Source organism: Kribbella sp. NPDC051718, from assembly GCF_040681515.1.
Classification (GTDB): domain Bacteria; phylum Actinomycetota; class Actinomycetes; order Propionibacteriales; family Kribbellaceae; genus Kribbella.
Genome location: NZ_JBFAYZ010000005.1, coordinates 334,236 through 558,943 on the forward strand (window position 1 = coordinate 334,236; position 224,708 = coordinate 558,943).

The following is a 224,708-nucleotide window of genomic DNA, read 5'->3' on the forward strand; positions in this document are numbered from 1 at the left end:
GTCCTTGTCACCCAGGTAGGCGTCGTCCGTGGTGCTGCCGTTGAACGGGTACGCGCTGAGCGCGCCGTTGCCGGCCCGGACGTACACGTGGACCGTCTTGGTCGCGCTGCGGTTGTTGGCCCGGTCGACGGACTGCACGTAGATGTCCTGCGGTCCGTCGGCAGTCGGGACGAACTCGAAGCCCGCCGAGCCACCGAGACCGTTCGCCTCGACCGGGGTGTTCGGCGGGAACGTGGTGCCCCAGACGTAGTGGTCGACGTCCTTGGTGCCCTCGTCGGGCAGTGCCTTCTCGGTCCGCTCGAGGGTGAAGATGCCCGGTACGCCGACGCCGCCATGCCACTGGTTGTCCTCGCGGTACAGCGAGCCAGTGACCTTGGGCATCGAACTCGGCGGGGTCTTGTCGACCGTGAACGGCCCGGGGCCACGCACCCACGGGCCGGCGTCCAGGCGGTTCCCGTTGTCCTCGTCGTAGTCCCAGCCGCGCACGTACCAGTCCATCTCGGCGCCGTCGGTCAGAGTGACGCTGGTGTCGTGGCGGGCGCCGGAGCTCTGCCAGCCACCGTACCGGTTCTCGACGACGCCGTTGGTGTAGATGTCCCACTGCGGCTGCACCGCGTTGTTGTCCGGGTCCGACAAGGTCGTCTTCAGGCTGATCGTGTTGCCGCTGAAGTAGGTCTTGCCCTCGCACCACTTGCACGGCGCGGTCAGTACCGGATCGGTAGCCGTGTCCTGCGGGGTGGCCGGAGCAGTGTTGTAGCGGACGCGCAGCTTGGTCGCACCCGGGTCGTACTTCCGCCAGTAACTGCTGTCGCTCTCGCTGCCCGCCTGGATGTAGTACGTCGACAGGCCGACCGTACTGATCGCGCTGGCCGGTACCGGGAAGTGCACCTCTTTCCAACCGCCACAGTTGCCGGTCGTGTTCGACCGCGGCACGTCCACGCCGGACAGGTGCGGTCCGGTGGGCTTGTTGTTCCAGGTCGTGCCCCCACCGACCGCTGAGCTGCCGTACAGATTGTGCCGGCTGTCCACGCACGCACCGCTGTGGACCACGGCGCTGTCGAGCGTGCCGCCCATGATCCGCTTGCCCTGCAGGAAGCCCCAGGCGCCGGTGTCGAACTGGAAGTACGACCGCGCGACACCGATGCCGTTGCATCCGCTGAAGTTGCACAGACCGACCTGTGCGACATCGCTGCCGCCCGGGCTGGTGTTCGGGTACGCCGTACCACCGTTGCCCGAGACCACCGAGGTCCAAAAGGTCTTGTCGAACGTCCGCCAGTCCGGGTCGATCGTCACCGGATAGACGGTCTTGGAACCACGAAGCAGCGCCAGGTCCGGGAGCAGGGTCAGCGATTGGGCGTCCACCTTGGCGCCCGCCACTGCTCTACCAGTACCGGCGTCCCACATGGCCGAGGGCGGTGCTGTGAAGACGACGGCGCCCTTGGGGTCACGAGCCTCCAGACCACCATTGGTCGTGCTGCTGATGGCCAGGCTTGTCGTAGTCAGCCCGAGCCGGATGCGTTCCAGCGCCGGGTTCTTGGCCGCCACTGCGGTCTTGACCACGAGGTGCTGGGTGTAGCCGGTCGCCGTGGCCTTGAGGACCAGGTCGGTGCCGGGCAGTACTTCGGCGTACGTCGCGGTGTCGCCGTTGACCGTGGGCTTGGGCAGGCTACCCGGCCAGGTCAGCGCGAGTCGCTTGCCGTCCTTGGCGTAGCTCACCATCGGGAGCTTCGAGCCGCCGCCGCTGAAAGCGAGATCGACGGTCGTCGCCTTGGGCACCCACGCGCCGTCGGTACGGCGTACCAGGCCGGTCTCGACCGCTGCCCAGGTGTCACCCTTCCTGGCGCGGACCGGGACGGCGCTGATCTCCAGGCTCAGTTCGCCGTTCGGCTCGGCGACCACCGTGCGCGTCTCGGTCCGTAGCGCCGACACCTCGACCGGCGTGCCCTGCCGGTCGGCGGCGGCGCGGGCCTGCGCCTCGCTCGGCGCAACCTTCACCTTCGGCTCGGGCTGCACCTTCGGCACGGTCACCGGTGGCTTCGGTGGCTGAGTGGCGCCGGCGGTTCCCACCGGCAGCGTGACCGCCGCCAGCGCCAGCACGATCGAGCCGGTGACGGCCTTGGCCCACCTGCTCCTGACAGACCTAGTACGCATTCGCATCCTCCCCAGATGATTTCGGGAGGAAGTAGACCAACCGAAGTGGTCTAGAGCAGGATCACTACGATTCCCATCTAAGTGATTGACAAAGCAACCACGATCTGGTCGTAGCGCCCGGATCATCCGGTACGGCGTACGCTGAGCGACCGAATCGGGCGACTGAATCGACCGATGGCCGGGTCGGTGCTGGGATCGGGCACCCCCGCCGGTGACAATGGCCCCCAGCCGCCAAGCAGCTCGCGCCGAGTTGCTGTCATTGAGGAGCACGCAGACCCGCATGGCACGCCGTACCAGCAGCACCGCCGAACCCGAGGACTTCGAGGAGCACATCCTCGATGTCGACGTCTCCGACGAGATGCGCAGCAGCTTCCTGGAGTACGCCTACTCGGTGATCTACTCCCGGGCCCTGCCGGACGCCCGCGACGGACTGAAGCCGGTCCAGCGCCGGATCCTGTTCTCGATGGCCGAGAACAACATCCGGCCCGACCGTGGTCACGTGAAGAGCGCCCGCGTCGTCGGCGAGGTCATGGGTAAGTACCACCCCCATGGCGACGGCGCGATCTACGACGCGCTGGTCCGGACCGCGCAGCCGTGGTCGATGCGGCTGCCGCTGATCGACGGCCACGGAAACTTCGGCTCGCTCGACGACGGCCCGGCCGCGATGCGGTACACGGAGTGCCGGATGGCTCCCTCGGCCGTGGCGATGACCAACGGCCTGGACGAGAACGTCATCGACTTCAAGCCGAACTACGACGGCCGCGAGGAAGAGCCGTCCGTACTCCCGGCCGCCTTCCCGAACCTGCTGGTCAACGGCGCCGCCGGGATCGCGGTCGGGATGGCCACCAACATGGCCCCGCACAACCTGGTCGAGGTGATCCAGGCGCTGCGGCACCTGATCAAGACGCCGGGCGCCGACGTCGACGACCTGATGCGCTTCATCCCCGGCCCGGACCTGCCGACCGGCGGCAAGATCGTCGGCCTGGAAGGCATCAAGGACGCCTACCTGACCGGCCGCGGCAGCTTCAAGATGCGCGCCACCGCCCGGATCGAGAACGTCACCCCGCGGCGCAAGGGCATCGTGGTCACCGAGCTGCCCTACACGGTCGGCCCGGAGAAGGTGATCGAGAAGATCAAGACGCTGGTCCAGGCCAAGAAGCTGCAGGGCATCGCCGACGTCAAGGACCTGACCGACCGGGCGCACGGCACCCAACTGGTGATCGAGGTCAAGAACGGCTTCGTGCCCGAGGCGCTGCTCGAACAGCTCTACAAGATGACACCGCTGGAGGACTCGTTCTCCATCAACGCCGTCTGCCTGGTCGACGGCCAGCCGCGCACGCTCGGCCTGAAGGAACTGCTCGAGGTCTACCTCGGCCACCGGTACGACGTGACCCGCCGGCGCACCGAGTTCCGCCGCAAGAAGGCGCAGGACCGGCTGCACATCGTCGACGGCCTGCTGGTCGCGATCCTGGACATCGACGAGGTCATCCAGATCATCCGGACCAGCGACGACGCGGCCGCCGCGCGGACTCGCTTGATGGACATCTACGACCTGTCCGAGGTGCAGACCAACTACATCCTGGACATGCCGCTGCGCCGGCTGACCAAGTTCTCCAAGCTCGAACTGGAGACCGAGAAGGGCGAGCTCGAGCGCGAGATCGAGAAGCTGTCGGCGATCCTGGACGACGAGACGCTGCTCAAGAAGACCGTTTCCGAGGAGCTCGCCGACGTCGCCAAGACCTACGGCACCCCGCGGCGTACGGTCCTGCTGGAGTCGTCCGGCGCGACCAAGACCGCCGCCGTGCCGCTCGAGGTGACCGACGACCCGTGCTGGGTGCTGCTCAGCTCCACCGGGCTGCTCGCCCGGACCAACGGCGTCGAGCCGTTCGGCACCGATGACGGCCGCGCCAAGCACGACGCGATCGTCTCCGCGATCAAGAGCACCGCGCGGGGGCAGTACGGGTTGGTCACCAGCGCCGGACGGTTGATCCGGCTCGAGTCGCTCGACCTGCCGGGCATCCCGACGACCGCGTCCGCGCCCAACCTGCAGGGCGGTGCGCCGGTCGCCGAGTTCATCTCGCTCGAAGCGGGTGAGAAGGCGCTGGCCCTCACCACGATGGATCCGGACTCGGTCGGGGTCGCCCTCGGCACGGCGACCGGTGTGGTCAAGCGGGTCACCCCGGATCACCTGAGCAACCGCGACTCGTGGGAGATCATCCGGCTCAACGACGGCGACGAGGTCGTCGGCGCGGTCGAGCTGACCACGGGTGAGGAAGAGCTCGTCTTCGTCTCCAGCGACGCACAACTGCTGCACTACAGCGCTTCCGCGGTACGTCCGCAAGGCCGGACCGCAGGCGGTATGGCCGGCATCCGGTTGGCAGCCGGCCAGAAGGTCGTGTACTTCGGCGCCGTCGACCCGGCCAGGGAGTCGGTCCTGGTCACGATCTCCGGCTCGTCGTCGGCGCTCCCGGGCACCGAGGTCGGCCAGGTCAAGGTCACGCCCTTCAGTGAGTACCCGGGCAAGGGCCGCGCGACCGGCGGTGTCCGGTGCCATCGGCTGCTGAAGGGTGAGGACGGGCTGCTGCTCGCCTTCGCCGGAGCGGCCCCGGTCAAGGCCAGCGCCAACAGCGGCGCCCCGGTCGACCTTCCCCCGCTGGACCCCCGCCGCGACGGTTCCGGCGTACCGGTGGCTCAGCCGATCGCGGCGGTTGCCGCAGACCTGGCAGGCTGATCCCATGAAGAAACTCGTCGCGTTCGGCGCGGCACTCGTCCTGACGGTGTCGCTGGCCGGCTGCAGCGACAAGAAGGACGACGCCGCGGCCAAGACCGGGGACGACCCGGTCGCGCTGCTGACCGAGGTCAAGAAGACGATCGACGAGGCCGCCAGCGTGCACCTCGTGATCACCGGCCGGGACCTGCCGAGCTCCGGGCAGGTGCTGGCCAGCGGTGACGGCGTCGCCACCCACGCTCCCGCGTTCAAGGGCAAGCTGACGGTTCGGGCCGCCGGTTCGCCGATCGACGCGGAGGTCGTCGCGGTCGGCAGCAAGGTCTACGCGAAGCTGCCGTTCACCTCGAAGTTCCTGGAGCTGCCGCCGTCGCAGCTGGCCGGACTGGGCGCGCCCGACCCGGCCATCCTGCTCGACCCGGCCAAGGGCCTGACGTCGGTGCTGCCGACGCTGAAGGACGCCAAGATCAAGGGCGAGACCCGGGACGGCTCGAAGGTGCTGACCGAGGTCACCGGCTCCGTCGAGGGCAAGACGCTGCAGGGCATCTTCCCGAAGGCACCGGCCGACCAGGACTTCCCGAGCACCTTCAAGATCGACAAGGACACCAAGCAACTGGTGTCGGCGACGATCACCGGCCCGTACTACGACGGCGCCACCAGCAGCTATGACGTGACACTGGACAAGTACGGCGAGCAGGTCGAGATCAGCAAGCCGTGACCGCCAGCCCCAGGGCGCGGCTGACGCTCGCGTCGGTCGCGGTCGCCTTCGCGGCGGCGGACACCTACGTCGTCGTACTGGCGCTGCCCGACATGATGTCCGGGGTCGGCCTGTCTGCGGATGAACTGCAGCGGGCCGCCCCGATCGTGTCCGGCTTCCTGCTCGGCTACATCGCAGTGCTCCCCCTGATCGGCCGCATCGCCGATGTGGTCGGCCGCACGCCGGTACTGGTCGGCGCGCTGCTCCTCTTCGCGGTGGGCTCGCTCATCACGGCTAGCGCCTACGACTTGTCGTTGGTGGTCACCGGCCGGTTCCTGCAAGGCGTCGGAGGCGGTGGTCTCGTACCGGCGACGCTTGCCTTGGTCGCCGACCTCTGGCCTTCAGAGAAGCGTGGACTCCCACTAGGCATCGTGGGAGCGGTCCAGGAGCTCGGCTCGGTCCTGGGCCCACTATTGGGTGCCGCTGTGCTCGCTATCGCCGACTGGCGCTACATCTTCTGGCTCAACCTCACAGTCGCCGTCATCCTTGCTCTGCTCCTCCGCGGGCTCCAGCGACCACCTCTGTCGGCCGCAGTGGGGTTACTGGCCTGCATAGCGCTCGGGCTCACGCTCACGGCACCAGAGCGACTAGCCACCGGCATCACGCTTGGCATTCCGTTCGTGCCCTTCAGCGGCGACTCCCGGCTGCTTACGCCGATAGGTGTCGTCTCGCTCGTCCTGCTTGTCCTGTGGCTCGGCCTGATTCTCTTCAAGGCGCGTGCGAGTCTCGCGACCTTGGTGAAGCAGGTGGACCTGCTGGGCGCACTCCTGCTCGCCTGTGCGTTGGCGGGCGTCGTACTGGCCTTCGCAACCGCGGATCCTGAGCGTGAGGTCATGGCACCGGCCGGGCCTTGGCTACTGGTCGCCGCTGCGGTCTTCGCCGGGCTCTTCGCGGTGTGGCAGCGGCGCAGCGCACTAGCGATCGTCCCGCCGGGCCTGCTCGCCGCCAAGCCGGCCTGGGGATCCCTGGTGGTCAGCTTCCTGGTCGGAGCAGCCCTGATCGCAGCACTGGTCGACGTCCCCGTCTTCGCCCGTACTACGCAGAGCGGCGGCCAACTCGCGGCCGCCCTCGTCCTGTTGCGCTTCCTGATCGCCTTGCCCATCGGCGCGGTGGTCGGCGGCTGGCTGACCCGTCGCTACGGACTCGGCCTGATCACCGGCGCAGGACTAGGCCTGGCCGGTGTGATGTTCGTCCTGATGGCCTTCTGGGAGAAGGACGCGCTCAAGCACGCACCGGCCACCATCGCGCTGCTCGTCTGCGGCTTCGGCTTCGGGCTCGCCCTGTCGCCGGTCAACACCGCGATCCTCGGCGCCACCCGGCCGGACAGCCACGGACTCGTCAGTGCCCTGGTCGTGGTCGCCCGGATGATCGGCATGCTGATCGGCGTCTCGGCCCTGACCGCCCTCGGGCTGCGCCGCTACTACACGATCGTCGACGACCTGCCGGCACCGAACGAGCTGTGCCCGGGCAAGGCGCCGACCGCCTGCCGTCCGTTCATCGACGCACTGCAGGACGCCGCCATTTCACAAGTTCACACGATCTTCGCCGGAGCGGCCGTCTGCGCGTTCGCGGCCGCGGTGTTGGCGGTTCTCCTGCTCGGGCGGCGCGGCGCTGTCCACAGGTGACGGTGGTCATGGGGACACGGTGTCCGCTCGCGTACCGTGATGCTTGTGAGCGGAACAGTCAGCGGCAGACCGGGCCTGTGCTCGACGTTCTGTCGTGACCTGCGGGAGCCGATGCCCGGTACGGCAGTCGTCGCCACCGGCTGGCTGGTCGTCGAACAACCGGGTCCGTGGGGCAAGAAGGCGCCGACGCAGAGCCATCTCGATCCCGAGTTCGGCGCCAAGATCGATGCGGATGCGAAGAAGGCCGACCTGCGGTTCGGGTTGATCCGCTCCCCCGGCAAGCACGCGGACGCAGTACCGCGCTCACACCAGGTGTATGTCGCCAGCACGGTGCCGGGCCGGACCTGGCTGCTCGGCGGCAGTGTCTGCGACCCGGCGACGCTGACCGCGCTGGACCTCCTCGCCGTCAGCCGTGGCGACCGGGAGGCAGCGATGCGCTCACTGCCAGAGCTTGCCCCGGTCAACGAATCGATCCTGCTGGTCTGCACCAACGGCAAGCGCGACGAATGCTGCGCACTGCTCGGCCGGCCGATCGTCAATGCACTCGCCGCCCAGGCACCCGGGCGGGTGTGGGAGTCGACCCACCTGGGCGGGCACCGGTTCGCACCGACCGCTACTCTGCTGCCCGCAGGGATGATGTACGGCCAGCTCGACGTGGAGACGGCCGGAGCCATTCTCACCGCGGCCGACCGTGGTGAGACCGTCCTCGAGAAGCTGCGTGGCCGGTCCACCTGGACCAAGCGCGGCCAGCTCGCCGAGATCACCGTCCGCGACCTCATCGGCGAGGCCGGACTCGACGTCCTGGACGTCGTGGCGGAAGACCTGGAGACCGTGACGGTCAGGCACCGCGACGGCCGGCTGTGGTCCGTCGAGGTGATCAGCGAGTCCGCCGATCCACCCCGCCCGGAGTCCTGCGGAAAGGAACCCTTCGCCATGTCGATTTTGCGTGCCGCGAGCATCACCCCCGGAGCCACCCGATGAGCGCCACCCCCGGCGACTTCGACGATCTGCTGGCCGCCAACGCGGAGTACAGCAAGAACTTCCAGTACAGCGGTTTCGACGGGATCGCCCACGCGGGCATCGGTTTCGTCACCTGTATGGACTCCCGGATCCCGCCGCTGGAGCTGCTCGGCCTCAAGCCGGGCGACATGAAGGTCCTGCGCAGCGCCGGCGCCCGGGTGACCGAGCTGACCCTGACCGGCCTGGTGCTCGGCGTCCAGCTGCTCGGCGTGAAGCGGATCATGGTCGTCCCGCACACCCGCTGCGCGATGGCGTCGATGACCGAGGACGAGATGCGCGCCAAGGTCGAGCTGGCCGCCGGCAAACCGGCCGGGTACCTCCCCCTCAACGTCATCCCCGACCAGCTCGAGGCGCTGCGGCACGACGTCGCCGCGGTCCGCGAGCACCCGCTGATCGGCGACGACATCCTGGTCGGCGGCTTCATGTACGACGTCGACACCGGCCTGCTCGAGCAGATCACCTGACCAACACTTAGACCTGGCTCGAAACGCCTCCCACGCATCCGGACCAGCTGGTTACAGTCTGTCGACTTCCCAGCTGGAAAGGTGCATAGGTGGATTCCCAGGTTCTAGCGGCGCAGCAATGGCTCAACCAGACCTACGGCGGCGTCGACGGGTGGGTGACCCTGGACCAGGACGGACAGACCGGCTGGCCGACGATGTTCGGGCTGACCCGCGGGTTGCAGCACGAGCTCGGCATCTCGCCGGTCACGTCCGGGTTCGGGCCGACGACCACCGCGCTGTTCAAGTCCCAGATCGGCCGGATCGACGGCGGTACGACCCGCGAGAACATCCTGCGGCTGCTCAGCGCCGCGCTGTGGTGCAAGGGCTATCCGGGCCTGCCCGGCACGACGGTCAGCTGGGGGCCGCTGGCCCAGTCGGTCGGCTGGGTCCGTGACGACATCGGTCTCGGTGACGCGAACCCGTACGTCGATGTGAAGCTGATGGCGTCGTTGCTGACGATGGACGCCTACATCAAGCTCGGCCCGGGCAGCGCCTCGGTGCGCGACGTCCAGCGCTGGCTGAACGGGACGTACATCAATCGCGCCGACTTCGCGATCGTGCCCTGCGACGGGATCTACGGCCGCGCGGTGCAGACCGCGATGCTGTACGGACTGCAGTACGAGATCGGTATGGCCGACGGTGTTGCCAACGGCAACTTCGGACCGGGCACGCGGGAAGGCATCCGGACGAAGGCGACCGTGAACCCGGGTGCCACCGACGGAGCCAAGCGGTTCGTCCGGCTGTATCAGGCCAGCCTGCGGTTCAATCGGTACGACAGCCCCTTCAACGGCACCTTCGACAACGCCACCGCCGAGCACACCCGCAGCTTCCAGTCGTTCATGGAACTGCCGGTCACCTCCGCCGGCGACTACAGCACCTGGTGCGCGCTACTCGTCTCCTCCGGCGATACCTCGATCGCTACCAGGGGCTTCGACACCAACCACCAGCTGACGCCGTCCGAAGCTGTGGGAGCCGTCCAGGCCGGCTACACCACGGTCGGGCGCTACACCGTGGGCGCCGGCAAGTTCATCACGGCGGGCGAACTCGACGGACTGCGCGCGGCCGGCCTCACCCTGCTGCCGATCCACCAGCGCTTCAACGACTCGCCCTCGGCGATGACGTGGGAGAACGGCCACATCCACGGCGTCGAGGCACTCGAGCGCTGCCGCACGCTCGGCCTGCCGAGCAACAGCCTGGTGTTCTTCTCGGTCGACTTCGACGCGCTGGGCGAAACGATCCACGGACCGGTAGCCGACTACTTCCGAGGGATCAAGGACGCGTTCGCGACCTCACTCAGCATGAACCTCCGGGTCGGTGTCTACGGCACCCGGAACGTCTGCTCGATCATCATCGACGAGCTGGACCTGGCCGAGGCCGCCTTCGTCGCCGGGATGTCCACCGGCTTCTCCGGCAACATGGGCTTCCCGATGCCGGCCAAGTGGCACTACAACCAGATCGTCGAGATCGACAACCAGTTCCCCGGCAGTAGCCCGTTCGGCATCGACAAGGACGTCGTCTCGAACCGGGCCACGCCGGTCAACCTCACCTTCGTCGTCTCACCACCGATCGAGCAGGACGGCTCCGACAGCCCGACCGGCTTCGACGCCTTCTTCGAGTGGATCTGCCGAGCAGAGGTCGCCTGCGAGCGCGCGCTGATCGAAGGCAGCACACCCGGGCAGGACCTCAAACCGTTCAGTTACCGGATCCACGACTACATCGCGCACTGGCTGCAGAAGCCGCGGTACTGGGGCGGCGCGCTCTGGCCGGTCTACACCGCGACCCTCGACGACGGTCTCGAGGGGCTCGCCCGGGCCGCCTGCGAAGCGGAGCTGGGCCGGCTCAGCCCGAACAAGCCATCCACGACCCGCGACTTCGAGCACTTCGCAGCGACCCTGCGCGGATACACCAATTGGGGTATCTCCGCCGCCAAGGACGACTACAGCTACGGCGACCTGGGCGGCTGGCCACTGGATCTGCTGCAGGTCTGGGGATCGTACGACCGGGACCGGAAGACGGATCCAGGGCTCGACCTGGCGCAGTATCTGACGGCGCGGATCGGTGTCCCGAAGGGCGCCGGTGGATTCGAGTGGGCGGACGTCGTCGCCGACTGTGACGCCTACCTGATCGGCCGCCCGATCCTCGAACACAGCCAGGGGATGTCCGCGGCATCGCGCGAGGTGCTGAAGCTCAACTCCCGCGCCCGGGTCGCCAAGTTCTACGCCGATCGCTTCGATCGGTCGGAGGCCAACGTGATCGCCGCCTTCAGCAAGGTGGCCGACGGCATCGACCTCGGCGGGGGCAACTTCCCGGTCACGGATTTCCTCCTGCTGAAGGCTGCCGGTGCCGAGTCGCTGCCCAATGCCGAAGAAGCGCGGATCTGTGCACAGGTGTTCGCGCGGATGTTGGCGGCACAGGCGTGACCATGACCTCCTACTCGATGACTCTCGCGGAAGGCTGTTGCCGATGACCTCCACCGACGGACTCCAGCGCCGGACAGTCCTGGCCGGCGCATTGGCCGGTACTGCAGCGCTTGCTGTTCCTGTGCTTGAGCCGACGCCCGCGGCGGCTGCGGGGCCTGGACTTAGCCCGCAGTCGGCGGCTCGGCTTGTTCATGGCACCGACGGTTCAGCTGTACAGATGCCCGCTGAGCTTGGGGCGTTGCTCAGGGTCGGCGCCTTCGCTGCCGGGGCCGTTGTGACCATCAGGTACGACGAGCGCATCTACTCGGCGGCGCCTACTGCTGTCCTGGTGAGCGGTGACCGGGTCATCCCGGTGCGCGCCGCCGCGACTGCTGGACAGGTCTCGCTGCAACTCCCCCAGTTGCCGGCCGGTAGCTACACAGTTCGCGCTGGTGGACTCGTACGCGACCGCTACCCAGCCGACCTGATCACCGATCCACTGCCGACCACCGTCAAGGTCTCTGAGCCCGGCGGCGCCGTCACTGCCCAGACCCTCAGCAAGCCAGCCGTGAAGGCAGGACTGCCCTGGGGAGTCCAGCTCGGGGCCGGCTGGCTGCAGGCGGCTTGGAGCGACCAGTACTACGCCTGGTACCCGGCAACGGTCACCGTCTACTCCGTAGGCCCGGGCGCGATCCCCGCCGGTTCGCGGATTCGCGTCACCCTCGATGGTGTCGTCTTCGGATCGGTCGCGGTCAGCGCGGCGAGCGATTCACTCGGTCACAAGGTGAACGGCCTTCCCCGGCGTACGTCGGTCGTCGGCCGCCCCGTCGCCACCTGGACCGCGCCGGCTGCGATCCCGGCCGGCATGCGGATCACGTTGACCTGCACCACGGTCGCCCGCAAGTTGAAGGGGGCGCTCGACTGGGTGGAGCCGCCGCTGGTCGACTTCCTGCCGCCGAAAGCGGGCAGGGACGCGCAGCGCCTCACCACCCAGGAGTCGCTCACCCGGATGGACGACGTGTACTCGGTGGCGACCAGGGCGCGGTTCGGTCCAGTCAGCTGATGACGACCTTGCCGGTGTCGAGTTCGTAGTAGGCACCGGCCAGCTTGAGCTCGCCCGACTTCTCCAGTGGTCCGATGACAGTCGACCTGAGGAGTTGGGCGAGCACCAGGTCCACGTTGGCGTGGATGGCGTTGGTGAGGCGGTCGCCGGAACGACCGGCGACCTGCTGGACAGCCGGGCGGAGTGCCTCGACGAGGTAGTCGATGTCGCCTTCGGCTTCCGGGAGCTTGGCGTCCAGGGCCTTGATGGTCGCGTCGACGGCGCCGCAGCGTTGATGGCCGAGCACCAGCAGAAGCGGTGTGCCCAACTCGGCGACCCCGAACTCCAGGCTGCCGGTGACCGACCGATCGAGTACTTCGCCGGCGCTGCGCACGACGACGAGATCGCCGAGGCCCCGGTCGAAGACCAGCTCGATCGGGACGCGCGAGTCGACGCAACCGAGGACCGTCGCGAACGGGTGCTGGGCCTGGCTCACCGCGACTCGTCGCTCGGTGCCTTCGTCGGCGTGCCCGGCCTGGTTGGAGACGAACCGGGCGTTGCCTTCCTGGAGTCGTTGCAGGGCCTGCTCTCCGGTCGTGATCGGTGGCTCGACAGCCGGTCCACCACCTCCCGCGGGCGCTGCGGCGGCTGGGGTTTGGGGCGAATTGGTCTTGGCGCCTTGGTCGTTGGCGGCGCACGCGGTCAGGGCGGCGGCGCCAAGCGTCGTACCGGCTGCCAGCAGGAATCTTCGGCGGTTCGGGGCAGTTTCGGTCACGGAATGCTCCTCACAGGACACACGGCGTTGGGCGACGCCACCTCAGACGGTAGTGCTTTGCATACTGTCTGCCATAGCCAAACCTGTTCGGATCTCTCGGTCTCGCTCCCGGAATCTGATAGACATCACGTATGAGACTCCGCCCAAGCTCTCTTCCCCGCCTCGTCCTGCTCGGCGCGCTGGCCCTCACCACCGCCCTGACCGCCACCCCGGTCGCCACCGCGGCCCCGGTGGCCGACCAGACCCTCAAGCCGACCTGCTTCGACTCCGGTACCGCCGGGACCGTCGAGGAGCAGCGTCTCGGCCGTGGTGTCGCCGGTGGCCCCTCGGTACCGGCCGAGATCCTGGCCCGGTCCGGATTCGATCGCCAGGTGGCCTTGTTCAGCAAGCTGCTGTGTGCGGTGCCGAACCGTGCCGCGGCGAGCGCTCTCGTGCGCGTGCAGGGTGAGGTGCTGTGGCGCACTGCCACCCACCGGGCCCAACACCCGCAGGCTGCACCTGCCTTGCCCGCAACCGATGACCGCGGCCTGTACTGGGCCCGCATCTCGATGGCGCTCGCGCTGCGCCAGTGGCAGCCAGACCACTTCAGCCTCGGTACGGCGGAGCGCGCAGAGCTGATCCGCAGCCTCGAGTACTCGTCGCGCGGGATCACCAGCACGCGGTTCTCCCCCGGCGTACAGAAGATCCTGGTCACCGGGTTCGATCCGTTCACGCTCGACGCGGACATCCGGATCGGCAACCCGTCCGGTGCGAACGCGCTCACCCTGGACGGTCAGCGCTGGAAGGTGAACGGCAAGACGTACGAGATCCAGACCGTCGTCTTCCCGGTCCGCTACACCGACTTCGACGAGAGCATGGTCGAGAACGCGCTCGCCCCGCACTACCGTGGCGGTCCTCAGCACGCGGATCTCGTCGTGACGATGAGCCAGGGCCGGGTCGGGATCTTCGATCTGGAGGCGTTCAACGGACGCCGCCGCTCGGTCAGCTCGATCGGCGACAACAACAACCTCTGGGGTGGCGGCACGATCAACGCGCCGGTCGTCTCACCGAGCATGCCGGCGGGGCCGGAGTGGCTCACCTCGAGCCTGCCGCTCGCCCGGATGGCGGGCGCGACGGTGCCGGCCCAGTTCCGGACGCGGGTGAACACCTCGGTCCTCGAGATCCCTGCCGGCGAGACCCTCCCGGTGCGCCGCCCTGACGGCCCGACCCCGGGCTCCATCGCCTCCGAGGGCGCCGGCGGCGGGTACCTCAGCAACGAGGTCGCCTACCGCAACACCCTCCAGCGCGACTTCCGCGATCCGTCGATGCCGGCCGGACATCTGCACGTACCGGTGCTCAAGTTCGACGTCGCCAACACGACGGCGATCACAGACCCGACGTACGAAGCCAACCGCGACGATATCGTCGCAGGCGCCCACGCGGTACTCCGGGCAGCCCTCGGCTAACTCCCGGCAAAACTCGCCTTCGCGGCGTCCAGGGCCTCCTGCCCGACGTCGCGAAGGTGGGTGGCCACCGACCAGCGGATGCCGAAAGGATCGCGCAAGGTGGCGGACCGAGCTCCGAAGAAGGTGTCCGCCAGCGGCTTCTCGATCACCGCGCCGGCCTTCTCGGCAGCCGCGACGGTGGCGTCGACATCCGGCACGTACAGGTTCAGTGCATAGGTCGGCAGGCTGTCCGTGGCGGGCGCCTCGACACCGGCTTCGGGGTAGCTGTCGGACAGCATGAAGGCGGTCCCGTCGATCTCCAACTCAGCATGGCCGATCCGCCCGTCAGCGCCGACGAACGGCGTCTCGGTCGGCAGCGCGCCGAACACTTCGCCGTACCAGTCGATGGCCTTCGCGGCATCGCGACAACACAAGTACGGCGTCAGCACACGCCCGTGCGGCGGCAGGTAGCTCATGGCGGACATCCTGTACCAGCCGGGCTGCCGAAGACCACGGCTCAGGACGCGAGAATCACCGGGAACGCCTGCAGCACCGACGCGAGGTGGTGCGTGGGCACCTCATCCGGCGTAGCGGCCGCCGGATGATGGTTGCCGATCAGGATCGTGGACAACCCGGCCGCGATCCCACCGGCGATGTCGTACGCCGGGTGATCCCCCACCATCCAGCCGTCGGCGAGCGTCGCGCCGGTCTGGGCTGCGGCGATCTTGAAGATCCGCGGATCGGGCTTCCGTACTCCGACCGCCTCGGAGATGCAGCAGTAGTCGACGACGGCCGCGATCCCGGTCCGCTCCAGCTTGATCGACTGCTGGGCCACCCCGCCGTTGGTGATCACGGCGACGCGCCATCCCGCAGTACGGAGTGAGGCCAGCCCTGGCACCACGGCAGGGTCGATCGAGGCGAACACCGGGTACTCCCGGTCGTACGCGTCGACCAGCGCGGTGATGTCGGCGTCGAGCCCGAACCGCTCCTTCACCCCCGCGAACAGTTCTTCGCGTGGACGGTACCCACCGCCGTCGTGCTCGTGTAGCCAGTCCACCGCTTCCGGCCCGAGCCCTTCGCGCTGGACCCACCAATCGACCCAGTCGCGGAAGGCTCGATCCCGATCGATCAGCGTGTTGTCCAGGTCGAAGCAGGCGAGGCGGGGCACCCGCTCAGGGTTTCACACTCTGTTTCGGGAGGAGCAGGGAGAGTAACGCGGCGGCGGCCGTGAAGCCGGTGGCCCACCAAAAGGCTGTGCCATAGGCGTCGGAGAGCTTGGCCGAACTGGTGGCCGCAGTCGTGAGGATGACGGCCAGCACGGCCGTACCGAACGAGCCACCGACCTGCTGGGCGATCCGGGTGATGATGCTGGCGTCCGGCATCTCGTGGTGTTCGAGACCGACGTACGCGCCGGTCATCAACGGGATGATGACTGCTCCCAGACCAAGGCCCCGGACCAGCAGGACCACCATCAGGAACCAGGTGTTCGTACCTTCCGACGCGAAGGCGAACGGAACGGTCGCGATCGTCATCACCACGAAGCCGGTGACCGCGACCCAGCGTCCGCCGATCTTGTCGGTCAGTCGGCCGGCCAGCGAGCGGGAGGCCAGCGCGCCGATGCCTTGTGGCACGAGCAGGAGACCGGCGCCCAATGCGTCTTCGCCCCGGATCTGTTGCCAGTACAGCGGGAGGAGCAGCATCGCGCCGTACAGGGCGATACCGGTGAGGAACAGCAGCGCGGTCGAGATGGCGAGCGCGCGATGGCGGAAGAGTTGCAAGTCGATGAGAGCCTGCTCGCCACGCCGGGCCGCCCACCACAAGAACGCAGCCAGCAGAGCGAGTCCGGCGATCATCGGGACCAGTACTTCGCTATGGCCGAAGCCGCCGTTCTCGCCGACCTTGCTGAGGCCGTAGATCACGCCGACCACGCCGGGCGAGACCAGCAACAGCCCGACGACGTCCAGCCGCACCCGCCGATCGGGTTCGCCTGCTGGGAACAGCCGGATCGCGAGCAGCAGGCCGGCGATGCCGAGCGGGAGGTTGACCAGGAACATCCAGTGCCAGCTGACGTAGTGCAGGATGATGCCGCCGACCACCGGGCCGAGGATCGGGCCGACCGCGGCCGGCAAGCTGACGGCTGCCATCAAGCGCCCGAGGTTCCGGCCCTTCGCCGCCTGCATCAGGATCGTGGACATCAGCGGCAGCATCACGCCACCCCCGATGCCTTGCAGGGCACGGAACGCGATCAAGCTCGTCACGTCCCAGGACAGCGCGCACAGGAGCGAGCCGATGGTGAAGACGCTCAGCGAGACCAGCCACAATCGCTTGCTGCCCAAGCGGCTCTGCGCCCAGCCGGTGATCGGCATCGTGACGAACATCGCGATCAGGTACGCCGTACTGACCCACTGCAGAGTCGACACCGACGCGCCGAGCGCGGCGCCGAGATCATGCAGCCCGACGCTGACGATCGTGGTGTCGAGGATGACCGCCATCACGCCCGTGACGAGGGCGATCGCCAGCTTCTTGAGCTGTGGATCGATACCGGTGGCAGTTTGCTCGGACACTGAAGCCCCCATTAGATACATGAACGTTTCTTATCGCCACGGTAGGTCGATCGGATAAGATACGCAAGTGGATCTTGAGAGCGAGCCGGTACGCCGCCGCCGTGGCGCCGAACTCGAGGACGCCCTGCTGGCCGCGGCCTGGGACGAACTCCTGGAGACCGGGTACGCCGCGCTGACCATCGACGCCGTGGCTCACCGCGCGGGCACGAGCCGGCCGGTCATCTACCGCCGCTGGCCGACCAAGGCCGACCTGGTCCGCGCCGCCGTCGACCACAGGATGCTGCGCGACCTGCCGCTCCCCCCGGACACGGGCTCGCTGCGCACCGACCTGATCGAGCTCATGCACTTCGCCAACCAGCACCGGGCAGGCTTCACGGTGCTGCTCACGTACTACCTCGGCCCGTACTTCCAGGAGACCGGCACGAGCCCGGCCGATCTGCGCGAGAACGCCTTCGAGCACAGGGCGACCGGCACCGACGTGATTCTGGCCCGCGCGGCCGCACGCGGCGAACTGGACCCCGCCCGCCTCACCCCGCGGATCCGATCCCTACCCTTCGACCTCTACCGCCACGAAGCCCTGATGACCCTCAAACCGGTCCCGGACGATGTGATCCTGGAGATCGTGGACGAGATCTTCCTCCCCCTCGTCCAGTCCATCGAGCGAGAAAGATCCTGATGACTCCCACCTGGAAGCCTGATGTGCTCGGCGACGATTACCAGCAGCACACCATCGCCCTCGGTCCCGACCCGGATGGCGAAGGCGAGGCCGAAGCAACCCTGGTACGGCGGACTGCTTCCGCAGAGCCCGACCGCGTGGTGCTCTACGTCCACGGGTTCGCCGACTACTTCTTCCAGACCGGACTCGCCGACTTCTTCACCGACCGGGGCACCGCTTTCTACGCTCTGGACCTTCGCAAGTGCGGCCGAGCCCGCCGCCCCGGCCAGATGGCCCACTACGTCTCCGACCTCGCCCTGTACGACGCTGAGCTCGACCAAAGCATCGAGCTGGTCACCCAGGCACACCCCGGACTGCCGATCACCGTCGTCGCCCACTCGACCGGTGGCCTCATCGTCCCGCTCTGGCTGGACCGCCGACGCCGCAACGGCCGCCCGGCCCCCATCGACTCGGTCGTACTCAACAGCCCTTGGCTGGACCAGCAAGGCAGCGCGATGCTCCGCGGCCCGATCACCTGGGCCCTGATCCCGCTAGCCCGCGTCATCCCGAAGCGGGTCCTCCCCGCCCCTGTCGGCGGCATCTACGGAAACTCAATCCACGTCTCCGGCACCGGCGCGTGGGACTTCGACACCGTCCTCAAGCCGCTGCTCGGTTTCCCCGTCACCGTCGGCTGGCTCAACGCCGTCCGCCGAGGCCACCGCAAGGTCCACCAAGGCCTGGACACCGGAGTGCCCACCCTCGTCCTGCACTCCGACAAAACCCACTTCGCCAAGTCGTACACCGAAGCCTCAGACCAAGCCGACCTGGTTCTCGACGTCAAGCAGATCGCCCGCTGGGCCCCCCACCTGGGCCCCCAGACAACAGTCGTCGTCATCCCCAACACCCGCCACGACGTCTTCCTCAGCCAACCCACCCCCAGAGCAGCCGCCTACGCAGCCGTCACCACCTGGCTCAACACCACCCACCGCGGTGAATAGCCCGGCCGGTGATGGTTCGCAGTAGGTGATGACCAGGGAGTTGGCCAGGGTGTGTGCCGGGTGCGGGGTGTGGCCGGGGCGAGCACAGTGAGTAGAGAAACCGGAGCGGTCGCGGGTCCGCCGGCGAGGCGCCAGGTGGGAGGCGGTTGTTCATGCGTTGTGACATCACTCCGGGTGGCGCCTTCCCCGACTGCGCGTTGGTGGATCATGCCGGCCGGGGTCGGACGCTCAGTGAGCTCCAGGGCCGGGATCCACTGATCGTTGTGCTGTCTCGTGGTCACCGCTGTCCCGAGGAGTACCAGCATCACCTCGAGTTGGCGGCGTTCCAGTCGAAGCTGGCGGCGGGGTGTGCCCGGATGGTGACGATCTCGACCGACGCAGCCCCGTTGCTGCAGGAGTTTCGGGCCGCGGTCGACGCTCGATGGACGTTTCTGTCGGACCCGGGACGAACGGTCCAGCTGGATCTGGACATCCAGGACTACACCGACCCCGACAACGACCCAATGGTCCCGTACACCTTCGTCCTCAAACCGGGGCTGGTCATTCACGCCATCTACAACGGCTACTGGCTCTGGGGCCGTCCCACCGCCGACGATCTGTGGCTCGACCTGCGCGCGGTGACCCAGGAGATCCGCCCTGACTGGGACCTTGGTGCACCAGGTCTACGAGCCTCCTGGACAGCGGGCGACCGGTTCCCGTTCGACAGATGGGCCGCGCGACGGGCGGCTAGCGAATCACGCTCCCCCGAAGCTGGCGGCGAGAGCTGATCCCCAGCTTGCTGAACACTTTGCGCAGATGCCACTCCACCGTGCGCGCGCTGATGAACAGCTGAGCGCCGATCTCGGGATTCGACAGGCCGTCTCGCGCCAGCCGCGCGATCTGCGCTTCCTGGGCGGTGAGCTCGTGCCGCGCCTCCGTCGTGTGTTTCGGTACCGTCGCGCCCGCGACGGTAAGTTCCCGGCGGGCGCGCTCGGCGAATCCACCCATCCCCATCGAACTGAACATGGCGTGGCCGATGGTCAACTGACCGCGCGCATCGGCTCGCCGGTTCGACCGACGAAGCCACTCCCCGTAGAGCAGGTGCGCCCGAGCCAGCTCCGCCCGGACCTGGGCCTGGCTCAAATGCAGGACGGCCTCGCGGAACCAGCGTTCTGCTTCATCGCCTTCGGTCACCAGCGCCCGAGCCCGGGCCGCCATTCCGAGCGCCCAGTCGGTGCCACTGGCCAGCGCCTTGGTGGAAAGGCGCTCGGCGGCCTCCTCGGCCAGCTCCGGCCGCCCGGTCCGCGTGGCCGACTCGACCAGCTCCGTCAGTCCCCAGTTGTGAGCGACCATCTCCTGCGGATCCTCACAAGCGCGCCGGGCGGCCGCCAGCGCCTCGTCGTACCGGCCGATGCCGTTGCAGAGGACGGCGAGGGCGTACTCGCTGATCGCGACGCCGACCCCCTCGCCGCGCGCGGCCGCCTCGCGCAGCGTGATCTCGATCAGCTCACTGCTCTCGGCGACCTGTCCACGCCACGCGGCGACGATCAACGCGCCGTACGGCGCCTCATCGATGCCCATCGCGTCCCGGACGGATTGCGCCTCCTCGACCAGAGCGGCGGCGGCCGTCAACTCGCCGCAGAACACCAGGACCGGCGTTCGCGAACCGAGCGCGAGCGGAAGCTCGCTCAGGGCACCGGTCCTCCTGGCCGCGTGGAGATGCTGGTGTGACAGCGCATAGGCGCTCTCGTCGTCCCACACTTCGAGTGCCAGTACGCAGCCCTGCCACAGCCAGCGCAGTCTTTCCTGGCTCGCGGTCTCTTCGGTGCGGAGCCTGCGCAACGCCATCCGGCAGGACGGGATCGCGCCGACGTAGTCGTCGGTCAGCGCGATGAAGGCGTCCAGCAGCAAGTCCCCTGGGGTCGGCGCCTGGTCCGCGCGGAGCGCAACAGGCCGGGCGGCCCGAGCTACATCGACGATGCTCACTCCACCGTTGAGGCGGGCTGCGAACTGCGCAGCCGAGAAGGCGTCCAGGTAGGTCTGTCGAGCTAGCTGCGGGTCGACTGGTTCGAGGCGTCGCGCGGCCGCGAGCAGGAGTGGAGTCGCCTTGCTGCCACGTCTGGAAGCAAAGGCGAGCAACGCCCCGACCAGGTCGATCTGGGCGTGGTGCGCCGGATCGGCCGGCCCGGCTGCGGCAGTGGCGAGCAGACGGCGGGCGATCTCGAAGGCGCCGGTCTGGACGTTGGCGAAGGCGGCGGCCAGCGCCAACCGGGCGCGGGTCGCCAGATCGGGCGAGAGGTCTGTTGCCCGGGTCAGGAAAGCCGCCGCTGCCACCAGACCGCCCCTGGCTTGGGCCCGCCCGGCCGAGCGTTCCAGCTCGGCCGCCACCTCTTCGTCGGGTTCCGCCGTCGCGAGTGCGCGATGCCAGGCGTGACGATCAGGATCGGCCTTGGCGTCGGTGGCCTGGGCGAGCGCACGATGAACCCGGTGGCGATCGTCAACCGTGGCGGCTCGGTAGCTCGCGGATCTGATCAGGGGGTGGGCGAACTCCACCCGATTGTGAATCTGGAGCAGCCTGTCGTCCATCGCCGGTGCCGCGACGGACATCTCGAGGCCGAGCGTCGCGGCGGCCCTGCGAAGGAGTTCGGCATCGCCAAGTGGCTCGGCGGCAGCGGTGAGCACCAGCAGCCGGGTCTCCGGCGAGAGGCTGAGAAGACGCCTGCGATAGCTTCGCTCGATCTTGCCGGCCACCGCGTGGCTGTCGGGCAGCCCGAATCCGCCGGCCAGATCCGCGGGAGTCCAGGTGCGCGGGAGTTCCAGGAGGGCGAGCGGATTGCCATGGCTTTCGACGATGATCTGGTCGCTGACGGCCACGTCGAGCGGCCCGTGCATCGTGCCCAGCAGTAGCGTCCGGGCGTCGGCGTCTTCGAGTCCGGTGATCTGCAGCGAGCGCAGTCCGTCGAAAACGTCGTCCTCGACCCCGGTCCGCGCGGCACAAACGAAGGCGACCCGCTCGGCGAGAAGCCGGCGAGCGACGAATCCGAAGACCTGAACGGACGACCGGTCCAGCCACTGCGAGTCCTCGACGATGCAGATCAGCGGGTGCTTCTCGGCGGCCTCCGCTACCAGGCTGAGCGTCGCGAGGCCGACCATGAGCCGATCAGGTACGGGCCCGGCGCTCAATCCGAACACTGTGGCGAGCGCATCGCGCTGCGGTTCGGGCAAGCGTTCGAGGTGATCCAGCAGCGGAGCACACAACTGGTGGAGGCCGCTGTAGGCCACCTCCATCTCCGACTCCACGCCGGTGACCGTCGCGACCCTCCAACCGGCGACCCGTCCGGACAGATAGGCCAGCAAGGCGGTCTTGCCCACGCCGGCGTCGCCACGCAGTACCAGGACCCGGCTCCCGCCGGCGAGTACATCGGCCACCAGCTGGTCCAGGACCGCACACTCGCTCTGCCGTCCGAGTAGCCGGGGAGCAGGGTCAGTGGCCGCCCTGGACATGGCGGCCCTCCTGGATCCGTCTTCTGCGTGGCGAAACCGTCTGCACTCGATCCATGTCGCTCCCACGGGGATGCCCTGACCATCCCCAGTGACAGCGCTACCGGACGTTCATCATTCCGGGGCGGATGTTGAAGCAACGCCAGCGTAGGTCTTGGGCGGCCGCAGGGGAACAGTCACGACCCCTCGTGGCAGCGGCTGCCCTCACCGAGGCGAGCGCAGCCGGCGGGAGGCCGAGGCGTGGTACGGCGCCAGGAAGGTGGTCAGTGCAGCGAGGGTTGCCGCGGGCGCTTGCTCGGCGACCCAGTGCCCGGCGCCAGGAATGACTGCAGGCGTGATGTCGACGACCGCGGGCTCCATGTCCTTCGCGACCAGTCCGCCCCAGCTGTTGATGCCGCCGATGCCGAGTACCGGGATGGTCAGCTTGGTGTCCTTGCGCACCGCGTTCTGTTCGACGGTGGCGTCCCAGGCTCGGTAGTGCCCGAAGCTGGCGCGCAGGGCGTCCCGATTGCGGGTGTAGAGGCTGACGTAGTACCTGATCGCGTAGTCCGGCAGGGTCGCGCCACCGCCCTGGATGGAGAACTCGTAGCGGTAGTACGCGTCGGCGTTGCTGCCGACCATATCGACGACGAGTTCGTCGTCGACGCGGTTGAACGCGATGTGCCACAGCTTGTTGTTCGCCCCGGCGAAGATGAAGTACGACGGCGCCTCGCCCACGCCGGGCGGACCGGGAACCTCGGCGACCGCCAGGCGCTCCACCCGGTCTCGATGGTCGGCGGCCAGGGCGTAGCTGATCACCATGCCGGTGTCGTGCCCGACCACCGCGAACCGTGGATGACCGAGTGCTGTCATCAAGGCTGCGAGATCGGCGGCAAGCGTTCCCGCGTCGTACCCCGTGCGGGTCTTCTCGCTGAGCCCGAGACCGCGTTGGTCGACCGCGATCACCGTGTAGTTCTTGGCCAGCGCCGGCATCAGGAAGCGCCACGTGTACCAGTTCTCCGGCCAGCCGTGGACCAGCAGCAGGGGCGGCCCCTCGCCCCCGATCACGACGTGCTGGCGGATCCCGTTGGCGCTGACGAACCGGCTCTTGAAGACCCGCGCGAACCCGGCCGGCAGCCGCGGAGCCGTGGCGACATTACCGAAGTCGTCGGAGATCCGACCGAGCGTCCGCGCTTCGGCCGGCGACGCCCAACCCCCGACCAGTGCAGCTCCGGCGGCCGCACCCGCTCCGGCGAACGTACGCCGCGACAACCCTCGGCCGGCGTCGTGGCCGGCCGGATCAGCAATAGCGTTGCCGGCCGGTTCCGGCTCGTGCGGTGAACTGTTCATGACCGTTCTCCTTGTCTGGCGACCACCGACTGTGGCCGAGCACCTCACCAGCCTGATCCGGCCGACGTCGATCGCCCACCGGTCAAAGTCCCTGGTCAGCGGCCCGCCGGGCGGACCAGGGACTCTCCCTGGTCCCCGTACGCCGCATCGGCGCGAGCATGGAGATCGTCGGCCGGATCAGCGCCGACCTCCCCCGCACCGCTGTGGAAAGGACTTGCCATGCCCGTAGATCTCGAGCAGTTCCCTGTTGCCGACGGCCCTGGTTCCGTCGCCCAGGCGCCTGAGCTCCCGCTCAGGTTCGCCGAGACGTTCAGCAGCCGGTTCGTGGAGACGGCCGGACTCCGTCAGCATGCAGTTGTCGGAGGCAACGGTCCCGCCGTGCTGCTGATCCACGGCTGGCCGGAGAACTGGTACGCCTGGCGCTTCGTGATGCCGGCGCTGGCCGAGAACCACACGGTGATCGCAGTCGACCAGCGAGGACTAGGCCTGACCGGCAAACCCGACGACGGCTATGACGCGGGCACACTGGCCGGCGACCTGATCGCGTTGATGAACGCGCTCGGGCACGAACGCTTCTCGGTGGTCGGACACGACACCGGCGTGGTGGCCGCCTACGCCCTGGCTGCCGACAACCCCGACCGGGTGACCCGACTCGCCGTCGCAGAGATCCCCGGCCCGCCCGGCGCGACTCCTGCTCCGCCGCTGTTCGTCCCGGGTCCGCTGAACGACAAGGTCTGGCACATTCCCTTCAACCGCGCGGGCAAGGTGGCCGAACAGCTCGTCGAGGGCAAGGAGCACATCTTCTTCGGCTACGAGTTCGCCATCCAGGGCGGCAAGCCTCTGCCTGACGCGACGATCGACTACTACGTCCAGGGCTTCACCAACCCCGAGTCGCTGCGCGGCTGCTTCGGGTTCTACCGCGCCTGGGACACCACCATGGCGCAGAACAAGGAACGGGCGACGAAGCCGCTACCGATGCCGGTACTGGCAATCGGTGGGGCCGACAGCTGGGCGGATCACGTCGCGGACGGAATGCGTCCGGTCGCCACCGACGTCCAGGGCGCTGTCATCGCCAGCGCCGGCCACTGGGTCGCCGAGCAGGCGCCCGAGGAACTGCTGGCGGTACTGACGACTTTCCTGGCGGGCTGACGACACCATGACGACCACGGCGGAGGCAGGGGCCGGGACAGCGGCGGCACGGACCGGCCCGCGCGAATGGGCGTTGCCCATCACGCTCTTCTCGATCCCGCTCGGCCTGGCCGGCCTCGGCGGAGCCTGGGCCGCGGCAACTCAGTTACTCGGCGCCCCGCGGGCGCCGCACGAGGTCGTGTACGCCGCGGCCACCGTCGTCTGGGCCGTCTTCACCGTCGTGTACGTCGTCGGCACCATCAGGAAGGACTCCAGCAGCTTCGGGCTGGATCTGCGACATCCGCTGCTGGGACCGCTGACGGCGTACATCCCGGTCATCGCGCTCCTGCTCATCGGCAACCACGCGAGCTTGCTCGGCGGCATCGCGCGGTGGCTGACCATCGCCGCCGTCGCCGCGCTCGCGATCAACGCCGCGCAGCTCGTCGCGCACTGGCTGGCCACTCCGTTCGACCAAAATGCGTTACATCCCGGGTACTTCCTGCCGGTGACGGCCGGACCGTTCATCGCCGCCATCACGCTGGCCCGAATGAACGACCGGACGGGGGCGATGGCCCTGTTCGGTGTCGGCGTCTACTTCTGGCTTCTGCTCGGAGCCGTCATCACCGGCCGGCTGTTCTTCGGATCGCCCTTGCCGCCGCAGTTCCAGCCGGTACTGTCCATCCTGCTCTCACCGGCGGGAACAGCGAGCCTGGCCTGGTTCGCTCTCGCGGCCGGCCGCATCGACGACGTCCAGGCCGCGATCGGCGGCATCACCGTCTTCATGCTGCTGATCCAGCTCTTCTTCGTTCCCGGCTACCTGCGGTTGCCCTTTACCGCCCAGCACTGGGTCTTCACTTTCCCGTTGGCGGTGCTCGCGAACATGGGAGTCCGCTGGTCGGCCGGCCTGCACTTCGCCGGCTGGAAGATCGTCGGCTGGACCGGTCTGATCATCTCCACCACGGTCATTCTCACGATCGTGGCAGGAACCCTGCGCGACGTCGTCCGCTGGACCAGGGCCCGGCGGACGACGTGAGCAACTAGGCGTCGATGCGGTTTTCGTCGAGTTCGTAGGCGCCTTGGACGATGAACTCCTTGCGGGGGGCGACGTCGTTGCCCATCAGGAGGTCGAAGACGCCGGCGGCTGCTTCGCCGTCGTCGACGGTGATGCGGCGCAGGGTGCGGTGGCGGGGGTCCATGGTGGTCTCCGCGAGCTGGTCGGCGTCCATCTCACCGAGACCCTTGTAGCGCTGCGGGGGCTCTTTCCACTTGACGCCCTTCTTCATCAGCTCGGCCGACTTCCGCTGGTACTCCGCGTCGGAGTACGTGTAGATGTACTTGTCCTGCCCCTTCTTCGGGTTGGTCAGCTCGAAGCGGTGCAGCGGCGGTACGGCGGTGTAGACCCGGCCCGCGTCGACCAGCGGGCGCATGTAGCGGAAGAACAGTGTGGCCAGCAGGCAGCGGATGTGCGCGCCGTCGGAGTCGGCGTCGGCCATGAAGATGATCTTGCCGTAGCGCGCCTGCTCCAGGTCGAAGCTGCGGCCCGAGCCGGCGCCGACCACCTGGATGATCGAGGCGCACTCGGTGTTCTTCAGCATGTCGCCGACCGAGGCCTTCTGCACGTTCAGGATCTTGCCCCGGATCGGCAGCAGTGCCTGGAACTCCGAGCTCCGGGCCAGCTTCGCCGTCCCGAGCGCCGAATCACCCTCGACGATGAACAGCTCGGACCGGTCGACGTCGTTGCTCCGGCAGTCGGCCAGCTTGGCCGGCAGCGCCGACGACTCCAGCGCCGTCTTGCGCCGCTGCAGCTCCCGGTGCTGACGGGCCGCGACCCGGGTCCGGGAGGCCGCGACGACCTTCTCCATCACCGCGCGCGCCTGCGCCTTCGCCGCGCCCTTGGTCGACCCGAGAAACGCCTCCAGCTCGGTCTGCACGACCTTCGCGACGATCCGCGAAGCGGCCGGAGTACCGAGTACTTCCTTGGTCTGGCCGTCGAACTGCGGCTCGGACAGCCGGACCGTCACCACCGACGTCATGCCCTCGAGCACGTCGTCCTTGATCAGCTCCTCGCCGCTCTTCAGCAGCCGGGTGCCGGTCAGCGCGCTGGTGAACACCTTCGGCAGCGCCCGCTCGAAGCCGGCCACGTGGGTGCCGCCCTTCGGCGTCGCCACGATGTTCACGAACGACCGCAGCTCGGTCTCGTAGCCGTCACCCCAGCGGACCGCGATGTCGACCTCGAGGTCGCGCTCGACGTCGGTCGGCGTCATGTGGCCGGCGTCGTCGAGCATCGGCACGGTCTCGGTGAAGTGGCCGGTACCGGTCAGCCGGACCACCTCGGTGACCGGCTGGTCGGTGGCCAGGAACTCGCAGAACTCGCTGATCCCGCCCTCGTGCTTGAACGACTCCTCGGTCGGCTCGTCACTGCGCTCGTCGCGGACGACCAGCTCGAGGCCGGGCACCAGGAACGACGTCTGCCGCGCCCGGGTGACCAGCTCGTCGTAGTTGAAGGTCGCGTCCTTGGTGAAGATCTGCCGGTCCGCCCAGTACCGGATCCGGGTGCCGACCGAACCCTTCTTCGCCCGGCCGGCCTTGCGCAGACCGACCGACGGAGTGAAGCCCGCGTTCGCGCCCTCGCCGTCGAACTCGCCGGCGACGCCACGCCGGAACGAGGTGGTCCAGGTCACCCCACCGCGGTCGACCTCGACGTCGAGCCGCGCGGACAGCGCGTTCACGACGGAGGCGCCGACACCGTGCAGACCACCGGACGCGTTGTACGACCCGCCGCCGAACTTGCCGCCGGCGTGCAGTTTGGTGAAGACCACCTCGACACCGCTGAGCTTGGTCTTCGGCTCGATGTCGACCGGGATGCCGCGGGCCTTGTCGCGGACCTCGACCGAGCCGTCGTTGTGCAGCACGACGTCGATCCGCTCGCCGTGACCGGCCAGCGCCTCGTCGACGGCGTTGTCGATGATCTCCCACAGGCAGTGCATCAGGCCGCGACTGTCGGTCGAGCCGATGTACATCCCCGGCCGCTTGCGGACCGCCTCCAGGCCTTCGAGCACCAAGAGGTTGCGGGCGTTGTACGTCGGGTCGAGCTCGGTACTGCGAGGCGTCGGGGCGGCCACAGGGCTCCTTCTCTGGTTCACCAGCAGAACAGCGTGCGCGGCCCGTCAGCCGTCGCACGTGAACAGCCTACGCAGCCGCGCCCCCAAAATCCGGGAGGGTCACCTGGTGGCGGCTGGTGTATCGCGCCGTTGGCGTGGGTACTGACCCAGCACCAGATACGGTGGGCTCAGAAAGGTGTTACAGCAGATATCGATCCGGACTCGATCGACGTGTTTTACGACACTCCGCTCATGCGCACCCAGTGACGAAGATGTAGCGCACAGTGAAAGAAGACACGCCCGACACCCGTTGGAAACAGCAGATCACCCGAATCCGAAACGATTCCCCGTCAATATGCGTCATAAGGGAACAGGTGGTTCGTCTCACATTCGGACACGCTGGCCCTACCGGGAAGCGAACCGCATGTCAGGATGTTGCTATCTGGTGAGTACGGAACTAGATGAGATGAGGCCTCAAGTGACTACAGCACTCGCCCCGAGTTCGACCCTGTCGGCTGCGGACCGTTGTGACCGCTGCGGCGCGCAGGCCTACGTTCGTGTGACCCTGACCTCCGGTGGGGAGCTACTTTTCTGCGCCCACCACGGACGTGAGCACGCGGACAAGCTGCGCAACATCGCGATCACGATCCACGACGAGACGGGCAAGCTCGAAGATGCCAAGCCCGCCGAGTCGGTCCCTGCGGAGGGCGACCGGTAACCCGGCCTCGCGGCGCCAACGAGGGCGCTCCCAACGACTAATCTTCGATGGCGGTCACCCGGACAGGGTGACCGCCATCCGTCATCTCTCAGACGATCTCCGGTACCGCGTCAGCTGGCCCGTGTCGCCGCAACTCACGCCAAGCCGATGCGAGCCGGTCGACGGCATCCGACATCACCTCGGCGGAGTAGCTGAACGGCACCCGCAGGTAGCCGTCGTGCTCCCCCGTCGGATCCATCGCCCGGCCGGCCACCACCTCGACACCGTGCCGCAATGCGACCTGAGCGAAGATCCGCGCGTCGGTATCCGGCAACCGGATCCACAATGCGGACCCGCCGACGGGTTCTTCCCAGACCCATTCCGGTAGGCGCTTTGTCAGCAACTGACCCATCAACTGTTTTCTCGCCGTCGCCATTGTCGCCCGCGCCGCGGTGAGTTCGGTGAGCCTCGGCAACAATCGCGCGGTGAGTGCCTGTTCGATCACCGGACTGCCGAGATCGGCGAGTGCTTTGTGTCTGGCCAGCCGTTCCGCCAACGGACGCGGCGCCCGGATCCAGCCGATCCGCAGGCCGCCCCAGACGGCCTTGGACACCGACCCGATCGTGAGGACTTCGGCGTCCTTCGGGGCATAGGCGGCGAGCGGTGCCGGTACGTCGGGTCCGGCCGGATCCCACGCGGAGTACGCGTTGTCCTCGACAACCACCACGCCATGCTTGGCGGCCAACTCGGCGACCTGGCGGCGTCGCGCTGACGACATCAGCCGGCCGGTCGGGTTGTGGAAGGTCGGCATCACGAACAGCATCGCCGGCTGATGCTCCCGGAACGCGGCCGCCAGCAGATCCGGCCGGACACCGGCATCGTCCAGCGGTACGCCGACCACGCGACCACCCGCGGCCCCGAAGAGGTCGAAGCAGCCCGGCCAGCTCGGTTGCTCGATCACGACGGCCGCACCCGTGCGCAGATACATCTGGGTAACCAAGGCGATCGCTTGGTGCGCTCCACTCGTCACCACGATCTCGTCGGGAGTCGTCGGCAGACCTGACTCCGCGAAATGGTCGGCGATGCGCTCACGGAGTACCTCGAGACCGCGTGGGTGGTAGCCGACTCCTTGCAGCAGCAACGGGAGTTCGGTGCGCGCGAGGTCTTCCACCTCCGCCGCCAACTCGGGGATGCCGGGGTCGACGGCGTACGTCATCGCGATCACTTCGCTCGGTCCGTGCGCGATCCGGTGGAAGAGCGATTCGCCGTACCCGGTGGGCATCCGTTTGTCGGCGCGTGAGCGGCCCTTGGAGGCGGCCGGCGCGACCGTCGTACCGCTGCCTCGGCGGCTCTCGACGAGTCCACGTGCGCGCAGTTCGTCGTACGCCGCGACGACTGTAGACCGGCTGACCGCCAAGGCCTCAGCCAACGGCCGCTCGGCCGGCAGCCGCGCGCCCACCGGCAACTCGGCGGATCCGATCAACGCGCCGATCGCATCGGCCAGCCGTCGATAGAGCCCACCCGAGTGCTCGGTCAGCTGATGCCCGATCAACGACGCGAGAGCGGCGGGATCTCCAGAACGGTCCACTTCTCTCCTCATTGGCTCGGGTGGACTGCCTCGAAGCTCGTCAGGCTAGTCGCAAGCAGTCCAATTCGAGAGTGGAGGTCAGTGGATGGGGATCGGGCAGGCGCTCGGGTTCGTCGGAGCGACGGTGGTACTGGTCGGGATGCCGGGACCGAACAACATCTACATCTCCCTCCGCAGTCTCACCCAGGGCCGCCGTGCGGGAGTGGTGTCGGCGTTCGCGATCGAGACCGGCTCGATCGTCTACATCCTGCTCGCCGCGCTCGGTCTGGCTGCCGTGGTACAGGCATCGCCGCTGGTCTTCACGGTGATCTCGCTGGCCGGCGCCGGCTACCTGGCGTTTCTCGGCGTGCGAACCCTCACCTCGTCCGAGTCGCAAGGTGTGGGTGGCATCAAGGTCACCACACTCGGCCGGGTCTTCCGCGACGGCGTGCTCGTCAACCTGCTCAATCCGAAGGCCGCGCTGTTCTTCCTTGCCTTCCTCCCCCAGTTCACCAGCCGCGGCGCCGGTACCGGGCAAGTGCGCGACGAGATGCTGCTGCTCGGCCTCGCTGTCCTGTTCATCGGCCTGGCGCTCGATCTTTGCTACGCCCTCGGAGCCGACGCGCTCGGCCGCCGGATGCGGACCGGCGGGCGGTTTGCCGGCCTGCGCAAATATGTTGTCGCCGGCATCTACCTGACGATCGCCGCGGTCGCCGCCCTCGGCGCTCTCACCTGACTGTCAGTACGCCGTCGTTGAAGTCAATCGTCAGTAGGTGGTCGCCGACGCGGATTCCCTCGAGCTTGATGCGTTGCCAGGGCAGGACGGCGGCGGGCCTCAGGTCGAGGGTGCCTGCCGGGACGTTGGGGTCGATGCCCAGAGCTGCGATCACGACGGCGATCGCGGAAGCAGCGGCCCAGGCTTGTGGGCGACAAGACAGCGGGTATGGCGTCGGCGTGGTCTCCTGGTCGATGCCTTCGCCGCCGTACAGCTCCGGGAGTCTGTAGTCGAAGGACTCGGCAGCGGTGAGCAGACCTTGCACGTACGAGGTCGCGGTAGCGGGGTGGCCGGCGGCGTACAGGCCCTGGATGGCCATGGCGGTGTCGTGCGGCCAGACGCTGCCGGTGTGGTAGCCCAGCGGGTTGAAGTGAGTCATTGCCGTCGACAACGTTCTCAGCCCGAAGCCGCTGTTCAGTTCGGGCGAGGCCAGCTGTTTGGCGACGGCGGCTTCCTCGGCGGCATCGAGCAGACCGGTGCCGAGGAGATGGCCCATGTTCGAGGCCGGGCCGGCCACCGGGCGCTTGGCGGCGTCCAAGGCGATGGCGGGATAGCCATCCACCCAGAAGGACGCGCGGAAGCGCTCTCTGAGATCGGCGGCCCAGGCTCGCCATTCCGAGCAGCCGTCCAGGTCGAAGGCATCCAGGAGTTCGGCGCCGGCGATCGCGGCGGCGTACGCATAGCCCTGGACCTCGCAGAGGGCGATGGGCGCAGGCGCGATCGTGCCGTCGGGCCATTGGACGGAGTCGCTGGAGTCCTTCCAACCCTGGTTGGCCAGGCCGTGGCCGGTCTCGTCGATGTACTCGAGGAAGCCGTCGCCATCGGGGTCGGCGTAGTCGCGGATCCAGGCGAGCGCTCTGTGGAGGTTCGGCAGCAACGCCCGTACTTCCTCCGCAGGCATCCCCCAACGCCAGGCTTTGTGCAGCGTGGTGATCCAGAGTTGGGTTGCGTCGTGCGTCCCGTAGTACGCCGCGGGCAGCACCAGACCACCGCCGTGGTCGGCGACTTCGGAGCGCAGCTCGTGCGGGATCTTCCCCGGCTGCTCGGCCGCCGTCGCGTCGACACGGGTTCCCTGGTGCGCGGCGAGCGCTCGCAAGGTGCCGGCGGCGAGTTGGGGGTCGACCGGGATCAGCATGCCGGCGGAGATGAGTGAGTCGCGGCCGAAGAGGGTCAGGTACCACGGCGGGCCGGCGCCGAGATAGCGCTCTCCCCCATCGGCCGACAACTGCAGCCCGGCCACGTCGGCCAGCGAGCGGCGGATCCAGCGGGTGATCCGCTGGTCGTCGCACTCCAGCTCGATGCCGTCGTACTCCGGCCGCTCGGCCGGCGGTTCGATGCTGAAGCCTTCGGCCGCCGGGAAGCTCGCGGTCAACCTGAGCGTCACAGTTGCCGACTGGCCCGGATCGACCTTCAACCTCCAGCTCTGGTTGAGGTCCGGGGCCGGCTCGAAGGCGACACTCGCCCGGACACCTGAGCCGTCGTCCCAGTGCAGGCCGTCCGCGTCGACGGTCGGTTCGATCGCCGGAAGGTCGATGGCTGCCTCACTGCGGACTGCCGCAGTACCCGCCAGGTCGGTGCCGAGGGCAACAATCAGCTCGCAGTCGACGGTCTCGTGCGAGCGGTTCACGACCGTGATGCGCTCGGTGACGCCGGCGCCGTCCACCTGCCGGGTGCGGAGCAGCGTCACCGTCGGGTCGTGGCCGGCGTCGCCCAGGCCGTCCAGCACCGCGCCGTACCGGGTGGTGCCGGTGGCCGGCTCGTCGACCTGCACCGGCTTCGGAAGACGGCCGTCGACGGTCACCTCCAGCCGCGACAGGATCCGGCGATCGCGGGCGTAGACACCCTCCGCGCCGGTACCGGTCAACTGCCCCGATCGCGGTGACAGCACCACCCAGGGAGCGGCGAGCGTGGTGACGAGATCGTGAAGATCAGGCATAGGTCCACCCTAAGACCGCTGATCTACGGCAGAGTGGGGGCCGTGAACAGCGTTGCGACGTTCCTGGTCGGCGTGGTGATCTTCGTCGGCATTCTCGGCATCGTGATCCCGGTGCTGCCCGGCGCCATCCTCAGTCTGGCCGCGATCCTGGTCTGGGCGCTGGAGGAGCAAAGCGCGACCGGCTGGATCGTACTGTCCGCTGCGGTGGTGCTGATCGGGGCCAGCCAGGTGGTCAAGTACATCGTGCCGGAGCGGCGGCTGCGCGAGTCCGGCGTACCGCGAAGATCGATGCTGATCGGCGTCGTGCTCGGGATCGTCGGCTTCTTTGTGATCCCGGTGGTCGGCATGTTCGTCGGCTTCCCGGTCGGCGTGTACCTGTCCGAGCGGCAGCGCCTCGGCACCCACGACCAGGCGTGGACGTCGACCAAACACGCTCTGCGAGCGACCGGTCTCTCGATCCTGATCGAGTTGATCGGGACGTCGCTCGCGGCCGCCGTCTGGCTCGTCGCCGTGCTCTTCGGAGTCTGAACCGGGTTGCCAGCTTCTTGCCAGGCTCACCGGAGGTTCGTCTCAGGTCCGCCGCGGATCGTGGGATGACCAGTACCAGGTGACCCGCTTGGTACGCAGTTTCGGGAGGCAGTACCGCATGGCGTCGAAGCAGAAGCTCACCGACAACCGCTGGCGTTTGGTCGGGACGGTGGCCGCGGTCGTGGTCACCACCGGAGCCGGCGGAGTCGCCTGGGCGGCGACCAACGCCGATCCCAGCCCGTCCACGTCCCCGTCAGCGCCCAACTCGGCGAACCCCGCCAAGCCCGAGGGTCCTGGTGGCCCCGGCGGACCTGGCCGGCACGGCGAGTTCGGGTTCGGTAAGGCGCTCCACGGCGAGTTCACCGTCGAGAAGGACGGCGGCGGCTACCAGACCGTCGCAACCCAGACCGGCACCGTGTCGGCGGTCAGCAAGGACGCGATCACGGTGAAGAGCGCCGACGGCTACAGCAAGGAGTACGTGGTCACGGCCGACACGCTCGTCAACGCGACCCGGGACGGGATCACCAGCATCAAGACCGGCAACACGGTCAACGTCTCGGCGATCGTGGCCGACGGCAAGTCGACGGCGACCAGCGTCTCCGACGGCACCCAGCGGGACGCGTCGCACAAGAAGTTCGGCTTCGGCGAGCGCGGGCCACGCTGATCCAGGGCTGATTCAGGGCTGATTCAGGGCGGACACTCACAGTCGATTGCCAGGAATCTCCCAGGGTTGGCCAGGGTGCGGGCGTAAGACTGGGACCATGAGCCCGCACCTGCTGGTCGTCGACGACGAACCGAACATCGTCGAGCTGCTGTCCGCGAGTCTGCGCTTCGCCGGGTACGACGTGACCACGGCGACACACGGCGCAGAGGCGCTGCGCAAGGCGCGCGAGGTCGAACCCGACCTCGTCGTGCTGGACGTGATGATGCCCGGCCTGGACGGCTTCGAGGTGGTCCGCCGGCTGCGCGGTGAGGACCGGCACGTACCGGTGCTGTTCCTCACCGCGCGCGACGCGGTCGAGGACAAGGTCCTCGGCCTGCACACCGGCGGCGACGACTACGTGACCAAGCCGTTCAGCCTGGACGAGCTCGTCGCCCGGGTCCGCGCCCTGCTGCGCCGCTCCGGTCATCGCGAACAGACGGCGACCGAACCGGCCGTACTCCGGTACGCGGACCTCGAACTCAACGAGGACAGCTACGAGGTGTTCAAGGCCGGTGAGGCGGTGCAACTCTCCCTCACCGAGTTCAAACTCCTCCGCTGCCTGCTCGAGAACGCCGAGCGCGTCATGTCCAAGGGCCAGATCCTCTCCGCCGTCTGGAACTACGACTTCGCGGGCGACGCCGGAGTAGTCGAGTCCTACATGTCCTACCTCCGCCGCAAGGTCGACACCGGCGACCAGAAACTCCTCCACACAGTCCGCGGCGTCGGCTACGTCCTCCGCACTCCCCGAGGCCCCAACTAATGCACCCCCACCGCCGCCTGGCGGACCGGTACCCGCTGCGGATCACGATGATCGTGGTGCTCCTCGCCCTGGTGACCGCAGCCCTGCTGGCCTCCGGCTTCACCGCGACCACGATCATGCGCGGCTACCTCGTGAACAAGGTCGACGACCAACTGCTCCAGGCTGCGAAACCTCTGCAGCGCCGCGGGCTCGACGTGCCGACCTGCCCGGGGCAGAGCGGTCCGGGGCAGAACGGTCCGGGCAATGGCCGGCGGCCTCCGCTGCCGAGCGCCTTCGTCGTGCAGTACAACGAGTCTGACGGCACGCTGGCCATCGGCCCGTGCCGCGCTCCGTTCGCCGAATCCGATCCGCTGCCGGACCTGCCTTCGCTCAACGTCGACCAGGTGCGCAGTCTCGACGGCCAGCCGTTCAACACCAAAGCGGTGACCGGCGGCGCGACGTGGCGAGTCCTCGACGTCGAGCTCGAGGACGGCAGCGGATCGGTGATGCTCGCTCAGAGTCTCGGCGACATGGACCAGACCATCGACCGGCTGATCGGTATCCAGGCGGCCACCGGTGTCATCTTGCTCATCCTGCTCGCCGGGGTCGGGACGTACGTCGTACGACGGAGTCTTCGGGGGTTGGAGGATGTGGAGCATACGGCGGTGGCTATTGCTGGTGGGGATTTGAGTCGGCGGATGCCTCAGCGGGATCCGCGGACTGAGGTGGGGCGGTTGTCGTTGGCGTTGAATCAGATGTTGGGGCAGATCGAGGGGGCGTTCGCGCAGCGGACCGCGTCGGAGTTTGCGGCTCGGCGGTCGGAGGATGCGGCGAGGAGGTCTGAGGAGAATGCGCGGCAGTCAGAGGAGCGGATGCGGCGGTTCATCGCGGACGCCAGTCATGAGTTGCGGACGCCGTTGACGTCGATCCGGGGGTTTGCGGAGTTGACCCGGCAGAAGGGGGCCGCGGCGGACCCCGCGACGATGAAGCGGATCGAGGACGAGGCCAAGCGGATGGGGCTGCTCGTCGACGACCTGTTGCTGCTCGCTCGGCTCGATCAGCAGCGGCCGCTGCAGCATCAGCCGGTGGATCTGCTGACGCTGGCCGGCGACTCGGTGCACGATGTGCAGGCTGTCCAGCCGGGGCGCCAGGTGAAGCTCCAGATTCTGCCGGACTCCGGCGCGCCGGTCGTCAATGGCGACGAAGCCCGCCTGAGGCAAGTACTCGGCAATCTCGTCAGCAACGCGCTGCACCACACTCCGGTCGACGCGCCGATCACCCTCTCGGTCGGCACGCGCAACGGGGAGGCGATCGTGGAGGTCGCCGACACCGGCCCCGGCCTGAGTGAGGAGCAGAAGGTCAAGGTCTTCGAACGCTTCTACCGGGCCGACTCGGCCCGCACCCGGTCCACCGGCGGCTCAGGCCTCGGCCTGTCCATCGTCGCCGCCCTGGTGGCGGCGCACGGCGGCAAGGTGACCGTGACAGACACCGTCCCCCACGGCGCCACCTTCACGGTCCACCTTCCCGTCATGGCCTGAGAACTACAGCTCCGGGAACTGGCGGTTGGTCGACTCGCCGTGTTCGAAGACCTGGGCGGCCGGGCCGAGGATCTTGGCGTCGGCCTGCGCGACCAGCTCATGGTCCTTGTTGTCGTACTCGTACAGGCTCAGCACGTGCCGCATCGCCTCGAGCCGGGCGCGCTTCTTGTCGTTGCTCTTGACCACGGTCCACGGCGCGTGCGGCGTGTCGGTGTAGTGGAACATCGCCTCCTTCGCCTCCGTGTAGTCGCCCCACTTGTCGAGCGACGCCAGGTCCGTCGGCGACAGCTTCCACTGCCGGACCGGGTCGATCTGCCGGATCATGAAGCGGGTCTGCTGCTCGGCCTGCGACACCGAGAACCACAGCTTCACCAGGTGGGTGTCCGAGCGCACGAGCATCCGCTCGAACTCCGGCGCCTGCCGCATGAACTCCTCGTACTGCGAGTCGCTGCAGAACCCCATCACCCGCTCGACGCAGGCCCGGTTGTACCAGGAGCGGTCGAACAGCACCATCTCGCCGGCGGCCGGCAGGTGTTCGACGTACCGCTGGAAGTACCACTGCGTCTGCTCGCGGTCGGTCGGCTTCTCCAGGGCGACGATCCGGGCGCCGCGGGGGTTCAGGTGCTCCATGAACCGCTTGATCGTGCCGCCCTTGCCGGCCGCGTCCCGGCCTTCGAAGATGATCACGAGCTTCTGCTTCGAGCGCTTCACCCAGTACTGCAGCTTGAGCAGCTCGATCTGGAGCAGCCGCTTGTCCCGGTCGTAGACCTCGCGGGCCAGGCGTTCGCCGTACGGGTAGCCCTCCCGCCAGGTGTCGACCGGCGTACCGTCGGCGCGCAGCAGGACCGGGTCATCGTCTTCTTCGTCGAGTACGCGGAACCCGAACTCCTGGACCAGATCAGGGGTGCTCATAGACCCCAAGATTCGCCGGGCCAGGCTGGTCGATGGTGAACATGGACTGTCCGCACGGTGAACACCTTCCCGGGCGGTCAGCTGAGCAGCCGGCGTGCCTTCACCGTGCTGTCGCGACGGGTCAGCGTCTCGCCGTCGACGACCTGTTCACGGTCGTGGGCGCGGCTGACCAGGATCTCCCAGCGACCGTCGTCCAGCGACAGATCGGCGATCACCTCGTCCGGCGTCGGGAAGTGCACGTCCGGGTGATCCGTGTGCCGCAGCGAGTCGGGCCAGTCGAGGTGCCCCTCGATCAGCAGCACCCCACCGGGCGCCACGGCCTCGGCCGCCGTCCGTAGGATCTCCTCGCGGGGCAGCTCGACTGTCGAGTGCAGGAACTGCGCCGACACCAGATCGAAGGTCCCGTCCGGGAACGACTTCCCGAGCTCATGCTGCTGCCAGTCGATCTGCCCGCCGACGCCGGCTTCCTCCGCGTGCCGCGCCGCGCGCTCCAGAGCCACCGCCGAGACGTCGACAGCGGTCACCCGCCACCCCTGCTTGGCCAGCCAGATGGCGTCGCCGCCCTCACCGGAGCCGAGGTCGAGAGCGGTCCCCGGCGTCAGGCCGGAGACCTCGTTCACCAGCTCGACGTTGGGGTTGCCGCTCCAGATCCGGGTGCTCTCGCGGTAGCGGTCGTTCCAGTACTCTTCGGCGGTTCTGTTGTCCACAGTCATGTCTCCAGCATCTGAGGTCCGCGCCGATCTGACAAAGAAAATTGCTATTCCAGCAACTCCAGGCGGGCCTCCGCGATGATCGCGAGCAGCTCGTCGCGATCCCCCGGCTCCCCGTCGAGCTCAGCGTTGAGCACACGCTGCACCAGGTTGTTGACCCGCGCGGTCCCGATCCGCAGTGGGACGCTGAACATCAGCTCGTCGATCGTCGTACCGGGCAGCGGCGGCTCCGGCGGGTACTCGGCGTACCGGTCCAGCAGTGCTCTCAGGTCGTCGAGCGATCGCACCATCTCGGTCGTCGCCAGGTACTGCGCGTGCTCGGTCGGAATCCCGGCCATCGGCGCGCCGATCGCGTCGAACCAGATCCAGCCCAGCCCCGACAGCTCCTCGGTCACCAGCCACTCCTCGACCGCCGGCGCCGCTTCGAGCCCGATCCGCAGCAGGTATCCGAAGACCGTGTTCAGCACCGCGCCGTGCACCTGACTGCCCAGCCGCACCAACTGATACGCGAACTCCAGCGGATCGGCCTGCTCGAACCAGCGCTGCACACTCCACGCCTGCTCGACCAGGCAGAGATTCGACGCCGCAGTCATGAACGCTCGCAGATCCTCCGACCGCAGATTCGCCCACCACTGCCCCGGATCGAGCAACCAGTACGCCGGATCCGCCCACCTCCCCCGCGTGAACAACCCCCGTACGCCGACCGCCGTCATCTCCAGTCGCCCGTCCGCGACCGTGACGGCGCCCAGCCGCTCGAGCGGCTCGGTACCGTCCGGAGCAGCCGCCGATCCATCGCGAAAGGCCGTCAGCAACACGTCCATCAACTCGGGCGACTCGGTGAGCACCACCCGATACGTCTCCAGCCAGGCGATCAGCGGCCGCGCCGGTGTGAGCTCAGGGTCATCCGGCGACCACGCGTGCATCGACGGCCCGTACTGCGGACTGACCGGGCTCGGGCAGATCCATCCGGCCAGCACCGCAATGCGCCACAACCTGTGCTCGGGTTGCTCCTGCTTGGTCCGATAGACGTCCAACGCGAACTCATGCAGCTCGCCCAGCAGCTCCGAGCCGGCAGCCGCCGCCGCGAGGAGACTGGGCATCTGCGTGACCGGTGTCGGCGAACCGGGGAGCGGCTCCAGCGGCAGCTCGGCCTGGCCCTCGACCGGCCCGGCCAACGCGTGCTGCTGGCGGCGATACCGGCACCAGTCCACCGGATCGGTCCGGCCGAGGCCCGGATCGTTGAGTGCGGCCTCGGCCTCGCCTTCGAGCAGCTCAGCCAGCTGGAGGCGTCCGGTCTGGCGGAGGATGGTGACGAACTCCGGGAACCCGGTCCGCAGTTCGTCGATCCAGCCGGGCCGGACGCCACCGGAGTACGGGAGCAGGTCGTACAGGACCGTCGTCAACTGGCCGGGCTGCCAGTTGTCGAGGTCCGCCCCCAGCTCGTCCTTGGCCAGGCCGAGCAACAGCTCGACGATCTCCTCATCCACCCCAGCAACGTACAGGCGAAATCACCCAGGCTGGATGTTGTGGTTGCCGGCGAACAGGTTGCCGGCGTCGTACTGCGCCTTGACCGCCGCGAGCCGCGCACGCGTCGCGGCCGGATAGACCGTCGCGACAGCCTCCTCGGTCGTCGAGCTGAGGAAGTTGGAGTAGGAGCCGCTGACGTGCGGTCCCAGCCGCACCCAGATCGCGAGCAGCCCCGGACTGGCCGCCTCGATGGCCGGCTTCGGGCCCAGTACGGTCGTCGCGAACATCAACTCCGCTTGGCGATGCGCGTACGCGGTGGCATCGTCGGCGACTCGCGCCACCGCACCGCCGACGCTGCGAACGGACATGATCGGCGACCGCCCCATCGCCGCAGCCTCGGCCAGAATCGCCAGCACCTCGGGCACCGCAGCGGTGTCCACGAAACCGCTGCGGGTCACGATCTGGATCCCCGGCGGCGGAGTCATACCGTCCACCAGGATGTCCGCGTACGGCTTCAGCGTCACCTCGTCGCTGAGCACCGTGCCGAGCCGGCGGATCGGATCGATCGCCTGCGCGGCCAGCTCCAGGTCGTCACCGTCGTAGGCGACGCTGACCTCGACCGGCGCGTTCGGCCCGCCGAGGAACGGATTGGCGAAGTCCACGATGCTGGTGAGCTCCTCTGGTGCCGTCCCCAGGTACTCCGCCCAGCCCTGCAGCACGGTCGTCAACTCCGTTGCAGGGAAGGAGATCTTGCCGAAGAAGACGTCCGTCGTCTGGTGCGCCGCGAACTCGAAAGCGGTGACGATCCCGAAGTTGCCACCGCCACCACGGACCGCCCAGAACAGCTCCTGATTCTCGTCATTGCTCGCCCGGACAACCTCGGCGTCGGCAGTCACCAGCTCGACGGCGACAAGGCTGTCCAGAGCCAGTCCGTACTTCCGGACCTTCCAGCCGATGCCACCGCTCAAGGTCAGCCCGCCGACGCCGACACTCCTCGTGTCGCCCGACGAGATCGCCAGGCCATCCGGCGCCAGCGCGGCCGCGACCTGCCCCCAGACGGCGCCGCCTCCGATCCGTACCAGGTGCCGTTCCTTGTCGACGACCTCCACACCCGCAAGCCGGCTCAGCTCGATCACCACACCACCGTCGTTGGTCCCGAACCCCGCGAACCCATGACCACCACCACGCACCGACAACTTCAGCCCGGTGTCGACAGCGAACCTGACCCCGGCCTGCACGTCCTCAACACTCGCCGGCCGAAGCACATACGCCGGGCTCCCCGGCACCAGCACCGACCCACTGACCGCCTCGTACTCCGCCCCGCCCGGCTCGACGATGTCCCCACCAAAGTCCTGACGGAGTGCTTCCACTGCTGAACTCATGACGTCCTTCCTCACACCTAGAGACCCATTCACACCCCACTGACGACACAGGCCACCGAGATGTGACGACGGGCTAGGAGGTGGTGAGCCAGGTTCTGAGTGCCCACCAGTCGCGGGCTGCCTGCAGTGGAGCCTGTGATCCGTCCGGGGACCACCCGGTGAGGGCGGTCAGGCGACTGAGGCGATAGCGGACCGTGTTGGGGTGCAGATGCAGGGCTGCGGCGGTCTGGTCGAGGCGTCTGCCCGTGTCGAGGTACGTGAGCGCGGTGCTGACCAACTGGCGGTGGTAGCGGTCGGCTGGATCGAGTACGCCCATCAGTTCCTGCGCAAGGATGGTGGCCAGGACAGGTTGGGTCGCCAACGCAGTCTCCACGGCCAGGTCCGACAGGTTGTGCAGACCGCGACGATCACCTGCTGCGGCAAGAGCCGCCCGAGCGGTCGCGTACACCTTCGGGATCTGTCTCAAGGGTGTTGCGGGCGCGACGACGACCAGTTCCCGAGCCGTGATCTGGTCGGCCGATGGACTGCGCGTCACCAGTCCTGCCAGCTTTCCCTCGACGAGTCCGAAGAGTCCGTCCGGGCTGGCGAGGCGTCGCTCGATCGCTCGCGCCTGGCCGGGATCGGCGACGTCGGACACCACGCAGCAGTAGGTCCGATCGAGTGAGAGCCCGGCGCGTCCCAGCTCCTCCAGGGGCAGGTCTTCGAGCAAGAGCCGGCGCAGTAGTCGGATGCGCGTGTCGCGTGGCGTGCGGGACAGGCGCAGCTCGGCGGCGTGGTACCCGCTGACCACGTGCCGCTCGAGCTCACCGGCGTACCGCTCGAAGTCGAGCATCACGTCGACCAGCAGGCCGGCCGGGACACCCGACGCCCGGCTCCGCTCCATGGTGAGTGCGATCGCCCTGCTCCGACCCGCGTGCACGCCCCGGAGCAGCTCGGTGAGGCCGATGCCCTGGGCCGCGCGGTCAGCACCCAGCTGGACAGCAGCGGCGAAATCCTCGGACCGCAGGTTCTCGCGGTCGGCGAACGCGGTCAGCCCCGCGGTGACCATCAGCGCGATGTGCCGGCGGTTCTCGGCGATCGGCAGCCCCGCCACCGCGGGCGAATCACCCCTGGCTGCCTCGACCACCGCCTCGATCACCTCGGCATCGGTCGCCATCGCCCGGACGATCTCGGTGAACAGGGCGCGCCCCTGCTGATCGATGGCCATCGCGACCCCTCACTGTCGATCGGCCCCGGTTTTGTCGACGAGCCACAAGCGCGCCCGTCCCCGTTGGCGGCTGCGGCCTAGCAACCCAACGCTACTCGTTGGTTACCTGGTGCCATGCCGAAGCCTCGTCGTACCGCCCTCTGGCTCACCGTCGCAGCCCTCGCCACCACCATGCTTCCGTCCGCCGCCGCCTCCACCGGCGCTACGGCCGCCGAAACCAAGCCCGTCTTGTTCGTCGGCAACAACTGGGAAGGCACGGCCGATGTGGTCGCGCCGACCGCCGACCTGACCAAGATCGGCCGGATCAACCTCATCCCGGACAAGGACCAGCGCCTCGCCGAGATCTACGCGGACCCGATCCGGCTGGGCTACTTCCTCGGCATCCGCGCCACTGTCGGCGAGGGACACGACCAGTACGTCGACGACCTGTACACGACCCCGGACGGCAACTGGGTGGTCGTGTCGCGCCCGAGCTTCGCCGACGTGGTGTCGGTCAGCCTCAGTACCGGTCAGGTCGGCTGGCGGTTCCCCGTCTCGGGGTATCGAGCCGACCACATGGCCGTCTCCCCCGACGGCGAACGCGTAGCCGTGTCCGCGTCGACCTCGAACACCGTGCATGTGCTCGACATCCGCACCGGACAGCAGCTCGGTTCGTACCAGACCGGCGACAAGCCGCACGAGAACACGTTCACCAACGGTGGCCGCTACCTGTGGACCAGCGCCATCGGCGAGGTCAACACCGCCCTCGACGAGCCCTGGCTGGACTGGACCAAGGGCGACCGCAAGATCACCGTCGTCGACACCACCACCTTCCAGAAGGTCAAGGAGATCGACATGCGTCCCCGGCTGGACGCGGCCGGCCGCAAGGACCTCTCCGACTCCGTCCGGCCGGTCGCGTTCACCCCGGACGAGTCGAAGCTCTACTTCCAGGTCTCCTTCTTCAACGGGCTGCTCGAGTACGACGTCGCCACCGACAAGATCACCCGGATCAAGACCCTGCCGAAGAACCCCGCCACCACCGAGGACCGGACCAAGTGGGTGAACGACTCCCGTCACCACGGGCTGTCGATGAGCCCGGACGGCCAGAAGCTCTGCGTGGCAGGGACGATGGACGACTACGCCACCGTCGTCGATCGCGCGACGCTGCAGGAAGGCCCACTGGTCACGGTCTCCAAGCCGTACTGGGCGACGGTGACCGGTGACGGTACCGCCTGTGTGGTCTCCGAGAGCGGCTCGGACCGGGTCACCTCGATCAGCTTCGCCACCGGCCAGAAGATCGCGTCGATCGTGGTCGGCGATCATCCGCAACGGGTCCGGATCGGCAAGGTCCCGACCGCTTGGACCGGCCCTACCGGCTGAGGCCTACCGCTGCAGGATCGTGCGTTCGACGACGGTCCAGGTAGTTGTCGTCAGCAGGTAGATGCCGGCTGCGAGCGGTACGAAGGCGACCGTGAGCAGCGTGCCGTAGGGCAGGAACTGCGCCAACCGACGAGACAGTGGCGTTGCTGTCTCGTCGAGTTGGCGCAGTGCCAGGCGGGCGGAGAACCACGCGAGGATCGCCAGCAGAACGGCCAGCACGAGGAAGGCCGGCGTACCGGTGAAGACGGGCCAGTGCAGGCCGAGCTGGGCGCCGAAGAGGTTGCCGCTGATGAGCTGGTTGGACTCGCCGCCGACGACGGCGCGGGAGAACAGCGTGTACATCAGCCAGAAGAACGGCAGCTGGGCGAGCGTCGGGAGGAAGCCGGCGAAGAGCGTGGTGCCCGAGTCCGCTTGCAGTTTGGCGACCTCGCGTTGCAGCCGTTCGGGGTTGTCGCGGTGTTTGTCGGTCAGCTTCTTCAGTTCGGGCATGAGGACTGCACGGGCGCGCATGCCGCGATGGGCGCGCAGGCTGAGTGGGATGAGCAGCGATCGTACGGCGAGCGTGCAGAGGACGATCGCCAGTACGGCGGCGTAGCTACCGGCCAGCGGTTGGATGGCGTCGACGAGGGACGTGAGCAAGTGATAGGCACCGGCGACCGGTGCCTCCAGGAAGGAAGGCACAGCAAGACTCCACGAGTGAGAAAAGGGATGGGTAGCGAGAGAACTCGGCTACCTTCCCGGTGCTCGTGGGCGCGACCTCCCGGCGGCGTCAGGGTCGCGGAGCAGAAGGTACGCGGTACGGCGGGAGTTGGCACGGGTGGCGCTGGCGCGCGCGGGTAGCGGCGACGAGAGCGGGCGCTGCGACGCCGTCCCGGACAGCTGGACGACGGCAAGCAAAACGGCCGCCGCCGTGAATACGGCGACGGCCAGTAAGCCGGAGTCCTGACCGAGGGCAGGCATCGCCAGCATCCAGATGCCGGCGAGTGCCTTCTCGATCATGAATCCATCATGCCAGGTGACTAGTCCAGGTAGTCGCGGAGCACCTGGGAGCGCGACGGGTGCCGCAGCTTCGACATCGTCTTCGACTCGATCTGCCGGATCCGCTCGCGGGTGACGCCGTAGACCTTGCCGATCTCGTCCAGCGTCTTCGGCTGGCCGTCGGTCAGGCCGAAGCGCATCGAGACGACGCCGGCCTCCCGCTCGGACAGCGTGTCCAGCACCGCGTGCAGCTGCTCCTGGAGCAGGGTGAACGAGACGGCCTCGGCCGGCACGATCGCCTCGGAGTCCTCGATCAGGTCGCCGAACTCCGAGTCGCCGTCCTCACCCAGCGGGGTGTGCAGCGAGATCGGCTCACGACCGTACTTCTGCACCTCGATGACCTTCTCCGGGGTCATGTCGAGCTCCTTGGCGAGCTCTTCCGGAGTGGGCTCGCGGCCCAGGTCCTGCAGCATCTGGCGCTGGACGCGGGCCAGCTTGTTGATGACCTCGACCATGTGCACCGGAATGCGGATCGTCCGGGCCTGGTCGGCCATCGCGCGGGTGATCGCCTGCCGGATCCACCAGGTCGCGTAGGTGGAGAACTTGTAGCCCTTGGTGTAGTCGAACTTCTCGACCGCGCGGATCAGACCGAGGTTGCCCTCCTGGATCAGGTCCAGGAACAGCATGCCGCGGCCGGTGTAGCGCTTGGCCAGCGAGACGACGAGTCGCAGGTTGGCCTCGAGGAGGTGGTTCTTGGCCCGCCGGCCGTCCTCCGAGATCCACTCGTACTCGTCCTTGACCTTCTCCTTGAGCTTGGTCTCGGCGTCGCCGATCTGCTCCTCGGCGAACAGGCCGGCCTCGATCCGCTTGGCGAGCTCGACCTCCTGCTCGGCGTTCAGCAGGGGGACCTTGCCGATCTGCTTCAGGTAGTCCTTGACCGGGTCGGCCGTGGCGCCGGCGACCATCACCTGCTGCTCGGGCTCGTCGGTCTCGTCGGCCTCGGAGACGATGAAGCCCTGGTCCTCGGTGAGCTCCTTCTCCAGCGGCTTGACGGCGTCGGCGGAGAAGTCGGACTCGTCGACCTCGTCCAGCGCGCGCGGCTTACCGGTCTTCGGGTCGATCGCGAGACCCGCCTCGGACACGGCCTTCTTCGCCGGCGCCTTCTTCGCGGCGGCCTTCTTCGCGGGAATACCGTCCTCCTTGGGGGACACAGCAGCCTTCTTGGCGGGAGCGGCAGTCTTCTTCACACTGGCCGTGGTCCGTTGAGTCGTACTGCGGGCGGTGGCGGCCACCGCCCGAGTGGACTCGTCGGGAAGATTCTCGGACGAGCTGGACGACACGAATTACCTCTCGTCTGACGATTCAGTCTGCAGGGTTCTGATTACAGCTACTACGGTGTTTCGGGTACTGCGAGTCGGTGGCCCCGCGCTGGTCAGGCGGCAGCAACACTTCATTGTAATCCGGCCACCAAGTCCGGACCTCCCACGACCCCCTCAACGGCGCGCCCAACCGGTACCAGTCCACCCTCCGTACTGGTACCGGTAGTACACAAAGTCCAGTGTTCAACTGTTCCTGGTCTGCCGTAGCGGTCTCGCCACGACCCGCTTCTCCACCTGCTGCTCCTGCTTGAACTGCCGCACCTTGACCAGCGACGCCACGTCGATCACGTCGGCGACGGACTTGTACGCACCGTCCTCGCCGTACGGTTCGGACGCCTCGCGCCAGCCGCGCGGCCGGACCTTCAGCTGCTTGCCGAGCAATGCGACGAAGATCTTCGCCTTCTGCGCGCCGAAGCCAGGAAGAGCCGACAACCTGGCCAGCAGGTCGTCACCACTCTTCACATCGGCCCAGACCGCCGAGGCGTTACCGCCGTACTCCTCGTCCAGATGCTTGGCCAGCGTCTGGATCCGGGCCGCCATCGCGGTCGGGAACCGGTGCACGGCCGGCGGGCCGGCCACCACCTCGACGAAACCGTCCGGGTCGTAGGCGGCCACCGTGGACGGATCGAACGGGCCGTCCATTCGTTGCGCGATCGCAACCGGACCCGCGAAGGCACGCTCCATCGGGATCTGCTGGTCGAGCAACATGCCGACCAGCAGCGCGAACGCGTCTCTGCTCAGCATCTCGTCGGCGTCGGGCTGCTGTGCGAGGCACAGCTTCTTGCTGCGTGTCGAAGTCACCTCAGTCCTCCCCTTCGTCTGCCTTCACGGCAAGCACCGGACACGGAGCATCGAGCAGCACCCGCTGGGCGTTGCTGCCGAGGATGAGCTTTCCGACCGGGGACCGGCGCCGCAGACCGATCACGATGAATTCCGCGTGCACCTGCTCGGCGACGGCCACCAGGTCCTCCGCCGGATCAAGTCCACGCACCAGCTGCCGCACCTCGTAGGGCACGCCGGTCGAGTCGAGCTGTTCCCGTACCTCCGTCAACGCGGCATCACTGGCCGCGGCCTCGTCGCTGTCGAAGCTGCGTCCACCCCGGTGCGAGTTCACCACCACCAGCTTGGCGTCGCGCAGCTTCGCCTCCTCTGCCGCCCGCCGGAGCGCCGCGCGCCCTTCGGCCTTCGGCACATAACCCACGACGATGGTCGTCATCGACTTGCCTCACCTCCGGGTGTCCATCACCTGAAACGGTCGACCCGTTCCGAACGATACTGCCCTGAACCCGCTCCGGCATCTGTGGAAATGCACGATCTGTGTCGCGACCGTGACGCTTGGGCAATTGCGCCCGCAACACGACCGTGACCGGACCAGTACCCAACCCGGCTGCCGAACACCGTCCCCCAACGGTTCACGTCTCCATACCCGCCCTGTCGCGGTCTAACCTTCGTGGCGCACACCTTTGCAGGGTTGCGACCCGCCGCGCCAGCCCCCTCTTTTCCTGACGGACAGCGACCGGTACGCCGTTGCCTTCGGCAAGGGGCGTACCGGTTCCACCGGGCTGACCCCGGTTCCGCCTGTGTCCTTCGTTGTCTTGCGGCGACTTACGCGGTTAACCCGCTCAGTCGATCGGCCATTCGTGAACCGGGAGGTTCTCGTGCATGTGGTCGCGGTACCGCCGCAGCATGCCCCGCAACGCGTCCTTGCGACCGTGCGAGCCCTTTGTATACAGGCGGTGGAACTCATCGGCCTGCCAGGAAGCGCCGTTGCGATTGGTCAGGCACCGTTGCTCGATGATGCCCAGCAAGCGATCCCGGGCGGCCGGGTCGACGCCCCACGAATCGAGCCCGCGCGATGCCAGCGGCAACAGCCGCCGCAGGACCAGCTCGGTTGCCCGGGCCGTACCGACTCCTGGCCAGAACACCTCGGCGTCGATGCCTTGCCGGGCCGCCTCGTGGAAGTTCTCCTCGGCGGCGCTGAACGACATCTGCGACCAGATCGGCCGCTCGTCGTCGGCCAGTGCTCGGACCAGACCGAAGTAGAAGGCACCGTTCGCCATCGTGTCGACGACCGTCGGGCCGGCCGGCAGCACCCGGTTCTCCACCCGCAGATGCGGCTTCTCCCGGACGACGTCGTACACCGGGCGGTTCCAGCGGTAGATCGTCCCGTTGTGCAGGCGAAGCTCCGAAAGAGCCGGGGTGTCGCCGCGATCCAGCACGGCGATCGGGTCCTCGTCGGAGGTGACCGGCAGCAAGGCCGGGTAGTAACGCGAGTTCTCCTCGAACAGGTCGAAGATCGAGGTGATCCAGCGTTCGCCGAACCAGACCCGCGGCCGGACGCCCTGCGTCTTCAGCTCGTGCGTGCGGGTGTCGGCGGCCTGCTCGAACAGGGCGATCCGGGTCTCCCGGTTCAGTTCCTTGCCGAACAGGAAGGGCGAGTTGGCCCCGATCGCCAACTGCACGCCGGAGATCGCCTGGGCCGCGTTCCAGTACCGCGGGAACGCCTCGGGCGTGACCTGCAGATGGAACTGTGTCGACGTACAAGCGGCCTCGGGCACGATGCTGTCGGCGGTGACCTGCAGCCGCTCGATCCCGTCGATGGCGATCTGCACGTCCTCGCCGCGGGCCTGGAAGATCTGGTCGTTCAGCAACGCGTACCGCGGGTTGGTGCTGAGCGCCTCGCGGTGGATGTGCTCGGTTAGCAGGGTCGGCAGGATCCCGACCACGACCATCGACGAGCCGGTCCGCTGCGCCTTCTCCTCGGCGGCGTTCAGGCTGTCGCGGATGGACTCCTCCATCCGGGTCAGACCGGTGCCGTCGATCTTGCCCGGCGGCACGTTGATCTCGATGTTGAACTGACCCAGCTCGGTCTGGAACGCGTCGTCCTCGATCGCGCTCAGCACCTCGGAGTTCTTGAACGCCGGATCGCAGTTCTCGTCGACCAGGTTCAGCTCGATCTCGATCCCGGTCATCGGCCGCTCGGCCTCGAACCGGGACTCGCGCAGCATCCGCGCGAACGCGTCCAGATTGCGATGGACCTGGTTGCGGAACGCGGTCCGATCCGCCCGGGTGAACTCGACCCGGTCGACTTCCTCGCCCATCAGCGCCTCCCCTGTCAGGTTCCCTTGCCTCAGTCTGCCCGAAGCGCGCTTGATCCGGGACGCTTGTCGCGTCGCTGTTCACCCGCTGGTACGCCGGTGCGGCTGATCAGAGCGGTTCCCCGGTCGCCGAGAGCGGAAACACGATGAAGTGATCGCGGACGATCCGGTGCGGCGTCTCCCCCGCCGCGGCCATCACCTCGGCGAGCTCGGTCAGTACACCGGGGGCCAGCTGCAACTCGTGTTCGCCGGGGTGCTTGTCCGAACCGAAGTCGAAGTCGACACCGGGCTCGGTCGTCAGCTCGATGTGCGTGCCGAGGACCAGGTCAACCGGATTGCCCGCGGCAACGAACGCGGCCAGCCGGGCGACGCTCGCCTGGAAGACGGGCCAGTCGAAGACGTACAGCCGGCCCGGGTACAGCGAGTCACCGGTGAGCAGGAGCCGGGTCGAGCGGTCGTAGTAGGCGACGTGCGAGGCGTGGTGGCCGGGGATCGGGATGATGTCGAGGACTCGATCGCCGAGGTCGAACTCCACGATCTGCTCCGGCCAGGCAGTGATACCGAAGTACTCGGCGACCGCCTCCGCCGACTTTCCGACGACGGTGTCGAACTGGTCGTCGCCGCCGACGTGATCGCCGTGGCCGTGCGTGTGCGCGACCACCAGCTCCAGGTCGCGGCCGGCCAGCAGCCCGTCGACGATCCCGCGCAGGTCGATGTGGCCGGTGCCGGTGTCGAGCAGCAGGGCTCGCTCGGAGCCGAGCAGGAGGTAGATGAACGGGCCCTCGAAGTTGGTGTGGAGAGCCTGCCGGATGATCGCGGTCCGGTCGTCGTACCAGAAGATCTGGTGCTCGGGCGTGGTCGTCGTCGTGCCGTCGTCCCAGGCGGGGAAAGTCGTCATGGGGCGATCGTGCCAGGGCGGTGGGCCGAATTGTCGGTGGTTCCGGGGAGACTGGGTTCCGTGCGTACCGATCCGTCCGTCCTGCACGTCGACCTGGATGCGTTCTTCGCAGCGGTCGAGCAGCGGGACAAGCCCTCCCTGCGCGGCAAGCCCGTCGTCGTGGGCGGCATCGGCCTGCGCGGAGTCGTCTCCACGGCGTCGTACGAGGCACGCAAGTACGGCGTGCGGTCGGCGATGTCGACCGCCGAGGCGCGCTCGCGCTGCCCGCACGCGGCGTACCTGGGGCCCCGCTTCGAGGTTTACCGGGAGGTGAGCAAGGCGGTGATGGCGCAGATGCGTGCGTTGTCACCACTGGTCGAGCCGCTGTCGCTCGACGAGGCGTTCGTCGACCTGGCGGCGGCCGGCTTGAGCAACCTGACGGTCGACGACGTCGAGGCGATCGCGAACGATCTCAAGGCGGCGATCAAAGAGGCGAGCGGCGGGCTGACCGCTTCGGTCGGGGCCGGTACGTCCAAGCTGATCGCGAAGATCGCGAGTGATCTCGACAAGCCCGACGGAGTCGTCGTCGTGCCGGCCGGCACCGAGGCCGAGTTCCTCGCGCCGATGCAGGTGACGGTGATCCCAGGCGTCGGGCCGGCAACCGCGCAGCGGCTCAGCATGGCCGGGGTCCGGACGGTCGGCGATCTGCAGCAGCTGGATCAGGACGAGTTGATCCGGCAGGTCGGGTCGGCGCACGGGTCGAGCCTGCACCGGCTCGCGACGGCGTCCGACGACCGGCCGGTGGTGAGTGATCGGGAGACCAAGTCGGTCAGCGTCGAGGACACCTTCGAGACCGACATCATCGACCGGTCGTTGCTGGCGGCCATCGGTGACCGGATGGCGCACAAGGTCTCCGAGCGGCTGCAGAAGGCGCAACTGTCCGGCCGGACCGTGACGGTGAAGACGCGGATGCACGACTTCACGACGCACACCCGCTCGTCGACACTGGCCGGCCCGACCGACGATCCGCGGGTGATCGCCCGGATGGCGCGCCGGTTGCTCGAGGACAGCGACATCTCCGGCGGGCTTCGGTTGCTCGGGGTCGGGGTGTCCTCGCTCGCCGACTGGATCCAGGACGACCTGTTCACGGAGAGCGAGCACGCGGCGGAGGTACCGGTCGAAGGGATCGAGTTGCCCGAGCGGCCGCGGGACCGGCTGTCGGCCGGGTACTACCCGGGGCAGGACGTCGTGCATACCGAGCACGGCGAGGGCTGGGTCTGGGGTTCCGGGCGCGGGCTCGTGACGGTCCGGTTCGAGACCGCGCAGACGCCGGCCGGGCCGGTCCGGACCTTCGCGGTCACCGACCCGGAGCTGACGAAACATGCCCTTTCAGGCGTCGAGGACGACAAACCGGCCGAAACCGGCCAAGATGGGCTGAATGACTGACGTCCGCGGCGGGGTGTACCCGTTCTGCCGAGCCTGCACCGCGTCGTCGACAGCCTGGCGAGCGCCGGATGCGGCGACCCGGCTGAGTGGCATGGGCAGTCGCTTCTACGGCCATCGAGACGTCTGCCCGGACTGTGGTTCGTCGGTGCGGACGCTCTACTCGACCTTCCTGCTGATCCCGGTCGCCTTCCGCGGCCGGTTCCGGATCATCCGAACCGGCGGCCGCAGCTTCGTCGGCCGCCGCCTCCTCGATGGGCCGGCCGCCGTGCCTGCGTTCTCGGAGGAGCCGCCGCCGTCGGAGTTCAAGGACCACCCCGAGCTGGTCGACGCGACGTACGAACAGGCCGAGGCGCACTGGGCCGCTCGCGACTCGGCGGGCGCCTTGCCGTTGTACGAGGCTTCGCTGGCCGCTTGCGAGAAGGTGCTGCGGGCCGACGATCCGGCGACGCTGCAGGTCCGGCTCCGGGTGGCGCAGGCGCTGCTCGCGACCGGTGACTATGCCTCGGCGATCGGCTGGTTCGAGCTCATCACGCCGCAGCTGGTCCGCGTCTTCGGCGCCGAGCACAAGCTGACCCGGATCGCCGTCGAAGGCGAGACCGGCGCTCAGCTGATGGTCGGCGGCCCGCGGGCGGAGATGAAGCTGCTCGGCGAACTGGTCGAGCAGGACGAGAAAACCCTCGGCCGGCAGAACGCGAAGGTGCTCCGGACCCGCGCGGCACTCGGCCGGGCGACGATGTTCGCCGATCAGCTCGGCGCCGCGGTCCAGGTGCTGGAGCTGACGCTTGCCGACAGCATCGAAGGCCTCGGCGGCGATCACCCCGACACCGAGACCTACCGTGCTTTCCTGCTGGAGGCGTGCGAGGCGACCGACCTCCGCGGCAAGCGGAAGGACCGCGAGCTGTCCGCGGAGGCTCGGCGGCGGTGGACGTTAGCTCCTAAGTCGGACTGACAGACACGTCACGCAGCCTTCCAGTTTCTCGAATTCGCTGATGTCGACGACGACCGGGGTGTAGCCGCGCTCGCGGAACAGTTCGGCGGTTTTCGGGGCGGAGGCAGCCATCAGGAGCCGGTCCTCCCCCAGCAGCACGACATGCGCGCCGCCTTCCTCGGGTACGGCGAGGAACTCCGGAAAGGCGGCCGGGTTGTCGGTCAGCGGCTCGTAGCCGATCACCGTGCCGTCGGGCAGTGCGGTCACCGCCGACTTCAGGTGGAGGACCTTCTGAACCGGTACTGCGACCACCTCGGCACCAAGCGGCTCGAGGTGCTGACGCAACTGGTCGATGCCGGCCTGGTTCGTCCGGCCGCCCAGGCCGACGTACACGGTGGAACCGACCTTGAGGATGTCGCCGCCGTCGAAGGTACCGGGGTCGGTGACATGGGCGATCCGGTAGCCCTGAGCGGCCACGGCACGCTCGGCCTCGGCAGCTTCCGGCCGGCGCTCGTCGGCTCCTGCCCGGGCGATCACGGCGAGGTTGCCGTAGACAACCATCGTGTCCTCGACGAATACGCCGTCCGGGCAATCATCGACCGGCGGCACCTCGACGGTGCTCCAGCCGGCGGCAGTCAGCGCATCGACGTACTGCTGCCATTGGCGTTGGGCGAGCTCGAAGTCGACGGGGACGCGTTCGAGGTGGGTGAGCAGGCCCTCGGCGAGGCGTGGGCTCGGGCGGCGGACGAGTGCACGAACGGTGACCATCCGAGCAGGCTAACCCGGGCACGCATGAAGGCGGCCGATGCGGGTACCGGGCGCCCACAGCAGCTTCAATTTGGAGGACGTGCGTATGCCGAAGATCCTGCAGCAGACCGGTGGCGATGTGGTCGAGGTCATCCTCGCCGACCATCGCTGGTTCGAGGAAGCCTTGCGTGAGTTGCGCGACGTACAGGCTGATCGGGCCGCGGTGCTGTCGGATCTGGCGACCGTGCTGATCGCGCATGCCGAGGCCGAGGAGTCGACGGTCTATCCGTCGTTGCGCAAGAAGGACGCGATCGACGCCGAAGAGGTCGAGCACTCCGAGCACGAACATGACGAGGGCAACGAAGCGCTGCTAGCGCTGATGGAGGTCGAGGACACGTCGAGCGAGGAGTTCAGCGACAAGACGCACGAACTCTCCGAGGCGCTGTCGCACCACCTCGACGAGGAGGAGCGCGACGTCCTCAACCCGGCCAAGACCGATGTCGCTGCGGACGACCGGGCCAAGCTCGGCGAGGCCTTCGCCGCCGAGCGTGCCCGATTGATCGACAGCGGCTGCGGCTCGATCGAGAACGTCCGCAAGTTGGTCGAGGAAGCGAAGAGCTAGCAGCGCCCACCGCCGGCAGGTGGGGTGCTGCGGTGGAGCCTGCCGGCCTTGAGCACGGGCCAGTCGCCAGAATCGGCGTCAGTGCGACTGGCCCGTGCCCAAGGCGGCGGGATCGTCTCGGGGGCGGTCCCATAGGGTCTGCGGGATGGGGCGCCGTCGGTATCCGTTGCTGGAGCATCCGGGGTATGTGCGCTTCTGGACCGCGGACGCGGTGTCGATGGCGGGGTCGGCCTTCACCGCGCTGGCCGTGCCGATCATCGCGAAGCTCACTCTGCACGTCAGTACGACCGAGCTGGGGATCCTGCGTGCGGCCGCGTGGATGCCGTATCCGCTGTTCGGGCTGCTCGTCGGCGTCTACGTCGATCGGCATCGCCGCCGGCCGCTGCTGATCGGCTCTGACTTCGCGCGCGCCGTCGTGCTCGGCATACTTCCGCTCGCGGCCGCCCTCGACGCGCTGACCTATCCCCTGCTGGTCTGCGTCACGTTGGCGTTCGGCTCTCTCTCGATCGTGTACGACGCGGCGCATCAGTCGTTCCCGCCGGTACTCGTGCCCAAGCCACTGCTGACCGCGGCCTACGCCCGCCTGGAGCAGAGCGCTGCCGTTGCCCAGAGCGCCGGTACACCGTTGGCCGGCGTGGTGATCGGCATCATCGGCGCGCCGCTCGCGATCTTGCTCGACGCCATCTCGTACCTCGTCTCGGCCATCCTGCTCAGCACCGTCCGGACCCTCGAACCGGAGGTTGCCCTGGGCAAGGATCAGCCGCGGCATCTGCGCCGCGAGATCCGCGAGGGGCTGAATTGGGTCTACCGCAACCCTGCCTTCGGCCCGGTCACGCTGACCTCGCACCTGTGGTTCATCGGCCAGGGTCTGCTCACGACGGTCTACCTGGCGTACGTCCTCGGGTTCGACCACGGTGGGGCGGCGGCGCGTTCTTCCGGTGCCGTCGTACTCGGCGTCACCTTGGGCTTCACCGGGATCGGCTCGGTGCTCGGGGCCGGTGCCTCCAGCTGGTACGGACGCCGCTTCGGCGTCGGACCCGGCATCATCGTGTGCCGTTGGCTCAGTCCGCTCGCCTATCTGACGGCGCCGCTGGCCGGTGACTCGCTCGGCGGCATCGCGCTGCTGTGCGCCGGGCAGCTGTTGTTCGGCATCTCGCTAGGCCTCGACGGCCCGATCGAGATGGCCTACCGCCAGTCCATCACCCCAGCCGGACTGCTCGGCCGGATGAACGCGACCACCCGCTCGCTCAACCGCGCGATGATCGTCGTCGGCGCCCCACTCGGCGGCATCCTCGCCGACCACTACGGCATCCACCTGGCGCTGTGGGTAGGAGTCACCATCATGGTTATCCAGGCCCTCTGGCTGAACCTCAGCCGCTTCCGCCACGCCCGCCTCCCAGACTGACCCGAGGACGGTCAGTGAGCTCATCGAGTGGCGAAGGGCTGGTCCGAGGGGACGATCTCCTTGCCGAGTGGGAGCAGCGAGATCGGGATCAGCTTGAAGTTGGCCAGGCCGAGCGGGATGCCGATGATCGTGACGCAGAGCGCGATGCCGCTGACGAGGTGGCCCAGGGCCAGCCACCAGCCGGCCACGATCACCCAGATGATGTTGCCGAGGACGGACCCGGCGCCGGCGCTGCGCTTGTCCACGACGGTCCGGCCGAACGGCCAGAGCGCGTAGCCGGCGATCCGGAACGACGCGATGCCGAACGGGATCGTGACGATCAGGATGCAGCAGATCAAACCGGCGACGACGTAGCCGACGGCCAGCCAGAAACCGGCCAGCACCAGCCAGATCAAGTTCAGAATCGTTCTCATGCCCTCCAGCCTGCCACCCGGCGGGTGTGCTCGAGGGTCAATCGGGCCACCAGTCCGGGATCATTCCGGGGCATCCAGTGGCCTCCCCTGACCACCTGCACGCTCAGGTTGGGGGCCCACCGCGCCACGTCGGTCTGCATCGGCGTCGTCACGAACGCATCCCCGTCGGGCGAAACCGCCAGCACCGGTACGCCGGTACGCCGCTCCCGCGGACGCGCCAGCCGCTGCAGCACGTTCGCCCGGTACAGGTTGAGCCCGTTGACGTAGTCCCCCAGCGAGCGCTCTCCCTCGGCAGGAGTCGTCCCGCCGGCGCTGCGCTCGAGCCGGCCGAACACGCGATGCGCCCACCCCTTCCGCCAGCCGCGCTCGGGCAGCCACGGAAGCTGGAAGTAGAAGACGTACCAGGAGTGCATGAGCTGTTTCAGCCCTTCCCACGACCGCCACCGGCTCCGCAGGAAGTAGCCCACGTGATCCAGCGACGGCCCGGAGATCGACACGAACGAGACGATCCGCCCCTGCAGCCGCTCACTCGTCACGAAGTGCCACGACTGGATCGATCCCCAGTCGTGCGCAAGCAGTTGCACCGGCTGCCCGGGCGATACCGCATCCAGTACCGCGGTGAAGTCCTCCTCGAGCCGCTCCAACCGGTACGCCGCCCGCTGCCGCGGTTGGTCCGACTCCCCCGCCCCGCGGACGTCGTACGTGATCACCCGGAAGTGCTCGGCCAGCCTGCGCGCGACCGGCTCCCAGAGCGTCGCGTTGTCCGGATAACCGTGGATCGCGATCAGCACCGGGGCCGTCGCGTCGCCGTACTCGTAGACGGCGATCCGCGTCCCGTCGGCGCTCGTCACGTAGCGCACGATCTCAGTAGTCCTCGACGCTCAGGATCTCGAATTTGATGCCTGCGGCAACCAATCGCCGGCGCAGCGCCGGCCCCATCGCCGACGCCGTGGTGACCTGGCCGGACGTCTCGGGCAGCGAGTCGAGCGCCAGCGAGAGCGCGCACTCGGCCAGCATCTTGGCGGTCTCGCCGTAGCCCGGATCGCCGCCCGAGACCTCGGTGACGACGCGCTTGCCGCCGCCTTCGCCGACGAAGCGGGCCTTGAACCAGGACTTCGCGCGGCGATCCTCGCTCGGCCCCTCACCGGTCTTGATCCGGCTCAGAATCGCCTTGCGAGCCGGCGGGATCTGCGCGGCGACGGCGAGCAGACCGATCCCGGCGATGCCACCGGCGACCACGGGCAGCTGCTTCACGGCCGCGAAGTGGGAGTACCGGAAGTCAGGTCCGTACTCGTCCAGCAGCACGGCCGAGTTCGCCACGATCTGCGGGTCGACGGTCGGCAGCGGGACGGCCCAGAAGCCTTGGCTGCGGTGGATCCTGCCGGTCACGACCTTGACCGACCGGCCCTCCGGACGCGGCTGGGCCCGGCGACGGGCGCGGTGGGCGTCGAGGTTCTGCTTGCCGCGGGAGAGGGCGGTGATCACGGTGTGCAGGGTGCCGCCCGACGGTTTGCCGCCGGCCCGGATCATCCCGTCGACCTTGATCGGGACGTTCTTCGGCAACTGCTCGACGGTGTACTGGACGCCCAGGTCGTACGGGATCGAGTCGAAACCGCAGCAGTGGATGATCCGGGCGCCGGTCTCGACCGCCTTCGCGTTGTAGGCGACGTACATCCGGTCGACGAACTCGGACTCGCCGGTGAGGTCGAGGTAGTCAGTGCCCGCTTCGGCACACGCGGCCACCAGCGGTTCGCCGTACCGGACGTAGGGGCCGACCGTGGTGACGACGATCCGGGCTGCCTCGGCGATCTTCTTGAGTGAGACGGCGTCGTCGACATCGGCGATGAGCAGGTCGACGTCGACACCCAGCTTGGAACGGACCGCCTCCAGCTTGGTGCTGTTGCGGCCGGCCAGCGCCCACTTCAACTCGGCCGGGGCGTTCTTGGCCAGGTACTGGGCGGTGAGTTCGCCGGTGAAGCCGGTCGCACCGAAGATGACTACGTCGTACGGGCGGCTCATCGGTTGGCGGCCTTTTCGGAGTCGGCCTTGCCGCCGGCGCCCGAAGCGCGTGAGGAGGCTGCAGCGCCTCGGGCCTCGATGTCGGCCAGTGCGGCGCGGTCGGCCTTCGGCACGTTGAAGCGGGCGCCTAGCTCAATCACGTGCGGGAGCAACGTGCGGAAGATCTTCAGCACGCTGATCCAGCCAGGCACGTGGATCACGCGAGAGCGCTTCCTGATGCCCTGCTCGAGCTTGTCGACAGCGAACTCGAGGGGGTACGTCTTGCTGATCAGCGGGACGCCGGTACGGACCTTGCCGAACACTGGGTGCTCGTCGACACCGCGCACCATGTCGGTGTCGACGAATGTCAGGTGCGCGACGCCGACGTCCACGCCGAGGTGCTTCAGCTCGGACCGGAGGCTGTTGCCCATCGCCTCGACACCGGCCTTGGCCACGTTGTACGACGCGAGCCCGGGGATGTGGACGATGGCGGCCAGCGACGACACCAGGAGCAGATAGCCCTTGCTCGCCAGCAGGTGCGGCAGCGTCAGGTGCACGGTCCGCCAGACGCCGTACAGGTCGACGTCGAGAACGCGCTCCCAGACGGCCGGGTCCATGCTCCGGGTGAAGCCGGGTGCCGCGATGCCCGCGTTGGCGATGACGACGTCGATCCGGCCGTAGCGCTCGGCGATCGCCTCCACCGCGGTCCGCAGCGAGTCGGTGTCGGTGACGTCGGCCTCCCACCAGCCGGCGTTGGGACCGCAGTCCTCGGCCACCTTCTTCAGCTCGTCAGGCTCCAGGCCGACCAGCGCGAGCGTGTCGCCCGCGCCCGCCAGCCGGCGTGCGACGGCCGCTCCGATCCCGCGGGACGCGCCGGTGATGAGTACGACCTTGCCAGCCATCGTGACCTCCGCCTGTTGAGTGGATACTCAACAGTAAGTGCTTGTTGACCGATTACTCAATACACTGGGTCCGTGAGCCAGACCTCGTCCGCCCGGTTGCAGCCCGCGGAGCGCCGGACCCAGATCCTCGACGCCGCCCGCCGGGTCCTGGAGGCCGACCCGCACCGCGAGCTGAGCGTCGAACTCGTCGCCGCCGAGGCCGGCGTCTCCCCCGCCCTTCTCTTCCACTACTTCGGCTCGAAGAAGAAGTTCCAGTACGCCGTGATCGAGGCAGCCGCCGCCGAGGTGATGCTGCGGACCGCCCCCGACCTCTCGCTTCCCCCGGCGGAGCAACTCCGCAGCGGCATCCGGGCTTTCGTCCGAGCCGTCCTCGAGGCACCTCAGCTCTACCGCGCGACGCTCCTGATGTCGGCGGCCGGCGACCCGGCCGTACGGGCCCTGCACTCCGAGCTCCGCCAGGTCTTCAGCCAATGGGTGATCAACGCGGTCGCCCAGCGCGGGATCGACGTCACCCCATCAGTCGAACTCGCCTGCCACGGCTGGCAGGGCTACGTCGAGCAGACCCTCCTGCGCTGGATCGACAACCCGACGGTCTCCCCCGACGAACTGGAACACCTCTGCGAACGCTCCCTCGACGCGATCCTCGGTACGACCGCAGAGTGAGGGTGCTGCTGGATGGGTTGTTGGCGTTACTGAGGACTGTGGATAGCGCCACCGGGCTGCCCGAGGGCCGCCATGCACGCACAACCCTCCCGAACCACCCCGACACACCGGGGTAAACGTTCGCCGCGGTGGGTTGTGCTTGCCTGGTGAACCGGACCACCGGCCCATCAAACCCCACCCAGCCATCCGGCACGCCACGCCACAGCATCCTCGGCCGTAGCGCCACGCAAACCGCAGTCCCTCACCACACCAACTCCGCAACCACACTGCCCCGTCCGCAGTGGCCCGCATCATCATGCGGGCGCGCTTACTCCGGCGTACCGGTCTTCAGTGCGACCAGGACCTGCAAGGCGAAGGTGGCTACAGCCGCGGCATTTTCATTGCCTATGGCATCAGATAGGCGGGCGTCAGTGGCCCGTAGTACAGCTCGGCCGCGTTCGAGCAGCGCCTGACCCGCTTCGGTCACCTGGAGGTCGGCGGTCCGGCCGCGACCGGGCTCGGTGAGCAACTCGACGGCGCCCAACTCCTGCAACTGACGCAGCGTGGCCTGCATGCTCTGGGTGGTGATGCCGTCGCGGCGGGCCAGTTCGCTGTAGGAGAGGCCGGGCTGGTGAGCGAGGTGCCCGAGAGCCGAGAAGTGCCGCATCGACAGGCCCTGTTCGCGCAACTCCGCCTCGGCCTGCTCGCGTAACTGCCGGCCAAGCATCATCAGCAGCAACGCCGGACTCATCGTGGCGTTGCTCGGCGGCCCACCTGAGGTTTCGGTCACCGCGCCATCATCGCAGGGGCGGTTTCAGTCGGGCTGGTACCTCAGTTACAGTCTGACTGAAACTAACCTCTTCAGGGAGAGCGATGAACAAGTTCCTGCTCAGCGTGCACGTGCTCGCCGCCATCATCTTCGTCGGACCGGTGACGGTCGCAGCAAGCATGTTCCCGCCGATCGCGCGCCGGGAGCTGGCCGCCGACGAGCCGGCCGGCGCGGTACTGCGGGTGTTGCACCGGATCACCCGGGGGTACGCGATCGGCGGGCTGACCGTGCCAGTCTTCGGGCTCGCGGTCGGCGCCGGTCTGGGGGTGCTGGGTGAGGCCTGGTTGATCGTCTCGATGGTGCTCACCGCCGCGGCGGCCGGCGTACTGGCAGTGGTCGTGCTGCCCGGCCAGTCCGAGATCGTCGCCGCGGTCGACGGGGATCCGGCACTGCGCGAGTCCCTGGTCGGCCGGGCCCGGTCGCTGTCGATGAAGACAGGCGTGTTCGGGCTGCTCTGGGCGACCGTGGTCGTGCTGATGATCATCCGCCCGGGCTCGACCACGGGGGTCTGACGATGACGACTCTCAAGGTGCTCAAGCTCGCCGCGGCGGTCGAAGCGGTCAGCGTCTGCCTGCTCTTCGCGAACCTCTTCACCGTGCACTGGCCGGCCGTCTCGTCCGCACTCGGGCCGACTCACGGTACGGCGTACCTGGTGTCGATCGTGTGTGCGTTCACCGTGGCCGGCGCGACCGGCCGGACGAAGCTGCTGGCCTTGGTGCCGGGAATCGGCGGCTACCTCGCGGTGCGCAGTCTGCGGGCGGCTAAAGTGCCGGGGTGCTGAAGGTTGCGACGGTTAACGTGAACGGGATCAGGGCGGCGTACCGGCGAGGGATGGCGGGGTGGCTCGAGGAGACCGATCCGGATCTGTTGCTGCTGCAGGAAGTACGGGCGACTGACGAAGTACTGCGTGACCACCTGGGTGCCGACTGGCAGATCGCGCATGCGGAGCCGGCGCTGGAAGGGCACAAGGGTCGGGCCGGAGTTGCTGTCGCGAGTCGGCGGCCGATCAAGCAGGAGAATGCGGAGATCGGTCCGGAGCGGTTCAGCGGGAGTGGGCGCTGGGTCGAGGCGGATGTGGTGCTCGACGACGGTTCGACGCTGACCGCGATCAGCACCTATGTGTTCACCGGCGAGTTCGAAACTCCGCCGCGGCAAGCGGAGAAGTACGCCTTCCTCGATGCCTTCACCGAGCGGCTGTCGGCACTCCGCGCCGACGGGCGGCACGTGCTGGTCTGCGGCGACCTCAACATCGCGCACCGCGAGGTCGACCTGAAGGCGTGGAAGGCGAACCGGAAGAAGAGCGGCTTCCTGCCCGAGGAGCGGGCCTGGCTGGATCGTTTGTTCGAGGCCGGCTGGGTCGACCTCGGCCGGCGCTTCGGCGGCGAGGGACCGGGGCCGTACTCCTGGTGGTCGTGGCGCGGAAAAGCCTTCGACAACGACGCCGGCTGGCGGATCGACTACCAGATCGCCTCCCCCGAACTCGCCGCCGCCGCGACCTCGTGTGAGATCCATCGGGCACCGACCTATGCGGAGCGCTGGAGCGACCATGCGCCGGTCGTCGCGAGCTACCAGATCTGAGTTAGTCTCGCGGCATGTCCGAGTTGAAGCCGCCAGTAGCCGCCCGCAAGCCGATCGAACGTACGCACCACGGAGACGTTTTCGTCGACGACTACGAGTGGTTGCGGGACAAGACGAACGACGAGGTGCTGGACTACCTGCGAGCCGAGAACAGCTACACCGAGGCCCGCACCGAGCACCTGGAATCGTTGCGTGAGGCAATCTTCTCGGAGATCTCCGACCGGACCCTGCAGACCGACCTCAGCGTCCCGGCCCGCAGCGGCGGCTTCTGGTACTACGCCCGTACGATCGAGGGCAAGCAGTACGCGCTGAGCTGCCGGGTCAAGGCGGCCGGCGACGAGCCGCCCGCGACCGACGGCGAGATCCCCGGCGAAGAGGTGCTGCTGGACGGCAACGAGCTGGCCGGCGACTCGGAGTTCTTCTCGCTCGGTACCGTCGACGTCTCCCCCGACGGCCGGCTGCTCGCGTACTCGGTCGACCTGACCGGCGACGAGCGCTTCACGATGCGGATCAAGGACCTCGACAGCGGCGAACTGCTGCCGGACGAGCTGCCCGGGGTGCACTACGGCTCCGCGTGGTCGACCGACGGCTCGACGATCTTCTACACGAAGGTCGACGACGCCTGGCGGCCGCACCAGGTCTGGCGGCACACCCTCGGCGCCGCCGAGGACGTGCTGGTGATGGAGGAGCCGGACGAGCGGTTCTGGGTCGGCGTCGACCTGACCCGCAACGAGCAGGCCATCATGATCTCCCTCGGCAGCAAGCTGACCAGCGAGGCCTGGCTGCTCGACGCCGCCGACCCGACGGGCGAGCCTGTAGTGGTCGTGCCACGGCGGGAGGGCGTCGAGTACGACGTCGAGCACGCAGGCGACCAGCTGCTGATCGTGCACAACGCCGACGCGTCCAACTTCTCGCTGGCCACGGCACCGCTCGACTCCCCCGGTGACTGGACCACGCTGATCGAGGGCGACGAGTCGAGCCGGCTGCTCGGTGTCGACGCCTTCGCCGATCACGTCATCCTGTACCGCCGTCGCGACGCCCTCACCGAGCTGGCGATCATGCGGCGTGAGGGCGACTCCTTCGGTGCACCGGAGGCGCTGACCTTCGACGAGCCGATCTACACGGTGTCGCCGGGGCGCAACGACGAGTGGCAGGACACGCGGTACCGGTTCGGCTACACGTCGTTGGTGACGCCGGGGTCGACGTTCGATGTGGACGTGGCGACGGGTGAGCGGCGACTGCTCAAGCAGCAGCCGGTGCTCGGTGGGGTCGATCTCAGCGCCTATACGCAGTACCGGGAGTGGGCGACCGCTTCGGACGGCACTCGGGTGCCGATCTCGCTGGTCGCGCGCAAGGACGTGGGCAAGGACGGGAACGCGCCGATCGTGCTCTACGGCTACGGGTCGTACGAGAGCTCGATGGACCCGTGGTTCTCGATCCCGCGGCTGTCGCTGCTGGACCGGGGTGTGGTGTTCGCGATCGCGCATGTGCGGGGTGGCGGCGAGCTCGGCCGGCACTGGTACGACGACGGCAAGATGCTCACCAAGCGCAACACGTTCACCGACTTCATCGCGGCCGCCGAGCACCTCGTCGAGGACGGCTGGACCAAGCCTGAGCGGATCGTCGCGCAGGGCGGGTCGGCCGGCGGACTGCTGATGGGCGCGATCGCCAACCTGGCGCCGCAGGCCTTCGGCGGCGTCGTGGCCGAGGTGCCGTTCGTGGACGCGCTGACGACCATCCTCGACCCGTCGCTGCCGCTGACCGTGATCGAGTGGGAGGAGTGGGGCAACCCGCTCGAGGACCCCGAGGTCTACAAGTACATGAAGTCCTACGCACCGTACGAGAACGTGAGGGCCCAGCAGTACCCGCGGATCCTCGCGATCACCAGCCTGAACGACACCCGCGTCTTCTTCGTCGAGCCGGCCAAGTGGGTGGCCAAGCTGCGCGCGACCGCCAGCGGCACCGTCGACGTGCTCCTGAAGACCGAGATGGACGCCGGCCACGGCGGCCGCAGCGGCCGGTACGACGCCTGGCGCGAGGTCGCCTTCACCCTCGCCTGGGAGCTGGACACCCTCGGCCTGGCCTGACCGGCCGGCCGGCCTCGGCGCCCTCACGGCACCCGCGCCGACCACCAACCAGCGACCTTGAACACCCAGCGGCGACCTCGGACACGTTATTTCCTGTCCCGGGTCGCCGTTTGGTGTTCAAGGTCGCTGGTTGGTGCGGACGTCGGGAGCGTGTGAGCCGGGAACGCTGCGGGTACCGGCGGTGTTGTAACGGTGAGAGTGATTTGAAGATGTGTCCTGCAACACATCTTTGGGGCCCCTGAATGGCTGCTGAAGCAGGTATTCAGGGCGTTCGATGAGAAAGCTGAGAGCTATTCCGGGCGCCATTCCGGGCCGAAAACCCCGTAACACAAGCCGATCCTGCTCGCCGCGTGCTCAGGGCGCGCAGAAGCGGGCCGCTGAGCGGGGATCGGGGCCGGGTTTCCACTGAATGAGGGTGCCGGGAAATCTCAGGGAACGTTCAGGCTGTTTACACACTCATCGTGGAATCTTGAACCTCACTCGAGCGTTGCTCTCCATGTAACGACGAAGGGAGTTTCGGTGGCTCGCATGGCTCGTGTCCGGTCCACGGACGACGGTATCGACGGTAAGGACAGCGTCGGTCTCTACCTGGAAGAGATCGCTCGCACTCCTTTGCTGACCGCGGAAGAAGAAGTCGAGCTCGCTGAAACGGTCGAGGCAGGTCTCCTCGCGGAGCAACTGCTGGCCGAGGGGCGGGTTGGACGCAAGAAGGGCGGAGCGCCCAAATATGCGACGGAGGAAGAGCTCGAGTGGCTGGCCGAAGAGGGCCAGCGCGCGCAGCAGCGGTTCGTGACCGCGAACCTCCGGTTGGTGGTCTCGATCGCCCGCCGCTACGGACGGTCCCAGATGCCGCTCCTGGACCTGGTCCAGGAAGGCAACACGGGCCTGATCCGCGCGGTGGAGAAGTTCGACTATCGCAAGGGATTCAAGTTCTCGACGTACGCGACCTGGTGGGTGCGGCAGGCGATCACCCGTGGTATCGCGCAGCAGGCCCGTGTGGTCCGGCTGCCGGTGCACGTGGTGGAGCAGCTGAACCAGATCGGGTCGGCCCGGCGGACGCTGGAGCGCAAGCTCGGGCGTGAGCCGGAGATCGCCGAGATCGCCGAGGAGCTGGACCTGGACCCGGAGCGGGTGACCGACCTGATCCGGATCGGCCGGGACCACATCAGCCTGGACAACCCGATCGACGACGAGGGCGAGACCTCGCTGGGCGACCTGATCGCGGCCGAGACCGCGCCGGGGCCGGACCAGCTGGTCGCGGACGCGTCGGACCGGTCCGGCCTGTTCAGCCTGGTCGACCAGCTCGACCCGCGGTCGGCGGACGTGATCCGTCGCCGCTACGGACTGCACGACGGCCGCCAGGCCAAGCTCGCCGACATCGGCGCGGTGCACGGCATCTCCGCCGAGCGCGTCCGCCAGATCGAGCGCGAGGCCCTGGGGCGCTTGCGCCTCCTGGCAGACCCCACCCTGGCCGCCTGACCCGCACCACCAACTCCCCCAAGAACCCCCGAGCCCGCCACCGCGGCCCGGGGGTTCTTCACGTCTAGCGGGCGTTCCAATTGTCGATGAGCGGGAGCAGGTCGGCGAGGTTCTGGATGGTGGCGTCGGGGACGCCTTCGGTGTGGCCGATCTGCTCGGTGGGGATCGCGCTGTGCGGGATGTGGGCGGCCCGCATGCCGACGTTCTGCGCGCCCCAGACGTCGTCGAACAGCCGGTCACCGACATACAGGGCGGTGGATGGCTCGTCCACCTTCACGGCACGCAGGGCGGACCTGAACGCCTCGGGGTGCGGCTTCGAGTACGGGATCTCGCTGGTGTAGACGGCGCCGTCGAGCAACTCGAGGACGCCGTCGCGGGCGAAGATGTCCTCGTGGCGCTGTCGCGACCAGATCGTGTTCGACAGCACGCCGATCTTGAGTCCGCGATCGCGGAGCGCGCGCAGGGTGTCGACGGCGTCCGGCGCCAGCTCGGTGTGCGGGTGCCAGCGCCGGTCGTACTCCGCCAACGCCGCCGGCGTCATCGCGACGTCGGCCAGCAGGCAGACCTCCTCGAGGGTGCTGCTGAGGTGCTCGTCGCGGGATCGGCGCCAGATCGAGTTCTCGGCGTCGAGCAGCCGGGTGGCGAGCTCGTCGGCGCGGTGCTCGTCGATCAAGGCGGCCACGGACCGCCAGACGTCGTACAGGTCGATGTCGTGCCAGGTGGCGAGGGTGCCGCCCCAGTCGAACAGGACGGCTTCGATCGGTTCAGTCTTCGCGTTCGTCACGGCGGATACCTTGCCAGAGCGGACCGACAGAACTCGCCCGGTTTATTGGCTGACCCGCGCGATGTTGTTGCGTTTGGCGAGCCAGAGGACGCCGGCGGCGTACACGGCGATGCACGGGACGTCGAGGACGAAGACCGACCAGTGCGCGCCGCCCTGGTCGGACCAGTCGGAGAGCTGGCCGAGTGCGGCGGGGATCATGAACGCGATGATGTTGTTGACCGAGTGCAGCGCGATGCCGGTCTCCAGTCCCCCGGTTCTGATCGTCAGCCAGCCGACGGTCATCGCGAACAGGAAGATGTCGGCCATCGCCCAGCCGGTGTACCCGTGCCCGAGGACGAAGGCGACGCTGCTCACCACGAGCGCCGGCCAGGGCGAACGGAAGAGCCGCTTGAGGTTTTTGACGAAGGTGTTGCCGTCCGTGTTGTCCGGGCCGTAGGCGCCGATCGCCTGGACCAGCCAGCCGCGGAACACGAACTCCTCGGCCGCTGACTGGAACGGGACGAGGACCAGGATCACCAGGGCCGGTACGACGAAACGGCCCCAGCCGACCCAGGATCCGTCGTCGCCGGTGTCCGCGCTGGTGTCGGCGTTCGGGAAGAGTGCGTCGAAGCCGATGCCCAGGACGATGTTCAGGACCAGGTAGGCGAGGCCGGGCAGGCAGCACAACGCCAGCCAGCGCCAGCGGATCTTCTGCAGGACCGAGGCGACGCTGAACGCTGGGCGGCGCTGGATCCAGCGGACGGTCAGCAGGACGAGCGGGGTGAGGATGCCGAGGAGTACCAGGTTGGAGGCGATGTCCTCGGTGGGGTTGTTGAAGAACGCGTTCGTGTCCTCGTCGGTGGAGTCGTTGGGCGAGATGCCGAACCAGACGACCAGGATGAGAATCGTCGTGAAGATGGCCAGCAGTCCGAGCACGATCGACCCGACAATCGGCCGCCACCACCGGTGCAACGGAGTCCGCGCCATCCGATGAAACGGCGTCCCCACCGGAGCCGGCACAACCCTCTCCGCCTTAACCCCAAACTGCTGCTGCCCATACGGCTGCGGCGGATACGCCTGATACCCGTACGGCGCCGGCTGCTGCCCCGGCTGCGGATACCCGGGTCCTGGCGCATAGGGCGCCCCTCCCGGCGCCCCGTACGGCGGAGCCCCCGGATAAGGCTGACTCCCCGGCACAGCCCCGTACTGCGGCCCACCCGCAGCCGGCCCCGGATACCCACCGGCCGCCCCCGGATACTGCGCCGCCCCTGGGTACTGCTGGCCAGGCTGCGGTGCCCCCGGGTACTGCGGTGCACCCGGGTACGGCTGGCCTGGGTGTTGCGGTGCGCCCGGGTAGGGCGGCTGGCCTTGGTGCTGAGGTGCGCCGGGATAAGGCGGTGCTGGTGGGTATGGGGACTGCTGGCCTTGCGGCGGTGCGCCGTAGGGCGGTGGTTGCTGCGGCGACCAGCCGGCCGGAGGCTGCCAGCCACCCGGCTGTACCGGCGGCTGCCCAGGCGCCTGCCAACCCGTGAAGTCCTGCGGCCGCTGCCCCGGCGCCTGCCGCCCATCAGCCGACTGCTGCGGCCCGCCATCTTGTGCCGGCGGTTGGCCCGGTGCTTGCCAGGCATCCTCGGTCGGTGGTTGCGGCTGTGCAGGGGGTTGGGGGTCGGGGGTGTCCGCGGGGGGCGGGTCCTGGTGGGGATCCATGGGGAGACTCTATGAGATTGGGGCAATGACGGGTGGGGGCTGGCATGCTTCGGGGCATGGGCATTGTGGGGGTGCGGGTTCGGGTGGGGTATGCGTTGGGCTCGGTGGCCACGGGGTCGTTCGGGACCGTACCGGGGTTGCTGCTGTTGCCGTACTTGACCGACACGCTGGGGATCGCGGCCGCGGCAGCGGGAGCGATCGTGTTGTTGCCCAAAGCGCTTGATGTGGTGCTCAATCCGGTGGCGGGGCGGATCTCCGACCGGCATCAGTCGCCGCAAGGTCCGCGGCGGCCGTTCCTGCTCAGGGGTGGACTGTCGTTGGCGGCGTGCTTCGCGTTGCTGTTCGCAGTACCGGATCTGGATTCGAAGGTGTTCGACGCGGCCTGGGTGCTGGTCGCGTTCGTCGGCTGCGCGACGGCGTACGCGTTCTTCCAGGTGCCGTACATCGCGATGCCCGCCGAGATCACCGACGACTACACCGAACGCACCCGGATGATGAGCTGGCGCGTCGCCGTACTGACGATCGCTATCCTGATCAGCGGCGGCAGCGCCCCGGCCATCCGCGACGCGATCGGCGGCCGCGACGGCTACCGCGCGATGGGGCTCACCGTCGCCCTCCTTCTCGCCATCGGCACCTTCGGCGCGTACTACGGAACGCGCAGCGCCCCCACCGGCGCCGTCCGCGAAACGACCGGCACCCTCCGCCAGCAACTCCGCGTCGTCGCGCAAGCAGCCGACTTCCGCTGGCTCCTCATCACCCTCATCCTCCAAGCGCTCGCGATCGGGTCGATGCTGGCCGGCATCGACTACCTCGCCCGGTACGTCCTGCGAAACCCCGGCGCCGCCACCATCGCCTTCGTCTGCGTCGTCGGCCCGGCGCTGCTGGTCAGCCCGCTGTGGCTTGCCATCGGCAACAAATACGGCAAGCGCACCGGCTTCCTCCTCGCGTCGGCCGTCCTCGGTCTCGGCGCGATCGCCGTCATCCCCGCCCAGCACGTCCCCACCTGGTCCGTCTACCTCGCGACCGCGATCGTCGGAGTCGGCTTCACCGGCGTACAGGTGTTCCCGCTCGCCATGCTGCCTGACGTTGCTGCTGTCGACGCAGCGCGCAGCGGCGTCCGCCGAGCCGGCGTCTTCACCGGCATCTGGACAGCAGGCGAGACACTCGGCCTCGCGCTCGGTCCAGGTTTGTACGCACTGGTGCTGGCCGCCGGCGGCTACGTCTCCTCGACCAACCGGGACGTCATCCAACCCGGGTCAGCATTGACAGCGATCGTGATCGGAATGTCGGTGGTCCCTGCTTTGCTGATCGCCGTCAGCTTCTTTGCCCTGAAGCGCTACCGGCTGACCGCCGAAGAAGTTCTGGAGGCCCGATGACCGACGTACTGGCCCGACTGCGCGCCTTGCAGCAAGGCGATCTGCCGACGCATGGCGGCAGCACGCTCGCGTACGTCTACGACTCCGGCCTGGCCGAGGCCGACGAGATCGGCCGCCAAGCGCTCGCCCTGTACGGCGCAACGAACGGCCTCGACCCGACCGTCTTCCCCAGCCTTCGCACGCTGGAGAACGACCTGGTCGCTTGGGCCGCTCGCCTGTTGCAAGGCGACGAGGCTGTCGGCACCGTCACCTCGGGCGGCACCGAGTCGATCCTGCTCGCGGTGCAGACCGCTCGCGACGCCGCGCCGGGGATCGCGCAACCGACCATGGTGTTGCCGTCGACTGCGCATGCTGCGTTCCACAAGGCTGCTCACTACTTCGGGGTCCGCGCGATCACGGTCGGTTTCGACGCGACGACGTACAAGGCCGATCCCGATGCGATGGCCGCGGCTTGCGACGACACGACGGTGCTCGTGGTGGCGAGTGCGCCGTCGTATGCGCACGGGGTCGTCGATCCGATTCCCGAGATCGCTTCGGTGGCTAGCGCGCGGGGAATTCGGTTCCATGTGGATGCGTGTATCGGTGGCTGGGTGTTGCCGTATCTGCGGGCCGGTGGGGTTGAGGTCGCGCCGTTCGACTTCGTAGTACCGGGGGTGACGAGCATTTCGGTTGACCTGCACAAGTACGCGTACACCCCGAAGGGCGCGTCGATCCTGCTGCATCGAACGGCCGGGCTGCGGCGGCCGCAGTACTTCGCGCACGCGGACTGGCCGGGCTACACGATGCTCAACTCGACCACCCAGTCGACCAAATCGGGCGCTCCCATGGCCGCCGCGTGGGCCGTCGTCCAGCACATCGGCGAGGACGGCTACCAACGACTGGCCCGTACTTCGCATGACGCGACGCTCCAACTGGCCGAGGCGGCCGGGGCCATCGACGGGTTGACTGTCCTTGCTCGCCCGGAGACGACGCTGGTCGCGCTGAGGAGTGATGAGCGGGCTGATGTGTTCACGATCGCCGACGAGATGGTTTCCCGCGGGTGGTTCGTGCAGCCGCAACTCAGCTTCCGCGATCAACCGGCGTCGCTGCATCTCTCGATGAGCGCTGCGACCGCGCCGAGGCTCGGTGAGCTGATCGCGGCCCTCGAACAAGCGGTCTTACAAGCGCAGGCAGCCGGACCTGTGCAGGTCGCCCCTGAGCTGGCCGAAGCAGCCAAGGCGCTCGATCCCGCGCTGCTGGACGACGCGGCCTTCGACGGGTTGCTCGAGATCGCCGGGCTCGGGTCGGGTGAGACGCTGCCCGAGCGGATGGCGCCGGTGAACGCGCTGCTCGACGTCGCTCCCCCACGGCTGCGCGAGGCACTCCTGATCGCCTTCCTCGACCGCCTGATGCGACCCACCTGAGCCCGGCTCGTACTGCTCGTTGCATGCTGATTGCCGTCAGCCGATTGTTTGGAGGATTTACTCGATGGTGACCGATTCGACCGGTGCCCTGCCGCAGTCCGTGCTGACCCCGCTGACCGGATCGGCGATCTTCCTCGTCGTCCGGATCGAGCCCGGCGGCGAGGAGCAGGCGCGCGACCTGCTCGAGCGCGTCACCGGCCTCACCCGCGCGGTCGGCTTCCGCGTGCCGGCCGGCAACCTGACGTGCGTCACCAGCATCGGCTCGGACGTCTGGGACCGCCTGTTCGCAGGCGCGCGCCCAGCCAAGCTGCACCCGTTCATCGAGCTCGAGGGCGCCAAGCACAAAGCTGTGGCGACGCCCGGCGACCTGCTCTTCCACATCCGCGCCGCCCAGCTCGACATGTGTTTCGAGCTGGCCCAGCAGATCATGAAGGAGCTCGACGGCGCGGCGACGGTCGTCGACGAGGTCCACGGCTTCAAGTACTTCGAGATGCGCGACCTGCTCGGTTTCGTCGACGGCACCGAGAACCCGACCGGCACCGAGGCCGACGAGGCCGTCCTGATCGGCGACGAGGACCCGGACTTCGCGGGCGGCAGCTACGTGATCGTGCAGAAGTACTTGCACGACATGAAGGCGTGGAACGCGCTGACCGTCGAGCAGCAGGAGCTGGTGATCGGCCGGACGAAGCTCGAGGACATCGAGCTGCACGACGACAAGAAGCCGACGAACTCGCACATCGCGCTGAACGTGATCGAGGACGAGGACGGCAACGAGCAGCAGATCCTGCGCGACAACATGCCGTTCGGCACGATCGGCAGCCAGGAGTTCGGCACCTATTTCATCGGCTATGCCAAGGACCCGGCCGTCACCGAGCTGATGCTGCACCGGATGTTCCTCGGTGAGCCCGAGGGCAACTACGACCGGATCCTCGACTTCTCCACCGCCGTCACCGGCACGCTCTTCTACACACCGACCGCCGACTTCCTCGACGACCTACCACCGGCACCCTGACTCACTACTCCCCACCGAACCGATCGAGGTCTGGGATGTACCCCCAGCGGAAGTAGGTGGAAGGGGTGAGGGTGGCCGGCAGTTTGCCGCGGTTCTGGATCGGCGTGGCAGTCCCGTTGGCATGGCCGACGGCGTAGAGGTAGGCCACTTCGGTGTCCCGGTTGATGCCGAGCAGCAGAACGCCATTGCCGCAGCCCTGGGCGATGAGCGTGTCGAAGCCCTGCCAGGTCGACTTCCGGACGACCTTCACGACCGGCTTCATCGGCAGCTTCGTCGGGATGTGGATCGTGTACAGCCCGCCGCTGTGGGTGTTCGCGAGGAAGGTGTCGTACGTGCGGGTCTTGCTGATCAGCGCCATCGCCTTGACGGCCGAGAAGCCGGCCGCCGTCCCGGCTTTGTGCCAGCCGCCCTTCGCGTCGACGGTCCAGCGGAAGAGAGTGCCGTCTTGGTTGCGCAGCGCGTACTCGTTGGTGCGATCGAAGGAGGCATCGACGTACTGCGATTCCTCGAACGCGCGGAACATGCCCCAGCCGCCGCCCACCCTGCGGTAGATCGGCCGCCCGACGAGTTGCTGGTTCTCGTCGGTGTTGTACTGACTCCGGTACAGCCCATCGCCCACGGCCACCCAGCCGTCGGCATGGCCGCCGCCCGCCGGGCCCGGCTCGTACTGGAACCGGCTGCTCATCCACGGCCCGCCGGCCGTGTACACGTGCTCGGTGGTCCAGGTCGGCGTGATCGACGGCGGGACCGTTGCCCTGATCTCCTGGCGACTGTGCTCGCCGCGCGCACCGCCCGACCCCAGGCTGAGGCTGCAAGCGACTGCGGGAGTGGCCGACCCCTCCGTGGCCGCTCCCGCCGCGCTCGTCGCACCCAGACCGGCCAGCAAGATCAGGCTCAGAACAGCTGAGACGCCCCGAAGTCGCCTCTGCCCGTTACCGCCCATGGTTGCGCTCCCTGCCCGAACCGGTCTAGACCTGGACTCCCCAGTCAACCCTGTACAAAGAGGTAGATGCAGGCGGCGCGGCGAAAGTTGCGGCCGGAAATGTCGGTGGCGTGGGTGAGACTGGACGCATGTTGCTCGCAGATGTGGTCGCCACCTCGACCTCGCTGAGTCAGACCAGGTCGCGCCGGGCGAAGGCCGATCTGATCGCCACGCTGCTGGCGACGGCGACCGAGGCGGTGGAGACGGAGATCGTCGTGACGTACCTGTCCGGCGAGCTGCGGCAACGGCGTACCGGCGTGGGCTGGCGGACGCTCGCCGATGCGCCGGCGCCGGCCGCGGAGCCCTCGCTGACGATCGAGGAGGTCGACCAGGCGTTTGCCGAGCTGTCGGAGTTCGCGGGCGCCGGGTCGCAGGCTCGGCGCCGGGAGGCGGTCGACGCGTTGTTCGCGCGGGCGACCGCTGATGAGCAACGGTTCCTGCGGCTGCTGGTCAGCGGTGAGCTGCGGCAGGGCGCATTGGACGGCGTGATGGCGGATGCCGTGGGCAAGGCGACCGGGATTCCGTTGGAGAAGATCCGGGCGGCGACCATGTTGCGTGGCGCGGCAGCGCCCGTTGCGGTCGCCGTGCTGACCGAGGGTGAGGCGGGGCTCGATCAGTTCGGGCTGGAGGTCGGCCGGGGCGTGCAACCGATGCTCGCGCAGTCGGCGACGAGCATCGCGGAGGCCCTCGCGAAGACGGGCTCGCCGGCGGCGATCGAGTGGAAGCTGGACGGAATCCGGATCCAGGTGCACCGCGACGGGTCGGACGTCGTGGTCTACACCCGTACGCTCGACGACATCACCAGCCGGGTGCCCGAGGTGGTCAGCGCGGTGCTGGAGCTGAAGGCCGACAAGATCGTGCTCGACGGTGAGCTGATCGCCCTGCGGGCGGACGGACGGCCGGAGGCGTTCCAGGTCACCGGATCCCGTACTGCGACGCGCGCGGCGACCGGGCCCGAGACGGTTCCACTCACGCCGTACTTCTTCGACATCCTGCACCTCGACGGGCACGACCTGCTCGGGCTCGACTCGACCGAGCGGCACGAGTGGCTGAGCAAGGTGGTGCCCGAGGAGCGCCGGATCCCGCGGTTCGTGACAGCGGATGCCGACGCGGGTGAGGCGTTCTTCACCGACGCGGTCAAGCGTGGGCACGAGGGCGTGATGGTCAAGTCGCTGTCGGTGCCGTACGAAGCGGGCCGCCGGGGGTCCGGCTGGGTCAAGGTGAAACAGACACACACGCTCGACCTGATCGTGCTCGCGGCGGAGTGGGGTCACGGCCGGCGTACCGGTTGGTTGTCGAACCTGCATCTGGGCGCGCGCGACGAGGAGACCGGCGAGTTCGTGATGCTGGGCAAGACGTTCAAGGGGCTGACCGACGAGCTGCTCCGGTGGCAGACGGAGAGGTTCCAGGAGATCGAGGCGCGTCGCGACGACTACACGGTCTACCTGCGGCCGGAGATCGTGGTGGAGATCGCGTTCGATGGCGTACAGACCTCGACGCGGTATCCCGGGGGCATGGCGTTGCGGTTCGCGCGGGTGCTGCGCTATCGCGAGGACAAGACCCCGGACCAGGTGGACACTGTGCAGGCTGTCCGCGCGATCCACCAACCCAGCGAAGGATCCACCGATGACGAGTGAACCCGTCGACCCCGACCTCGCATCACGCCGCCTGGCCCACGAGGCACTGGAGCAGGACGACCCGACCGGCTGGTTCGAGCGCCTGTACTCCGCCGCGTCGGAGGGTGCGGCCGTCCTGCCCTGGGATCGCGGCGCCGCGCATCCTTTGCTGCTGGACTGGGTCGCGACGGCCGAGCCGCACGGCGCCGGGCAGCGGGCGCTCGTGGTCGGCGCAGGTACTGGCTGGGATGCGGAGCTCGTCGCCGACCAGGGTTATGACACCACCGCCTTCGACATCTCCCGCAGTGCGGTCGAGACGGCCGAGCGGAACCACCCCGACTCCAAGGCGACGTACCAGGTCGCCGACCTCCTCAACCCACCGGCCGAGTGGCACCGCGCCTTCGACCTGGTCGTCGAGATCTACACCGTCCAGGCGCTGCCGATCCCTCTCCAGCCCGAGGCCACCGCCCATGTCGCCGACTTCGTCCGCCCGGGCGGCACCCTCGTCGTCATCGCCGCCGCCCGGGACGACAACACCCCGGACGATGCAGTTGACGGCCCACCCTGGCCGTTGACCCGGGCTGCAATCGACGCTTTCACCGCGCCCGACCTCAAGTTGATCCAGCTCGAGCGCAGCCCGAGCCCCAACGACCCCAACCTCTACCGCTGGCGAGCGGAGTACCTCCGCGACTGACGGTGGACGGGGACCGCCTGGTCCCATGGGCACTGTGGCACCCACCGACCACCCCCACCCAGCCAAGGGGACAATGGATCGGCCGAATCGCCACGCACACACAACCCTCACCAACCGCCCCGACACGCCGGGGGTAGGCGATTGCCCGCCGACTTGGGTATGCACCGACGTCCGCTGGTCGCCATCAGCCGCCGAACAACCCGTCAGCCGACCATCGAAACAGCCCTCGAACCCGATCCCGGCGCCGAAACCAGTTGCCTGAGGCACCTAGTGCTTCACCTGAGCGTCCGCGGGCGACGGATCTACTCACGTCGGGCACAAAGTCGGCTGAGAACCGTGCCGGTGGCGGGGAGGACGCCGTTGGCGGAGGTTGGTCAGGGGCGGTAGGGGCGGAAGGTGTTGCGGAGGTCGGTGGTCCATTCCGTGGGGATTTCCCAGGGGATGAAGTGGCCGCCGGTGGGGTGGGCGGTGAGGTTGACGTGGTTGTACCAAGGAGCCCGGTCGCTGTCGAGGAAGTGCTGGACCCGGCGATCGGTGGTGACGCCGGGTGGGTTCTCGTGGGCGACGAAGGTGATGCCGGTCGGGGCCTCGATCGTGGGGTGGCGATCGTGCGACGGCGTCCACGGGTAGCGGTTGTTGTTGGAGTAGGTGCGGATCGACGTACCGATCGCGTTGTTGACCCAGAAGATCATCGCGTGGGTGAGGAGGTCGTCCTTCGAGAAGACCGTCTCCAGGTCGCCGCCGTTGTCACTCCAGCTCCGCCAGCGCTGCAGGATCCACGCGAGCATGCCCACGGGCGAGTCCGACAGACCGTACGAGAGGGTGCTCGGATCGAGGACGTGCACCGCGAGATGGGTGGCGAAACGCTTCTCCAGCTCGACGATGCGCGCATGGACGGCAGGCGGCAGGCCTTCGGGGATGGGCTGGCCGCCGCTGAGGTCCCAGCCGCGGTCGCCATTGAACAAGGTGAGCTTCTGGCCGGATCCGATGTGGATCGCGTAGAGCTCATCGGCGTACTTGTGGCCGAGTTGTCCGGTCACCATCGCGCCGACATCGCAGCCGGCCGCAGCGTACTTCGAGTAGCCGAGCGTCTTCGTCATCAGCTCGTGCCAGAGGTCGGCGACCTTCCAGTAGTTCATGTCCGGGTTGTCCGGCAACGGCGTCGAGAACCCGAAGCCAGGGAACGACGGCACGATCACGTCGAACGCGTCTGCCGGATCGCCACCGAACGACGCCGGGTCGGCCAGCGGATCGATCACCTTCGACCAGTGCCAGAAGGTCCACGGCCAGCCATGCGTGAGGATCAACGGGACCGGGTTCGGCCCGACGCCAGGCTTGCGCAGGAAGTGCACCGGTACGCCGTCGACCTCGACGCGGTAATGCTCGTAAGCGTTGATCGCCGCCTCGGCCTTCCGCCAGTCGTACTCCGTGCGCCAGTACTCGACCAGCTCCTGCAAGTAGTCGCGGCGCACTCCGTAGTACCAGTCCTCGTTCCCGGCATCCTGCGGCCAGCGGGTCAGCGCCAGCCGCTGGCGAAGATCGTCGAGTACTTCGTCCGAGACGTGGATCTGCGTTGTTTCCAAGGGAAAGTCGTTCATTCCTCACCCGATGCTCGATGGAGTTCGACCAGGCGGGTCAGCGCGGGCAGCGCCGCCTGGATCCTGGAACGTTCCGCGGGCGTGAGCCGGTCGGCGAGCTCGGTCAACCGCACCATCCGCTCCTCCTGCCGCCCACGAACGACCGCCGCCCCGTCCGCGGTGATGTGCACGAGCACGGCCCGCCCATCCGACGGATCCGGCCGCCGCTCGACCAACCCTTCCCGCTCCAGCTTCGTGACGATCTGCGTAACCGCCGGCTGCGTGACCTGCTCGCTGGCAGTCAACTCACTGAGCCGCTGCGGCCCGACTGTCGCCAACGTGTGCAACACAGACAACGTCGTAAAACTCAGCCGCTGGATGGCAGGCAGCCGGATGTTCATCCGAGTGAACTCCCCCATCACCTCGACCAGCTCGCTGATGCTCAGCTCTCGGCTCACACCACTAACTATATAAGAAACTTAGATAAATGGCTCATCTATTTTCCGTCACCACCCGTACTCTTCGGCGAGTGGACCTCCAGACCTTGATGGAACATTTCGGTGGTACCGACGCCGAACCGATCGACCTCGGCCACTCCGACGCGACCGTGGTGCGGTTGGAGCGCGGTCGCGAAACCCTGTACTACAAGGCGGGGCCGGGAGTTGCGGCAGAAGCAGACCGGCTTGCTTGGCTCGGCACGACCGACGTCCCGTGCCCCCGCATCCTCGATCGCGGCGAGGACGAGAAGGGCGAGTGGATGCTCACCTCGGAGCTCGCCGGTCGGGATGCCTCGCAGCCCTGGCCCGCCGCCGAGCGTCCGGCCGTACTGGCCGCGGTTGCGGAGGGGATCAGGCGGCTGCATGCGCTGAGCGAGTGCCCGTTCGAGTCGCCTTATCCGGGGTCGCGCGGTGCCGTGACGCATGGCGACTTCACGGCGCCGAATGTGTTCGTTGACCCGGTGACGCTGCGGTTCAGCGGGTTGCTCGATCTCAGCCGGCTTGGGCTTGGCGAGCCGTACATCGACTACGCCTTGATGCATAGGAGTTTGGCCGGTCCGCTCAATCCGCAGTACGGCGGGCTGGCGGCGGCGCGCGAGTTCGTAGTACTGGCCGGTGGGGATCCGGACGATCTGCAGCTCGCGTACTACACCCGGCTCGGTGTCGCTGGCGACTACTAAGCTTCGGGAGATGTTTCCAACGGGACTTTCGATGCTGTGGGAATCGAGCGAGCCGCGGGAGGCGCTGCGGGAGAGGTTCGGGCTGGACAGCTTTGGTGATGCGGTCAGTTGGCTCACCAAGGTGCTCGCCGAAGGTTGGGCACTTGAGGTGGAGGCCTGCGAGCGGATTCTGATCAGCGACCAGAACGCGATCGCTTGGGTCAGTACGGACCAGGGTGCGTTGGTGGTGAAGTGGTCTCGGGCGCAGGAGCGGTTCGGGAAGTTCACCGCGATCGCGGAGCTGCTGCGGGCATTGCATGAGCAAGGGGTGCCGGTTGCGGCACCGGTTCCGGCTGTCGACGGGCAGAGTCGAGTGATCGTTCATTCGGGAGCGTTGCCACTGTCGATGACTGTGCAACCACAGGTTATCGGTGACCTGCTGGAGATCAGCGACGAGTCTGCGGTCCGTCGGGCCGGCGCTTGTCTGGCCGACCTGCACAGGGCCTTGGCCAAGTACGACGACAGCTCGCTGCGCGGGCCGGATCAGGACTTCGACCTGCGGGAGCGGATCGAGAGCTGGCTGGAGCATCAGGACGGCGGACTGGCGCCGGCCGCGTCGGCGAGATTGCGCGAACAAGTGGCGTCGCTGCCGCCGATCGACGCCGAGCGTCAGCTGATCCACAACGACTATCGGGCCTCCAACATCCTGATGGACGGCTCCGAGGTTGTCGCGGTCATCGACTTCGACGAGGTTGCCTGGGACTACTGCGTTCGCGATCTGGCCAACTCGTTCGTGGTACTCGGCACCCACTTCACCAAGTGGCAGCCCACGCCTACGAGTGCCCGCGAGCTTTTCCTCGAGGGGTACGAATTGGTCCGGCAACTCAGCGACCTCGAACGCCGATGGCTCACAACCCTGACGCTGTGGCGCGCCATCACCGCCATCCCGGGAGGCGACGACCCGGCCGGATGGGCGGACGCCCTCTAGAAACTCCGGTGACGTCGCCGAGCGGGTCCGCCAGAATGGCCGGCGTGGATGAGGTCCAGGTTGTTGTTGCCCACAGCGAGCGCGTGACGCTGCGCGTCGGCGAGGTGTTCCTGAAGATCGATTCGAATCAGGCGAACATCGATGTCGAGGTCGAGGCGGTGACTTTGGCGCCGGTACCGACCCCGCAGATCTTGTGGCAGAAACCGTCCGTGCTCGCCATCGCCGAGGTACCTGGAAAGGCGCTCGGCGTTCTCGGCGAACCGTCGACCGCGTCCTCGGCCGCCTGGGCCGCGGCGGGCGCCGCCATCCGCACGCTGCACGACGCGCCGCTGCCGCCGTGGCCCGGCAAGAAGACCCCGGACCAGATCGCCGCAGACCTCGAAGAAGAGTGCGAGTGGCTCATCTCGAGCGGTGTCCTTCCCGCCGACCTGGTCAAGCGCAACCGCGAGATCGCCCAGGCCGCGTTCCGGCCGTGGACGCCGGCGTTCGTCCACGGGGACCTGCAGATCACCCACATCTTCGTCGACGGCGACCAGGTCACCGGCATCATCGACTGGTCGGAGGCGAGCCAGGGCGACGCGATGTTCGACCTGGCCACCTTGACGCTCGGCCACGAGGAGCGCCTCCCCGAAGTACTCGCCGGCTATGGCACCGACGTCGACCAGGACGCCATCCGCGCGTGGTGGTCGCTCCGGAGCCTGCTGAACTCCCGCTGGCTGATCGAGCACGGCTTCGACCCGAACACGCCGGGCTGCGAGTTCGACGTCCTCAGAGCCCGGATGTAGCGGCCACCACTAGGCTCTACGCTTCCGTCGCCCTCGACTCGGGAGGTCTTGTGAAGCTGCTACTCACATCCGGAGGCGTCACCAACGACAGCATCCGCGATGCGCTGGTCGAACTGCTGGGCAAGCCGATCTCCGAGTCCGGTGCGCTCTGCATCCCGACGGCGCAGTGGGGGCACCCCAACCCGTTCTTGGGGCCTGCTTCGGTGCGGCACTTCGTCGCCGGCGAGCCTCCGTGGCACACGATGACCGGCCTCGACTGGGGGTCTTTGGGTGTCCTCGAGCTCACCGCGCTGCCCAGCATAGGCGAGGAGCGGTGGCTGCCGTGGGTCCGGGAGGCCGACGTGCTGCTGGCGGACGGCGGCGAAGCGACGTACCTGTACCACTGGATGCAGCAGTCGGGCCTGTCGGACGTGATCTCGTCGCTGACCGAGACGGTCTGGGTAGGCCTCAGCGCCGGCAGCATGGTGATGACACCTCGGATCGGTCCCGACTTCGTCAGGTGGCCGTCCGCGCCGGACGACCGCACGCTCGGGGTCGTCGACTTCTCGATCTACCCCCACCTGGATCACCCGGACATGCCGGGCAACACCTTGGCCGACGCGGAGAGTTGGGCCGCCGGCATCGCTGGTCCTGCCTACGCCATCGACGACCAGACAGCCATCAAGGTGACCGACGGCACCGTCGAGGTCATCTCCGAAGGACACTGGAAGGCTTTCCCCTGAAGCTCTCCGAACACCTGTTCGATAATGATGTAGAGTGGAGGCATGGCTGGGCGGAGTGAGGCGGGGCCCACCGCGTTGCGAATCATGCTGGGAGCGCATCTGCGGCGGTTGCGCGAGCGTGCCGGAGTGACCCGGCCGGAGGCGGGCTGGGCGATCCGGTCGTCGGAGTCGAAGATCAGCCGGATGGAGCTCGGCCGGGTCGGCTTCAAGGTCCGCGACATCCAGGATCTCCTCACCCTGTACTCCGTGAGCGACCCCGACGAGCGGGAGCGGTTGGTCCAGCTCGCCCGGGATGCGAACAACCGCGGCTGGTGGCACCGGTACCACGACGTCACCCCGGACTGGTTCGACGCGTATCTCGGGCTGGAGGCGGCCGCTGACCTCATCCGCACCTACGAGGTGCAGTTCGTGCCGGGCCTGCTGCAGACACCGGCGTACACCCGGGCGGTCGCGTCGCTCACCTCGGAGACCGAGCGGTCAGCGGCGGAGCTCGACCGCATCGTTTCCCTGCGCAAGACCCGCCAAGCCGTGCTCGACCGCGATCCACCACTGCGCTTGTGGGCGGTGATCGAGGAGTCCGTACTGCGGCGACCGATCGGCGGGACAGCTGTCCTGCGGGAGCAACTGGCCGCCTTGATCGAGGCGATCCACCGGCCGAACGTCACCGTGCAGGTCATCCCGCTTGGCAGCCCCGGGCACGCGGCGACCGTCGGCGCGTTCAGCGTACTTCGGTTCCCGCAAGCGGATCTGCCCGACGTCGTCTACCTGGAGCACCTGACCAGCGCGCTCTATCTCGACAAGCGCGACGACCTGGACGCCTACACGCATGTCTTCGACAGTCTCACCGTCTCCGCTCCCCCACCGCAGGAGGCCGAGCAGCAGCTCGCAGCCATCCTCACGGAACTCGGCTAGATTTCCAGGAAGCTGATTGTCCGTCTGGGCCGTTGCCGTTCGTCGGTCGGGTATGAGGAGGACTGCGTGAAGTACCTGTTGATGATCTGTGGCGACGAGTCCGCCGCCGAGCATGCCAACGACGGCTGTGGTGGCTGGTCCGAGGAGATGGAGCGCCGAGGGGTGGTCCGCGGCGGTGCCGGTCTCGCGCCGGCAACCGATGCGACCACGGTCCGGGTGCGCGACGCCGAGGTCCTGCTGACCGACGGCCCGTTCGCCGAGACCAAGGAAGTCGTCGGCGGCTTCGTCCTGATCGAGTGTGCCGACCTGGACGAGGCGATCGAGATCGCCGCCAAGCATCCCGTCGCCGGCTACGGCACGATCGAGATCCGCCCAGTCCTCGACGGACCGGCTCCCAACGTCCAGTGACCTCAGAAGACCGCAAGCCGGTCGACGAGGCCGTCGAGCTGGTGGTCGGGCGGGCGTTTCGGGAGGAGTGGGGGCAGGTTGTCGCGACCCTGATCCGGGTGACCGGCGACTGGGATCTTGCCGAGGAGTGTGCCCAGGAAGCGTTTGCCGCGGCGCTGGAACGGTGGCCGCGCGACGGTGTCCCGACCAAGCCCGGCGCCTGGCTGACCACGACCGCCCGCCATCGCGCCATCGACCGGCTGCGGCGCGAGGCGGTAGGTGCGGCCAAGCTGCGAGAGGTGGCGACGATGACTGACGACGTAGTACCGGAGCCTTCCGAAGACGAGGCGGTGCCGGACGACCGGCTGCGGCTGATGTTCACCTGTTGCCACCCCGCGCTCGCGCTGGACGCCCGAGTCGCCCTCACTCTCCGCACGCTCGCAGGCCTCAGTACGGCGGAGATCGCGCGAGCGTTCCTGGTCCCGGAGCAGACCATGCAGAAACGCATCAGCAGGGCCAAGCAGAAGATCAGGAACGCAGCGATCCCGTACCGCGTACCGCCCGCGCAACTCCTCCCCGAACGCACTCCCGCGGTGCTCGCCGTCCTCTACCTACTCTTCAACGAGGGCTATACCGCAACCGCAGGCGCGGACCTGGTACGCCGGAATCTCACCTCCGAGGCAATCCGCCTGACCCAAGTGCTGGCCCATCTGATGCCCGACGAACCCGAAGTCAGCGGGATGCTCGCACTGATGCTCCTCCACGACTCCCGAAAGACCGGCCGGCAAGACGCCACCGGACAGCTGATCCCTTTGGAGGAACAGGATCGGAGTCGCTGGGATCCCGAACTGATTGCCCTGGGCACCGAGATCCTGGACCGCGCCCTCCGCCGGCGTGAACCAGGTCCGTACCAGATCCAGGCCGCCATCGCCGCCTGTCACGCGACAGCACGAGACGCCCAGGACACCGACTGGCCGCAGATCGCCGGCCTGTACGCGCAGTTGGCGAGATTCGCGCCGACTCCAGTGGTCCGACTCAACCAAGCGGTCGCGATCGGGATGGCCGAGGGCCCCGAGGCGGGCCTGCTCGTCGTCGACGAACTGGTTGCCTCAGGCACCTTGGCCGACTATCACCTGCTGCCTGCTACCCGAGCCGATCTCCTGCGCCGGGCCGGCCGCCGGGAGGAGGCCGCCACCGCCTACCGCGAGGCCCTTGCCAAAGCGACCACCGAGACCGAGCAAGCCTTCCTCCGCAGGAGAATCGAAGAAACCGCTCTCTGACCTGTCCGTCCCGGCCTGTCTCGTTCGTCGGTGAGGTGACCCAATGGACGAGAGGACGCGAAGAATGACCGACATCAGGCAACTGATCGCGGCGGAACGCCACGAGTTGGCCACCCTGCTCAAGGACCTGCCGACCGGCCAATGGGACGCCCCCAGTCTCTGCGAAGGCTGGCGGACGCGTGAGGTGGTCGCCCACCTCACGATGCCCTACCGCTACTCGACCTCCCGATTCCTGCTCGAGCTGGCCAGATCAGGCGGCCGGTTCAACCCCATGTCCGACCGCCTCGCCCGGCGGGACGCCGCCGAACTCAGCGCCACCGAACTCACCGACTGCCTCGCGGCCAACGTCGACCACCCCTGGAAGCCACCAGGCGGCGGCTTCGAAGGCGCTCTGTCCCACGACGTCATCCACGGCCTCGACATCACCGTTGCCCTAGGCCTCGACCGCACAGTCCCACCCGAACGCATGCGCGTAGTCCTCGCCGGCCTCTCCCCCAAACACCTCAAGTACTTCGGGGTAGACCTCACCGGCATCCAGCTCAAGGCAACCGATCTCGACTGGACCTACGGCACCACCGGCAAGGTCATCGAAGCCCCAGCGCAAAACCTTCTCCTGAAAGTCTGCGGCCGGCATTCCTAGGCTAGTCCCACTCCCAGTCGATACCGACCACGCCGCGGTCGGCGGCCGGTACGACGACGTGCACCCGGCCGTCCGGCGTCATCATCAACTCCCGGCGCAGTACGTCGGGGCCGCCCGAGTGGTGGCGGCGGAACTCGGTCACTCGTACCGGCATCGCCGAGCGGCTGAACTGGATCTCCAGCACGTGATGCGTGCCGGCCCATTCATGGAAGCGGAAGTACTGCGTCGACGGGATGCCGTTCTGATCTGCGATCTCGTAATGCACGACCGCTGTATCCCCCACAAGCAACGTGCGATCCAGCAGCAACTCGCCGAGTACTGCGCCGTCCTCCGGATCGCGAGCGACCCGGCCGGTGCGGCAGCCGGCCAGCCCGCGCGGCACGATGTCGTGAGCGTCGCAGCCCGGTTCGCCCTGGTGCACGACGATCAGCCGGTCCACGTCCTTGACCGCGACCAGCGCCTGGATCACCCGCTTCGAGGTCATGCTCCGGTCCGCGCCCATCTCGATCTCCTCGACGACGGTGAGACTGCGCAGCCGGCCGTGGGCGTCCCGGCGTACCTCGTCCAGCAGCCGGATCAGGGTCGACCCGTTCGCGACTACGGCGTACGGACGGGTGGGCGCCTCCGTGGTGGGCACCCGGACGGCGAGCCACCCAGCGGGCAGGTCGAGCAGCTCCTCGAGCGCCGTGACGACGGCGAGCGAGCCGGAGCGCGGATGGCGGCTGCCGCTCTGCCAGGTACTGAGGGTCGCGACGCCGACATGCAGGCCGCGATCGGCGAGCCTGGCCTGGATCCGGTTCAGGGCCAGCCCGCGGTTCGCGATCGCCGCCCGGAGCGCATCGGCGAACGGCGCCTCGGGGCCGACGTCGGGGACGTGGGTCCGCGCTTCCGTCATCGTCCGCTCCCTTGCCGGGGCCAGGTCGGCGTCAGTGTAAACGTTCACAACGGCGCCGGGCAGGCACCGGTCCACTGCTGTTCACCTCGTGTCTGCCGTTCACACCGCCGCGGGACGCCCGAGTCAGCGCTTGTCCGGACGTGATCGGGTGATCACGATGAGTGCCCTCACCGCCCCAGTGAAGGAGGCCCCCTATGAGGAGGGTCAGCACACCCCGTCCGAGGTCGTGGCTCGCCGCAACGATCGTCGGCCTGGCGGCACTCCTGCCGCTCGCCCCCGCCGCGTCCGCCGCCCCCGGCGCCGTTGCTCCGGTCACCCCCGCCGCCTCGAAGGTGCTCGCCAGCCGGTACCTGAACGTCACCGGCCAGGCCCAGCAGAAGTCGAACTGGTGCTGGGCCGCCACCGGCAACAGCATCGCGGCGTACTACGGCAGCAACTACTCGCAGAACCAGTTCTGCAACATGGCCTTCGGCTACAACCAGAACGGCACCTGCCCGAACGACCAGGCGACGCTGGCCAACGACCAGCGCGCGTTCCGCACGATCGGGATCAGCCAGGGCAGCTACATCAGCGGCACCCTGAGCTTCGCCACCATCCAGACCGAGATCAACGCCAACCGCCCGGTGATGACGCGGATCGGCTGGAAGTCCGGCGGCGGTCACATGATGGACATCATCGGCTACGACACGTCCAACTCCACGATCGAGTACTACAACCCGTGGGGCAGCGATCCCCGGTACAACTACTCGACCTACAACTGGTACCTGAACAACTCCCAGTTCCAGTGGACGCACTCGCTCTACCGGATCGGAGCCTGAGCCATGATGCCTGTCAAGCACCTCGTACTCCGGACAGCGGCCGGCCTCGTCGGCACCGTGCTCGCCTTTGCCGCCACAGCGACCGCCGCCACCGCGTCGCCCTCCAGCGGCCCCGACCTCGCAGCGGCCGCCACCGCGGCCCACTCGACCGAAGCGACCCAACTGCTGAGTAAGGCCGCCCAACGACCGGGCTCCGCCGCCGCCAAGTCGACCGCGAAGCTGGCCATCCAGCAGGACGTCATCCCGGTCTACGCGTTGAGCGCCGACTTCGTCCGCACCGGCGCCGGCGACGTCGGTACTCTCTGGTACGTCGCGACGCCGGCCAGCAAGGGCACCGACAAGCTCACCGTCTTCACCGCCCCCGACCAGGCCGGCGCCTGGCACCCGGTGAACGTTGCCACCGGCAACACCGAGGCGACCATGGCAGCGGCCGCCCGGGGCGCGAAGCTCCTCACCGAGCCCCAGCTCGGAGCCTGGTATGCCGTCACCGGGAGCACACTCCGAGCGCTGAACCCGGAGGCGACCAAGGCGATCGGGAGCGCGCCGATCGCGCTGACGGCGTACCGGCAGCAGGTCAGCACCCGCTATCAGGACAAGCAGGCCGGCAGTACCTACGCCAAGAACGGCACCGCCGGTGGGTACGACGTGACGGCCGGCACCTCCACGGCCGCCTCCTCGGTCCAGAAGGACACCCCCGGCGCCTGGCTAATCCTGGCCGCCGGTACCGCGGTGGCGCTCGCCCTCGGCGCGGTCATCCTGGTCACCCGCCGCGGGCGCACCGCCTAGCAGCGCCCAGTAGCCCGACTCGCTTGTGTCCGGGACTCCCTGACCCCGGACACAAGCGAGTCGCTCGTTCCGGTCCGGTCCACCGGAATTTGAAGATCGGACCGATTTCCACCTCCCTGAAATGTCCAGGCGACCTGTCTACCGCTAAGCTGGTGGTCAGCACCGAACGTCGGCGACGCCTCTAGCGACGCCGATCACCTCGTGACAGCTGCGTTCGCTGACTGGGATCGACCATCGACGGCCGGTACCACTCGGTGGCCAGCTCCGCCGGAACCGACATCTCGACCGCTCGAAGCAGCGGTGTGCCCGGGCCGCCTCGGCGATCAGCCGGCCCGGACCAGTGACTGCGATGCCGGATCGGTCACGCGAGGGCGTGCGGTGCGACGTCCCGCCACGGCGAACACGCCGGGGCAGTTCAGAGGAGGAATCGTTTGGCCCGACGAGGCCAGCGCCAGCCCGGCGCTCGGCGTACTGCTGCTGCCCCCCGCCGACGGCGTCCTGCCCGCGACGCCGAAGGTCTGATCCCGGTGCTCGCCCGCGCCGTCCGTGAGATCGAGGCGGCCGTCGAGCGATCCAACGTGCAGCCGTCCGTCCGGACGAAGTTCCAGGTGGTGGCGCTGCTGGTGCGCGAGGAGCGCGCCCGGGTGAACGGCGACTCGAAGGCGACCGAGGCCTACCGCGCGACCCAGTTGCGCCGGCTCGACGGTCTCGCCACGATCCTCGCCAAGAGCGCCGCGCTCGAGCCGTCGCTGCTCGCGCTGCTGGCCGAGGACGCCGTCATCTCCGAGGCCGCCGCCGCGCTCAAGCGCGAGATGATGCTCGCGGCCGGCGAGGAGCCGCCGGAGCCGGTCGAGCCGACGGTCATCGAGCCGCAGACGGCCGCCGCTCCCCCGCCCCGACAGGTGGTGCCGCAGTCGGTCGTCTCTCGTCAGCTGGCCAACCCGTTCCTCGCGCCCGACTTCAGCGCCGCCGCTGCCATCCCGAAGCCGCAGGCGCGACGCCTGTCCGGGTGGGAGCTGATCAACCCGCTGCTCAAGTCCTTCGAGTATGCCGCCGCCTCCGCGAGCAAGACGTTGCCCGAGCCGGCTTCTCTGCACCTCCCGGGTGGCCAGGAGCTGATGCCTCACCAGGCACAACTTGTGGCCGCTGCCGCTGGGGGTCATCGCACCTTCCTGCTCGCCGATGAGCCTGGTCTGGGCAAGACGGCTCAGGCGCTGCTGGCTGCCCAGGCGGCCAATGCCTATCCGCTGCTGGTCGTAGTACCGAGCGTCGTGAAGACGAACTGGGCGCGCGAGGCCGGGATCTGGACGCCGAAGCGGGTCGCCACCGTGATTCAGGGCGACGGCGACACGATCGACGGGTTCGCCGACATCGTGATCGTGAACTACGAGGTGCTGGACCGGCACGTCGGCTGGCTCGGCGACCTGGGCATGCGCGGCATGGTGGTCGACGAGGCGCATTTCATCAAGAACAAGAAGTCCCAGCGTTCCCGCAACGTGCTGCAACTGGCCGAGCGGATCCAGTCCCGGACCGTCCGCCCGCTGCTGATGGCACTCACCGGTACGCCGCTGATCAACGACATCGACGACTTCCGGGCGATCTGGCAGTACCTGGGCTGGATCGACGACAAGGCGCCGAAGGCCGAGCTGATGGCCAAGCTCGACGACACCGATCTGACCCCGGCCGACCCCGGCTTCTACGCGGCGGCCCGGTCGTGCGTGATCGACATGGGCATCGTCCGTCGCCGCAAGGTCGACGTCGCGGCCGACATTCCGGCCCGCCGGATCGCTGACCTGCCGGTCGAGCTCGACGGTGCCGCCGGCCGCTCGATCCGGGCCGCGGAGCGCGAGCTCGCCGAGCGCCTGGTCGCGCGGTACGAGATGGCTCTCCAGACCCGTACGTCCGGCGTCACGGTCGAGGGCATCGACCACGACCTGGTCCGCGCGGTGGCGGGCTGGGAGCGGACCGAGCAGGCGAAGGCCAAGAACGGCGACAACATCTTCAGCCTGGTCCGCCGGATCGGCGAGGCGAAGGCCGGACTGGCCGCCGACTACGCGGCGCAGCTCGCGCACAACGTCGGCAAGGTCGTCTTCTTCGCCCGGCACATCGAGGTGATGGACACCGCCGAGGCACTGTTCGCCGAGCGCGGCATCCGGTACGCCTCGATCCGCGGCGACCAGACCCCGAAGAAGCGCCAGGCCAACATCGACGCGTTCGTGAACGACCCCGAGGTCGAGATCGCGGTCTGCTCGCTGCTGACCGCGGGCGTCGGCTTGAACCTCCAGGTCTCCTCCAACGTCGTCCTGGCCGAGCTGTCCTGGACCAACGCCGAGCAGACCCAGGCCATCGACCGGGTCCACCGGATCGGTCAGGAGGAGCCCGTCACGGCCTGGCGGATCATCGCCGCCCAGACCATCGACACCCGGATCGCCGACCTGATCGACGCCAAGGCCGGCCTCGCCGCCAGAGCCCTCGACGGCTCCGACGAAGAGGTCACCTCGTCGGCCGACCTCCAACTCGAAGCCCTCGTCACCCTCCTGACCAACGCCCTGGAGGCCTGAGCCCGGTCCTCACTGGTCCTCTCGGGTGGTGGGAGGTGTTCGTAACGCCGGGGGACTATTGGCGTCACGGGTGTGTAACCGCGTCGTCATAGGTTCGGCTGGGTGGGCGAACAGGTGCGTACCGTGTGCACGTACTGCGGCGTCGGCTGCGGCGTGCTGCTGGATATCGCGCCCGGCGTCGACGGAGGCCTGCCGGTGGTCAAGGCGTCCGGTGACAAGGCTCACCCGGCGAATGCGGGGCGGTTGTGCACGAAGGGCGCGACCAGCGGGGAGCTGTTTACGGCTCCTGGGCGACTGGACAAGGCGCTGGTCCGGGCCGAGCGTGGCGCGGAGCCGGTTGCGCGGCCTGTTGACGAGGTGATCGCGGAGACCGGGCAGCGGTTGCGCGCGATCATCGACGAGCACGGGCCGGACTCGGTCGCCCTGTACGTCTCGGGGCAGATGACGCTCGAGGCGCAGTATCTGGCGAACAAGCTCGCCAAGGGGTTCATCCGGACCAACCAGATCGAGTCGAACTCCCGGCTCTGCATGGCCAGCGCGGGCACCGGCTACAAGCTGTCGCTCGGCTCGGACGGACCGCCCGGGTCGTACGAGGACTTCGATCACGCCGACGTGTTCCTAGTGATCGGCGCGAACATGGCCGACTGCCACCCGATCCTGTACCTGCGCATGATGGACCGGGTCCGGGCCGGCGCCAAGCTGATCGTGGTCGACCCCAGGCGCACCACAACGGCCGACAAGGCTGATCTGTTCCTGCAGCTCAAACCCGGTACGGACCTTGCATTGCTCAACGGCCTGCTGCATCTCCTGGTCGAGGGCGGGCACGTCGACGAGCAGTTCATCTCCGAGTCGACCGAGGGCTGGGAGGACATGCCGGCGTTCCTCGCCGACTACCCGCCTGCGGTCGTCGCCGGGATCACCGGTCTGCCGGAGGAGTCGTTGCGGCAGGCGGCCGAATGGATCGGTACCTCGGGCAACTGGATGAGCTGCTGGACGATGGGGCTCAACCAGAGCACGCACGGCACCTGGAACACCAACGCGCTGATCAACCTCCACCTCGCCACCGGCGCGATCTGCCGGCCGGGCAGCGGACCGTTCTCCCTGACCGGCCAGCCCAACGCGATGGGCGGCCGCGAGATGGGCTACATGGGACCGGGCCTTCCAGGGCAGCGCTCGGTACTGGTTCCGGAGGACCGCGCGTTCATCGAGGACCTGTGGAAGCTGCCGCCGGACACCCTGCGGACCGACGTCGGGCGCGGCACGGTGGAGATGTTCTCGCAGCTCGCCGAGGGCAAGATCAAGGCCTGCTGGATCATCTGCACGAACCCGGTCGCGTCGGTGTCCAACCGCAAGACGGTCCTTGCCGGCCTGGAGGCGGCCGAACTGGTCATCACCCAGGACGTCTTCACCGACACCGAGACGAACGCGTACGCCGATGTCGTACTGCCCGCCACGATGTGGGCGGAGTCCGAAGGCATCATGATCAACTCCGAGCGGAACCTGACGCTCGTACCAGCCGCTGTACCGCCGCCGGGTGAAGCGATGCCGGACTGGGAGCTGATCGCGCGAATCGCTTGTGCGATGGGGTTCTCGGACGGCTTCACGTATGCCAGCGCCGAGGAGGTGTTCGAGGAGATCCGGCAATGCTGGAACCCACAGACCGGGTACGACCTTCGCGGCGTCAGCTATTCGCGCCTGCGCTCGGATCCGGTGCAGTGGCCGGCGGCTCCGGAAGGGCCTTCACGCAACCCGATCCGCTATCTCGAGGGCGACGGACTCCGATTCGCCACCGCCAGCGGGCGGGCGATCTTCTATCCGCGGCCGCATGTGCCGGCGGCCGAGATGCCGGATGACGACTACCCGTTCCTGCTGAACACCGGCCGGGTCCAGCATCAATGGCACACGCTGACCAAGACCGGGACCGTTGCCAAGCTCAACAAGCTCGCACCCGGTCCGTTCGTCGAGATCCATCCGGCCGACGCCGCCCGGTTGATGGTTGCCGAGGGCGACGAACTCGAGGTCGCGTCCCGCCGGGGGCGCGCGGTGATGCCGGCGGTGATCACGGATCGGGTCCGGGAAGGCAATCTCTTCGCGCCGTTTCACTGGAACGATCTGTACGGCGAGTACCGGGCGATCAACGCGGTCACCAACGACGCGGTCGATCCGCTGTCGTTCCAGCCCGAGTTCAAGGTCTGCGCGGTCACGGTGACCCTGGTGAGCAAGCAACCCGAAGCGTCGGACGTTTTCGGGTTGCCAACCACGCGACCTGAGCTGACCGATGACGAGAAGCGTTATCTAGCAGGGTTTCTACAAGGGGTCGGAGCGAAACCACTCGACGGAGCGGTTCCGGTGTTGCCCGCCGGTGCGCCGTTCGCCGCGGATCGGGCGCTGTGGGTGAACGGCGTACTGGCTGGCATGTTCTCACGTCTCCCAACTGCGCCTGCTCCGGCCGGGCGGCCGTTGTATGTGTTGTGGGCCTCGCAGACCGGTACTGCGGAAGAGTTCGCCGTCGGCACCACCACCCCGCGACTCGTCACCGCCGGCCTCACACCAGTCGCGCATTGCATGGCTGACCTCTCCCTCGACGCGCTCCCCCGCGAGGCCGACCTCGTCCTCGTCACGAGCACCTTCGGCGACGGCGATGCACCCGATAACGGCACCACATTCTGGGACTCGTTGGCGAGCGCTCCCCCGGGCGCGCTCGCCGGCATCCGGTACGCCGTACTGGCGTTCGGCGACTCCAGCTACGACAACTTCTGCGGCCACGGCCGACGGCTCGACACCCGCCTTGCCGAGCTGGGCGCAGTGCAACTGCTACCGAGAGTCGACTGCGAGGGCGAAGACTCCGGCAGCAACGCCTGGCTCGAACAGCTTGTCGACAAGCTGAAGCCGGCTCCGGCAGCGTCTCGCCGCAAGCCTGCGCAACTCGCCCGCCTGGTGGGGAACCGGCTGTTGAGTCAGCCGGGCGCGGGTAAGGAGGTCCGGCAATTCACCTTCGACACGACCGGGACCGGGCTGACGTATCAGGTCGGCGACTCGCTCAGCGTGATGCCGCGCAACTGCCCCGACCTGGTCAAGGAGTGGCTGACGACCACCGGCATCGACCCCGCCACGGAGGTGGAGCTCGGCGGTACCGCAGTACCGGTTGCCACTGCACTGCGCGACCATCTCGACATCACCCGCATCACGCCGGACCTGTTGCGTTTCGTCGCCGAGCAGACCGGCGATGTCGAGCTCAAGACGCTGGTCCGCGCCGACAACAAGGGCGAGCTCGCCAAATGGCTGTGGGGTCAGCAGGCGGTCGATCTCGTTGCCTCGTACAACCTCATGGTCACCGCGCAGGGATTGGCCGACCTGCTGCCGAAGCTCAAGCCCCGGCAGTACTCGATCTCGTCGAGCCCATTGACCAGCCCGGACCGGATCAGCCTGACCGTGTCCGTCATCCGGTACGCCGGTCCGCTGGGCGTCGGCCGCAAGGGCGTGTGCTCGACCTATCTCGCGGACGCCCCACTCGACCACCCGATCGCGGTGACTGTCCAGCCAGCCCCGCATTTCCAGCCGCCGGCCGATCCCGGCGTACCGATGGTGATGATCGGTCCGGGTACCGGCGTCGCGCCGTTCCTCGGGTTCCTGGACGAGCGGCGGGCTCGTGGCGATCGGGCGCCCAACTGGCTGTTCTTCGGTGAGCAGCATGAGGCCACGGACTTCTACTACCAGGACGAGTTGACCGCGCTGCAGCGCGACGGCGTACTGACGTCGATCGATGTCGCGTTCTCGCGGGACCAGCGGAACAAGATCTATGTCCAGGACCGGATGCGCGAGCACGGCGCCAAGCTCTGGTCGTGGCTCGAGGACGGCGCTCACGTCTACGTGTGCGGCGATGCGACCCGGATGGCCAAGGACGTCGACCAGAGTCTCCGCGACATCATCACCCACCACGGTCATCTCACCGCCGACGAGGCCGACGTCTACGTGAAAACCCTGGCCACGACGAAACGCTACGTGCGGGACATCTACTAGTGCCTCCACCAGGGTCTTGCCCTGGCGTGACGGGCCGGGGAGCGGCGGATCTTCGGAAGTACAGAGAACTTCCGAAGATCGGAGAAACCAGCAATGTTCACCACACGCACCCTGCGCCGGCGCGCACTAGCTCTCGTCGCAGGCCTGACCATCGCAGCCGGGGCCGGACTCGCCACCACCGCGTCCAGCGCCTCGACCAACACCACCCCGAAGCCGACCGTCGTCCTCGTCCACGGAGCCTTCGCGGACTCCTCGAGCTGGAACGGCGTGGCCGATCGGCTGCAGAACGATGGTTACCACGTGATCGGCGCGGCCAACCCGCTGCGCAGTCTGCCGGGCGACTCGGCGTACATCAGCTCCGTACTGCGCTCCGTCACCGGCCCGATCGTGCTCGTCGGCCACTCGTACGGCGGCTCGGTCATCACCAACGCGGCCGCAGGCAACCCGAACGTCAAGGCGCTCGTCTACGTCGCCGCCTTCGCGCCCGACGCGGGTGAGACGGCAACCAACATCCTCACCACCTTCCCGGGCAGCACGCTGAACCCGACCCTTCAGCCCCTGCCGCTCGCCGACGGTAGCGTCGACCTGACCGTTCGCCAGGACCTCTTCCACCAGCAGTTCGCCGCAGACCTCCCGGCCCGCGACGGCCGGCTGGCCGCAGTGGCCCAGCGCCCGGTCAGCGCGGCCGTCTTCGACCAGCCGACCGGTACGCCGGCCTGGAAGACGATCCCGTCGTACTTCGAGATCCCCACTGCCGACAAGAACATCCCGCTGGCAGCGCAGCGGTACATGGCGTCCCGCGCCCACGGAACCGCCATCACCGTGCAGGGTGCCTCGCACGCCGTCCTCATCTCGCAGCCCGGCATCACCACCAAGCTGATCGAACGAGCGGCCCACGAGACCAACTGACATATCCCAACCCCAGCGGCTGGGCCCGATCCCTTCGGGCCCAGCTGTTGGCGGCGGTACCGTCGGCACATGCAGTTCGACCGCTATACCGTCATCCTTCTGACGCTGCGCCCCGAAGCCCCGGTGATGACGGACGAGGAAGCCACCGAGCTCCAGAACCGGCACCTGGCCCACGGCGCCGCCCTCCGCGACCGCGGAGTGATCCTGGTCCGCGGGCCGCTGACCGAGCAGGACGACGAGCGCTATCGCGGCTTCTCCATCTGGTCCATTGACCAGGAAACCGCCCGCCACCACGCCGAAGCCGACCCGGCCGTGGTCGCAGGCCGCCTGGCGGTAGAGGTGATGACCTGGATGATGCCGGCCGGCAACCTGCACTTCAGCGACGTACCGTCTCCCCGATCGATCGCCGAAGCCACAGCCGACTAAACGCCGGTGCGATGCCCGTGAAACGCCTGGCTGGGAGCATCAGCCAATGAGCGTCGAAGAGAACAAGGCCCTGGTCCGTCGCTTCATGGACGAGGGCCTGGCCGGCAACCCCGACGTCTTCGACGAGATCTGCTCCCCCGACTTCGTCAACCACGCGGCACCCGAACGCCGCCAGGGCATCCAGGGCGTCAAGGACGTGATCGCCTTCTCCTCCGCATGCAACCCGACCAACGCTGGTCGGACCTGCACGTGATCGCGGAAGGCGACCTGGTAGTCCTGTACGGCACCCGCACCGCCACCTGGCAAGGCACCGAGTTCCGCGGCCACCCCACCCCCCAAGGTCCGGTCGCGGTCGAATTGGTCCACATGTTCCGAATCACCAACCACCAGATCACCGAACACTGGGCAGTCCGCGACGACCTAGGCATGCTCCACCAGCTCGGCGCCCTCCCCACCTGACCGTCAGCCCTTGGCAGGTGAGTGGGTCAAGGGCGGAGTTGGCGGCGGGAGGTTATTCCTAGTTTTTGGAAGACCTTGCGGAGGTGCCAGTCGATGGTGAGCACCGTCTCGCACGTGATGTCTACCTCGGCAACGCGGTCGTCATCGCCCAGCGAGTCAGCTGACCGAGGTACGACGCAATGGCTACGCCGCGTCTAGGCGCCTTGGGTGGTGTATTGGGTGCGGGTCGGGAGGGCTTCTTGGAGGCCGCGGCGTGAGGTGATGTTGAGTTTGGCGAAGACCTTGCGGAGGTGCCATTCGACCGTGCGGGCGCTGATGAAGAGTTCCTCGCCGATCTCGCTGTTGGTGCGGCCGGAGCGGGCCAGGCGCGCGATATGGAGTTCCTGGGCGGTGAGGTCGTTGTGAGCGTCGGGTTTGCGGCGGCGGACCGAGTCGCCGACGGCCAGGAGTTCGCGGCGGGCGCGGGTAGCGAAGGCTTCGATCCCCATTTCGGTGAACAGGTCGTGGGCGGTTCGTAGTTGGTCGCGGGCGTCGAGGCGGCGGTCTTCGCGACGCAGCCACTCGCCGTACAGTAGGTGGGAGCGGGCCAGCTCGGGGCGTAGCGGCGTACGGGCGAAGAGTTCGACGGCTTCGCGGTAACGACCGTCGGCCTCGGATCCCTTGCTGAGAAGGGCTCGTGAGCGCGCCTCGATGGCGGTGGCCCAATCGGAACAGCCCAGGGTGACGGCCGTCAGCCGTTCGAGCGCCTCGCCGGCCAGCTCTGGATGTCCGCTGCGCACCGCCGACTCGATCACTTCGGCGAAACTCCAGCGGGTGAACGGAACGTGGTCCTCCTGCATGCAGCGCTGCGCCGCGGTCAACGCCGTGGTGTACCGGCCGAGTCCGTTGTCCAGGATCGCCGTCGCCAGGTAGACACTCTGCTGCCCGAGCCCTTCGCCACGCGCGATCGTCTCATCGGCCGTCTTGGCGAAGAGCCGGTTTGCCGGATCCGCCCGGCCTCGATACGCGGCCAGAACCAATCCCCCGTACGACGTTCTGCTGGTCCCCGTCAGTTCCTTCACGGCGTCCTCCTCGACGCCGACCGAAGCCGCCACGTCCAGCTCACCGGACAACGTGGCCATCACGCGCTGCAGATTCAAGGCGGTCTGGAGAGCGGCCAGCGCACCCGCCGACCGGGCTGCCTCGAGCTGGCGTGCGTTCAACTTGGCCACGTCTCGTAGTCCCACAAGGCGAGCGCGGCCATCGAAGCGAGAATGCCCCAGTGGAACCGCTGGTCCGGGGTCACCTCGTCGCCGAGGAACGCGTCTGCTGCCCGGCGTAGTGCGGGCGCCGCGGCGGCAGGACCCGCGGCGACTGATTCCGCCAGGCTTTCGAGCAGATAGTCGCCCGGTTGCGGGCCCGACGGCGGCGGAGGGGCCGCCTGCACAGCCGCGACGACGTCGATCAACCGGCCACCGGGTCGCGCCAACGAACCCGCCACCACTGAAGCGGACGCGGCGTCGAGATAGGTGTTCAGCGCGAGCCGCAGGTCGAGTGGCTCGAGCCTCTTGGCAGCTTGGAGCAGCCGCGCGGGCGCCTCCCGGCCCGCGTTCACCACACGGTCCACCTGCGCGCGGAGCAGATCCACGTGGGCGCGCTGCAAATCGTCGACGGCGGCGGCCTCGGCCTCGGATGCCAAGCCGAGCGCCGTACCGAGCGCCCCCGCATGCAGATGAGCGTGCGCAGCGGCGAGGATCCGGTCCGCCCGCAGCTAGGAGTCAGGAGTCAACGCGGCCGCCCGCTGGAGGAACGCAGCCGCTGCAGGCAATCCGGCGCGAGCCTGCGCTCGACCCGCCGAGCGCTCGAGCTCGGCGGCCATCTCCTCATCCGGTCCGCTTGCCGCAGCGGCAAGATGCCAGATGCGACGGTCGGGATCGTGCTCCGCGTCGGTGACCGAGGCGATCGCCAGATGCGCCGCGCGGCGCTCTGCCTTCGATGCGACTGCTTGGACAGCGGATCGCACCAGTGGATGCCGGAATTTCACCACGGAACTGATGTCGAGCAGCCTCTCCCGCTCGGCACCCTCCGCAGCCTCCCGGTTCACCCCGAGCGCCTGCGCCGCCCGCCACAACAACGTCGCATCCCCCGTGGGATCGGTCGCCGCCAGCAGCATCAGTTGCCGGGTCGGCTCCGGCAGAGCCTGTACCCGCCCTGTGTAGAGGTCTTGAGGGTGACCCGAATGCCTGATCGCCGGAACGGCGAAGCCACCCGCCAGCTCCGCGGCGCTCATCGCCCGGGGCACCTCCAGCAGGCACAGCGGGTTCCCACCGGTCTCCGCGACGATGCGATCCCTGACCTGCTCGTCCAACTGGCCAGAGATGGTGGCCGTGAGCAGCTCCCGGGCCTCGTCGTCGCTCAGCCCCTCGACGGCCAGGGTCGGCAGATCCCTGAACAGCTGTACGCCGGGTTCCTCCCGGACCGCGAGCACCAGCAGGACGGATTCGGCCAACAGGCGCCGGGCGACGAAGCCGAGGATCTGGGAACTGGCTTCGTCGAGCCATTGAGCGTCGTCGATCAGACACACCAGCGGCTGCTTGGCGGCGACTTCGGCGAGCGAACTCAGGACGGCGAGACCGACCAGGAACCGGCCGGGGTACTGCCTTCGGCGAGTCCGAGCGCCACTTGGAGCGCCCGCTCCTGCGGCTCGGGCAATGGCGGGCAGTCTTTCAGCAGCGGCGTACAGAGCTGATGGAGAGCTGCGAACGGGAGTTCGAATTCCGACTCGACGCCGGCGATCTGTGCCACCTGGCAATCGGAGGCCCTGTCGGCGCAGTACCGCAGCAGTGCGGTCTTGCCGATCCCGGCGTCACCCCGGATGACCAGCACCGCGCTCTCACCGCCCCGGACACTGCCGAGGGCGCGGTCGATCTCCTGGCGTTCGCGCGAACGCCCGTGCAGGACCGGTCCCGGCGGTGCAGCCACGTCGTCATGATAGGGCCGGTACTCCGGGAAGCCGACGCAAATGTGGAGGCCGCCGTACTGGACGACGACCTCCACAGAGCTTGCGTCAGCGGGTGGCCAGCTTGGTCAGCTCATCGGCGTACGCGCGGGCGTCGAGCGCGTCGAGGATCGCGAGCCGGGCGTTGTCCGTGGCCCAGGACGCCAGGTCGATGGCGGCGTCCGCATCGGCCTCGGCCCAGTTGGCGTCGGTCGTCGCCCGGTCGGCATCGTGCTCCTTGCGACGCTGCTCCATCTTCGCCTTCAGGTCGGCCACCTTGACCGACGCGTCGGCCTTGACCTGGGTCCATTTGCTCTCGAGCTGGTCCTCGGCCCGGTCCAGCCGCTGCTGCCCGTTCTGGACCGCCGATTTCAGGTCATGCTGGTTCTTGTCGACGCGGGCGGCCAGCTGTTCGTGGTCCTCCGCGGCGGCCTGCCGGACATCCTCGACGGCGCCGTCGACGCGGTGCTGCAGTTCTTCCAGTTGCTCGGTGTAGTTCATGGTCTTTCTCCTTTGCTCAAGTTCGTGCGAATCAGTTGGTGCGGATCAGGAGACGGCTTCGGCGACGCGCTGGGTCTTGTGCTGCAACTGGCGTCCCTCGCGGGCGACGACGATCGTGCTGATGCCGTAGAAGATGCTGTAGAGGCCGAAGACGGTCGCCAGCGAGATCGCGCCCAGATCGGGCCGGATGAACAGTGCCGCGGCGAACGCGATCGAGAGCAGTCCGCTCAGGATCAGCCAGGCGCGCTCGCCGGCCCGGCGGCCGCTGGTGAACACCATCGCCAGTTCGACCAGACCGGTGAACAGCGCCCACCAGCCGACGATGAGCGTCAGGACGACCGCGGTCGGTCCCGGCCAGATCAGCGCAATGACGCCGGCGGCCAGGGACAGTACCGACAGCAGCAGATGGCCGACGACAGGGCCGGCCTTGTCGCTGCTGAAGGCGCGGGTCGCGTCCATCACCGCCGCGATGAAGGCGTACACCGCGAAGAGGATGACGAAGGCCCCGACGGTGATGTCCGGCCAGATGACCGACACCGCCCCGATCCCGATCGCCAGCACCCCGCGCCAGACGAGCGCCTTGGAGATGGTTCCGAACAGACTTCCCAGTGTCGCGCCGTTCGTGGTCATGATTGGCTCCCTACTCCCTCGGTTTCGCGGGACCGGACGATCCCGCTACCTCGAGACTCGCCGCCCGGGCGCGCCGAAGAGCCAGGGATCACCCCTGGCCCCGTGCCTGGTCCCCTGGTCCTGGCCCTGGTGCCAGCCACCCGGTTAATTGCTGCAGGCAACCATCAAGCGTTCGTTCGCAGCCGAAGGGAAGTCACTGCCGGATTTTCGAGACGAATAGGTCCGTTTGGCCAGTTTCGGCGGGTTGGCGTGGGGGTAGTCGTGAGAGGTCGAAAGATTCACAGGACTCGGGGACTGGATTGGGAGGGAACCCTTGTCAGCACAGTCGGCACGCGCCACCGACGAACGGTTGTACAGAATGCCCAGCGATGGGTGGTCCGGATCTCTCGAGGAGCTGCCTTTCCGAGCCGGATAACGAATCCCTATGGATGCCTACGCCCTACAGCGCAGCTGGGACCTGGTCACCGAGCACGGCGAACAGGTACCGCTGTACTTCTACTCGCACCTGTTCGTGGCCCATCCCGAGGTCCGCTCGATGTTCCCGCTCTCGATGGCCAACCAGCGCGACAAGTTCGTCGGAGCGCTCGGCCGGATCGTCAGCCACGCGGACCAATTGGAGAAGGACGCGCCCTTCCTGCAACATCTCGGCCGCGACCACCGCAAGTACGCCGTCGTCGCCGAGCACTACAACGCCGTCGGCGCCTCGTTGTGCGCGACCCTGATGCATTTCCTGGGGTCCGAGTGGGACGAGGAGCTCGCCGCGCACTGGACGGCGGCCTATCAACTGGTCGCCCGGATCATGGTCGAGGCGGCCGAGACATCCTCGGAATCCACGCCTGACTGGTGGGACGCCGACGTGATCTCTGCCGAGCGGCGGACGATGGACCTCACCCTGCTGACGGTCCGGCCGCGACGCGCGTTCCAGTTCCTGCCTGGTCAGTCGGTGTCGATGGAGATCCCGCAACGCCCGCGGCAGTGGCGGTACTTCAGCCCGGCCAACGCTCCACGCCCGGACGGGTCGATCGACCTGCAGGTACAGCAGATCGACGGTGGCCAGGTCAGTCCGACGGTCGTCCGGTCCCTGAAGGTCGGCGACGTCGTGAAGCTCGGTGCGCCGATCGGTGAGCGGCTGACCCGGCGTGAAGGCGACCCCAGGGACCTGCTCCTGGTCGCCGGCGGAACAGGGTTGGCTCCTTTGCTGGCTGTCCTGGAGCAGATCGACCTTGAGTGGCAACGATTTCATATTGGACCAACTGTCCATCTGCTGCACGGCGTACGGATGCCCTGGCATCTCTACGACCGCCCGCGGCTCCGGGACCTGGCCGAGAAGCGGCCGTGGTTCGAGTACACGGAGGTCGTCTCCGACGACCCGTCCTACCCCGGCACCCGCGGGAAGGTCGGCACTGTCGCCGCCAGGCAAGTGCTTACCGGGCGGACGGCGATGGTGTGCGGCGGCCCGCAGATGGTCGCGCACACCCTGGAGCAGCTGGCCGCGGCCGGCCTGCGCCCCGAGCACATCAAGTACGAGCACTTCTACTACGCAGCCGCGGGCGAACACGCAGCCGGCCCGGCGCTCTCAGGTCAGGAGACAGCAAGTGACGATCACCAACCGCCGACACCGCTCTCCCCATCAGACACCCCGCGCCATCCGGGAAGAGACGTTCCAGCGCCGGATGCGCGGCCTCGACGCGGGCAAGGTCTACGGCTACCTCGACCAGCTCGCTGACCAGGTGCAGGCCACCGAGCGCGAGCTCCATGAGGCCAAGGCCAAGAACGATCGTCTCCAGGCCGAGCTGCAGCGTGGCAAGGCGGAGCTCCAGCGGATGCAGGCGGAGCTGGACCAGCACGAGCAGGCGGGCAGCCGGGTGAACGACCAGGTGATCCAGATGTTCAGCCAGGCCCAGCTGGTGGTCGAGGAGATGGTCCAGGACGTCAGCCGGGACGCTCGCGAGCGGATCGGCCAGGCGCGCGCCGAAGAACGCAAGATCGTCGCGGCGGCGATGGACACGGCCGGCGAGCAGGTCCGTTCGTACGCCCGGACGGCGCACGCGCACATGCAGGAGATCGTGGACTCCTTCGCCACCGAGGTCGACCAGATCCGGCCGGTGCCACCGGCCGTGGACTCTGGTGACAATCACTCCAAGGGCTGGCCGCCGGGTTTCGGTAGCGGTCTGGGTCCGGCCTGATATGACGGCGTGGCGCAGGACCTCCCCGACCGGCCGGCGTGCGTCACCAGGGCCCGGGCGGGTTCGGGCACGGGTCGACCGCATGGTGGGCGGCGGGTCCGTGCACGAGCGGCGTACCGCCAACGCCGATGCCGAGCTGGTTCGCGCGGCGGCCGAGGAGTTCCTCACGCTCTTCTACGCCGAGAATCCGCAGGTCGCTTCGATCGGCCCGCGGATGGCGGCGGTGGCACGCGAGATCGACCGGACCGGGACGTACTGGCACACCGCCGAGGAGCTGACCTTCGGCGCGCGCGTCGCCTGGCGCAACAACGCGCGCTGCATCGGACGGCTGTACTGGCACAGCCTGCAGGTGCGCGACCTGCGGACCGTCTCCAGTGCCGATGAGGTCGCGGAGCACTGCTTCGACCATCTGCGGATGGCTCACAACGGCGGCAAGATCCGGCCGATGATCAGCGTGTTCGCGCCCGAGACGCCGACCAGGTCCGCCCCCAGGATCTGGAACGAGCAACTCATCCGGTACGCCGGCTACGAGCAGCCGGACGGTCAGCTGCTCGGCGATCCCCGCTACCGGGCCTTCACCAGCGAACTCATCCGGCGTGGATGGCAGCCGCCGGACGTCCCCGGGGCCTTCGACGTGCTCCCTCTGGTGGTGGAGACCTTCGAGGACGGCCCACGGATGTTCGAGCTCCCCGACGAGGCGATCAACGAGGTCCCGCTCGAACACCCCGAACTCCCCTGGTTCGCCGACCTGGGCCTGCGCTGGCATGCAGTCCCGGTGATCAGCAACAACCGCCTCGACATCGGCGGCGTTTCCTACCCGGCCGCGCCCTTCAACGGCTGGTACATGGGCACCGAGATCGGCGCCCGCAACCTGGGCGACAGCGACCGCTACGCCCTGGTGCCCCAGGTCGCCGAGCGAATGGGTCTGGACACCTCGTCAGAAACAACCCTCTGGCGAGACCGCGCCCTGATCGAACTCAACCGCGCCGTCCTGCACTCGTTCACCACCAACGGCGTCAGCATCACCGACCACCACACCGAGTCCCGCAGATTCCTCCTCCACCTGGAACGCGAGGAACGAGCCGGCCGCCGCTGCCCCGCCGACTGGACCTGGATCGTCCCGCCCCTGTCCGGCTCCCAAACCCCTGTCTTCCACCGCCACTACACCGCCGAAACCCAACTGCCCAACTTCTTCACCGACCCCGAAACCACCACCCGAGCCCTCCAAGGCACTCCCCCAGCATTCCTCTGAGCGCTAAGGCCTTCGGTGGATCAGGAGGGGTAGTACTGCTGCGGCGCCTGATTCGCGGAGTTTTGCCGCGGCGACGGTGATGGGCCATTGGGAGGATGAGGCGTCGACCACCAGGAGGACTGAGCGGTCGGTGATTGATTGGGCGGTGGTGGGGTCTACCGAGAGGCCGTCGCGCCAGACCTTTGCTTCTTCGGCGGAGGAGAGGTCGTCGGTGAAGGCGGAGTTGTCCACTGTCAGTTCGGCGCGTTCGAGGCGGCCGATCTCGGCGAGGTGGTTGGCGACGTCGGTGACCAGTTGACGGTGGCCCGCGGCCGGCAGCGTGACAACGACCTCCGGGCGGCGTGACCAGGCGTCGCGCCAGCGGGACAGGGCGGCAACGCAGCCTGCCTTCAGGGCGTCCAGGGAAGCTGTGTCTGGTGTCGAGCTGAAGACGGAGCGGATCACCTCGCGCCACTCCGGTGCGTCGGCGTAGACGATGCTGCGGCCGGGCTCGGCCGACAGACCGGGTGGGATCTTGCCCTTGGCGCCGAACGCGCCACCCGGCCACATCTTGCGAGGCTCGAGCACGTGCGTCTCGCCGCGCAACATCCGGGTGATCGCCTGGACCGTCTCCGGATCGGGCTGCGCGCTCAACGGATCGGGGAGCAGGCCGAGGCAGACCGAGCAGCGGCCGCAGCGCTCGGCCGACGGGTCGTCCAGCGACTCCTGCAGTAGTTGCATGAGGCAACGTTCGCCACGGGTGTAGGCGCGCATGATGTCGGCCTCGCGGCGGCGCACCGACACGATGCCGTCGTAGTGCGCCGCGTCGAAGGTCCAGTCGGCAGCCGTCCGCACCCAGCCGCGCTCCACCCGCTCGACCGCGCCGTCGACCGCCAGCTGCTTCAGCATCAACTCGACGCGCCCGCGGCGCAACCCGGTCTCCGCTTCCAGCGACGGCACCGTCGCCGGTTGATCCGGTCCGTACGCCTCCAGCCCACGCAGCAACCGATTGACCTGGTCCGGCACCGGGATCGTCGCCGTCGCGAAGTAGTCCCACACGCCCGCATCAGCATCGGAGGGCAGCAACGCGACGACCGCATGGTCGATGCCACGCCCAGCACGCCCGACCTGCTGGTAGTACGAAACCGGCGACGGCGGCGAGCCCACGTGCACCACGAACCCAAGGTCTGGCTTGTCATAGCCCATCCCCAGCGCCGAGGTCGCGACCAACGCCTTCAACTCGTTGCCCCGCAAGGCGTCCTCGAGTCGCTCCCGCTCGCCTGCCTCCAACTGCCCCGTGTACGCCGCAACCGGGACAGCCGCCCCGTGGATCTCCTGGATCGCCGCCGCCAACCGCTGCGCATCGGCGACCGTCAACGTGTAGACGATGCCCGACCCGGGCAGCTTCGGCAGATGATCGACGACCCAGGCGAACCGGTCGAGCGGCGACAAAGCGTCGACGACGGACAGTTGCAGGCTCGACCGAGCCAGCGGACCGCGGAGTACCAGCGTCGAGGCGCCCAATTGATGCGCCACGTCATCGGTCACCCGTGCGTTCGCCGTCGCCGTCGTCGCCAGGACCGGCGTCGTCGGGTTCAGCTTCTGCAGCACATCGGAGACACGACGGTAGTCGGGCCGGAAGTCATGCCCCCAGTCGGAGACCGCATGCGCCTCGTCGATCACCAGCAGGCCGATCTGCCCAGCCAGCGCATCCAGCACCCGTCGACCGAAGCCCGGGTTTGCCAGCCGCTCCGGCGATACCAGCAGTACGTCGATCGCACCCGAGCGCAGATCGCTCTCGATCCCCGACCAGTCGTCGACGTTCGACGAGTTGAGCGTTGCCGCCCGCAGGCCGGCCCGGCCGGCCGCGCCTACTTGATCACGCATCAACGACAGCAAGGGTGAGACCACCAAGGTCGGCCCGGCGCCTTCCGAGCGGCGGATCGCCGTCGCGGCCCAATACACAGCGGACTTGCCCCAGCCGGTCGCTTGGACGACCAGCACCCGCGCATTCGGCTCGCACAACGCCGCCACCGCGGTCTCCTGATCAGCGCGAAGACTCGCGCCGTCTCCAGCGATCGCGCGGATCAGTCCCGCGGCGGTCGCCGCCCGATCATCCGACAGCTTGATGTCACCCATGCACCGACCCTAGACGGCACCACCCCCAGCCCGCTGGCCCACCTCGACAACCTGTGGAAAACCCAACCGGCAGGGCACGATCCGGCCGGCCACGGCGCTCGATCAGCGGCAGCCTGCTGGGTGGCAGGGCTCGCCGGCTGGGTCGACCAGCCGTTGTGGGCCGGGGCCTCTGGTTGCCAGGGTGTCGTAGGGGTTGGCCAGGGTGCAGCGGTCGAGGGAGAGGCAGCCGCAGCCGACGCAGTCCTTGAAGTCGTCGCGGAGTTGCTCCAGATGGACGATCCGGCGGTCGAGCTCTGCCTGCCAGCACTCGGAGATGCGTTCCCAGTCCTGCCGGGTCGGCGTCCGGTTGTCGGGCAGCAGGGCGAGGATCGCGGCCACCTCGGCGAGCGGGATACCGACCCGCTGCGCGATCCGGATCATCGCCACCCGGCGCAGGGTGTCGCGTTTGTACCGACGCTGGTTGCCCGTCGTCCGGCGGCTGATGATCAGGTGCTGCCGCTCGTAGAAGTGCAGCGCGGAGATCGCCACCCCGCTGCGCTCCGCCAGCTGCCCGACCGTCAGCTCGCCCGGTTCGATGTCCACGTCGCCCTCCCCGCGGTCAACCTCAACTAAGGTCGAGGCTAGCCGAGCGGCTCAGGCTACGGCGATCCGGCGTCCGATACTCGCGGACATCAACGCCGCCCCCGCACACAGTCCGCCGGCCAGATACCAGGCGAGGTTGTAGCTCCCCTGCGCATCCCGGATCGCGCCGGCACCGGTGGCCGCGATCGCCGCACCGATCTGGTGCGAGGCGAAGACCCAGCCGAACACGATCGGCCCGTCCACCCCGAACCACTCCCGGCACAGTGCAACCGTCGGCGGCACGGTCGCCACCCAGTCCAGCCCGTAGAAGATGATGAACACCCAGACGCTCGGCTGCGCCGTGGGGCCGAGCAGGGACGGCAGTACCAGCAGTGAGAGCCCGCGCAGCGAGTAGTACGCGATCAGCAGGTACCGCGGATCCCAGCGGTCGGTCAGCCAGCCTGACACGATCGTGCCGCCCACATCGAAGATCCCGACCAGGGCGAGCAACGAGGCGGCAGTGGTCGGCGGCATCCCGTGGTCGTGCGCAGCGGTCACGAAGTGCGTGCCGACCAGGCCGTTCGTCGACGCACCACAGATCGCAAACCCACCGGCCAGCAGCCAGAACGCCGGCCGATGCATAGCCGTCCAGAGCGCAGTCAACGCCCGTACTCCGCTATTGCCGGTCGTCTCGACCCGCTGCCCGGCAGTACTCCCCTCCGGAGCCCCGTACGCCCGCAGCCCGACATCACTCGGGTAGTCACGCAGGAACAGCAACACCAGCGGTACTACGGCAAGCGCTGCGCCAGCCGCGACCAACGCGGGCACCCGCCACCCGTAAGCCCCGGCCAGGTGAGCGATCAGGGGAAGAAACACCAGCTGCCCGGTCGCCCCGGCAGCGGTCAGGATGCCGGTCACCAGTCCGCGGCGCTCGACGAACCAGCGCCCGGTGATCGTCGCGACGAACGTCATAGACATCGACCCGGTACCAACTCCGACCAGCAACCCCCAGCAGAGCAGCAGCTGCCACGACGAGTTCATGAAGATGGTCAGGCCGCTGCCGAGCGCGATCAGTACCAGCGCGCCGCTGACCACCTTGCGCAGACCAAGCCGATCCATCAGCGCCGCGGCGAACGGCGAGATCAGGCCGTACAGCAGCAGGTTGATCGACACCGCCGCCGAGATGGTCGCGTGCGACCAGCCGAACTCCTCGTGCAACGGGTCCAGCAGCACGCTCGGTACGGACCGGAAGCCGGCCGCGCCGATCAGGGTGATGAAGCCGACCGCAGCGACGGGCCAGGCGCGATGCAACCGCCGCCGGACCGCCTTCTTCTCCAGAATCTCTGTCACCAGGCGAGTCTGAGGCAGAAATCCACACCGAACCAGTGGCCAGACCGCCACCATATGTCAAGATGTGGCCATGGCTACTCAGCTCACGCCACACCGGGTCGCAGTGCTGGCCCTGGAGCCGGTCGTCGGCTTCGACCTCACCATCCCGCCGACCGTGCTCGGCGAGGCGACCACCGCCGACGGCACCCGGCTGTACGACGTGAAGATCTGTGGGATGGAAGCAGGCAAGCCGGTCCGGGCTGCGCTGGGATTCACGATCCTTCCCGACTTCGGCGCCGAGATCCTGGCCGAGGCCGACACCGTGATCATCGCCGGCACCTACATCCCGCAGCCACGCCACGAAGGCACCCTGCCCGATGATCTCGCCGCGGCGCTGGCCACGGTCCGGCCCGACGCCAGGATCGCGTCGATCTGCACCGGCGCCTTCGTGCTCGCAGCGGCCGGTCTGCTCGACGGCCGCCCTGCGACCACGCACTGGCAGCGCGCCGACATGTTCCGCAACCTCTACCCGAAGGTGCTGCTCGACGAGGACCTGCTCTTCATCGACGACGGCGACATCATCACCTCGGCCGGACTCGCCGCCGGCGTCGACCTCTGCCTGCACCTGATCCGCCGCGACTTCGGCAGCGAGGTCGCCAACCGGGCAGCCCGGCACTGCGTTGTCGCTCCCTGGCGCGACGGCGGTCAATCACAGTTCATCGACCGCGTCGTACCGGACGAAGGCACCGACGGTACCGCGCCCACGCGCGCGTGGGTGCTGGAGCGACTCGCCGACGAGATCACCCTCGGCGCGATGGCCGATCACGCCCGGATGCGCGTCCGCACCTTCAGCCGCCGTTTCAAGGCCGAGACCGGCCAATCCCCCGGCAACTGGCTGCTTCAGCAACGTGTCCGCCACGCCTGCCATCTGCTGGAGACGACAGGCCTCCCGGTCGAACGCGTCGCCGAAGCCGCCGGTCTGGGAACGGCCGCCTCGCTCCGCCACCACCTCCGCAACGAAGTCGGCATCCCTCCCCTCGCCTACCGCAAGACCTTCCGCGCCAGCTGACTCAAAGGATCGTCAGTCGGTGCGGACGTTGGTTGACCGACTCCACGCCATCCTCGGTCACGACCACGATGTCCTCGATCCGCGCACCCCAGCGACCCGGCTGGTAGATGCCCGGCTCGATGCTGAACGCCATCCCTGGTTCGAGAATCAGCTCGTTCCCACTGACAATGTACGGCTCTTCGTGCACGTCGAGCCCGATCCCGTGACCCGTCCTGTGGATAAAGAACTCCCCGAAGCCGGCGGCCGCGATCACCTCCCGCGCTGCCGCGTCGATCGACTCCGCACTCACCCCCGGCCGCACCGCGTCGACCGCAGCCTGCTGAGCCAGCCGCAGCACCTCGTAAGTCGAAACAACGTCCGCGTGACCGGGCGTACCGACGGCGTACGTCCGGGTGGAGTCCGAGCAGTACCCCTCGGGAATCGGCCCGCCGATGTCGACCACGACCACGTCGCCGGGCTCGATCAAGCGATCCGACAGCGAGTGATGCGGGCTGGCACCGTTCGGGCCGCTCCCGACGATCACGAAGTCGGCCGCGACATGCCCTTCCTCGACGATGGCCGCCGCGATGTCCGCCCCGACCTCAGCCTCGGTACGACCGGCCCGCAGCCACTCTCCGACCCGCGCGTGCACGCGATCGATCGCGGCCCCCGCCTTGCGCAGCGCGTCGACCTCTGCGGCGTCCTTGCGCATCCGCAGCTCACGGACGATCGGTCCGGCCAGCACCTGCTCCACGCCGGGCAGCGCGGCCCGCATCGCGAGCACATGCAGCGCGGGAGTGAAGTCGCTGACCGCCACGCGATCGGGCTTGCCGAGTCGGTCGACGGCAACGGCGTACGGGTCGTCGCCGTCAACCCAGGTGACGATGTCGATGCCGAGCTCAGCGGTCGGGACGTCGTCGTACCCAGGTGCTTCCAGCTTCGGTACTACGAGAGCCGGCCGCCCGTCGGCGGGGATGACGAGTGTGGTGAGGCGTTCGAGCGAGCCGCCTTCGCGGCCGAGCAGGTACCGCAGGTCGGAGCCCGGCGCGATCAGCAGCCCGGTGCCGGCGGCTGCCTCCCTTGCGCGCTCGAGCCGGGAACGCAGTACGGCGGAATCTGTCTGTGGCGAGTGCGAAGATCTGCGAGACATGAATCAGACGGTACTTCGAAAGGGCACGGCGATGGCGCTGCACCACGTCTCCCACGGCGAGGGCACCCCGGTGCTCGCGCTGCACGGCTGGACCCCGGACCACCGGTTGATGACCGGTTGTCTCGAGCCGATCTTCGCGGACCGGTCCGGCTACCGGCGGCTCTATCCCGACCTGCCGGGGATGGGCAAGAGCTCGGGCGACGGGATCGACAGCTCTGACGGCATCATGGCGGCGCTTCGCGAGTTCATCGACACCGAGATCGGCGCCGAACCGTTCGTGCTGATCGGCGAGTCGTACGGCGGGTATCTGGCGCGCGGCCTGGTCGCCGAGCGGCCGGACCAGATCCTCGGCCTTGGCCTGATCTGCCCGATCGGGGTCGCGCTGGAGCACGCCGAGCGGACGGTGCCCGAGCACGTCGTGCTGGAGTCCGATCCGGCCGTGCTCGCGACGCTGACCCCGGAGCAACTCGCGGACTTCACCGAGATCTCCGTACTACAGACCGCTGACGTCCTGCGCCAATACCAAGAGGACGTCGAGCCCGGGCTGGACGCGGCCGACCTCCGGGCGATGGCTCGGATCCGGCGCAATTGGGCGCTGACGATCGCCCCGGAGAGCGGTCCCGTCTACACGCGGCCGTCGCTCATCCTCTGCGGTCGGCAGGACTCCGTCACCGGCTATGCGGACCAATACTCGCTGCTCGCCCACTACCCCCGCGCCTCGTACGCCGTGCTCGACCGCGCCGGCCACAATCTGCAGATTGAGCAACCCGCGCTGCTCGGGCTATTCGTCAACGACTGGCTGGAGAGGATCGCCAGGGAGGCTACCAGTGGGTAATGTCGGGGTATGGAGACTGGGAAGCGTCCCTTCGGGTGGCCACTGCTTGTCGCGTTGACCAACGGGCGGACCAGGATTTCGGACGATCGGCTCGAGTTCGCCGTGCGTGGCAAGGTCGTGCTGGTGACAGGTTCGTCGTTCGGGATCGGTGAGGCGACGGCCAAGCGGCTGGCGCGCGCCGGCGCGACCGTGCTGCTGCTGGCGCGGACGGCGGCGCAGCTCGAGGTAGTGGCCGAGGAGATCCGGGCGGGCGGGGGCAAGGCCTTCGTCTATCCGGCGAACCTGGCCGACCCGGCTGCGGTCGAGGAGGTCGTCGCGAAGGTGCTGGCCGAGCACGGGCACGTCGACGTGCTGGTGAGCAACGCGGGCAAGTCGATCCGGCGGTCGGTCGCGGATTCGTACCAGCGGTTCCATGACATCGAGCGGACGAACGCGGTCAACTACCTCGGGCCGGCCAAGCTCGTCCTCGAGTTGCTGCCGTCGATGCGGGAACGCGGCGCCGGGCACATCGTCAACGTGTCGACGGCGGGAGTACGGACTCCGCCGATGGCGCGGTGGTCGGCGTATCTGGCGTCGAAGAGCGCGTTCGACATGTGGTTGCGGTGCGTGTCGCAGGAGGTGCGCGACGATGGCGTCACGACGTCGACTGTCTATATGGGGCTGGTACACACCCGGATGAGCTCGCCGACCGCCCTGCTGAACAGCATGCCCGGCCTGAGCCCCGAGCAGGCCGCCGACCAGGTCTGCGCGGCGGTTGCCGACAAACCGCATAACATCACCCCGCCGCTCGTCCGGCCGGCCGATGCCCTGGGCAACCTCTTCCGGGTTCCGACCGATCGCTTGTTCGAGCAGTACTACCGCCTGTCCAACCGGCCTCGCAAAGAAGACCGATGACACCTCGACGGCTGGGACCACGACCTATCGGGCCGATGCGGCCGCCCGATTGGCTGGTGCATGCCGCTGGTGAGATCGGCGGGGTGTCTGTCGCGCTAATCAAGTCCGGGGTCTGGCGGTCGGCGCGGCCGACGCAGTTGGTCGCGATCGAGCGTGCGCTGCGGCAGTGGGGCCAGTCGATGGCGGCGCTCGGTGCGATCGCCGCCATCCGCTTCCCTGACCAACCGGCCGTGATCGACGAGCTGGGCACGATCACCTATCGCGAGCTCGACCGACGATGCGCACGGCAGGCGGCGGCGCTGCGGGCCGAGTACGGAATTGTTGCCGGAAGCAAGGTTGCCGTCCTGTGCCGCAACCACCGCGGCTTCCTCGAAGCAACCCTGGCCGCCTCCCGCCTCGGCGCCGACATCCTCTTCGTCAACACCGAGTTCGCACCCCCACAACTCAAAGCCGTCCTGGAACGCCACCACCCAGACCTCCTGATCCACGACGAAGAATTCACTGAGGTGGCAGGCGACCTCAGCACGGTCATCGCCTGGCACGACAACGAAGGCGAAACGCTTGACCAACTGGCTCAGAGCGAAGCGCCGGAGGCGCCGGTACCTGACAAACCCGGGCACATCACGATCCTCACGTCGGGGACTACAGGCGCTCCGAAGGCGGCGCCTCGGGTGCCGACGGCTTGGGGGTTGGCTGGGTTGACTGCGAGCACGCTCAATCGGATCGGGTTGCGGGCGGGTGAGCCGATGGTGATCTGTCCGCCGCTGTTCCATGGGCTCGGGTTGCTCAACTCGATGCTCGCGTTGTTCCTCGGGTCGCCGCTCGTGCTTGCCCGCCGGTACGACGCTGCAGCCGTGCTCGCGTCCGTCGACAAGAACCGGGCCGGCAGCATCGTCGCAGTGCCGGTGATGTTGCAGCGGATGCTCGACGTCGGCCCGGCCGCGATCGCCGAGCATGATCTTCGGTCGTTGAGGGCCGTCATCTCGGGTGCGTCCGCGTTGGGTCCAGCGCTGGCTGAGCGGTTCATCGCGCAGTTCGGGCCGGTGCTGTGCGATGCCTACGGATCCAGCGAGATCGGCATCGTGACCATCGCCACCTCCGCGGATCTCACAGCAGCACCAGGCACGGTCGGGCGGCCCTGCCTCGGCAGCTCGGTAAGGATTCTCGACGATCACGATCAGCCGGCGAAGACCGGCGTCACCGGGCGGATCTTCGCGGGTGGTGGGCTCGTGTTCGGCGGGTACGAGGACGGCAGCAGCAAGACGGTCGTCGACGGCCGGATGAGCACCGGCGATCTCGGGCACCTCGACAGCGCCGGACGGTTGTTCGTCGACGGCCGCGAGGACGACATGATCGTGTCGGGCGGCGAGAACGTGTACCCGGTCGAGGTCGAGGACTGCCTGATGAGTCACCCCGGTGTGGTCGAGGCGGTGGTGGTCGGCGTACCGGACGACGAGTTCGGTCAACGCCTGGTCGCGTACGTGGTACCGGCCGGTGAGGTCACCGAGGACGAGCTGATCCAGCACGTCCGCGCCAACCTCGCCCGCTACAAGACACCCCGCAAGATCGTGCTGGTGGAGGACCTCCCCCGCACCGCGACGGGAAAGATCCTCCGCAACAAACTCAACGAGAGCGGCGACTGACGCCGACCTCAGCCTCCAACGCCCGGACCATGGCCAAGGCAGCCGCGCTGGGGCTCGCGTCCGTCGCCGCCCACGCCGTACGCCGAAGTCCACCGCGCAGATCCCGAACCGGAATCCACCGAACGCCGCGCGGCACCGAGGCGGCCGCAACCCCAGGAACCAGCGCGATGCCAAGACCCGCGGCCACCAGTCCGAACCGGGTCGGCCAGTCGCGAACGGCGAAGGCGATCTTGGCCTCCCCGGCACCAGGCCAAGCACCGAATTCCGGCGAGTCGCCAGCACGCTCGCCGACCACCCAGGTCTGGTCAACGAGGTCATCCGGCTCGACCCATTCGCGGGCGGCGAACGGATGCGACTCGGCCACCGCAACCCCCGCACCCAGGCCGCTGTCCAACTCGGTGAGCTTCAAACCGTCCAGGTCGTACGTCGGCAAGCCCGCACCCGTCGCCAGGATGGCAACCTCCATCCGTCCCCGGCGCAAGGCCTTGAGCTGCGTCGGCGTCGAACCCTCCAGGAGCTGGATCTGCAAGCCGGGATGCGCCGCCAGCAACCTTGCGAGCGCCCGGGGCAACAGAACCGCGGTCGCCGTCGGGAAGCCACCCACGACAAGCCGGCCCGCAAGGCGATCGCGAAGGCCGGCCAACTCCTGATCGGCGGCCGCGACGCCTTCGATCAGACGGCCGGCGTGACGGACCAGCACGTCACCGGCGGCGGTCGGGCGTACACCGCGGGCATGGCGCTCGAACAGCGGTGTCCCGGCGACCTTCTCAGTGATTGCCACCTGCCGCGACACCGCCGACTGGGTGTACCCGAGCCGCTCGGCGGCAGCGCTGAAGGAACCAGTCCGGGCCACCTCCAGCACCACGCGCAAGCCGACCAACGTCATCTCAGACATCACGACAGACTAAAGCAACCCATGCGTAATGTTGATAGCTCATGTGCCAAAGCCTCGCTTGTGTGATACCTCGACCGAGCGCAGGGTGAAGACATGACAACAACCACCGAGAAGCCGAACCGCTACACCCGAGACGAGCTCATCGCCCGCCTGATCCGCGCCGGAGAGCTGGAGGTCTCCGGCGAGAACCCCGAGGAGGTCGACTCGTACTTCGACCCCGAGAACTTCACCTTCCACGGCCCCGACGGCTTCGACGCCGACTACGCAGGGCTCACCGAGTACTTCGGGTCGCTGCGGGCCGCACTCGACGACCGCTCGATCCGGCGCGGAATCATCGTCGCCGACGGTGACCTGATCGCCTGCCAGACGTGGATCGAAGGAACCTTCGTCCGGCCCTTCACCCACTCACCGGTCGGCCTCGTCGAGCCGACCGGCGCACGCGTCGTCATGGACCTGATGAACATCTTCCGCTTCGACGCGGCCGGCCGGCTCATCGAGGAGCACGTCCGAACGGACAACCGCAGCTTCCTCCGCCAACTCGGCGCCGAAGCGGCCTGACCTCGGCACCAGGCTCAGCGGTCGATGGAGGCCATCACGCCTTCCTCGTGGCGCTCCCCGGCGGCCGGAGTGAGGTTGTTCAACCGTTCGACCTGCTCGGCTGTGAGCTCGATGGCATCAGCTGCGGTGTTCTCCTCGACGCGGGAGACCCGCTTGGTGCCGGGGATCGGAGCGATGTCGTCGCCCTGGGCGAGCAGCCATGCCAGAGCGATCTGCGCCGGGGTGGCGCCCACCTCGGCGGCGACGGCCTTGACCTCGTCGACGACCAGGAGGTTGCGCTGGAAGGTCTCGCCGGTGAAGCGCGGATTGGTCTTGCGCCAGTCGTCGTCGGCGAGGTCGTCGGCCGACCGGATCTGTCCGGTGAGGAAGCCGTGCCCCAGCGGTGAGTAGGGAACGAAGCCGATGTTCAGCTCGCGCAGCAGCGGCAGTATGTCGGCCTCTACGTCCCTGGTCCACAGGGAGTACTCGGTCTGCAGCGCGGTGACCGGGTGGACGGCGTGAGCGCGCCTGATCGTGGCCGCACCGGCCTCCGACAGGCCGAGGTGACGAACCTTGCCCTCAGCAACCAGTTCGGCAACAGCCCCGGCGGTGTCCTCGATCGGGGTGTTCGGGTCGACCCGATGCTGGTAGTAGAGGTCGATGTGGTCGGTGCCGAGCCGCTTGAGAGACCCCTCGACGGCCGTGCGGATGTTCGCCGGGCTGCTGTCCAGGTGACCCGGGCCACCACCTGCGTGGGAGACCAGCCCGAACTTCGTCGCCAGCACGACCTGATCACGACGGCTCTTGAAGGCCCGGCCGACCAGTTCCTCGTTGCCGAAAGGCCCGTAGATCTCGGCGGTGTCGAGCAGCGTGACACCGAGCTCCAGCGCCCGATGGATGGCGCGGATCGACTCGGCGTCGCTGCCTTCGCCGATGTTGTAGTAGCCGGACATCGACATGGCGCCGAGGCCGATCCGGGAGACCTCCAGGCCGCCCAGAAGAACATGCTTCATCAAAAGACTCCGTTTCTGCGGTTCCAGGTAATCCACGTAACCACGCAACGGCCGCCACTCGTTCCCGCCAGGGAGGCACTGCTCTTCAGGGGTCTGTCAGTACCTCCTTCAGGCGCTGACCGCTGCCCATGGAGTCTGGTCAGCGACGTGTTGACGGAGAGTTCGAGCTTGGCGGGGAAAGTTCCAGGCAAGGGCGCCGGTCACCCGGTCGCCGTCGCCGTACAGAGCGGCGAATCGGCCCTCTGCCGGATCGCCGGCGACGATGCGGAAGTCGAAGTCGTCGCCGGACCGGCCGTAGACCTGGATCTTCACGTCGTACTGATCGGTCCAGAAGTACGAGACCGGCTCGAACGGGATCGCCTGTCCCAGCAGGTTCTTCGCGGCCGTCGTCGCTTGTTCGGTCGCATTCATCCGATGCTCCAGCCGCTGTCGGCCGACACCCGGGTGATCCCAGGACGCGACATCACCAGCTGCGACCACACCGGGCGCGGAAACGCAGTACTGATCGCATTCGACGCCGTCACCGATGACCAGCCCGCTCCCCGCAAGCCACCCCGTCGCCGGACTGGCGCCGACCGCCACAAGCACCAGATCGGCGGCAACTCGCGAGCCATCAGACAGCTCGACGCCGGCAACACGTCCCGCGCTCCCGCGCTCAGCACCATCGCTCCCCGCGCTCCCGAGCAGATCGCTCCCCGTCCCTGGGGTCAGCGCATTGACGGTCGTGCCGCAGCGGACGTCCACTCCGTGCGATGCGTGCAGCTGCGTCAGCAGCTCCCCCATCTCGGTGCCGAACTGCCGGATCATCGGCGCCGGCAGCGGATCGATCATCGTGACGGCCACACCGAGTTCGCGGGCGACCGCTGCCACCTCTGCGCCCAGGAAGCCCGCGCCGACGATTGCGACGGACCGGGCACCACGCAGACCGTCCCGTAGTGCCAGCGTGTCGTCGAGGGTGCGGAGCACGTGGACGCCGGCCAGGTCATGCCCGAACGGGAGCCTTCGGGGCGTGGCGCCGGTGGCGATGACCAGGCCGTCGTAGCCGAGGATCTGGCCGTCGGCGAGAGTGAGTTTGCGGGCCGACGGGTCCAGCGCGACGGCCGCAGTGCCGAGGATCCAGGTGGCGTCGAGGTCGGCGAGCAGGTCGTCGGAGCGCAGTACGATCCGCTCCTCGTCCCAGGCGCCGCGGAGGATCTGCTTGGACAGCGGCGGCCGGTCGTACGGCGAACGCGCCTCCTCCCCGACAATGGTCAGCTCACCCGCGTAGCCCTCGCGCCGCAGCGCCTCCGCCGCGGTCAGACCCGCGGCGGACGCACCGACGACGACTATGTGTGAGAGCACGCGCGACTACTCCGCCACCGTGATCGCGAGCGCCGGGCAGATCCGCGCCGCCTCCCGCGTACCTTCCTCAGCATCAGCATTCGGCTGATCCAGCAGTACGGCGATGCCGTCGTCATCGCGCTGGTCGAACACGTCCGGCGACGACAACACACACTGGCCCGAACCGATGCACTTGTCTTGATCGAGAACAACCTTCATCGCAGTACCCCTCTCACCAGGTGACCGGAAGCGCGTGGACGCCGTAGATAGCCATGTCGTGCTTGAACGGCAACTCGTCGACCGGCACAGCCAGCGCCAGCGTCGGAATCCGCCGGTAGAGCGTGCTGTAGACGACCTGCAGCTCCACCCGCGCAAGTGGTTGCCCAAGGCACTGATGTATCCCGTACCCGAAGGCGACGTGATGCCGGGCGGCGCGGTGGATGTCGAGCTTGTCGGGATCCGGGAACGCCTCCTCGTCGCGGTTCGCGATCTCGGTCGCGACGATCACACCCTCACCCTTGCGAATCAGCTGCCCGCCGACCTCGAGATCCTCCAGCGCTACCCGGCGACGGCCGTTGTGCACGATGGTCAGATAGCGCAGCAGCTCCTCGACGGCATTGGCGACCACCTTCGGGTCATCGGTGTCGCGCAGATCGGTGAGCTGGTCAGGGTTCTCGAGCAGCGCGACGGTACCGAGGGCGATCATGTTCGCGGTCGTCTCGTGCCCGGCGATCAGGAGCAGCAGACCCATGTCGACGATGTCCTCGACGCTCATGTGGCCGGGACGCATCTGCTCGACGATCAGCCGGCTCAGCAGATCGTCGGCCGGGCCTTCGTTCTTCCGGTTCACCAGGTCCCGGAGGTAGCTCCGCAGTTCGTCGCTCGCCGCCTTCGATTCGCCGGCGGTGTTCTCGCGCCGCAGCAGCGTCTTGCCGAGCCGGTGGAAGAGAGCGCGATCTTCGTACGGGACGCCGAGCAACTCGCAGATCACCAGCGACGGAAGCGGCAAAGCCAGCGCCTCGACCAGGTCGACCGGCTTCGGGCCGGCCAGGATGTCGTCGATCAGGCCGTCGGTGATGGCCTGGATCCGGGGCCGCATCGCCTCCACCCGCTTGATCATGAAGTCGGCGGTCACCAGCCGGCGCTTGGCGGCGTGCTCGGGGTCGTCGCGGACGATGAACGCGTTGAACTGCCCCCGGTTCACCGCCTGCGCCTCGGTGCTGAACGGGAACCCGTCGTTGCGCGGGTCGGAGCTGATCCGCGGATCGGCCAGTACCTGCCGGCTGTGGTCGTACCGGGTCACCATCCACGGCGTACTGCCGTCCCACAGCTTCACCCGAGAGAGCGGTTCCTCAGCCTGCAACCGATCCAGCTCCGGCGGCGGATCGAACGGGCACTTGCCGCGCGCCATCGGATAGGTCGGTACTGCTTCCACGATCTCGGTCATCGTCGACTCCCCAGAGTTACCGAACGATTGTTTTCTTACTGAACAAACGTTAGGTAACTCGGTGCGACGACACCAGACAGTGAGAGTCAGATCACAGTTCGTGAGGAAGCTCAGACGAAGATGAGCGAAACCAGGTCGTCGAGGAAGTCCTCGTCCGGCCGATTGATCTGTACGCCGTCCAGCAGCGCGGCCCGTCCGTAGACGCTGACGAACACCAGCGACGCCGCGCGGCCGCTCGGCACCCGGAGCGGATGTCCGGCCTCGGCGCAGCGGTCGAAGGCAGCGATGAACCTGGTGAACACCTCGTGCAGCGGCCCGCTGACCGGGCGCTCGCCACTGACCGCCCGGCGAGTGGCCTTGCCGAAGAGCAGCCGGTAATGCCCCGGCTTGGCGTCGGCGAAGTCGCGATGGGCGTGCACCTGGGCACGGACCCGGCCCATCACGTCCGCGGGGTCGAGGCTCTCGTCGGCCGCGGCCATCGCCTTGATCAGCAGGCCGAACTCGTAGTCCACCAGCCCGTCGATCAGCGCGGCCCGATCGGCGAAGTGCTGATAGATGCTGGCCGGCGCGATCCCGACCGCCCGCGCGACTCCGCGGATGGTCAGACCGTCCTCGCCGCCCAGCTCCGAGAGCAGCCGGCCGGCGCCTTCCAGGATCTCGATCCGGAGCCGGTCGCCCTCGCCCCAGCGGTTGCGAACCCGCTGTTCGGTGATGGTCTCGTCGTCCGGCATCTCGTCATTGTCCCTCAGCGATGGTCCTGATTCGGTGAACCTGACGGCAATGATGTCGGGAGCAACCAGTGGGTAGTGAGAGAGTGGGCCTCGTGAAGATTCTGGTGGGCTACGTACCGACGCCCGAAGGCGAGGCCGCCCTCGAGGCCGCCGCCGCCGAAGCCGAGCTGCGCGGAGCCTCCGTCCTGCTGCTCAACACGACCCGCGGCGACACCTACGTCGACTCCCGCTACGCGAACCAGGCCGAGCTGGACGCGGCCGAGGCCCGGCTGCGCGAGCGTGGCGTCGAGGTGACGATCCAGCAAGCGGCCGGCACCGGCGACGTCGCCAACGAACTGCTCCGCGCGGCGGAGGAGAGCGACGTCACCCTGATCGTTCTGGGCCTCCGCCGCCGCAGTCCCGTCGGCAAACTCATCCTCGGCAGCACCGCCCAGCGAGTCCTCCTCGAATCCCCCGTCCCGGTGCTTGCGGTCAAGGTCGCCACCTCCCGCGACGACTAACCGCAAGCCCCGCCGGGCGGCTCCGTACCCGCTCTGGGTAGGTCAGAAGGTGCCGAACTCGCTTTCCGCCGGCTTGCGGTTGACGGACATCGACCAGGCGGCGTCGGCGATCTGGGTCGGGTCGAGATCTGCCGGCGGCTCGGCGCCCAGTTCGGCGAACTGGGCGCTGACCGCCGCGTGAATGTCGCCGCCACGGATCATGCCGCCGATGGTTAGCGCCCCGGCGTACACGCCGGTGTCCTTCAAGGTCTCGTTCAGCGTCAGAACGTACATCCGGAGCGCGGCCGAGGCCGGTGCCAGCTTGCCGAGCATCGGGATCGGGTACTTCCCACTCAGCCCACCGGGGATCAGGATCGTGCCGGTCCCCCGCTGGAGCATCTCGGGAAGTACGGCGTTGACCACCTCGATCACCGGGTGCACCAGGGTGTCGAACGTCTTCTGGACCTCGTCCGGCCGGACCTCGCCGATCGGTTTGAGTCCATCCGCGTCGTCCATCGACAGCGGGCCGAAGTACGCGGTGTCGACCGGGCCCAGATCCGCGGTGATCTGCGCGAGCACCTTGCGCAGCGCGATCGGGTCGCGGACGTCGGCGACGTACGTCCGCGCCTCGACCCCGTCCTCCTTCAGGCTCGCCTGGTACTCCGGGTGCCGGGTGGTGCTCCTGGAGACCAGCGCGACCGCGAGACCCTCCCGCCCGAACCGGCGCGCGATCGACAGCCCGAGCCCGGGCCCCACTCCCAGTACGGCGACAACCTTCATATCCAACCCCTCGGAATCGGTTAACTTGAGTACCCCCTCAAGTTCGACATAAGTTGAGGCCACCGTCAACTTTGCTAGGATGCCCACCATGCGGAAGGACGCGGAACGGAATCGGGAGCGACTGGTGGTCGCGGCCCGGGAGGTCTTCGCCGAGCACGGTCTGGACGTCGCGCTGGAGACCGTCGCCAAGCAAGCGGGGGTGAGCATCGGCACCCTCTACAACCGCTTCCCCGGCCGCGTCGACCTGGTGCGGGCGGCTTTCGCCGACCGCACGCACACTGTGAACGAACTCGCCGAGCATGCGCTCGCCCTGCCCGACCCCTGGGAGGGCTTCGTCTACTTCGTCGAGCAGGTCAGCCGTCTCCAGGCTTCCGACCGCGGCTACAACGACCTCGCCGCCCGCAGCGTCCCGGCCGCCCACACGCCCACACCCGAGCCCGAACTCGACGAAGAACACGTCCGCGGCTACGCCCTGATGACCGAGATCATCGCCCGCGCCCACGCCGGCGGCCGGTTGCGCCCGGACTTCACCATCGAGGACATGGCCTTCATCACCTGGTCCATCACCCGCACGATCGAAACCACCGCGAGAGTCCGCCCGGACGTCTGGCGCCGCCACCTCGCCCTCATCCTCGACGGCCTGCAAACCCCCGCCGCCCACCCACTCCCAGAGCCCCCGATGACCCGGGAGGAAATGGCCGTCGTCTACCGCGACTGCTAAACCGAGTGAGCGGTTGGCGCGAGCCGCCTAAACTGGTTGGTGACATGCCTGATGCCCGGACCGAATCGCAGAGTCCTACCCCAGCTACCGGTCCCGTCCAGGATCCCGGTCGCCGCCCGCGTCCACGCCGCCGTCGCAAGAAGCCAGGCGGCACTGCCGCCGTCGGTTCGGCCGACGTAGCCGGTACGACGGGAGCCGCGCGCCCGGCCGACGACGCGGCCGGTGGGATCGCGGAGTTGGCGGCGCGGCTTGACGGGCTGACCGTTTCCGATCGGGAGCAGCTTGGTCGGCGGCTTGAGCGGTTGCGGGGGGTGCGGGAGGAGAGCAAGCGGGAGAACGCGCTCTCTGACATCAGCGCGCGGATCGAGCAGGCCGAGCAACGCGTGGAGCAGCGGCGGCTCGCGGTACCGGAGATCAGCTACCCCGAAGAGTTGCCGGTCAGCCAGCTCAAAGACGAGATCGCGACCGCGATCAAGGACCACCAGGTCGTCGTGATCGCCGGTGAGACCGGCTCCGGCAAGACCACTCAGATCCCGAAGATCTGCCTCGAACTCGGCCGCGGCATCCGCGGGATGATCGGCCACACCCAACCCCGCCGGCTGGCCGCGCGCACGGTGGCCGAGCGGATCGCCGAGGAACTCGACACCGAGCTCGGCGACACGATCGGGTACGCCGTCCGGTTCACCGACAAGGTCAGCGAGCGCTCTCTGGTCAAGCTGATGACGGACGGCATCCTGCTCGCCGAGCTGCAACGCGATCGCGAGCTGAGCCGGTACGACACGCTCATCATCGACGAGGCGCACGAGCGCAGCCTGAACATCGACTTCATCCTCGGGTACCTCCGCCAGCTGCTCCCCCGCCGCCCCGACCTCAAGGTGATCATCACCTCGGCGACCATCGACCCCGAACGCTTCGCCGAGCACTTCGCCGACGCCAACGGCGAGCCCGCGCCGATCGTCGAGGTCTCCGGCCGCACCTACCCGGTCGAGACCCGGTACCGCCCGATCAACGATCCCGACGAACCGGCCACGATCGACCGAGACCAGACCCAGGCGATCCTGGACGCAGTCGACGAACTCGAACACGAGGCCTCCGGCGACATCCTGGTCTTCCTCAGCGGCGAGCGGGAGATCCGCGACACCGCCGACGCTTTGAACGAGAAGTACGCCGCGCAGCGCGGCCGGCCGGGTGGTGGAGTGGAGGTTCTCCCCCTCTACGCACGCCTCTCGAACGCTGAGCAGCACCGCGTCTTCTCGTCGCACGGCTCGAGCCGTCGGATCGTGCTCGCCACCAACGTCGCCGAGACCTCGCTGACCGTCCCCGGCATCAAGTACGTGATCGACCCCGGTACCGCCCGGATCAGCCGCTACTCGCACCGGACGAAGGTCCAGCACCTCCCGATCGAGCCCGTCTCCCAGGCCAGCGCCAACCAGCGCAAAGGCCGCTGTGGCCGGACCAGCGATGGCATCTGCATCCGCCTGTACTCCGAGGAGCACTTCGAGGCCCGTCCCGAGTTCACCGATCCCGAGATCCTGCGGACCAACCTCGCCTCCGTCATCCTCCAGATGACCTCGATCGGTCTCGGCGACATCGCCGCGTTCCCCTTCATCGACGAGCCGGACAAGCGCAGCATCACCGACGGCCTGCAGCTCCTCACCGAGCTGGGCGCGATCGACTCGGCCAAGGCGTCCGACCGCACCCGCAGGCTGACCCCGGTCGGCCGGCAACTGGCACAGATCCCGCTCGACCCGCGCCTGGCCCGGATGATCGTCGAGGCGGACAAGCACGGCTGCGTCCGCGAGGTGATGGTCATCGCCTCCGCGCTCTCGATCCAGGACCCCCGCGAGCGGCCGACCGACGCCGAGGCGCAGGCGACCCAGTCGCACGCGCGCTTCCGCGACCCCACCTCCGACTTCCTCGGCTTCCTGAACCTCTGGAACTACCTCAAGAAGCAGCAGAAGGACCTGTCCGGCAACCAGTTCCGCCGGATGTGCCGCAGCGAGTACCTCAACTACCTGCGGGTCCGCGAGTGGCAGGACATCTTCGCCCAGCTCCGCCAGGTCGCCGCGCAGATCGGCGTCACCCTCAACTCCGGCGAGGCCGCCGACCCGCAGGCCGTCCACATCTCGCTGATGTCCGGCCTGCTCTCCCATCTCGGTCTCAAGGACCCGGCCAACCAGCACCAGTACATCGGTGCCCGCGGCACCAAATTCGCGATCTTCCCGGGCTCCGGCCTGTTCAAGAAGCCACCGCAGTTCGTGATGGCCGCCGAGCTGGTCGAGACCTCGCGGCTGTGGGCCCGGGTCAACGCGAAGATCGAGCCCGAGTGGGCCGAGGACATCGCCCAGCACCTGGTCAAACGCTCCTACTCCGAACCGCACTGGGAACGCAAAGCCGGCGCGGTGATGGCGTACGAGAAGGTCACCCTGTACGGCGTACCGATCGTTGCCCACCGCAAGGTCAACTACGGCGCGGTCGACAAGGAAGTGTCCCGGGAGCTGTTCATCCGGCATGCGCTGGTCGAGGGCGACTGGGACACCCACCACAAGTTCTTCCACGAGAACCGCAAGCTGATCGAGGAAGTCGAGGAGCTGGAGGAGCGCACCCGGCGGCGCGACCTGCTGGTCGACGACGAGACTCTGTTCGCCTTCTACGACGAGCGAATCGGCGCCGACGTCGTCACCGGGCGGCATTTCGACACCTGGTGGAAGACGGCCCGGCAGCGCGACCACGACCTGCTCGACTTCGAGCGGTCGCTGGTGGTTCGCGAAGGCGCGGAGGTGAAGGAGGAAGAGTTCCCGCTCACCTGGACGCAGAACGGGATGAACTTCGACCTCACCTACGCCTTCGAGCCCGGTACGGATGCCGACGGCGTCACCGTTCACCTGCCGCTGCTCGTCCTCAACCAGGTCACGGCGGACGGTTTCGAGTGGAGTGTGCCGGGCTTCCGCGAGGAGCTCGTCACCACCCTGATCAAGTCGTTGCCCAAGGCGATCCGGCGCAACATCGTGCCGGCGCCGGATCATGCCCGGCAGATCCTCCCGATGCTCGACCCAGCGTCGGGGCCGCTGGTCGATGCGATGGCGCGCGAACTGCGGTCGTTGCGCGACGTACAGATCGACACCGAGGACTGGGACTGGTCTCGGGTGCCGGAGCATTTGCGAATGACCTTTCGGGTCGTCGACGACAAAGGCAAGACAGTGGCCGAGGGCAAGGATCTCGCGGCGCTGAAGGAACGGCTGAAGCCGAAGACGAAGGCGGCGATCTCGCAGGTCGCGTCCAAGGCGGTCAGCGGGCTGGAGAAGTCCGGGCTGACCGACTGGACGTTCGGCGACCTGCCGCGCAGCTTCTCCGAGCACCGCAACGGCCTGACCGTGGCCGGCTATCCCGCACTGGTCGACGAAGGCAAGAGTGTCGCCATCCGGCTGCAGGAGACCGAGCGCGACCAGGCTGCGGCGATGTGGAACGGCACCCGCCGGTTGCTGCTGCTCACGATGCCGTCGGTGATCGACGTGGTCCAGCGGAATCTGACCAACCAGCAGAAGATGACGCTGATGGCCGGCCCGCACCGCAACGTCGGCGAGCTGCTCGACGACGCGATCTCGGCGGCCGTCGACCAGCTGATGGCGGCGGCCGGCGGCCCGGTCTGGAACCTCACGGCGTTCTCGTTCCTCCGCGACGCCGTCCGCTCGGATCTCGCCGACACGGTGCTGACGATCCTGCAACAGGTCGAGCAGGTGCTCGGCCACGCCCGGACGGTGGACAAGCAGATCTCCCGGTCGTCGTCACCGGCCCTGCTGGCGGCGCTGTCCGACGTACGGGGCCAGCTCGAAGGCCTGATCCATCGCGGCTTCATCACCGAGGCCGGCGCCAAACGACTGCCCGACCTGGCCCGCTACCTGCGCGGGATCGAGCAGCGCCTCGACAAGATCGGCGCCAACGCGATGCGCGACCGGTCCGGGATGGCCGTCGTACAGACCCTCACCGACGAGTACCAGAAACGCCTCAAGGCGATCCCGACCGGCAAGTACCCGAGCCCGGAACTCCTCGAGGTCCGCTGGATGCTCGAGGAGCTCCGGATCAGCCTGTTCGCCCAGACACTGGGTACGCCGTACCCGGTCTCCGACAAACGCATCCGGAAGGCCCTGACGACTGCGTGAGCTACGTCCGGAGAGCCCGCCAGCGCTCTCCGGACGTCTGCTCAGCTGGGCACTAGGGATAGCTCACCACATATCGTTGCTGGTTCGCCGCATTCGCGGTGCCGCCGGTGTTGTTGATGACGTTGGCGATGGTGCCGACGCCGCCGAGGGAGACCGAGACCAGGTCGTGGAACTTCACGCCTGCGGTGTCGGGGACCTCGAACGAGCGGTCGACGACCAGGGCTGGGTTGACCTGGAAGAAGGAGTAGCTGCCGACTCCCCAGGCCTCATGAGTAGTGACGTTGTTCGCGACCTTGTACGCCGCCCAGCCTCGCGTCCCGCCGCCGCTGGTCCAGGACGCCTGGTCCGGCGGGTCGTACGGGAACTCGTTCTGGAAGAAGTACGTCTTGCCGCCGTTGCCGTTCCAGAGCACCTCGTACTGCTGGTAGTGCTCGACGAACAAGCCGTACATCGTCACGTTGTTGCCGTTGACAACCAACCCGTTGGCCGCCGTGTTGACGTTCCAGCCGACCTGGTCGCCATGGTCGGCCCGCCACAACCACATGTGGTCGCCGATCACGTTGTTGCTGTTGACCTGCAGGCTGACCGTCGCCTTGCCGAGGTGTGCGCCGCCGCCGATGCGGACGAACACGTCATGCAAGGAGGTCGGGTTCGCCGAGTGGTCGGCGTTCGAACCGGCCGGGCCGACCTCGACCAGGGTCGGCGAGTTCACCGGTCCGGCGTCGATCAGCAGGCCGCCGAGTTTGACGCCGTCGACGTCCGCGACCGAGATCGCGGTCTTGCCGTTGTCGGGCGTGAGGGTCGCCATCCCGATGCCGAGCACAACGGTGTTCGGCTTGGTCACCTTGATGGTGTCGGTCAGGTGGTAGATGCCGGGTGTGAAGAGCAGGTGCTTGCCCTGGTCGAGCGCCGCGTTGATGGTGGCGATCGGCGTGGACGGCTTGGCGACCAGGAACTGGCTCAGCGAGATCGACGTGCCCGCGGCCGGTCCGTGCGACCAGCTGGTGCCGGACGAGTTCTGCCGGAGAGCCGGTACGAAGACGTTGTAGCTGCCGGCGTTGTCGACGTACAGGAAGGGCTTTTCGCGGATCACCGGCGTGGTGCCGACGACCGTGTGGGACGGGTTCGGGAAGTTCTGCGGCGGTGCGCCGGTGGTACCGACGAACACCATGTTCCAGACCGAGCCGGCCCAGCTGCCGAACTCCGAGTTGCGCGACACCCACTGCTGCTGGGAGCCGGACACGACCCGGTTGTCGATCTTGGTGTCGGCGAACAGGCCACCGCTGGCCCAGCCGTCGCCACCGCTCCAGAGCTGGATCTCCGGCGCGCCCTTCAGGTGCATCCGCCGGTACGGCGCCGCCTGTGCGACCGCCCAGCGCTCGATCTGACCGGCCGGCGGGGTGACGGCCAGGTTCTCCGCGGAGCGCCAGAAGTTCTGGGTGGCGTTCTGCTTGTTGTTCGGGTTGTCGCCCTGCTGCAGCCAGTCGGCCTCGACCCGGACGTGGCCGTTGAGGTTGACGTCGTCCGGCGAGAGGCCGAGGCCAGCCACCTGGGTGTTGAAGCCGAGGTTGACGTCAGCGGTGTAGGTGCCGGGCTTGAACAGCAGTGCGTTGCGCTGGTCGCCGAACTGGTTGGTGTGCTGCTGCGCCGCCACTTGGTCGAGCCGCGCCTGCATCTGCGCCTGCGGGGTGGACGGGGTGAAGACGTCGACGTTCGGGCCGAAGTCCGGGTTGATCGGGTCGGTCGGCGGGATCACCGGGCCGGTGCCTCCATCGGTGGTGTGGACGACGAGCTCCCAGAGCGAGTAGCCGTAGCCGGTACCGCGCTGAGTGCCGTTGACCCGCAGGTACCGGCCGCTGCCGGTTACGTCGAGGGTCTGGTTGCCGCCGGTGCCAGTGGTCGTCGTGTAGATCGAGTTCCAGGGTCCACCTGCGTTGTCGGACACCTGGATCTGGAAGGACTTCCCGTACGCCGCCTCCCAGCTCAGGCCGACCTGGCAGACCGACTGGGTCGAGCCCAGGTCGACCTGGATCCATTGCGGGTCGGACGCCGCACTGGACCAGCGGGTGCCGGGGTTGCCGTCGACGGCGGCCGAGGCCGGAGTGCCGCCGTTCTCGACGCTCGACGCGGTAGCGGTCTTGCCCTGGGCGGCGTTGGCCGTGCCGCAAGCGGTCGGGCCGCCGTCGGTACCGCCGTACACCTGGAACTCCCAGAGCGAGTAGCCATAGCCGGTACCACGCTGGGTGCCGTTCATCCGGACGTACCGGCCGCTGCCGGTCACACTGAGCGTCTGCACGCCACCGGTGCCGGTGGTCGTCGTGTAGATCGAGTTCCACGGTCCGCCCGCATTGTCGGACACCTGGACCTGGAAGGACTTCCCGTACGCCGCTTCCCAGTTGAGGACGACCTGGCTGATAGCGGAGGTCGACCCGAGGTCGACCTGGATCCATTGCGGGTCGGACGCCGCACTGGACCAGCGGGTGGCGGTGTTGCCGTCGACGGCGGCCGCTGCCGGCGTACCGCCGTTCTCTGTACTGGAGCTGGTGACCGGCTTGCCTTGGGACAGCAGCGTGGCGGCAGCCTGAGCTCTGCCGCCCGGCGCGATCACAAGGGCCGTGGTGATCAGGAACGCGGCTGAAACCAGGATCAGCCAACGCCGGAGCAGGGCCGGAGAGCGCGCTCCGGCCGGTCTGGAACTGTGCATGGAGGCACCAATCGAGAGAGGCGGATGGGGGCGGAGAGAGCGCTCTCTCAGAGATTGGGGCGTGCGGGTGGAACTGTCAAGGGAACGTTCCCCCAGACTGGTTCCGGAACTTGTCGGTCGGACAGATCCAGCGCGTCCAGCGCCTCCGACAACTTCCTCAGCGCCGCGACCGCGTCGGCCAGTTGATCGGCACCGGCGACGTCCGACAACTCCTTCGCATGGTGCGCGTGATGCGGGCCGATCGACTGGTTCGCCGCCAGGCCTGCTGGGGTGATGGCCACCAGCTTGGCCCGGCGATGGGCGGGGTTGTCCTGATAGTCGACCAGGCCCCGCTCCGCCAACAGGTCCGCGGTCCGCTGGACGGCCTGGCGGGTGATGCCCATCTCGCGGGCGATCGCGGAGACCGTGAGCGGCTCACCGATCACCGCCCCGAGCACCTGCCAGTAGGTCGCGGTCAGCCCGGCCGGCCGAGCGAGATGCTCGGCCAGCTCGAGAAACTGACCGTTCAGCTTGAACGTCGTCAACGCGGCCGCGCTGAGCAGTTCCTGCTGGCGCTGCTGAGGCGTCATCAGGCAGACATCAGCTCGTAGAAGCCGGCCGGGTCCTGGTCGCCGTACAGCTTGTACCAGGAGTCGAGCACCGGCGGCTTGTAGACCTCCAGCCGCGCGAAGATCGCCCGCGCGAACTCGACCGGCGCGTTGGCGCCCGCGGTGATCAGGTCGCGATCGATCACAGCTGCCTCTTCCTTGTAGAGCTCGCCGCCCTTGTAACCAGGGCTGTCCAGGAACGCCGCCGCGTTGCTCGTGTGCTCACGGTCGTCCAGCAGACCCGCCATCGCGAGCGCGCCCGTCGCTCCACAGATCGCCGCCACCGGTACGCCGGCGTCGAGGAACTCGCGTGCCTTCTCGACGTACGGCGCATAGGCCTCGGTCGGCCAGATGTCGTTGCCCGGCAGGATCAGCATCGCGCTGTCCTCGGGCTTCAGATCTGCGATGGTCGCGTCCGGGAGCACCCGCATCCCGCCCATCGTGGTGACCGGCTCCAGGCCGGTGCTGACCGTCTGCATCCTGAAACGGCCGGGCGCCTGGTGCCACTGCCCGTTGTTGATGTGGGCGGCGACGAAGCCGACCTCCCAGTCGGCGAGCGTGTCGTAGACGGCCAGGTGGACGGTGGTTTGCTCGTTCGTAGACATGACAACACCTTGTCATTTTGACAAGGTGTTGTCAATGCCTCGAAGTCCTTAGACGCTGTCCAGGCAGATTCGGAACGGGTGGCCGGCTGGGTCGGCGTAGATGCGCCAGCCGCGGTGGTTCTCCGCCGGGGGTGCGTCGACCGGGTCGAGCGGTTCGGCGCCGAGGGCGACGACCGTGGCGTGGCCGCTCGCCAGGTCCTCGACCACCAGGTCGAGGTGAAGTTGCTGTGCGTCCGTGCCCGGCCAGGTGGCCGGTACGTAGTCCTCCGAACGCCGGAAGCCGAGCGTCGACCCGGGGCCGGTCAGGCTCCGCCAGTCGTCGTCGCCGTGCTCGTCGATCTCCAGACCGAAGAGCGTCGAGTAGAACCGGGCAAGCTCGAGCGGGTCCGGGCAGTCCAGCACCACCGAGCCGAGCCGCCCGGCACTGGTGCCCGGCTGCTCTGCCACCTGAGTCATCTGTCCTCCAGCTTCCTGATCAGGAAAGTCCTCTTAAGGCCGGGCCCGTCCTTGGTCGGAGAAGGCCCGGCCGCAAACAATGACAGGTCGGACCGACATTCCGCACCTTTCGACACGCCTTGTTGAGCAGTCATGAATTCCCCCGCCTGCCAGAGTCCTTTCATGCATTTCGTCAAGGAACGCCCGGATGCCCCACCCGGCTTCTTCGAGGCCGAGGCAGCCGGCCTGCACTGGCTCGCCGTCCCCGGAGGCGTACCAGCAGTCCAGCCACTGGACGTCTCCCCCACTCGGATCGTCCTGCCGCGCCTGACGCTCGCTCAGCCGACGCCAGAGGCGGCAGAGGAGTTCGGCCGTCGTCTGGCCATCACGCACGCAGCTGGCGCCGAGTACTTCGGGCAGCCACCGGCAGGGTGGACGGGCGACGGCTACATCGGCAATACCCGGCTCCCCCACCCGAAGCAGCCGATTGGGTCCTGGGCCGAGTTCTACGCGAAGTACCGGCTTGAGCCGTACGTGCGGCAGGCCTACGACTCCGGCGTCCTCAACGACGGCGCCCGGCAATTGTTCGACCGTGTGTGCGACAGGCTCACCGAAGAGGCGCCGGAACCGCCCAGCAGGCTCCATGGCGATCTCTGGTCGGGCAACGTGCTCTGGACCGCGGACGGCGTCCACCTGATCGATCCGGCGGCTCATGGCGGGCACCGGGAGACCGACCTGGCCATGCTGGGGTTGTTCGGGCTGCCCCACCTGGACCGCGTGTTGGCCGCCTACGACGAGGCGGAGCCTCTCGCGGACGGTTGGGAGGGGCGGATCGGGCTCCATCAGCTTCATCCGCTGTTGGTGCATGTGGTGTTGTTCGGCGGGTCGTACGTCGGACAGGCGGTCGCTGTCGCAGCGCGGTACGGGTGAGTAATGGAGGGAGTTTGCTGAAAGATCTTGACTCCAGCTGTGAGCAGACGAACACTTCCGGTCATGACACGACTCGCCCGCCCTCGTCGTCGGGTCTCGCTGGTCGGCCTCGTCTCGGCCGCTCTGCTAGCGACTCCCCTGATCGCTCTCACCACCACGCCTGCCACCGCTCAGCCGGCGGCAGCCCCGGCACCCGCGCTGATCCCCAAGCCGACCTCGCAGCAGGCACTGACCGGCCAGGACTACTCCCTGAAGCCGTGGAGCGTCGTCGGTGTCGCCACCAGTTCCAAGGAGCGCCGTGCGGCCCAGAAGGTCGCCGGCCAGCTCACCTCACAGCTCCGGCGTACGACGGGTTACCCGCTGCCCGTAGTACCGGTGATAGCCGGCGTGACCGACATCAAGCTTTCCACCAACGGCCCGTCCAGCCTCGGCGCCGAGGGGTACCAGCTGCGCGTCGACCGCAAGGGCGTCAGCGTCACCGCTGCGACCCCGGAGGGCCTCTACCGGGGTGTCACCACCCTGCGGCAGCTCCTGCCCGCCAAGGCCGACGCCAGGACCCGCCAGGCTGGTCCCTGGAACTTGGCCGGTACTGCGATCGCCGACTCGCCCCGCTATGGGTACCGCGGCGTCATGCTCGACGTCTCGCGGCACTTCTTCTCGGTGGCCGAGGTCAAGCGCTACATCGACCTGGCGTCGCTCTACAAGGTCAACAAGCTGCACATGCACCTCGCGGACGACCAGGGCTGGCGGATCCAGGTCGACTCCTGGCCGCGGCTCACGACGTACGGCGGCAGCCTGGAGGTCAACGGCACGCCTGGTGGGTCGTACAGCAAGGCCGACTTCGCAGAGATCGTCCGGTACGCCGCTGATCACTACCTGCAGGTCATCCCCGAGATCGACACCCCCGGTCACACGAACGCAGCGCTGGCGTCCTACGCGCAGCTGAACTGCGACGGTGTCGCCCCGCCGCTCTACACAGGCACCGACGTCGGCTTCAGCTCGCTCTGCGTCGCCAAGCCGCTCACCTACGACTTCCTGGGCGACGTGTTCCGCGAGATCGCTCAGCAGACACCGGGCGACGTCATCCACCTGGGTGGCGACGAGGCGCACTCGACGCCGCACTCGGACTACCAGACGTTCGTACCGAAGGCAGCGGCCGCCATCACCAAGCAGCACAAGCGGGTGATGGGCTGGCAGGAGATCGGCGACACCGTCCTGCCGGCCGGCAGCATTGCGCAGTACTGGGGTACCGACGACGCCGGCTCGCAGGAACTGGCTCGGAAGGCTGCAGCTCAGGGCGCCAAGGTCGTGATGTCCCCGGCCAACCGGGCCTACCTGGACATGAAGTACGACGACAGCACGCCGTACGGGCAGGACTGGGCCGGTCTGGTCGACGTGAAGACGGCCTACGACTGGAACCCGTCCACGCTGGTCCCGAACCTGCCGGAGAACGCCGTAGCCGGTGTCGAGGCCCCGCTGTGGACCGAGACGCTAGATGACGTCGACAAGCTCGAGTACATGGCCTTCCCGCGTCTGCCGGGCATCGCCGAGCTGGGCTGGTCGCAGGCCTCGGCACTCGACTGGACGGCGTACAAGGACCGCCTGGGCGGCCAGGGGTCGCGGTGGGACGCACTGAGCGTCAACTTCTACCGCGCGCCTGAGATCGACTGGCGCTAGTCACCAACCTCGCACCGCCTGGCTCTTAGGACTGCAGCACGCGGTCCAGGAGCCAGGCGGTGTCTGCGTCCAGGTCCTGCTCCGCCACCAGGAGCTCTGTGGGCTCTGCGTCGGCCGTGGCGTGGACCTGCAGGCGGTAGACGTACCTGTCGGGCTGCGGGCGGCCAGAACCCAGCTGTGCCCGGTCCAGGCCGCGTGCGACCTGCTCCAGACGCTCACTGTCGGGTTGGGCCGCGGTATCCAGCTCACCGGTCGCCGTCAGGCCGGCGAATCCACCGCTGCGTACCACTTTGAGGATCACCCGCCCACCATTTCTCGCCTGGTGTCGGATGTCCAGAGCCGTACGACACGCCGGGGACAACTAGCACGGATGGGCAGCGATCACCGGGCGTACAGGCCGCTTTGTCCATCCTTGTCTGGCACCGGAACCCCTCTGGAGCGGCCTCCCAGGCGTGAATCAGCAGGTCGGCGGGGGTTTCGTTGTCTTCACACCGGGCTCCAGCGGGCCCGGAGCGCCGGGCCGGTCGTTTCACGCTCTGTGGCGGGCGGCAACTTTCCGCGACACGTGTTCCCGATCACCCCCCACACGAGCCTCCTGATCGGCTACAGTTATCGCGTTGCAGTTTTGGACTCCCACTGACTTTTGCTGTGCTGTACGGCCGGTTTCGTCGTCTGGGGCCTTTCGGCGACACGCGGTTCATGAGGTGTGGATCGCGTCTTGTTACAAGCCATCAAGGAGATAGACAACAATGGCTGTCGGTACTGTCAAGTGGTTCAACGCTGACAAGGGCTTCGGCTTCATCACCCCGGATGACGGTGGCGCGGACGTGTTCGCGCACTACTCGGCCATCCAGACCTCGGGCTTCCGCTCGCTGGACGAGAACCAGCGCGTCGAGTTCGAGATCACCCAGGGCCAGAAGGGCCTGCAGGCGGAGAACATCCGTCCGATCTGATCTTCGGATCAGTCCTTCTAAGAACTGAGTAACGAGAGAGCCGTACACCACCCGGTGTGCGGCTCTCTTCAGTCTGCGGCAACATCTACCGCATGACCGACGAACCGCAGCCCCGCTCCGCCCGCTACCAGCGGCCGGAGGAGGACGCGGGCGAGCGACTCGACCGGCAGTGGATCGAGTTGCTGCAGGAGCTCCGGCTGGCCCAGACGGGGACGCAGGTCCTGTTCGCGTTCCTGCTCGGCATCGCGTTCACGCCGGTCTTCTCCGACGCCGACGCGTTCACCCACGACGTCTACGCCGTCACGATCATCGCCTCGGCGCTGGCGACCGCCCTGTTCCTCGCACCGGTCTCGTTCCACCGGATCGTCTTCAAGCAGAAGGTCCGCGACAAGATGATCCCGATCGCCGCCCGGATGACGAGTGCGGGCCTGGTGATCCTGCTCGTCGCGATCAGCGGCGGCCTGCTGCTCGTCCTCGACGTCGTCCTCAACCGGACGACAGCCATCATCATCGTGGCCGCCGTCCTGGCCTGGTTCGTCGCGTTCTGGTACGTCCTGCCGGCCTGGGTCCGGCGCTCTAGCGCAGCCGCGGAATGACCTCGGCGGCAACCTGCTCCAGTACGTCCTCGCTACCGGCGTAGATGCCGTCGGGGCGGGGCCAGTGGGTGATGACGTCGGTGAAGCCGAGTTCGGCGGCGCGGCTGGTGGCGTCCTCGAAGGCGGCGGCGCTGCTCAGGGCGTAGCGCTTGGAGTCGAGGGAGAGGTAACGGTCGAAGGACCGGCCTTCCAGTACGTCGTCCAGCCGGCTGCTCAGGTCGCGGACCGTGCCGAACCAGCTCTCGTAGTCGTCGGCCTTGCCACCGGTGGTCACCCAGCCGGTGCCGTACTGGGCGGCGAGGCGCAGCGAGCGCGGGCCGTTGGCGGCCATCACGAACGGGATCCGGGGCTGCTGGATGCAGCCGGGCAAGGTGCGGCCGTTGCGCGTCTCGAAGTACTCGCCCTTGAAGTCGACCTTGTCGGTGGTCAGCAGCTTGTCGAGCAACTCGACGAACTCGGCCAGCCGGTCGACCTTCTGCCGCGGCGTCAGCTCGTCGCCGCCGAGGATGGTCGAGTCGATCCCGCCGCCCGAGCCGATGCCGCACAGGAACCGGCCGTCGGAGATGTCGTCCAGGGCGAGCAGTTCGCGGGTCAGCGCCAGCGGGTGCCGGAAGTTCGGCGAGGTGACGAAGGTACCGAGCTTGATGGTCGAGGTGGCCAGCGCCGCCGCGGTCAGCGTCGGGGTCGTCCCGTACCAGGGCGAGTCCTGCAGACCGCCCCAGGTCAGGTGGTCGTAGGTCCAGGCGTGATCGAAGCCCAGCTCCTCGGCCCGGCGCCATTTCGGCCCGGCCACGGACCAGCGGTACTCCGGCAGGATGGTGATTCCGAATCGCATGATCCGCACCCTAACGCCTCTGGGAATAAGTTGAGTGCTCAACTACATTGGGAGAGGTACGACCCTCTGGAAGGACTCTCCGATGAGTGACACTCAGCAGCCGGTGCTCTATCTCAGTCATGGCGCTCCCCCGCTGGCCGACGACCGGCAGTGGACGGCCGAACTCGCCACCGTCTCGGCCGGCCTCGCCAAGCCGACCGCGATCCTGATCGTCTCGGCGCACTGGGAGGCCGCGCCGCTCACGTTGGCGGCGACCGAGACCGTGCCGCTGCTCTACGACTTCTGGGGCTTTCCGGAGCGGTACTACCAGGTGCAGTACGCCGCCCCGGGCGCGCCCGAGCTTGCCGATCAGGTGCGGAAGCTCCTGCACTCCCCCGCTACTCCGGTGTACGACGACCCGCGTCGCGGGCTCGATCATGGCGCTTATGTGCCGTTGAAGGAGATGTACCCGGAGGCCGACATCCCCGTTCTTCAGGTGTCGATGCCGACGCTCGACCCGAAGCAACTGTTCGACATCGGCCGCAAGCTGGCGCCGTTGCGCGACCAGGGTGTGCTGATCATCGGCAGCGGATTCACCACCCACAACCTGAGCGCGATCAACCTCAGCGGAGCGCCCGACGGCATCGCGCCGAGCTGGTCGATCGAGTTCGACGACTGGGCCAAGCGGGCGCTGGCCGCGCAGGACATCGACTCGTTGATCGACTTCCTGCACAAGGCGCCGGCTGCGGGGATCGCGCATCCCCGGACCGAACACTTCGCACCGTTGTTCGTCTCGCTCGGTGCGTCGGAGGATTCACTCGGTACTGCGGAGACCGTCGTCGACGGGTTCTGGTACGGCCTGTCCAAGCGATCCTGGCAGATCAGCTGACTCAGCGCTCAGGGGTCGGGAAGGTGGCCAGATGGGTGGTGCCGATGCTGCTCAGCCAGACCTGCCCGTCGCGCTCACGGACGCCGGTGGGCATCCGGAAGTCGGGGTGCTTGCCCCGGAGGTCGTGCACCAGGTTGCCGTCATCGTCGTAGGCCTGGATCTCGATGATGTCGGCGGCCTTTGGTTTGAGCGCCTCGGGCAGTGCCCAGACCACTTTGCGGAGTACCGGCTGTTTGGGCAGCAGCAAGTCCAGCAACGCGTTGCGGGGTGAGCCGATCGCGACCCAGATCAGGCCGTCCGAGCCGCGCGAGATGTTGTCGGGCAGGCCGGGGATCATCGCAACCAGCTCGGGCTCGGCGCCTTCGGTGGTGAGATCGACCTTGAAGAGTCCGTAGCTGGCGGTCTCGACGAAGAACAGCGTCTGGCGGTCACCGCTGAGCGCGACACCGTTCGGGAACGGGCGGTCCGTCGCCAGCCGGGTGAGCTCGCCGTCGGGGGTGAGCCGGTACAGACTGCCCGTACTGGAGTGCTCGAGCAGATCGGCCATCCACTCGTCGACGCCGAACCGCGTGGACGAGTCGGTGAAGTAGATGGTGCCGTCGGGCAGTACGTCCGCGTTGTTGCAGAACTTCATCGGCCGCCCGTCGATCTCGCCCAGCAGCGTCTCGATCCGCCCGCCCTGGTCGACGGTGAGCAGCCCGCGGTTCGCGTCGCAGACGAGCAGCTTGCCGTTCGGCAGCCACTCGAGACCCAGCGGCCGGCCGCCGGTGTCCGCAAGCACGTCGATCGTCTTCCAGTCCGGGCTCAGCCGCAGGATCCGCCCGTCGAGCAACCCGGTCAAAACGTTGCCATCGGCATCGATCAACGCGTCTTCGGGACCTTCGCCCGGTACCGGCACGGCCCGTACTTCGATCCGCCGCGGTTCCCGCGCCGGCGGTACTGGAGGCGGCGTCCACCGAACCGGGGCGATGCTCGACTTCGGACTCATGCCGAAACCCTAGCGTCAACCCGATCGAGATCGTCGATACGTTGCGCTCCGGCTTCAGCTATTTCCAGTGCTACACGATCGGCCTGGTTATTCGCCGGTGGAGCCGTCGAGGCGTTCTCGGAGGAGGTCGGCGTGGCCGTTGTGGCGGGCGTACTCCTCGATCATGTGGGCGAGGACCCAGCGCAGGGAGAAGCGGCGGCCTTGGTCCTCGCCTACGTGGTCGGGGTCCAGGTCGGCTATGACGGCGCGGGCCCGTTCGACGGCTTGGTCGTAGCGGTAGAGGTCTGCGGCGTACTGCTTCGGGTCGAGGCCGATCCAGTCGCCCTCGGGGCGTTCGGGAGTCGCGTACGGGTAGACGACAGGTTCGTCGGTGAAGGTGCCGACGAACCAGCCGAGCTCGTTCTCGGTGAGATGGCGGATCAGGCCGTGCAGTGTCATCGAGGACGGGTCGACAGACGGCGTACCGAGTTGTTCCGGAGTGAGGCCTTCGCATTTCCAGCGGAGGGTGGCGCGCTGGAAGTCCAGGAAGCCGACGAGGGTCTCCTTCTCGCCGGCCTCGGTTGGCGGGTCTGGTCTGCCGTTGAGGTCCATGTCCGGGAACCTATCGCCTCGCACGGACAATCCGGCTGATGACGGATACCCGATGACACGACGATGTTCCACACTGTCGGGATGAACCGCCGACTGGGTGTCACCGTAGTACTGGCCGTGGCGGTGGTCGCCGGCTGCGGAGGCGAGGAGACCAAAGCAGCCGCCCCCACGCCCACGGCGAAGGCATCCAAGGACCCGCTGACCAGCTGCGTCGATCAGCTCGTCTACTGGGGTACCGAGAACCTGCGCGGCGCGCCCGGCCAGGAGGGCGACTACCAGCACATGGGGTTGACCGCCGACAAGTACGACGCGCTCCGGAAGATCCAGAAGAACGCCCGGGTGATCATGGCCAAGGGCAAGCTCCCGCCGACCTGGCTGCAGGAGCAGTCCGAGGCTGCCTGCCGGAAGATCGTGGCGACTCCGAAGCCCAGCAACACCGTCGGCGGCTGGCCGCAGTAGCGGTCCGGCTCAGATACCGGCCTCCATCCGGAGGATCCTCCGATACGGCGTAGGCTGGCGCGCATGAGTACTGAAGCCCCCCTCCCCTATAGCAAGTATCCGGTCCGGATCGGTGTCCAGGTTCAGCCTCAGCACGCGGAGTACGCGGACATCCGGCGGACCGTCGCGGCGGCCGAGGAGATCGGCGTCGACGTGGCCTTCAACTGGGACCACTTCTACCCGCTGTCCGGTGAGCCGGACGGCCTGCACTTCGAAGCCTGGACGATGCTCGGCGCCTGGGCCGAGGCGACCGAGCGAATCGAGATCGGCTGCCTGGTCACCTGCAACACGTACCGCAACGCCGACCTGCTCGCCGACATGGCCCGCACCGTCGACCACATCAGCAACGGCCGGCTGATCCTCGGCATCGGCTCGGGCTGGTTCGAGCGCGACTACGACGAGTACGGCTACGAGTTCGGTACTGCGGGCGGCCGGCTCGACGCTCTCGCCGAGTCGCTGCCGCGGATCGAGCAACGCTGGGCCAAGCTCAACCCGGCGCCGACCCGGGACATCCCGGTCCTGATCGGCGGCGGTGGCGAGAAGAAGACGCTCAAGCTGGTCGCCAAGCACGCGACCATCTGGCACGGCTTCGGCGACGCCGAGACGATCGCGCACAAGCACGAGGTGCTCGACGCGCACTGCGCCGCGATCGGCCGCGACCCGGGCGAGATCGAGCGCTCGACCGCGGTCGGCGACAAGTCCCCCGAGGAACTGGGCAAGGCGATGCTCGAGGTGGGCACCCGGCTGTTCACGGTCAGTACGTCCGGGCCCGAGTACGACCTGGGTCTGCTGCGCGACTGGGTGGCCTGGCGCGACGAGGTCAACCAGGCCTGAGTCGGGTGCGCGTCGTAGTACCGGACTCCTGGTACTACGGACGCGCGCATCGGCATGGCGCGCTGATTCGCTAGGATTTCAGGCATGTCTACGCTGCCTACCGACGGCTCCGTGCGCCCCATGACCCGCTGGGGCACGGACGTCATGCACCACGTGAACCAGCCGGTCACCGAGTTCGGCGAGGAACTGCACACGCTCGTCGCCGACATGGTGGCGACGATGAACGCCGCCGAGGGTGTCGGGCTGGCCGCGAACCAGGTCGGCGTAGACCTGCAGGTGTTCGTCTTCAACTGCCCGGACAAGAACGGCGTCTACCAGTCGGGCGTCGTCTGCAACCCGGTGCTGGAGCTGCCCGAGGGCAAGGACCGGCAACTCGACGAGGGCGACGAGGGATGCCTGTCGCTGCCCGGCGCCTTCACCAAATGCGCCCGGCCGGACTTCGCCCGGGTCACCGGCCTCGACGAGAACGGCGAGCCGGTCAGCTACGAGGGTGACGGTCTGCTCGCGCGCTGCCTGCAGCACGAGACCGACCACACGCAGGGCATGGTGTTCGGGGACCGGTTGTCGCGGAAGTACAAGAAGCGGTTGTTCGCGGAGGCCGAGGAGTTCGCGGCCGACTATCCAGACGACTGGCCGGTCTCCCCGATGCTCAACCAGGAGGAGCACGACCACAGCGACGAGGGGCTCAACGCCTGATCGCGGACCTCGTCGCCTCATTGCGTTCGGGGCGGCGTACCGCCGTCGACGTGGTCTCCGAGGCGCTGGACGGCGTCGCTCACTGGGATCCGCTGCTGCACTTCATCGACACACTCGATGCTGACGGCGCCTTGCAGCGGGCACGTTCTGTCGACCTCGGGCTGCCGTTGGCCGGGGTACCGGTTCTGATCAAGGCCCGTACGCCGGCTGGGTCGCCGATCGTCACGCGGCTGATCGCGGCCGGGGCGATCCCGATCGGTACGTCGACGCGCGCCCGGCCGGACGCTGTCTCGCAGACCTTCGGGTGGAACGGGTCGGAGTACACGCGCAACCCGTGGGACCTGTCGCGGTCGTCGGGCGGATCGTCGGCGGGTGCTGCGGCGGCCGTAGCTGCTGGTGTCGTGCCACTGGCTACTGGCGGGGACAGTGCGGGATCGCTGCGGATCCCGGCGTCGTTCTGTGGCGTGGTGGGATTGAAGGGGACAGCGGGGCGGGTGCCTCGGGCGGATGGGCGGTCCTTGGCCGGGCTCACGATCGGTGGGTTCATCGGGACGTCGCTGGAGGACGTCGCGCTCGCAACCAGCTTGGTGAGCGGTCCGGACCGGCTCGATCCGGGCGCCTTGCCACACTGGCCGGTGCCAGCGCTTGCCGGATCTGGGGCTTGGCGAGTGGCCTACAGGTCATCGCTGGGTCTGATCGAGAGCGATCCAGCAGTAGACGCGGTAGTCCGCGGCAGCCTCGCGGTGCCAGACATCGGCGTACAAGAGGTTGATCTTGATTGGCTGCCGGTCGACTCAGCCTGGCTGACTCTGCGGGATCTGGATGCCGGCTTGGCGGTTGAGCCGTCGGCGTTGCAGGCGGCTGTGCGGGTGCGCAGTCACAACAGCACGGCGCTCGCGGACCTGTTCTCGTCGGTGGATGCTCTGGTCACTCCGACGACGCCGCGGGTGGCGCACGGGTATGACCAGCACGAGCAGAACATCGTCGTGGGCGACCTCTGCTGGGGCTTCAACATCACCGGACACCCGGCCGTCAGCGTGCCGGTCGGGCTGCTCGACGGCCTACCGGTCGGCGCCCAGGTCGTGGCCCCACACGGCCGGGAGGACATCGCCCTGGCCGTGGCGGCGCGGATCACGCGGTCGCTTCCGCTACCAGGCTGAGGCTTTCAGGTCGTTGTGGAGGATCGCTTCGACGGATTGCTCGGGGGTTTGGCCGGTGGTGTCTAGCCAGAGTCCGCGGTTCGGGATGTCTTGCAGGCCTTCTTGTAGTGACCTGACGGCGTCGGCCAGCGTCATACCGGGGCCCTGCCAGGCTCGGTAGGAGTTGTAGCCGCGGCCTGTTTCGCGCTCGACGATGGAGTCGACGGAGGGGACGAGTACGACGAGGTGCGGGTCGGCGATGCCTTCGAACGAGTCGAGCCAGCGGGTGACGTGGTCGCCGAGGATGATGTCGGAGCAGACGAAGTCGAAGCCGGCCTCGAGGTAGTGGCGGGCGACGAGGGCGCTGGCGTCGTACCGGAGTTGCAGCTGGCGTAGCGCTTCGGGCTCCGGATCTGGGGTCATGCCGACGGCGCCGGAGACGACTGCGTTGTAGTAGACGTCTCCGTCGACGGTTGCGGCAGGCGGACCGAGGCGGCTGGCGAGCAGCGGGGCGATGGTGGATTTACCCGCTGCCTGCATGCCGGTGACCAAGACGACTTTCTGCATGACCTCCATCCCATCACGCGCGTCCAGCGGATTCCCGTCGTTCGCCGATAAACTGCGGGGATGAACGGGATGCTGGGTGATCCGGGGACCAGGCGCCCTGTCACGCTCGACGATGTCGCGCGGGCCGCCGGGGTCTCCCAGCCGACTGCTTCGCGGGTGCTGAACGGGAGTTCGCGCAAGGTTGCGGAGAGCTATCGCGAGCGGGTGCTCGAGGCGGCGCGCGAGCTCGGGTACACACCGAATCTGCCCGCGCAGGCAATGGCGCGGGGTACGTCGCGGACGATCGCGTTGGTGATCAGCCTGATCTCCGACCCGTACTTCTCCGCGATGGCGGCCGAGATCATGAAGCAGGCCGAGGCGATCGGGCTGCACGTGTCGATCGCCGTCACCGAGCGTCAGGCCGACCGCGAGCTCGACCTCGTCCGTGAGCTCCGCGGCCAGCAACCGCGCGCGATCATCCTGGCCGGCACCGGCTATGTCGATCCCCCGTCCGAGCAGCAACTCGTCGACGAGCTGCACCGCTACGAGGAGACCGGCGGCCGGGTCGTACTCATCAGCCGCTCCGATCTCCCCTTCGAGACGGTCGACTTCGACAACCACGAGGGCTCCCGGCAACTCGCCCGCGAGCTGGCCGGCCTCGGGTACGAGCGCTGCCTGGTCCTGGGCAGCGGCACTCCCCTGCTGTCCATGCGCCGCCGCGTCGAAGGCTTCGTCACTGGCCTCGTCGAGTCAGGCGTCGCCGACGCGGCCACTCGCGTCCACCACCCCGGCTTCAGCTGGACCGGGGCGCGCGACTTCGTGCTCAGCCTGACCGATGCCGAGGTACGGGACCTTCAACTCGTCTTCGCCGTCACCGACGACATGGCCCTGGGCGCCCTGGCCGGCCTGCGAGAACGCGGCCTCCGCATCCCCGAAGACATCGGCATCGCCGGCTTCGACGACATCAGCACCCTCCGCGATGTGGTCCCCAAACTGACCACAGTCCACGTAGCCCTGAACGCCGTCGCCCAGGAAGCGGTCTACCGCGCAACGACGACAGACGAGGTCCTGACCCGCCGTACCGTCCCTGCCTACCCGGTCATTCGGGCCAGCACTCCGCCCCTCAGCTAGCACTAGTCTTCGGCCCATGACCGTGCAACCCGGCCCCCGGCCGCCCTTCAGCCGTTGGCCCCTGATGTGGACCGCCATCGCCTTCTTCGCCGCGGGCCTCGTGCTGAGCTCGATCTTCCTCCTGCAGATGATGAGTGTGATGCCGACCGAACCGGCGCCGCTCGGCGACGGCCTCGTCCAGCTGGACCGTGACGGCCTGACCATCTCGACGACTGCTCAAGGCCAGACGCCGAGTTGCCAGGCCAAGGACGCCACCGGCGCCGACATCCCACTGAAGAATCCGCTGAAGCGCGAGAACTACTCCGTCGACGGTCCTAGTTACTACGTCATCGCCCACTCGCGGACCCCCATCCCGCCGCAGACCGTCACCGTCACCTGCACCAATGCCGACAACACGATCCCGTACTACGTAGGCGACCGGGCAGCCCCCGACAAGATGTTCGCCGCGCTGATCAAGGCCTTCGCCTCCATCATCGTGGCGGTTCTGATCGGCAGCGCCTTCATCCGCGTCGAACAACTCCGGCACCGCCGTGCTGGTTTCAAGGCCTGACGTCAGACCTCCCACCAGGTCAGGTGGGCGCCGGCTTCGGTGAGCGGTTCGATCAGTTCCCAGGCTTCGGTGATCTGGTTGTCGCCGACGCGGATGATGTCGACGACCGCAATGGACGGGCCGCCGCCGGGGAGGTGGCGGCGGGTATGGACCACGACGTGGTCGGCGTCGGAGAGCAGATGGAGGATCTCGACCTTCATCTCCTTCAGCGGAGTGAGGGCGTTGCCCACGTCGGTGAGCCATTCGGTCTTGGTACGGGTCAGGCCGTCGGGGCGGTGGTGACGAAAGTCGTTGCTGAGCAGGGGTTCGACGGCGTCGACGCCGCCCTCGCCGATCAGTTGGGCCAGTGCCTGCTGGACGAGTTGCTTGTTCTCTGTCGTCATGTCCAGCAGTGTTGCGGTGGCCTGTAGCGGTTGTCGATGAACTCCCATTTCATGGGTAGGCTCGATGACTATGGCAACGGTCGGGGAACTCCTGCGGCAGTGGCGGCATCGGCGGCAGTTGAGTCAGCTGGACCTCGCGATAGCGGCAGATGTCTCGGCGCGGCACGTCAGCCTGGTCGAGACCGGGAAGTCGCAACCGAGCGCCGAGATGGTGCTCCGGCTGGCCGAGCAGCTCGACGTACCGCTGCGTGAGCGCAACGTCCTCCTGCTCGCGGCCGGCTTCGCACCCCGGTACGCCGAAAGCCCCCTCGACTCGATCGCGCTGTCAGCGGCGCGCACCGCCGTAGAGCGCGTCCTGCACGCCCACGAGCCCTACCCAGCTCTCGCCTTCGACCGTCACTGGGACATCGTGATGACGAATCGGGCCGTAGATCCGTTCCTCACCGGCGTAGCACCAGAACTGCGAGAGCCACCGATGAACCTGCTCCGCCTCGGACTCGATCCCCGCGGCCTGGCCGCCCTGGTCGTCAACCGCGACGACGTGCGAACCGTCTTCCGCTCCCGGGTACGACGCCAACTCGCCGCCGCCCCGGACGCCCGGCTCACCGCCCTCTACGAAGAACTGCTGGCCCCGGGCGATACCGCCGAGCCGGTGGAGGCCGAGGTCGTGATCCCGATGATCATCCGCATCGACGGCGTCGAGTTGCGGATGTTCTCCACGATCACGACCTTCGGCACTCCCCTCGACCTCACCCTGGACGAACTCGCCGTCGAGTCCTATTACCCCGCAGACGACGAGACCGCCGCGTACTTCACAGCTTCACTCCCCCGCTGATCAGGTCGATCTTCCAGTAGCGCTGGAGGCTGAGGAACAGAACACCCAGCGGAATGATCGACACCAGCACACCGGCGATGACGATCGAGTACTGGGCTGCTTGGCCGCCGGTGATGATCATCAGGCCGTAGAGGCCCAGCGTCAGCGGATACAGGTGATCGTTGTTGATCATCACGAACGGCAGCAGGAAGTTGTTCCAGATGCCGATGAACTGAAGGAGGAAGACGGTGACCAGGGCGGGCATCATCAGCGGTGCGCCGACCGAGCGGAAGATGCGCCACTCGCTGCCCCCGTCGATCCGGGCCGCCTCCATGATCTCGTCGGGGACCGACGCCTCCGAGTAGATCTTGCAGAGGTAGATCGCGAACGGGCTGACCAACTGCGGGAGCAGGACTGATGCGTAGCTGTTCGTCATCCCCACCTTGGCCAGCAGCAGGAACTGCGGGACGGCCAGCAGGATCTGCGGCAGCAGGACCGCAGCGACGATCGCCCTGAACAACATGGTGCTGCCGGCGAACCGGTACTTGCCCAAGGCATAGCCGGCCGCTCCGGCGATTGCCGTCGACAACAGTCCGCCGCCGATCGCGTAGATCACCGAGTTCAGCACCCAACGGCCGAAGATGCCGTGGTTGTAGCTGAACAGCGCGTCCAGGTTGCTCCAGAATCCACCGTTGAAGGCGGGCAGGAACGGTGCCGTCGAGAACAGCTCGTCGTTGGTCTTGGTCGACGCGATGACGATCCACAGCACCGGCAGTACGCAGTACAGGGCGCCGATCAGCAGGATCAGCGTCGGGATCCAGCGGGTGCGTTGCCGGGTCATCTGGTGGACCTCCGGGCGATCCGGCGGCCGACGGCCGAGACGAGGACGGTCGCGGCGACCGTCATGGCGATCAGCACGAACGACGTCGCGGCGCCTTCGTAGATGCTGTTGTTGACGAAGGCATCGGTGTAGACGCGCATCAGCGGCACCCAGGTCGACGAGATCGCGTTGGCCAGCGGCTTCAGCGTCGTCGGCTCGTTGAACAGTTGCAGCGAGCCGATCACCGAGAACAGCGCGACCATCGCCACGGCCGGCGCGATCATCGGCAGCTTCACCCGGACGGCGATCTGGAACTCCGTCGCGCCGTCCAGCTCGGCCGCCTCGAACAGCTCCTTCGGCAGGCTCCGGACTGCGGTGTAGAGGATCACCATGTTGAAGCCGACGACGCCCCAGACAGCAACATTGGCCACGCTGAAGAAGATCCCCTTGGTGCCGAAGTAGTTCACCACGTCACCACCGATCGGCGACGTCGCGGGCAGGTACATGAAGCCCCACAACAGCGACGCGACCACACCCGGTACGGCGTACGGCAGGAAGATCGCCAACCGCGCGAACCCGACCAGCCGTGCCCGCTTCGCGTCGAGGCACAACGCGAACAGCGTCGACAGGATCACCGTCAGCGGTACGCCGAACGCCGCGATCAGCAGCATCCGGCCGAGGCTCGCCCAGAACTCGCTGTCGCTCAGGGTCGAGGTGTAGTTGGACAGGCCCGTCCACACCTCGGTCGGCTTACCACCACCGAGCAGGCCTTTGCCCACCTTCATCCGGCGGAAGCTGAGGAAGATCGCGTAGATCGCCGGGGCGATCGTGAACAGCAGCAACAACACGACGGCCGGCGTGACCAGCGCGATCGGCAGCAGCCCGCCACGGCCGCGCGACTTGCTCGCGGCCGTGGCGGTACGAGGACCGCTCATCTCAGCCGGCTACCTGGAAGCCGAGTTTCTTCATGTCGCTGACCGTTGCCTCTTGCATCGTGTCGAGGGCCACGGACAGCGAGGTCTTCTTCTGCAGCGCTGCGCCGAACGCGTTGGAGTACGAGTCGAAGGTGACGTTCGCGTTCGGGCCCCAGATGTCGAACGTCCGCACGCCCTTGGCCGCGGTCGCCATCAAAGTGTTGTAGTCCGGCTGCGTCGACATGAACGGCGGCGGTGTCTTCAGCGCAGGCAGTTGCTGACCCTGCGGCGAGGCCGGGAAGACCTGGACGTTCTTGATCAGCGAGTCCATCCCCGCATCGGACGAGTTCATCCACTCGACGAACTTCGCGGCCTCGGCCGGATGCTTCGAGTTGGCCGTTACCGCTTCGGTCTCGCCACCCCAGATACCGACCGCGGTGTCACCGGCGGTCCAGGCCGGCAGCGGTGCGGCGGCCCACTTGCCGGCGGTGTCCTTCGCGATCGACGGCAGCTGGTTCGGTCCCCACTGCGCGCCAACCCAACCGACGATGGTGCCGTTGTTCATGTCGGTGTTCCACTGCGCCGACCAGTTCGGCTGCGGGCTCACCAGGCCCTTCTTGATCAGGTCGTCCCAGTAGTCAGCGACCTTCTTGCTAGCGGCATCGTTGATCGCCACGCTCCAGGTGTCGCCGTCGGCCTTCCACCAGTTGGCCCCGGCTTGCTGCGCGAGCCCGGCGAACCAGCCCGGGTCGGCGGCGGTGAAGTTGCCGATGTACTTCTTCGGATCCGCCTTGTGGATCGCCGCCGCGACCGTCGCGTACTCCGCCCAAGTGGTCGGCGCCTTCAGGCCGAGCTTGTCGAACACGTCCTTGCGGTAGAAGAACACCATCGGGCAGACGTTCTGCGGTACGCCATACGTCTTGCCCTCGAACTGCACCTGGGACAGCGAGGCCTTGTCGTACTTCGCGTCCAGCCCCTTCACGTAGTCGTCGATCGGGACGACCACCTGGTTCGCGATCAGCGCCGGCAGCGCCTGGTACTCGACCTCGGTGATGTCCGGGTTGGTACCGGCCTTGTTGTTGGTGATCAGCTTGTTGTACAGCGTGTAGCCGGTGCCCGAGGGCTTGCTCAGCTTCACCTGGATGTCCGGGTTGAGCTTGTTCCACTCGTCGACGACCTTGTCCATGCCGCCATCCCAGTTGACGTAGGTCAGGTTGACCTTCTCGCCCTTGGTCGCACTGGACCCGCCGCCGCTGGGGCCGGCGTTGTCGTCGTTGCCCGAGCAGGCCGCCAGGGCCAGCACGAGGACAGCACCGAGGGCGGCGCTTCTGCGGAGGTTCATCAGGGGTTTCCTCATTTCGACGCCCAGCCGGGGTATTCGGTGGGGGTGGCCTGGATGCCGATCCACTGGCGGTGGGTGTAGCCGGCCAGCTGGCCTTCGCCGCCGTGCCGGGCATACCCGTCGTTGACGTGTACTTCGTTGCTCTTGACCTTCTCCGCGAACGCGAGCCCGCGCATCGGGTCCTTGGTGAAGACGGAATTCATCAGCGTGCGATGACGATTGACCAGGTCGAGCGCCTCGGCCTCGCTGTCGACCACGGTGATCGGCATCACCGGGCCGAAGATCTCCTCGGTGAACACCGGCATCTGCGGGGTCACGCCGGTCAGTACGGCGGGCTGGTAGTACAACCCGTCGTACGTGCCACCGGTCGCCAGCTTGGCGCCGGCTTCCAGTGACGGCTGGACGAGGCCTTCGTGGAAGCGCTTGAGCTGCGTCTCGGTGATGATCGGGCCGAGGTCGACGTCGTCGCGCAGCGGGTCGCCGACGCGCAGCTTGCTCACCCGTTCGACGACAGCCTCGGTGAACTCGTCGGCGACCGAGCGCATGACGATGTGCCGGCCGGCGGTGATGCAGGTCTGGCCCTGGTACCAGAGCGAGGACCAGAGCGCGCAGCTGACGGCTTGGTCGAGGTCGGCGTCGTCCAGTACGACGAACGCGTTGTCGCCGCCCAGCTCGGTCGCCGCGGCGCGGAAGTTCTTGCCCGCGAAGCTGGAGATCTGCTGACCGACCTCGAACGAGCCGGTGAAGTGGATCAGGTCCAGGTCGGGGTGCTCAGAGAGCGTTCTCCCCGTTGTCGGGCCGTCGCCAGGTACGACATTGAAGACACCCGCCGGTACGCCGGCCGCCTTGGCCGCCTCGGCGAGGATCTGGCCGCCGGCGATCGGGGTGAGCTCGGCAGGCTTGAGGACGACGGCGTTGCCGTAGGCGAGCCCGGGTGCGAGCGCGCGCATCGCGAGGCTCATCGGGTAGTTCCAGGGCACGATCAGCCCGATCACGCCCAGCGGCACCGCCCGGGAGAGCGAGATCTTGCCGCTCTTGTACGGCGGCAGGATGGCGCCGGCGTTCTCGGTCAGCTGGGTGGCGGAGTTGAGCAGCTGGTTGATCGACTGCCCGAGCTCCTCCTCCGCCTTCTCCGTCGTACCGCCGGTCTCCCGGATGATCAGCGTGATCAGCTCGTCGTGCCGGTTCTCCAGCTCCCGCGCGAACGCCCGCAGGATCTCGCTCTTGGTGTTCGCGTCGACCTCGGCCCACTCGGCCTGCGCCCGCCGCGCACTCCGGACCGCCCGGTCCACCTGCTCGGCCGACGCGCTCCCGTACCGCGCGAACGGCTTGCCGGCCGCCTTGTCGAGCACCGGCACCCAGTCCGACGCCGGCGGCTCACACCACCCGTCGATCCACACCTGCGCCTCGTAATCCCGCAACCCACTCGCAGGAACCGACCTCATCGGCGTACCTCCGCTCGACCCACTCAGGAATGCGCTTTCCCGCAGGATTGCGCATTCCCGGTCCCCGGTCAAGAGGTGGGATCGGGGGTACCGGCGATCGGTGCCCGAGCTGCACAAGTTCCGCGAGAGCTGGTGCATAATTAGTGCGGATTTCCGGCGTCAAGAAGACGGCGCCAGGTGGATCAGCTGTTACGAGGAGTGACAGAGGATGAACCGAGCCGGCGAATTCGGTGAGTTGGCCATGACCCTGCACGACCAGGACGGAACGCTCGCGACCGTCGAAGGCGTGTTGCAGTTCGCGACCGAGGTGCTGCGCTACGACCACGCGTCGGTGATGCTGGTGCGCCGCAGGCAACCGGAGACCGTGGCGGCGACCGGCGAGCTGATCACCAAGGCCGATCAGCTGCAGATCGATTTCGCTGCCGGACCCAGTCTGCTGGCGATCTCCGATCACCACGAGGTCCTGGTCGAGGACACCACCACCGACACCCGCTGGCCGGAGTGGGCGCCGATCGCAGCGGAGTACGGGATCCGGAGTCTGCTGGCGATCCGGCTCTTCACCGAACACTCCACCAGCGGAGTCCTGAACCTGGTCTCCGCCCAGCCTCTCGACTTCACCGAGACCGACCACGAGTCCGCCCGGCTGCTGGCCCTGCATGCCTCGATCGCCATCGCGTCGACCCGGCTGGAGTCGTCACTGCGAGAGGCTGTCGACTCCCGCAAGATCGTCGGCCAGGCGGTCGGCCGCCTGATGGAGCGCTACGACCTCGACGCCGTCCAGGCCTTCGTCGTCCTCCGCCGCTACTCCCAGGACCGCAACCAACGCCTCAAGGCAGTCGCCACGCACGTCATCGAGACCGGAAAGCTCCCCGACTAGCCGCGGTCAACCCGGCGGCCGAAGGCGCCGAGGAGGCGCGTCTGCCGCGAGGCGCCAGGTGGGAGGGTGTTGCTGGCGCCGGTCCCGAAGACACCCATGGCGCGCATCTCGTCGAGGTGCGGCTCGACGATGGCCCAGAGGGCGTCGACCAGAGCGGGATCGAGGGTCGGATCCAGCCGGCCACCGACCGCGATGTCCCAGGAATGGATCAGGACGTCACCCAGGCGAAAGCGCACGAAGGTGTCGTACGAGATGTCACCGCTCGGGTGATGAAGGGGCAAGCGCTGGTCGGCGGCAGCGAAAGCGGATCGCTGATCTTCGCAGGAGGTACTGACCGCTGCGATCGCATCGTCGCCGAGTTGGTCGGCGTCGAGACCGGCCACCGCGTCGGCCGCCGAGGCGCCTGCGAGCAGCCGGACAGCGAACCGGTTGCCCGCTACCACGTGGTCGACGACTTCGCGGACGGTGAGACCGGCCGGCGTCGGGTTGTCCCAGTGGGTCGACGGCAGGGAGCCGACGACCCGGACGAGTTCGGCGCCGGCGTCCGCGAAGAGGTTCACCAGAAGGAGGTTAGCGGCCTCACGATTCACCGGGACGTGTCGTCGGAGAGGTATGAACATGGATGAGAGTGCAATCAGGCTGCAGATCGGCAGGATCGTCGACGGCATCCAGGCCAGGGATCTCGACCTGCTGCGGGAGGTGTACGCGCCGGATGTGGTGTCGTTCGACGTCGAGCCGCCGCTGCAGCATGTGGGGGTAGAGGCGAAACTGGAGAACTGGGCGAAAGTGTTCACGTTCCTGGCCGACCCGGCGTACGAGGTGCGCGACCTGCAGCTGGCCGTCGACACCGAGCTCGCCTTCGGGCACTGCTTCGGCCGGGTGAGCGGAACCCTGCCCGATGGCACGGCGACGGACGGCATGTGGGTCAGAGCCACCTTCTGCTTCCGCAAGGTCGACGGCCGATGGCTGGTCGCGCACGACCAGGCATCGGTCCCGTTCGACATCCGGAGCGGCAAGGGGGTGAGTGACCTCGAGCCCGATCAGCCGATCGGGAAGTCGAAGTAGGTGTCCGGAAACGGCTCGTCGTCGAGCGTGTAGTGCCACCACTCGCACTCGTAGGATCTGAACCCGCACGTCTCCATCACGGTCCGCAGCTGATCACGGTTCTTCCTTTCGGTCTCGCCGATCTCCGCTGCGCCGTGGTGTGAGACGGGGTCCATCAGGTCGTGGTCGCCGCCCATCGCGGCCAGTTCGCCGGTGCTCAGGTGATAGAGGGTCAGGTCGACGGTGCTTCCGCGGCTGTGGCCCGACTTGGCGGCTACGTAGCCTTTGGCGAACATCTCGGCGCGGTCGATGTTCGGGTAGTGGCGTCGCTTGGTCCGGCCGTCCTCGGGTTGTTTCGACCACTGCAGGAAGCGGTCGACGGCGCGTTGGGGGCGGTAGCCGTCCCAGAGCAGGAGCCCGAAGCCACGGGGCTCGGCCTTCTCACGGGCCGAGGCCAGGGCTGAGCACAAGGCCCTGGTACCGACGATTCTGTTGGCCAGATAGCCGTCGACCGGTTTGCCGGTGAAGTTGTCCCAGGTCGCGTACTTCGCGTCCCAGCGGATTCCGGACGTGTACTCGTCCACGAAGACGAAGTCCGCGTTCACCGGACCTCCAGCGCCGAGGCCACCAGCCGGTCGATCACCTCGGCGAGCGGTATCCCGGCGGCGGCCATCATCCGCGGATAGCGGCTGTACGACGTCATGCCAGGGAACGTGTTGACCTCGTTGAGGACCACCTGCCCATCCGCGGTCAAGAACAGATCGACCCGCGCCAGCCCACTGCAACCCAGCGCTCGATAGACGGCCTTCGCGGTCTCCCGGACTAGCGAACGCGACGCCGCCGAGATGTCAGCGGGGACGATCGGCGTCGAGTTGTCCGAACCCATCTCCGGCGCGGTCTCCTGATGGATCCGGAAGAAGCCATGGGACAGCGCGATCCGATCCACCTCCCCCACCACCAGATCCGGATCGGCCCCGAGGATCGCGCAGCCGACCTCATGCCCGACGACGGCCTCCTCGATCAGCACCTTCGAGTCGTACTCCCTGGCGACCGCCACAGCGTCGGCCAACTCGTCCGCGCCGGCCACCTTGCTGACCCCGAACGAAGATCCCGACCGAGCCGGCTTCACGAAGACCGGATAGCTGAGCTGGTCCGGATCGATGCCCTGCTCCCCCGTCACCGTCCAGAAGTTCGGGGTCGCGATGCCCGCGTCGCCGGCCACGGTGTAGGCGAGAGACTTGTCCAGGCAGAGCGCCGAGCTCTGGATATCGCAACCCACATAGGGAATCCCGGACAGCTCCAGCAAACCCTGGATCGCGCCGTCCTCACCGAACCTGCCATGCAGCACGGGCAGCACCAGATCCAGCTCGATCGTGTCGTACTTCCCTTCGTCCAGGACCAGCAGCCCACGCACGCTGCTGTCCGGTGCGAGGACAGCCGGCTGACAGCCGCCGGCCTCCCACTCCGGACCAGGCCCGTCGCACAGCATCCACGCGCCGCTCTGCGTGATTCCGACGAAGTACGGTTCGTACTTCATCGGATCGAGGTGTTTCGCGATCTCCAGCGCGGATTTGACCGAGATGTGGCGTTCCTCGGAAACACCGCCGAAGACCACGCCGACCTTCAACCTAGGCATACTGACTCCTGCTTTCGAACTTGAGACAATTGACGAGAGAGTTTTCGACGGTGTCGCGCAGGGCGCGATCCGTGTAGTAAGCGGTGTGCGGGCTGATCAGCACGTTCGGCAGCCGCTGCAATCGCGGCAGGAATTCGCTGGCGATCGCCTTGCCGCGGTGGTCGGCGTAGAAGACTCCTTCTTCCTCTTCGACCACATCCAGCGCCGCTCCACCGAGCCGGCCGCTCTCCAGCGCCGCAAGCAAAGCCTCGGTGTCGATGAGCGCGCCGCGTCCGGTATTGACGACGAGCGCACTCGACCTCAGCTTCTTCAGCCGTTGCCGGTTCAGCAGATGGTGCGTGTCAGCAGTGAGCGGGGCATGGAGAGTGACGATGTCGCTGAGTCGGAGCAATTCGTCCAGCGAGACATAGTCGGCAGAGGTGCTGGGTTGGGTGTCGTGCGCCAGGATTCGGCATCCGAATCCGCGCAGCCTGTTCACGACGGCAGAGCCGATGCGCCCGGTACCGACGACCCCGATCACCAGGTCATGGAGTTCCCGCCCGCGGACCGGGTCCAACCGGTAGTCCTGCACATCCGTACGCCGAATCATGCCCCGCGCATTGCGTAGAGCCATCAGCATCAGCAGCAGCGTGAAGTCGGCCACGCTGTCGGGCGAATAACTGACGTTCTCGACGGAGATGCCGAGCCCCGTCGCGAAATCCAGGTCGAGGTGGTTGTAGCCGATGCTCCTGGTCGAGATGTATTCGACGCCGGCCCGGCTGAGGTCGAGCAGCGTCGCATTCGTGATGCGGGTCTTGTGGCCGACGCTGATGCAGCGATTACCGATCGCCAGGTCCGAATTCGCTTCGGAGACCGCCGCCGCGGTGATGGTCGGCAGTACGCCGAAATGGGGTGCCAGTTCCCGGTACAGCACGTCCTCGTCCGGCTCACAGCCGAAGACAGTGATTCCTGTCGTCATGACTGTCCCCCGGGATCCTGCGTCGGGTCGGCGTAGGGAGCCGGGCAACCGTGAGTCACAGCATCCGGGCGGAGTTCGTAGTGCCAGGCCTCGTTGGCATAGATCTGGCACAATCCGTAAGCGCCGCCGTGCTTGGACAACCACCCGGCCGCCTCGCGCCCGAGATCGATCGCATGCCCCGACACGTGCGGCGACTTGTCAGGCGTCGCGACCCATCGAGCGGCTTCCTCCTTCGAGCCGTACTGCGCGACCGCCTCGCTGAGGAGTTCTTCCTGGTACGCCGCCGAGCGCCACCCGCTGTTCACCACGAACTCGACCCCGTCGTCCCGAGCCACCGTCCCGGCCCTCCGCAGAGCACCGAGCAGCGCGGGATCGAGGTTGGCGACGGCAGGAACTCCCGCGTCGAAGACCGTCACCCCCTCGGGGACGTACCCGTTCTCCTCGCCGAGCGCGCGATGGCGGTCGTCGCTGGACGATGCGCTCGACAACAAAGACGGCGCCACCGCCTGCTGGACGAAGACGACGGCGAGCGCCGCGTTCGCGAGCACGAAGGCCACGCGCACGGTCAATCTGGTACGGCGCCCTGCTGCGGGCGCCGGTTTGATGGCAGACATGGCACCAGCCAAGGCAATCGCGTGTTGCCGGCCGGTCTGGGGATTTCGATATGCCGGCGATAACCGCCGGGTCGTAGCATCGAGGATGTGCGAGTGCTGATCGTCGAGGACGAACCCGTGATGGCCGAAGCCATCCGTGATGGCCTGCGGCTGGAGGCGATCGCCGCCGACATCGCCGGTGACGGTGACACCGCGCTGGAGCTGCTGAGCATCAACGAGTACGACATCGCCGTCCTCGACCGCGACATCCCCGGCCCGTCCGGCGACGAGATCGCCAAGCAGATCGTTGCCTCCGGCAGCGGTATGCCGATCCTGATGCTCACCGCCGCCGACCGGCTGGACGACAAGGCGTCCGGGTTCGAGCTCGGCGCCGACGACTACCTCACCAAGCCGTTCGACCTGCGCGAGCTCGTACTCCGCCTCAGAGCCCTCGACCGCCGCCGTGCCCACAACAGGCCGCCGGTGCGGGAGATCGCCGGCCTGCGGCTCGATCCGTTCCGTCGCGAGGTCTACCGCGATGGCCGGTACGTCGCGCTGACCCGCAAGCAGTTCGCCGTGCTCGAAGTACTGGTCGCCGCGGAGGGTGGCATCGTCAGCGCCGAAGAGCTGCTGGCCAAGGCCTGGGACGAAAACGCCGACCCCTTCACCAACGCCGCACGCATCACAGTCTCCGTACTCCGTAAGCGGCTCGGCGAGCCTTGGGTCATCGCCACCGTCGCCGGCGCCGGCTATCGGATCGAGGCACCGTCCGACCGCGCCGGCGCGGGTGGTGACCGTGGCTAGGGAGCCCGGTTGGAGTGTCCGCCTGAAGCTCACCCTCAGCTACGCCGGATTCCTGATGATCGCCGGTGCGTTGCTGCTCGCGGTCGTCTGGGTGTTCCTGCTGCGCTACGTGCCCGATGTGATCGCCGACCCGATGCCGACGACGAGCCAACCTCATGTGCGCGGGACACCCTCGCCGCCCGGCCCGATGGTCATCCCGGACCGCTCCGATCTGCTGGCCGCCTTCGCGCCGAAGGTAGCCCTCATGCTGGTGTTCCTGCTGGCCTTCGGCCTGCTCGGAGGCTGGATCCTCGCCGGAAGCATGTTGTCGCCGCTGACCCGGATCACCCAGGCCACCCGGCTCGCCGCGACCGGGTCGCTCTCCCACCGGATCCAGCTGGAAGGCCGCGGAGACGAGTTCCGCGAGCTCGCCGATTCCTTCGACACCATGCTCGCGCGGCTCGAGGCCCACGACGCCGAGCAGCAGAGATTCGCGGCCAACGCCTCCCACGAGCTACGCACGCCACTGGCCATCACCCAGACGCTGCTCGACGTCGCCCGCAACGACCTGGACCGCGACAACGGCAAGCTCGTCGATCGCCTGCACGCCATCAACACCCGGGCCATCGACCTGACCGAGGCGCTGCTCGTGCTCAGCCGCGCCAACCAGCGGACGTTCACCCGCGAGCCCGTCGATCTCTCCCTGGCAGCCGAGGAAGCCGCGGAAACCCTGCTCCCGCTCGCCGAAGAACGCGGTCTGACGATCGAGACCGAAGGCGACATCGCCCCGACGACGGGATCCCGCACCCTGCTCGTCCAGCTGGCCACGAACCTCCTGCACAACGCGATCGTCCACAACCTGCCTGCCCGGGGCACTGTCTGGGTCACCACCAGAGTTCGTCCGCAGAGCGTGCAACTCGTCGTCGAGAACACCGGCGAGAAGCTCACTGCGCAGCAGGTCGCCACGCTGGTCGAGCCGTTCCAGCGCGGCAGCGAACGCGTCCGTACCGATCACTCAGGTGTCGGCCTGGGGCTGGCCATCGTCAAAAGCATCACAGAGGCCCACGACGGAACCCTCACTCTCACGCCCCGCCCTGACGGTGGCCTCCGCGTCACCGTGGAGCTACCCGCCAGGCTTGCTGCGTGATGGAGTAGATGACGGCGTCGAACGTCTCGCCATCCTCCTCCAGCCGGGCTTCGTGATCGAAGCTCATCCCGATGCGTTCCATCACGGAGATGCTCTTGGTGTTGGCGGTCTCGGTGGAGGCGAGCACGCGGGGTAGATCGAGGTCGGTGAACGCGTAGGCAAGCCAAGCCGCTGCCGCCTCGGTGGCGTACCCGTGCCCCCAGTACTCCCGCGCCAGCCGCCACCCGAGCTCGAGATCATCCGGATGCCACGACTCGTGCGTCAACCCACCCGCCCCGAGGAACGCGCCGTCCGCCCGCCGCTCGATCGCGAGAAAGCCGGTGCCTTCCGCCGAGTACCGTTCGTTGACCGCTGTCGCGATCTCGTCCGTCTCGGCTCGACTCAGCGGCTTACCGCCGAGATATCGCATCACCTCGGGGTCGGTGTTCAGCTCGGCCCAAGCCGGCAGATCCTCGTCCCGGAAGGGGCGCAGGAGCAGTCGTTCCGTGGTGAGCACTCCGGCCTCCCGCTGATCAGGGTCTGGTGGCGTAGAAGGCCACTGCTGCCGAGGATGCCACGTTGAGGGAGTCGACGCCGCCGGCCATCGGGATCTTCACCGTCAGGTCTGCCCGTTCGAGCACGTGCGGCTTGAGGCCGTGGCCTTCGGTACCGAAGATCAGGGCGAGTTTGGGGTCCTGGCGTGCGGTCAACTCGTCGAGGGTGATGGAGTCGTCGGTGAGCGCGAGCGCCGCGCTGACAAAGCCCTTGTCCTTCAGCAGGTCGAGGGCGTCCGGCCAGCTGGCCAGGCGGGTCCAGGGGATCTGGAAGACGGTGCCCATCGAGACCTTGATCGAGCGGCGGTACAACGGATCCGCGCAGGTGGGGGTGATCAGGACGGCGTCGACGCCCATCGCGGCGGCGGCCCGGAAGCCGGCGCCGACGTTGGTGTGGTCGACGATGTCGTCGAAGATCGCGATCCGGCGGCCGGTGAGCAAGGTGCCGAGCTCGGGTGCGGGCTGCCGCCGGTACGACGCGAGCGCCCCGCGATGAACGTGGAAGCCGGTGACCTGCTCGGCCAGCTCCTCGGTCACCACGTAGACGGGGGCCGACGGCCACTTCTCCAGTACGTCGGCCAGCGAGTCCAACCAGCGCGGCGCCAGCAGGAACGACCGCGGCTCGTAGCCCGCGTCGGCCGCCCGCCGGATCACCTTGTCGCCCTCGGCAATGAACAGCCCGTGCTCTTCCTCGAGCATCCGCCGCAGGTTCACCTCACGCAGTTGGACATAGTCCCCCAGCCGCTCATCCGCGGCATCTTCAACGGAAACAAGCGGACTCATGAACCGTTTGCCACCGTGACCAGACCGGCGATGTCTACGACCTGGCCGATGATGACGATGGCTGGGGCGCCTACTCCGGCGGCTGACATCGCCTCCGCGATGCCGGCCAGGTCTGACTTGACCTGCAGCTGGCCCGGAAGGGTGCCGTCGGCAATCGCCGCGGCCGGTGTCGCCGAGTCCTTGCCGTGGGCAATCAGTGTGGAGGCGATCACCGGCAGGTTCTCGACTGCCATCAGCAACACCAAGGTGCCGTGCAGTCGAGCGAGCGCCTCCCAGTTGATCAGCGAGTCCGGATGACCGGGCGGGATGTGCCCGGACACGACAGTGAACTCGTGCGTCACCCCGCGATGCGTGACCGGGATCCCCGCCGCCGCCGGCACCGCGATCGAGCTGGTGATGCCCGGTACGACCGTCCAAGGCACTCCCGCCTCGGCACACGCCAAGGCCTCCTCGAACCCACGCCCGAACACATAAGGATCGCCGCCCTTGAGTCGCACGACGACCTTGCCCTGCAGCCCGCGATCAACCAGCAGACGATTGATCTCCTCCTGCGCCGCCGACCGCCCGCGCGGCAACTTCGCCGCGTCGATCAGCTCCACGTCAGGATGCAACTCCTCCAGCAACGGCTGCGGCGCCAACCGATCCGCCACCACCACATCCGCCTCGGCCAGCAACCGCCGCCCGCGCACCGTGATCAGGTCAGGATCGCCAGGACCCCCACCGACCAGGTACACCCCAGGCTTCTTAGCCAGCGAGTCCCGCGCGCCCAGCGCACCGACCCGCAAAGACTCCAGGATCGCGTCCCGTACCGCCGCCGACCGCCGGTGATCACCACCGCCCAGTACGCCGATGGTCACCTGATCATGCTGACCGGAAGCCGGCGTCCAGGCAGTCGCCCGCGATCGATCGTCCGACCGCACGCAGAAGATCCGCCGCGACTCGGCCTCGGCCGAAACCTGATCGTTGACCGAGGCATCGTCCGTGGCCACCACGACGTACCAGGCACCCTCGAGATCGCCGTCGGCGTACCCACGCTCGACCCACCGGAGATCCGGGTTCGTCAGCAACCCTTCGATCGTCGGCGTGATCACCGGCGAGATGAGATCGATCTGCGCACCCGTCTCGAGCAACCGCGGCAGCCGCCGCTGGGCGACGCCACCGCCGCCCACGACCACCACGCGGCGGCCGGTGAGCACCAGCCCGGACAGGTACGGCGCCGTCACGCCTCGATCCCCGCATCCTCGAAGGTCGCCATCTCCGCCAGCGCCCGCACCGCACAGGTGAGGATCGGATAGGCCAGCACCGCACCCGTCCCCTCGCCCAGCCGCAGATCCAGATCCACCAGCGGCTGCAGCCCCAGCGTCTTCAACGCCACCGCGTGACCAGCCTCGGCCGACCGATGCCCGGCGATGCAGTAGTCGATCACCGCAGGCTCAAGCGCCTGCGCAACCAGCGCCGCAGCCCCCGCGATCACCCCGTCCAGGATCACCGGCACCTTGTTGGCAGCCGCCCCGAGGATGTACCCAGCCAGCGCAGCGTGCTCCAGCCCGCCGTACGCCGCGAGCGCAGCCAACGGCTCCGAGGCCGGTACTTCGTGAAGCGCCAGCGCAGCCCGGACGATCTCGGTCTTGTGCGCCAGCGTCGCGTCGTCGATGCCCGTCCCCCGGCCGGTCACCTCGTCCGCCGTCCCACCGCTGAACGTCGCGATCAACGCGGCCGACGCCGTCGTGTTCGCGATCCCCATGTCACCCGTAAGCAGGCATTGATACCCATCCAGCACCAGCTGACCGGCCAGCTCGAAGCCGACCGCCACCGCAGCCTGCACTTCCTCCGCCGTGAGCGCCTTCTCGACGGAAAGATCCCGCGTCCCCGCGCGGACCTTCGCGTGCACGATGTCCAGCTCGTCGACATCGGAGGCGACACCGACGTCCACCACCCGCACGTCGACCCGGTTGTTGGCCGCGAACGCGTTCACCGCGGCGCCACCACCCGCGAAGTTCGCCAGCATCGCCGCGGTGACCTCCTGCGGCCAGGGCGAGACGCCCTGCGCATGCACGCCGTGGTCAGCCGCGAAAACCGTCACGACGGCGGCAGTCGGTACTTCGGGCGGGCACACTCCGGTCATCCCGGCGACCCGGACCGACAACTCCTCCAGCACACCAAGGGAACCGGCCGGTTTCGTCAGCTTCTGTTGACGCTCCGTCGCCGCCCGCATCGCGGCCTCGTCGGCCGGACCGATCCTGGCCAGGTACTCCTCCACCGCTGATCCCTCCACTCGCGACGGCCGCCTGGACGCGGCCAGTTCCGATCTTCGCATCTCTCAACCCCGGCCCCGGCCAGAGCGGGCTACCTGTGGACAGTAATGTCGGATTCACCACATTTCGCGAGATCCCAGGAGGATCACCAGATGTCGCTCGATCGACCCGTCGCGCCGGACCCGTACAAGCTGCTTCCCGAGGTCGGATCGTTCACGGTCACCAGTACCGACTTCACCGACGGTGAGCCGCTCAGCGACGACCATGCCTTCGCCGGAGGCAACAAATCCCCGCAGCTCAGCTGGGAAGGCTTCCCCGCCGAGACCAAGGGTTTCGTCGTCAGCTGCTTCGACCCCGACGCGCCGACCCCGTCCGGCTTCTGGCACTGGGTCCTGGTCGGCCTGCCCGCGGACGTGACGGAGCTCCCGACCGGCGCCGGCACCACCGAGCGGCTGGAGAGCGGCGCATTCCACGTCCGCAACGACTTCGGCTCGAAGGACTTCGGCGGCGCGGCCCCGCCGCCTGGTGACGCCGCCCACCGGTACTACTTCGTGGTGCACGCGATCGACGTCGAAGCGCTCGACATCGACGGCGACGCCAGCCCGGCCTTCGTCGCCTTCAACCTCGTCTTCCACACGCTGGCCCGCGCCATCATCACGCCGACGTACCAGATTTCAGGTGGCTGACCTTCCCCGCGACCTTCGCGACGCCCTGGACGCGGCGGCGAGCGGCGCGTCCGGTGCGGCACTGAGCACGTCGTTCAAGCGGCTCAGCACCCGGTACCGCGAGGAGGTGGCCGCCACGGCGCCGATCCTCAAATCGGCGACGGACGTCGTCACCTATTCGGCGTACCGGATGCCCGCGACGTTCGGGGCGGTCCGTGCGACGCTCGAACAGGCCGCGGCGTCCCGCCCCGGGTTCGAGCCGGTGAGCCAGCTCGATCTGGGCGGCGGTACCGGGGCAGCGATCTGGGCCGCCTCCGCCGTCTGGCCGTCGCTGAAGACGGTGACCGTGGTCGAGCAGGTCCCCGAGGCGATCGCCCTGGGGAAGCAGCTCGCCAAGAGCGCCGACTCCCCAGCGATCCGTGACGCGAACTGGCAGGCGGGCAGGATCGACGATCTCGGCACGCTGGCCGCGGCCGACGTGGTCACGGTCTCGTACGTCCTCAGCGAACTGTCGGTGACACAGCAGGAGAAGCTGGTCGGCCAGCTGGCGGCGCAGCGCGGAATCGTCGCCATCATCGAGCCGGGCACACCCACCGGGTACGAACGGATCGTGGCGGCGAGAGACCAACTGATCGCGGCCGGGCACAGCATCGTCGCGCCATGCCCGCACAGCCTCGACTGCCCGATCCCGCGCGGCCGCGACTGGTGTCACTTCGCCAGCCGGGTCAACCGCAGCGCCGCGCACCGGCAGACCAAGGGAGCCGAGCTGAGCTTCGAGGACGAGAAGTTCTCGTACGTCATCAGCACACCTGCGGTTCCCGAGCCGGCCGAGAACCGCGTGCTCCGGCATCCCCAGCAGCGCAAGGGATTGGTGTCGCTGCGGCTCTGCACGAACAGCGGCAGCCTTGAGGACACCATCGTGTCCAAGCGCCAGGGGCGGCTCTACCGCTCGGCGAGAGACACCGAGTGGGGCGACCCCTGGCCGCCGATCAGTCCTTGATGCCGGACTGGGTGACGCCCTGGATCAGGTAGCGCTGCAGGAACGCAAAGATCAGCACCAGCGGCACGATCGAGACCGCGGCCGCCATGAAGAGCTGGTGGATGTTGACCGTCTGTGCGGTGATGAAGGTCGACATCGCCACCTGGACGGTCCAGGACTTCTCGTCCTGGCCGATCACCAGCGGCCAGATGAACGAGTTCCAGTTGCCGATGAAGGTGATCGCCGCGATCGCCGCGAAGAACGGCAGCGAGTTCGGCACGACGATCCGCCAGAACGTGGTGAAGTACCCCGCGCCGTCGACCCGCGCCGCCTCCTCCAGTTCCTTGGGGAAGCCGAGGAAGTACTGCCGGAACAGGAACGCCGCGAACCCGCTGAACAGGGTCGGGATGATCATGCCGCGCAGCGTGCTGACCCAGCCCAGCGAGGACACCACGATGAAGCTCGGGATGAAGCTCACCGCGGCCGGGATCATCAGCGTCGCCATCACCGCGTAGAACACCTTGTCGGCGTGCTTGTACGGGATCCGGGCCAGTCCGTACCCCGCCATCGATGCCAGCAGCAACTGTCCGCCGGTGCCCAGGATGCCGATCACCGCGGAGTTGTAGAGCGCCCGGGCCATCGGGACGTTCTCGTCGTCGAACAGTTCCTTGATGTTGCCCCACTGGAGATCGGTGGGGAAGAACTTCCAGTCGACGCCGGTGATGTCCGCCTCGGTGGACAGCGCGTTGCGCAGTACCAGGTAGAACGGGATCAGGAAGAGCAGGGTCGCGACGATCAGGGCGACCCAGCGCAGGACCGATCCGACCACACCCAGCGGGCTGCGGGTGTAGCCGATCGGCTGCGGCGTACCGGTGGTCCGCTCGATCGCCGCCATCAGTCGTTCGCCTTTCCGAAGCCGAAGATCTTGCTCTGCAGCAGGGTGAGCAACATGATCACCACCGCCAGGATGAGCGCGCCGGCGCTGCCGTGGCCGAGGTCCTGGATGTTGCCGAGCGAGACCTTGTAGAGGTAGACCAGCGGCGGCCGGGCGAAGTTCGCGTCGGCGCCGATCAGGTTGTAGAACTCGTCGAAGGCCTGGTACGCCGCGATCAGGTTCAGCAGCAGAACCGCGACCGAGGTCGCCCGCAGTTGCGGCCAGGTGATGAACCGGAACACCTGCCAGCCGGGCTTCGCGCCGTCGACGTACGCCGCCTCGTAGAGCGTCGGGTTGATCCGCTGCAGGCCGGCGATGAACAGGATCATGTAGAAGCCGAGCTGCAGCCACAGCCGCACGGTGACGATCGGCAGCCAGAACCACGGTGGGGCGACCGTCGACAACCAGGCGATCTGGTCGATGCCGAACCAGCCGAGGACCGTGTTCGCCAGGCCGAACCGGACGCCGTTGAAGATCGACAGCTTCCAGATCAGCGAGGCGACGACGTACGAACAGGCGGTCGGCAGGAAGAACACCGAGCGGAAGAACGCCCGGGCCACCTTGACCTGATTGACCAGTAGGGCCAGCCCGAGCGACAACACGAAGGTCAGCGGCACGATGAAGATCGCGAACACCGTGAATGTGCCGAGCGCGCTGATGAAGTTGCGGTCGGTCAGCATGTCGACGTAGTTCTGCAGGCCGACGAAGTCCGTCGGCGTGACCGTGTTCTGAGCCGAGAAGAAGCTCAGCACCAGACTCCACAGGATCGGCAGATAGCTGAAGACCAGCAGGCCGATCACGAACGGGCCGGTGAAGATCCAGAACCACATCGTGTTGTTGCGGGTGGCCGACCCTCTCACCCGAAGAGCCTCGCCAGCTCGGTGTTCACGGTCTTGTCCAGCTTGGCCAGCTCGGCGGTCGGGTCGGCGCCCTTGCGGATCACGTTGTTCAGCAGGTCGGTGAAGCCGGTCGCCATCTTCGGCGTCCAGGCCGGCCGGTCGACTACGCCGAAGTCCTGGTTGAGCTTGACCACCTCGGCGGCGGCACCGCTCTGCAGCTTGGTCGCCTTCGCGGCAAGGCTCTTCCGCGGCGGGATGTGGAAGCCGTAGTTGAGGTTCCAGTCTTCCTGGTCCTCGGCGTTGTCGACCCACAGCCACTTCACGAACTTCTTCGCCGCGTCGACGTTGGCGCTCTTCGCGGAGACGAACTGGGTCCAGCCGCCGGACGGCAGCGCCTGCTTGCCCTGGGCATCGAGCTTCGGGTAGGCGAAGACACCGAAGTCGTCACCGAGCGCCTTCTGGATGGCCGGCATCGCCCACAAGCCGGTCCACTGGATCGCGGCCAGGCCCTGGACGAACGCGCCCGGATCCCACCAGTCGGCCGGGGCGCCGAGCAGGGTGCTCTTGTCGGCGAAGAACTGGTGCAGCTTGCTGAAGGCCTGCGCCGCCCGCGCGTTGTTGAAGTCCGGCTTGTTGTCGTCGGTGAGGTACTGGCCACCGGACGACCACAGCGCCGGGCCGCCGGCGATCACCCCGCCGTCGTTGCCGAGGAAGATGCCCTTCACCTTGTCGGTGGTGAGCTCCTTGGCCGCCGCGACCAGGTCGTCGACGGTCTCCGGCGGCTTGATGCCGGCCTTGTCGAACATCGACTTGCGGTAGTAGAAGACCTGCGGGTCGTCGATCATCTTGATGCCGTAGAGCTTGCCGTCGATCGTGTTCGTCTTCAGGTCGTTCGGGTTGAAGTCGGCCTTGGCATCGCCGAGGATGTCGTCCAGCGGCACGACCTGGCCGCTCTTCACCATCGCCACGTTCAACTGGCTCTCGAACACGTCCGGGCCGTTGCTGGACAGCAGGCCCGACGCGAGCTTGGCGCCGTAGTCGCCGGGCACCCAGGTCACCGCGACGTTGGAGTCGGTGTAGGCCTTCGCGTACTTCAGCGCGGCCTCCTTCGTCCCGGCCTCGCCGTACTGGTGGTACCACTGCGACAGCGTGACCTTGCTGCCTCCGCCTCCCCCACTGCTGGACGGTCTACCGGTATTGCCTCCACACGCGGCCGTGAAGGCGGCGAGCGCCGCCAGCCCTCCGGTCCGCTTGAGCAGGTCACGCCGGGACAGACCGGCAGTAGGAATACGAGCAGGCGTGCGTTCCACCTCCAGGGACTAGCGGATCCGAGAGTTACTTCACGGGGTTAAGCATCTCGGGTTTCGCACACGTTACAACTAGAACAAACATCGCAACAGGCTTAGTCGGGTGACAGTTCGAACACGACCGCGAGTGCTCACGTTGTAACGCTGGGGTGAAACGTTGCAAAAGACTCAGTCGAATTTCTCCCCGGCTTCCGCCTTGCTGACCAGCAGGGCCGGCGGTTCGAAGCGTGCGCCGTACCTTTGCGCGAGCTCCCGGGAGCGGGCGACGAAGCCTGCCAATCCACCGGCGTAGGCGTTGATGTACTGCAGCGCGCCGCCGTGCAGCGGCGGGAAGCCGATGCCGAAGATCGAGCCGATGTTGGCGTCGGCCGTCGAGCGGAGGACGCCTTCCTCGACGCACTTCACCGTCTCGAGCGACATTGCGAACGCCATCCGCTCCTGCAGATCGATCAGGGGCAGGTCGACATCGGAGCGGACGAAGTGCTCCCACAGGCCGGGCCACAGATGCTTCGGCCCATCCGCCGGGTAGTCGTAGAAGCCCGCGCCCGCCGCCTTGCCCTTGCGGTCGAACTCGGTCACCAACCGCTCAGCGACCGCCATGCCTGGGTGGTCGTCGAAAGCACCTGCACTCCCCCCGGCCGCGCGAGCCGCATCGCGGATCTTCATCGGCAGCGTCAGCGTCACCTCGTCGATCATCGCCAGCGGCGGCGCGGGGAAGCCCATCTGGGTCGCGGCGCGCTCGATCGTCACCGGATTCACGCCTTCGGCAACCATCGCAGCGCCTTCCATCACCAAGGTGCCGAAGACCCGCGAGGTGAAGAAGCCACGACTGTCGTTCACCACGATCGGCGTCTTCTTGATCTGCCGGACCACGTCGTACGCCTTCGCCAGCGCGCGATCCGACGTCTTCTCCCCCACGATCAGCTCGACCAGTGGCATCCGGTCGACCGGCGAGAAGAAGTGCATCCCGACGAAGTCGTCCGGCCGGTCGATGCCCTCGGCCAGCGAGGTGATCGGCAGCGTCGAGGTGTTCGAGCAGAGCAGCGCGTCCGGCTCGACCACGCCGGCGATCTCGGCGAAGACCTTCTGCTTGAGCTCCTCGCTCTCGAACACCGCCTCGATCACCAGGTCGCACCCCGCCAGGTCGTTCGGGTCGGCGGTCGGCGTGATCAGGCTCAGGAACGCTTCCGCCTTCTCGGGCGTACTGCGCCCCTTCTGCACCTGCTTGGCGAGCAGCTTCTCGGAGTACTGCTTGCCCTTCTCCGCCGCCTCCAGCGAGACGTCCTTGAGCACGACCTCGATGCCCACCTTGGCGCACACGTACGCGATGCCCGCCCCCATCATGCCCGCACCGAGCACTCCGACCTTCCGGGCCTTGTACGCCGGTACGCCGTCCGGCCGCGACGCCCCGGCGTTGATCGCCTGGAGCTCGAAGAAGAACGCGTTGATCATGTTCTTCGCGATCTGGCCCGTCGCCAGCGATACGAAGTACCGGGACTCGATCCGGCTGGCCGTCGCGAAGTCAACCTGGCTACCCTCGACGGCCGCGCTCATGATGGCTCGCGGTGCCGGATACGGCGCTCCCTTGAGCTGCTTGCGCAGGTTCGCCGGGAAGGCCGGGAGGAACGCGGCCAGCTTGGGCGAGGACGGCGTACCGCCGGGAATCTTGTAGCCGTCGCGGTCCCAGGGCTGCTTGGCGTCGCCGTCATAGGAATCGATGAATCGGTACGCCGCGGCCAGCAGCTCATCGGCAGGCATGATCTCGTCGACGATGCCGACCGACTTCGCGTGCGCGGGCTTCATCCGCTGGCCCTGGAGAAGCACCTTCATCAGCGCGTCCTGCAGGCCGAGCATCCGGACCGTCCGGGTGACACCGCCACCGCCGGGCAGCAGGCCGAGCGTCACCTCGGGGACGCCGATCTCGATCCGGTTGTCGTCGGCAACGATCCGGTGATGGCAGGCGAGCGCGATCTCCAGGCCGCCACCGAGAGCCGCGCCGTTGATCGCGGCAACGACTGGTACGCCGAGCGTCTCCAGGATCCGGAGCTGGCGCTTGACCTCCTCGATCGTCTCGAACACCTCGGCCGCGTTCTCCGGCTGGATCTGGGACAGCATCTGCAGGTTGCCACCGGCGAAGAAGGTGGACTTGGCGCTGGTGATCACCACGCCCTTCAGGCTGTCCTTCTCGGCCTGCAGGCGCTCGACCGTCGAGGCCATCGCGGCGATGTAGGTCTCGTTCATCGTGTTCGCCGAGGCGGCCGGGTCGTCCATCGTCAGTGTCACGACGCCGTCGGAGTTCTTCCAGTCGATCATGCCGCCAGCCTCTCGATGATGGTCGCGACGCCCATGCCGCCGCCGACGCACAGGGTGGCCAGACCGTAGCGGAGCTCGCGCCGCTCCAGCTCGTCCAGCAGGGTGCCGATCTGCATCGCGCCGGTGGCGCCGAGCGGGTGGCCGAGCGCGATCGCGCCACCGTTGACGTTCACCTTCTCGTGCGGGACGCCGAGGTCGTTCATGAAGTGCAGGACCGCGGCGGCGAACGCCTCGTTCATCTCGAACAGGTCGATGTCGGCGACCTCGAGCCCGGCCTTCGCCAGCGCCTTGCGGGCAGCCGGCGCGGGGCCGGTCAGCATGATCGTCGGGTCGGTGCCGCTCACCGCCGCGGCGACCACCCGGCCGCGGGGTGCCTGACCGAGCGCCTCGCCCGCCTTCTCGTTGCCGATGGCAACCAGGGCGGCGCCGTCGACGATGCCCGACGAGTTGCCGGCGTGGTGCACGTGGTCGATCCGCTCGATGGTCACGTACTTCTCCAGCGCGACCGAGTCGAAGCCACCGTGCTCGCCGATGGCCGCGAAGGAGGCCGGCAGACCGGCCAGCGTCTCGACCGTCGTACCAGGTCGTACCAGCTGGTCGTGGTCCAGGATCTGCAGCCCGTTGCGATCCGTCACCGGGACGATCGAGCGGGCGAAGTAGCCGTTGGCCCAGGCCTTGGCGGCCCGGGCGTGCGACTCGGCGGCGTAGGCGTCGACGTCGGTACGGGAGAAGCCGTCCATGGTGGCGATCAGGTCGGCGCTGATGCCCTGCGGGATGAAGTTCGTCTGCATCGCGGTCTCCGGGTCCATCGCCCAGGCGCCGCCGTCGGAGGCCATCGGCACTCGTGACATCGACTCGACGCCACCGGCCAGGATGAAGTCCTCCCAGCCCGAGCGGATCCGCTGGGCCGCCTGGTTCACGGCTTCGAGGCCGGACGCGCAGAAGCGGTTGAGCTGGACGCCGCCGGTCGTCTCCGGATAGCCCGCCGCGAGGACCGCAGTACGGGCGATGTCCATGCCCTGGTCGCCGATCGGGGTGACGACACCGAGCACGACGTCGTCGATCGCCTCCTCGTCGAGGTCGGGGTGCCGGACCCGCAGTTCCTCGAGCAGGCCGGTGATCAGCTGGATCGGCTTCACCTCGTGCAGCGCGCCGGCCGCTTTGCCCTTGCCGCGCGGTGTCCGGATCGCATCGTAGAGAAACGCTTCTGTGCTCATGGGGATCCCGTCGGTCGAGTCGTCCCGTTGATTGTGACAGTTCTGGTGTCATGGTCGTCAAGAGGGGGTCGTTATGATCTCGGCCATGCCAGAAGCAACCGCGGACGAGGCGACCCTCACGGTCGACGAACTGTCCGCCCGGGTCGGGATGACCGTGCGCACACTGCGCTTCTACGCGGGCCGCGGCCTGATCCCACCACCGGTACGCCGAGGGCGCGTCGGGTACTACGGTCCCGAACACATCGCCCGCCTCGACCTGGTCCGCGAACTCCAGGCGCACGGCTTCAACCTGTCCGCGATCGAGGGCTACCTGGATCGCATCCCGGCCGACGCGACTCCACAGGACATCGCGCTGCACCGGACTCTGCTCACCCCGTGGATGCGGGACCTGCCCGAGACGCTGGACCGGGCGGCGCTGGTCCGGCGTACCGGCCGTGAACTGACCGATGACGAGATCGAGATGCTGATCGCGCTCGGCGTGGTCGAGCCGACCCCGGACGAGGACGTCTTCCAGGTCGCGACGGCACATCTCAGCCTCGGTGTGGAGCTGCTCGAACTGGACCTGCCGGTCGATGCGGTGCTCGATGTCGGGCGGATCTTCAGCGAGCACGGGCGGGCCCTCGCCGAGGAGCTGACCGAGGTGTTCCGGACCAAGGTCTGGCCGCACTACCGCGATTCGGGTGGCCCGCCGGAGCACATCCAGCAGCTGGTCGAGCGGTTCAAGCCGGTCACCATCCAGGGCCTGGTGATCGCCTACGAGCGGGCTGTCGGCGAGACGCAGCGCGACACGATCCGGCGGTCGCGCGCGAAGCCTCCGCGACGCTGACAAGACCCTGACATTCCGGCTGACAACCGGTTGTCAGGGTGGCGCGTGGCAGTCGTATGAGGAAACTGCTGACCGTCGTCGCCACGCTCGCCCTGTCGGGCGCGCCGTTGGTGCCGACGGCAACCACCGCCCACGCTTCAGCACTCCATCCAGTCGGCTCGGCCACGTACAGCGTCGGTCGTGATCTGACGGCCGTCGTGCACTATCCGAAGGATCTCGACGGTCACAAATATCCGGTCGTCCTGATGTCGCACGGGCTCTGGATCACCTGCGCGGACAAGCAGGCCTGGGCCGACCAGGACTATGTGAAGTTGTCCGCCTGGCCGTGTCCTGCCGGGATTCCGGAGATCCCCAGCTACAGCGGCTACGACTACCTCGGCATGGCGCTCGCGGCGCAGGGCATGATCGTGGTCTCGATCGACGCGAACAGCACGATCGATCTGATGGGCGAAGAGCAGGACGCCGCTCGCGCATCGCTGATCAACCAGCACCTGGCGATGTGGCAGCAGCTGTCTGCTCGTGGGACCGGTCCGCTGGCCGGCAAACTCAAGGATCACGGCAGGGCGATCGACTTCCGTGGGCATGCCGATCTGGGCAACGTCGGGCTGATGGGTCACTCGCGGGGTGGACGCGGGACGCTGCTCGAAGCGGCTGACGTCAACCAGAAGAACTGGCCGGCCGGCGTGAAGATCACGGCGGTCGTGCCGCTCGCCGCGGCCGAGCCGTATGCGCCGGACGACAATCCGGACAACGCGGAGTACGACAACTACCGGATCACCAACATCCCGGTCGCGTCCTTCGTCGGCAGCTGCGATCGTGCCGTGGACGGACATCTCGCCTACCTGGGTGCGCACAACAAGGCGCCCTACTTCGAGTACTACGTGCACGGTGCGAACCACGACTTCTACAACACCCAGTGGTCGCCCTCGAGCGGCCAGGTCGGTGCGTACGACGACGCCGAGCTCGATCCGCCGCGACCGTCGCCGGGGCACTGCCTCGCCAACGACGATCACCAGCGATCCGACAAACAGTTGACCGAGACCCAGCAACGCCTGGTTTCGACGACGTACCTGTCCGCGTTCTTCCGTCGCTATCTGCTGGGTGACACCCGCAGCAACTCAATCCTCAACGGGAGCATCAGACCCTTGGGGGCCTTCTCGACGATCGACGTCCACGTAGACCTCCCGTGAGACGCCGCCGGTCCGGTTCGCCCATGCCCGGGTGGACCGGGCCGGTCGGTGCTGTTCAGTCGACCTCGCCGTCGTACGGGCCTGCTTTGGCCAGCTTGCAGCCGTCGCGGAAGATGAGTTGCAGGCCGTGCTCCGGCTCCCAGGCGCACTCGCACTCCAGCGACACGTAGATCCGGCCGTCGCCGTCGTCGTTGCGGAACACCTCGGGCTCGTTGCCCAGGTCGACATACTCGAGCACGTCGTCCGGACCGTCGATCCGGAGCGCCAGTTCGTCGCCGAGCATGGTGCGGATCTTCAGGTAGTACGCGTAGATCGCCGGCCGGGCGTCGGTCAGCGCGCCCGGGCCGAGGTCGAGGAAGCTGCGGATCGCCGCGTGGAAGTCTTCCCGGTCCTCGGGCTCCTCATAGCCCTGCACGAGGAACTCGCAATCCACCCCACCGAGCACCGCGACCGGGACGGCCTTGCTGCGGTACCCCTCGAAGGCCTCGTCTTCCACGACGGGCCCAAGCCCAGGAATCTCCATGCGCCGGATGCTAGGAGCAAAAAAGCCCATCCTCCGGCCGATTCGAGCAGGGTTGAATGTCAGTTGCTGCAATCTGTGCGTCAGCTCGGCGTGGAGAACCTGAGGTAGGTGAGGCCTCGGAGGTCGAGGTAGGTGTCGGTGGGGGTGGTGACCACCCGGAGCAGGACGTCCTCGCAGCCGGGACAGCGGGCGACCAGGCCGGGAGCGTCCATGAAGACATGGGTCTCGGCGAAGACGCCTGTACGGCCGCAGCCGGCGCACTGGCCGATGGCGGCGGTGATGTCGACGGCGAAGAGCTCGCGCAGCGTCCCTGCCGCTGCGTTGCCATCGAGGTAGGTCGGAACGTCCGCCGTCATCGCGGTCCTCCTGTCGGTCCGAAGCGTTCGGTTCTCACCCGGGCCGGGTCGTGCCCGGCCTCGACGAGCAGGTCGGCCACCGCCTCGACGAACGGGGTGGGACCGCAGACATAGACGGTCGGTTGCTCTTCCGGTGCGAAGGCGACCGACTTCAGCAGTTCCGCGTCGACGCGGGCCGGTGGGCGGGTCTCCCCCGGTGGCGCTTCACGGGTGTAGGCGAAGGTGACCTCGACGTCCTCGGACATCGCGACCTCCTTCAGGTCGTGCACGTAGATGACCGACGCCGGCCTGCGGACGGAGTACAGGAGTCTGGCCGGACGGGTGCTCGCCTCGGCCACATGGGCGCGCAGCATCGCCATCAGCGGTACTACGCCCGAGCCGCCACCGATCAGCTGGATCGGGCCCTCCTGCTCGGGCTTCCAGACGAACCAGCCGCCGACCGGGCCACGGACCTCGAGCGGGTCGCCGACCTTCAGCACGTCGACCAGGTACGGCGAGACTTCACCGTCGGGCACCTCTTCGACAGTCAGCTCGATCGTCGTACCGGTCCACGCCGACGCGATCGAGTACGACCGGGAGGCTCGGTAGCCGTCCTCCGCGGTCAGCCGCACGTCCAGGTGCTGCCCGGCCAGATGTCCCGGCCAGTCCGGCACCTCGACCACGATGGAGCGGGCGGTCGCCGTCTCCTCCCGTACTTCGGTGACGGTGCCGACCTGCCAGGTCAGTCGCCGGCGTATCGCTGTTCTTTCCATGGGTCTCCGTACTCGTGATAACCGGCGGTCTCCCAGAAGCCCAGATCCTCGGTGTCGGACAGGATCAGGCCGCGCACCCACTTGGCGCTCTTCCACAGGTACAGATGCGGCACCAGCAACCGGGCCGGGCCGCCGTGCTCGGGGTGCAGCGGCTCGCCGTCGTACTCGTACGCCACCCACGCCTGGCCGTCGAGCAGGTCCTCGAGCGGCAGGTTGGTCGTGTACCCGCCGTAGCTGTGCACCATCACGAAGTCAGCGGCGGTCTCGACGTCGGCCAGCAGCACGTCCAGCGAGACACCCCGCCACTCGGTGCCCAGCTTGGACCACCTGGTCACGCAGTGCAGATCCTTGGTGATCTTCTCGCTCGGCAGCGAGGTGAACGTCTTCCAGTCCCACCGGGTCAGCTCACCCGCCTCGTTGGCGACCGTGAACTCCCAGTGCTCCGGCTGGATGTGCGGCGTCGGCCCCGCCGACAGCACCGGAAACTCATGCGTCAGATACTGCCCCGGCGGCAGATCGTTCCCACCCCGCCGACGCCCGGTGAACCCCGGCGACACAGTGCTCATCAGGGAACCTCCTTCAAGCTGAAATCACTCCAGGCAGTCAATCACGAACAGCGCGGATCACGGCGTGCTCCGCGCTGATTTCTTCGGCTGGACACCGAGGTCAGGACTGCCAAGCACCGATGATGTCCGCTGGCGTCCAGAGCAAGTCGGTCGGCCGCATATCGACGCCACTCGCCAAGCCGCTCAGCGACGCGACCACCAGGCCGCCGGCAGCCGCGTCGAACCCGGGGATCGCAGCGGTGGCACGGCGCAGTACGTCGAAGTCATGTGCGTCGAACGGACTGCCTAACCATTTGATGGAGCCTGCGAAGGCCAGCGCAGTCGCGATTGGACCGCGATCAGCGCCCACCAGGTCAACCTCCGGATCGAACTGGCGATTCCACCAGCCGCCGACCGTCTCCACGTCCGGCCAGGGAAGGCCGCCGGACAGTCCTGCCAGCTCCAGGGATTCTCGAACCAGCGGTTCGACGGCCCGGCCCCGCCAAGCCGTCCACCGCCGTTCGATGATCCGGAATCCCGCCTCGGGCCGCCCCCGCCGCGCTTGCTCGTGAACAGATCGCAGCACCCCCAGGTACAAGCGCAGATTGGTGTCGGCAACGCGGTACAGAGCCGGTTTGCCTGGGACCGTCGACAGAGGTTCATCGATCGACAGGACCTGCTTCTCCCTGGTCAGCCTCTGCAGGAGAGGCGACAGCGTGCCTGACGGCAGTCCGCCATCCCGGCTCCCGGCTGTCGCGGCGATGTTCGCGTGGGTCCTGTCGCCTGCACCGACTGCCTCCAGAACCCGTCGGGCCAGATCCGGAGTGGGGAATTCGGCCAGCAACGCGGTCTCCGGAACGCTGAAGAGCGCCGCCGCCGGGTCAGCCGACTCAGCACGCAGGAAATCCAGCGCGGACATGCCATGCGGCCAGGTGCGAAGGATGCCCGGTAGCCCTCCCGAGACCAGATGAACATCGATCGCGTCGGCCCCCTGTGCACCCACCGCAAGCCCCGCATCAGCCGGGTTCAACGGCCCGAGGATCAGGTTGTCGGCTCTGCCGAAGAATGGCCGGTCATAGGCGGTCAGGCGCTCCATCATGTGCAGGTCGCTGCCAAGGAGCAGGAGGAGGACCGGTTTCGAGGACAGCAACCTGTCCCAGGCCGTCTGCAACGCCCCGTCGAACAGGGCGTCCTGCTCGGCCAACCAAGGTAACTCGTCCATCACCACGACGCTGGGGCTCGACGGCAGGGCCGAGGCGAGGACCTTGAATGCGTCCGGCCAACTGCCGTTCGTCAGTCCGGGGATCAGTCCGGCGTCGACCGGTAGCGTTGAATCCTTCAGGTCCGCGAGCAGGGTCTGGACAGCCTCGACCGGCGAAGCACCTTTGGTCGCGGTCGAGAAAAGATAGGGGACGGCCGCCAGGTCGCAGAACTCCTGCACCAAGCGTGACTTGCCGACCTGGCGTCTGCCACGCACCGCGACCGCAACGCCCCTACCGGTGTCGGTAACCCTCTGGAGGCGCTTCCCGAGCAATCCGAGTTCGGTGCGCCGGCCGATGAAATCTGACAAGAGAGCGCCTTAAAGGTAGATTGAATCTATGTAGATTCAATCTACCTAACTCGAAGTACGGCAGCAACCGCTCAGATGCCCATCGTGCGGCCGATGATTTCCTTCATGATTTCGGTGGTGCCGCCGTAGATGGTTTGGATGCGGGTGTCGAGGTAGGCCTTGGCGATCGGGTACTCGGTCATGAAGCCGTAGCCGCCGTGGAGCTGGAGGCACTTGTCGACGACTTTCTTCTGCAGTTCGGTGGTCCACCACTTGGCCATCGCGGCGTCGGAGACGGTGAGGGTGCCGGCGTTGAGTTCTTCGATGCAGCGGTCGACGAAGACCCGGGCGATCTGGGTCTCGGTGGCCAGTTCGGCCAGGACGAAGCGGGAGTTCTGGAAGGAGCCGATCGGGCGGCCGAAGGCTTTGCGGTCCTTCACGTAGGCCAGGGTGGTTTCGAGGATGCTCTCGCAGGCGGCGGCCGCGACCACGGCGATGGTCAGCCGCTCCTGGGGGAGCTTCTGCATCAGGTAGACGAAGCCCTTGCCTTCCTCGCCGAGCAGGTTGGCGGCGGGCACGCGGACGTTGTCGAAGAAGAGTTCGGCGGTGTCCTGGGCCTTCAGGCCGATCTTCTCCAGGTTGCGGCCGCGCTCGAAGCCGGGCATGCCGCGCTCGACGACGAGCAGCGAGATGCCCTGGTAGCCGGCGTCCGGGTCGGTCTTGGCGACCACCAGGACGAGGTCGGCGAGGATGCCGTTGGAGATGAAGGTCTTCTGGCCGTTCAGAAGGTAGTCGTCGCCGTCCCGCTTGGCGGTCGTGGTGATGCCTTGCAGGTCGCTGCCGGCACCGGGCTCGGTCATCGCGATCGCGGTGATCATCTCGCCCGAGCAGAACTTGGGAAGCCAGCGGGCTTTCTGTTCCTCGGTCGCGTAGTCCAGCAGGTACGAGGAGACCAGGTCGGCGTGGATGGTGAACCCGGGACCGCTCGCGCGCGCCTTGGTCACCTCCTCGATCACGACGGTGTTGAAGCGGAAGTCGCGGACGCCGCCACCGCCGTACTCCTCGGGCATCATGAAGCCGAGCAGGCCCGCGTCGCCGGCCGCCGTCCAGAGCTCCCGCGGGACGATGCCGGCCTCTTCCCAACTGTCGTGGTGCGGGGCGATCTCCTTCTCGCAAAATGCCCGCGCGGTCTCGCGGAAGGCGTCGTGATCGGCATCGAAGAGGTGACGTTCCACGGGCGGTCTCCTAGTGGTCGGCTTGTACTGCGGCGCCGGATGCGAGCAGGGTTTCGACGTCGGTGACTCCCCAGTCGGCCAGAGCCTCACGGGTGTGCTGGCCGGGCCGGGCGGGGGGCTGGCCGAGGTGGGTCGGCGTGCGGGAGAAGCGTGGCGCGGGGGCGGGTTGCCGGACGCCGTCGTTGTCTACGAAGGTGCCTCGGGCAACTAGGTGCGGGTGGTCGGCGGCCGGCCGTAGTACCGGGGATACGCAGGCGTCGGTACCGTCGAAGAGCTCGGTCCACTCGGCCTGGGTGCGCTGGGCGAAGGTCTCGGTGAGGAGTTTGTGCAGCTCCGGCCAGTTCGCCTGGTCGTAGCGGTCGGGGGCCTCGATCGCGAGCAGCCGGATCAGCTCGTCGTAGAACTGCGGCTCGATCGCGCCGACCGCCATGAACTCGCCGTCCGACGTCTCGTACACGTCGTAGAACGGCGCGCCCGTGTCGAGCAGGTTCGTCCCGCGCTGCAGCCGCCAATTGCCCGCAGCCAGGGCGCCGTGCACGATCGTGGTGAGGTGCGCCGCGCCGTCGACGATCGCGGCGTCGACGACCTGACCGCGACCACTCCCCCGCGCCTCGATCAGCGCGGCAAGGATGCCGACGACGAGGTACAGCGAGCCGCCGGCGAAGTCGCCGAGCAGGTTCACCGGGACCTGCGGTGGACCACCTGCCCGGCCGATCAGAGACAGCGCGCCGGACAGCGCGAGGTAGTCGATGTCGTGCCCGGCCGACTGAGCCAGCGGACCGTCCTGCCCCCAGCCGGTCATCCGGCCGTAGACCAGCTTGGGATTGACCTCGTGGCAGGCGTCCGGGTCGAGCCCGAGACGCTCCGCCACGCCAGGCCGGAAGCCTTCGACCAGTACGTCGGCACGCCCGGCCAACTGCAGCACCGTGTCGATCGCCGCCGGGTTCTTCAGATTGAGTGCGACGTTCCGCCGACCGCGGTTGAGCAAGTCCAACTCGGGCGGCCCCATAGCGAGCCCGCCGCCCGGACGCTCGATCCGCAGCACCTCGGCCCCGAGCTCGGCCAGCATCATGCAGGCGAACGGCGCGGGCCCGATCCCGGCCAGCTCGACGACCTTCACCCCACGCAGTGGACCCATGCGAGCCATTGTGACAGTAGTACTGTCACAGTCGTCAAGTCATCCTGCGCCGCGTGGCCTCCTGAGCGCGGCCGGGAGCAACGCGAGCGGGAGCAGGACGGACAGGATGGTGAAGGCGAGCAGTACGGCCGACCAGCCCGGCGAATCTCCGTTCAGGTGGTCGGCGTGGAAGGCCAGGTGGGTGACCGAGTAGGCGAGGTACGCGAGCAGCGCGACCAGCACCAGGCGGCGCTCGAGCCAGATCGCGGCGGCGGCCACCACGATGCCGATCCCGAGCGTGGTACTCCCGAAGTCGCGGAAGAGGTGCTCGCTGTACGGCGGCGTCCAGTCGACCCGTCGGCACGTCGTTGTAGAAGCTCGCCGGGAAGAACAACGTCCAGCCACCGACCACCAGCTGGATCAACGCGAGCACGATCAGACCGGCGCGCAGCACCCGGCTCATCGGTCCACCTCGGTGGCCCGGCTGTCGGCCAGGTAGTCGGCGAAGGTCTTCCGCCCGTACGTCTGGTCGCCAGTCATCGCATCTCCCCGCGCGAAGGCCCGGAACGCTTTGCCTGGAAGGCGAAGCGGCACTATCGGGCGACGGGATCCTGCAGCGTGCCTCCACAGGCGAGCCAGGTCGCCGACGGAATGTTGCTCCGGGCCCCCGATGTCCGCGACCCGGCCGGTCGGTTGAGCGCCGGCCAGTTCGGTCAGCCGGGTGGCGACGTCCTCGATCGCGATCGGCTGGAGCCGCATCGACGGCGCCAGCAGGAACGGAAGGAAGCGCTGAGCGGTGAAGACCCGGTCGACGAGATCGTGGAACTGGGTGGCTCGCAGCAGCGAGTACGGGATCGACGACTGCTCGACGAGCCGCTCCAACTCCAGCTTGGCGCGGTAGTACGCCAGCGGGATCCGGTCGACGCCGACGATCGAGATGACGATCAGATGCTCGATGCCGGACGGACGCAGCGCTTCGAGCAGGTTCTGGGTCTGCGCGACGTCGGCGCGACTCTGGCTGGTGGCGAGGTGGAGCACGGTGTCGACTCCGTCGAGGGCTTCGCGAAGGCCGGTGCCTTTGGTGAGGTCGCCGACAGTGCGGCCGGGGCCGGGGCGGCGGCTGAGGACGCGGACGTCGTGGCCGGCTGCCCGGAGGCGGGCGGTCGTCGGCCGGCCGAGGGTGCCGGTGCCGCCGGTGACGAGGATGGTTCGCATGGGTGATGTCCTTTCGGTCATCAGCCCAGACCGGGCACCCCGCCGATTCGTGACAACTGGGCCTCCACGTGGCCGAGCTTGTCCGGGTTCATCACGAAGTCGAGGTTCACCAGCTCGCCGTTCTCGATCGTCACGAAGACCACCGCCCGGACGGCCTCGTCATCGGCGACGAGCATGACCGGCTCCCCGTTCGCCTGGGCGAAATGCATGGTGAACCCGGCGCCGAACTTCTCCAGTACGCCGGCCAGGTACCGCGCGACATTCGAGCGACCGATGACCGCCTGGCGAGCCGCCCTGGCCTTGCCACCGCTGTCGGCCCGCGACACCACGTCCGCGGCGAGCAGCGATTCGAGCCCGGCGATGTCGCCGAGCTGGGCGGCGGCCAGGAAGCGCTCGACGAACACCCGCCACTTGCCCGCGTCGACCTCGTGCGGCTCCTGGTCGGCGGCCACCCGCTTGCGCGCTCGTGAATGCAATTGGCGGGCGTTGGCTTCCGTCGTACCGATCAAGTCGGCGACCTCGCGATGCGAGTAGGCGAAGGCTTCCCGGAGCACGTACGCCGCCCGCTCCGCGGGGGTCAGCTTCTCCAACACGGTGAGCAGCGCGAAGGAGACCGACTCGCGTTGAGCGATCTCATCGAGTGGCCCGAGGTCGTCGAGCCGGGCGCCCGTGAGGACGGGCTCGGGCAGCCACTCGCCGACGTACGTCTCGCGTCGCGCCCGCGCCGAGGTGAGCTGGTTGAGGCAGAGATTGGTGACCGTCTTGGCGAGGAAGGCGGCCGGCTCCTTGATCGTCTCGTGGTCCACGGACTGCCACCGCAGCCAGGCGTCTTGCAGGATCTCGTCGGCCTCGGTCGCCGATCCGAGCATCCGGTAGGCGATCCCAAACATCCGCCCGCGATGCTCCTGGAAGACCTCCAACTGCCCCGCCGCGGAACTCACCTGTCCATCTTCGCAGGCGGCCTCAGGCCTGGAGCGTCGCGGTCGCCAGGTCGAGGAAGTCGAGCACTCGGTCGGTCCGGCGGCTCGTCGGCACGACCAGGCAAGTCTCGTCCGGCTCGTTGTCCAGGATGGGCAGGTAGACGAGATCGGGACGCGGATACAGCCTGGCCACCGTCTCCGGAACCAGCGCGATGCCGTGGCCGGAGGCGATCAGCTCGAACTTCTCCTCCAGCGAGGCCATCCGGCGCGCCTGGGTGTTCATGATCGACTCGCCGTCGAGGTCCGCCGTCACGACCGACTCGCGGTCTGCCAGCCGGTGCGAGACCGGGAGGCAGGCGACCCTCCGCTCGCGCCCGATCGGGACGATCTCCATCCCGGTACGGTCGAAAGGCCCGCGCAGGAAGCCGACGTCCGCCCGGCCGTCGCGCAGCGGCGCGTCCTGGTCCCACCAGTTCAGCCGGAGCAGGTCGACCTCGACCTCCGGGTACTTCGCTGTGAACGCGAGCACCACCTCGGACAGATGGAGCCCGGACGCGAAGCCGACCACCATCCGCTGCACCCCGCGATCGATCTCGTGCACGCGCCGCACCGCGGAGTCGACGGTCGCGAACACCCCGCGTGCTTCTTGCCGCAACTGCTCCCCCGCCGGCGTCAGCTGCACGCTCCGGGTCGTCCGGACGAACAGGTCGCAGCCGAGCTCACGCTCGAGCGAACGGATCTGCCGGCTCAACACGGGCTGGGCGATGTACAGCTCCTCGGCCGCTCGGCCGAAATGCTGGTGCTCGGCGACAGCCGCGAAGTACCGGAGTTTGCGGAGGTCGAGATCCATACCTCAAGCGTATCAATAGTCACAGAGAGGTATTGGACCCGCCGCTCACGGTCACGCAGAGTTGTCCCCATGATCGTCATCACAACGCCCACCGGCGACATCGGCAGCCGGCTACTGACCACCCTGCTCAACCATGACGAGGAGCTGCGCGTCATCGTGCGCGACCCCGCCAGACTCCCCGACGCGGTCCACGGACGCGTCGACATCGTGACCGGATCGCACGGCGATCCCGAGGTCGTCGGCAAGGCCTTCGCCGACGCCGACGCGGTCTTCTGGATCGTCCCGCCGGACAGTCAGGCGGTCAGTCTGGAGGCGGCGTTCTCCGGATTCACCCGGGCCGCGGCGGACGCGTTCACCAGCTCCGGCGTCAGCCACGTCGTCGGCGTCTCGGCGCTCGGGCGCGGTACGCCGGTCGCCGGGACGGCCGGCCTCGTCACCGCGTCGCTCACCATGGACGACCTGATCGGAGGTACCGGCGTCGCGTACCGCGCACTCGCCAACCCGTCCTTCATGGACAACCTGTTGCGCCAGGTCAGCTCGATCCGCGACCACGGCGTCTTCACCGACACGGCCGCTCCGGACCGGCTGGCACCGTCGGCCTCCACCGGCGACATCGCGGCCGTCGCGGCCCGCCTCCTGCTCGACCGTTCGTGGACCGGCGTGGACAGCGTGCCCGTGCTCGGCCCCGAGAACATCTCCGCGAACGACATGGCCCGGATCATGTCCGACGTACTCGGCCGGCCGATCCGGTACGAGCGTGAAACCCTCGAAGCGATGGCCGCCCGGATGACCGGCTTCGGCCTCAGCGACGCCTTCGTCGGCGGCATGGTCGACATGATGCGCGCGAAGGAGAACGGTCTCGACGACGGCGTCGCCCGGACCCCGGAGAACTCGACGCCGACCACCTTCCGGCAGTGGTGCGAGCTAGTGCTCAAGCCCGCCGTCAACGCCTGATCCCCGGAGAACCTGTGTCTCGAACCGCACTTATCGTCGGAGCATCCCGCACACTCGGGCTCGCACTGGCGACCGAATACCTTCGCCTCGGCTGGAACGTGATCGGTACCGTCCGCGGCACCGAACGAACCAAACTGCACGAACTGGCCGACTCGTCCGACGGCCGGCTCGTGGTCGAATCGCTCGACATCACCGAGCCCAATCAGATCTCCGCGCTGCGCGACCGGCTGGCGGACCGCGAACTCGACCTGCTCTTCGTCAACGCCGGCGTCACCCGAGGCAACCTGCCGATCGCCGAGGTGCCGACGGAGATGTTCGCCGAGGTCCTGATCACCAACGCGCTCAGCCCGCCGCGCGTGATCGAGTCCCTGCGCCCGCTCGTCACCGCAACGGGAACCATCGGCGTGATGTCCTCGCGCCAGGGCAGCCTCGCCATGAACACCAACGGCGGCCAGGATGCCTACCGGGCCAGCAAGTCAGCCCTCAACCAGCTGATGCGCTGCTACGCCGCCCGGTACGCCGATGCCGCCCACACCCTGCTCCTCATCAACCCCGGCTGGGTCAAGACCGACCTCGGTGGCCCCGGCGCTCTCCTCACCATCGAGGAGAGCATTCCGGGCGTCGCGGCCACCATCAATGCGCAGTCCGGCAACCCCGGCCTGCAGTTCCTCGACTACCAGGGCGAAACCGTCCCCTGGTAGGTCCCCGCTTCGCGCCTTCCCCTGTGGAGGCGCAAGCGGTGCTATTTGAAGGTCTCGGCCGCCTGTTGGAGTTTGGTGAAGTAGGCAGACCAGCCGGCCTCGTCCAGTACGTCGGCGTCGGGGCCGCCGGTGCCGTCGATCAGTTCGCGGATGATGTCGGCGTGGCCCGCGTGGTGGGCGGTTTCGTCGACCATCCGGATGAGGAGGAGGCCGAGGGTGGTCGCCCGGCCGCCCTCCGGCCAGTGGGCGACGGAGGCGGGTGCGTCGAGGTCGAGCGAGCTGATCGTCTCGTCGGCGAAGGCGCAGGCGCGTTGGTACAGGGCGATCAGGTCGTCGCTGGACTCCGACGGGAGCGCCCACATGTCGGCGCCGTCCCAGATCGTGCCGTCCTCGACCCAGGCCAGCTTCTCCGGTGGGGTGCGGCCGAGGGACTCGCCCAAGTATGTGTACTCCAGGCCGGCCAGGTGTTTCACCAGGCCCAGCAGGTTCGTCCCGGACGGTACGAGTGGGCGGCGCCGGTCGTACTCACCGATGCCCTCCAGCTTGGCCAGCAGGACGGCGCGGGTGGTCCGGAGTTTCTGATGCAGCTCGTCTTTGAGGTCCACGAGAAGGACGGTAGATCAGGGCGCCGACAGTTTTGGAGCGCCCGGCGGTACGAACGGTAGACCGGCCGGGGTGCCGGATTCGATCAGGGACAGCAGGGCCGCGGTGTCGAGGTGTTCGTCGATGGCGTCGGCGAGGAGGTCGAGGCGGGCTTCGCGCTGGGCCGCGAACGAGATGGAGCCGTCGGGGGCCGGTTTGCCGGTCAGCGCGGCGATCTCGGTCAGGAAGGCGTGGCGGGCGGTGTCGTCGTCGAGCAGTCCGTGCCAGATGGTTCCCCAGACGACGCCTGACCGGCAGCCACCGGGGAAGTCTGTCGCCGAGCCGGTCACCGTGACGACACCGTGGTGGATCTCGTAAGCCGTGGGCGCAGGGCGGGCGAGCACCTTCTCCTCCGTGAACGTGGTTGCTACCGGCAACAGCTCCAAGCCCGTATGAGTGCCACCACCTTCGACGCTTGATGGGTCCGAGATCTCGCCGCCGAGGAGTTGGTAGCCACCGCAGATCCCAAGCACCGGGCGGCCTTCCGCTACCCGCGACGCGACGGCGTCAGCCAGGCCGGTCTCGCGGAGCCAGGCGAGGTCCGAGGTGGTTGCGCGTGAGCCGGGTAGTACGACGAGGTCGGCGTCACGGACCTCTGCGGGGCTCGCGGTGAAGAAGACGCTCGTGGTCGGTTCGACGGCTAGCGCGTCGAGGTCGGTGAAGTTGCTGATCCGCGGGAAGCGCACCACGGCGATGGTGAGCACCGACGAGTCCTGGGAGAGCCGCCGAGCCGGTACGTCGAGCGCGTCCTCGGAGTCGAGCCAGAGACCGGGGAGCCAGGGCAGTACGCCGTACGTCGGCCGGCCGGTCACCGAGCTCAACATCTCGATCCCGGGCTGGAGCAGACTCACATCGCCGCGGAACTTGTTGACCACGAAGCCGCTGATCAGCCGCTGGTCGGCCGCGTCGAGCAACGCGACGGTGCCGAACATCGACGCGAACACGCCGCCGCGGTCGATGTCGCCGACAACCACCACCGGTGCTCGCGTATGTTGCGCCAGGCCCATGTTCACGTAGTCCGACTGGCGGAGGTTGATCTCGGTGGGGCTGCCGGCGCCCTCGCTGATCACCACGTCGTAGCGCGAAGCGAGGTCGTCGTACGCGGCAAAAGCTGCCTTCGCCAACTCTGCTCGCTCGGTGAGGAACCCGCGAGCGGTCAGCTCGCCCCACGGCTCCCCCATCAGTACTACGTGGCTGCGGCGGTCGCTGCCCGGCTTGAGGAGCACTGGGTTCATGGCGGCTTCGGGCTCGGCGCCGGCGGCCACTGCCTGGATCCACTGGGCGCGGCCGATCTCGGCGCCGTCGGCACAGACCATGGAGTTGTTGGACATGTTCTGAGCCTTGTACGGCGCTACGCGGACCCCTTGGCGCGCCAGCCACCGGCAGAGCCCGGTCACCACGGTCGTCTTGCCCGCGTCGGACGTAGTACCGGCTACTAGGAGGGAACCCACGGGGGTTGATCCTAGTGGCCGGCACTGGACGACTATCGATCCGCGGGCGGATCCTCCGAGCCCGGCTGCTGGGACTCTGGTACCACCGGAGTGATCCGCCGCCCCTGCGCATCCGTACTTGGCAACCGTGGCGCCGGCCCCTGGAACCGCGTCGCACCCGCAGCCTCCCGAGCCGACAGCGGCTTGGCCACGTTCTCCAGCGACTGCCCTTCAGCGTCCACCCCGAAGAACCAAGCGATCAGACCACCGATCAGCATGACCGCCGCGCCGATGATGTACCCGACCGTCAACGGCCCGCGCGGCGGATTGTCGCCCTCCCCGATCAGCGAAGCGAACAGGAACGGCGCGATCACGCCACCGGTCAGCTGCGAGATCGCGAAGAAGAACGAGATCGCCTGTCCACGCAGCTCGATCGGGAAGATCTCGCTCACCGTCAGGTACGCCGACGACGCGCCCGCCGAGGCGAAGAAGAACACAACGCACCACAACGCGGTCAGCCCGGCCGCGTTCAGCGCGCCCGAGTTGAACAGCAGCGCCGTGATGAACAGCACCACGGCCGAGGTCGAGTACGTCGCCAGGATCATCTTGCGGCGGCCGATGGTGTCGAACCAGTGGCCGAGCAGCAACGGGCCGGCCAGGTTCCCGATCGCGAACGGGAAGAAGTACAGGGCGACGCCGGAGTCGGACAACCCGAAGTACGACTTCAGCACCAGCGCGTAGGTGAAGAAGATCGCGTTGTAGAGGAACGCCTGGGTGACCATCATCGAGAAGCCGAGGAACGATCTGCTCCGGTAGTCGCGCAGCATGATCCGGGCGATCTCGCGGTACGTCACCGGCGGATAGTCGACCACGTTGATCGCTTCGTCGTCGGTCACCTCGCGCAGTTCGCCACCCTGCCGCCGGACGGTCTCCTCGATCGAGTCGACGGTCCGCTCGGCCTCCTCGACCCGGCCGTGCGTCATCAGCCAGCGCGGGCTCTCCGGGATGTGCCGGCGCAGGTAGATGATCATCAGGCCCATCACCGGACCGACCAGGAAGCACAGCCGCCAGCCCCACTCGACCGGGATGATGTCCTTGTCCAGGAAGACCAGGCCGACCGCCGAACCGATCAGCGCACCGGCCCAGTACGTCCCGTTGACGCCGATGTCGACCCGGCCCCGGTACTTCGACGGGATCAGCTCGTCGATCGCCGAGTTGATTGCGGCGTACTCACCGCCGATGCCCATCCCGGCCACGAACCGGCAGAGCGCGAGCGACCAGAAGTCCCAGGTCAGACCCGCCGCGCCGGACGCCACCAGATAGACGACCAACGTGATGATGAACAGGCTCTTGCGACCGAACTTGTCGGTCATCCGGCCGAAGAACAGCGCGCCTACCACTTCACCAGCGAGGTAGATGGACGCCAGCAGACCGACCTCTTTGGTGCTCAGCCCGAGGGTCGCGCCTTCTTTCAGGGTGTTGCCGACCAGGGAGACCAGCTGGATCTCCAGGCCGTCCAGAATCCAGGAGACGCCGAGACCGACGACGATCATCCAGTGGAACCGGGTCCACGGCAATCGGTCCATCCGGGCGGGTACCAGACTCGGTATCGCCTTGCCCTCGTCCAAGGCATGCTCGCTGCTCATTCGCACTCCTCCCGGCCGGCGTCAGAAAATCTCCGCTAGAGCCCGTACCCCGCGAGTAACTCCCGCAAAACCCACCGCCACAACTGAGCCTTCCGGAGGCTGGATACAGTGGCTGGCATGGAGAACGAGATCGCGATCACGGACGCCGCGGATGCCAGCCGGTACGAGGCGCGCGATGCCGACGGCAACCTGATGGGCTTCGTCGACTACAAGCGGTTCGGCTCGGTGATCGCCTTCCGGCACGCGGAGACGCTGCCCGAGTACCAGGGCCATGGGGTGGCGAGCAAGATCGCGACCAAGTCCCTCGACGATGCCCGCGCCGCGGGGCTGCGGGTCCGGCCGGCCTGCCCGTACTACCAGGACTTCCTGAAGAAGCACACCGAGTACGCCGACCTGGTGGACGCCGAGTGAGCGCGCCCGTTCTCGGCAAGCTGGAGTGGCGGGCGGCTTCCGAAGTACCGGAGTTGCTGGCCGAGCCGGTGCGGGCTGCCCTTGGGGACCTGCCGGCGTGGGCGGTCGCGATCGATCCGACGCTGGCCGACACGGCCGCGTTCTGCGCGGAGTACGACGTACCGATGGCCGCGTCGGCGAACTGCGTGATCGTGCACGGCAAGCGGGCCGGCGAGTCGACCTACGCCGCGTTGATGGTGCTGGCCACTCACCGGGCCGACGTGAACGGGGTCGTGCGCAAGCATCTCGGCGTCCGGAAGATCTCGTTCGCGGCGCAGGACGACGCGGTCGGCTCGACCGGGATGGAGTACGGCGGCATCACGCCGATCGGCGTACCGGCTGCTTGGCCCGTGCTCGTCGACGAGGCAGTGGCTCAGGCCGGGCTGGTCGTGATCGGCAGTGGGATCCGTGGATCGAAGCTGCTCGTCGACGGCGCCGAGCTGGCCAAGCTTCCGAGCGCCACGGTGCTCGAACTCGCGACTCCCGCCTGAACTCCGGCTAGCATGCTGGGGTGACGGTGGCGGGTGGTGATGGTGGGCCGACCGCGCTCCGCATCATGCTCGGCGGGCATCTGCGCCGGATGCGCGAGGCCGCGGGAATCAGCCGCGCCGACGCGGGCTGGCAGATCCGTGCCTCGGAGTCCAAGGTCAGCCGGATGGAACTCGGCCGGGTCGGGTTCAAGGAACGCGACGTGAACGACCTGCTCGACCTGTACGAGATGAAGGACGCGCAGGAACGCGAGCGGTTGATGGAGTTGGCGCGCGCGGCGAACAACCCCGGCTGGTGGTCCCGGTACGGCGACGTGATGCCTAGCTGGTTCGGCAACTACGTCGGGCTCGAGGTCGCGGCCAAGCTGATCCGGACGTACGAGCTGCTCTTCGTGCCCGGGCTGCTGCAGACCGAGGACTACGCCCGAGCGGTCGTCCAGCTCGGCAAGGCCTACCTGCCGTCCGAGGAGATCAACCAGCGGGTGGCATTGCGGGTGACCCGGCAGCAGATCCTCACCCGACCCGATCCCGTCCGCTTGTGGGTCGTGCTCGACGAGGCCGCGCTGCACCGGCCGGTCGGCGGGCGCGACACGATGCGCGAGCAGATCCAGCACCTGATCGAGGCCTCGCAGAAGCCGAACGTGACGCTGCAGATCATGCCGTTCAGCAGCGTCGGCTATCCCGACGCCGGCGGCGCGTTCAGCATCCTGCGCTTCCCCGAAGGCGATCTGCCGGACGTCGTCTACATCGAGCACGCGGCGAGCGCGCTCTACCTCGACAAACTCGAGGACCTGGACGAGTACGCCGCGATCATGGAGGCACTCACGATCGCGGCGGCGCCGGTCAGCGCCACCCAGGCCCTGCTCGCGGAAGCCCTCGAGCGGATGAGCTGAGCCTGAGCAGCCTGACCGGTACTACGGGTTGGTGGTTCAGGCGACGCTGAGGTCGACCTTGATGTTGCCGCGGGTCGCGTTGGAGTACGGGCAGACCTGGTGAGCCGTGGCCACCAGCGCTTCGGCCTCAGCGCGCTCCAGGTGCGGGAGGGTGACGACGAGCTCGACCTCGAGGCCGTAGCCCGCGCCGCCGTTGATCGGGCCGATGCCGACGGCCGCGGTGACGGTCGAGTCGTCGACGTTCTGCTTGGTCTTGCGGGCGACCGTCTTCATCGCGCTGTGGAAGCAGGACGCGTAGCCGGCGGCGAAGAGCTGCTCGGGGTTGGTGCCGTCACCGCTGCCGCCCATCTCCTTCGGCGGGGCGAGGGTGACGTCCAGCTTGCCGTCGTCGCTCGCGGTGTGACCCTGGCGGCCGCCCTCGGCGGTGGCGCGGGCGGTGTACAGAACCTTCTCTACTGCGATGGTCATCTTCTATGTCTCCTAGCGCGGTGTTTCAGCGAGTGGGGTCGAGCACGAGCTTGCCGACGGTCCGGCGGGCCCGCATGTCTTCGTGGGCGGTGACGATCTCGGAGAGGGCGTAGTCGCCACCCAGGATCGAGCGTAGTTTGCCGTCCTGAACCAGCCCGAACAGTTCGTCGAGCGGCTCACGCAGCAGCGCGGGGCTCTTGAAGCAGTCGGCCAGCCAGAAGCCGGCGATCGTCTTCGAGCCCTTCATCAAGCGGGCCGGCTGGATCGGCTCGGCCATTTGCCGCGAGGCCGCACCGAAGGTGACCAGGCGGCCGAAGGTGGCCAGCGCGTCGAACGACTCGTTCAGCGTGGTACCGCCGACCATCTCCAGCACGATGTCGACGGGCTTGCCGTCGTTCGCCTCGATGATCCGGTCCTTCAGGCCCTCCGGCTCGCCGTCGATCGCGGCGTCCGCACCGAGCTCGAGGATCTGCTTGCGCTTCTCCTCGGTGGAGGCGGTCGCGATGACGCGTCCGGCGCCCCACAGCTTGGCCAGTTGGATGGCGAGCGAACCGACGCCACCGGCGCCGGCGTGAATCAGTACGGACTCCCCCGGCTGCATGTGCGTCGAGGTCTTCAGCAGGTGCCAAGCGCTCGTGCCCTGCACGATCAAGGCCAGTGCGTCGGCGTCACTGACGCCTTCCGGTACGTCGAACGCGGCCTGCGCGTAGCCGACGGCCTTCTCCGCATAACCACCGGAACCGACCAGCGCGACGACCCGGCGGCCGTCCTCGGTATGACCGACGACCTCGCCACCCGGGGTCAGCGGCAGCTTCGCCTTGGACAGATAGCTGTTCTCGACCTGGTGGGTGTCGGCGTAGTTGACGCCCGCCCGGTCGACGGTGATCAGGATCTGCCCCTCACCCGGCACCGGCTCCTCGATGTCGACCACCTTGAGGACCTCGGGCCCACCGAACTCGCTGATCTGTACGGCTCGCACTGTGTCGCGCTCCTTCGCATTGGTTCCTTACAACGTACTATACACTGTACGTTAAGGAGGTCGATGAGATGTCGGACACCAAACCAAGAACGCCGCGGAACACGCTCAATCCGGACCTGATCGTGCAGACCGCGCTCGACCTGATGGAGGCCAAGGGCACCGACGGCTTCAGCCTGCGCGGCCTGGCCGGCGAGCTGGGTGTCGGTCCGATGGCGCTCTACACGTATTTCCGGAACAAGGACGAGCTGTACGACGCGGTCCGCGACCACCTGATGGCTCTGGTGCCCGATGTGCCGCAGGATCTCCCCTGGCCTGACCAGGTCCGCTTCGTCTGCCGCGGACTGCGCGCGCTGATGCTGCAACACCCTTGCCTTGCGCAACTACTAGCGAGTCGACCGCTCAGCGGCAACGAGACCGCCCGGGTGGCCGAAGGCCTGCTCGGCGTACTGCGGGCCGCCGGGCTCGAGCCGGAAGCCGCCGCCCGGACGCACACCACCCTCTTCACCTACGTGCTCGGCGCCACGACCTGGGAGATCCAGATGGCTTCCGAGCGTCTCGACCCGGATGCCTGGCGCCGGTTGCGAACCTCGATGGAGTCGCTGTCCGCACACGAGTTCCCCACCGTCGTCGAGCTCGCACCCGAGCTCGCCCGGACCACAGGCGGCGACGAGCAGTTCGACTACGGGCTGGATCTGTTGCTGGCGGGGCTCGAGGCTAGAAGACCATCGTGACGATGGCGACGATGCCGATCACGACGATCAGCACGCGCAGGCCGGTCGGCGGGAGCTTGCGGCCGTAGCGGGCGCCGACGAATCCGCCGATGGTGGAGCCGACCGCGATCAGCGCGGCCGCGAGCCAGTCGACGTCCGCGACGATGATGAACAAGATCGCGGCGATGCCGTTGACGACCGTGGCGAGCACGTTCTTCAGGCCGTTCATCCGTTGCAGGTTCGCGTCCATGCCGATGCCGAGGATCGCCATCAGCAGGACGCCCTGGGCCGCGCCGAAGTAGCCGCCGTAGACGCCGGTGAGGAAGACGGCGGGGATCACCCACCAGGCGCCGCGATGGGTGTGCGCGGGGAGGCTGATCCGCTTGGACAGCCACGGTTGCAGGGCGACCAGGACGCAGCCGAGCAGGATCAGGCCGGGGACGACGGCTTTGAAGGCCGAGCCGGGGAGCTTCAGGAGCAGGACGGCTCCGACGATGCCGCCGAGAAGCGAGGCGGGGATCAGGCGCAGGAGGCGGCCGCGCTGGCCTTCCAGTTCACGCCGGTAGCCGATCGCGCCGGCCGCCGTACCGGGCGAGAGGCCGATGTTGTTGCTGACGTTCGCCAGGACCGGCGGGATGCCGACAGCAAGCAACGTGGGGAAGGTCAGCAACGTGCCGGACCCCACCACCGCGTTGATCGTGCCCGCGCCCATACCCGCCACCAGGACGAACAGCGCCTCGAACCATGTCATCGTCGCAAGACTCTACGCACCTGATAGCCGTTTCCGATCATCAGTCCGACGACTGAACAGGTTTCTGCAGTGAACGTCACACGGCCCGGCTCGTAGATGCGAGCCGGGCCGTGTGACGTTACTTAGTGCCAGGGTCTTAGCGCTCGACCGGAGGGCCGTCCTGGACCGGGGAGGTCTGCTCGGGTGCCGAGGTGACCGCCGGGGGTGCCTGCTGGGCCGCACGGTTGCCGACGGCTGCGTTCTGCGCGGCCGCGATGGCTTCCTGGACGGCGTTGTCGGCCTCGACCACGGCTGCGTCCGGCGTGGCCGCCGAACCGAGACCGCTGTCCACCGACACAGCCTGCGAGTCGCCCAGGTCGGGCTCCGGGAACGGACCCTCGGCCTTCTGGGTGATGCCGGCGATCTGGCCGACGGCGCTGCCGAGGCCTTCCATCGCCTTGCCGATCTCGCTCGGGATGATCCACAGCTTGTTCGAGTCGCCCTGGGCGATCGACGGCAGCATCTGCAGGTACTGGTAGGCGAGCAGGCCCTGGTCGGGCTTGCCGGCGTGGATCGCGTTGAAGACCGTGGTGATGGCCTGCGCCTCACCCTGCGCCTTCAGGATCCGCGCCTCCCGCTCGGCCTGGGCCCGCAGGATCCGGGACTCCCGGTCGCCCTGCGCGGTCAGGATCGCGGACTGCTTCTGGCCCTCGGCCGACAGGACGGCCGACTGCCGCATACCTTCGGCGGTCAGGATCGCGGCGCGCTTGTCGCGGTCCGCGCGCATCTGCTTCTCCATCGAGTCCTGGATCGACGGCGGCGGGTCGATCGAGCGGAGCTCGACCCGGTTGACCCGGATGCCCCACTTGCCGGTCGCCTCGTCCAGCACGTACCGGAGCTTCTCGTTGATCTCCTCACGAGAGGTCAGCGTCTGCTCGAGGTCCATGCCACCGATGATGTTTCGCAGCGTGGTCATCGTCAGCTGCTCGATGGCCTGGATGTAGTTGGAGATCTCGTAGGTCGCCCGGACCGGGTCGTTGACCTGGAAGTAGATGACGGAGTCGATCGACACCATCAGGTTGTCCTCGGTGATGACGCCCTGCGGCGGGAACGCGACCACCTGCTCACGCATGTCGATCGTGTAGCGGACCTTGTCGACGAACGGGGTCAGCAGGTTCAGGCCGGGCTGCAAGCCGACCTTGAACTTCCCGAACCGTTCCACGATGCCCACGGTCTGCTGCTGCACGACCCGGACAGATTTGATCAGTGTGACGACCACCAGTAAGGCGACCAATGCCAGCACTATGAGGAACGCGGTCACGTGACCCTCCCACTCGAAGAACCCTCAGGACGGACAGTCTTTCCTATCGACGGGCCACCGTGTGCAACGGTTCCCTCACGATCGGAACTGTCCATGAAACCGACAGTACTTCGAGCCCAGCGCCGCACAACCGCGCCACACCACGGCAGTGGTCGCCACCCCACCAACCCGGTCTGCCCCGCCAGTGCCCGGTGCGCTCGGCCGCTGGCAGGTTATGGGGCCGCTGGCGTGAAGCATCAGGCCAGCGGTACGAAATCCCGCCAGCCGACGCCGGGACGGGCCCATCTCCCCAAACCCCTTATCCCGAAGGGATTTCCCTCCCCAACCGCCAACCCGGCCCGCAACCTTCCCCATCATTACCCCGCGAACCGGCCGACCTTGTCATCGTCACCACGCGACTCGACCGGCTTTGCCAGGGCGCACCACAGCAGCCCGCAACCACGGCCCTCCCTGCGTGGCTGCCGGTCAGCGCGGTGGTTCGGAGTCCTTCGGCTCGGTCTTCTCCGGGCCGCGGAGTTCGGGGAGGGTGTGGTCGATCGGTTGCCCGATCGGGTAGACCACCGCGGTGGCGCCGTCGATGGACATGACCTCCACCCGGGTGCCGGGCTGGATGGTGGAGACGTCGTCGTAGGGGCGGGCGGTCCAGAGTTCGCCGTTGAGTTTGATCGAGCCGCCGCCGTCGGGGTGGATCTCCTTGACCACGACGCCGCTGCGGCCGATCACATGGGCCGAGCCGGTCTTCAGCTCGCCGGTGTGGTGCAGTTTGCGGACCAGGAGCGGGCGGATGGCGCCCAGCATCGCGGCCGCGGTGATCAGGCCGACGACGATCTGCAACCAGAGCAGGTGCGGGAACAAGGCGCCTACGCCGGCCGCGGTGATCGCCCCCGCGGCGAGCATCAGCAAGGTGAAGTCGAGCGAAGCCAGCTCCGCCAGACCGAGCACGACGGCGATCCCGAGCCAAGCCGCCCAGACGTTGTCCCGCAGCCAATCCATCATCTGCCAACTCTATCCGCGTTCGGGACCTCAGGCAGGTCCATCTCCAGTGTGACGCGGAGAAACAGCTTCTGGATTCAGAGTGCGCGGGCGAAGTACCGGCCGTCGCGGTGGTCGAGGCTGAGCGCGAGGTCGAAGGTGTCGCTCAGCGTCTCGGCCGTCAGGGCCTGGTCGATCGGGCCGGCGGAGATCACCCGGCCCTGCTTCAGCAGCAGGGCGTGGGTGAAGCCCGGCGGGATCTCCTCGACGTGATGCGTGACGAGGACCATCGCCGGTGCCCCCTCGGCGGTCGCGATCGAGCTGAGCGACCGGACCAACTGTTCGCGACCCGTAAGGTCCAGCCCCGCGGCCGGCTCGTCCAGCAACATCAGCTCGGGGTCGGTCATCAGCGCGCGGGCGATCTGGACCCGCTTGCGCTCCCCCTCGGACAGCGTGCCGAAGGTGCGATCGCTGAGGTGGCCGATGCCGAGCTCGGTCAGCAGCTCCTTGGCGCGCTGGTGGTCGAGCTCGTCGTACTCCTCGCGCCAGCGGCCGAGGACGGCGTACGACGCGGAGACCACCACGTCGGACACCCGCTCGGACTTCGGCAGCCGGTCGGCGAGCGCGGCGCTGGTCAGCCCGATCCGCGGCCGCAGCTCGAACACGTCGACCGCGCCGAGTACCTCACCGAGCAGCCCGACCACACCGGTCGTCGGGTGCATCTGGGCCGCGAGGATCTGCAGCATCGTCGTCTTGCCGGCCCCGTTCGGGCCGATCACGACCCAGCGGTCGGTCTCCTCGATGGACCAGTCGACGCCGTCCAGCAAAACGGCGCCACCGCGCACGATCGAAACCCCGGCCAGCTCCGCCACTGCAGTCATAGGACCAAAACCTACGGGGTGCCTCCGCGCGACTCGCGACGACCCTGCCCGCGTCGGGCGATCACCGGCCGGATGGGACAATGGCAGGTGTGCTGACCACTGCCGCCTCGGTGCGTTTCACCGTCTGGACCAACGCCATGCTGACCGGCGCCTGCGATCCGGACACGGCCGCGCACAAGATCCTCGGCGAGGACGTCGGGCACCACGTGTCCGGCCTCGCCGCGCACCCCACCCCGGCCACGTTGCCGGTGGCCCTCAACCTGTTGCGCGCGGCCGGGGCGACGCAGGCGCATCTCGCCCTGCCCATCCCGGGTGACCCGATCGGGCTGGCCGGGCCGCCTACCTTCAACGAGGCTGCGTTGGAGACGGGCGAAGCCGTAGTACTGACTGGAGCGGAGATAGGGCTCGTACCTTCGTACGTCGGCCCTGCCGTGCAGTGGACCGTCTTGCCGGCGACCAGTCCGTTGCCGGCCGACTTCGGTGAAGCCGACCGTGGGTTGCGGGCCGCGCTGATCGAGGCCGCCGAGTCGCTCGCCAAGCTCGATGTCGCGAAGTGGAAGCCAGAGGTCGCCGACGCGCTGATCGACATCCGCCGGATCGGTTCGGGCAAGGGCGACGACCTTGCCCCCGGCTACGAAGCCCGCGCGGTGAAGACGGCCGCCACCGCCCGTCGCTGTCTCGCCATCGCCGATGCCGCTCTGGAGGACGACGGGGCGGCCATCACGGGCGCGGAAGCGGACGCCCGGCGCCGCGCGCTGACCGATCTGGCCTCGGCTGCCAGGCGCGCACTCGTTGCGGCATGTGGACCGCCAACCTCCCGTTGACAATTCATCGGTAGCCTGGGGCCTTGAGATGACAGGACAGGCTGAGCACGAGACGTCGATAGCAGACCGCCCCACGCTGCTGGTCACTTTGACCGGTACGGACCGGCCTGGTCTGACTTCCGCAGTACTGTCGATGCTCGCGTTGCGCGGGCTCGACGTGATCGATGCCGAACAGGTGGTACTCCGGGGCCGGCTCGTGCTCGGTGTGCTGCTGTCGGCGCCGCGCGACCACAAGGAACTCAAGAAGGAGCTCAAGGCTCTCGCCGAGAACCTCGAGGTCGACATCAGCCTGAAGAAGGGCTTCGGCGACAACGAACCCCGTCGCAAGGGCCGGACCCAGGTGACGGTGATCGGCAGCCCGCTCACCGCGCAGGGCTTCGCCGCGATCGCCGGCCGGATCGCCGACACCGGCGCCAACATCGACCGGATCAGCCGGATGGCGCGCTACCCGGTGACCGCGATGGAGATCGCCGTCTCGGGTGCCGATCCGGACTCGCTGCGGACGGTGCTCGCGCTCGAAGGCGTGACCCAGGGGCTGGACGTCGCAGTACAGCCTGGTGGTCTGTACCGGCGCGCCAAGCGGCTGATCGTGATGGACGTCGACTCGACCCTGATCCAGGGCGAAGTGATCGAGATGCTCGCCTCGCACGCCGGCCGGCTCGAAGAGGTCGCGGCGGTCACCGAGCTGGCGATGCGCGGCGAGCTCGACTTCGCCGAGTCGCTGCGCAGCCGGGTCGCGACGCTCGAGGGGCTGCCGGCGTCGGCGCTCGACGAGGTGTACGAGGCGATCGTGCTGGCGCCGGGCGCGCGCACGCTGGTCCGGACGCTGAAGCGGCTCGGCTACCAGTTCGCGATCGTCAGCGGCGGCTTCAGCCAGATCACCGACAAGCTCGCTGCCGACCTCGGTATCGACTTCGCCAGCGCCAACGAGCTGGAGATCGTCGACGGCAAGCTGACCGGCAAGGTGATCGGCGACATCGTCGACCGGGCCGGCAAGGCGACAGCCCTCCGCCGCTTCGCCGAGACCTCCGGCACGCCGCTGTCCCAGACCGTCGCCATCGGCGATGGCGCCAACGACCTCGACATGCTCGCCGCGGCCGGCCTGGGCATCGCCTTCAACGCCAAGCCGGTAGTCCGGGCCGCCGCCGACACCCACGTCAGCGTTCCCTACCTCGACACGATCCTCTACCTGCTCGGCATCAGCCGCGAAGAGGTCGAAGCCGCCGACGCGGACGCCGAAACCACCAGCTGAAGAAGGCAGGGAACGCTCCCTCGTGGCAATCGGGTGACAAGGCGTTGACACCGGGCAATGAGAGCGCTCTCATGGGCGTAACGCACCCGCCCCGGCGTCGATCTGGTGACGGCGCCTGACCGTGGAGGTCATTTCATGCGTTCCCGCCGCCGAACCATCCTCAGTGCACTAATTGCTCCCGTTCTGGTCGTGACCGCGTTGACGGTCGCGGCGCAGGCCAGTGTTCCGCCGCCGCCCGCGGGGTGGACGACGGTGTGGAGTGACGACTTCAACGGCAACAGCGACACTTTGCCGTCCGGCGCCAACTGGATCATCGACACCGGTCACGCCTATCCGGGCGGCCCGGGCAACTGGGGTACCGGGGAGATCCAGAACTACACGAACAGTACGAACAACCTCGCCCTCGACGGCGCCGGCAACCTCCGGATCACGCCTCGACGCGATGGTGCCGGCAACTGGACGTCGGCCCGGATCGAGACTCAGCGCAGCAACTTCAAGCCGCCGTCAGGTGGTGTGGTCGCGATGGAGGCGCGGATCCAGATGCCCAACGTCACCGGCAACGCGGCTCTCGGCTACTGGCCCGCGTTCTGGGCGCTCGGTTCGCCGTACCGGGGCAACTACTGGAACTGGCCGGGTATCGGCGAGTTCGACATCATGGAGAACGTCAACGGGCTCAACTCGGTCTGGGGCGTGCTGCACTGCGGCGTGAACCCGGGCGGTCCGTGCAACGAGACGACCGGCATCGCGAGCAACCGCGCCTGCCCGGGTAGCACCTGCCAGGCCGGCTTCCACACGTACCGGTTCGAGTGGGACACCAGCATCTCGCCGAACCAGTTCCGCTGGTACGTCGATGGGCAGCAGTTCCACTCCGTCAGCCAAGGGCAGCTGCCGGCCGACACCTGGAACGCGATGACATCGCATGCCGGGTACTTCCTCCTGCTCAATGTCGCCATCGGCGGGGCGTTCCCGGATGCTCTCGCCGCGCCGACGCCTCGCGCCGAGACCGTCCCCGATCGGCCGATGGTGATCGACTACGTCGCCGTGTCCACCCGTGGTGGCGGTGGGGATCCGACGACTCCCCCGACCACGCCGCCGACCACCCCGCCTGGCGGTGGCGGTAGCGCGTACAGCAACATCCAGGCCGAATCGTTCAGCCAGCAAGGCGGTGTCGGCGTCGAGACGACCAGCGACTCCGGCGGCGGGCAGAACCTGATGCAGCTCGGGAACGGCGACTGGGCGCTCTACCCCAACGTCGACTTCGGGAGCTCCGCGGCTCATCAATTCGTCGGTCGGGTGGCATCGGGGGCTGCCGGTGGAGTGAGCGGTCTCGTGGAGGTTCGCCTCGACAATAGGAGCAACGCGCCGATCGGAAGCTTCGCGGTGGCCAATACGGGTGGCTGGCAGAGCTGGCGGAGTGTGCCGGCCAACATCAGCGCGGTCACCGGCGTACACAACGTCTATCTGACCTTCACGAGCGGCCAGCCGGCCGACTTCGTCAACGTCAACTGGTTCACCTTCGGGCACTGAGATGCGCGCGACGAAGGTTCTCACCGCAGGGGTTGTGCTGATCGCGGCAGCTGCCGCGGTACTGGTTCATCAGCAGGCGCAGGCGACGCCGCAGCCGGTGGATCACTCGAAGATGCATCATGGCGAGGCTCCGACCGCCGCGGAGGCGGCTGCGATGCGGAAGTTGCAGCTGGCTCCGGTGCCGGGGTCGGAGTTCCGGGCTGAGTGCAGGAGCAGTCATCGGGCCGGGAACGACCCGATTGTGTTTCCTGGTCAGACGGGCGCGTCGCATATCCACGAGTTCTTCGGGAACACGTCGACGAATGCCGACTCGACGCTGCAGTCGCTGCGGCTGGGCGGTACGAATTGCAATCCGGTGGCCGACAAATCGGCGTATTGGACTCCCACTCTGTATCAGAACGGCGTGCCGGTCGCGCCCGACCGCTGGTCCTGCGTTGGCCAAAGCCAGTCGAGCCGGGACTTCCTGAGCTGCCCACCGGGTTCGAAGCTGGAGAACTACCTCGACTTCCCGACCTGCTGGGACGGCGTCCGCCTCGACTCCCCCAACCACAAGGACCACATGGCCTTCCCCACCGGCCCCACCTGCCCGGCCACCCACCCGGTCGTGGTCCCCCGCCTGGATTTCCTGATCACCTACCCGGTCAACGGCGGAGGCCTGACCCTGGCCGGAACCCGCAACGGCCAACTCGTCACAACGGCCCCCGGCTACACCTTCCACGGCGACTTCCTGAACGCCTGGGATCCAGCCGAACTCCAACGCCGCATCACCAACTGCATCAAAGCCGGCTACACCTGCGGCACCGACGGCAACCCCATCCAGCAGTAGAAGCCAGCTGGTGCCGGGCCCGTCCCACCCCGGCGCCAGCGCCGTACTTTGGCGACCGAAGCGGGCGGAGAGGGGTTCAGCGCTTATTCTTCGGCTATGTCTGAACAGCAGGGTGGGGTGACGACGAGCGGGCCGGGGGCCTTGTTCGCCATCGGTGGGGCCGAGGACAAGCTGAAGAAACGGCTCGTCCTGCAGGAGTTCGTCGAGGCGGCCGGTGGGCCGAAGGCGCGGATCGTGGTCGTCCCGACCGCCTCCGCGCTCGGCCCGGATGTGATCGACGTGTACTCCGCCCTGTTCGCCGCGCTCGGTGCGGCCAGCGTGGTCGGCGTCCGGCCGGAGAACCGCGAGGACGCCGACGACCCCGCCTTCATCGAGCCGCTCAACCAGGCCACCGGCATCTTCATGACCGGCGGCAACCAGCTCAAGCTGAGCGGTGTCGTCACCGGGACAGCGTTCGGCCGCGCCGTCACCGAGGCGCACGCCCGAGGAGCCGCCGTCGGCGGTACGTCGGCCGGCGCCAGCATCCTCGCCGAGCACATGATCGCCTTCGGCCGCTCAGGCGCCACGCCGAGGCAGCGGATGAGCCAGCTGGCCGGCGGGCTGGGGCTCGTCCAGGGCGCCATCGTCGACCAGCACTTCGCCCAACGGAACCGGTACGGCCGCCTCCTCTCGCTCGTCGCGCAATCCCCCGGGCTGCTCGGCATCGGGGTCGACGAGGACACGGCGGCCGTAGTACGGGGCTCTCACCTGGAGGTCGTCGGGCGGGGTGCCGTGACGATCTTCGACGGCAGCCGGATCACCTCCAACGCGCACTACGCGAGCCGGTCCGAGGCGATCCTCGCGTCGGGTGTCGTCCTGCACGTCCTGCCCGCGACCTCGACCTTCGATCTGAAGGCCCGCGTGCTGCTGTCCTTCGGCCCGCAGCCGCCGGCCGAGGAGATCGCGTCGATCGAGGCCGCCGAGGCCGATCTGCGCAAGCTGGCCAAGGAGATCGCCGCCGAGGGCGTCTCCCCGGCGTACTACGCCGAGCGCAAGCGCCGGGCCGGCCGGCGTACCGCCAAGGCGACCGACCCCGCCAAGAAGACAGCCGTCTCCCAGAAGGCAGCGGCGTCGAAGAAGTCCAGGTCGTCGGCGGCGGCCCAGTCCAGACCGGAGGCGACCGAGCCTCTGAGCGCGGGCGCCGAACTCAGCCGACCAGACACCGACCCGCGACCAGACAGTGGGACAGCATGACCGAAACCGCCCCCGACCAGACCCAAGGGACGCCGAGCCCGGACCTGAAGATCATCGAGACGCGCGTCTACCGCGGCCCGAACATCTGGAGCTACGACCCGGCGATCCATCTCGTCGTCGACCTGGGCTCGCTGGAGAACTTCCCGTCGAACACGATCGACGGCTTCACCGAGCGCCTGCTCGAGTACCTGCCCCGCCTGGACCAGCACCACTGCTCGCGCGGCCGCCGCGGCGGATTCATCGAGCGGCTGCACGAGGGCACCTGGCTCGGCCACATCGCCGAACACGTCTCGCTGCAACTGCAGCAGGAGGCCGGCCACGACATGCGGCGCGGCAAGACCCGCCAGGTCAAGGGCGTGCCCGGCCGGTACAACATCATCTACTCGTACGCCGACGAGGGCGTCGGACTGGCAGCGGGTGAACTGGCCGTCCGGTTCGTCAACTACCTGGTCCAGCCGACCGAGGACTTCGACTTCACCACCGAGCTGGAGAAGTTCATCCGGCAGGCCGAGCGCAGCGCGTTCGGTCCGTCGACGCAGGCGATCGTGGACGAGGCGGTGTCCCGCGACATCCCGTGGATCCGGCTGAACAAGTTCAGCCTGGTGCAGCTCGGTCAGGGCGTGCACGCGAAGCGCATCCGGGCCACCATGACGTCCGAGACCGGTTCGATCGCGGTCGACGTCGCCAGCGACAAGGACCTCACCACCAAGCTGCTCGCCTCGGCCGGCCTGCCGGTACCGCGCTCTGTCTCGGTCCGTGACGTGGACGACGCCGTCTCAGCAGCGAACAAGATCGGCTACCCCGTCGTGTGCAAGCCGCTCGACGGCAACCACGGCCGTGGCGTCTGCCTGAACCTGCAGGACGCGGACGCCGTCCGGGAGGCCTTCCCGATCGCTGCCGAGCAGTCCCGGCGCGGCTCGGTCATCGTCGAGAGCTTCGTCACCGGCAAGGACTACCGCTGCCTGATCATCAACGGGCGGATGGAGGCCATCGCCGAACGGGTACCGGCGCATGTCGTCGGTGACGGCGTGCACACGGTCACCGAGCTGGTCGAGATCACCAACGCCGACCCGCGTCGCGGCGTCGGCCACGAGAAGATCCTGACCCGGATCACGGTGAACACCGCCGCCCGCGAGCTGGTGAAGTCGCAGGGCTTCGAGATGGACGACGTACCGCCCGAAGAGACGATGGTGAAGCTGACGCTCACCGGCAACATGTCGACCGGCGGGATCTCGATCGACCGTACCTTCGAGGCGCACCCGGAGAACGTCGAGATCGCCGAGGAGGCGGCCCGGATGATCGGGCTCGACATCGCCGGCATCGACTTCATCTGCCCGGACATCACCCAGCCGGTCCGCGAGACCGGCGGCGCGATCTGCGAGGTGAACGCGGCACCCGGGTTCCGGATGCACACCAACCCGACGATCGGCGATCCGCAGTACATCGCGAAGCCGGTCGTCGACATGCTGTTCCCGCCGGGCGCGACCAGCCGGATCCCGATCGTCGCGGTGACCGGTACGAACGGCAAGACCACCACCTCGCGGATGATCAGCCACGTCTTCAAGGGGATGGGCCGCAAGGTCGGCATGACGTCGACCGACGGCATCGTGATCGACGAGCGGCTGGTGATCCGGTCCGACGCGTCCGGGCCGAAGTCGGCCCGGATGGTGCTGCAGAACCCGCGCGTCGACTTCGCCGTCTTCGAGGTGGCTCGGGGCGGGATCCTGCGCGAGGGTCTGGGCTACCAGCGCAACGACGTCGCCGTGGTGCTCAACATCCAGCCGGACCACCTCGGGATGCGCGGGGTAGACACGCTGGAGCAGCTGGCCGACGTGAAGGCCGTGCTGGTCGAGGCGGTGCCGCGCAACGGGTTCGCAGTACTGAACGCCGACGACCCGCTGGTCCGCAAGATGCGGCGGAAGTGCTCGGGCGAGGTCGTCTGGTTCAGCATCGCGGAGTCGGGCAGCGAGGTGCGCGAGTACATCGAGGGCCACTGCCGGCGCGGTGGCCGCGCGGTCGTGCTCGAGCGGTCCGACCTCGGCGACATGATCATCATGAAGCACGGCCGGCGCTCGATGCAGCTGGCCTGGACCCACTTGCTGCCGGCAACCTTCGGCGGCCGGGCGATGATGAACGTGCAGAACGCGATGGCCGCCGCGGCCGCCGCCTTCGCCGCGGGCGCGCCGCTGCACGACATCCGGCAGGGCCTGCGCACGTTCAACACCTCGTACTACCTGTCGCCCGGCCGGTTGAACGAGATCGACGTCGACGGGCGGACCGTGATCGTCGACTACTGCCACAACGCGCCCGCGATGCGGATGCTCGGCGACTTCGTCGACAAGCTCGGCGAGAGCCTGAACGCCTCGTCCGAACTGGGCCGGCCGTCGCGGATCGGCGTGATCGCGACTGCGGGTGACCGGCGCGACGACGACATGCGTGAACTGGGTGAGGTCGCCGCCCAGCACTTCGACGTGGTGATCGTCCGTGAGGACGTCCGGCTGCGTGGTCGCGAGGCCGGCAGTACGGCCGAGCTGGTCACCGAGGGCGTGCGACGGGCGATGGAGAACGGTGCCCGCTGCCGTCAGGTCGAGACGGTGCTCGAGGAGCTCACCGCGGTACAGCACGCGCTGTCCCGGTCGAACCGTGGAGACCTGGTCGTGCTCTGCGTCGACCAGCACCAGCAGGTGCTGTCGCACCTCGAGTCGGTGTCCCACCTCGCGCAGGCCGGTGCCCGCTCCGGCGACGAGGGCGGCGACCCCGACTTCGTGAAGCCGGACGAGTCGGAAGCTGAGCAGTCAACGGAGTAACCAGATCGTGAGCGGGGACACACGGTGTGTCCCCGCTCTGCTGGGAACTCGGTTGCCGGAAGCATCGTTGGCCTGTCCGTGAAGACGAAGCTGCTGATGGCCGGTCTGGCCGTCGCCATCCCCTTTCTGCTGTCCTCTTGTGGGTCCTCGGATGCTCCGGTGACGAAGGCGGCGGTGACGACTCCCGGCGTACTGGTCGAGGACGCGTGGGTGCGGGCGACGGTCGGGTCGAAGGACACCACGATGACGGCGGCGTTCATGTCGCTGACCAACCCGGGCACGACCGACGTCTCGTTGACCTCGGCAACCTCTCCGGTCGCCGGCCTGGTGCAGGTCCACGAGATGGCGATGAAGGACGGCAAGATGGTGATGCAGGAGAAGGCCGGTGGCATCAAGGTGCCCGCCGGGTCGCATGCGCACCTCGCGCCGAGTGGTGACCACGTGATGCTGATGGGGCTCAAGCAGGCGCTGAAGCCGGGCAACGAAGTACCGATCACCTTGAAGTTCTCCGACGGCACCACGCACGACCTGACCGTGCCGGTGAAGGCGTTCACCGAGGAGGAAGAGCACTACCACCCGTCGACGACGCCCAGCACGACACCTTGACCGGACGCCCGTCCCGGCGGCAGCTCTTCGGCTACGCCGGAGCCGCCGCCGCAGGCGCCGCCGTCACCGGTGGCGCAGTTGCCCTGGGCAACGCATCCTCCGGCGAGCCGCCGGCTGCACGTGACTCCGCCCGCGGCGGCACCGTCGTTCCGTACGGCGATCACCAGCCAGCCATCGCGGCGACCTCGCCTCGCCATGCGGAACTGGTCGCGTTCAGGCTGCTCGGCGGCACCGACAAGGCCGGGCTCGGCCGGTTGATGCGACTCTGGACCAGCGACATCGTCGCGCTGACCGCCGGGCGACCGGCTCCCGGAGACACCGCACCCGAGCTGGCCATCCCCGGCGTTGCCCTCACCGCGACGGTCGGCTTCGGTCCCAGGGTCTTCACCTTGACCGGGCTGGCCGATCGCACGCCGCGCGGGTTCATCGACGTACCGGTGATGTCGCATGATCGGCTGCAGGCCGCGTGGACGGGCGGGGATCTGCTCGTGCTGGTGGGTGCGGACGACGCGGTGTCGGTCGTGCATGCCGTCGGCCGGCTGGTCGCGGACGCAGCACCCTTCGCCAAGCCGCTGTGGCGACAGACCGGCTTCTGGAACAGCACCGGCCCCGACGGCCAACCGGTCACCGGCCGCAACCTCTTCAACCAGGTCGACGGCACCGGCAACCCAGCGCCCGGCACGCCGGACTTCGACAGCACCGTCTGGAACGAAGATGGTGGTACGACCCTCGTCGTCCGCCGGATCAAGCTGAATCTCGACACCTGGGACGAACTCACCCGCTCCGAACAGGAACGAGCCGTCGGCCGCAAACTCTCGAACGGCGCACCACAGACCGGTACGGCCGAACACGACGAGCTCGACCTCGAAGCCCGCGACGCCGACAACCGCCTGGTGATCGCCAAGAACGCGCACGCCCGGCTCTCCCACCACTCCGAGAACGACGGCCGCCGCATCTTCCGCAAAGGCCTCAACTACGTCCAGGACACCGGCGCCACCCGCGAGACCGGCCTCATCTTCCTCAGCTACCAGGCCGACCTCGTCAGCCAGTTCATCCCACTGCTGACCCGCCTCGACGCCGCGGACGCCCTCAACGAGTGGACCACCACCATCGGCTCAGCCGCCTTCGCCATCCCACCAGGCTTCCACGAAGGCGGCTGGCTCGGCCAAGGGCTGCTCGGCTAGCCGGTACGGACCACCCGGCGCAATCCGTCGAGGACCAGGACGGTCTTCATGCCGACCGACTGATAGAGACCGAGGGCCGGGGTCGGGTTGTTGGTGTCGACGTTGAGGATGCTGCCGGACCGTCCGGCGGCGGCGTCGAGGGCGAAGCTGTCGCGCAGCAGAAACTTCGCGAGGCCACGACCACGGAAGTCCTCGGCGACGCAGAGCATATTGATGCAGCCACAGTTCTCGGCCTCGACGAAGTTGTCGCCGCAGCTCCGGACCGCGACCACTCGCCCGTCCGCCTCGAGCACGGTCAGCTGGGACCAGTCGAAGGTCGAGCTCGCGTCGAGCGCCTCGACCCACTCGTCGTGCGGACGCTCGACGTAGCCGAACTGGCCAGTGAAGCTCTCGATCATCGCCTGATGAGCCGCCAACCGAGAGGCGTCGTCGAAGGCACCACGCCGCACCACGATGCCGGCTGGGACCTCCGGGGTGGCTACGACCCCGGCATGATCGATCCGCATCCGGTAGTACGTCGTACCGAGGGTGAAGTCGTGTCCGTGCAGCAGCGCCTGGAGCGGTTCGTCGGCGTGGTAGATGCAGGAATCGACGGTGATCTCGGAATGTCCCCGCTCGCGGCCCATCTCGCGCGCACGGCCCATGGCTTCCCCGAACAACCACTGAGCGACCGCGGGGTCCGGCGAGGTGACCTCCACCTGAACCACCTCCCGGTCTCCCAGTCCGAAAGCCGTCGCGTATCCGGCAGGCTGACCATCGCCCGCAAGCACGAGCCACCCGTCGGTACCGCAATCGAAGCCGGGCTCCACGAGGCAGTCGGCGACATCATCGAGCGTGCAGTCGGCGACGCCGATCGCCGCGGTGTTGTACGCGGAGACGAGGTCGAAGATCGTCTCGGCGTCGCCCGGCTCGGGCGAGCGAACAGTGAGGTGGTCCGGCAGTGCCTTGCTGTGAATGGAATTCACGATGCCCCCTTGGACACTTCTTAGATGCGCCGGGGGCGGCAGAAGTTATCAACCGGCATGCACCACCTGGAGGGTGGTGCATGCCGGCGAGGTCAGACGGCGCGGAAGCTCAGGAACTTGGTGCTCGGGTAGCTGTGGAAGTTGTTCGCTGGCTCGAGGGAGGCCACGCCGCTGCAGTCAGCGGTGCGGTAGAGGTAGATGTCCTTGGTGCTCCAGTTGAAGAGCGCACCGGGGACGAACGGCAGCACGGTGCAGGAGCTGCCCGGGTTCGCGTACTGGACGGTGTTGCCGGTGAAGCTGGTGGTTTCGTAGAAGCACGCGATGCCTGGCGCGCAGGCGGTCGACGTCGACTGGTCCTGGTACGCCGAAGCCGGCACGACGCCGACCGCGACAACGGCGGCGGCAGCGGTGGCTCCGAGAGCGAGACGAAGTTTCACGAAGGATCCTCCAGGGTTGGGAAGGCGGTTTCCCTGACCCTGAAGAGCCTATAGTTGAGGATTCACTAAAGCGGTTTTCACCGGCGTGCCGGGAGCAGCCGGCGCTTCGGCTCCTCGCGGTCGATCCAGTCCAGGTCGTCGGACAGCACCGCGTCGTTGCTCCGGCCGTCGTCCACCACGGGCGGAGGCGGCGGCGGTGGCAGCGCCCGGACCTTGAGGGCGACCATCGGGATCGCTAGCAGCACGGCCAGCGTGAGCCAGGGCCAGTACTCCCGCAGTACCGGCTCGAAGGCGTCGAAGAACGCGTCGGTACCGGCGTTGGCGATCTCGTCCGTCGACTTCCCCTTGGCCGCTGCCACCGCCTGGAGCCCCTCGACGATCGCGAACGACGCCAGGTAGAACGCGCCCAGCGGCAGCCAGTAGTACGCCGACCGCCAACCACGCCGCCAGCAGGCGACGTACAAGACGATCGTCAGACCCATCGCGACCAACAGTCCGTTGAGCTGCCACAGCCAGCGCCAGTCCTGCAGCTCATCGGCCGGGCGCAACGCATACCAGGCGACCGGCACCGAAAGCGCAAACGCCGCCAGCACCGTACTTCGGATGCCCAAGGCACCCAATCCCGCACCGACGACACTTGCCACCAGCAACAGGGCCAGCGAACCCTTGTCCGACAGGTCGTATCCACTCAACCACCAGGCGCCCCCGGCAACGACCAGGACCAACGGCGCAGCGATCCGCACCCGCCCGACGATCAGCCCGACCAGCACTCCCCCGGTGATTCCGCCCAGGACGAGCAGATCCACCCGGGGATCGACGAACGTGGTCGAGCCGGCCGGCAGGCCCTTCAGGTACGTCGGTGCGAAGCCGGCTACGAACCAGGCGACCACCGCCGCCGGTATCGACCACAAGTAGCGCATGGAGAAACCCCGATCCGCCCCGGGCGGTGGAATCCCGGGGATCAGTGCTGTGCTCGTTCGACCTTCGCCTTCAAGGTCTCCGGGTTATCGACGGTAGCTCCCTCGGACCGCAACCAGGCGTCAAGACTCGCCCGATCCTGCAGAGACATCACGGCGACCACGTCACCCGCCTGTGCTTCGCGGACGAGGGCCTGGGCCGCTTCGAGCTCGGTCGGGAAGGACGGTACGTCGTCGACACCGACCGAGCTGGTGCCTTCGCGGAAGACCGCCTCCAGCTCCGCCGGCGGCCGGCCACGCAGGTAGTCGCCCTTGTGCCCGATCACCACCCGGTCCGCGCCGCGGGCGCCGATCGCACCCATCGCGCTGACCATGTCGTCGGCCCGGTCGCCCGGCGAGCCGAGTGCGAGCAGCAGTCGCCCACCCGGCTGACGGACGCCGTTCATGATCTCAAGCAGCGCTTCGAGGCCGGCCTCGTTGTGGGCGAGGTCGATCACGACGGTGAAGTCGCGGACGGAGTACATGTTCATCCGGCCCGGGTTGTTCTCGGCCGGCGAGAAGGTGCTCAGGCCCTCGATCACCGCGGCCCGGGGCAATCCCAGACCGAGTGCTGCGGAGGCCGCGGCCAGTGCGTTCTCGACGTTGTAGTGCGAGAGCCCGGACAGCGTCATCGGGACGTCGACGACCTTCAGCAGCGGTTCGGCATCGCTGGACTGGTCGAGCACGGTGATGAAGCCATCGAGCACGGTGGTCGCCCGGCCGCCCTCGTCGAGCACACTGCGGATCGACGGCGAGTCGGGATCGCGCGAGAACACCCAGCACTTGGCCGGTGAGTCGAGCCGCATCGCGAACGTCCTCGGGTCGTCGCCGTTGACGACGCACCAACCACGTGGCCGGGTGATCTTGGTGATCACTGCCTTCACCTCGGCGAGCTGGTCGACGGTGTCGATGCCGCCCAGGCCGAGGTGGTCAGCGGTGACGTTGGTGACGACGGAGACGTCGTTGTACGCCACGCCGACCCCGCGTCGCAGGATGCCGCCGCGCGCGGTCTCGGTGACAGCCAGCTGGACGCCCGGCTGCGAGAGCACCTGACCGGCACCGCTCGGACCGGAGAAGTCGCCGTACTTGACCAGTTCACCGTCGAAGTACACGCCGTCGGTGCTCGACCAGCCGACGTGCAGCCCGGCCGCGCGACCGATGTGCGCGATCATCCGCGAGGTGGTCGTCTTGCCGTTCGTGCCGGTGACCGCCACGACGGGGATCTTCGGCCGCAGCGTCGGCGGCGCGTCGCCGGCCGGTTCGTTGCGGACCCGGTCGCCGACCGTCGCGACCAGCTCGGGCAGCTCCTCGGTGCCGAAGGCATCGACGACCTCGACGATCGCCTGACCGAGCGCCCGGGCACGACCCTCATGCGCCCACGGAAACGCCACCACGAGCCGATGCACATCGGTCTCGGACCTGACCCGTACGCCGATCCGCCCGATCCCCGCCTCGCGCGCGATCCGCCGGACGATGTGCCCGACCACCCGCACCGCGAACCGCTGCCGGAACCCGGACCCGATCCGCCCGGGCCGGGTCGCGCCGAGCCCGAGCGCTTGCGCGTACGCCTTCGCGGCCGGAGCCGGCGCGTCGATCAGGGTCGTCAGGTCGAGCGTGAGCTTGATCGCCGCCCGGCTGAAGTACAGGTTGGCCCCGTCCAGAACGCGGAGCTCTACCAAAGAGGTGGACACAGCTAGGCACCCATCGCGTGAAAGCCGCCGTCGACGTGGATGATCTCGCCGGTGGTGGAGGGGAAGAAGTCACTGAGCAGCGCGACGATCGTCTTGCCGGTCGGTTCGAGGTCGGACGGATCCCAGCCCAGCGGGGCCTGCTCCAGCCACGGACCCTCGAACTTCTCGAAGCCCGGGATCGCCTTCGCGGCCAGGGTCTTCAGCGGGCCGGCGGAGACCAGGTTGCAGCGGATGCCCTGCGCACCGAGGTCGCGAGCGAGGTAGCGCGACGTCGACTCCAGCGCCGCTTTCGCGACACCCATCCAGTCGTAGCCCGGCCAGGCGACCGAAGCGTCGAAGGTCAGCCCGACGATGCTGCTGCCCCGGCTCATCAGCGGCGCACACGTCACCGCCAGCGACTTCAGGCTGTACGCCGAGACGTGCACCGCCCGCGACACGTCGTCCCACGGGCCCTCGAGGAACTTGCCGCCGAGGATCGTCTCCGGGTTGCCGTAGGCAATGGAGTGCACGACGCCGTCCAGGCCGTCGACATGCTCGCGGACCGCGTCCGGCAGCGCGGCGAGGTGCTCTTCGTCGGTGACGTCCAGCTCGATCACCGGCGGCGTGACGGGCAGCCGCCCGGCGATCCGCTTGGTGATGTTCAGCGCCCGGCCGAAGTTCGAGATCAGCACCGTGGCGCCTTGTTCCTGCGCCACCTTGGCGGTCGCGAAGCCGATCGAGGAGTCGAGCGTCACGCCCGCGACCAGGATCCGCTTGCCGTCGAGGATGCCCACCGGCATGCCCTTTCTGATGAAGAAGAAGTGGTTAGTTGCCCATGCCGATGCCGCCGTCGACCGGGATCACCGCGCCGGTGATGTACCCGGCCTCGTCCGACGAGAGCCAGCGCACCGCGTTGGCGATCTCCTCGGTCAGGCCGAACCGGCCGAGCGGGATCTGGCTCAGGTACTGCTGCTGGGTCTCTTCCGGCAGTACAGCGGTCATGTCGGTCTCGACGAAACCGGGCGCGACCACGTTGGTGGTGATGCCGCGGCTCCCGAGCTCGCGGGCCATCGAGCGGGCCATCCCGATCAGGCCGGACTTGCTGGCGGCGTAGTTCACCTGGCCGGGCGAGCCGAGCATGCCGACCACCGACGAGATGAAGACGATCCGGCCCCGGCGCAGCCGCAGCATGCCCTTGGCGGCGCGCTTGGCGACCTTGAACGAGCCGGTCAGGTTCGTCTGGATGACGGCGTCCCAGTCGTCGTCGGACATCCGCAGCAGCAACGTGTCGCGGGTGATGCCGGCGTTGGCGACCAGCACCTCGACCGGGCCGTGCTCCGCCGCGATGGTGTCGAACGCGGCCTCCACCTGCGCGGTGTCGGTCACGTCACACTTGACGGCGAGGAAACCCTCCGGCGGTTCGGTGCTGTTGTAGGTGATGGCGACCTGGTCGCCCGCCTCCTTGAAGGCGGTAGCGATGGCCAGGCCGATGCCCCGGTTGCCCCCGGTGACCAGTACCGATCTCGCCACGTTCCATCTCCTCACAGAAGTGATTCAGCCGCTGTACGGCGCTGCCGGACGAACGGTATCTCCCGCCCCCACCGGTACTGCGAACCGGGCGGCCCCGGCGGTTCGCAGTACCCCTCCCACCCGCGCAGTACTCAGCTGTCCTCGAGCCGGAAGCCGACCTTCAGCCCGACCTGGTAGTGGTCGATCGCGTTGTCGACGATGTGGCCGCGGATCTGGGTCACCTCGAACCAGTCCAGGTGCCGCAGCGTCTCGCCGGCCCGGGTGATCGCGTTCGTGATCGCCGCGTCGACGCCTTCCTTGGAGGTGCCGACGAGCTCGGTCACACGGTAGGTGCGGTCGGTCATGACTGTTCCCCTTCGCCTGGGTGCGCCGGAACTTCTGCACCGGCGTACCGTTGGGTGTTGGTGAGGAGAATAGATGTCATTGCGCAGTAAGCGGGGCCGTGAGCGGGCCGACGCGACGGTGATCTCGGTGACGAGCGCACAGCCCGGCCGGTCCGAGGATCTGGAGAGCCGCATCTTCCGGTACGCCTGGATGATGTCGCTGCGGGTGGTGTGTTTCGTCGCCGCCGTGATCACCCCCTCGCCGTGGCGCTGGATCCTGCTCGTCGGGGCCGTCTTCCTGCCGTCGGTGGCCGTCGTGCTGGCCAATGCGCGGCGGACGAAAGAGGTCTCCGGAGCCGAGGTCTACGTGCCGCCGGCCCGGCCTCAACTGGGTCCGGATCACGACACCGAAAAGTGATCTGCGTCGGGACTGGATTCTCATGACGGATCCGTGTCAGAATCTGCGTGCTCTGAAGTTCACGGTTGGAATTCAGGGTCTTGATGCGGCGTCGGACGGCTCCCCCCGTGGCTGTCCGACGTCGCTTCATTTTGCCCAGGCTATTGATTATTGAGTGGTCAGGAACAATTGCCTGTACTGACCTGAAACACCCCTGGGAGACCTCGCTGTGACCGAAGAAGCCCTGCCGTCCACCTGCTCTGCAAGGGGATGCGGCCACCCCGCCACCTGGGCGTTGTTGTGGAACAACCCGAAGATCCACACCCCCGACCGGCGCAAGACCTGGCTGGCCTGTGACGAGCACAAGCAGAGCCTGTCCGACTTCCTCGGCGCGCGTTCTTTCCTGCGCGAGGTCGAGGCTTTCCCGGCGCCGTAACCAAGGCGCCGGAGTGCGTTACACCGGAAAAAGTAAATTTCCGGTTCAGAAAGGTCAGCCGCCGATCGCGGACATCGGCCGGACCGGCTGCAGAAAGCTCGGGTCGTTGATGCCGTGGCCGGGCAGTTTGCCGCGCATCGCCCGGCGCCAGCGGCCGGCCAGGTCCTCGTCGTCGGCGCCGTCGCGCAACGCCGTCCGGAGGTCGGACTCGGTCCTCGCGAACAGACAGTCGCGCACCTGGCCGTCGGCGGTCAGCCGGACCCGGTCGCAGTCACCGCAGAACGGCCGCGTCACGCTCGCGATGATGCCGACAGTTGTGTCGTAGCCGCCGACCTCGAAGGACTCGGCCGGCGCGCTGCCACGCGTCGCGGCGTCGGTCGGCGACAGGGTGAACCGCTCGCCGAGCAGTCCGAGGATCTCGTCCGCGGTGACCATCTGGTCGCGGCTCCAGCCGTGCTGGGCGTCCAGCGGCATCTGCTCGATGAACCGCAGTTCGTAGCCGTGGTCGAGGCAGAACTGCAGCAACTCCGGCGCCTGGTCGTCGTTCACGCCGCGCATGAGGACCGCGTTGACCTTCACCGGCGTCAGACCGGCCTCCTGAGCCGCCGCGAGGCCTGCCAGTACGTCCTTCAGGCGATCGCGCCGGGTCATCTCCTGGAAGGTGTCCGGCCTGACCGTGTCGAGGCTCACATTCACCCGGTCCAGTCCGGCCTCGCGCAGCGCCTTCGCCTGGCGGGCCAGGCCGATGCCGTTCGTGGTGATCGAGATCTGGGGGCGCGGCAGGAGCTTCGCAGTACGGGTGACGATGTCGACCACGCCGCGGCGGAGGAGCGGTTCGCCGCCGGTGAAGCGGATCTCGTCGACGCCGAGACGGGTGACCGCGATCTCGATCAGCCGGACGATCTCGTCGTCGGTCAGCAGCTCCGGCTTGGCGAGCCAGTCCAGCCCCTCCTCGGGCATGCAGTAGGTACAGCGCAGATTGCAGCGGTCCGTGAGGGACACGCGCAGGTCGGTAGCGACCCGGCCGTAGCTATCGGCCAGGCCTGTCTGGGTCGTGCTGGGCGCTGTCATCCGGGCCAGCTTACGTCGCAGCCAGCAGCCGACGGCCGGGCGTTTCGGTTGATGGCTTAAGTTCGAGATGTGCGTCGTCTGATGAATGTCCGGTGGATCGCCACTGCGCTGGTGATCCTCCTCCTGTCCGGGGTGTGTGTGGAGCTCGGCCGATGGCAACTGCACCGGCTGGACGCCCGGAAGGCGCGCAACGAGGTCACCCGGACCAATCTGGCCGCTCCGGCGGCGCCGCTGGCCGAGATCGTCGGGCCGCAGCGGGTGATCGGCGAGCAGCACGACTGGCGGACAGCGGTCGTCACCGGCCGGTACGACGCAAGCAAACAGGTCGTGATGCGCTACCGGAACATCAACGACCGGCCCGGGTTCGAGATCGTCACGCCGTTGCTGCTGAGCGACGGGAGCGCCGTACTGGTCGACCGCGGGTTCCTGCCCAAGCAGGGCGGTGAGCTGGCGCCCAGCAGCATCCCGGCCGCGCCCTCCGGCGAGGTGACCGTCACCGGCCGGCTCCGGCGCAGTGAACGCGGTGGGCACACCAGTGGCGGTACGCCGGACAACGGGACCGCCCGGCTGATCAACGGACCCGACTTCGCCCCAGTCCTCGGCCTGACCCTGTACGACGGGTACCTCACGGTGGAGCAGCAGGTCCCGGCCGCCGACCCGGCTTTTGGCGGATTCCCCGGCCCGGAGATCGACGACGGACCGCACTTCTTCTACGCGTTGCAGTGGTTCTTCTTCGCCCTGCTGGCGATCGGCGGACTGGTCTACTTCTCCCGGCGCGACGTGACGGGTGACAACGCCGGTACAGACAGTGAGTCCGGGGCGCCGGACGAGTCGTTGCCCTCTGCAACGACGGCCGCCGGGACGCGGCCGGGTCCGGGCGGTTCGTAGTACCTCCCTCCCCACCGCTTTTTCATTCCTTCCTTGCTGTTGCCTCTGGCTACCACCGGCGTGTCGGTCCCTGTGCACACGGTGATCGCGGTTCCGACGCTGGTGGCAACGACTTTGTGGTGAGACGGCAGTCCATTGGGTGAGATCGTTGCCACCCGTGGCGGCGCGCTCGGCGGCGAGATCAGGCGGCGTCAGGCAGGATGGAGCCGTGGACCTAGGACTCGAAGATCGCATCTACATCGTCACCGGCGCCAGCGGTGGACTGGGCTTCGCCACCGCGAAAGCCCTCGCCGCGGAAGGCGCCCGGCTGGTCATCTCCAGCCGCAACGAGGAGTCGATCTCCCGTGCGGCGGCCGAGCTCGGCGAGAACGTGGTCGGCATCCCGGTCGACAACGCCGACCCGGAGAGCGCCGAGCGGCTGGCCGCGACCGCTGTCGCCAAATGGGGCGCCCTGCACGGCGCCCTGATCAGCGTCGGCGGGCCCCGGCCCGGTTCGGCGATGGACACCGAGGAGGACGACTGGCGAGCAGCCTTCGACAGCGTCTTCCTGGGCGGTCTCCGGATCGCTCGCTCGGTTGCCCGGGCGGGCACGGACGGTACTTCGATCGCCTTCGTGCTCTCCTCATCGGTGAAATCGCCGATCGCGGGACTGGCGATCTCCAACGGACTGCGTCCGGGGCTCGCGATGGTCGCCAAGACGCTCGCCGACGAGCTCGGGCCGAACGGGGTCCGGGTGAACGGGTTGATGCCCGGCCGGATCGCCACCGACCGGCTGAAGGAGCTGGACGGCAAGGCCGCTGATCCCCTGGCCGCCCGGCGCGCCGCGGAGAAGGCGATCCCGCTGCGCCGCTACGGCGACCCGGACGAGTTCGGCCGGGTCGCCGCGTTCGTCCTCTCCCCCGCCGCGTCCTACCTGACCGGCGCCATCATCCCGATCGACGGCGGCGCCCTCCGCGCCATCTGACCGAGGCGGGCGCCGGCGAGCCGGACGTCTACTCCTCGGCGTCCTTCGGGCGGTCACGGTCTTTCGACGGCTGCACCCGCTTGGGCTCGCCCGGCATCTTCGGATACTCGGGCGGGTAGGGCATGTCGCCTTCGCCGAAGTCGCGTTCGTGCTTGGCGGACAGCTCCAGCAGCGACTCCAGGGAAAACGCCTTCTCGCCGACGGCGGCGTGCAGATCGCCGACCTCGGCGAAGCGGGCCGGCATCGTCAGTACGTCGAAGTCGTCCGGCACCACCTCCGACACCTCCTCCCAGCGCAGCGGCGCCGAGACGCGGGCCCGGGCGTTGGGGCGGACGGAGTACGCGGACGCGATCGTGCGGTCGCGGGCCATCTGGTTGTAGTCGATGAAGACGCGTTCGCCGCGCTCCTCCTTCCACCAGTTCACCGTGACCTGGTCGGGCATCCGGCGGGACAGCTCGCGGCCGACCGCGATGACGGCCCGGCGGGCCTGGATGAAGTCCCAGCGCGGTTCGATCGGGACGTAGACGTGCAGGCCGCGACCGCCCGAGGTCTTCGGGTACCCCTCCAGGCCGTGCTCGGCCAGCAGCTCACGTAGTACCGGCGCGACCACGGCGGCGCTCTTGAAGTCCGTACCCGGCTGAGGATCGAGGTCGATCCGGAGCTGGTCCGGGGAGTCGAGCTCAGGACGGCGGACCGGCCAGGGGTGGAAGGTCAGGGTGCCGAGGTTGACCGCCCAGGCGACCACGGCCAGCTCGGTCGGGCAGACCTCGTCCGCGGGCCGGCCGCTGGGGAACTTGATCGTCGCCGTCTCGACCCACTCGGGCGCGCCCTTGGCGACCCGCTTCTGGTAGAACGCGTCGCCCTTGTTGTCCATCCGGGTGGACAGCTTCGCGCCCTCGAACCAGCCGCCGGGCCAGCGCTCCAGGGTGGTCGGCCGGTCCCGGAGCGCGCCCAGGATGCCGTCGCCGACCGCGACGAAGTAGTTCACGATGTCCAGCTTGGTCAGTCCACGGTCCGCGAAGTACGGCTTGTCCGGATTGCTCACCCGGACGGTCCGCCCCGCGATCTCCAGCTCGATTGCCTTGGTCGCCGCCATGGTCCGGACGCTACCGGTCGGCGGGGACTAAATGCCGTCACCCCCACGGAAAAGGGAAGTTTTCTCAACCCCTGGCCACCCTAGGTGACCGAGCGGTAACGTACCCGCACCTCGTTCCTGGGGCGTGAGGCCCCCGGGACACTCTTGAAGGAGCACGAGGATGAAGAAATCCGCCCTGCTCGCCGCTGCCACCGCAGTGGCGACCGCAACCGCCCTGGGACTCGGCGCCACCCCGGCGACCGGCGCACCGAAGGCAGACCCGGGCACCACCCCCGCCGCAGCGGTCGCCCGGGCCAAGGCTGCGATCTCAGAGAATCTCGGCACGCTCAGAGCCACCGGCGCCGACGCCTTCCTCGTGAAGGACGTCATCGTGGACGCCGACGGCAGCAGCCATGTCCGGATGGACCGGACGATCGGTGGTCTTCCGGTCCTCGGTGGCGACGTCGTCCTGCACCAGGCCAAGGACGGCGCCCTCAAGGGCGTCAGCCAGACCCTCGCGCAGTCGGCGAACGTCAGCCGGACGCCCAAGGTCAGCGTCGCCACCGCCCTCGCCAAGGGAGTCACCGGCGGTCTCAAGGCCGAGGGCAAGCCGTCCCTGGTCATCGAGGCCCGCAAGGGTGCCCCACGGCTGGCCTACCTGGTCACCAGCGGCGGCACCCAGGCCGACGGCACCCCGAGCAACGTCACCACGACGATCGACGCCCTGACCGGCGCCAAGCTCGTCAGCGAACAGCACATCGAGACGGTCACCGGCGACGGCAAGAGCCTGTACTCCGGAACCGTGCCGATCGACACCACGGCCGTCAGCGGCGGGTTCAACCTGACCGACACGGTGCGCGGCGGCGGAACCACCCTCGACGCGCAGAACAAGACCGACTCGATCCTGTGCCAGCTGTTCGGCCTGGGCTGCCCGGTCGCGGTCAAGTTCCTCGACGCGGACAACCACTGGGGTACCGGCCTGAACACGGACCGGGCCTCGGCCGCGGTGGACGCGCACTACGGCGCGGCGACCACGTTCGACTACTACAAGAACATCCACGGCCGGAACGGCATCTTCAACGACGGCAAGGGCGTCCCGAGCCGCGTCCACTACGGCACGAACTACGTGAACGCCTTCTGGGACGGCAAGAAGATGACGTACGGCGACGGCGACAACGTCGTGGCGGGTCCGCTCGTCTCGATCGACGTGGCCGGCCACGAGATGTCCCACGGCGTCACCTCGGCGACCGCCAACCTGACCTACTCCGGTGAGTCCGGCGGCCTGAACGAGGCGACGAGCGACATCTTCGGGACCGCGGTGGAGTTCTACTCGAACAACACCAACGACCCGGGTGACTACTACATCGGCGAAGAGATCATGAAGGACCGGCCGGCCCTGCGGTTCATGGACAAGCCGAGCAAGGACGGCAACTCGGCCGACTGCTGGTCGTCCGGGGTCGGCAACCTCGACGTGCACTACTCGTCGGGCGTCGCCAACCACTTCTTCTACCTGCTGTCCGAGGGCACCGGCCCCAAGACCATCGGTGGTCTGCCGCACAACGGCAGCAGCTGCACCGGGTCGACCTTCAACGGGATCACGGAGGCCAAGGCCGCCAAGATCTGGTACCGCGCGCTGACGACGTACTTCACCACCGGTACGACGTACGCCCAGGCGCGGGTCGCGACGCTCAACGCGGCCACCGACCTGTACGGCGCCGCCAGCCCCGAGCGGGCCGCCGTGGCGACCGCCTGGACCGCGGTCAGCGTCAACTGAGCCAGTGATCGTCGGGTCCTGTCCCACTGGGGCGGGCAGGACCCGGCGATTGCGGGACGCTTACGTAGCCGGTCCGGCCGGGGTTTCGGTTGACCGGCCGCCGATAATGGGGACATGACAGAGAGCACCAGGCAGTACGCAGTACAGAAGTCCGACGAGGAGTGGCGCGCGAAGCTGTCCCCGGCGGAGTTCCAGGTCCTCCGCAAGGCCGGTACCGAGCGCCCGTTCACCGGCGAGTACACCGACACCAAGACCATCGGCGTCTACAAGTGCCGTGCCTGTGACGCCGAACTGTTCCGCAGCGAGACCAAGTTCGACTCGCACTGCGGCTGGCCGTCCTTCTTCGCCCCGCTCGCCGAGGACCGGGTCGAGTACATCGAGGACCACGACCTCGGCATGAAGCGCGTCGAGGTCCGCTGCGCCAACTGCGGCTCCCACCTGGGCCACGTCTTCGAAGGCGAGGGCTACGGCACCCCTACCGACCTCCGCTACTGCATCAACTCCGTCAGCCTCTCCCTGACCCCGGCGGAGTAGCTCAGATCGGGGTGGCCAGGGCTACTGGGTTGTTGTCTGGGTCGGAGACGTAGGCCTGGCGTTCTCCCCAGGGCATGGTGGCCGGCTGCTGGAGGACGGGGTGGCCGGCCGCTCGGAAGGTCTCCACGGTGGCTTCGACGTCGTCGACGTAGACGAAGAGTTCGAAGCGGGGGGCCGTGCCGACGGTGATGCCGAGTTGGGCTTCGGGCCAGTTGGAGTCGGCGATGCCCAGGGAGGAGTCGCCGCGTTCCAGGCCGACGTAGTGCGGGTCACCTTCCAGGGGGAACTGGTACCGGGACTCGTAGCCGAGCAGGGCGTAGAACTCCAGCGACCGGCGGACGTCGGTGACGTACAGGACCGGGAAGGCTTTGCGCTCCATCGTCAGGCCAGGTTCGCGATCAGATCACTCAGCTCGGCCCGCTTGCCGGTGTAGAAGGGGACCTCCTCGCGCACGTGCCGCCGGGCCGTCGACGCGCGGAGGTCACGCATCAGGTCGACCATCCGGTGCAGCTCGTCGGCCTCGAAGGCGAGCATCCACTCGTAGTCGCCGAGCGCGAACGACGCGACCGTGTTCGCCCGTACGTCGGGGTAGCCGCGGGCCATCTTGCCGTGCTCGGCAAGCATGAACCGGCGCTCCTCGTCCGGCAGCAGGTACCACTCGTAGGACCGCACGAACGGGTAGACGCAGACGTACGCCCGCGCCTCCTCGTCGGCCAGGAACGCCGGGATGTGGCTCTTGTTGAACTCCGCCGGCCGGTGCAGCGCGAACTGCGACCAGATCGGCGCGAGGTGCCGGCCGAGCCGGGAGCGACGCAGCGCGTGGTACGCGTCCTGCAGCGCGTCGGAGGTCGGCGCATGCCACCAGACCATGAAGTCGGCGTCGGCGCGGAAACCCTCCACGTCGTACCAGCCGCGGATCACCACGTCCTGGTCGGCGCCGAGCTTGCCGAGCAACTCGTTGAGCTCGACCACGAGCTCCTCGCGGTCCGCCTCACCGAGCGGTGTCTCCACCTTGAACACCGACCACATGGTGTAGCGGATGACATTGTTCAGCTCGCGCGCCTTCGGCTTCGTCTCGGTCACCCAGCCATTGTCGCCAATGGATCTGCCCATGCGTGCCCCGGGTTGGCCCTACTCTTCGTGACAACAGTCACCATCAGGGGGAATCAGCATGCGCGGTCTACCCAGAGCCACCTCGATCCTGGTCTGGATCACGGCCCTCGCCTACGTGATCGTCGCGGTCGTGGCGTGGCGCGACTACACGGTGTACCGCGACGATCTCGCGAGCTGGGATCCGGCGACGGTCGACACGGTCGACCTGATCTTCTTCGTCCCCGCCCTGACGGCGGCCGTCGTCTTCGTCGTCTGGCTGTGGCGGGCCCGCACCGAGGCGGAGGCGATCAACCCGTTGTTTCCGCACCGTCATGATCGGGGCTGGGTGATCGCCGGCTGGATCGTCCCCTTCATCTTCCTCTGGTACCCGCTGCAGGTCGTCAGCGACGTCGTCGCCGGTAGCAGGCCCCAGGTCGAGCCGGGCGTCCCCGAGCAGCCGCAGGCAGAGAGGAATCTCCTCAGCATCTGGTGGGGCACCTGGGTCGCCACCACCGTCATCGACATGTTCCCGGTCGGCCCGGACGAAGATCCGACCGCCAACGACTTCGTCTGGGGCGCAGTGACCTCGACCGTGACGGCTGTGCTGTCGATCGTCTCCGCGGTCTACGCCGTCCGGGTGATCCGGCTGATCACCGACCTGCAGGCGTCGAGGCCTGCAGGTGAGCTTGCACCTGACTTGCCGCCCTACCAGCACTAGCCACGCAGGCAGCGATCCCGACACCCCGGTACGCCGCTCCGCACACAGCCAACCCAGGTTGACCGGCAACGGCCGCCTCAACCCGGTCGACGCGGTCCAGGTGGCCCACGGCGTACTGCGGAAGGCCGCCGCCCCACCTGGTCACCATCGACCCGACAACTGGCGTCTGTAGGCCCACAGCGGCTCGTAGATCCGCCGCCGCCAGGGCAGCGAGCTCCTCATCCGACCGCTGCAGCACGTACTCCTCGCCGAGCCGCCCGACCGAGCAGCGGAGTACTGCGAGGTCTCCCCCGGCGTCGGCGGACCACTGCCACTTGGCGTGCGAGTAGGTCGACGCCTTGATCGTGCGGCCCTCCACGGACGGCACCAGGAAGCCGGAGCCGGTGGCGGCCGTCGGCCAGTCCGCCTTGCGTACGGCGAGGGTGACGATCGCCATGCTCGCGTACTGGATGGCTGCTAGCTCGGTAGCTGCTTGCGGGACGACATCGGTGAGCATGCGCGCCGCTGGAGCTGCAGGGACGGCTATGACGATCGCGTCGGCCTGGAGGAAGGTCGGGGCGGGCACTGGGCCGGTCTCGAGCTCGTAGCCGGTGGCTGTCCGGCGGATCCGGCGTACGGTCGCACTGCGTTGGATCTGGACGCCACGGGCTAGCAGGTCGGTCTCCAGGGCGGTGATCAGACGGTTGACGCCGCCCTTGATCCCGGCGAAGACCGGCGCGCCGGACGTGTTGCGACGCTGACCGATCTCGCGCAGCTCGGCGGTTGCCGCCAGCAAGCTCGGAGCCGTCTTCAGCTTGGCGTAGAGCTCCGGTACTGCGGCCGCCAGCGAGATCTCCTCGGCGCGGCCGGCGTAGACGCCACCCAGCAGCGGGTCGACGAGCCGGTCGGAGACGGCGGCACCCATCCGCTCCGCGACGAACCGGCCGATCGCGACGTCCTCGGTCAACGCGGGCGCTGCCAGCTCGGGCTCGTGCGCGACAGCCTCGGCTGCCTCCTCGCCCAGGACATCGATCGTCGACTTCGAGTTGGTCGGCACACCCATCACCGTCGGCGGGATGGCGCGGATGCGGTCGCCGATCCAGAGCCCGGCCGAGGTCGTTGCCGGATGCACCAGGTCGTCGCCCAGCCCGACGGCCTGGATCAGATCGACGGCTTCGGGGCGGCGCGCGAGTACGGACTCCGCACCGAGATCCACCGGGATGCCTTCCAGCTCAGCACCCGCCAGCTTCCCGCCCAACCGCGGCGAGGACTCGAGGACGGTGATTCGAGGCGGGTTGGGCCCGCTGGCCAAAGCATGAGCCGCTGCCAGCCCGCTGATCCCACCACCGACGACGACTACCGAGCGCTCCACGACCCCATCAGATCAGACGCCCAAAGCCAGCATGTATTCGATCCCCGGGCGGCCGCCGTACTCCCGCTCCCCGGCCGGTACGAACCCGGTCCGTTCCAGCACCTTCTGCGATCCCACGTTGGTCAGATTGGTCCCCGCGCGAAGTTCCCTCAGGCCGTACTTCCCCGCCGCCAGCTCGCACAGCTCGCGCACGGCGGCGGTAGCCAGCCCTCGCCCGGTCCAGCGCTCGGCGATCCGATAGCCGAGCTCGGCGCTCCCGTCGGCGACATCGACCAGATTCACCCGACCGACTATCTGCCCGTCGTCCTCCACCAGCACATGGAAGTGCAACTCCCCCGCATCCTGATCAACCAGCAACTCCGCCAGCCGCTCCGCGAACTCCGCGAAGAACGCTTCCCCACGGTCAGAGATGTGCGAGGCAAAGTAAGCCCGGTTCTCCAGCTCGAACACCAGCAACGCACCCTCGTGCTCAGCACCCAGCCGCTCGAGCCGAACGCCGGGCGGCAACCCGTCAGGCACGGGTGGACTTCTGCTGGACCGCCTTGACGATCTTGGCGAGGACGTCGGGGTCGGTGGTCGGGGGGACGCCGTGGCCGAGGTTGAAGATGTGGCCGGGGGCGGCCTTGCCTTCGGTCAGGATGCGGTCGATCTCGGGCTCGATGGCGTCCCAGCCGGCGATCAGCAGGGCGGGGTCGAGGTTGCCCTGGACCGGCTTCGGTTTACCACCGGCGGCGACGATCCGGCGTACGGCCTCGTCCAGCGGTACCCGCCAGTCGACTCCAACGACGTCCGCGCCGGCCTCGCTCATCAGGCCGAGCAGCTCCCCGGTGTTCACCCCGAAGTGCAGCCGCGGTACGCCGTACTGCTCCAGCGCGGCGAACACCTTCGCCGAATGAGGCTGCACGAACTCCGCGTAGTCGCGCGCCGACAACCCACCGGCCCACGAGTCGAACAGCTGGATCGCCGACGCGCCCGCCTCGATCTGCACCGACAGATAGGCGATCGCCACGTCCGCCAGCCGGTCCGCCAGCGCATGCCAAAGCGACGGGTCGCCGTGCATCAGCGCCTTCGTCTTCGCGTGATCCTTGCTCGGCCCACCCTCGACCAGGTACGACGCGACCGTGAACGGCGCCCCGGCGAACCCGATCAGCGGGGTCGCGCCGAGCTGCGACACCAGCCCCTGCACCGATTCGATGATGTACGGGACGTCGGCCTCAGTGACCGGGCGCACCGCATCCAGACCGGCGAGGTCACGGATCGGGTCTGCGACGACCGGGCCCACCCCGGGCTCGATCTCGACGCCGAAGCCGGTCGACTTCAGCGGCGTCACGATGTCGGAGTAGAAGATCGCCGCGTCGACGCCGTAACGGCGTACCGGCTGCAGCGTTATCTCCACGACGAGGTCGGGCCGCATACAGGACTCGAGCATCGTCGTGCCTTCGCGGATCGCCTTGTACTCCGGTAGCGAGCGACCCGCTTGGCGCATGAACCAGACAGGCGTGTGCGGGACCGGTTCACCCCGGGCCGCGCGCAGGAAGGCGGACTCCGGTAGGCGATCAGTAGCGGTGGGTGATGCTGTATCGGTTGCGGGGGGAGGTTGCGTCACGGGCACAGGACCGATGATCCCATGCCCGGAAGCTGTCACCGGCGCGTCGTCACCGGCGTCGGTGAGTAATCAGTCGTAGGCTGCGAAGCATGGGTGCCCGCAAGCAGGTCGACGCGCCACCCGCGGAGTTCGCCGAGGCCCTCACTCAGTTGCGTGAGGCACGGTTCCGGCCCGAGGTGTTCGTCGAGGAAATGCCCGCACCGCAGCGGATCGCTCCGCACGCGGCGGCGGTCAGTGCCGACGTCACGGTCGACGGTGACGATGTCGCCACCGGCCGGCTGGTCGTCCTCTATGATCCCGCGGGGAACGACGCCTGGCAGTCGACCTTCCGCTGTGTCGCGTATGTGCGTGCCGCCGTCGAACCGGAGATGGTGACGGACGCACTGCTCGGTGGCGTGGGCTGGACCTGGCTGATGGAGGCACTGGCCGACCGGCGCGCGGAGTACCTGGCCCCGAGCGGTACCGTCACCAGGGTGGTATCCGAGAGCTTCGGCGGAATGGCCGATGACGACGCGACGGCTGAGATCGAGATCCGTGCGTCCTGGAGTCCTGTCCCGGGACCGGACGGGATGGTCGACGTGAGTCATCATGCCGAGGCCTGGGGCGAGGTGCTCTGTACAGCGGCGGGACTCCCGCCGGTACCGCCGGGGGTGGTCGCGATGCCGACCCGGCGCGGTCAGCGGGGCCGATGAGCCCGGCCGAGACCCAGCAGCAGCCGCCCGTGCCGGATGACCCGGCCGAAGACCAGCCACTGCTCGAACTGCGCGACGGACTGTCCGACGTCATCGACACCGACCCGGCACTGGCCGAGGTCGTCGAAGCCTTCCGCGCCGGCACCGGCCCGGTGGCCGTCGACGCCGAGCGCGCCTCGGGCTACCGCTACTCACACCGCGCGTACCTGGTCCAGCTCCGCCGGGAGGGTTCCGGCTCGGCGCTGGTCGACCCGATCCCGTTCGGTGACCTGTCCTCGCTCGGCGACGCGATCGTCGACGCCGAGTGGATCATCCACGCCGCGAACCAGGATCTGGCTTGCCTGGCCGAGGTCGGGATGGTTCCGCAGACCGTCTTCGACACCGAACTCGCCGGCCGGCTGCTCGGTTATCCCAAGGTCGGGTTGGCCTCGCTCGTCAGCGAAGTACTCGGCTACAAGATGCGCAAGGAGCACTCGGCGGCCGACTGGTCGACGCGTCCGCTGCCCGGGCCGTGGCTGATCTACGCCCAGCTCGACGTCGAGATGCTGATCGAGCTGCGCGACGCGATCGAGGCCGAACTGCGCCGCGAGGGCAAGTGGGAGTGGGCGCAGCAGGAGTTCACCGCGATCCTGAAGGCACCGCCGCGGGAGCCGAAGCCGGATCCGTGGCGGCGGACGTCGGGGATGCATCGCGTGCGCAACCGCCGGAGCCTGGCGGTGGTACGGGCGTTGTGGGAGGCGCGCGATCAGATCGCGGAGTCCGCTGACATCTCGCCCGGGCGGATCCTTCCGGACGCGGCCATCGTCGAGGCCGCGGCCGCGATGCCGGTCGACCGCGACACATTGCAGCGACTGACCGCCTTCAAGGGGCGCGGCGCACATCGCCACATGCGCACCTGGTGGGAGGCGATCGACCACGCCCGCCGCCTGCCCGACGGCGAGCTTCCCAAGCAGGGGCCCCGGTACGACGGACCCCCACCGGCCCGCGCCTGGGCGGATCGCGACCCGGACGCCGCAGCCCGTCTGTCGGCGGCGCGCTCGGCCGTCAGCGAGATCGCCGAGGCACACCGGCTCCCGACAGAGAACCTGCTCTCCCCGGACACGATCCGGCGTCTTGCCTGGACTCCGCCGGCCGACGCGGACCTGACCGCGGTGTCGACGTTCCTGCGCGAGCACAACGCCCGCGACTGGCAGATCGGCCTCACCGCCGAGGTCCTCACCGACGCCCTCGCGACCGAGGCAGCCCCCAACGAGCCCCTCGAAGAACCAAGCGAGCCGAGCGGCCCCGCCTAGGCGGTCGTCGGCTTTTCGCGGTGGCCCCTATAGCCACAGCGGCCGGCTAGGCGCCGACGTGTGGGTGTCGGATTGGGGCGCCGGTGGCGGCCGGTGAGCGGCGTGATGTGGTCAGGACCCGGAGCACCACCGCCGGGCGCAGCAAGGCGGTGGGTGGGTCGGCCAGTTGGAGTACTCGGTTGAAGGCCCGCGCTACCGGCACGGAGACGTGGGCGGCACGGACCACCTGGGCGATGTAGCCGTTCAGCTGGGCAGTGCCCGCCGGTCTGTCCCCCACCGTTTCGGGGTGGCCGAAGTCGCCGCCGACGGCGATGCGCCATGGTGCTTCGATCACCCGGGCCGCTCTGCGATGGAACAGGCGCGGCAACTCTGGCGAGAGCACCCCGACACGCCGCGCGACCTCCTCGAGTGCAGCAGCCTGGAGTGCCGCCGACGACATCCCCTGGCCGTAGATCGGATCGAAGCTGCTCGCCGCATCCCCCAGCATGACCAGGCCTTGCAGCAACTGCGCCTTCTCGAAGTGCCGCCGCTGACTCGACGGAAACCGGTACGTCGCAACGTCCGACACCCACTCGCACCGCCCGATCAGCTGCCCGACCACTGGACTCGGCAGCGAGTCCGCAAACGCGCGCACCCCGTCCTCGTCACCAGGCGGCGCGTCACCGTGCACGCCCGCCAGCGTCACCTGCCACCGCTCCCCCTCAACCGGCAGCACGGATCCGCCACGGATCGAGCCCGGGTTGTCGATACACGCAATGAAATCCCCCTCGAAGTCCCCCGCCGAACGACGCATGAGGAAAGACGCATAACCGATGTCGATGCCAACCCGGGTAACCGGCACCTCGAGCCGCCCGGAGGCCGCGAGGTCATGCACGATCCGCGAGTTCCTCCCCGAACAGTCGACAACAAGATCGGCCGACCGCTCCTCGCCGGCAACCACCACCCCGGTAACCCGGCTGTGCAGCGGGTCGGCGAAGTCGCTCGTCGACGACGCCGCGGCCAGCCCGCTATCGGCGGCAGCGGCGGCCAGCCCGCGATCCGTGACAGCGACCCGGTCGACCAGCACCGCGTCCTCGACAGCGACGCCGGGCAAGGCTGTGACTCGGGTGCGGATCACCTGCTCCAACAGTGGTCTCGTCATGCAAAGGACCGGTCGCCCCCAGTCACCGCGGGCTCGGTAGGCGCCGCCTTGGTAGACCCAGGCGTTGTGCCCGTCGGCCCGTACGGCGCCTCGGGCGACCAACTCGTCCTCAATACCGGGGAACCAATCGCGAAGCCGGTCCAGCCCAGCAGCGAGCAGCAGATGCAGGTGCCGGCCCTGCGGGACGTGCCCGCGCGGCGCGACCGCGTCCGTGAGGTGCTCGCGCTCCAGGACGACCACCGAAGCGGCGTGCTCAGCCAGCGCTCGGGCAGCCAGCAGCCCGGCAATGCTGCCTCCGACAACAATCACGCGTCCCTCACGCGACCTAGCCATGGCCACCTCCCTCTCGCCCTCAGGTTAGATCTCCGTAACCGCCCGCTCCCTTGACTGCCACGACCGTCAGGTCAATCGTCAGGAGGAGGGGATTCCGATGAACACAAGACCTGAGCCCGACGACCGCGTATTGCCCTACACCCGCGCCCTGTCGCTCGCCATCGTGCCGTTCCTGATCGCGGGCTTCGTGATCCTGTACCTGTTCCCGCACCACACCGCCCGCCTCTGGGCCTGGCCGCTCCGCCCGACGATGACCGCGATGGTCCTCGCCTCGGCGTACCTGGGCGGCGCCTACTTCTTCATCCGGGCAGCCCTGGAGCGCCGCTGGCATGTCCTCGCCCCGGGAATGCTGTCCGTCACGGCCTTCGCAACCCTCCTCGGAGTTGCGACCCTGCTCCACTGGAACAAGTTCACCCACGACAACCCAGCCTTCTGGATCTGGACAGCCCTGTACTTCGCCGCCCCACTCCTCGTCCTGGCCGCCTGGCTCCTCAACCGCCCGTACGCCGCCCCCGCCGGCGACCCCGGTGACTTGCTACCGACGTCCTTGCGGGCAGCCGTAGCCGCCATCGGCGCCCTCGCACTCGTCCAAGGCGCCGCCATGTTCATCACGCCGTCGACATTCCTGGACCTGTGGCCGTGGACCCTCACCCCGCTGTCGGCCCGGACCATGGCTGCCGTCCTGTGCCTGGGCGGCGCCGGCCTCGCCATCTGGCGCGACCCCCGCTGGTCGACCCTCCACCGAATGCTCGAAGTCGAACTGGTCATGGTCACCCCGATGCTGCTGGCCGCCCTCCGAGCCCACGATCAACTCGACTCCACCAAACCGCTCGCCTGGCCGCTCCTGGCCGGCTTCTCCCTGCTGTTCATCGGCTCGCTGGCTCTCTGGTCGCGCCACCAACTTCACTCCCACAACACCCTGGCGCCGATCGGCTGAGCTTCTATTTTGGGGGGCGGCAGAAGGACGCCGAACCCTGCAACCGCCAGGCGCAGAAGCACCTGGCCGGGCGCAAGCAGATCAGCGATCTTGGCAGCGCTCAGCAGTTCGAGCTCCGCCAGCCGGATCGCGTAGGCGTCCGGCGAGATGATCCGGGCTTGATGGAGCTCCATGGTGTTGTGCCAGACCTTGCGGCGGGACTCGCGCAGGAACCGTTTCGAGGCTCGCTGGTTGAGCGGCCGCAGTGCACGGTCCAGGAGTGTGCGCGCCGACCGAGTCGCCAATTCAGCGTCCTCGGCGGCCACCCGATCGGCCAGCACCCCATCGATCCGTTCGTGGTCGCGGCGTCGGCGGTCGAGCAATGCGGCGTCGTCGAACTCCTCGACGGAGATCACGGCGAGCAGCGACTGCGGTAGGTCGTAGTTGATGTGCGCGTTGACCCCGAGCAGCACATGAGCCAACGGCGGCAGCTTCGCCGAAGCGTCGAACGCGAGCCGCCAAGGCCGCGGAACACTCTCACCGGCTCGATCAGCGTCGAAGGCCTTCAGATAAAGGTCCGCGAAGACGACGTCCCACACCTCAACCCAGGCAGGATCCTCGAACGCCCCGCGGTCGACGGCCCGGGCCACCGCACTGGTGGTCCGCTGGTACGTCGCGAGGAACTCACGCCGCGACTCCTCAGCCGCCGTCAGACTGTCCAGCCGCTCCTGCAGAGCGGCAACGACCGCCGCGATGTCCCCCGACTGCTCCATAGGGCTCAGTATGTTCTCGCCGAGCTTCCCCGGCGAGAACATACCGAAAGCGCTACGCCGGAAGCTGGGTTTCGATCGCGGTGATGACCTCGTCCGACTCGGGCAGGGTGCCGGGGCGGAAGCGGGCGGCGACGGTGCCTTCGGGGGTGAGCAGGAACTTCTCGAAGTTCCACTGGACGTCGCCGGCCTCGCCGTCCGCGTCCGGGGTCAGGGTCAGTTCGGAGTACAGGGCGTGCCGGTCGTCGCCGTTGACCTCGAGCTTGTCGAGCATCGGGAACGTCACGCCGTACGTCGTCGAGCAGAACGTCTCGATCTCCTCGGCCGTGCCGGGCTCCTGGCCGCCGAACTGGTTGCAGGGCGCGCCGAGCACGGTGAAGCCGCGGCTCGCGTAGCGCTTCTGCAGGTTCTCCAGGCCCTCGTACTGCGGGGTCAGGCCGCACTTGGAGGCGACGTTCACCACCAGCACCGCCTTGCCCTTGTACTCGGCCAGGGAGGTGTCCGCGCCGGAGAGAGTGTGCAGCGGAATGTCGTACAGGCTCATCAAAATCCTTAGGAGGTGGGGAGATTGCGGGACAGGAAGTCTTCGGTACGGCTCCACGCGAGGGCTGAGGCCTCGGCGTGGTGGAAGGCGGGCGCCGGATTGTCGAAGGCGTGCCCGGCCCCGGGATAGCGGTGGATCTCGGTGCGAGGACCGTCGACGGCCTCGATGATCTTGTCGACCACGTCGGTCTTCAGGTAGTCGTCGGCGTCCCCGAAGTGATGCAGGCTGACCGCGTCGACAGCAGGAGCCAGCTCCAGCAGGTTCGGCAGCGCGGAGCCGTAGTAGCTCACCAGTACGTCCGGAGACGACACGGCGGCCACATTGAAGGCCAGTCCCCCGCCGAAGCAGAACCCCACGATGCCGACGCCCGTCTCCCGACTGCGCAGGTACTCGAGCGCGGCGACCGAGTCAGACACAGCAGTCGGCCAGTCGACGCGCTGCATCAGGCCGACCGCCTGGTCCAGTACGTCCGGAGCCGACTCGTCCAGCTCGGCGTCGTCCAGGCGCCAGTAGATCTCCGGTGCGATCACGTAGTACCCGAGAGCGGACAGATCGAAGGCCCGCTGCTTGATGTACTCCGAGATCCCGAAGATCTCCTGGAGCAGCAGGATGCCGGGCCCGGATCCGTTGGCAGGTTCCCACACGTGTGCCGGCATCAACCCCGTGCCGGTATCAATCTCCAAGGTCACACCTTGGAGCCTACTTCGCCTCCACAGCCTCTCGCCGCGACACCTCAGCCACCGGTGCAGGCATCCAGCGCTCGGACTCCGCTATGGCTGCTGCAAGGAGCTCGTAGAGCCGCTCGTCCGGGTTGGACACGCAGGCCTGCGAGATGCCCTCCACAGCACACGACACCGCCCGTGGAGCCGTCCGGCGCGCGAAGTCCGGAGTACCGCGGTGTGGTCGGGCTGTGAACGTCCTAGCCCACTTGGTAGCCGCCGGTACTGCGTCCAGCGCCTCCTGGGCGTCAGATCGCAGGCTGTCCAGCGGGCGACCGTCCAGCGCAGCCAGGTGGCGCTCCCCCACGAGCAGGGCGACCGCCAGGATGTACTGCCGCTCCTGCGACACCACTGGCAACGCATGTTGGATGCAGATCGCTGTCACCATCGGTACGACGTGCGGGTCCTCCGGGACCAGCCCGATCACCGAGGGGATCATCGGCGCCAACCGGGCCCGCCCTGCGTCCGTCGTGCAGTCGTTGACGTCGCGGGCCACTCCGGCCAGCAGTGGATGGGTACAGGCCGGATGATCCGACCAGGGCTCGCCCGCGAGGTACGAGGCGAACTCCATGAAGCAGGCACCCTTGCGAGGGTTTCGGTGTTTGCCCCGCGACAGAACCGGGACAGCAAGCTCGGAATTGTTCATTGCGGCTCCTGAGACGCTCCTCGTCCCAGAATGCGCCCGAAAAGCCGTGGAAGCCACGGGTTACCGACATCGGCTTGTGAGCAGCGGCACAGGCGTGGCGGGTTGGGGTGATGTGTTACCGACGGGTAGCCTTGCTCTTGCTCCCACTCCTGGAACCCAGAGGAGGGCCTCGTGCCCCGTGAGATCCGCGATGTCGTCTTCGTCGACGGCGTTCGCACCCCGTTCGGAAACGGCAAGGCCACCGGCCTGTACGCCGAGACGCGCGCCGACGATCTGGTGATCAAGTGCATCCGGGAAATTCTCCGGCGCAACCCGTCGCTGCCGCCGGAGCGGGTGGAGGAGGTCGCGATCGCGGCCACCACCCAGATCGGTGACCAGGGCCTGACCATCGGCCGGACCGCGGCCCTACTGGCAGGTCTGCCGAACACGACTCCCGGCTACGCAATCGACCGGATGTGCGCGGGCGCCATGACGGCCGTGACCACGCTCGCCTCCGGGATCGCCTTCGGCGCCCAGGACGTGGTGATCGCCGGCGGTGTCGAGCACATGGGCCGGCACCCGATGGGCGAGGGCGTCGACCCGAACCCGCGGATCATCTCCGAGAAGCTCGTCGACACCAGCGCGCTGGTGATGGGCTCCACCGCGGAGAACCTGCACGACCGGTACCCGAGCATCACCAAGGCCCGGACCGACGCCTTCGCCGTCCTGTCCCAGGAACGCGCCGCCAAGGCGTACGCGAACGACCTGATCCAGCCGGACCTGGTCCCGATCGCGATCCGCTCGGCCGAGCACGGCTGGGGTCTGGCCACCGCCGACGAGCCGATGCGCCCGGGCACC

The 224,708-nt window shown here is 68.0% G+C and carries 224 protein-coding genes and 1 pseudogene (2 of these 225 cut by a window edge); 107 read left to right on the forward strand and 118 right to left on the reverse strand.

The genetic code is table 11. From position 1 onward, the window contains the following. Positions 1-2,151 carry the 5' portion of a LamG domain-containing protein gene (locus AB0M15_RS20895; protein WP_363821210.1) on the reverse strand. 4,545 nt of this gene lie to the left of the window's left edge, so only the first 2,151 of its 6,696 coding nucleotides appear in the window; it begins with the start codon at positions 2,149-2,151; the stop codon falls past the left edge of the window. Between the two features lie 280 nt (positions 2,152-2,431). On the opposite strand from AB0M15_RS20895, the gene AB0M15_RS20900 reads away from it, so the two are divergent. The 7 genes from AB0M15_RS20900 to AB0M15_RS20930 all read left to right on the forward strand — a co-directional run bounded on the left by AB0M15_RS20900 (position 2,432) and on the right by AB0M15_RS20930 (position 12,243). Beyond that, positions 2,432-4,882: a DNA topoisomerase IV subunit A gene (locus AB0M15_RS20900; RefSeq protein ID WP_363821213.1), complete on the forward strand. Its 2,451-nt coding sequence runs from the start codon at positions 2,432-2,434 to the stop codon at positions 4,880-4,882. Positions 4,883-4,886: 4 nt separating this feature from the next. Next, positions 4,887-5,594 (forward strand): LppX_LprAFG lipoprotein, encoded by a 708-nt coding sequence (locus AB0M15_RS20905; RefSeq protein WP_363821216.1) that lies wholly within the window; start codon positions 4,887-4,889, stop codon positions 5,592-5,594. Beyond that, complete coding sequence (locus tag AB0M15_RS20910) at positions 5,591-7,258, forward strand: MFS transporter (protein WP_363821219.1); 1,668 nt, start codon at positions 5,591-5,593, stop codon at positions 7,256-7,258. The genes AB0M15_RS20905 and AB0M15_RS20910 overlap by 4 nt, the downstream gene beginning before the upstream one ends. A 45-nt stretch (positions 7,259-7,303) precedes the next feature. Continuing rightward, a complete protein-coding gene (locus AB0M15_RS20915; protein WP_363821221.1) occupies positions 7,304-8,239 on the forward strand; it encodes a sucrase ferredoxin in 936 nt (311 codons plus the stop codon). Continuing rightward, entirely contained in the window at positions 8,236-8,742 is a 507-nt protein-coding gene (locus AB0M15_RS20920; RefSeq protein ID WP_363821223.1) for a carbonic anhydrase, read from the forward strand. The genes AB0M15_RS20915 and AB0M15_RS20920 overlap by 4 nt, the downstream gene beginning before the upstream one ends. An 89-nt stretch (positions 8,743-8,831) precedes the next feature. Further along, positions 8,832-11,201 carry a glycoside hydrolase domain-containing protein gene (locus tag AB0M15_RS20925; protein ID WP_363821228.1) on the forward strand — a complete coding sequence of 790 codons (2,370 nt, stop codon included), beginning with the start codon at positions 8,832-8,834 and terminating at the stop codon, positions 11,199-11,201. A gap of 43 nt (positions 11,202-11,244) precedes the next feature. Next, positions 11,245-12,243 carry a hypothetical protein gene (locus AB0M15_RS20930; RefSeq protein ID WP_363821233.1) on the forward strand — a complete coding sequence of 333 codons (999 nt, stop codon included), beginning with the start codon at positions 11,245-11,247 and terminating at the stop codon, positions 12,241-12,243. Here the strand turns inward: AB0M15_RS20930 and AB0M15_RS20935 are convergent. Beyond that, positions 12,236-12,997: a carbonic anhydrase gene (locus AB0M15_RS20935; protein WP_363821236.1), complete on the reverse strand. Its 762-nt coding sequence runs from the start codon at positions 12,995-12,997 to the stop codon at positions 12,236-12,238. The genes AB0M15_RS20930 and AB0M15_RS20935 overlap by 8 nt on opposite strands. Positions 12,998-13,128: 131 nt before the next feature. Here AB0M15_RS20935 and AB0M15_RS20940 point away from each other — a divergent pair, with 131 nt between their 5' ends. Beyond that, entirely contained in the window at positions 13,129-14,442 is a 1,314-nt protein-coding gene (locus AB0M15_RS20940; protein ID WP_363821243.1) for a hypothetical protein, read from the forward strand. Here AB0M15_RS20940 and AB0M15_RS20945 read toward each other — a convergent pair. The 3 genes from AB0M15_RS20945 to AB0M15_RS20955 are packed head-to-tail and all read right to left on the reverse strand — an operon-like array spanning position 14,439 to position 16,985. Beyond that, positions 14,439-14,897, reverse strand: a complete 459-nt coding sequence (locus AB0M15_RS20945; protein ID WP_363821250.1) for a VOC family protein — start codon at positions 14,895-14,897, stop codon at positions 14,439-14,441. The two genes, AB0M15_RS20940 and AB0M15_RS20945, sit on opposite strands and share 4 nt — an antisense overlap. A gap of 41 nt (positions 14,898-14,938) precedes the next feature. Beyond that, the gene (locus AB0M15_RS20950) at positions 14,939-15,589 is read right to left on the reverse strand and encodes an HAD family hydrolase (protein ID WP_363821255.1); all 651 of its coding nucleotides are present in this window, start codon (positions 15,587-15,589) and stop codon (positions 14,939-14,941) included. 4 nt (positions 15,590-15,593) lie between these two features. Continuing rightward, positions 15,594-16,985 carry an MDR family MFS transporter gene (locus tag AB0M15_RS20955; RefSeq protein ID WP_363821260.1) on the reverse strand — a complete coding sequence of 464 codons (1,392 nt, stop codon included), beginning with the start codon at positions 16,983-16,985 and terminating at the stop codon, positions 15,594-15,596. Positions 16,986-17,052: 67 nt separating this feature from the next. Here AB0M15_RS20955 and AB0M15_RS20960 point away from each other — a divergent pair, with 67 nt between their 5' ends. The 3 genes from AB0M15_RS20960 (at position 17,053) to AB0M15_RS20970 (ending at position 19,405) form a co-directional block, all read left to right on the forward strand. After that, the gene (locus AB0M15_RS20960; RefSeq protein ID WP_363821268.1) at positions 17,053-17,661 is read left to right on the forward strand and encodes a TetR/AcrR family transcriptional regulator; all 609 of its coding nucleotides are present in this window, start codon (positions 17,053-17,055) and stop codon (positions 17,659-17,661) included. Then, positions 17,661-18,638 carry an alpha/beta hydrolase gene (locus AB0M15_RS20965; RefSeq protein ID WP_363821275.1) on the forward strand — a complete coding sequence of 326 codons (978 nt, stop codon included), beginning with the start codon at positions 17,661-17,663 and terminating at the stop codon, positions 18,636-18,638. Before AB0M15_RS20960 ends, AB0M15_RS20965 begins: the two co-directional genes overlap by 1 nt. A gap of 152 nt (positions 18,639-18,790) precedes the next feature. Next, positions 18,791-19,405 carry a redoxin domain-containing protein gene (locus AB0M15_RS20970; protein ID WP_363821280.1) on the forward strand — a complete coding sequence of 205 codons (615 nt, stop codon included), beginning with the start codon at positions 18,791-18,793 and terminating at the stop codon, positions 19,403-19,405. Here AB0M15_RS20970 and AB0M15_RS20975 read toward each other — a convergent pair. Together AB0M15_RS20975 and AB0M15_RS20980 are read right to left on the reverse strand one after the other, a co-directional pair. Next, positions 19,365-22,121 (reverse strand): AAA family ATPase, encoded by a 2,757-nt coding sequence (locus AB0M15_RS20975; RefSeq protein WP_363821284.1) that lies wholly within the window; start codon positions 22,119-22,121, stop codon positions 19,365-19,367. The genes AB0M15_RS20970 and AB0M15_RS20975 overlap by 41 nt on opposite strands. 201 nt (positions 22,122-22,322) lie before the next feature. Next, complete coding sequence (locus tag AB0M15_RS20980) at positions 22,323-23,447, reverse strand: alpha/beta hydrolase (protein WP_363821286.1); 1,125 nt, start codon at positions 23,445-23,447, stop codon at positions 22,323-22,325. Between the two features lie 219 nt (positions 23,448-23,666). Between AB0M15_RS20980 and AB0M15_RS20985 the strand changes: the two genes are divergently transcribed. After that, a complete protein-coding gene (locus AB0M15_RS20985; protein ID WP_363821288.1) occupies positions 23,667-24,596 on the forward strand; it encodes an alpha/beta hydrolase in 930 nt (309 codons plus the stop codon). A 7-nt stretch (positions 24,597-24,603) separates the two neighbouring features. Further along, complete coding sequence (locus AB0M15_RS20990; RefSeq protein ID WP_363821290.1) at positions 24,604-25,608, forward strand: hypothetical protein; 1,005 nt, start codon at positions 24,604-24,606, stop codon at positions 25,606-25,608. Between the two features lie 4 nt (positions 25,609-25,612). Here AB0M15_RS20990 and AB0M15_RS20995 read toward each other — a convergent pair whose 3' ends face one another. Then, entirely contained in the window at positions 25,613-27,697 is a 2,085-nt protein-coding gene (locus AB0M15_RS20995; protein ID WP_363821292.1) for a DNA topoisomerase IV subunit B, read from the reverse strand. A 445-nt stretch (positions 27,698-28,142) separates the two neighbouring features. Between AB0M15_RS20995 and AB0M15_RS21000 the strand changes: the two genes are divergently transcribed. After that, the gene (locus AB0M15_RS21000; protein ID WP_328323792.1) at positions 28,143-28,394 is read left to right on the forward strand and encodes a hypothetical protein; all 252 of its coding nucleotides are present in this window, start codon (positions 28,143-28,145) and stop codon (positions 28,392-28,394) included. Positions 28,395-28,482: 88 nt separating this feature from the next. On the opposite strand, the gene AB0M15_RS21005 is transcribed toward AB0M15_RS21000, so the two are convergent. Further along, entirely contained in the window at positions 28,483-29,961 is a 1,479-nt protein-coding gene (locus tag AB0M15_RS21005) for a PLP-dependent aminotransferase family protein (RefSeq protein ID WP_363821295.1), read from the reverse strand. An 85-nt stretch (positions 29,962-30,046) separates the two neighbouring features. Here AB0M15_RS21005 and AB0M15_RS21010 point away from each other — a divergent pair, with 85 nt between their 5' ends. Then, positions 30,047-30,676 (forward strand): LysE family translocator, encoded by a 630-nt coding sequence (locus AB0M15_RS21010; RefSeq protein WP_363821297.1) that lies wholly within the window; start codon positions 30,047-30,049, stop codon positions 30,674-30,676. Here the strand turns inward: AB0M15_RS21010 and AB0M15_RS21015 are convergent. Beyond that, the gene (locus tag AB0M15_RS21015) at positions 30,669-32,651 is read right to left on the reverse strand and encodes a glycogen debranching N-terminal domain-containing protein (protein ID WP_363821299.1); all 1,983 of its coding nucleotides are present in this window, start codon (positions 32,649-32,651) and stop codon (positions 30,669-30,671) included. The genes AB0M15_RS21010 and AB0M15_RS21015 overlap by 8 nt on opposite strands. A 42-nt stretch (positions 32,652-32,693) precedes the next feature. On the opposite strand from AB0M15_RS21015, the gene AB0M15_RS21020 reads away from it, so the two are divergent. The 4 genes from AB0M15_RS21020 to AB0M15_RS21035 all read left to right on the forward strand — a co-directional run bounded on the left by AB0M15_RS21020 (position 32,694) and on the right by AB0M15_RS21035 (position 36,159). After that, complete coding sequence (locus AB0M15_RS21020; protein WP_363821302.1) at positions 32,694-33,179, forward strand: DUF456 domain-containing protein; 486 nt, start codon at positions 32,694-32,696, stop codon at positions 33,177-33,179. Between the two features lie 118 nt (positions 33,180-33,297). Then, positions 33,298-33,843 (forward strand): hypothetical protein, encoded by a 546-nt coding sequence (locus tag AB0M15_RS21025; RefSeq protein ID WP_363821304.1) that lies wholly within the window; start codon positions 33,298-33,300, stop codon positions 33,841-33,843. A 97-nt stretch (positions 33,844-33,940) separates the two neighbouring features. Beyond that, positions 33,941-34,642, forward strand: a complete 702-nt coding sequence (locus AB0M15_RS21030; protein ID WP_363821307.1) for a response regulator transcription factor — start codon at positions 33,941-33,943, stop codon at positions 34,640-34,642. Then, on the forward strand, positions 34,642-36,159 hold the full coding sequence (locus tag AB0M15_RS21035; protein WP_363821309.1) for a HAMP domain-containing sensor histidine kinase: 1,518 nt from the start codon (positions 34,642-34,644) through the stop codon (positions 36,157-36,159). The genes AB0M15_RS21030 and AB0M15_RS21035 overlap by 1 nt, the downstream gene beginning before the upstream one ends. A gap of 3 nt (positions 36,160-36,162) precedes the next feature. Here AB0M15_RS21035 and ppk2 read toward each other — a convergent pair whose 3' ends face one another. The 5 genes from ppk2 to AB0M15_RS21060 form a co-directional block, all read right to left on the reverse strand. Continuing rightward, positions 36,163-37,071 (reverse strand): polyphosphate kinase 2, encoded by a 909-nt coding sequence (gene ppk2 / locus AB0M15_RS21040; RefSeq protein ID WP_363821312.1) that lies wholly within the window; start codon positions 37,069-37,071, stop codon positions 36,163-36,165. A 77-nt stretch (positions 37,072-37,148) separates the two neighbouring features. Further along, positions 37,149-37,784: a class I SAM-dependent methyltransferase gene (locus tag AB0M15_RS21045; RefSeq protein WP_363821315.1), complete on the reverse strand. Its 636-nt coding sequence runs from the start codon at positions 37,782-37,784 to the stop codon at positions 37,149-37,151. Between the two features lie 44 nt (positions 37,785-37,828). Then, on the reverse strand, positions 37,829-39,268 hold the full coding sequence (locus AB0M15_RS21050; RefSeq protein ID WP_363821318.1) for a hypothetical protein: 1,440 nt from the start codon (positions 39,266-39,268) through the stop codon (positions 37,829-37,831). A 21-nt stretch (positions 39,269-39,289) separates the two neighbouring features. Continuing rightward, positions 39,290-40,630, reverse strand: coding sequence for an FAD-binding oxidoreductase (locus AB0M15_RS21055; protein WP_363821321.1), 1,341 nt, complete (start codon positions 40,628-40,630; stop codon positions 39,290-39,292). A gap of 73 nt (positions 40,631-40,703) precedes the next feature. Next, on the reverse strand, positions 40,704-41,837 hold the full coding sequence (locus AB0M15_RS21060) for a helix-turn-helix domain-containing protein (RefSeq protein ID WP_363821323.1): 1,134 nt from the start codon (positions 41,835-41,837) through the stop codon (positions 40,704-40,706). Between the two features lie 114 nt (positions 41,838-41,951). Here AB0M15_RS21060 and AB0M15_RS21065 point away from each other — a divergent pair, with 114 nt between their 5' ends. After that, positions 41,952-43,196 (forward strand): YncE family protein, encoded by a 1,245-nt coding sequence (locus AB0M15_RS21065; protein WP_363821325.1) that lies wholly within the window; start codon positions 41,952-41,954, stop codon positions 43,194-43,196. Between the two features lie 3 nt (positions 43,197-43,199). Here AB0M15_RS21065 and yidC read toward each other — a convergent pair whose 3' ends face one another. The 7 genes from yidC to AB0M15_RS21100 all read right to left on the reverse strand — a co-directional run bounded on the left by yidC (position 43,200) and on the right by AB0M15_RS21100 (position 49,549). After that, positions 43,200-43,877 (reverse strand): membrane protein insertase YidC, encoded by a 678-nt coding sequence (gene yidC, locus AB0M15_RS21070; RefSeq protein WP_363821328.1) that lies wholly within the window; start codon positions 43,875-43,877, stop codon positions 43,200-43,202. Between the two features lie 48 nt (positions 43,878-43,925). Continuing rightward, positions 43,926-44,195, reverse strand: coding sequence for a DUF6412 domain-containing protein (locus tag AB0M15_RS21075; RefSeq protein WP_363821331.1), 270 nt, complete (start codon positions 44,193-44,195; stop codon positions 43,926-43,928). Positions 44,196-44,215: 20 nt separating this feature from the next. After that, positions 44,216-45,514 (reverse strand): RNA polymerase sigma factor, encoded by a 1,299-nt coding sequence (locus tag AB0M15_RS21080; protein ID WP_343979027.1) that lies wholly within the window; start codon positions 45,512-45,514, stop codon positions 44,216-44,218. Between the two features lie 222 nt (positions 45,515-45,736). Beyond that, complete coding sequence (locus tag AB0M15_RS21085) at positions 45,737-46,354, reverse strand: HhH-GPD-type base excision DNA repair protein (protein ID WP_343979024.1); 618 nt, start codon at positions 46,352-46,354, stop codon at positions 45,737-45,739. 1 nt (position 46,355) lies between these two features. Further along, positions 46,356-46,769: a universal stress protein gene (locus AB0M15_RS21090; protein WP_020388269.1), complete on the reverse strand. Its 414-nt coding sequence runs from the start codon at positions 46,767-46,769 to the stop codon at positions 46,356-46,358. 406 nt (positions 46,770-47,175) lie between these two features. Beyond that, positions 47,176-48,654, reverse strand: a complete 1,479-nt coding sequence (locus AB0M15_RS21095; RefSeq protein WP_363821334.1) for a glutamate--cysteine ligase — start codon at positions 48,652-48,654, stop codon at positions 47,176-47,178. A 106-nt stretch (positions 48,655-48,760) separates the two neighbouring features. Continuing rightward, positions 48,761-49,549 (reverse strand): MBL fold metallo-hydrolase, encoded by a 789-nt coding sequence (locus tag AB0M15_RS21100; protein WP_363821336.1) that lies wholly within the window; start codon positions 49,547-49,549, stop codon positions 48,761-48,763. Positions 49,550-49,609: 60 nt separating this feature from the next. Here AB0M15_RS21100 and AB0M15_RS21105 point away from each other — a divergent pair, with 60 nt between their 5' ends. Both AB0M15_RS21105 and AB0M15_RS21110 read left to right on the forward strand, forming a co-directional pair. Further along, positions 49,610-50,974 carry a DNA polymerase IV gene (locus tag AB0M15_RS21105; RefSeq protein ID WP_363821339.1) on the forward strand — a complete coding sequence of 455 codons (1,365 nt, stop codon included), beginning with the start codon at positions 49,610-49,612 and terminating at the stop codon, positions 50,972-50,974. Further along, positions 50,967-51,923, forward strand: coding sequence for a tetratricopeptide repeat protein (locus tag AB0M15_RS21110; RefSeq protein WP_363821341.1), 957 nt, complete (start codon positions 50,967-50,969; stop codon positions 51,921-51,923). Before AB0M15_RS21105 ends, AB0M15_RS21110 begins: the two co-directional genes overlap by 8 nt. Here the strand turns inward: AB0M15_RS21110 and ddaH are convergent. Next, positions 51,903-52,670 carry a dimethylargininase gene (ddaH, locus tag AB0M15_RS21115; RefSeq protein WP_363821344.1) on the reverse strand — a complete coding sequence of 256 codons (768 nt, stop codon included), beginning with the start codon at positions 52,668-52,670 and terminating at the stop codon, positions 51,903-51,905. The genes AB0M15_RS21110 and ddaH overlap by 21 nt on opposite strands. Before the next feature lie 85 nt (positions 52,671-52,755). On the opposite strand from ddaH, the gene AB0M15_RS21120 reads away from it, so the two are divergent. Continuing rightward, positions 52,756-53,271, forward strand: coding sequence for a hemerythrin domain-containing protein (locus AB0M15_RS21120; protein ID WP_363821346.1), 516 nt, complete (start codon positions 52,756-52,758; stop codon positions 53,269-53,271). A gap of 145 nt (positions 53,272-53,416) precedes the next feature. Continuing rightward, positions 53,417-54,676 carry an MFS transporter gene (locus tag AB0M15_RS21125; protein ID WP_363821348.1) on the forward strand — a complete coding sequence of 420 codons (1,260 nt, stop codon included), beginning with the start codon at positions 53,417-53,419 and terminating at the stop codon, positions 54,674-54,676. A gap of 20 nt (positions 54,677-54,696) precedes the next feature. On the opposite strand, the gene AB0M15_RS21130 is transcribed toward AB0M15_RS21125, so the two are convergent. The 4 genes and pseudogenes from AB0M15_RS21130 to AB0M15_RS21145 all read right to left on the reverse strand — a co-directional run. Beyond that, positions 54,697-55,089: a YccF domain-containing protein gene (locus tag AB0M15_RS21130; protein ID WP_363821350.1), complete on the reverse strand. Its 393-nt coding sequence runs from the start codon at positions 55,087-55,089 to the stop codon at positions 54,697-54,699. Next, complete coding sequence (locus AB0M15_RS21135; RefSeq protein ID WP_363821352.1) at positions 55,086-55,949, reverse strand: alpha/beta fold hydrolase; 864 nt, start codon at positions 55,947-55,949, stop codon at positions 55,086-55,088. The genes AB0M15_RS21130 and AB0M15_RS21135 overlap by 4 nt, the downstream gene beginning before the upstream one ends. A 4-nt stretch (positions 55,950-55,953) precedes the next feature. Continuing rightward, positions 55,954-57,108: a saccharopine dehydrogenase NADP-binding domain-containing protein gene (locus AB0M15_RS21140; protein ID WP_363821355.1), complete on the reverse strand. Its 1,155-nt coding sequence runs from the start codon at positions 57,106-57,108 to the stop codon at positions 55,954-55,956. Continuing rightward, positions 57,105-57,992, reverse strand: a pseudogene (locus AB0M15_RS21145) (SDR family oxidoreductase); the annotation flags it as partial. The gene AB0M15_RS21140 and the pseudogene AB0M15_RS21145, both read right to left, overlap by 4 nt. Before the next feature lie 69 nt (positions 57,993-58,061). On the opposite strand from AB0M15_RS21145, the gene AB0M15_RS21150 reads away from it, so the two are divergent. Beyond that, on the forward strand, positions 58,062-58,652 hold the full coding sequence (locus AB0M15_RS21150) for a TetR/AcrR family transcriptional regulator (RefSeq protein ID WP_363821358.1): 591 nt from the start codon (positions 58,062-58,064) through the stop codon (positions 58,650-58,652). A gap of 307 nt (positions 58,653-58,959) precedes the next feature. On the opposite strand, the gene AB0M15_RS21155 is transcribed toward AB0M15_RS21150, so the two are convergent. After that, complete coding sequence (locus tag AB0M15_RS21155) at positions 58,960-59,421, reverse strand: MarR family transcriptional regulator (RefSeq protein WP_363821360.1); 462 nt, start codon at positions 59,419-59,421, stop codon at positions 58,960-58,962. A gap of 83 nt (positions 59,422-59,504) precedes the next feature. Here AB0M15_RS21155 and AB0M15_RS21160 point away from each other — a divergent pair, with 83 nt between their 5' ends. The 5 genes from AB0M15_RS21160 (at position 59,505) to AB0M15_RS21180 (ending at position 64,604) form a co-directional block, all read left to right on the forward strand. Further along, complete coding sequence (locus tag AB0M15_RS21160; RefSeq protein ID WP_363821363.1) at positions 59,505-59,972, forward strand: DUF2269 family protein; 468 nt, start codon at positions 59,505-59,507, stop codon at positions 59,970-59,972. Between the two features lie 2 nt (positions 59,973-59,974). Next, complete coding sequence (locus tag AB0M15_RS21165; RefSeq protein WP_363821365.1) at positions 59,975-60,241, forward strand: DUF3817 domain-containing protein; 267 nt, start codon at positions 59,975-59,977, stop codon at positions 60,239-60,241. After that, on the forward strand, positions 60,235-61,038 hold the full coding sequence (gene xth / locus AB0M15_RS21170; protein WP_363821367.1) for an exodeoxyribonuclease III: 804 nt from the start codon (positions 60,235-60,237) through the stop codon (positions 61,036-61,038). The genes AB0M15_RS21165 and xth overlap by 7 nt, the downstream gene beginning before the upstream one ends. Positions 61,039-61,052: 14 nt before the next feature. Then, positions 61,053-63,125 carry a S9 family peptidase gene (locus tag AB0M15_RS21175; protein WP_363821369.1) on the forward strand — a complete coding sequence of 691 codons (2,073 nt, stop codon included), beginning with the start codon at positions 61,053-61,055 and terminating at the stop codon, positions 63,123-63,125. 519 nt (positions 63,126-63,644) lie between these two features. Further along, the gene (locus tag AB0M15_RS21180) at positions 63,645-64,604 is read left to right on the forward strand and encodes a sigma-70 family RNA polymerase sigma factor (protein ID WP_343978973.1); all 960 of its coding nucleotides are present in this window, start codon (positions 63,645-63,647) and stop codon (positions 64,602-64,604) included. Positions 64,605-64,668: 64 nt separating this feature from the next. Here the strand turns inward: AB0M15_RS21180 and AB0M15_RS21185 are convergent, their stop codons facing one another. Next, positions 64,669-65,388 (reverse strand): HAD family hydrolase, encoded by a 720-nt coding sequence (locus tag AB0M15_RS21185; protein ID WP_363821373.1) that lies wholly within the window; start codon positions 65,386-65,388, stop codon positions 64,669-64,671. Between the two features lie 42 nt (positions 65,389-65,430). Beyond that, complete coding sequence (locus tag AB0M15_RS21190; RefSeq protein ID WP_363821376.1) at positions 65,431-67,074, reverse strand: CPBP family glutamic-type intramembrane protease; 1,644 nt, start codon at positions 67,072-67,074, stop codon at positions 65,431-65,433. Positions 67,075-67,130: 56 nt separating this feature from the next. Here AB0M15_RS21190 and AB0M15_RS21195 point away from each other — a divergent pair, with 56 nt between their 5' ends. The 3 genes from AB0M15_RS21195 (at position 67,131) to AB0M15_RS21205 (ending at position 70,865) form a co-directional block, all read left to right on the forward strand. After that, a complete protein-coding gene (locus tag AB0M15_RS21195) occupies positions 67,131-68,450 on the forward strand; it encodes an MFS transporter (protein ID WP_363821379.1) in 1,320 nt (439 codons plus the stop codon). Beyond that, positions 68,447-69,853 carry an aminotransferase class V-fold PLP-dependent enzyme gene (locus AB0M15_RS21200; RefSeq protein ID WP_363821382.1) on the forward strand — a complete coding sequence of 469 codons (1,407 nt, stop codon included), beginning with the start codon at positions 68,447-68,449 and terminating at the stop codon, positions 69,851-69,853. The genes AB0M15_RS21195 and AB0M15_RS21200 overlap by 4 nt, the downstream gene beginning before the upstream one ends. A 64-nt stretch (positions 69,854-69,917) precedes the next feature. Beyond that, on the forward strand, positions 69,918-70,865 hold the full coding sequence (locus tag AB0M15_RS21205) for a Dyp-type peroxidase (protein ID WP_363821384.1): 948 nt from the start codon (positions 69,918-69,920) through the stop codon (positions 70,863-70,865). Positions 70,866-70,869: 4 nt separating this feature from the next. Here the strand turns inward: AB0M15_RS21205 and AB0M15_RS21210 are convergent, their stop codons facing one another. Continuing rightward, on the reverse strand, positions 70,870-71,808 hold the full coding sequence (locus tag AB0M15_RS21210; RefSeq protein WP_363821386.1) for a hypothetical protein: 939 nt from the start codon (positions 71,806-71,808) through the stop codon (positions 70,870-70,872). A gap of 128 nt (positions 71,809-71,936) precedes the next feature. On the opposite strand from AB0M15_RS21210, the gene AB0M15_RS21215 reads away from it, so the two are divergent. Then, complete coding sequence (locus AB0M15_RS21215) at positions 71,937-73,484, forward strand: ATP-dependent DNA ligase (protein ID WP_363821389.1); 1,548 nt, start codon at positions 71,937-71,939, stop codon at positions 73,482-73,484. Further along, entirely contained in the window at positions 73,474-74,157 is a 684-nt protein-coding gene (locus AB0M15_RS21220) for a class I SAM-dependent methyltransferase (RefSeq protein WP_363821392.1), read from the forward strand. Before AB0M15_RS21215 ends, AB0M15_RS21220 begins: the two co-directional genes overlap by 11 nt. Before the next feature lie 374 nt (positions 74,158-74,531). On the opposite strand, the gene AB0M15_RS21225 is transcribed toward AB0M15_RS21220, so the two are convergent. Then, positions 74,532-75,755 (reverse strand): epoxide hydrolase, encoded by a 1,224-nt coding sequence (locus AB0M15_RS21225; RefSeq protein ID WP_363821394.1) that lies wholly within the window; start codon positions 75,753-75,755, stop codon positions 74,532-74,534. Continuing rightward, positions 75,752-76,192: a MarR family transcriptional regulator gene (locus AB0M15_RS21230; protein ID WP_363821396.1), complete on the reverse strand. Its 441-nt coding sequence runs from the start codon at positions 76,190-76,192 to the stop codon at positions 75,752-75,754. Before AB0M15_RS21230 ends, AB0M15_RS21225 begins: the two co-directional genes overlap by 4 nt. Positions 76,193-76,263: 71 nt before the next feature. Here AB0M15_RS21230 and AB0M15_RS21235 point away from each other — a divergent pair, with 71 nt between their 5' ends. From AB0M15_RS21235 to AB0M15_RS21270, 8 genes are all read left to right on the forward strand, one after another. Next, a complete protein-coding gene (locus AB0M15_RS21235) occupies positions 76,264-76,911 on the forward strand; it encodes a phosphotransferase (protein WP_363821398.1) in 648 nt (215 codons plus the stop codon). A gap of 31 nt (positions 76,912-76,942) precedes the next feature. After that, a complete protein-coding gene (locus AB0M15_RS21240; RefSeq protein WP_363821401.1) occupies positions 76,943-77,878 on the forward strand; it encodes a phosphotransferase in 936 nt (311 codons plus the stop codon). A 44-nt stretch (positions 77,879-77,922) separates the two neighbouring features. Further along, positions 77,923-78,663, forward strand: a complete 741-nt coding sequence (locus AB0M15_RS21245; RefSeq protein WP_363821403.1) for a phosphotransferase — start codon at positions 77,923-77,925, stop codon at positions 78,661-78,663. 50 nt (positions 78,664-78,713) lie between these two features. Then, positions 78,714-79,385 (forward strand): Type 1 glutamine amidotransferase-like domain-containing protein, encoded by a 672-nt coding sequence (locus AB0M15_RS21250; RefSeq protein ID WP_363821406.1) that lies wholly within the window; start codon positions 78,714-78,716, stop codon positions 79,383-79,385. Between the two features lie 42 nt (positions 79,386-79,427). Next, positions 79,428-80,297, forward strand: a complete 870-nt coding sequence (locus tag AB0M15_RS21255; protein ID WP_363821409.1) for a Scr1 family TA system antitoxin-like transcriptional regulator — start codon at positions 79,428-79,430, stop codon at positions 80,295-80,297. Positions 80,298-80,363: 66 nt separating this feature from the next. Next, on the forward strand, positions 80,364-80,705 hold the full coding sequence (locus AB0M15_RS21260; protein ID WP_363821411.1) for a YciI family protein: 342 nt from the start codon (positions 80,364-80,366) through the stop codon (positions 80,703-80,705). Then, a complete protein-coding gene (locus AB0M15_RS21265; protein ID WP_363821413.1) occupies positions 80,702-81,964 on the forward strand; it encodes an RNA polymerase sigma factor in 1,263 nt (420 codons plus the stop codon). The genes AB0M15_RS21260 and AB0M15_RS21265 overlap by 4 nt, the downstream gene beginning before the upstream one ends. A gap of 64 nt (positions 81,965-82,028) precedes the next feature. Then, on the forward strand, positions 82,029-82,604 hold the full coding sequence (locus AB0M15_RS21270) for a maleylpyruvate isomerase family mycothiol-dependent enzyme (protein WP_363821415.1): 576 nt from the start codon (positions 82,029-82,031) through the stop codon (positions 82,602-82,604). A 1-nt stretch (position 82,605) separates the two neighbouring features. Here AB0M15_RS21270 and AB0M15_RS21275 read toward each other — a convergent pair whose 3' ends face one another. Then, positions 82,606-83,499 (reverse strand): hypothetical protein, encoded by an 894-nt coding sequence (locus tag AB0M15_RS21275; RefSeq protein WP_363821418.1) that lies wholly within the window; start codon positions 83,497-83,499, stop codon positions 82,606-82,608. Positions 83,500-83,693: 194 nt separating this feature from the next. Here AB0M15_RS21275 and AB0M15_RS21280 point away from each other — a divergent pair, with 194 nt between their 5' ends. The 8 genes from AB0M15_RS21280 (at position 83,694) to AB0M15_RS21315 (ending at position 93,478) form a co-directional block, all read left to right on the forward strand. Continuing rightward, positions 83,694-84,317: a papain-like cysteine protease family protein gene (locus tag AB0M15_RS21280; RefSeq protein WP_363821420.1), complete on the forward strand. Its 624-nt coding sequence runs from the start codon at positions 83,694-83,696 to the stop codon at positions 84,315-84,317. 3 nt (positions 84,318-84,320) lie between these two features. Further along, the gene (locus AB0M15_RS21285) at positions 84,321-85,103 is read left to right on the forward strand and encodes a hypothetical protein (RefSeq protein WP_363821423.1); all 783 of its coding nucleotides are present in this window, start codon (positions 84,321-84,323) and stop codon (positions 85,101-85,103) included. A 431-nt stretch (positions 85,104-85,534) separates the two neighbouring features. Beyond that, entirely contained in the window at positions 85,535-87,664 is a 2,130-nt protein-coding gene (locus AB0M15_RS21290; protein ID WP_363821426.1) for a DEAD/DEAH box helicase, read from the forward strand. Positions 87,665-87,766: 102 nt separating this feature from the next. After that, entirely contained in the window at positions 87,767-91,684 is a 3,918-nt protein-coding gene (locus AB0M15_RS21295; RefSeq protein WP_363821429.1) for a bifunctional nitrate reductase/sulfite reductase flavoprotein subunit alpha, read from the forward strand. A gap of 93 nt (positions 91,685-91,777) precedes the next feature. Next, positions 91,778-92,593 (forward strand): alpha/beta hydrolase, encoded by an 816-nt coding sequence (locus AB0M15_RS21300; RefSeq protein WP_363821432.1) that lies wholly within the window; start codon positions 91,778-91,780, stop codon positions 92,591-92,593. 69 nt (positions 92,594-92,662) lie between these two features. After that, the gene (locus AB0M15_RS21305; RefSeq protein ID WP_363821436.1) at positions 92,663-93,019 is read left to right on the forward strand and encodes a YciI family protein; all 357 of its coding nucleotides are present in this window, start codon (positions 92,663-92,665) and stop codon (positions 93,017-93,019) included. Positions 93,020-93,065: 46 nt separating this feature from the next. Continuing rightward, the gene (locus AB0M15_RS21310; protein WP_363821439.1) at positions 93,066-93,272 is read left to right on the forward strand and encodes a hypothetical protein; all 207 of its coding nucleotides are present in this window, start codon (positions 93,066-93,068) and stop codon (positions 93,270-93,272) included. Then, positions 93,236-93,478 (forward strand): ester cyclase, encoded by a 243-nt coding sequence (locus AB0M15_RS21315; protein WP_363821442.1) that lies wholly within the window; start codon positions 93,236-93,238, stop codon positions 93,476-93,478. The genes AB0M15_RS21310 and AB0M15_RS21315 overlap by 37 nt, the downstream gene beginning before the upstream one ends. Before the next feature lie 194 nt (positions 93,479-93,672). On the opposite strand, the gene AB0M15_RS21320 is transcribed toward AB0M15_RS21315, so the two are convergent. From AB0M15_RS21320 to AB0M15_RS21345, 6 genes are all read right to left on the reverse strand, one after another. Beyond that, positions 93,673-94,689: a LuxR C-terminal-related transcriptional regulator gene (locus AB0M15_RS21320; protein WP_363821444.1), complete on the reverse strand. Its 1,017-nt coding sequence runs from the start codon at positions 94,687-94,689 to the stop codon at positions 93,673-93,675. Further along, complete coding sequence (locus tag AB0M15_RS21325; RefSeq protein WP_363821447.1) at positions 94,677-95,156, reverse strand: hypothetical protein; 480 nt, start codon at positions 95,154-95,156, stop codon at positions 94,677-94,679. Before AB0M15_RS21325 ends, AB0M15_RS21320 begins: the two co-directional genes overlap by 13 nt. Positions 95,157-95,228: 72 nt before the next feature. Continuing rightward, positions 95,229-96,041: a hypothetical protein gene (locus AB0M15_RS21330; protein ID WP_363821451.1), complete on the reverse strand. Its 813-nt coding sequence runs from the start codon at positions 96,039-96,041 to the stop codon at positions 95,229-95,231. Between the two features lie 35 nt (positions 96,042-96,076). Further along, positions 96,077-96,439, reverse strand: a complete 363-nt coding sequence (locus AB0M15_RS21335; RefSeq protein WP_363821455.1) for an ATP-binding protein — start codon at positions 96,437-96,439, stop codon at positions 96,077-96,079. Positions 96,440-96,524: 85 nt separating this feature from the next. Then, positions 96,525-96,956: a hypothetical protein gene (locus tag AB0M15_RS21340; RefSeq protein ID WP_363821458.1), complete on the reverse strand. Its 432-nt coding sequence runs from the start codon at positions 96,954-96,956 to the stop codon at positions 96,525-96,527. Positions 96,957-97,001: 45 nt separating this feature from the next. After that, positions 97,002-97,586, reverse strand: coding sequence for a DUF308 domain-containing protein (locus AB0M15_RS21345; RefSeq protein WP_363821460.1), 585 nt, complete (start codon positions 97,584-97,586; stop codon positions 97,002-97,004). 424 nt (positions 97,587-98,010) lie between these two features. Between AB0M15_RS21345 and AB0M15_RS21350 the strand changes: the two genes are divergently transcribed. The 3 genes from AB0M15_RS21350 to AB0M15_RS21360 all read left to right on the forward strand — a co-directional run bounded on the left by AB0M15_RS21350 (position 98,011) and on the right by AB0M15_RS21360 (position 101,024). Continuing rightward, positions 98,011-99,312, forward strand: coding sequence for a globin domain-containing protein (locus tag AB0M15_RS21350; protein ID WP_363821463.1), 1,302 nt, complete (start codon positions 98,011-98,013; stop codon positions 99,310-99,312). Next, the gene (locus AB0M15_RS21355) at positions 99,260-99,772 is read left to right on the forward strand and encodes a hypothetical protein (RefSeq protein WP_363821466.1); all 513 of its coding nucleotides are present in this window, start codon (positions 99,260-99,262) and stop codon (positions 99,770-99,772) included. Before AB0M15_RS21350 ends, AB0M15_RS21355 begins: the two co-directional genes overlap by 53 nt. An 82-nt stretch (positions 99,773-99,854) precedes the next feature. Next, positions 99,855-101,024, forward strand: a complete 1,170-nt coding sequence (locus AB0M15_RS21360) for a nitric oxide synthase oxygenase (protein WP_363821468.1) — start codon at positions 99,855-99,857, stop codon at positions 101,022-101,024. Positions 101,025-101,027: 3 nt separating this feature from the next. Here AB0M15_RS21360 and AB0M15_RS21365 read toward each other — a convergent pair whose 3' ends face one another. The 3 genes from AB0M15_RS21365 to AB0M15_RS21375 form a co-directional block, all read right to left on the reverse strand. Then, positions 101,028-103,142, reverse strand: a complete 2,115-nt coding sequence (locus tag AB0M15_RS21365; RefSeq protein WP_363821471.1) for a DEAD/DEAH box helicase — start codon at positions 103,140-103,142, stop codon at positions 101,028-101,030. Between the two features lie 102 nt (positions 103,143-103,244). Beyond that, complete coding sequence (gene soxR, locus AB0M15_RS21370; RefSeq protein WP_363821474.1) at positions 103,245-103,724, reverse strand: redox-sensitive transcriptional activator SoxR; 480 nt, start codon at positions 103,722-103,724, stop codon at positions 103,245-103,247. 51 nt (positions 103,725-103,775) lie between these two features. After that, positions 103,776-105,053 carry an MFS transporter gene (locus tag AB0M15_RS21375; RefSeq protein WP_363821477.1) on the reverse strand — a complete coding sequence of 426 codons (1,278 nt, stop codon included), beginning with the start codon at positions 105,051-105,053 and terminating at the stop codon, positions 103,776-103,778. A gap of 70 nt (positions 105,054-105,123) precedes the next feature. Here AB0M15_RS21375 and AB0M15_RS21380 point away from each other — a divergent pair, with 70 nt between their 5' ends. Beyond that, on the forward strand, positions 105,124-106,101 hold the full coding sequence (locus AB0M15_RS21380; protein ID WP_363821480.1) for a helix-turn-helix domain-containing protein: 978 nt from the start codon (positions 105,124-105,126) through the stop codon (positions 106,099-106,101). A gap of 1 nt (position 106,102) precedes the next feature. Here AB0M15_RS21380 and AB0M15_RS21385 read toward each other — a convergent pair whose 3' ends face one another. After that, positions 106,103-107,230, reverse strand: coding sequence for a Xaa-Pro peptidase family protein (locus tag AB0M15_RS21385; RefSeq protein WP_363821483.1), 1,128 nt, complete (start codon positions 107,228-107,230; stop codon positions 106,103-106,105). Here AB0M15_RS21385 and AB0M15_RS21390 point away from each other — a divergent pair. From AB0M15_RS21390 to AB0M15_RS21400, 3 genes are all read left to right on the forward strand, one after another. Continuing rightward, a complete protein-coding gene (locus tag AB0M15_RS21390; protein ID WP_363821491.1) occupies positions 107,229-108,065 on the forward strand; it encodes an alpha/beta hydrolase in 837 nt (278 codons plus the stop codon). The two genes, AB0M15_RS21385 and AB0M15_RS21390, sit on opposite strands and share 2 nt — an antisense overlap. 9 nt (positions 108,066-108,074) lie before the next feature. Next, positions 108,075-108,959 (forward strand): SDR family NAD(P)-dependent oxidoreductase, encoded by an 885-nt coding sequence (locus tag AB0M15_RS21395; protein ID WP_363821502.1) that lies wholly within the window; start codon positions 108,075-108,077, stop codon positions 108,957-108,959. Between the two features lie 83 nt (positions 108,960-109,042). Then, a complete protein-coding gene (locus AB0M15_RS21400; RefSeq protein ID WP_363821510.1) occupies positions 109,043-110,602 on the forward strand; it encodes an AMP-binding protein in 1,560 nt (519 codons plus the stop codon). Here the strand turns inward: AB0M15_RS21400 and AB0M15_RS21405 are convergent. Next, positions 110,583-111,497: a LysR family transcriptional regulator gene (locus AB0M15_RS21405; RefSeq protein ID WP_363821513.1), complete on the reverse strand. Its 915-nt coding sequence runs from the start codon at positions 111,495-111,497 to the stop codon at positions 110,583-110,585. The two genes, AB0M15_RS21400 and AB0M15_RS21405, sit on opposite strands and share 20 nt — an antisense overlap. Positions 111,498-111,590: 93 nt before the next feature. Between AB0M15_RS21405 and AB0M15_RS21410 the strand changes: the two genes are divergently transcribed. Next, the gene (locus AB0M15_RS21410) at positions 111,591-112,055 is read left to right on the forward strand and encodes a nuclear transport factor 2 family protein (protein WP_363821517.1); all 465 of its coding nucleotides are present in this window, start codon (positions 111,591-111,593) and stop codon (positions 112,053-112,055) included. A gap of 14 nt (positions 112,056-112,069) precedes the next feature. Here AB0M15_RS21410 and AB0M15_RS21415 read toward each other — a convergent pair whose 3' ends face one another. The 5 genes from AB0M15_RS21415 to AB0M15_RS21435 form a co-directional block, all read right to left on the reverse strand. Continuing rightward, positions 112,070-113,047 carry an aldo/keto reductase gene (locus AB0M15_RS21415; RefSeq protein WP_363821521.1) on the reverse strand — a complete coding sequence of 326 codons (978 nt, stop codon included), beginning with the start codon at positions 113,045-113,047 and terminating at the stop codon, positions 112,070-112,072. 108 nt (positions 113,048-113,155) lie between these two features. Beyond that, positions 113,156-114,388 (reverse strand): FAD/NAD(P)-binding oxidoreductase, encoded by a 1,233-nt coding sequence (locus AB0M15_RS21420; protein ID WP_363821524.1) that lies wholly within the window; start codon positions 114,386-114,388, stop codon positions 113,156-113,158. 6 nt (positions 114,389-114,394) lie between these two features. Continuing rightward, the gene (locus AB0M15_RS21425) at positions 114,395-114,586 is read right to left on the reverse strand and encodes a ferredoxin (protein WP_363821527.1); all 192 of its coding nucleotides are present in this window, start codon (positions 114,584-114,586) and stop codon (positions 114,395-114,397) included. 13 nt (positions 114,587-114,599) lie between these two features. Continuing rightward, on the reverse strand, positions 114,600-115,814 hold the full coding sequence (locus AB0M15_RS21430; protein WP_363821529.1) for a cytochrome P450: 1,215 nt from the start codon (positions 115,812-115,814) through the stop codon (positions 114,600-114,602). Between the two features lie 110 nt (positions 115,815-115,924). Beyond that, positions 115,925-116,545: a TetR/AcrR family transcriptional regulator gene (locus AB0M15_RS21435; protein ID WP_363821532.1), complete on the reverse strand. Its 621-nt coding sequence runs from the start codon at positions 116,543-116,545 to the stop codon at positions 115,925-115,927. A 92-nt stretch (positions 116,546-116,637) separates the two neighbouring features. Between AB0M15_RS21435 and AB0M15_RS21440 the strand changes: the two genes are divergently transcribed. After that, on the forward strand, positions 116,638-117,045 hold the full coding sequence (locus AB0M15_RS21440; RefSeq protein ID WP_363821535.1) for a universal stress protein: 408 nt from the start codon (positions 116,638-116,640) through the stop codon (positions 117,043-117,045). A 42-nt stretch (positions 117,046-117,087) separates the two neighbouring features. Here AB0M15_RS21440 and AB0M15_RS21445 read toward each other — a convergent pair whose 3' ends face one another. After that, the gene (locus AB0M15_RS21445) at positions 117,088-117,804 is read right to left on the reverse strand and encodes an SDR family NAD(P)-dependent oxidoreductase (RefSeq protein ID WP_363821539.1); all 717 of its coding nucleotides are present in this window, start codon (positions 117,802-117,804) and stop codon (positions 117,088-117,090) included. A gap of 88 nt (positions 117,805-117,892) precedes the next feature. On the opposite strand from AB0M15_RS21445, the gene AB0M15_RS21450 reads away from it, so the two are divergent. Beyond that, positions 117,893-118,525, forward strand: a complete 633-nt coding sequence (locus AB0M15_RS21450; protein WP_363821543.1) for a TetR/AcrR family transcriptional regulator — start codon at positions 117,893-117,895, stop codon at positions 118,523-118,525. 44 nt (positions 118,526-118,569) lie between these two features. Next, the gene (gene hrpA / locus AB0M15_RS21455) at positions 118,570-122,685 is read left to right on the forward strand and encodes an ATP-dependent RNA helicase HrpA (protein WP_363821546.1); all 4,116 of its coding nucleotides are present in this window, start codon (positions 118,570-118,572) and stop codon (positions 122,683-122,685) included. 52 nt (positions 122,686-122,737) lie between these two features. Here hrpA and AB0M15_RS21460 read toward each other — a convergent pair whose 3' ends face one another. From AB0M15_RS21460 to AB0M15_RS21475, 4 genes are read right to left on the reverse strand one after another with little or no spacing between them, the layout of a single operon-like run. Next, positions 122,738-125,389 (reverse strand): discoidin domain-containing protein, encoded by a 2,652-nt coding sequence (locus AB0M15_RS21460; RefSeq protein WP_363821548.1) that lies wholly within the window; start codon positions 125,387-125,389, stop codon positions 122,738-122,740. Between the two features lie 47 nt (positions 125,390-125,436). After that, positions 125,437-125,958, reverse strand: a complete 522-nt coding sequence (locus AB0M15_RS21465; RefSeq protein ID WP_363821552.1) for a helix-turn-helix domain-containing protein — start codon at positions 125,956-125,958, stop codon at positions 125,437-125,439. After that, the gene (locus tag AB0M15_RS21470) at positions 125,958-126,581 is read right to left on the reverse strand and encodes a DJ-1/PfpI family protein (protein WP_363821555.1); all 624 of its coding nucleotides are present in this window, start codon (positions 126,579-126,581) and stop codon (positions 125,958-125,960) included. The genes AB0M15_RS21465 and AB0M15_RS21470 overlap by 1 nt, the downstream gene beginning before the upstream one ends. A 48-nt stretch (positions 126,582-126,629) precedes the next feature. Further along, a complete protein-coding gene (locus tag AB0M15_RS21475; protein ID WP_343978740.1) occupies positions 126,630-127,037 on the reverse strand; it encodes a VOC family protein in 408 nt (135 codons plus the stop codon). 162 nt (positions 127,038-127,199) lie between these two features. On the opposite strand from AB0M15_RS21475, the gene AB0M15_RS21480 reads away from it, so the two are divergent. Continuing rightward, entirely contained in the window at positions 127,200-127,946 is a 747-nt protein-coding gene (locus AB0M15_RS21480) for a fructosamine kinase family protein (RefSeq protein ID WP_363821560.1), read from the forward strand. Positions 127,947-128,009: 63 nt separating this feature from the next. After that, the gene (locus AB0M15_RS21485) at positions 128,010-129,623 is read left to right on the forward strand and encodes a beta-N-acetylhexosaminidase (protein ID WP_363821564.1); all 1,614 of its coding nucleotides are present in this window, start codon (positions 128,010-128,012) and stop codon (positions 129,621-129,623) included. A 25-nt stretch (positions 129,624-129,648) separates the two neighbouring features. Here AB0M15_RS21485 and AB0M15_RS21490 read toward each other — a convergent pair whose 3' ends face one another. Continuing rightward, positions 129,649-129,924: a protealysin inhibitor emfourin gene (locus AB0M15_RS21490; RefSeq protein ID WP_363821567.1), complete on the reverse strand. Its 276-nt coding sequence runs from the start codon at positions 129,922-129,924 to the stop codon at positions 129,649-129,651. A gap of 448 nt (positions 129,925-130,372) precedes the next feature. Between AB0M15_RS21490 and AB0M15_RS21495 the strand changes: the two genes are divergently transcribed. Both AB0M15_RS21495 and AB0M15_RS21500 read left to right on the forward strand, forming a co-directional pair. Then, complete coding sequence (locus tag AB0M15_RS21495; RefSeq protein WP_012921273.1) at positions 130,373-130,576, forward strand: cold-shock protein; 204 nt, start codon at positions 130,373-130,375, stop codon at positions 130,574-130,576. A 92-nt stretch (positions 130,577-130,668) separates the two neighbouring features. Beyond that, positions 130,669-131,172, forward strand: a complete 504-nt coding sequence (locus AB0M15_RS21500; protein WP_363821571.1) for a DUF6328 family protein — start codon at positions 130,669-130,671, stop codon at positions 131,170-131,172. Here AB0M15_RS21500 and AB0M15_RS21505 read toward each other — a convergent pair. Continuing rightward, positions 131,153-132,007 carry an LLM class flavin-dependent oxidoreductase gene (locus AB0M15_RS21505; RefSeq protein ID WP_363821573.1) on the reverse strand — a complete coding sequence of 285 codons (855 nt, stop codon included), beginning with the start codon at positions 132,005-132,007 and terminating at the stop codon, positions 131,153-131,155. The two genes, AB0M15_RS21500 and AB0M15_RS21505, sit on opposite strands and share 20 nt — an antisense overlap. Positions 132,008-132,089: 82 nt before the next feature. Between AB0M15_RS21505 and AB0M15_RS21510 the strand changes: the two genes are divergently transcribed. Next, positions 132,090-132,875: a class III extradiol ring-cleavage dioxygenase gene (locus tag AB0M15_RS21510; protein ID WP_363821576.1), complete on the forward strand. Its 786-nt coding sequence runs from the start codon at positions 132,090-132,092 to the stop codon at positions 132,873-132,875. 1 nt (position 132,876) lies between these two features. Here the strand turns inward: AB0M15_RS21510 and AB0M15_RS21515 are convergent, their stop codons facing one another. Both AB0M15_RS21515 and AB0M15_RS21520 read right to left on the reverse strand, forming a co-directional pair. After that, positions 132,877-133,863 carry an SMP-30/gluconolactonase/LRE family protein gene (locus AB0M15_RS21515; RefSeq protein ID WP_363821579.1) on the reverse strand — a complete coding sequence of 329 codons (987 nt, stop codon included), beginning with the start codon at positions 133,861-133,863 and terminating at the stop codon, positions 132,877-132,879. An 87-nt stretch (positions 133,864-133,950) separates the two neighbouring features. After that, complete coding sequence (locus tag AB0M15_RS21520; protein ID WP_363821582.1) at positions 133,951-134,454, reverse strand: DinB family protein; 504 nt, start codon at positions 134,452-134,454, stop codon at positions 133,951-133,953. An 81-nt stretch (positions 134,455-134,535) separates the two neighbouring features. Here AB0M15_RS21520 and AB0M15_RS21525 point away from each other — a divergent pair, with 81 nt between their 5' ends. The 4 genes from AB0M15_RS21525 to AB0M15_RS21540 all read left to right on the forward strand — a co-directional run bounded on the left by AB0M15_RS21525 (position 134,536) and on the right by AB0M15_RS21540 (position 137,642). Further along, on the forward strand, positions 134,536-134,913 hold the full coding sequence (locus tag AB0M15_RS21525) for a hypothetical protein (RefSeq protein WP_363821585.1): 378 nt from the start codon (positions 134,536-134,538) through the stop codon (positions 134,911-134,913). A gap of 63 nt (positions 134,914-134,976) precedes the next feature. Next, entirely contained in the window at positions 134,977-135,786 is an 810-nt protein-coding gene (locus tag AB0M15_RS21530; RefSeq protein WP_363821589.1) for an LLM class F420-dependent oxidoreductase, read from the forward strand. Between the two features lie 84 nt (positions 135,787-135,870). Continuing rightward, complete coding sequence (gene def, locus AB0M15_RS21535; protein WP_363821593.1) at positions 135,871-136,482, forward strand: peptide deformylase; 612 nt, start codon at positions 135,871-135,873, stop codon at positions 136,480-136,482. Between the two features lie 20 nt (positions 136,483-136,502). Continuing rightward, on the forward strand, positions 136,503-137,642 hold the full coding sequence (locus tag AB0M15_RS21540) for an amidase (RefSeq protein ID WP_363821597.1): 1,140 nt from the start codon (positions 136,503-136,505) through the stop codon (positions 137,640-137,642). On the opposite strand, the gene AB0M15_RS21545 is transcribed toward AB0M15_RS21540, so the two are convergent. Beyond that, positions 137,631-138,188, reverse strand: coding sequence for an AAA family ATPase (locus AB0M15_RS21545; protein WP_363821600.1), 558 nt, complete (start codon positions 138,186-138,188; stop codon positions 137,631-137,633). The genes AB0M15_RS21540 and AB0M15_RS21545 overlap by 12 nt on opposite strands. A gap of 60 nt (positions 138,189-138,248) precedes the next feature. Here AB0M15_RS21545 and AB0M15_RS21550 point away from each other — a divergent pair, with 60 nt between their 5' ends. Together AB0M15_RS21550 and AB0M15_RS21555 are read left to right on the forward strand one after the other, a co-directional pair. Beyond that, positions 138,249-139,298 (forward strand): LacI family DNA-binding transcriptional regulator, encoded by a 1,050-nt coding sequence (locus AB0M15_RS21550; RefSeq protein WP_363821603.1) that lies wholly within the window; start codon positions 138,249-138,251, stop codon positions 139,296-139,298. Between the two features lie 16 nt (positions 139,299-139,314). After that, the gene (locus AB0M15_RS21555) at positions 139,315-139,848 is read left to right on the forward strand and encodes a hypothetical protein (RefSeq protein WP_363821607.1); all 534 of its coding nucleotides are present in this window, start codon (positions 139,315-139,317) and stop codon (positions 139,846-139,848) included. 2 nt (positions 139,849-139,850) lie between these two features. Here the strand turns inward: AB0M15_RS21555 and AB0M15_RS21560 are convergent, their stop codons facing one another. Further along, positions 139,851-140,231, reverse strand: a complete 381-nt coding sequence (locus tag AB0M15_RS21560) for a nuclear transport factor 2 family protein (RefSeq protein ID WP_363821610.1) — start codon at positions 140,229-140,231, stop codon at positions 139,851-139,853. 70 nt (positions 140,232-140,301) lie between these two features. On the opposite strand from AB0M15_RS21560, the gene AB0M15_RS21565 reads away from it, so the two are divergent. Continuing rightward, entirely contained in the window at positions 140,302-141,066 is a 765-nt protein-coding gene (locus AB0M15_RS21565; RefSeq protein ID WP_363821613.1) for a helix-turn-helix transcriptional regulator, read from the forward strand. Here AB0M15_RS21565 and AB0M15_RS21570 read toward each other — a convergent pair. The 4 genes from AB0M15_RS21570 to AB0M15_RS21585 are packed head-to-tail and all read right to left on the reverse strand — an operon-like array spanning position 141,044 to position 145,566. Beyond that, positions 141,044-141,886: a carbohydrate ABC transporter permease gene (locus tag AB0M15_RS21570; protein WP_363821617.1), complete on the reverse strand. Its 843-nt coding sequence runs from the start codon at positions 141,884-141,886 to the stop codon at positions 141,044-141,046. The two genes, AB0M15_RS21565 and AB0M15_RS21570, sit on opposite strands and share 23 nt — an antisense overlap. Then, complete coding sequence (locus tag AB0M15_RS21575; protein WP_363821620.1) at positions 141,883-142,800, reverse strand: sugar ABC transporter permease; 918 nt, start codon at positions 142,798-142,800, stop codon at positions 141,883-141,885. The genes AB0M15_RS21570 and AB0M15_RS21575 overlap by 4 nt, the downstream gene beginning before the upstream one ends. Position 142,801: 1 nt before the next feature. Further along, positions 142,802-144,121, reverse strand: coding sequence for an extracellular solute-binding protein (locus tag AB0M15_RS21580; RefSeq protein WP_363821623.1), 1,320 nt, complete (start codon positions 144,119-144,121; stop codon positions 142,802-142,804). 11 nt (positions 144,122-144,132) lie between these two features. Beyond that, positions 144,133-145,566 carry an aldehyde dehydrogenase family protein gene (locus AB0M15_RS21585; protein ID WP_363821626.1) on the reverse strand — a complete coding sequence of 478 codons (1,434 nt, stop codon included), beginning with the start codon at positions 145,564-145,566 and terminating at the stop codon, positions 144,133-144,135. Between the two features lie 208 nt (positions 145,567-145,774). Between AB0M15_RS21585 and AB0M15_RS21590 the strand changes: the two genes are divergently transcribed. After that, the gene (locus AB0M15_RS21590; protein ID WP_363821629.1) at positions 145,775-146,443 is read left to right on the forward strand and encodes a GAF and ANTAR domain-containing protein; all 669 of its coding nucleotides are present in this window, start codon (positions 145,775-145,777) and stop codon (positions 146,441-146,443) included. Here the strand turns inward: AB0M15_RS21590 and AB0M15_RS21595 are convergent. Next, the gene (locus AB0M15_RS21595; RefSeq protein ID WP_363821632.1) at positions 146,440-147,003 is read right to left on the reverse strand and encodes a maleylpyruvate isomerase family mycothiol-dependent enzyme; all 564 of its coding nucleotides are present in this window, start codon (positions 147,001-147,003) and stop codon (positions 146,440-146,442) included. The two genes, AB0M15_RS21590 and AB0M15_RS21595, sit on opposite strands and share 4 nt — an antisense overlap. Positions 147,004-147,061: 58 nt before the next feature. Here AB0M15_RS21595 and AB0M15_RS21600 point away from each other — a divergent pair, with 58 nt between their 5' ends. Beyond that, positions 147,062-147,508 (forward strand): nuclear transport factor 2 family protein, encoded by a 447-nt coding sequence (locus AB0M15_RS21600; RefSeq protein WP_363821635.1) that lies wholly within the window; start codon positions 147,062-147,064, stop codon positions 147,506-147,508. Here AB0M15_RS21600 and vanX read toward each other — a convergent pair. Genes vanX through AB0M15_RS21620 form a run of 4 tightly spaced genes read right to left on the reverse strand, consistent with a single transcriptional unit; the run spans position 147,484 to position 150,695 of the window. After that, positions 147,484-148,092, reverse strand: a complete 609-nt coding sequence (gene vanX / locus AB0M15_RS21605; protein ID WP_363821638.1) for a D-Ala-D-Ala dipeptidase VanX — start codon at positions 148,090-148,092, stop codon at positions 147,484-147,486. The two genes, AB0M15_RS21600 and vanX, sit on opposite strands and share 25 nt — an antisense overlap. Further along, complete coding sequence (gene vanA, locus AB0M15_RS21610) at positions 148,089-149,123, reverse strand: D-alanine--(R)-lactate ligase (protein ID WP_363821642.1); 1,035 nt, start codon at positions 149,121-149,123, stop codon at positions 148,089-148,091. Before vanA ends, vanX begins: the two co-directional genes overlap by 4 nt. Next, positions 149,116-150,081 (reverse strand): D-isomer specific 2-hydroxyacid dehydrogenase family protein, encoded by a 966-nt coding sequence (locus tag AB0M15_RS21615; RefSeq protein WP_363821646.1) that lies wholly within the window; start codon positions 150,079-150,081, stop codon positions 149,116-149,118. The genes vanA and AB0M15_RS21615 overlap by 8 nt, the downstream gene beginning before the upstream one ends. Beyond that, complete coding sequence (locus AB0M15_RS21620; RefSeq protein WP_363821649.1) at positions 150,078-150,695, reverse strand: M15 family metallopeptidase; 618 nt, start codon at positions 150,693-150,695, stop codon at positions 150,078-150,080. Before AB0M15_RS21620 ends, AB0M15_RS21615 begins: the two co-directional genes overlap by 4 nt. A gap of 87 nt (positions 150,696-150,782) precedes the next feature. On the opposite strand from AB0M15_RS21620, the gene AB0M15_RS21625 reads away from it, so the two are divergent. Together AB0M15_RS21625 and AB0M15_RS21630 are read left to right on the forward strand one after the other, a co-directional pair. Continuing rightward, complete coding sequence (locus AB0M15_RS21625) at positions 150,783-151,478, forward strand: response regulator transcription factor (RefSeq protein ID WP_363821652.1); 696 nt, start codon at positions 150,783-150,785, stop codon at positions 151,476-151,478. After that, the gene (locus tag AB0M15_RS21630) at positions 151,471-152,604 is read left to right on the forward strand and encodes a HAMP domain-containing sensor histidine kinase (RefSeq protein ID WP_363821655.1); all 1,134 of its coding nucleotides are present in this window, start codon (positions 151,471-151,473) and stop codon (positions 152,602-152,604) included. Before AB0M15_RS21625 ends, AB0M15_RS21630 begins: the two co-directional genes overlap by 8 nt. On the opposite strand, the gene AB0M15_RS21635 is transcribed toward AB0M15_RS21630, so the two are convergent. Genes AB0M15_RS21635 through cobT form a run of 4 tightly spaced genes read right to left on the reverse strand, consistent with a single transcriptional unit; the run spans position 152,570 to position 156,237 of the window. Beyond that, complete coding sequence (locus AB0M15_RS21635; RefSeq protein ID WP_363821658.1) at positions 152,570-153,100, reverse strand: GNAT family N-acetyltransferase; 531 nt, start codon at positions 153,098-153,100, stop codon at positions 152,570-152,572. The genes AB0M15_RS21630 and AB0M15_RS21635 overlap by 35 nt on opposite strands. A 16-nt stretch (positions 153,101-153,116) precedes the next feature. Continuing rightward, positions 153,117-153,920: an RNA methyltransferase gene (locus AB0M15_RS21640; RefSeq protein ID WP_363821661.1), complete on the reverse strand. Its 804-nt coding sequence runs from the start codon at positions 153,918-153,920 to the stop codon at positions 153,117-153,119. Further along, a complete protein-coding gene (cobA, locus tag AB0M15_RS21645; RefSeq protein ID WP_363821664.1) occupies positions 153,917-155,143 on the reverse strand; it encodes a uroporphyrinogen-III C-methyltransferase in 1,227 nt (408 codons plus the stop codon). Before cobA ends, AB0M15_RS21640 begins: the two co-directional genes overlap by 4 nt. Then, entirely contained in the window at positions 155,140-156,237 is a 1,098-nt protein-coding gene (gene cobT, locus AB0M15_RS21650) for a nicotinate-nucleotide--dimethylbenzimidazole phosphoribosyltransferase (RefSeq protein WP_363821667.1), read from the reverse strand. The genes cobA and cobT overlap by 4 nt, the downstream gene beginning before the upstream one ends. 90 nt (positions 156,238-156,327) lie before the next feature. Here cobT and AB0M15_RS21655 point away from each other — a divergent pair, with 90 nt between their 5' ends. Together AB0M15_RS21655 and AB0M15_RS21660 are read left to right on the forward strand one after the other, a co-directional pair. Then, positions 156,328-156,861, forward strand: coding sequence for a YbhB/YbcL family Raf kinase inhibitor-like protein (locus AB0M15_RS21655; protein ID WP_363821671.1), 534 nt, complete (start codon positions 156,328-156,330; stop codon positions 156,859-156,861). Continuing rightward, a complete protein-coding gene (locus AB0M15_RS21660; protein WP_363821675.1) occupies positions 156,854-157,840 on the forward strand; it encodes a small ribosomal subunit Rsm22 family protein in 987 nt (328 codons plus the stop codon). The genes AB0M15_RS21655 and AB0M15_RS21660 overlap by 8 nt, the downstream gene beginning before the upstream one ends. Here AB0M15_RS21660 and AB0M15_RS21665 read toward each other — a convergent pair. The 5 genes from AB0M15_RS21665 to AB0M15_RS21685 form a co-directional block, all read right to left on the reverse strand. Beyond that, positions 157,830-158,714 (reverse strand): carbohydrate ABC transporter permease, encoded by an 885-nt coding sequence (locus AB0M15_RS21665; RefSeq protein WP_363821678.1) that lies wholly within the window; start codon positions 158,712-158,714, stop codon positions 157,830-157,832. The genes AB0M15_RS21660 and AB0M15_RS21665 overlap by 11 nt on opposite strands. Next, a complete protein-coding gene (locus AB0M15_RS21670) occupies positions 158,714-159,613 on the reverse strand; it encodes a sugar ABC transporter permease (RefSeq protein ID WP_363821684.1) in 900 nt (299 codons plus the stop codon). The genes AB0M15_RS21665 and AB0M15_RS21670 overlap by 1 nt, the downstream gene beginning before the upstream one ends. Then, on the reverse strand, positions 159,610-160,902 hold the full coding sequence (locus AB0M15_RS21675; RefSeq protein WP_363821691.1) for a sugar ABC transporter substrate-binding protein: 1,293 nt from the start codon (positions 160,900-160,902) through the stop codon (positions 159,610-159,612). The genes AB0M15_RS21670 and AB0M15_RS21675 overlap by 4 nt, the downstream gene beginning before the upstream one ends. Before the next feature lie 165 nt (positions 160,903-161,067). After that, entirely contained in the window at positions 161,068-163,212 is a 2,145-nt protein-coding gene (locus tag AB0M15_RS21680; protein WP_363821699.1) for a 3-hydroxyacyl-CoA dehydrogenase NAD-binding domain-containing protein, read from the reverse strand. Beyond that, on the reverse strand, positions 163,209-164,429 hold the full coding sequence (locus tag AB0M15_RS21685; RefSeq protein WP_363821703.1) for an acetyl-CoA C-acetyltransferase: 1,221 nt from the start codon (positions 164,427-164,429) through the stop codon (positions 163,209-163,211). Before AB0M15_RS21685 ends, AB0M15_RS21680 begins: the two co-directional genes overlap by 4 nt. Positions 164,430-164,514: 85 nt before the next feature. Between AB0M15_RS21685 and AB0M15_RS21690 the strand changes: the two genes are divergently transcribed. Continuing rightward, entirely contained in the window at positions 164,515-165,255 is a 741-nt protein-coding gene (locus AB0M15_RS21690) for a MerR family transcriptional regulator (RefSeq protein ID WP_363821706.1), read from the forward strand. Positions 165,256-165,311: 56 nt separating this feature from the next. Then, positions 165,312-166,445 carry a hypothetical protein gene (locus AB0M15_RS21695; protein ID WP_363821709.1) on the forward strand — a complete coding sequence of 378 codons (1,134 nt, stop codon included), beginning with the start codon at positions 165,312-165,314 and terminating at the stop codon, positions 166,443-166,445. A gap of 55 nt (positions 166,446-166,500) precedes the next feature. Here the strand turns inward: AB0M15_RS21695 and AB0M15_RS21700 are convergent, their stop codons facing one another. From AB0M15_RS21700 to AB0M15_RS21750, 11 genes are all read right to left on the reverse strand, one after another. Continuing rightward, positions 166,501-166,968 (reverse strand): hypothetical protein, encoded by a 468-nt coding sequence (locus tag AB0M15_RS21700; protein ID WP_363821713.1) that lies wholly within the window; start codon positions 166,966-166,968, stop codon positions 166,501-166,503. An 80-nt stretch (positions 166,969-167,048) separates the two neighbouring features. Next, a complete protein-coding gene (locus AB0M15_RS21705) occupies positions 167,049-167,324 on the reverse strand; it encodes a DUF6510 family protein (protein ID WP_363821717.1) in 276 nt (91 codons plus the stop codon). Next, positions 167,321-168,076 (reverse strand): ferredoxin reductase, encoded by a 756-nt coding sequence (locus tag AB0M15_RS21710; RefSeq protein WP_363821721.1) that lies wholly within the window; start codon positions 168,074-168,076, stop codon positions 167,321-167,323. The genes AB0M15_RS21705 and AB0M15_RS21710 overlap by 4 nt, the downstream gene beginning before the upstream one ends. After that, on the reverse strand, positions 168,046-168,642 hold the full coding sequence (locus tag AB0M15_RS21715) for a molybdopterin-dependent oxidoreductase (protein WP_363821724.1): 597 nt from the start codon (positions 168,640-168,642) through the stop codon (positions 168,046-168,048). The genes AB0M15_RS21710 and AB0M15_RS21715 overlap by 31 nt, the downstream gene beginning before the upstream one ends. 100 nt (positions 168,643-168,742) lie before the next feature. Beyond that, complete coding sequence (locus AB0M15_RS21720) at positions 168,743-170,062, reverse strand: ATP-binding protein (protein ID WP_363822295.1); 1,320 nt, start codon at positions 170,060-170,062, stop codon at positions 168,743-168,745. A gap of 200 nt (positions 170,063-170,262) precedes the next feature. After that, on the reverse strand, positions 170,263-171,405 hold the full coding sequence (locus AB0M15_RS21725) for an acyl-CoA dehydrogenase family protein (RefSeq protein ID WP_363821731.1): 1,143 nt from the start codon (positions 171,403-171,405) through the stop codon (positions 170,263-170,265). 10 nt (positions 171,406-171,415) lie between these two features. Next, positions 171,416-172,543: a CaiB/BaiF CoA-transferase family protein gene (locus AB0M15_RS21730; RefSeq protein WP_363821734.1), complete on the reverse strand. Its 1,128-nt coding sequence runs from the start codon at positions 172,541-172,543 to the stop codon at positions 171,416-171,418. A 39-nt stretch (positions 172,544-172,582) separates the two neighbouring features. Then, positions 172,583-172,927, reverse strand: a complete 345-nt coding sequence (locus tag AB0M15_RS21735) for a hypothetical protein (protein WP_363821737.1) — start codon at positions 172,925-172,927, stop codon at positions 172,583-172,585. A 54-nt stretch (positions 172,928-172,981) separates the two neighbouring features. Next, positions 172,982-173,737: an SDR family oxidoreductase gene (locus AB0M15_RS21740; RefSeq protein ID WP_363821740.1), complete on the reverse strand. Its 756-nt coding sequence runs from the start codon at positions 173,735-173,737 to the stop codon at positions 172,982-172,984. Positions 173,738-173,757: 20 nt separating this feature from the next. Next, positions 173,758-174,678: an RNA polymerase sigma-70 factor gene (locus tag AB0M15_RS21745; protein ID WP_363821743.1), complete on the reverse strand. Its 921-nt coding sequence runs from the start codon at positions 174,676-174,678 to the stop codon at positions 173,758-173,760. A 22-nt stretch (positions 174,679-174,700) separates the two neighbouring features. Next, positions 174,701-175,507 (reverse strand): LysR family transcriptional regulator, encoded by an 807-nt coding sequence (locus AB0M15_RS21750; RefSeq protein ID WP_363821746.1) that lies wholly within the window; start codon positions 175,505-175,507, stop codon positions 174,701-174,703. Between the two features lie 69 nt (positions 175,508-175,576). Here AB0M15_RS21750 and AB0M15_RS21755 point away from each other — a divergent pair, with 69 nt between their 5' ends. Together AB0M15_RS21755 and AB0M15_RS21760 are read left to right on the forward strand one after the other, a co-directional pair. Beyond that, entirely contained in the window at positions 175,577-176,461 is an 885-nt protein-coding gene (locus AB0M15_RS21755) for an NAD(P)H-binding protein (protein ID WP_363821749.1), read from the forward strand. A gap of 14 nt (positions 176,462-176,475) precedes the next feature. Further along, entirely contained in the window at positions 176,476-177,162 is a 687-nt protein-coding gene (locus AB0M15_RS21760) for an SDR family NAD(P)-dependent oxidoreductase (protein ID WP_363821752.1), read from the forward strand. Between the two features lie 41 nt (positions 177,163-177,203). Here the strand turns inward: AB0M15_RS21760 and AB0M15_RS21765 are convergent, their stop codons facing one another. Genes AB0M15_RS21765 through AB0M15_RS21775 form a run of 3 tightly spaced genes read right to left on the reverse strand, consistent with a single transcriptional unit; the run spans position 177,204 to position 180,880 of the window. Next, the gene (locus tag AB0M15_RS21765) at positions 177,204-177,767 is read right to left on the reverse strand and encodes a DinB family protein (RefSeq protein ID WP_363821755.1); all 564 of its coding nucleotides are present in this window, start codon (positions 177,765-177,767) and stop codon (positions 177,204-177,206) included. A 15-nt stretch (positions 177,768-177,782) separates the two neighbouring features. After that, the gene (locus AB0M15_RS21770) at positions 177,783-179,255 is read right to left on the reverse strand and encodes a cobyric acid synthase (protein WP_363821758.1); all 1,473 of its coding nucleotides are present in this window, start codon (positions 179,253-179,255) and stop codon (positions 177,783-177,785) included. A 32-nt stretch (positions 179,256-179,287) separates the two neighbouring features. Further along, a complete protein-coding gene (locus AB0M15_RS21775; RefSeq protein WP_363821761.1) occupies positions 179,288-180,880 on the reverse strand; it encodes an MFS transporter in 1,593 nt (530 codons plus the stop codon). Between the two features lie 117 nt (positions 180,881-180,997). Between AB0M15_RS21775 and AB0M15_RS21780 the strand changes: the two genes are divergently transcribed. The 3 genes from AB0M15_RS21780 to AB0M15_RS21790 all read left to right on the forward strand — a co-directional run bounded on the left by AB0M15_RS21780 (position 180,998) and on the right by AB0M15_RS21790 (position 182,711). Then, positions 180,998-181,291: a GNAT family N-acetyltransferase gene (locus AB0M15_RS21780; RefSeq protein ID WP_363821764.1), complete on the forward strand. Its 294-nt coding sequence runs from the start codon at positions 180,998-181,000 to the stop codon at positions 181,289-181,291. Beyond that, positions 181,288-181,821: a YbaK/EbsC family protein gene (locus AB0M15_RS21785; RefSeq protein ID WP_363821769.1), complete on the forward strand. Its 534-nt coding sequence runs from the start codon at positions 181,288-181,290 to the stop codon at positions 181,819-181,821. Before AB0M15_RS21780 ends, AB0M15_RS21785 begins: the two co-directional genes overlap by 4 nt. 65 nt (positions 181,822-181,886) lie before the next feature. Further along, positions 181,887-182,711: a helix-turn-helix transcriptional regulator gene (locus AB0M15_RS21790; protein ID WP_363822297.1), complete on the forward strand. Its 825-nt coding sequence runs from the start codon at positions 181,887-181,889 to the stop codon at positions 182,709-182,711. A 36-nt stretch (positions 182,712-182,747) separates the two neighbouring features. On the opposite strand, the gene AB0M15_RS21795 is transcribed toward AB0M15_RS21790, so the two are convergent. Both AB0M15_RS21795 and AB0M15_RS21800 read right to left on the reverse strand, forming a co-directional pair. Continuing rightward, a complete protein-coding gene (locus AB0M15_RS21795; RefSeq protein ID WP_363821772.1) occupies positions 182,748-183,179 on the reverse strand; it encodes an organic hydroperoxide resistance protein in 432 nt (143 codons plus the stop codon). Between the two features lie 25 nt (positions 183,180-183,204). Beyond that, complete coding sequence (locus AB0M15_RS21800; RefSeq protein WP_363821775.1) at positions 183,205-184,158, reverse strand: zinc-binding dehydrogenase; 954 nt, start codon at positions 184,156-184,158, stop codon at positions 183,205-183,207. A gap of 68 nt (positions 184,159-184,226) precedes the next feature. Between AB0M15_RS21800 and AB0M15_RS21805 the strand changes: the two genes are divergently transcribed. Continuing rightward, positions 184,227-184,889 (forward strand): TetR/AcrR family transcriptional regulator, encoded by a 663-nt coding sequence (locus AB0M15_RS21805; RefSeq protein ID WP_363821778.1) that lies wholly within the window; start codon positions 184,227-184,229, stop codon positions 184,887-184,889. Here AB0M15_RS21805 and AB0M15_RS21810 read toward each other — a convergent pair. From AB0M15_RS21810 to AB0M15_RS21825, 4 genes are all read right to left on the reverse strand, one after another. Next, entirely contained in the window at positions 184,873-185,619 is a 747-nt protein-coding gene (locus tag AB0M15_RS21810) for a sulfite exporter TauE/SafE family protein (protein ID WP_363821781.1), read from the reverse strand. The two genes, AB0M15_RS21805 and AB0M15_RS21810, sit on opposite strands and share 17 nt — an antisense overlap. Positions 185,620-185,755: 136 nt before the next feature. Further along, positions 185,756-186,919, reverse strand: coding sequence for an SPFH domain-containing protein (locus AB0M15_RS21815; RefSeq protein ID WP_363821784.1), 1,164 nt, complete (start codon positions 186,917-186,919; stop codon positions 185,756-185,758). Between the two features lie 465 nt (positions 186,920-187,384). Further along, positions 187,385-187,915, reverse strand: a complete 531-nt coding sequence (locus tag AB0M15_RS21820) for an NfeD family protein (RefSeq protein WP_363821787.1) — start codon at positions 187,913-187,915, stop codon at positions 187,385-187,387. A 74-nt stretch (positions 187,916-187,989) separates the two neighbouring features. Next, the gene (locus AB0M15_RS21825) at positions 187,990-188,772 is read right to left on the reverse strand and encodes an ABC transporter ATP-binding protein (protein ID WP_363821790.1); all 783 of its coding nucleotides are present in this window, start codon (positions 188,770-188,772) and stop codon (positions 187,990-187,992) included. A gap of 80 nt (positions 188,773-188,852) precedes the next feature. Between AB0M15_RS21825 and AB0M15_RS21830 the strand changes: the two genes are divergently transcribed. The 8 genes from AB0M15_RS21830 (at position 188,853) to AB0M15_RS21865 (ending at position 199,031) form a co-directional block, all read left to right on the forward strand. After that, positions 188,853-189,596 (forward strand): hypothetical protein, encoded by a 744-nt coding sequence (locus AB0M15_RS21830; RefSeq protein WP_363821793.1) that lies wholly within the window; start codon positions 188,853-188,855, stop codon positions 189,594-189,596. Between the two features lie 28 nt (positions 189,597-189,624). Next, entirely contained in the window at positions 189,625-190,848 is a 1,224-nt protein-coding gene (gene serB / locus AB0M15_RS21835) for a phosphoserine phosphatase SerB (protein WP_363821796.1), read from the forward strand. A 135-nt stretch (positions 190,849-190,983) separates the two neighbouring features. Beyond that, complete coding sequence (locus tag AB0M15_RS21840) at positions 190,984-192,375, forward strand: glycoside hydrolase family 16 protein (protein ID WP_363821799.1); 1,392 nt, start codon at positions 190,984-190,986, stop codon at positions 192,373-192,375. A 1-nt stretch (position 192,376) separates the two neighbouring features. Beyond that, positions 192,377-193,201: a DUF1996 domain-containing protein gene (locus AB0M15_RS21845; protein ID WP_363821802.1), complete on the forward strand. Its 825-nt coding sequence runs from the start codon at positions 192,377-192,379 to the stop codon at positions 193,199-193,201. Positions 193,202-193,297: 96 nt separating this feature from the next. Continuing rightward, positions 193,298-194,434, forward strand: coding sequence for a cyanophycinase (locus tag AB0M15_RS21850; protein WP_363821806.1), 1,137 nt, complete (start codon positions 193,298-193,300; stop codon positions 194,432-194,434). Further along, a complete protein-coding gene (gene cphA, locus AB0M15_RS21855) occupies positions 194,431-197,241 on the forward strand; it encodes a cyanophycin synthetase (protein WP_363821809.1) in 2,811 nt (936 codons plus the stop codon). The genes AB0M15_RS21850 and cphA overlap by 4 nt, the downstream gene beginning before the upstream one ends. 78 nt (positions 197,242-197,319) lie before the next feature. Continuing rightward, entirely contained in the window at positions 197,320-197,847 is a 528-nt protein-coding gene (locus tag AB0M15_RS21860) for a copper chaperone PCu(A)C (RefSeq protein WP_363821812.1), read from the forward strand. Next, positions 197,844-199,031, forward strand: a complete 1,188-nt coding sequence (locus AB0M15_RS21865; protein WP_363821815.1) for a Dyp-type peroxidase — start codon at positions 197,844-197,846, stop codon at positions 199,029-199,031. The genes AB0M15_RS21860 and AB0M15_RS21865 overlap by 4 nt, the downstream gene beginning before the upstream one ends. Here AB0M15_RS21865 and AB0M15_RS21870 read toward each other — a convergent pair. The 7 genes from AB0M15_RS21870 to AB0M15_RS21900 all read right to left on the reverse strand — a co-directional run bounded on the left by AB0M15_RS21870 (position 199,028) and on the right by AB0M15_RS21900 (position 204,933). Next, on the reverse strand, positions 199,028-199,996 hold the full coding sequence (locus AB0M15_RS21870; protein WP_363821818.1) for a GNAT family N-acetyltransferase: 969 nt from the start codon (positions 199,994-199,996) through the stop codon (positions 199,028-199,030). The two genes, AB0M15_RS21865 and AB0M15_RS21870, sit on opposite strands and share 4 nt — an antisense overlap. A gap of 92 nt (positions 199,997-200,088) precedes the next feature. Next, the gene (locus AB0M15_RS21875) at positions 200,089-200,433 is read right to left on the reverse strand and encodes a hypothetical protein (protein WP_363821821.1); all 345 of its coding nucleotides are present in this window, start codon (positions 200,431-200,433) and stop codon (positions 200,089-200,091) included. Between the two features lie 77 nt (positions 200,434-200,510). Next, a complete protein-coding gene (locus AB0M15_RS21880; protein WP_363821824.1) occupies positions 200,511-201,353 on the reverse strand; it encodes a hypothetical protein in 843 nt (280 codons plus the stop codon). A gap of 41 nt (positions 201,354-201,394) precedes the next feature. After that, complete coding sequence (locus AB0M15_RS21885) at positions 201,395-203,080, reverse strand: Mur ligase family protein (protein WP_363821827.1); 1,686 nt, start codon at positions 203,078-203,080, stop codon at positions 201,395-201,397. 2 nt (positions 203,081-203,082) lie between these two features. Further along, positions 203,083-203,859 (reverse strand): enoyl-ACP reductase FabI, encoded by a 777-nt coding sequence (fabI, locus tag AB0M15_RS21890; protein WP_363821830.1) that lies wholly within the window; start codon positions 203,857-203,859, stop codon positions 203,083-203,085. Positions 203,860-203,884: 25 nt separating this feature from the next. Beyond that, on the reverse strand, positions 203,885-204,589 hold the full coding sequence (gene fabG / locus AB0M15_RS21895) for a 3-oxoacyl-[acyl-carrier-protein] reductase (protein ID WP_363821833.1): 705 nt from the start codon (positions 204,587-204,589) through the stop codon (positions 203,885-203,887). A gap of 131 nt (positions 204,590-204,720) precedes the next feature. Next, positions 204,721-204,933, reverse strand: a complete 213-nt coding sequence (locus AB0M15_RS21900; protein WP_343978498.1) for a dodecin — start codon at positions 204,931-204,933, stop codon at positions 204,721-204,723. A 73-nt stretch (positions 204,934-205,006) separates the two neighbouring features. Between AB0M15_RS21900 and AB0M15_RS21905 the strand changes: the two genes are divergently transcribed. Further along, a complete protein-coding gene (locus AB0M15_RS21905; RefSeq protein ID WP_363821837.1) occupies positions 205,007-205,330 on the forward strand; it encodes a DUF3099 domain-containing protein in 324 nt (107 codons plus the stop codon). Between the two features lie 208 nt (positions 205,331-205,538). Continuing rightward, a complete protein-coding gene (locus tag AB0M15_RS21910; RefSeq protein ID WP_363821840.1) occupies positions 205,539-205,745 on the forward strand; it encodes a hypothetical protein in 207 nt (68 codons plus the stop codon). A gap of 54 nt (positions 205,746-205,799) precedes the next feature. Here the strand turns inward: AB0M15_RS21910 and moaA are convergent, their stop codons facing one another. Beyond that, on the reverse strand, positions 205,800-206,816 hold the full coding sequence (gene moaA / locus AB0M15_RS21915) for a GTP 3',8-cyclase MoaA (protein WP_363821843.1): 1,017 nt from the start codon (positions 206,814-206,816) through the stop codon (positions 205,800-205,802). A gap of 81 nt (positions 206,817-206,897) precedes the next feature. Between moaA and AB0M15_RS21920 the strand changes: the two genes are divergently transcribed. Both AB0M15_RS21920 and AB0M15_RS21925 read left to right on the forward strand, forming a co-directional pair. Beyond that, complete coding sequence (locus tag AB0M15_RS21920) at positions 206,898-207,704, forward strand: SURF1 family protein (protein WP_363821846.1); 807 nt, start codon at positions 206,898-206,900, stop codon at positions 207,702-207,704. Positions 207,705-207,912: 208 nt separating this feature from the next. Further along, positions 207,913-208,668: an SDR family oxidoreductase gene (locus AB0M15_RS21925; protein ID WP_363821849.1), complete on the forward strand. Its 756-nt coding sequence runs from the start codon at positions 207,913-207,915 to the stop codon at positions 208,666-208,668. 28 nt (positions 208,669-208,696) lie between these two features. Here AB0M15_RS21925 and AB0M15_RS21930 read toward each other — a convergent pair whose 3' ends face one another. After that, positions 208,697-209,764: a DNA polymerase domain-containing protein gene (locus AB0M15_RS21930; RefSeq protein ID WP_363821852.1), complete on the reverse strand. Its 1,068-nt coding sequence runs from the start codon at positions 209,762-209,764 to the stop codon at positions 208,697-208,699. A 160-nt stretch (positions 209,765-209,924) separates the two neighbouring features. Between AB0M15_RS21930 and AB0M15_RS21935 the strand changes: the two genes are divergently transcribed. Together AB0M15_RS21935 and msrB are read left to right on the forward strand one after the other, a co-directional pair. Then, on the forward strand, positions 209,925-211,517 hold the full coding sequence (locus tag AB0M15_RS21935; protein WP_363821856.1) for a M4 family metallopeptidase: 1,593 nt from the start codon (positions 209,925-209,927) through the stop codon (positions 211,515-211,517). Positions 211,518-211,631: 114 nt separating this feature from the next. Next, positions 211,632-212,051, forward strand: coding sequence for a peptide-methionine (R)-S-oxide reductase MsrB (gene msrB / locus AB0M15_RS21940; RefSeq protein ID WP_343978476.1), 420 nt, complete (start codon positions 211,632-211,634; stop codon positions 212,049-212,051). A 1-nt stretch (position 212,052) separates the two neighbouring features. On the opposite strand, the gene AB0M15_RS21945 is transcribed toward msrB, so the two are convergent. Both AB0M15_RS21945 and hemQ read right to left on the reverse strand, forming a co-directional pair. After that, complete coding sequence (locus tag AB0M15_RS21945) at positions 212,053-212,430, reverse strand: VOC family protein (RefSeq protein WP_363821859.1); 378 nt, start codon at positions 212,428-212,430, stop codon at positions 212,053-212,055. 2 nt (positions 212,431-212,432) lie between these two features. Then, on the reverse strand, positions 212,433-213,134 hold the full coding sequence (gene hemQ, locus AB0M15_RS21950; protein ID WP_363821862.1) for a hydrogen peroxide-dependent heme synthase: 702 nt from the start codon (positions 213,132-213,134) through the stop codon (positions 212,433-212,435). 88 nt (positions 213,135-213,222) lie between these two features. Here hemQ and AB0M15_RS21955 point away from each other — a divergent pair, with 88 nt between their 5' ends. Beyond that, a complete protein-coding gene (locus AB0M15_RS21955) occupies positions 213,223-213,861 on the forward strand; it encodes a DUF4328 domain-containing protein (RefSeq protein WP_363821865.1) in 639 nt (212 codons plus the stop codon). On the opposite strand, the gene hemG is transcribed toward AB0M15_RS21955, so the two are convergent. From hemG to hemE, 3 genes are read right to left on the reverse strand one after another with little or no spacing between them, the layout of a single operon-like run. Next, positions 213,794-215,212 carry a protoporphyrinogen oxidase gene (hemG, locus tag AB0M15_RS21960; RefSeq protein WP_363821868.1) on the reverse strand — a complete coding sequence of 473 codons (1,419 nt, stop codon included), beginning with the start codon at positions 215,210-215,212 and terminating at the stop codon, positions 213,794-213,796. The genes AB0M15_RS21955 and hemG overlap by 68 nt on opposite strands. Positions 215,213-215,224: 12 nt before the next feature. Then, positions 215,225-215,731: a GNAT family N-acetyltransferase gene (locus AB0M15_RS21965; protein WP_363821871.1), complete on the reverse strand. Its 507-nt coding sequence runs from the start codon at positions 215,729-215,731 to the stop codon at positions 215,225-215,227. Further along, positions 215,724-216,824 (reverse strand): uroporphyrinogen decarboxylase, encoded by a 1,101-nt coding sequence (gene hemE, locus AB0M15_RS21970; RefSeq protein WP_363821875.1) that lies wholly within the window; start codon positions 216,822-216,824, stop codon positions 215,724-215,726. Before hemE ends, AB0M15_RS21965 begins: the two co-directional genes overlap by 8 nt. An 83-nt stretch (positions 216,825-216,907) precedes the next feature. Between hemE and AB0M15_RS21975 the strand changes: the two genes are divergently transcribed. Both AB0M15_RS21975 and AB0M15_RS21980 read left to right on the forward strand, forming a co-directional pair. Beyond that, positions 216,908-217,510 (forward strand): DUF3000 domain-containing protein, encoded by a 603-nt coding sequence (locus AB0M15_RS21975; protein WP_363821881.1) that lies wholly within the window; start codon positions 216,908-216,910, stop codon positions 217,508-217,510. Further along, on the forward strand, positions 217,507-218,802 hold the full coding sequence (locus AB0M15_RS21980; protein ID WP_363821885.1) for an HRDC domain-containing protein: 1,296 nt from the start codon (positions 217,507-217,509) through the stop codon (positions 218,800-218,802). Before AB0M15_RS21975 ends, AB0M15_RS21980 begins: the two co-directional genes overlap by 4 nt. Before the next feature lie 46 nt (positions 218,803-218,848). On the opposite strand, the gene AB0M15_RS21985 is transcribed toward AB0M15_RS21980, so the two are convergent. Further along, positions 218,849-220,276: an FAD-dependent monooxygenase gene (locus AB0M15_RS21985; RefSeq protein WP_363821888.1), complete on the reverse strand. Its 1,428-nt coding sequence runs from the start codon at positions 220,274-220,276 to the stop codon at positions 218,849-218,851. Positions 220,277-220,373: 97 nt separating this feature from the next. Between AB0M15_RS21985 and AB0M15_RS21990 the strand changes: the two genes are divergently transcribed. Next, positions 220,374-221,213 (forward strand): hypothetical protein, encoded by an 840-nt coding sequence (locus tag AB0M15_RS21990; RefSeq protein WP_363821891.1) that lies wholly within the window; start codon positions 220,374-220,376, stop codon positions 221,211-221,213. Here the strand turns inward: AB0M15_RS21990 and AB0M15_RS21995 are convergent. Genes AB0M15_RS21995 through AB0M15_RS22010 form a run of 4 tightly spaced genes read right to left on the reverse strand, consistent with a single transcriptional unit; the run spans position 221,180 to position 223,871 of the window. Beyond that, the gene (locus AB0M15_RS21995; protein ID WP_363821894.1) at positions 221,180-221,965 is read right to left on the reverse strand and encodes a DUF5995 family protein; all 786 of its coding nucleotides are present in this window, start codon (positions 221,963-221,965) and stop codon (positions 221,180-221,182) included. The genes AB0M15_RS21990 and AB0M15_RS21995 overlap by 34 nt on opposite strands. A 52-nt stretch (positions 221,966-222,017) precedes the next feature. Next, positions 222,018-222,506 carry a glutathione peroxidase gene (locus AB0M15_RS22000; RefSeq protein WP_363821898.1) on the reverse strand — a complete coding sequence of 163 codons (489 nt, stop codon included), beginning with the start codon at positions 222,504-222,506 and terminating at the stop codon, positions 222,018-222,020. An 8-nt stretch (positions 222,507-222,514) separates the two neighbouring features. Continuing rightward, positions 222,515-223,195, reverse strand: coding sequence for a dienelactone hydrolase family protein (locus AB0M15_RS22005; protein ID WP_363821900.1), 681 nt, complete (start codon positions 223,193-223,195; stop codon positions 222,515-222,517). A 10-nt stretch (positions 223,196-223,205) separates the two neighbouring features. Further along, entirely contained in the window at positions 223,206-223,871 is a 666-nt protein-coding gene (locus tag AB0M15_RS22010; RefSeq protein WP_363821904.1) for a hypothetical protein, read from the reverse strand. A 171-nt stretch (positions 223,872-224,042) separates the two neighbouring features. Here AB0M15_RS22010 and AB0M15_RS22015 point away from each other — a divergent pair, with 171 nt between their 5' ends. Next, positions 224,043-224,708, forward strand: partial view of a thiolase family protein gene (locus AB0M15_RS22015; RefSeq protein WP_363821907.1) — the 5' portion only. Its footprint extends 540 nt past the window's final position; 666 of the gene's 1,206 nt are visible here — the first part of the coding sequence; its start codon is at positions 224,043-224,045; its stop codon lies off the right edge, out of view.

Excerpts from the sequence above, each read along its gene's own strand:
- AB0M15_RS20900 (WP_363821213.1), top strand. The coding sequence starts at position 2,432 with ATGGCACGCCGTACCAGCAGCACCGCCGAACCCGAGGACTTCGAGGAG.
- AB0M15_RS20905 (WP_363821216.1), top strand. The coding sequence starts at position 4,887 with ATGAAGAAACTCGTCGCGTTCGGCGCGGCACTCGTCCTGACGGTGTCG.
- AB0M15_RS20920 (WP_363821223.1), top strand. The coding sequence starts at position 8,236 with ATGAGCGCCACCCCCGGCGACTTCGACGATCTGCTGGCCGCCAACGCG.
- AB0M15_RS20930 (WP_363821233.1), top strand. The coding sequence starts at position 11,245 with ATGACCTCCACCGACGGACTCCAGCGCCGGACAGTCCTGGCCGGCGCA.
- AB0M15_RS20940 (WP_363821243.1), top strand. The coding sequence starts at position 13,129 with ATGAGACTCCGCCCAAGCTCTCTTCCCCGCCTCGTCCTGCTCGGCGCG.
- AB0M15_RS20945 (WP_363821250.1), bottom strand. The coding sequence starts at position 14,897 with ATGAGCTACCTGCCGCCGCACGGGCGTGTGCTGACGCCGTACTTGTGT.
- AB0M15_RS20965 (WP_363821275.1), top strand. The coding sequence starts at position 17,661 with ATGACTCCCACCTGGAAGCCTGATGTGCTCGGCGACGATTACCAGCAG.
- AB0M15_RS20970 (WP_363821280.1), top strand. The coding sequence starts at position 18,791 with ATGCGTTGTGACATCACTCCGGGTGGCGCCTTCCCCGACTGCGCGTTG.
- AB0M15_RS20975 (WP_363821284.1), bottom strand. The coding sequence starts at position 22,121 with ATGTCCAGGGCGGCCACTGACCCTGCTCCCCGGCTACTCGGACGGCAG.
- AB0M15_RS20980 (WP_363821286.1), bottom strand. The coding sequence starts at position 23,447 with ATGAACAGTTCACCGCACGAGCCGGAACCGGCCGGCAACGCTATTGCT.
- AB0M15_RS20985 (WP_363821288.1), top strand. The coding sequence starts at position 23,667 with ATGCCCGTAGATCTCGAGCAGTTCCCTGTTGCCGACGGCCCTGGTTCC.
- AB0M15_RS20990 (WP_363821290.1), top strand. The coding sequence starts at position 24,604 with ATGACGACCACGGCGGAGGCAGGGGCCGGGACAGCGGCGGCACGGACC.
- AB0M15_RS21000 (WP_328323792.1), top strand. The coding sequence starts at position 28,143 with ATGAGGCCTCAAGTGACTACAGCACTCGCCCCGAGTTCGACCCTGTCG.
- AB0M15_RS21010 (WP_363821297.1), top strand. The coding sequence starts at position 30,047 with ATGGGGATCGGGCAGGCGCTCGGGTTCGTCGGAGCGACGGTGGTACTG.
- AB0M15_RS21015 (WP_363821299.1), bottom strand. The coding sequence starts at position 32,651 with ATGCCTGATCTTCACGATCTCGTCACCACGCTCGCCGCTCCCTGGGTG.
- AB0M15_RS21025 (WP_363821304.1), top strand. The coding sequence starts at position 33,298 with ATGGCGTCGAAGCAGAAGCTCACCGACAACCGCTGGCGTTTGGTCGGG.
- AB0M15_RS21030 (WP_363821307.1), top strand. The coding sequence starts at position 33,941 with ATGAGCCCGCACCTGCTGGTCGTCGACGACGAACCGAACATCGTCGAG.
- AB0M15_RS21035 (WP_363821309.1), top strand. The coding sequence starts at position 34,642 with ATGCACCCCCACCGCCGCCTGGCGGACCGGTACCCGCTGCGGATCACG.
- ppk2 (WP_363821312.1), bottom strand. The coding sequence starts at position 37,071 with ATGAGCACCCCTGATCTGGTCCAGGAGTTCGGGTTCCGCGTACTCGAC.
- AB0M15_RS21045 (WP_363821315.1), bottom strand. The coding sequence starts at position 37,784 with ATGACTGTGGACAACAGAACCGCCGAAGAGTACTGGAACGACCGCTAC.
- AB0M15_RS21055 (WP_363821321.1), bottom strand. The coding sequence starts at position 40,630 with ATGAGTTCAGCAGTGGAAGCACTCCGTCAGGACTTTGGTGGGGACATC.
- AB0M15_RS21060 (WP_363821323.1), bottom strand. The coding sequence starts at position 41,837 with ATGGCCATCGATCAGCAGGGGCGCGCCCTGTTCACCGAGATCGTCCGG.
- AB0M15_RS21065 (WP_363821325.1), top strand. The coding sequence starts at position 41,952 with ATGCCGAAGCCTCGTCGTACCGCCCTCTGGCTCACCGTCGCAGCCCTC.
- AB0M15_RS21075 (WP_363821331.1), bottom strand. The coding sequence starts at position 44,195 with ATGATCGAGAAGGCACTCGCCGGCATCTGGATGCTGGCGATGCCTGCC.
- AB0M15_RS21090 (WP_020388269.1), bottom strand. The coding sequence starts at position 46,769 with ATGACGACCATCGTCGTGGGTTATGTGCCGAAGGCCGAAGGGCGCGCG.
- AB0M15_RS21095 (WP_363821334.1), bottom strand. The coding sequence starts at position 48,654 with ATGGGCGAGGAAGTCGACCGGGTCGAGTTCACCCGGGCGGATCGGACC.
- AB0M15_RS21100 (WP_363821336.1), bottom strand. The coding sequence starts at position 49,549 with ATGACGACTTTCCCCGCCTGGGACGACGGCACGACGACGACCACGCCC.
- AB0M15_RS21110 (WP_363821341.1), top strand. The coding sequence starts at position 50,967 with ATGACTGACGTCCGCGGCGGGGTGTACCCGTTCTGCCGAGCCTGCACC.
- ddaH (WP_363821344.1), bottom strand. The coding sequence starts at position 52,670 with ATGGTCACCGTTCGTGCACTCGTCCGCCGCCCGAGCCCACGCCTCGCC.
- AB0M15_RS21120 (WP_363821346.1), top strand. The coding sequence starts at position 52,756 with ATGCCGAAGATCCTGCAGCAGACCGGTGGCGATGTGGTCGAGGTCATC.
- AB0M15_RS21125 (WP_363821348.1), top strand. The coding sequence starts at position 53,417 with ATGGGGCGCCGTCGGTATCCGTTGCTGGAGCATCCGGGGTATGTGCGC.
- AB0M15_RS21130 (WP_363821350.1), bottom strand. The coding sequence starts at position 55,089 with ATGAGAACGATTCTGAACTTGATCTGGCTGGTGCTGGCCGGTTTCTGG.
- AB0M15_RS21140 (WP_363821355.1), bottom strand. The coding sequence starts at position 57,108 with ATGAGCCGCCCGTACGACGTAGTCATCTTCGGTGCGACCGGCTTCACC.
- AB0M15_RS21160 (WP_363821363.1), top strand. The coding sequence starts at position 59,505 with ATGAACAAGTTCCTGCTCAGCGTGCACGTGCTCGCCGCCATCATCTTC.
- AB0M15_RS21165 (WP_363821365.1), top strand. The coding sequence starts at position 59,975 with ATGACGACTCTCAAGGTGCTCAAGCTCGCCGCGGCGGTCGAAGCGGTC.
- AB0M15_RS21175 (WP_363821369.1), top strand. The coding sequence starts at position 61,053 with ATGTCCGAGTTGAAGCCGCCAGTAGCCGCCCGCAAGCCGATCGAACGT.
- AB0M15_RS21190 (WP_363821376.1), bottom strand. The coding sequence starts at position 67,074 with ATGGATCCCCACCAGGACCCGCCCCCCGCGGACACCCCCGACCCCCAA.
- AB0M15_RS21195 (WP_363821379.1), top strand. The coding sequence starts at position 67,131 with ATGGGCATTGTGGGGGTGCGGGTTCGGGTGGGGTATGCGTTGGGCTCG.
- AB0M15_RS21200 (WP_363821382.1), top strand. The coding sequence starts at position 68,447 with ATGACCGACGTACTGGCCCGACTGCGCGCCTTGCAGCAAGGCGATCTG.
- AB0M15_RS21205 (WP_363821384.1), top strand. The coding sequence starts at position 69,918 with ATGGTGACCGATTCGACCGGTGCCCTGCCGCAGTCCGTGCTGACCCCG.
- AB0M15_RS21210 (WP_363821386.1), bottom strand. The coding sequence starts at position 71,808 with ATGGGCGGTAACGGGCAGAGGCGACTTCGGGGCGTCTCAGCTGTTCTG.
- AB0M15_RS21215 (WP_363821389.1), top strand. The coding sequence starts at position 71,937 with ATGTTGCTCGCAGATGTGGTCGCCACCTCGACCTCGCTGAGTCAGACC.
- AB0M15_RS21220 (WP_363821392.1), top strand. The coding sequence starts at position 73,474 with ATGACGAGTGAACCCGTCGACCCCGACCTCGCATCACGCCGCCTGGCC.
- AB0M15_RS21225 (WP_363821394.1), bottom strand. The coding sequence starts at position 75,755 with ATGAACGACTTTCCCTTGGAAACAACGCAGATCCACGTCTCGGACGAA.
- AB0M15_RS21240 (WP_363821401.1), top strand. The coding sequence starts at position 76,943 with ATGCTGTGGGAATCGAGCGAGCCGCGGGAGGCGCTGCGGGAGAGGTTC.
- AB0M15_RS21255 (WP_363821409.1), top strand. The coding sequence starts at position 79,428 with ATGGCTGGGCGGAGTGAGGCGGGGCCCACCGCGTTGCGAATCATGCTG.
- AB0M15_RS21270 (WP_363821415.1), top strand. The coding sequence starts at position 82,029 with ATGACCGACATCAGGCAACTGATCGCGGCGGAACGCCACGAGTTGGCC.
- AB0M15_RS21275 (WP_363821418.1), bottom strand. The coding sequence starts at position 83,499 with ATGACGGAAGCGCGGACCCACGTCCCCGACGTCGGCCCCGAGGCGCCG.
- AB0M15_RS21280 (WP_363821420.1), top strand. The coding sequence starts at position 83,694 with ATGAGGAGGGTCAGCACACCCCGTCCGAGGTCGTGGCTCGCCGCAACG.
- AB0M15_RS21285 (WP_363821423.1), top strand. The coding sequence starts at position 84,321 with ATGATGCCTGTCAAGCACCTCGTACTCCGGACAGCGGCCGGCCTCGTC.
- AB0M15_RS21300 (WP_363821432.1), top strand. The coding sequence starts at position 91,778 with ATGTTCACCACACGCACCCTGCGCCGGCGCGCACTAGCTCTCGTCGCA.
- AB0M15_RS21305 (WP_363821436.1), top strand. The coding sequence starts at position 92,663 with ATGCAGTTCGACCGCTATACCGTCATCCTTCTGACGCTGCGCCCCGAA.
- AB0M15_RS21310 (WP_363821439.1), top strand. The coding sequence starts at position 93,066 with ATGAGCGTCGAAGAGAACAAGGCCCTGGTCCGTCGCTTCATGGACGAG.
- AB0M15_RS21315 (WP_363821442.1), top strand. The coding sequence starts at position 93,236 with ATGCAACCCGACCAACGCTGGTCGGACCTGCACGTGATCGCGGAAGGC.
- AB0M15_RS21340 (WP_363821458.1), bottom strand. The coding sequence starts at position 96,956 with ATGAACTACACCGAGCAACTGGAAGAACTGCAGCACCGCGTCGACGGC.
- AB0M15_RS21345 (WP_363821460.1), bottom strand. The coding sequence starts at position 97,586 with ATGACCACGAACGGCGCGACACTGGGAAGTCTGTTCGGAACCATCTCC.
- AB0M15_RS21350 (WP_363821463.1), top strand. The coding sequence starts at position 98,011 with ATGGATGCCTACGCCCTACAGCGCAGCTGGGACCTGGTCACCGAGCAC.
- AB0M15_RS21355 (WP_363821466.1), top strand. The coding sequence starts at position 99,260 with ATGCGCGGCCTCGACGCGGGCAAGGTCTACGGCTACCTCGACCAGCTC.
- AB0M15_RS21360 (WP_363821468.1), top strand. The coding sequence starts at position 99,855 with ATGGTGGGCGGCGGGTCCGTGCACGAGCGGCGTACCGCCAACGCCGAT.
- AB0M15_RS21365 (WP_363821471.1), bottom strand. The coding sequence starts at position 103,142 with ATGGGTGACATCAAGCTGTCGGATGATCGGGCGGCGACCGCCGCGGGA.
- AB0M15_RS21380 (WP_363821480.1), top strand. The coding sequence starts at position 105,124 with ATGGCTACTCAGCTCACGCCACACCGGGTCGCAGTGCTGGCCCTGGAG.
- AB0M15_RS21390 (WP_363821491.1), top strand. The coding sequence starts at position 107,229 with ATGAATCAGACGGTACTTCGAAAGGGCACGGCGATGGCGCTGCACCAC.
- AB0M15_RS21385 (WP_363821483.1), bottom strand. The coding sequence starts at position 107,230 with ATGTCTCGCAGATCTTCGCACTCGCCACAGACAGATTCCGCCGTACTG.
- AB0M15_RS21395 (WP_363821502.1), top strand. The coding sequence starts at position 108,075 with ATGGAGACTGGGAAGCGTCCCTTCGGGTGGCCACTGCTTGTCGCGTTG.
- AB0M15_RS21405 (WP_363821513.1), bottom strand. The coding sequence starts at position 111,497 with ATGTCTGAGATGACGTTGGTCGGCTTGCGCGTGGTGCTGGAGGTGGCC.
- AB0M15_RS21410 (WP_363821517.1), top strand. The coding sequence starts at position 111,591 with ATGACAACAACCACCGAGAAGCCGAACCGCTACACCCGAGACGAGCTC.
- AB0M15_RS21415 (WP_363821521.1), bottom strand. The coding sequence starts at position 113,047 with ATGAAGCATGTTCTTCTGGGCGGCCTGGAGGTCTCCCGGATCGGCCTC.
- AB0M15_RS21425 (WP_363821527.1), bottom strand. The coding sequence starts at position 114,586 with ATGAAGGTTGTTCTCGATCAAGACAAGTGCATCGGTTCGGGCCAGTGT.
- AB0M15_RS21430 (WP_363821529.1), bottom strand. The coding sequence starts at position 115,814 with ATGACCGAGATCGTGGAAGCAGTACCGACCTATCCGATGGCGCGCGGC.
- AB0M15_RS21435 (WP_363821532.1), bottom strand. The coding sequence starts at position 116,545 with ATGCCGGACGACGAGACCATCACCGAACAGCGGGTTCGCAACCGCTGG.
- AB0M15_RS21445 (WP_363821539.1), bottom strand. The coding sequence starts at position 117,804 with ATGAAGGTTGTCGCCGTACTGGGAGTGGGGCCCGGGCTCGGGCTGTCG.
- AB0M15_RS21450 (WP_363821543.1), top strand. The coding sequence starts at position 117,893 with ATGCGGAAGGACGCGGAACGGAATCGGGAGCGACTGGTGGTCGCGGCC.
- hrpA (WP_363821546.1), top strand. The coding sequence starts at position 118,570 with ATGCCTGATGCCCGGACCGAATCGCAGAGTCCTACCCCAGCTACCGGT.
- AB0M15_RS21460 (WP_363821548.1), bottom strand. The coding sequence starts at position 125,389 with ATGCACAGTTCCAGACCGGCCGGAGCGCGCTCTCCGGCCCTGCTCCGG.
- AB0M15_RS21465 (WP_363821552.1), bottom strand. The coding sequence starts at position 125,958 with ATGACGCCTCAGCAGCGCCAGCAGGAACTGCTCAGCGCGGCCGCGTTG.
- AB0M15_RS21470 (WP_363821555.1), bottom strand. The coding sequence starts at position 126,581 with ATGTCTACGAACGAGCAAACCACCGTCCACCTGGCCGTCTACGACACG.
- AB0M15_RS21475 (WP_343978740.1), bottom strand. The coding sequence starts at position 127,037 with ATGACTCAGGTGGCAGAGCAGCCGGGCACCAGTGCCGGGCGGCTCGGC.
- AB0M15_RS21480 (WP_363821560.1), top strand. The coding sequence starts at position 127,200 with ATGCATTTCGTCAAGGAACGCCCGGATGCCCCACCCGGCTTCTTCGAG.
- AB0M15_RS21485 (WP_363821564.1), top strand. The coding sequence starts at position 128,010 with ATGACACGACTCGCCCGCCCTCGTCGTCGGGTCTCGCTGGTCGGCCTC.
- AB0M15_RS21495 (WP_012921273.1), top strand. The coding sequence starts at position 130,373 with ATGGCTGTCGGTACTGTCAAGTGGTTCAACGCTGACAAGGGCTTCGGC.
- AB0M15_RS21500 (WP_363821571.1), top strand. The coding sequence starts at position 130,669 with ATGACCGACGAACCGCAGCCCCGCTCCGCCCGCTACCAGCGGCCGGAG.
- AB0M15_RS21505 (WP_363821573.1), bottom strand. The coding sequence starts at position 132,007 with ATGCGATTCGGAATCACCATCCTGCCGGAGTACCGCTGGTCCGTGGCC.
- AB0M15_RS21510 (WP_363821576.1), top strand. The coding sequence starts at position 132,090 with ATGAGTGACACTCAGCAGCCGGTGCTCTATCTCAGTCATGGCGCTCCC.
- AB0M15_RS21515 (WP_363821579.1), bottom strand. The coding sequence starts at position 133,863 with ATGAGTCCGAAGTCGAGCATCGCCCCGGTTCGGTGGACGCCGCCTCCA.
- AB0M15_RS21520 (WP_363821582.1), bottom strand. The coding sequence starts at position 134,454 with ATGGACCTCAACGGCAGACCAGACCCGCCAACCGAGGCCGGCGAGAAG.
- AB0M15_RS21525 (WP_363821585.1), top strand. The coding sequence starts at position 134,536 with ATGAACCGCCGACTGGGTGTCACCGTAGTACTGGCCGTGGCGGTGGTC.
- AB0M15_RS21530 (WP_363821589.1), top strand. The coding sequence starts at position 134,977 with ATGAGTACTGAAGCCCCCCTCCCCTATAGCAAGTATCCGGTCCGGATC.
- def (WP_363821593.1), top strand. The coding sequence starts at position 135,871 with ATGTCTACGCTGCCTACCGACGGCTCCGTGCGCCCCATGACCCGCTGG.
- AB0M15_RS21545 (WP_363821600.1), bottom strand. The coding sequence starts at position 138,188 with ATGCAGAAAGTCGTCTTGGTCACCGGCATGCAGGCAGCGGGTAAATCC.
- AB0M15_RS21550 (WP_363821603.1), top strand. The coding sequence starts at position 138,249 with ATGAACGGGATGCTGGGTGATCCGGGGACCAGGCGCCCTGTCACGCTC.
- AB0M15_RS21555 (WP_363821607.1), top strand. The coding sequence starts at position 139,315 with ATGACCGTGCAACCCGGCCCCCGGCCGCCCTTCAGCCGTTGGCCCCTG.
- AB0M15_RS21560 (WP_363821610.1), bottom strand. The coding sequence starts at position 140,231 with ATGACGACAGAGAACAAGCAACTCGTCCAGCAGGCACTGGCCCAACTG.
- AB0M15_RS21565 (WP_363821613.1), top strand. The coding sequence starts at position 140,302 with ATGGCAACGGTCGGGGAACTCCTGCGGCAGTGGCGGCATCGGCGGCAG.
- AB0M15_RS21570 (WP_363821617.1), bottom strand. The coding sequence starts at position 141,886 with ATGACCCGGCAACGCACCCGCTGGATCCCGACGCTGATCCTGCTGATC.
- AB0M15_RS21575 (WP_363821620.1), bottom strand. The coding sequence starts at position 142,800 with ATGAGCGGTCCTCGTACCGCCACGGCCGCGAGCAAGTCGCGCGGCCGT.
- AB0M15_RS21580 (WP_363821623.1), bottom strand. The coding sequence starts at position 144,121 with ATGAACCTCCGCAGAAGCGCCGCCCTCGGTGCTGTCCTCGTGCTGGCC.
- AB0M15_RS21585 (WP_363821626.1), bottom strand. The coding sequence starts at position 145,566 with ATGAGGTCGGTTCCTGCGAGTGGGTTGCGGGATTACGAGGCGCAGGTG.
- AB0M15_RS21590 (WP_363821629.1), top strand. The coding sequence starts at position 145,775 with ATGAACCGAGCCGGCGAATTCGGTGAGTTGGCCATGACCCTGCACGAC.
- AB0M15_RS21600 (WP_363821635.1), top strand. The coding sequence starts at position 147,062 with ATGGATGAGAGTGCAATCAGGCTGCAGATCGGCAGGATCGTCGACGGC.
- vanA (WP_363821642.1), bottom strand. The coding sequence starts at position 149,123 with ATGCCTAGGTTGAAGGTCGGCGTGGTCTTCGGCGGTGTTTCCGAGGAA.
- AB0M15_RS21615 (WP_363821646.1), bottom strand. The coding sequence starts at position 150,081 with ATGACGACAGGAATCACTGTCTTCGGCTGTGAGCCGGACGAGGACGTG.
- AB0M15_RS21620 (WP_363821649.1), bottom strand. The coding sequence starts at position 150,695 with ATGTCTGCCATCAAACCGGCGCCCGCAGCAGGGCGCCGTACCAGATTG.
- AB0M15_RS21640 (WP_363821661.1), bottom strand. The coding sequence starts at position 153,920 with ATGAGTCCGCTTGTTTCCGTTGAAGATGCCGCGGATGAGCGGCTGGGG.
- cobT (WP_363821667.1), bottom strand. The coding sequence starts at position 156,237 with ATGCGAAGATCGGAACTGGCCGCGTCCAGGCGGCCGTCGCGAGTGGAG.
- AB0M15_RS21655 (WP_363821671.1), top strand. The coding sequence starts at position 156,328 with ATGTCGCTCGATCGACCCGTCGCGCCGGACCCGTACAAGCTGCTTCCC.
- AB0M15_RS21665 (WP_363821678.1), bottom strand. The coding sequence starts at position 158,714 with ATGGCGGCGATCGAGCGGACCACCGGTACGCCGCAGCCGATCGGCTAC.
- AB0M15_RS21680 (WP_363821699.1), bottom strand. The coding sequence starts at position 163,212 with ATGATCGACTGGAAGAACTCCGACGGCGTCGTGACACTGACGATGGAC.
- AB0M15_RS21685 (WP_363821703.1), bottom strand. The coding sequence starts at position 164,429 with ATGAGCACAGAAGCGTTTCTCTACGATGCGATCCGGACACCGCGCGGC.
- AB0M15_RS21690 (WP_363821706.1), top strand. The coding sequence starts at position 164,515 with ATGCCAGAAGCAACCGCGGACGAGGCGACCCTCACGGTCGACGAACTG.
- AB0M15_RS21695 (WP_363821709.1), top strand. The coding sequence starts at position 165,312 with ATGAGGAAACTGCTGACCGTCGTCGCCACGCTCGCCCTGTCGGGCGCG.
- AB0M15_RS21700 (WP_363821713.1), bottom strand. The coding sequence starts at position 166,968 with ATGGAGATTCCTGGGCTTGGGCCCGTCGTGGAAGACGAGGCCTTCGAG.
- AB0M15_RS21705 (WP_363821717.1), bottom strand. The coding sequence starts at position 167,324 with ATGACGGCGGACGTTCCGACCTACCTCGATGGCAACGCAGCGGCAGGG.
- AB0M15_RS21710 (WP_363821721.1), bottom strand. The coding sequence starts at position 168,076 with ATGGAAAGAACAGCGATACGCCGGCGACTGACCTGGCAGGTCGGCACC.
- AB0M15_RS21715 (WP_363821724.1), bottom strand. The coding sequence starts at position 168,642 with ATGAGCACTGTGTCGCCGGGGTTCACCGGGCGTCGGCGGGGTGGGAAC.
- AB0M15_RS21730 (WP_363821734.1), bottom strand. The coding sequence starts at position 172,543 with ATGGGTCCACTGCGTGGGGTGAAGGTCGTCGAGCTGGCCGGGATCGGG.
- AB0M15_RS21740 (WP_363821740.1), bottom strand. The coding sequence starts at position 173,737 with ATGCGAACCATCCTCGTCACCGGCGGCACCGGCACCCTCGGCCGGCCG.
- AB0M15_RS21750 (WP_363821746.1), bottom strand. The coding sequence starts at position 175,507 with ATGGATCTCGACCTCCGCAAACTCCGGTACTTCGCGGCTGTCGCCGAG.
- AB0M15_RS21755 (WP_363821749.1), top strand. The coding sequence starts at position 175,577 with ATGATCGTCATCACAACGCCCACCGGCGACATCGGCAGCCGGCTACTG.
- AB0M15_RS21775 (WP_363821761.1), bottom strand. The coding sequence starts at position 180,880 with ATGAGCAGCGAGCATGCCTTGGACGAGGGCAAGGCGATACCGAGTCTG.
- AB0M15_RS21780 (WP_363821764.1), top strand. The coding sequence starts at position 180,998 with ATGGAGAACGAGATCGCGATCACGGACGCCGCGGATGCCAGCCGGTAC.
- AB0M15_RS21790 (WP_363822297.1), top strand. The coding sequence starts at position 181,887 with ATGCTCGGCGGGCATCTGCGCCGGATGCGCGAGGCCGCGGGAATCAGC.
- AB0M15_RS21795 (WP_363821772.1), bottom strand. The coding sequence starts at position 183,179 with ATGACCATCGCAGTAGAGAAGGTTCTGTACACCGCCCGCGCCACCGCC.
- AB0M15_RS21805 (WP_363821778.1), top strand. The coding sequence starts at position 184,227 with ATGTCGGACACCAAACCAAGAACGCCGCGGAACACGCTCAATCCGGAC.
- AB0M15_RS21810 (WP_363821781.1), bottom strand. The coding sequence starts at position 185,619 with ATGACATGGTTCGAGGCGCTGTTCGTCCTGGTGGCGGGTATGGGCGCG.
- AB0M15_RS21820 (WP_363821787.1), bottom strand. The coding sequence starts at position 187,915 with ATGATGGATTGGCTGCGGGACAACGTCTGGGCGGCTTGGCTCGGGATC.
- AB0M15_RS21825 (WP_363821790.1), bottom strand. The coding sequence starts at position 188,772 with ATGACTGCAGTGGCGGAGCTGGCCGGGGTTTCGATCGTGCGCGGTGGC.
- AB0M15_RS21830 (WP_363821793.1), top strand. The coding sequence starts at position 188,853 with ATGGCAGGTGTGCTGACCACTGCCGCCTCGGTGCGTTTCACCGTCTGG.
- serB (WP_363821796.1), top strand. The coding sequence starts at position 189,625 with ATGACAGGACAGGCTGAGCACGAGACGTCGATAGCAGACCGCCCCACG.
- AB0M15_RS21840 (WP_363821799.1), top strand. The coding sequence starts at position 190,984 with ATGCGTTCCCGCCGCCGAACCATCCTCAGTGCACTAATTGCTCCCGTT.
- AB0M15_RS21845 (WP_363821802.1), top strand. The coding sequence starts at position 192,377 with ATGCGCGCGACGAAGGTTCTCACCGCAGGGGTTGTGCTGATCGCGGCA.
- AB0M15_RS21850 (WP_363821806.1), top strand. The coding sequence starts at position 193,298 with ATGTCTGAACAGCAGGGTGGGGTGACGACGAGCGGGCCGGGGGCCTTG.
- cphA (WP_363821809.1), top strand. The coding sequence starts at position 194,431 with ATGACCGAAACCGCCCCCGACCAGACCCAAGGGACGCCGAGCCCGGAC.
- AB0M15_RS21880 (WP_363821824.1), bottom strand. The coding sequence starts at position 201,353 with ATGCGCTACTTGTGGTCGATACCGGCGGCGGTGGTCGCCTGGTTCGTA.
- fabI (WP_363821830.1), bottom strand. The coding sequence starts at position 203,859 with ATGCCGGTGGGCATCCTCGACGGCAAGCGGATCCTGGTCGCGGGCGTG.
- AB0M15_RS21900 (WP_343978498.1), bottom strand. The coding sequence starts at position 204,933 with ATGACCGACCGCACCTACCGTGTGACCGAGCTCGTCGGCACCTCCAAG.
- AB0M15_RS21905 (WP_363821837.1), top strand. The coding sequence starts at position 205,007 with ATGTCATTGCGCAGTAAGCGGGGCCGTGAGCGGGCCGACGCGACGGTG.
- moaA (WP_363821843.1), bottom strand. The coding sequence starts at position 206,816 with ATGACAGCGCCCAGCACGACCCAGACAGGCCTGGCCGATAGCTACGGC.
- AB0M15_RS21920 (WP_363821846.1), top strand. The coding sequence starts at position 206,898 with ATGAATGTCCGGTGGATCGCCACTGCGCTGGTGATCCTCCTCCTGTCC.
- AB0M15_RS21930 (WP_363821852.1), bottom strand. The coding sequence starts at position 209,764 with ATGGCGGCGACCAAGGCAATCGAGCTGGAGATCGCGGGGCGGACCGTC.
- AB0M15_RS21935 (WP_363821856.1), top strand. The coding sequence starts at position 209,925 with ATGAAGAAATCCGCCCTGCTCGCCGCTGCCACCGCAGTGGCGACCGCA.
- msrB (WP_343978476.1), top strand. The coding sequence starts at position 211,632 with ATGACAGAGAGCACCAGGCAGTACGCAGTACAGAAGTCCGACGAGGAG.
- AB0M15_RS21945 (WP_363821859.1), bottom strand. The coding sequence starts at position 212,430 with ATGGAGCGCAAAGCCTTCCCGGTCCTGTACGTCACCGACGTCCGCCGG.
- AB0M15_RS21955 (WP_363821865.1), top strand. The coding sequence starts at position 213,223 with ATGCGCGGTCTACCCAGAGCCACCTCGATCCTGGTCTGGATCACGGCC.
- AB0M15_RS21975 (WP_363821881.1), top strand. The coding sequence starts at position 216,908 with ATGGGTGCCCGCAAGCAGGTCGACGCGCCACCCGCGGAGTTCGCCGAG.
- AB0M15_RS21980 (WP_363821885.1), top strand. The coding sequence starts at position 217,507 with ATGAGCCCGGCCGAGACCCAGCAGCAGCCGCCCGTGCCGGATGACCCG.
- AB0M15_RS21985 (WP_363821888.1), bottom strand. The coding sequence starts at position 220,276 with ATGGCTAGGTCGCGTGAGGGACGCGTGATTGTTGTCGGAGGCAGCATT.
- AB0M15_RS21990 (WP_363821891.1), top strand. The coding sequence starts at position 220,374 with ATGAACACAAGACCTGAGCCCGACGACCGCGTATTGCCCTACACCCGC.
- AB0M15_RS21995 (WP_363821894.1), bottom strand. The coding sequence starts at position 221,965 with ATGGAGCAGTCGGGGGACATCGCGGCGGTCGTTGCCGCTCTGCAGGAG.
- AB0M15_RS22000 (WP_363821898.1), bottom strand. The coding sequence starts at position 222,506 with ATGAGCCTGTACGACATTCCGCTGCACACTCTCTCCGGCGCGGACACC.
- AB0M15_RS22010 (WP_363821904.1), bottom strand. The coding sequence starts at position 223,871 with ATGAACAATTCCGAGCTTGCTGTCCCGGTTCTGTCGCGGGGCAAACAC.